The organism is Achromobacter seleniivolatilans, assembly GCF_030864005.1.
In the GTDB taxonomy this organism is placed as follows: Bacteria; Pseudomonadota; Gammaproteobacteria; order Burkholderiales; family Burkholderiaceae_B; genus Achromobacter; species Achromobacter seleniivolatilans.
The window spans coordinates 3,429,937-3,660,622 of record NZ_CP132976.1 but is presented as its reverse complement, the minus strand read 5'-3'; the positions used below and the strand labels follow the sequence as shown (position 1 = coordinate 3,660,622).

195 protein-coding genes and 3 tRNA genes (1 of these 198 cut by a window edge) are annotated in these 230,686 nt (G+C 61.8%); 103 read left to right on the top strand and 95 right to left on the bottom strand.

Translation table 11 applies throughout. The annotated features are described in order from the left end of the window. Nucleotides 1-556, bottom strand: the 5' portion of a protein-coding gene (locus tag RAS12_RS16430) for a LysR family transcriptional regulator (protein WP_306937198.1). It extends 323 nt beyond the left edge of the window; the window shows 556 of its 879 coding nt (coding positions 1-556); the start codon lies at nucleotides 554-556; the stop codon falls past the left edge of the window. A 162-nt stretch (nucleotides 557-718) separates the two neighbouring features. Here RAS12_RS16430 and RAS12_RS16425 point away from each other — a divergent pair, with 162 nt between their 5' ends. From RAS12_RS16425 to RAS12_RS16415, 3 genes are all read left to right on the top strand, one after another. Further along, nucleotides 719-1,846, top strand: coding sequence for a mandelate racemase/muconate lactonizing enzyme family protein (locus RAS12_RS16425; protein ID WP_306937196.1), 1,128 nt, complete (start codon nucleotides 719-721; stop codon nucleotides 1,844-1,846). A 16-nt stretch (nucleotides 1,847-1,862) separates the two neighbouring features. Next, complete coding sequence (locus RAS12_RS16420; protein ID WP_306937194.1) at nucleotides 1,863-2,774, top strand: dihydrodipicolinate synthase family protein; 912 nt, start codon at nucleotides 1,863-1,865, stop codon at nucleotides 2,772-2,774. A gap of 138 nt (nucleotides 2,775-2,912) precedes the next feature. Beyond that, nucleotides 2,913-3,893: a Bug family tripartite tricarboxylate transporter substrate binding protein gene (locus RAS12_RS16415; protein WP_306937192.1), complete on the top strand. Its 981-nt coding sequence runs from the start codon at nucleotides 2,913-2,915 to the stop codon at nucleotides 3,891-3,893. Between the two features lie 27 nt (nucleotides 3,894-3,920). On the opposite strand, the gene RAS12_RS16410 is transcribed toward RAS12_RS16415, so the two are convergent. Next, entirely contained in the window at nucleotides 3,921-4,769 is an 849-nt protein-coding gene (locus RAS12_RS16410; RefSeq protein WP_306937190.1) for an IclR family transcriptional regulator, read from the bottom strand. 171 nt (nucleotides 4,770-4,940) lie between these two features. On the opposite strand from RAS12_RS16410, the gene RAS12_RS16405 reads away from it, so the two are divergent. From RAS12_RS16405 to RAS12_RS16390, 4 genes are all read left to right on the top strand, one after another. Continuing rightward, complete coding sequence (locus RAS12_RS16405; RefSeq protein ID WP_306937188.1) at nucleotides 4,941-6,593, top strand: MFS transporter; 1,653 nt, start codon at nucleotides 4,941-4,943, stop codon at nucleotides 6,591-6,593. Between the two features lie 16 nt (nucleotides 6,594-6,609). Further along, nucleotides 6,610-7,569 (top strand): carbon-nitrogen hydrolase family protein, encoded by a 960-nt coding sequence (locus RAS12_RS16400; RefSeq protein WP_306937187.1) that lies wholly within the window; start codon nucleotides 6,610-6,612, stop codon nucleotides 7,567-7,569. 3 nt (nucleotides 7,570-7,572) lie between these two features. Next, complete coding sequence (locus tag RAS12_RS16395; protein WP_306937186.1) at nucleotides 7,573-8,190, top strand: flavin reductase family protein; 618 nt, start codon at nucleotides 7,573-7,575, stop codon at nucleotides 8,188-8,190. A gap of 408 nt (nucleotides 8,191-8,598) precedes the next feature. Further along, nucleotides 8,599-10,206, top strand: a complete 1,608-nt coding sequence (locus RAS12_RS16390; RefSeq protein WP_306937184.1) for a methyl-accepting chemotaxis protein — start codon at nucleotides 8,599-8,601, stop codon at nucleotides 10,204-10,206. Between the two features lie 79 nt (nucleotides 10,207-10,285). Here the strand turns inward: RAS12_RS16390 and RAS12_RS16385 are convergent, their stop codons facing one another. From RAS12_RS16385 to RAS12_RS16375, 3 genes are all read right to left on the bottom strand, one after another. Beyond that, complete coding sequence (locus RAS12_RS16385; RefSeq protein ID WP_306937182.1) at nucleotides 10,286-10,876, bottom strand: Fic/DOC family protein; 591 nt, start codon at nucleotides 10,874-10,876, stop codon at nucleotides 10,286-10,288. Beyond that, the gene (locus tag RAS12_RS16380; RefSeq protein WP_306937180.1) at nucleotides 10,873-11,067 is read right to left on the bottom strand and encodes an antitoxin VbhA family protein; all 195 of its coding nucleotides are present in this window, start codon (nucleotides 11,065-11,067) and stop codon (nucleotides 10,873-10,875) included. The genes RAS12_RS16385 and RAS12_RS16380 overlap by 4 nt, the downstream gene beginning before the upstream one ends. A 147-nt stretch (nucleotides 11,068-11,214) precedes the next feature. After that, a tRNA-Ser gene (locus RAS12_RS16375) sits at nucleotides 11,215-11,305 on the bottom strand. A gap of 304 nt (nucleotides 11,306-11,609) precedes the next feature. On the opposite strand from RAS12_RS16375, the gene RAS12_RS16370 reads away from it, so the two are divergent. The 3 genes from RAS12_RS16370 to yaaA all read left to right on the top strand — a co-directional run bounded on the left by RAS12_RS16370 (nucleotide 11,610) and on the right by yaaA (nucleotide 14,500). Next, nucleotides 11,610-12,827, top strand: coding sequence for a cation:proton antiporter domain-containing protein (locus RAS12_RS16370; protein WP_306937179.1), 1,218 nt, complete (start codon nucleotides 11,610-11,612; stop codon nucleotides 12,825-12,827). Between the two features lie 104 nt (nucleotides 12,828-12,931). Continuing rightward, nucleotides 12,932-13,714 (top strand): 3-hydroxybutyrate dehydrogenase, encoded by a 783-nt coding sequence (locus RAS12_RS16365; RefSeq protein ID WP_306937177.1) that lies wholly within the window; start codon nucleotides 12,932-12,934, stop codon nucleotides 13,712-13,714. Between the two features lie 15 nt (nucleotides 13,715-13,729). Continuing rightward, complete coding sequence (yaaA, locus tag RAS12_RS16360) at nucleotides 13,730-14,500, top strand: peroxide stress protein YaaA (RefSeq protein ID WP_306937175.1); 771 nt, start codon at nucleotides 13,730-13,732, stop codon at nucleotides 14,498-14,500. A gap of 1 nt (nucleotide 14,501) precedes the next feature. On the opposite strand, the gene RAS12_RS16355 is transcribed toward yaaA, so the two are convergent. Further along, a complete protein-coding gene (locus tag RAS12_RS16355) occupies nucleotides 14,502-16,727 on the bottom strand; it encodes an FUSC family protein (RefSeq protein WP_306937174.1) in 2,226 nt (741 codons plus the stop codon). A gap of 439 nt (nucleotides 16,728-17,166) precedes the next feature. Between RAS12_RS16355 and RAS12_RS16350 the strand changes: the two genes are divergently transcribed. The 4 genes from RAS12_RS16350 to pssA all read left to right on the top strand — a co-directional run bounded on the left by RAS12_RS16350 (nucleotide 17,167) and on the right by pssA (nucleotide 21,474). Next, nucleotides 17,167-18,936 carry an acetolactate synthase 3 catalytic subunit gene (locus RAS12_RS16350; RefSeq protein ID WP_306951481.1) on the top strand — a complete coding sequence of 590 codons (1,770 nt, stop codon included), beginning with the start codon at nucleotides 17,167-17,169 and terminating at the stop codon, nucleotides 18,934-18,936. A gap of 11 nt (nucleotides 18,937-18,947) precedes the next feature. After that, nucleotides 18,948-19,439 carry an acetolactate synthase small subunit gene (gene ilvN / locus RAS12_RS16345; protein WP_306937172.1) on the top strand — a complete coding sequence of 164 codons (492 nt, stop codon included), beginning with the start codon at nucleotides 18,948-18,950 and terminating at the stop codon, nucleotides 19,437-19,439. 76 nt (nucleotides 19,440-19,515) lie between these two features. Beyond that, complete coding sequence (gene ilvC, locus RAS12_RS16340; RefSeq protein ID WP_306937170.1) at nucleotides 19,516-20,532, top strand: ketol-acid reductoisomerase; 1,017 nt, start codon at nucleotides 19,516-19,518, stop codon at nucleotides 20,530-20,532. A 168-nt stretch (nucleotides 20,533-20,700) separates the two neighbouring features. Then, nucleotides 20,701-21,474, top strand: a complete 774-nt coding sequence (gene pssA, locus RAS12_RS16335) for a CDP-diacylglycerol--serine O-phosphatidyltransferase (protein ID WP_306937168.1) — start codon at nucleotides 20,701-20,703, stop codon at nucleotides 21,472-21,474. A gap of 62 nt (nucleotides 21,475-21,536) precedes the next feature. On the opposite strand, the gene RAS12_RS16330 is transcribed toward pssA, so the two are convergent. Next, on the bottom strand, nucleotides 21,537-22,055 hold the full coding sequence (locus RAS12_RS16330; protein WP_306937166.1) for a hypothetical protein: 519 nt from the start codon (nucleotides 22,053-22,055) through the stop codon (nucleotides 21,537-21,539). A gap of 309 nt (nucleotides 22,056-22,364) precedes the next feature. Here RAS12_RS16330 and rpsO point away from each other — a divergent pair, with 309 nt between their 5' ends. The 4 genes from rpsO (at nucleotide 22,365) to RAS12_RS16310 (ending at nucleotide 27,010) form a co-directional block, all read left to right on the top strand. Further along, nucleotides 22,365-22,634 (top strand): 30S ribosomal protein S15, encoded by a 270-nt coding sequence (gene rpsO, locus RAS12_RS16325; RefSeq protein WP_006223612.1) that lies wholly within the window; start codon nucleotides 22,365-22,367, stop codon nucleotides 22,632-22,634. A 93-nt stretch (nucleotides 22,635-22,727) separates the two neighbouring features. Further along, the gene (gene pnp / locus RAS12_RS16320; protein ID WP_306937123.1) at nucleotides 22,728-24,890 is read left to right on the top strand and encodes a polyribonucleotide nucleotidyltransferase; all 2,163 of its coding nucleotides are present in this window, start codon (nucleotides 22,728-22,730) and stop codon (nucleotides 24,888-24,890) included. A gap of 161 nt (nucleotides 24,891-25,051) precedes the next feature. Then, the gene (locus tag RAS12_RS16315; RefSeq protein WP_306937122.1) at nucleotides 25,052-25,777 is read left to right on the top strand and encodes a hypothetical protein; all 726 of its coding nucleotides are present in this window, start codon (nucleotides 25,052-25,054) and stop codon (nucleotides 25,775-25,777) included. 15 nt (nucleotides 25,778-25,792) lie between these two features. Further along, a complete protein-coding gene (locus tag RAS12_RS16310) occupies nucleotides 25,793-27,010 on the top strand; it encodes a threonine ammonia-lyase (RefSeq protein ID WP_306937120.1) in 1,218 nt (405 codons plus the stop codon). Between the two features lie 53 nt (nucleotides 27,011-27,063). On the opposite strand, the gene RAS12_RS16305 is transcribed toward RAS12_RS16310, so the two are convergent. From RAS12_RS16305 to RAS12_RS16285, 5 genes are all read right to left on the bottom strand, one after another. After that, nucleotides 27,064-27,627: a PIN domain-containing protein gene (locus RAS12_RS16305; protein WP_371321305.1), complete on the bottom strand. Its 564-nt coding sequence runs from the start codon at nucleotides 27,625-27,627 to the stop codon at nucleotides 27,064-27,066. Between the two features lie 189 nt (nucleotides 27,628-27,816). Further along, nucleotides 27,817-28,506 carry a glutathione S-transferase family protein gene (locus tag RAS12_RS16300; protein WP_306937118.1) on the bottom strand — a complete coding sequence of 230 codons (690 nt, stop codon included), beginning with the start codon at nucleotides 28,504-28,506 and terminating at the stop codon, nucleotides 27,817-27,819. Between the two features lie 126 nt (nucleotides 28,507-28,632). Then, nucleotides 28,633-29,973, bottom strand: coding sequence for a C4-dicarboxylate transporter DctA (locus RAS12_RS16295; protein ID WP_306937116.1), 1,341 nt, complete (start codon nucleotides 29,971-29,973; stop codon nucleotides 28,633-28,635). A 645-nt stretch (nucleotides 29,974-30,618) separates the two neighbouring features. Beyond that, the gene (locus tag RAS12_RS16290; protein ID WP_306937114.1) at nucleotides 30,619-32,154 is read right to left on the bottom strand and encodes a tetratricopeptide repeat protein; all 1,536 of its coding nucleotides are present in this window, start codon (nucleotides 32,152-32,154) and stop codon (nucleotides 30,619-30,621) included. A gap of 29 nt (nucleotides 32,155-32,183) precedes the next feature. Beyond that, nucleotides 32,184-33,257, bottom strand: coding sequence for an RDD family protein (locus RAS12_RS16285; protein ID WP_306937112.1), 1,074 nt, complete (start codon nucleotides 33,255-33,257; stop codon nucleotides 32,184-32,186). Between the two features lie 120 nt (nucleotides 33,258-33,377). On the opposite strand from RAS12_RS16285, the gene RAS12_RS16280 reads away from it, so the two are divergent. The 4 genes from RAS12_RS16280 (at nucleotide 33,378) to RAS12_RS16265 (ending at nucleotide 37,661) form a co-directional block, all read left to right on the top strand. Continuing rightward, complete coding sequence (locus RAS12_RS16280; RefSeq protein ID WP_306937111.1) at nucleotides 33,378-34,298, top strand: LysR family transcriptional regulator; 921 nt, start codon at nucleotides 33,378-33,380, stop codon at nucleotides 34,296-34,298. Nucleotides 34,299-34,453: 155 nt separating this feature from the next. Further along, complete coding sequence (locus RAS12_RS16275; RefSeq protein ID WP_306937109.1) at nucleotides 34,454-35,662, top strand: CaiB/BaiF CoA transferase family protein; 1,209 nt, start codon at nucleotides 34,454-34,456, stop codon at nucleotides 35,660-35,662. 71 nt (nucleotides 35,663-35,733) lie between these two features. Beyond that, the gene (locus tag RAS12_RS16270; protein ID WP_306937107.1) at nucleotides 35,734-36,693 is read left to right on the top strand and encodes a Bug family tripartite tricarboxylate transporter substrate binding protein; all 960 of its coding nucleotides are present in this window, start codon (nucleotides 35,734-35,736) and stop codon (nucleotides 36,691-36,693) included. 35 nt (nucleotides 36,694-36,728) lie between these two features. After that, nucleotides 36,729-37,661 carry a hydroxymethylglutaryl-CoA lyase gene (locus RAS12_RS16265; protein WP_306937106.1) on the top strand — a complete coding sequence of 311 codons (933 nt, stop codon included), beginning with the start codon at nucleotides 36,729-36,731 and terminating at the stop codon, nucleotides 37,659-37,661. A 24-nt stretch (nucleotides 37,662-37,685) separates the two neighbouring features. Here the strand turns inward: RAS12_RS16265 and RAS12_RS16260 are convergent, their stop codons facing one another. The 9 genes from RAS12_RS16260 to RAS12_RS16220 form a co-directional block, all read right to left on the bottom strand. Continuing rightward, the gene (locus tag RAS12_RS16260; RefSeq protein WP_306937105.1) at nucleotides 37,686-38,123 is read right to left on the bottom strand and encodes a universal stress protein; all 438 of its coding nucleotides are present in this window, start codon (nucleotides 38,121-38,123) and stop codon (nucleotides 37,686-37,688) included. Nucleotides 38,124-38,287: 164 nt separating this feature from the next. Beyond that, on the bottom strand, nucleotides 38,288-38,476 hold the full coding sequence (locus RAS12_RS16255; protein WP_371321202.1) for a hypothetical protein: 189 nt from the start codon (nucleotides 38,474-38,476) through the stop codon (nucleotides 38,288-38,290). Between the two features lie 167 nt (nucleotides 38,477-38,643). Then, nucleotides 38,644-40,635, bottom strand: coding sequence for a hypothetical protein (locus RAS12_RS16250; RefSeq protein WP_306937103.1), 1,992 nt, complete (start codon nucleotides 40,633-40,635; stop codon nucleotides 38,644-38,646). 99 nt (nucleotides 40,636-40,734) lie between these two features. Further along, nucleotides 40,735-42,783, bottom strand: coding sequence for a hypothetical protein (locus RAS12_RS16245; RefSeq protein WP_306937100.1), 2,049 nt, complete (start codon nucleotides 42,781-42,783; stop codon nucleotides 40,735-40,737). Next, the gene (locus RAS12_RS16240) at nucleotides 42,784-43,116 is read right to left on the bottom strand and encodes a DUF2304 domain-containing protein (protein ID WP_306937098.1); all 333 of its coding nucleotides are present in this window, start codon (nucleotides 43,114-43,116) and stop codon (nucleotides 42,784-42,786) included. Then, on the bottom strand, nucleotides 43,113-43,802 hold the full coding sequence (locus RAS12_RS16235; RefSeq protein ID WP_306937097.1) for a glycosyltransferase family 2 protein: 690 nt from the start codon (nucleotides 43,800-43,802) through the stop codon (nucleotides 43,113-43,115). Before RAS12_RS16235 ends, RAS12_RS16240 begins: the two co-directional genes overlap by 4 nt. 4 nt (nucleotides 43,803-43,806) lie before the next feature. Beyond that, the gene (locus RAS12_RS16230; RefSeq protein ID WP_306937094.1) at nucleotides 43,807-44,172 is read right to left on the bottom strand and encodes a DMT family transporter; all 366 of its coding nucleotides are present in this window, start codon (nucleotides 44,170-44,172) and stop codon (nucleotides 43,807-43,809) included. Then, complete coding sequence (locus RAS12_RS16225) at nucleotides 44,169-45,029, bottom strand: class I SAM-dependent methyltransferase (protein WP_306937092.1); 861 nt, start codon at nucleotides 45,027-45,029, stop codon at nucleotides 44,169-44,171. The genes RAS12_RS16230 and RAS12_RS16225 overlap by 4 nt, the downstream gene beginning before the upstream one ends. A 235-nt stretch (nucleotides 45,030-45,264) precedes the next feature. After that, a tRNA-Ser gene (locus RAS12_RS16220) sits at nucleotides 45,265-45,352 on the bottom strand. A 161-nt stretch (nucleotides 45,353-45,513) separates the two neighbouring features. Between RAS12_RS16220 and RAS12_RS16215 the strand changes: the two genes are divergently transcribed. From RAS12_RS16215 to secG, 3 genes are all read left to right on the top strand, one after another. Beyond that, complete coding sequence (locus RAS12_RS16215; protein WP_306937091.1) at nucleotides 45,514-46,491, top strand: NAD(P)H-quinone oxidoreductase; 978 nt, start codon at nucleotides 45,514-45,516, stop codon at nucleotides 46,489-46,491. Between the two features lie 130 nt (nucleotides 46,492-46,621). Next, complete coding sequence (gene tpiA, locus RAS12_RS16210) at nucleotides 46,622-47,368, top strand: triose-phosphate isomerase (protein ID WP_306937089.1); 747 nt, start codon at nucleotides 46,622-46,624, stop codon at nucleotides 47,366-47,368. Nucleotides 47,369-47,389: 21 nt separating this feature from the next. Then, nucleotides 47,390-47,857, top strand: coding sequence for a preprotein translocase subunit SecG (secG, locus tag RAS12_RS16205; protein ID WP_306937088.1), 468 nt, complete (start codon nucleotides 47,390-47,392; stop codon nucleotides 47,855-47,857). 1 nt (nucleotide 47,858) lies between these two features. Here secG and RAS12_RS16200 read toward each other — a convergent pair whose 3' ends face one another. Continuing rightward, nucleotides 47,859-48,038, bottom strand: a complete 180-nt coding sequence (locus tag RAS12_RS16200) for a hypothetical protein (protein WP_306937087.1) — start codon at nucleotides 48,036-48,038, stop codon at nucleotides 47,859-47,861. Nucleotides 48,039-48,052: 14 nt separating this feature from the next. Between RAS12_RS16200 and RAS12_RS16195 the strand changes: the two genes are divergently transcribed. The 4 genes from RAS12_RS16195 to RAS12_RS16180 all read left to right on the top strand — a co-directional run bounded on the left by RAS12_RS16195 (nucleotide 48,053) and on the right by RAS12_RS16180 (nucleotide 52,448). Next, entirely contained in the window at nucleotides 48,053-48,610 is a 558-nt protein-coding gene (locus tag RAS12_RS16195; RefSeq protein WP_306937085.1) for a sigma-70 family RNA polymerase sigma factor, read from the top strand. Nucleotides 48,611-48,634: 24 nt separating this feature from the next. Continuing rightward, a complete protein-coding gene (locus tag RAS12_RS16190) occupies nucleotides 48,635-49,657 on the top strand; it encodes a FecR domain-containing protein (RefSeq protein ID WP_306937084.1) in 1,023 nt (340 codons plus the stop codon). Between the two features lie 142 nt (nucleotides 49,658-49,799). After that, nucleotides 49,800-52,226: a TonB-dependent siderophore receptor gene (locus tag RAS12_RS16185; protein WP_306937083.1), complete on the top strand. Its 2,427-nt coding sequence runs from the start codon at nucleotides 49,800-49,802 to the stop codon at nucleotides 52,224-52,226. Between the two features lie 137 nt (nucleotides 52,227-52,363). Beyond that, a tRNA-Leu gene (locus tag RAS12_RS16180) sits at nucleotides 52,364-52,448 on the top strand. A gap of 153 nt (nucleotides 52,449-52,601) precedes the next feature. On the opposite strand, the gene RAS12_RS16175 is transcribed toward RAS12_RS16180, so the two are convergent. The 4 genes from RAS12_RS16175 to RAS12_RS16160 all read right to left on the bottom strand — a co-directional run bounded on the left by RAS12_RS16175 (nucleotide 52,602) and on the right by RAS12_RS16160 (nucleotide 54,573). Then, nucleotides 52,602-52,907, bottom strand: a complete 306-nt coding sequence (locus RAS12_RS16175; protein ID WP_306937081.1) for a hypothetical protein — start codon at nucleotides 52,905-52,907, stop codon at nucleotides 52,602-52,604. Nucleotides 52,908-52,977: 70 nt separating this feature from the next. Further along, a complete protein-coding gene (locus tag RAS12_RS16170; protein WP_306937079.1) occupies nucleotides 52,978-53,262 on the bottom strand; it encodes a hypothetical protein in 285 nt (94 codons plus the stop codon). A 38-nt stretch (nucleotides 53,263-53,300) separates the two neighbouring features. Next, a complete protein-coding gene (locus RAS12_RS16165) occupies nucleotides 53,301-53,639 on the bottom strand; it encodes a hypothetical protein (RefSeq protein WP_306937077.1) in 339 nt (112 codons plus the stop codon). Between the two features lie 118 nt (nucleotides 53,640-53,757). Beyond that, nucleotides 53,758-54,573 (bottom strand): aminotransferase class IV family protein, encoded by an 816-nt coding sequence (locus RAS12_RS16160; RefSeq protein ID WP_306937076.1) that lies wholly within the window; start codon nucleotides 54,571-54,573, stop codon nucleotides 53,758-53,760. Between the two features lie 148 nt (nucleotides 54,574-54,721). Between RAS12_RS16160 and RAS12_RS16155 the strand changes: the two genes are divergently transcribed. The 3 genes from RAS12_RS16155 to RAS12_RS16145 all read left to right on the top strand — a co-directional run bounded on the left by RAS12_RS16155 (nucleotide 54,722) and on the right by RAS12_RS16145 (nucleotide 57,673). Next, nucleotides 54,722-55,642 carry a LysR substrate-binding domain-containing protein gene (locus RAS12_RS16155; protein ID WP_306937075.1) on the top strand — a complete coding sequence of 307 codons (921 nt, stop codon included), beginning with the start codon at nucleotides 54,722-54,724 and terminating at the stop codon, nucleotides 55,640-55,642. Between the two features lie 166 nt (nucleotides 55,643-55,808). Next, nucleotides 55,809-56,408 (top strand): nitroreductase family protein, encoded by a 600-nt coding sequence (locus RAS12_RS16150; RefSeq protein ID WP_306937074.1) that lies wholly within the window; start codon nucleotides 55,809-55,811, stop codon nucleotides 56,406-56,408. Nucleotides 56,409-56,617: 209 nt separating this feature from the next. Continuing rightward, a complete protein-coding gene (locus RAS12_RS16145; RefSeq protein WP_306937073.1) occupies nucleotides 56,618-57,673 on the top strand; it encodes a GGDEF domain-containing protein in 1,056 nt (351 codons plus the stop codon). Between the two features lie 82 nt (nucleotides 57,674-57,755). On the opposite strand, the gene RAS12_RS16140 is transcribed toward RAS12_RS16145, so the two are convergent. Then, nucleotides 57,756-58,703, bottom strand: a complete 948-nt coding sequence (locus RAS12_RS16140) for a hypothetical protein (protein WP_306937071.1) — start codon at nucleotides 58,701-58,703, stop codon at nucleotides 57,756-57,758. Between the two features lie 396 nt (nucleotides 58,704-59,099). Here RAS12_RS16140 and RAS12_RS16135 point away from each other — a divergent pair, with 396 nt between their 5' ends. From RAS12_RS16135 to RAS12_RS16100, 8 genes are all read left to right on the top strand, one after another. Beyond that, complete coding sequence (locus RAS12_RS16135; protein ID WP_306937070.1) at nucleotides 59,100-60,278, top strand: COG3904 family protein; 1,179 nt, start codon at nucleotides 59,100-59,102, stop codon at nucleotides 60,276-60,278. 82 nt (nucleotides 60,279-60,360) lie between these two features. Further along, nucleotides 60,361-61,188 (top strand): lysozyme inhibitor LprI family protein, encoded by an 828-nt coding sequence (locus RAS12_RS16130; protein ID WP_306937068.1) that lies wholly within the window; start codon nucleotides 60,361-60,363, stop codon nucleotides 61,186-61,188. A gap of 265 nt (nucleotides 61,189-61,453) precedes the next feature. After that, complete coding sequence (proA, locus tag RAS12_RS16125) at nucleotides 61,454-67,498, top strand: anti-phage protein ProA (protein ID WP_306937065.1); 6,045 nt, start codon at nucleotides 61,454-61,456, stop codon at nucleotides 67,496-67,498. Between the two features lie 375 nt (nucleotides 67,499-67,873). Next, nucleotides 67,874-68,593: an META and DUF4377 domain-containing protein gene (locus RAS12_RS16120; RefSeq protein ID WP_306937063.1), complete on the top strand. Its 720-nt coding sequence runs from the start codon at nucleotides 67,874-67,876 to the stop codon at nucleotides 68,591-68,593. Nucleotides 68,594-68,919: 326 nt separating this feature from the next. Continuing rightward, nucleotides 68,920-69,369, top strand: a complete 450-nt coding sequence (locus RAS12_RS16115) for a response regulator (RefSeq protein ID WP_306937061.1) — start codon at nucleotides 68,920-68,922, stop codon at nucleotides 69,367-69,369. A gap of 376 nt (nucleotides 69,370-69,745) precedes the next feature. Beyond that, nucleotides 69,746-70,096: a P-loop NTPase family protein gene (locus RAS12_RS16110; RefSeq protein ID WP_306937060.1), complete on the top strand. Its 351-nt coding sequence runs from the start codon at nucleotides 69,746-69,748 to the stop codon at nucleotides 70,094-70,096. A 158-nt stretch (nucleotides 70,097-70,254) separates the two neighbouring features. Next, nucleotides 70,255-71,310: a hypothetical protein gene (locus RAS12_RS16105; protein WP_306937058.1), complete on the top strand. Its 1,056-nt coding sequence runs from the start codon at nucleotides 70,255-70,257 to the stop codon at nucleotides 71,308-71,310. Between the two features lie 194 nt (nucleotides 71,311-71,504). Beyond that, entirely contained in the window at nucleotides 71,505-71,924 is a 420-nt protein-coding gene (locus RAS12_RS16100) for a DUF2628 domain-containing protein (protein ID WP_306937056.1), read from the top strand. A gap of 6 nt (nucleotides 71,925-71,930) precedes the next feature. Here the strand turns inward: RAS12_RS16100 and RAS12_RS16095 are convergent, their stop codons facing one another. The 9 genes from RAS12_RS16095 to RAS12_RS16055 form a co-directional block, all read right to left on the bottom strand. After that, on the bottom strand, nucleotides 71,931-72,749 hold the full coding sequence (locus tag RAS12_RS16095) for a hypothetical protein (protein ID WP_306937054.1): 819 nt from the start codon (nucleotides 72,747-72,749) through the stop codon (nucleotides 71,931-71,933). Then, nucleotides 72,746-73,303: a riboflavin biosynthesis intermediates N-glycosidase gene (ybiA, locus tag RAS12_RS16090; RefSeq protein ID WP_306937052.1), complete on the bottom strand. Its 558-nt coding sequence runs from the start codon at nucleotides 73,301-73,303 to the stop codon at nucleotides 72,746-72,748. The genes RAS12_RS16095 and ybiA overlap by 4 nt, the downstream gene beginning before the upstream one ends. A gap of 7 nt (nucleotides 73,304-73,310) precedes the next feature. After that, nucleotides 73,311-73,766: a hypothetical protein gene (locus RAS12_RS16085; protein ID WP_306937050.1), complete on the bottom strand. Its 456-nt coding sequence runs from the start codon at nucleotides 73,764-73,766 to the stop codon at nucleotides 73,311-73,313. A 174-nt stretch (nucleotides 73,767-73,940) separates the two neighbouring features. Next, nucleotides 73,941-74,261, bottom strand: a complete 321-nt coding sequence (locus RAS12_RS16080) for a DUF4148 domain-containing protein (protein ID WP_306937049.1) — start codon at nucleotides 74,259-74,261, stop codon at nucleotides 73,941-73,943. Nucleotides 74,262-74,483: 222 nt separating this feature from the next. Then, on the bottom strand, nucleotides 74,484-75,569 hold the full coding sequence (locus RAS12_RS16075) for a LuxR family transcriptional regulator (protein ID WP_306937046.1): 1,086 nt from the start codon (nucleotides 75,567-75,569) through the stop codon (nucleotides 74,484-74,486). A 319-nt stretch (nucleotides 75,570-75,888) separates the two neighbouring features. Next, nucleotides 75,889-77,589 carry a DUF6138 family protein gene (locus RAS12_RS16070; protein ID WP_306937045.1) on the bottom strand — a complete coding sequence of 567 codons (1,701 nt, stop codon included), beginning with the start codon at nucleotides 77,587-77,589 and terminating at the stop codon, nucleotides 75,889-75,891. A 102-nt stretch (nucleotides 77,590-77,691) separates the two neighbouring features. After that, complete coding sequence (locus RAS12_RS16065; protein ID WP_306951477.1) at nucleotides 77,692-78,795, bottom strand: ABC transporter substrate-binding protein; 1,104 nt, start codon at nucleotides 78,793-78,795, stop codon at nucleotides 77,692-77,694. Further along, on the bottom strand, nucleotides 78,785-80,233 hold the full coding sequence (locus RAS12_RS16060) for a sensor histidine kinase (protein WP_306937043.1): 1,449 nt from the start codon (nucleotides 80,231-80,233) through the stop codon (nucleotides 78,785-78,787). Before RAS12_RS16060 ends, RAS12_RS16065 begins: the two co-directional genes overlap by 11 nt. Continuing rightward, nucleotides 80,202-80,897, bottom strand: a complete 696-nt coding sequence (locus RAS12_RS16055; protein ID WP_306937041.1) for a response regulator transcription factor — start codon at nucleotides 80,895-80,897, stop codon at nucleotides 80,202-80,204. Before RAS12_RS16055 ends, RAS12_RS16060 begins: the two co-directional genes overlap by 32 nt. Nucleotides 80,898-81,045: 148 nt before the next feature. Between RAS12_RS16055 and RAS12_RS16050 the strand changes: the two genes are divergently transcribed. Next, on the top strand, nucleotides 81,046-82,386 hold the full coding sequence (locus RAS12_RS16050; protein ID WP_306937039.1) for a CitMHS family transporter: 1,341 nt from the start codon (nucleotides 81,046-81,048) through the stop codon (nucleotides 82,384-82,386). A gap of 38 nt (nucleotides 82,387-82,424) precedes the next feature. Beyond that, nucleotides 82,425-83,165, top strand: coding sequence for an SDR family oxidoreductase (locus RAS12_RS16045; protein ID WP_306937038.1), 741 nt, complete (start codon nucleotides 82,425-82,427; stop codon nucleotides 83,163-83,165). A 55-nt stretch (nucleotides 83,166-83,220) separates the two neighbouring features. On the opposite strand, the gene RAS12_RS16040 is transcribed toward RAS12_RS16045, so the two are convergent. The 6 genes from RAS12_RS16040 to RAS12_RS16015 all read right to left on the bottom strand — a co-directional run bounded on the left by RAS12_RS16040 (nucleotide 83,221) and on the right by RAS12_RS16015 (nucleotide 86,990). Further along, nucleotides 83,221-83,625, bottom strand: coding sequence for a GCN5 family acetyltransferase (locus RAS12_RS16040; protein WP_306937037.1), 405 nt, complete (start codon nucleotides 83,623-83,625; stop codon nucleotides 83,221-83,223). 69 nt (nucleotides 83,626-83,694) lie between these two features. Further along, entirely contained in the window at nucleotides 83,695-83,928 is a 234-nt protein-coding gene (locus tag RAS12_RS16035) for a helix-turn-helix domain-containing protein (RefSeq protein ID WP_306937035.1), read from the bottom strand. A gap of 136 nt (nucleotides 83,929-84,064) precedes the next feature. Then, on the bottom strand, nucleotides 84,065-84,325 hold the full coding sequence (locus RAS12_RS16030) for a type II toxin-antitoxin system RelE family toxin (protein WP_306937033.1): 261 nt from the start codon (nucleotides 84,323-84,325) through the stop codon (nucleotides 84,065-84,067). Between the two features lie 169 nt (nucleotides 84,326-84,494). Further along, nucleotides 84,495-85,094 (bottom strand): LysE family translocator, encoded by a 600-nt coding sequence (locus tag RAS12_RS16025; protein ID WP_306937032.1) that lies wholly within the window; start codon nucleotides 85,092-85,094, stop codon nucleotides 84,495-84,497. Between the two features lie 106 nt (nucleotides 85,095-85,200). Beyond that, entirely contained in the window at nucleotides 85,201-86,496 is a 1,296-nt protein-coding gene (locus RAS12_RS16020; RefSeq protein ID WP_306937031.1) for a hypothetical protein, read from the bottom strand. A gap of 53 nt (nucleotides 86,497-86,549) precedes the next feature. Then, complete coding sequence (locus RAS12_RS16015) at nucleotides 86,550-86,990, bottom strand: hypothetical protein (RefSeq protein WP_306937030.1); 441 nt, start codon at nucleotides 86,988-86,990, stop codon at nucleotides 86,550-86,552. Between the two features lie 463 nt (nucleotides 86,991-87,453). Here RAS12_RS16015 and RAS12_RS16010 point away from each other — a divergent pair, with 463 nt between their 5' ends. Then, nucleotides 87,454-87,657, top strand: a complete 204-nt coding sequence (locus tag RAS12_RS16010) for a cold-shock protein (RefSeq protein WP_306937028.1) — start codon at nucleotides 87,454-87,456, stop codon at nucleotides 87,655-87,657. A gap of 40 nt (nucleotides 87,658-87,697) precedes the next feature. Beyond that, complete coding sequence (locus RAS12_RS16005; protein ID WP_306937027.1) at nucleotides 87,698-87,955, top strand: hypothetical protein; 258 nt, start codon at nucleotides 87,698-87,700, stop codon at nucleotides 87,953-87,955. Nucleotides 87,956-88,106: 151 nt separating this feature from the next. Here RAS12_RS16005 and RAS12_RS16000 read toward each other — a convergent pair whose 3' ends face one another. Next, entirely contained in the window at nucleotides 88,107-88,283 is a 177-nt protein-coding gene (locus RAS12_RS16000) for a hypothetical protein (RefSeq protein WP_306937024.1), read from the bottom strand. A 181-nt stretch (nucleotides 88,284-88,464) separates the two neighbouring features. Between RAS12_RS16000 and RAS12_RS15995 the strand changes: the two genes are divergently transcribed. Beyond that, complete coding sequence (locus RAS12_RS15995; RefSeq protein ID WP_306937022.1) at nucleotides 88,465-88,965, top strand: hypothetical protein; 501 nt, start codon at nucleotides 88,465-88,467, stop codon at nucleotides 88,963-88,965. A 60-nt stretch (nucleotides 88,966-89,025) separates the two neighbouring features. Here RAS12_RS15995 and RAS12_RS15990 read toward each other — a convergent pair whose 3' ends face one another. From RAS12_RS15990 to RAS12_RS15975, 4 genes are all read right to left on the bottom strand, one after another. Next, the gene (locus RAS12_RS15990) at nucleotides 89,026-101,460 is read right to left on the bottom strand and encodes a filamentous hemagglutinin family protein (RefSeq protein WP_306937021.1); all 12,435 of its coding nucleotides are present in this window, start codon (nucleotides 101,458-101,460) and stop codon (nucleotides 89,026-89,028) included. 143 nt (nucleotides 101,461-101,603) lie between these two features. After that, on the bottom strand, nucleotides 101,604-102,581 hold the full coding sequence (locus RAS12_RS15985; protein ID WP_306937019.1) for a FecR family protein: 978 nt from the start codon (nucleotides 102,579-102,581) through the stop codon (nucleotides 101,604-101,606). Between the two features lie 104 nt (nucleotides 102,582-102,685). Next, nucleotides 102,686-103,201, bottom strand: coding sequence for an RNA polymerase sigma factor (locus RAS12_RS15980; protein ID WP_306937017.1), 516 nt, complete (start codon nucleotides 103,199-103,201; stop codon nucleotides 102,686-102,688). Beyond that, nucleotides 103,198-103,833 carry an STN domain-containing protein gene (locus RAS12_RS15975; protein ID WP_306937016.1) on the bottom strand — a complete coding sequence of 212 codons (636 nt, stop codon included), beginning with the start codon at nucleotides 103,831-103,833 and terminating at the stop codon, nucleotides 103,198-103,200. Before RAS12_RS15975 ends, RAS12_RS15980 begins: the two co-directional genes overlap by 4 nt. Nucleotides 103,834-104,072: 239 nt before the next feature. Here RAS12_RS15975 and RAS12_RS15970 point away from each other — a divergent pair, with 239 nt between their 5' ends. The 4 genes from RAS12_RS15970 to RAS12_RS15955 all read left to right on the top strand — a co-directional run bounded on the left by RAS12_RS15970 (nucleotide 104,073) and on the right by RAS12_RS15955 (nucleotide 108,640). After that, nucleotides 104,073-104,429 carry a gamma-glutamylcyclotransferase family protein gene (locus tag RAS12_RS15970; protein WP_306937014.1) on the top strand — a complete coding sequence of 119 codons (357 nt, stop codon included), beginning with the start codon at nucleotides 104,073-104,075 and terminating at the stop codon, nucleotides 104,427-104,429. A gap of 155 nt (nucleotides 104,430-104,584) precedes the next feature. Further along, entirely contained in the window at nucleotides 104,585-105,130 is a 546-nt protein-coding gene (locus RAS12_RS15965; protein WP_306937012.1) for an RNA polymerase sigma factor, read from the top strand. Further along, entirely contained in the window at nucleotides 105,127-106,092 is a 966-nt protein-coding gene (locus tag RAS12_RS15960; protein WP_306937010.1) for a FecR family protein, read from the top strand. Before RAS12_RS15965 ends, RAS12_RS15960 begins: the two co-directional genes overlap by 4 nt. Before the next feature lie 124 nt (nucleotides 106,093-106,216). Then, entirely contained in the window at nucleotides 106,217-108,640 is a 2,424-nt protein-coding gene (locus RAS12_RS15955; RefSeq protein ID WP_306937008.1) for a TonB-dependent siderophore receptor, read from the top strand. A 13-nt stretch (nucleotides 108,641-108,653) separates the two neighbouring features. On the opposite strand, the gene norR is transcribed toward RAS12_RS15955, so the two are convergent. Continuing rightward, complete coding sequence (gene norR, locus RAS12_RS15950; protein WP_306937006.1) at nucleotides 108,654-110,183, bottom strand: nitric oxide reductase transcriptional regulator NorR; 1,530 nt, start codon at nucleotides 110,181-110,183, stop codon at nucleotides 108,654-108,656. Between the two features lie 156 nt (nucleotides 110,184-110,339). On the opposite strand from norR, the gene ytfE reads away from it, so the two are divergent. Continuing rightward, nucleotides 110,340-111,020, top strand: coding sequence for an iron-sulfur cluster repair protein YtfE (gene ytfE / locus RAS12_RS15945; protein WP_306937004.1), 681 nt, complete (start codon nucleotides 110,340-110,342; stop codon nucleotides 111,018-111,020). A gap of 45 nt (nucleotides 111,021-111,065) precedes the next feature. Here ytfE and RAS12_RS15940 read toward each other — a convergent pair whose 3' ends face one another. Continuing rightward, on the bottom strand, nucleotides 111,066-111,374 hold the full coding sequence (locus tag RAS12_RS15940) for a DUF1272 domain-containing protein (protein ID WP_306937003.1): 309 nt from the start codon (nucleotides 111,372-111,374) through the stop codon (nucleotides 111,066-111,068). A gap of 170 nt (nucleotides 111,375-111,544) precedes the next feature. On the opposite strand from RAS12_RS15940, the gene RAS12_RS15935 reads away from it, so the two are divergent. Next, nucleotides 111,545-112,462 (top strand): DUF808 domain-containing protein, encoded by a 918-nt coding sequence (locus RAS12_RS15935; protein WP_306937001.1) that lies wholly within the window; start codon nucleotides 111,545-111,547, stop codon nucleotides 112,460-112,462. Between the two features lie 12 nt (nucleotides 112,463-112,474). On the opposite strand, the gene RAS12_RS15930 is transcribed toward RAS12_RS15935, so the two are convergent. The 3 genes from RAS12_RS15930 to RAS12_RS15920 all read right to left on the bottom strand — a co-directional run bounded on the left by RAS12_RS15930 (nucleotide 112,475) and on the right by RAS12_RS15920 (nucleotide 116,569). Next, nucleotides 112,475-114,955, bottom strand: a complete 2,481-nt coding sequence (locus tag RAS12_RS15930) for a TonB-dependent siderophore receptor (RefSeq protein WP_306936998.1) — start codon at nucleotides 114,953-114,955, stop codon at nucleotides 112,475-112,477. 121 nt (nucleotides 114,956-115,076) lie between these two features. After that, nucleotides 115,077-116,093: a FecR domain-containing protein gene (locus RAS12_RS15925; RefSeq protein ID WP_306936995.1), complete on the bottom strand. Its 1,017-nt coding sequence runs from the start codon at nucleotides 116,091-116,093 to the stop codon at nucleotides 115,077-115,079. Further along, complete coding sequence (locus RAS12_RS15920; RefSeq protein ID WP_306936994.1) at nucleotides 116,072-116,569, bottom strand: sigma-70 family RNA polymerase sigma factor; 498 nt, start codon at nucleotides 116,567-116,569, stop codon at nucleotides 116,072-116,074. Before RAS12_RS15920 ends, RAS12_RS15925 begins: the two co-directional genes overlap by 22 nt. Nucleotides 116,570-116,819: 250 nt before the next feature. On the opposite strand from RAS12_RS15920, the gene RAS12_RS15915 reads away from it, so the two are divergent. The 6 genes from RAS12_RS15915 (at nucleotide 116,820) to RAS12_RS15890 (ending at nucleotide 123,617) form a co-directional block, all read left to right on the top strand. Then, the gene (locus tag RAS12_RS15915) at nucleotides 116,820-117,683 is read left to right on the top strand and encodes an alpha/beta hydrolase family protein (RefSeq protein ID WP_306936992.1); all 864 of its coding nucleotides are present in this window, start codon (nucleotides 116,820-116,822) and stop codon (nucleotides 117,681-117,683) included. 67 nt (nucleotides 117,684-117,750) lie between these two features. Continuing rightward, nucleotides 117,751-118,695: an ABC transporter permease gene (locus tag RAS12_RS15910; RefSeq protein WP_306936990.1), complete on the top strand. Its 945-nt coding sequence runs from the start codon at nucleotides 117,751-117,753 to the stop codon at nucleotides 118,693-118,695. After that, nucleotides 118,692-119,513, top strand: coding sequence for an ABC transporter permease (locus RAS12_RS15905; RefSeq protein WP_306936989.1), 822 nt, complete (start codon nucleotides 118,692-118,694; stop codon nucleotides 119,511-119,513). Before RAS12_RS15910 ends, RAS12_RS15905 begins: the two co-directional genes overlap by 4 nt. Next, nucleotides 119,510-121,165, top strand: a complete 1,656-nt coding sequence (locus RAS12_RS15900) for an ABC transporter ATP-binding protein (RefSeq protein WP_306936987.1) — start codon at nucleotides 119,510-119,512, stop codon at nucleotides 121,163-121,165. Before RAS12_RS15905 ends, RAS12_RS15900 begins: the two co-directional genes overlap by 4 nt. A gap of 93 nt (nucleotides 121,166-121,258) precedes the next feature. Further along, nucleotides 121,259-121,879: a GntR family transcriptional regulator gene (locus RAS12_RS15895; RefSeq protein WP_306936985.1), complete on the top strand. Its 621-nt coding sequence runs from the start codon at nucleotides 121,259-121,261 to the stop codon at nucleotides 121,877-121,879. Between the two features lie 184 nt (nucleotides 121,880-122,063). After that, nucleotides 122,064-123,617 carry an ABC transporter substrate-binding protein gene (locus tag RAS12_RS15890; RefSeq protein ID WP_306936983.1) on the top strand — a complete coding sequence of 518 codons (1,554 nt, stop codon included), beginning with the start codon at nucleotides 122,064-122,066 and terminating at the stop codon, nucleotides 123,615-123,617. Between the two features lie 63 nt (nucleotides 123,618-123,680). On the opposite strand, the gene RAS12_RS15885 is transcribed toward RAS12_RS15890, so the two are convergent. The 8 genes from RAS12_RS15885 to RAS12_RS15850 all read right to left on the bottom strand — a co-directional run bounded on the left by RAS12_RS15885 (nucleotide 123,681) and on the right by RAS12_RS15850 (nucleotide 133,629). Continuing rightward, nucleotides 123,681-126,197, bottom strand: a complete 2,517-nt coding sequence (locus RAS12_RS15885; RefSeq protein ID WP_306936982.1) for a TonB-dependent siderophore receptor — start codon at nucleotides 126,195-126,197, stop codon at nucleotides 123,681-123,683. 240 nt (nucleotides 126,198-126,437) lie between these two features. Next, nucleotides 126,438-127,415, bottom strand: coding sequence for a FecR family protein (locus tag RAS12_RS15880; protein ID WP_306936980.1), 978 nt, complete (start codon nucleotides 127,413-127,415; stop codon nucleotides 126,438-126,440). Between the two features lie 48 nt (nucleotides 127,416-127,463). Continuing rightward, entirely contained in the window at nucleotides 127,464-127,970 is a 507-nt protein-coding gene (locus RAS12_RS15875; protein WP_306936978.1) for an RNA polymerase sigma factor, read from the bottom strand. A 73-nt stretch (nucleotides 127,971-128,043) separates the two neighbouring features. After that, the gene (locus RAS12_RS15870; RefSeq protein ID WP_306936977.1) at nucleotides 128,044-129,615 is read right to left on the bottom strand and encodes an ABC transporter substrate-binding protein; all 1,572 of its coding nucleotides are present in this window, start codon (nucleotides 129,613-129,615) and stop codon (nucleotides 128,044-128,046) included. A 35-nt stretch (nucleotides 129,616-129,650) separates the two neighbouring features. Continuing rightward, nucleotides 129,651-130,787 (bottom strand): C45 family autoproteolytic acyltransferase/hydrolase, encoded by a 1,137-nt coding sequence (locus RAS12_RS15865; protein ID WP_306936974.1) that lies wholly within the window; start codon nucleotides 130,785-130,787, stop codon nucleotides 129,651-129,653. Nucleotides 130,788-130,943: 156 nt separating this feature from the next. Further along, nucleotides 130,944-131,708: a polysaccharide deacetylase family protein gene (locus RAS12_RS15860; RefSeq protein ID WP_306936972.1), complete on the bottom strand. Its 765-nt coding sequence runs from the start codon at nucleotides 131,706-131,708 to the stop codon at nucleotides 130,944-130,946. Further along, nucleotides 131,705-132,607 (bottom strand): polysaccharide deacetylase family protein, encoded by a 903-nt coding sequence (locus tag RAS12_RS15855; protein WP_306936970.1) that lies wholly within the window; start codon nucleotides 132,605-132,607, stop codon nucleotides 131,705-131,707. Before RAS12_RS15855 ends, RAS12_RS15860 begins: the two co-directional genes overlap by 4 nt. After that, entirely contained in the window at nucleotides 132,607-133,629 is a 1,023-nt protein-coding gene (locus tag RAS12_RS15850; protein ID WP_306936968.1) for a Bug family tripartite tricarboxylate transporter substrate binding protein, read from the bottom strand. Before RAS12_RS15850 ends, RAS12_RS15855 begins: the two co-directional genes overlap by 1 nt. A 291-nt stretch (nucleotides 133,630-133,920) precedes the next feature. On the opposite strand from RAS12_RS15850, the gene RAS12_RS15845 reads away from it, so the two are divergent. Further along, nucleotides 133,921-134,691, top strand: a complete 771-nt coding sequence (locus RAS12_RS15845) for an IclR family transcriptional regulator (RefSeq protein WP_306936965.1) — start codon at nucleotides 133,921-133,923, stop codon at nucleotides 134,689-134,691. A gap of 39 nt (nucleotides 134,692-134,730) precedes the next feature. On the opposite strand, the gene RAS12_RS15840 is transcribed toward RAS12_RS15845, so the two are convergent. The 3 genes from RAS12_RS15840 to RAS12_RS15830 are packed head-to-tail and all read right to left on the bottom strand — an operon-like array spanning nucleotide 134,731 to nucleotide 140,500. Beyond that, nucleotides 134,731-136,200, bottom strand: a complete 1,470-nt coding sequence (locus tag RAS12_RS15840; RefSeq protein WP_306951475.1) for an efflux transporter outer membrane subunit — start codon at nucleotides 136,198-136,200, stop codon at nucleotides 134,731-134,733. A 2-nt stretch (nucleotides 136,201-136,202) separates the two neighbouring features. Continuing rightward, nucleotides 136,203-139,376: an efflux RND transporter permease subunit gene (locus tag RAS12_RS15835; RefSeq protein WP_306936963.1), complete on the bottom strand. Its 3,174-nt coding sequence runs from the start codon at nucleotides 139,374-139,376 to the stop codon at nucleotides 136,203-136,205. Then, nucleotides 139,373-140,500, bottom strand: a complete 1,128-nt coding sequence (locus tag RAS12_RS15830) for an efflux RND transporter periplasmic adaptor subunit (RefSeq protein WP_371321304.1) — start codon at nucleotides 140,498-140,500, stop codon at nucleotides 139,373-139,375. The genes RAS12_RS15835 and RAS12_RS15830 overlap by 4 nt, the downstream gene beginning before the upstream one ends. A gap of 208 nt (nucleotides 140,501-140,708) precedes the next feature. Here RAS12_RS15830 and RAS12_RS15825 point away from each other — a divergent pair, with 208 nt between their 5' ends. Next, complete coding sequence (locus RAS12_RS15825) at nucleotides 140,709-141,332, top strand: TetR/AcrR family transcriptional regulator (RefSeq protein WP_306936961.1); 624 nt, start codon at nucleotides 140,709-140,711, stop codon at nucleotides 141,330-141,332. Between the two features lie 12 nt (nucleotides 141,333-141,344). Here the strand turns inward: RAS12_RS15825 and RAS12_RS15820 are convergent, their stop codons facing one another. After that, nucleotides 141,345-141,731: a VOC family protein gene (locus tag RAS12_RS15820; protein ID WP_306936959.1), complete on the bottom strand. Its 387-nt coding sequence runs from the start codon at nucleotides 141,729-141,731 to the stop codon at nucleotides 141,345-141,347. A 117-nt stretch (nucleotides 141,732-141,848) separates the two neighbouring features. On the opposite strand from RAS12_RS15820, the gene RAS12_RS15815 reads away from it, so the two are divergent. The 5 genes from RAS12_RS15815 (at nucleotide 141,849) to RAS12_RS15795 (ending at nucleotide 150,440) form a co-directional block, all read left to right on the top strand. Further along, a complete protein-coding gene (locus RAS12_RS15815; protein WP_306936958.1) occupies nucleotides 141,849-143,822 on the top strand; it encodes a BCCT family transporter in 1,974 nt (657 codons plus the stop codon). A 159-nt stretch (nucleotides 143,823-143,981) separates the two neighbouring features. Further along, complete coding sequence (locus RAS12_RS15810) at nucleotides 143,982-145,115, top strand: efflux RND transporter periplasmic adaptor subunit (protein ID WP_306936957.1); 1,134 nt, start codon at nucleotides 143,982-143,984, stop codon at nucleotides 145,113-145,115. Nucleotides 145,116-145,131: 16 nt separating this feature from the next. Beyond that, the gene (locus RAS12_RS15805; protein WP_306936955.1) at nucleotides 145,132-148,227 is read left to right on the top strand and encodes a MexW/MexI family multidrug efflux RND transporter permease subunit; all 3,096 of its coding nucleotides are present in this window, start codon (nucleotides 145,132-145,134) and stop codon (nucleotides 148,225-148,227) included. Nucleotides 148,228-148,243: 16 nt separating this feature from the next. Continuing rightward, nucleotides 148,244-149,710: an efflux transporter outer membrane subunit gene (locus tag RAS12_RS15800; RefSeq protein ID WP_306936953.1), complete on the top strand. Its 1,467-nt coding sequence runs from the start codon at nucleotides 148,244-148,246 to the stop codon at nucleotides 149,708-149,710. Nucleotides 149,711-149,765: 55 nt separating this feature from the next. Further along, on the top strand, nucleotides 149,766-150,440 hold the full coding sequence (locus RAS12_RS15795; protein ID WP_306936952.1) for a helix-turn-helix transcriptional regulator: 675 nt from the start codon (nucleotides 149,766-149,768) through the stop codon (nucleotides 150,438-150,440). Between the two features lie 43 nt (nucleotides 150,441-150,483). Here the strand turns inward: RAS12_RS15795 and oprZ are convergent, their stop codons facing one another. The 3 genes from oprZ to RAS12_RS15780 are packed head-to-tail and all read right to left on the bottom strand — an operon-like array spanning nucleotide 150,484 to nucleotide 156,188. Continuing rightward, nucleotides 150,484-151,881, bottom strand: coding sequence for a multidrug efflux RND transporter outer membrane subunit OprZ (gene oprZ / locus RAS12_RS15790; RefSeq protein ID WP_306936950.1), 1,398 nt, complete (start codon nucleotides 151,879-151,881; stop codon nucleotides 150,484-150,486). Beyond that, nucleotides 151,878-155,015, bottom strand: a complete 3,138-nt coding sequence (locus RAS12_RS15785; RefSeq protein ID WP_306936949.1) for a multidrug efflux RND transporter permease subunit — start codon at nucleotides 155,013-155,015, stop codon at nucleotides 151,878-151,880. Before RAS12_RS15785 ends, oprZ begins: the two co-directional genes overlap by 4 nt. Nucleotides 155,016-155,018: 3 nt before the next feature. Beyond that, complete coding sequence (locus tag RAS12_RS15780) at nucleotides 155,019-156,188, bottom strand: MexX/AxyX family multidrug efflux RND transporter periplasmic adaptor subunit (RefSeq protein WP_306936947.1); 1,170 nt, start codon at nucleotides 156,186-156,188, stop codon at nucleotides 155,019-155,021. Nucleotides 156,189-156,417: 229 nt separating this feature from the next. Between RAS12_RS15780 and axyZ the strand changes: the two genes are divergently transcribed. The 7 genes from axyZ (at nucleotide 156,418) to RAS12_RS15745 (ending at nucleotide 164,262) form a co-directional block, all read left to right on the top strand. Further along, nucleotides 156,418-157,056 carry a multidrug efflux transcriptional repressor AxyZ gene (axyZ, locus tag RAS12_RS15775; protein WP_306936945.1) on the top strand — a complete coding sequence of 213 codons (639 nt, stop codon included), beginning with the start codon at nucleotides 156,418-156,420 and terminating at the stop codon, nucleotides 157,054-157,056. A gap of 28 nt (nucleotides 157,057-157,084) precedes the next feature. Continuing rightward, a complete protein-coding gene (locus tag RAS12_RS15770; RefSeq protein WP_306936943.1) occupies nucleotides 157,085-157,981 on the top strand; it encodes a LysR family transcriptional regulator in 897 nt (298 codons plus the stop codon). A 222-nt stretch (nucleotides 157,982-158,203) separates the two neighbouring features. After that, nucleotides 158,204-159,706, top strand: a complete 1,503-nt coding sequence (locus RAS12_RS15765; RefSeq protein ID WP_306936942.1) for an ABC transporter substrate-binding protein — start codon at nucleotides 158,204-158,206, stop codon at nucleotides 159,704-159,706. A gap of 81 nt (nucleotides 159,707-159,787) precedes the next feature. Beyond that, nucleotides 159,788-161,587 (top strand): gamma-glutamyltransferase family protein, encoded by a 1,800-nt coding sequence (locus RAS12_RS15760; protein ID WP_306936941.1) that lies wholly within the window; start codon nucleotides 159,788-159,790, stop codon nucleotides 161,585-161,587. Between the two features lie 95 nt (nucleotides 161,588-161,682). After that, the gene (locus RAS12_RS15755) at nucleotides 161,683-162,657 is read left to right on the top strand and encodes a diacylglycerol/lipid kinase family protein (protein ID WP_306951471.1); all 975 of its coding nucleotides are present in this window, start codon (nucleotides 161,683-161,685) and stop codon (nucleotides 162,655-162,657) included. Next, complete coding sequence (locus RAS12_RS15750) at nucleotides 162,654-163,445, top strand: metallophosphoesterase family protein (protein ID WP_306936939.1); 792 nt, start codon at nucleotides 162,654-162,656, stop codon at nucleotides 163,443-163,445. Before RAS12_RS15755 ends, RAS12_RS15750 begins: the two co-directional genes overlap by 4 nt. 43 nt (nucleotides 163,446-163,488) lie before the next feature. Beyond that, complete coding sequence (locus RAS12_RS15745) at nucleotides 163,489-164,262, top strand: phosphatase PAP2 family protein (protein WP_306936936.1); 774 nt, start codon at nucleotides 163,489-163,491, stop codon at nucleotides 164,260-164,262. Here RAS12_RS15745 and RAS12_RS15740 read toward each other — a convergent pair. From RAS12_RS15740 to RAS12_RS15730, 3 genes are read right to left on the bottom strand one after another with little or no spacing between them, the layout of a single operon-like run. Then, on the bottom strand, nucleotides 164,227-164,664 hold the full coding sequence (locus RAS12_RS15740; RefSeq protein WP_306936934.1) for an NAD(P)-binding domain-containing protein: 438 nt from the start codon (nucleotides 164,662-164,664) through the stop codon (nucleotides 164,227-164,229). The genes RAS12_RS15745 and RAS12_RS15740 overlap by 36 nt on opposite strands. Continuing rightward, complete coding sequence (locus tag RAS12_RS15735) at nucleotides 164,661-165,104, bottom strand: PaaI family thioesterase (RefSeq protein WP_306936932.1); 444 nt, start codon at nucleotides 165,102-165,104, stop codon at nucleotides 164,661-164,663. The genes RAS12_RS15740 and RAS12_RS15735 overlap by 4 nt, the downstream gene beginning before the upstream one ends. After that, nucleotides 165,101-165,715 (bottom strand): TetR/AcrR family transcriptional regulator, encoded by a 615-nt coding sequence (locus tag RAS12_RS15730; protein ID WP_306936930.1) that lies wholly within the window; start codon nucleotides 165,713-165,715, stop codon nucleotides 165,101-165,103. Before RAS12_RS15730 ends, RAS12_RS15735 begins: the two co-directional genes overlap by 4 nt. A gap of 461 nt (nucleotides 165,716-166,176) precedes the next feature. Between RAS12_RS15730 and RAS12_RS15725 the strand changes: the two genes are divergently transcribed. From RAS12_RS15725 to RAS12_RS15645, 17 genes are all read left to right on the top strand, one after another. Then, nucleotides 166,177-167,292 carry a porin gene (locus tag RAS12_RS15725; RefSeq protein WP_306936929.1) on the top strand — a complete coding sequence of 372 codons (1,116 nt, stop codon included), beginning with the start codon at nucleotides 166,177-166,179 and terminating at the stop codon, nucleotides 167,290-167,292. Nucleotides 167,293-167,591: 299 nt separating this feature from the next. Next, nucleotides 167,592-167,951 carry an NADH-quinone oxidoreductase subunit A gene (locus RAS12_RS15720; RefSeq protein ID WP_006217959.1) on the top strand — a complete coding sequence of 120 codons (360 nt, stop codon included), beginning with the start codon at nucleotides 167,592-167,594 and terminating at the stop codon, nucleotides 167,949-167,951. A 40-nt stretch (nucleotides 167,952-167,991) separates the two neighbouring features. Further along, nucleotides 167,992-168,468, top strand: a complete 477-nt coding sequence (locus tag RAS12_RS15715; RefSeq protein WP_006217960.1) for a NuoB/complex I 20 kDa subunit family protein — start codon at nucleotides 167,992-167,994, stop codon at nucleotides 168,466-168,468. Between the two features lie 76 nt (nucleotides 168,469-168,544). Then, on the top strand, nucleotides 168,545-169,171 hold the full coding sequence (locus RAS12_RS15710; protein ID WP_306936912.1) for an NADH-quinone oxidoreductase subunit C: 627 nt from the start codon (nucleotides 168,545-168,547) through the stop codon (nucleotides 169,169-169,171). 3 nt (nucleotides 169,172-169,174) lie between these two features. Then, nucleotides 169,175-170,431, top strand: coding sequence for an NADH-quinone oxidoreductase subunit D (locus RAS12_RS15705; protein WP_306936910.1), 1,257 nt, complete (start codon nucleotides 169,175-169,177; stop codon nucleotides 170,429-170,431). Between the two features lie 47 nt (nucleotides 170,432-170,478). After that, complete coding sequence (gene nuoE / locus RAS12_RS15700) at nucleotides 170,479-170,973, top strand: NADH-quinone oxidoreductase subunit NuoE (protein ID WP_100857383.1); 495 nt, start codon at nucleotides 170,479-170,481, stop codon at nucleotides 170,971-170,973. Next, nucleotides 170,970-172,337 carry an NADH-quinone oxidoreductase subunit NuoF gene (gene nuoF, locus RAS12_RS15695; protein ID WP_306936909.1) on the top strand — a complete coding sequence of 456 codons (1,368 nt, stop codon included), beginning with the start codon at nucleotides 170,970-170,972 and terminating at the stop codon, nucleotides 172,335-172,337. Before nuoE ends, nuoF begins: the two co-directional genes overlap by 4 nt. Nucleotides 172,338-172,352: 15 nt before the next feature. Continuing rightward, nucleotides 172,353-174,680 carry an NADH-quinone oxidoreductase subunit NuoG gene (nuoG, locus tag RAS12_RS15690; RefSeq protein WP_306936907.1) on the top strand — a complete coding sequence of 776 codons (2,328 nt, stop codon included), beginning with the start codon at nucleotides 172,353-172,355 and terminating at the stop codon, nucleotides 174,678-174,680. Next, complete coding sequence (gene nuoH / locus RAS12_RS15685; protein WP_306936905.1) at nucleotides 174,680-175,753, top strand: NADH-quinone oxidoreductase subunit NuoH; 1,074 nt, start codon at nucleotides 174,680-174,682, stop codon at nucleotides 175,751-175,753. Before nuoG ends, nuoH begins: the two co-directional genes overlap by 1 nt. A gap of 21 nt (nucleotides 175,754-175,774) precedes the next feature. Then, the gene (gene nuoI / locus RAS12_RS15680; RefSeq protein ID WP_306936903.1) at nucleotides 175,775-176,263 is read left to right on the top strand and encodes an NADH-quinone oxidoreductase subunit NuoI; all 489 of its coding nucleotides are present in this window, start codon (nucleotides 175,775-175,777) and stop codon (nucleotides 176,261-176,263) included. Between the two features lie 17 nt (nucleotides 176,264-176,280). Beyond that, entirely contained in the window at nucleotides 176,281-176,937 is a 657-nt protein-coding gene (locus RAS12_RS15675; protein ID WP_306936901.1) for an NADH-quinone oxidoreductase subunit J, read from the top strand. After that, nucleotides 176,934-177,242, top strand: a complete 309-nt coding sequence (nuoK, locus tag RAS12_RS15670) for an NADH-quinone oxidoreductase subunit NuoK (protein ID WP_006217969.1) — start codon at nucleotides 176,934-176,936, stop codon at nucleotides 177,240-177,242. The genes RAS12_RS15675 and nuoK overlap by 4 nt, the downstream gene beginning before the upstream one ends. A 17-nt stretch (nucleotides 177,243-177,259) precedes the next feature. Then, nucleotides 177,260-179,296 carry an NADH-quinone oxidoreductase subunit L gene (gene nuoL / locus RAS12_RS15665; RefSeq protein ID WP_306936872.1) on the top strand — a complete coding sequence of 679 codons (2,037 nt, stop codon included), beginning with the start codon at nucleotides 177,260-177,262 and terminating at the stop codon, nucleotides 179,294-179,296. Then, on the top strand, nucleotides 179,293-180,795 hold the full coding sequence (locus RAS12_RS15660; RefSeq protein WP_306936871.1) for an NADH-quinone oxidoreductase subunit M: 1,503 nt from the start codon (nucleotides 179,293-179,295) through the stop codon (nucleotides 180,793-180,795). The genes nuoL and RAS12_RS15660 overlap by 4 nt, the downstream gene beginning before the upstream one ends. 9 nt (nucleotides 180,796-180,804) lie before the next feature. Next, nucleotides 180,805-182,289, top strand: coding sequence for an NADH-quinone oxidoreductase subunit NuoN (gene nuoN / locus RAS12_RS15655; protein ID WP_306936870.1), 1,485 nt, complete (start codon nucleotides 180,805-180,807; stop codon nucleotides 182,287-182,289). 16 nt (nucleotides 182,290-182,305) lie between these two features. After that, nucleotides 182,306-182,635: a DUF2818 family protein gene (locus RAS12_RS15650; RefSeq protein ID WP_306936867.1), complete on the top strand. Its 330-nt coding sequence runs from the start codon at nucleotides 182,306-182,308 to the stop codon at nucleotides 182,633-182,635. A gap of 347 nt (nucleotides 182,636-182,982) precedes the next feature. After that, nucleotides 182,983-185,244: a TonB-dependent receptor gene (locus RAS12_RS15645; protein ID WP_306936865.1), complete on the top strand. Its 2,262-nt coding sequence runs from the start codon at nucleotides 182,983-182,985 to the stop codon at nucleotides 185,242-185,244. 46 nt (nucleotides 185,245-185,290) lie between these two features. On the opposite strand, the gene serB is transcribed toward RAS12_RS15645, so the two are convergent. Then, complete coding sequence (serB, locus tag RAS12_RS15640; RefSeq protein WP_306936862.1) at nucleotides 185,291-186,148, bottom strand: phosphoserine phosphatase SerB; 858 nt, start codon at nucleotides 186,146-186,148, stop codon at nucleotides 185,291-185,293. Nucleotides 186,149-186,173: 25 nt separating this feature from the next. Continuing rightward, nucleotides 186,174-189,656 (bottom strand): transcription-repair coupling factor, encoded by a 3,483-nt coding sequence (mfd, locus tag RAS12_RS15635; RefSeq protein ID WP_306936860.1) that lies wholly within the window; start codon nucleotides 189,654-189,656, stop codon nucleotides 186,174-186,176. A gap of 29 nt (nucleotides 189,657-189,685) precedes the next feature. On the opposite strand from mfd, the gene ispD reads away from it, so the two are divergent. From ispD to RAS12_RS15620, 3 genes are all read left to right on the top strand, one after another. Continuing rightward, nucleotides 189,686-190,369, top strand: a complete 684-nt coding sequence (ispD, locus tag RAS12_RS15630; RefSeq protein WP_306936858.1) for a 2-C-methyl-D-erythritol 4-phosphate cytidylyltransferase — start codon at nucleotides 189,686-189,688, stop codon at nucleotides 190,367-190,369. After that, the gene (gene ispF / locus RAS12_RS15625; protein ID WP_306936856.1) at nucleotides 190,366-190,857 is read left to right on the top strand and encodes a 2-C-methyl-D-erythritol 2,4-cyclodiphosphate synthase; all 492 of its coding nucleotides are present in this window, start codon (nucleotides 190,366-190,368) and stop codon (nucleotides 190,855-190,857) included. Before ispD ends, ispF begins: the two co-directional genes overlap by 4 nt. Nucleotides 190,858-191,056: 199 nt before the next feature. Next, nucleotides 191,057-193,156 (top strand): DUF4344 domain-containing metallopeptidase, encoded by a 2,100-nt coding sequence (locus tag RAS12_RS15620; protein WP_306936854.1) that lies wholly within the window; start codon nucleotides 191,057-191,059, stop codon nucleotides 193,154-193,156. Nucleotides 193,157-193,263: 107 nt separating this feature from the next. On the opposite strand, the gene RAS12_RS15615 is transcribed toward RAS12_RS15620, so the two are convergent. The 4 genes from RAS12_RS15615 to risA all read right to left on the bottom strand — a co-directional run bounded on the left by RAS12_RS15615 (nucleotide 193,264) and on the right by risA (nucleotide 196,629). Then, entirely contained in the window at nucleotides 193,264-193,782 is a 519-nt protein-coding gene (locus RAS12_RS15615; protein WP_100857370.1) for a carboxymuconolactone decarboxylase family protein, read from the bottom strand. Nucleotides 193,783-193,856: 74 nt separating this feature from the next. After that, nucleotides 193,857-194,405: a peroxiredoxin gene (locus RAS12_RS15610; RefSeq protein WP_006217982.1), complete on the bottom strand. Its 549-nt coding sequence runs from the start codon at nucleotides 194,403-194,405 to the stop codon at nucleotides 193,857-193,859. Nucleotides 194,406-194,465: 60 nt separating this feature from the next. Continuing rightward, nucleotides 194,466-195,860, bottom strand: coding sequence for a sensor histidine kinase RisS (gene risS, locus RAS12_RS15605; protein ID WP_306936849.1), 1,395 nt, complete (start codon nucleotides 195,858-195,860; stop codon nucleotides 194,466-194,468). A gap of 34 nt (nucleotides 195,861-195,894) precedes the next feature. Further along, a complete protein-coding gene (gene risA / locus RAS12_RS15600) occupies nucleotides 195,895-196,629 on the bottom strand; it encodes a response regulator transcription factor RisA (protein WP_003813882.1) in 735 nt (244 codons plus the stop codon). Nucleotides 196,630-196,760: 131 nt separating this feature from the next. Here risA and tsaB point away from each other — a divergent pair, with 131 nt between their 5' ends. Beyond that, the gene (gene tsaB, locus RAS12_RS15595; RefSeq protein WP_306935628.1) at nucleotides 196,761-198,068 is read left to right on the top strand and encodes a tRNA (adenosine(37)-N6)-threonylcarbamoyltransferase complex dimerization subunit type 1 TsaB; all 1,308 of its coding nucleotides are present in this window, start codon (nucleotides 196,761-196,763) and stop codon (nucleotides 198,066-198,068) included. Next, the gene (locus RAS12_RS15590; protein ID WP_306935626.1) at nucleotides 198,065-199,033 is read left to right on the top strand and encodes a uracil-DNA glycosylase; all 969 of its coding nucleotides are present in this window, start codon (nucleotides 198,065-198,067) and stop codon (nucleotides 199,031-199,033) included. Before tsaB ends, RAS12_RS15590 begins: the two co-directional genes overlap by 4 nt. Nucleotides 199,034-199,085: 52 nt before the next feature. Here the strand turns inward: RAS12_RS15590 and lplT are convergent, their stop codons facing one another. Then, nucleotides 199,086-200,399, bottom strand: coding sequence for a lysophospholipid transporter LplT (gene lplT / locus RAS12_RS15585; protein ID WP_306935625.1), 1,314 nt, complete (start codon nucleotides 200,397-200,399; stop codon nucleotides 199,086-199,088). 264 nt (nucleotides 200,400-200,663) lie between these two features. Here lplT and smc point away from each other — a divergent pair, with 264 nt between their 5' ends. Genes smc through ligA form a run of 3 tightly spaced genes read left to right on the top strand, consistent with a single transcriptional unit; the run spans nucleotide 200,664 to nucleotide 207,422 of the window. Then, nucleotides 200,664-204,197 carry a chromosome segregation protein SMC gene (gene smc / locus RAS12_RS15580; protein ID WP_306935624.1) on the top strand — a complete coding sequence of 1,178 codons (3,534 nt, stop codon included), beginning with the start codon at nucleotides 200,664-200,666 and terminating at the stop codon, nucleotides 204,195-204,197. 46 nt (nucleotides 204,198-204,243) lie between these two features. Further along, the gene (locus RAS12_RS15575) at nucleotides 204,244-205,320 is read left to right on the top strand and encodes a cell division protein ZipA C-terminal FtsZ-binding domain-containing protein (protein ID WP_306935622.1); all 1,077 of its coding nucleotides are present in this window, start codon (nucleotides 204,244-204,246) and stop codon (nucleotides 205,318-205,320) included. Next, complete coding sequence (gene ligA, locus RAS12_RS15570) at nucleotides 205,320-207,422, top strand: NAD-dependent DNA ligase LigA (RefSeq protein ID WP_306935620.1); 2,103 nt, start codon at nucleotides 205,320-205,322, stop codon at nucleotides 207,420-207,422. The genes RAS12_RS15575 and ligA overlap by 1 nt, the downstream gene beginning before the upstream one ends. A 149-nt stretch (nucleotides 207,423-207,571) precedes the next feature. Here the strand turns inward: ligA and RAS12_RS15565 are convergent, their stop codons facing one another. From RAS12_RS15565 to msrB, 4 genes are all read right to left on the bottom strand, one after another. Next, nucleotides 207,572-208,348, bottom strand: coding sequence for a peptidylprolyl isomerase (locus tag RAS12_RS15565; RefSeq protein ID WP_306935618.1), 777 nt, complete (start codon nucleotides 208,346-208,348; stop codon nucleotides 207,572-207,574). 17 nt (nucleotides 208,349-208,365) lie between these two features. Continuing rightward, nucleotides 208,366-208,635, bottom strand: coding sequence for a BolA family protein (locus tag RAS12_RS15560; protein ID WP_306935617.1), 270 nt, complete (start codon nucleotides 208,633-208,635; stop codon nucleotides 208,366-208,368). Nucleotides 208,636-208,704: 69 nt separating this feature from the next. Next, a complete protein-coding gene (locus RAS12_RS15555) occupies nucleotides 208,705-209,280 on the bottom strand; it encodes a septation protein A (RefSeq protein WP_306935615.1) in 576 nt (191 codons plus the stop codon). Continuing rightward, a complete protein-coding gene (gene msrB / locus RAS12_RS15550) occupies nucleotides 209,281-209,679 on the bottom strand; it encodes a peptide-methionine (R)-S-oxide reductase MsrB (RefSeq protein ID WP_306935613.1) in 399 nt (132 codons plus the stop codon). A gap of 52 nt (nucleotides 209,680-209,731) precedes the next feature. On the opposite strand from msrB, the gene RAS12_RS15545 reads away from it, so the two are divergent. From RAS12_RS15545 to RAS12_RS15515, 7 genes are all read left to right on the top strand, one after another. Continuing rightward, nucleotides 209,732-210,409, top strand: coding sequence for an energy-coupling factor ABC transporter ATP-binding protein (locus RAS12_RS15545; protein ID WP_306935611.1), 678 nt, complete (start codon nucleotides 209,732-209,734; stop codon nucleotides 210,407-210,409). Further along, on the top strand, nucleotides 210,406-211,002 hold the full coding sequence (locus RAS12_RS15540; RefSeq protein WP_306935609.1) for an energy-coupling factor transporter transmembrane component T family protein: 597 nt from the start codon (nucleotides 210,406-210,408) through the stop codon (nucleotides 211,000-211,002). Before RAS12_RS15545 ends, RAS12_RS15540 begins: the two co-directional genes overlap by 4 nt. Before the next feature lie 39 nt (nucleotides 211,003-211,041). Beyond that, nucleotides 211,042-211,599 (top strand): biotin transporter BioY, encoded by a 558-nt coding sequence (locus RAS12_RS15535; RefSeq protein ID WP_306935608.1) that lies wholly within the window; start codon nucleotides 211,042-211,044, stop codon nucleotides 211,597-211,599. A 241-nt stretch (nucleotides 211,600-211,840) separates the two neighbouring features. Further along, nucleotides 211,841-213,004 carry an ABC transporter substrate-binding protein gene (locus RAS12_RS15530; RefSeq protein ID WP_306935606.1) on the top strand — a complete coding sequence of 388 codons (1,164 nt, stop codon included), beginning with the start codon at nucleotides 211,841-211,843 and terminating at the stop codon, nucleotides 213,002-213,004. Between the two features lie 146 nt (nucleotides 213,005-213,150). Further along, nucleotides 213,151-214,188: a branched-chain amino acid ABC transporter permease gene (locus RAS12_RS15525; protein WP_306935605.1), complete on the top strand. Its 1,038-nt coding sequence runs from the start codon at nucleotides 213,151-213,153 to the stop codon at nucleotides 214,186-214,188. 5 nt (nucleotides 214,189-214,193) lie between these two features. Beyond that, the gene (locus tag RAS12_RS15520; protein ID WP_306935603.1) at nucleotides 214,194-216,029 is read left to right on the top strand and encodes a branched-chain amino acid ABC transporter ATP-binding protein/permease; all 1,836 of its coding nucleotides are present in this window, start codon (nucleotides 214,194-214,196) and stop codon (nucleotides 216,027-216,029) included. Then, entirely contained in the window at nucleotides 216,029-216,790 is a 762-nt protein-coding gene (locus tag RAS12_RS15515; RefSeq protein ID WP_306935601.1) for an ABC transporter ATP-binding protein, read from the top strand. Before RAS12_RS15520 ends, RAS12_RS15515 begins: the two co-directional genes overlap by 1 nt. A 57-nt stretch (nucleotides 216,791-216,847) precedes the next feature. On the opposite strand, the gene RAS12_RS15510 is transcribed toward RAS12_RS15515, so the two are convergent. The 14 genes from RAS12_RS15510 to fdxA form a co-directional block, all read right to left on the bottom strand. Then, nucleotides 216,848-217,252: an ASCH domain-containing protein gene (locus RAS12_RS15510; RefSeq protein WP_306935599.1), complete on the bottom strand. Its 405-nt coding sequence runs from the start codon at nucleotides 217,250-217,252 to the stop codon at nucleotides 216,848-216,850. Then, nucleotides 217,249-219,402, bottom strand: coding sequence for a phosphocholine-specific phospholipase C (locus RAS12_RS15505; RefSeq protein ID WP_306935597.1), 2,154 nt, complete (start codon nucleotides 219,400-219,402; stop codon nucleotides 217,249-217,251). Before RAS12_RS15505 ends, RAS12_RS15510 begins: the two co-directional genes overlap by 4 nt. Nucleotides 219,403-219,502: 100 nt before the next feature. Further along, a complete protein-coding gene (locus tag RAS12_RS15500) occupies nucleotides 219,503-220,348 on the bottom strand; it encodes a branched-chain amino acid aminotransferase (RefSeq protein WP_306935595.1) in 846 nt (281 codons plus the stop codon). Nucleotides 220,349-220,476: 128 nt separating this feature from the next. Further along, nucleotides 220,477-221,502, bottom strand: a complete 1,026-nt coding sequence (locus tag RAS12_RS15495; protein ID WP_306935593.1) for an ABC transporter substrate-binding protein — start codon at nucleotides 221,500-221,502, stop codon at nucleotides 220,477-220,479. Nucleotides 221,503-221,620: 118 nt separating this feature from the next. Next, nucleotides 221,621-222,604, bottom strand: a complete 984-nt coding sequence (locus RAS12_RS15490) for a branched-chain amino acid ABC transporter permease (protein WP_306935591.1) — start codon at nucleotides 222,602-222,604, stop codon at nucleotides 221,621-221,623. After that, the gene (locus RAS12_RS15485) at nucleotides 222,601-223,488 is read right to left on the bottom strand and encodes a branched-chain amino acid ABC transporter permease (RefSeq protein ID WP_306935589.1); all 888 of its coding nucleotides are present in this window, start codon (nucleotides 223,486-223,488) and stop codon (nucleotides 222,601-222,603) included. Before RAS12_RS15485 ends, RAS12_RS15490 begins: the two co-directional genes overlap by 4 nt. Before the next feature lie 96 nt (nucleotides 223,489-223,584). Beyond that, a complete protein-coding gene (locus RAS12_RS15480) occupies nucleotides 223,585-224,799 on the bottom strand; it encodes an ABC transporter substrate-binding protein (protein WP_306935588.1) in 1,215 nt (404 codons plus the stop codon). Between the two features lie 61 nt (nucleotides 224,800-224,860). Continuing rightward, nucleotides 224,861-225,571 carry an ABC transporter ATP-binding protein gene (locus tag RAS12_RS15475; RefSeq protein WP_006223796.1) on the bottom strand — a complete coding sequence of 237 codons (711 nt, stop codon included), beginning with the start codon at nucleotides 225,569-225,571 and terminating at the stop codon, nucleotides 224,861-224,863. Beyond that, nucleotides 225,568-226,341: an ABC transporter ATP-binding protein gene (locus tag RAS12_RS15470; RefSeq protein WP_306935587.1), complete on the bottom strand. Its 774-nt coding sequence runs from the start codon at nucleotides 226,339-226,341 to the stop codon at nucleotides 225,568-225,570. Before RAS12_RS15470 ends, RAS12_RS15475 begins: the two co-directional genes overlap by 4 nt. Before the next feature lie 321 nt (nucleotides 226,342-226,662). Beyond that, entirely contained in the window at nucleotides 226,663-227,298 is a 636-nt protein-coding gene (gene nth / locus RAS12_RS15465) for an endonuclease III (protein ID WP_306935586.1), read from the bottom strand. Continuing rightward, a complete protein-coding gene (gene rsxB, locus RAS12_RS15460; protein WP_306935584.1) occupies nucleotides 227,295-227,936 on the bottom strand; it encodes an electron transport complex subunit RsxB in 642 nt (213 codons plus the stop codon). Before rsxB ends, nth begins: the two co-directional genes overlap by 4 nt. A 112-nt stretch (nucleotides 227,937-228,048) precedes the next feature. Further along, entirely contained in the window at nucleotides 228,049-229,275 is a 1,227-nt protein-coding gene (locus RAS12_RS15455) for a polyhydroxyalkanoate depolymerase (RefSeq protein ID WP_306935582.1), read from the bottom strand. Nucleotides 229,276-229,487: 212 nt separating this feature from the next. Continuing rightward, nucleotides 229,488-230,288 carry a ferredoxin--NADP reductase gene (locus tag RAS12_RS15450; protein ID WP_306935580.1) on the bottom strand — a complete coding sequence of 267 codons (801 nt, stop codon included), beginning with the start codon at nucleotides 230,286-230,288 and terminating at the stop codon, nucleotides 229,488-229,490. 50 nt (nucleotides 230,289-230,338) lie between these two features. Continuing rightward, on the bottom strand, nucleotides 230,339-230,662 hold the full coding sequence (gene fdxA / locus RAS12_RS15445) for a ferredoxin FdxA (protein ID WP_043543338.1): 324 nt from the start codon (nucleotides 230,660-230,662) through the stop codon (nucleotides 230,339-230,341). Nucleotides 230,663-230,686 lie beyond the last annotated feature (24 nt).

Below are 230,686 nucleotides of genomic sequence, written 5' to 3'. Positions count from 1 at the left end.
CACGCGTGAGCACCGCCAGCGGATCTTCAACCTTCATGCTCGATGGAGTGACCAGCACCAGCGGTTCGTGCCTGAGATCTCGCCAGACGCAGGTCTTGGGAATGGAAAATAGCGGGTGCACCAGCAACGCCCCGTCCAGCTCCCCGGACAGCACTTTGCTGTAGAGCAGGGTGGTGGGAGCGGGCTCGATATAGATCTCGATATGCGGATGGCGCGCCACCCAGGTGCGCAGCACGGGCGGCATGATGCCGGTCAACGCGGTAGGCGTAGCGCCCAGCCGCAAGGGGCCGGCGGGCAGTTCGGTATCGGACGCGGCCGAGCGCAGATCCCGCACGTCGCGCAAGATGTGGCGGGCGCGCTCCAGAATGCGCAGGCCGGCCGGCGTGGGTTTGACGGTGCGGCCGGAACGCGCAATCAACGCGCTGCCCATGTCGGCTTCCAACGCCCGCAAGCGTTGTTGGACAGTGGCGGGCGTCAGCCCTTGGTGCCGCGCAGCCTGGGCGATAGAGCCCAGCTCCACGACATGCACATACGTCTGTAGAAAACGGGAGTCCACGGCGGCTTGCCTCTTAAGAAGATGTTTTTTCCATATTCTAAAGATGGGTGAAGATAATTGTTGTTTTCTTTGGCGCGGACAAGAATACGTTCCAGGGCGTTGAATCATCCAAGCCGTGTTGATACCGCCCTTCAGAATTTCTCAGCAATCAAGGAGTCTGCCGTGCCCATCATTGAATCCATAGACGTATGCGCCGCCGCGGTGCCTCTGGATAAAGTCACATCGTTTTCGAACCGCAGCGTTTCCACGCGGCACTATGGGCTGGTCAAGGTCCGCTCCACCGATGGCGTGGAAGGCATCGGCTTTTGCTACGTAGGAAGCGCCGGTGGCGCCATTTTCGAAGCTGCGGTCAATAGCCTGCTGGGTCCGGTGCTGCTGGGCAAGGATTCGCATGCCGTGGAAGGGTTGTGGCAAGCCATGTATCAGGAAGCCCTGCTGCAAGGCCGCCAGGGCACGGTGATGCGCGCCCTGAGCGCGCTGGACATTGCGTTGTGGGACCTGAATGCCAAAACTGCCGGTCTGCCGTTGCACAAGTTTTTGGGCGCGATGGAATTGGAAACCGTGCCGGCTTACGCCAGTGGCGGCTACTACCTGGATGGCAAGACGCCGCAGCACCTGGGCGAAGAAATGGCCAGCTACGTGGACAAGGGCTTTCGCGCCGTCAAGATGAAGACTGGCCGCCTGTCGCCGCGTGAAGAGGAAGCGCGGTTGAAGGCGGCGCGTGAAGCCGTGGGCCCCGACGTCGAGCTGATGATGGACTGCAATAACGCCTGGCAGGACGTGACCCAGGCCATGCAGTACATCCGCCGCTTCGAACAGTACGAACCCTATTTCATCGAAGAACCGTTCGGGCCGGATGACATCGACAGCCACGCCAAGCTGGCGCGTCTGACTCACCTGCCGATTGCCACCGCCGAGATCGGATATGGCCGCTGGTATCACAAGGAATTGCTGGATAAGGGTGCGGCCGGCATCTTGCAGACGGATGCGGCGGTTTGCGGCGGCATCACCGAGTGGAAGCGCATTGCTGCCACCGCTGCCAGCTACGGTGTTGTGGTCTGCCCGCACTGGTTCCACGATGTCCACGCGCCACTGGTGGCAGCAACGCCGAATGCGCGGTATGTTGAGTTCTTCTGGGACGACCAGGTCCTCAATTTCCGCAAGCTGGTCGATCGCCAGTTGACCCACAAGCAGGGTCGCGTGGTCTTGCATCAGGAGCCTGGGCTTGGGTTCGGTTTTGACGAACGCATGGTCGAGCGGTACGGCAAGTGGACCCGCGTCGGCCGTTGAACCCAGGAGATTCTTGATGAGCACAGTTGCCGCCGATCGTCCGCAGGGCGTTTATTCACCAGTCCTGACGCCATTCAACGCGGACTTGTCGCCCAGCGCGCCGCGCTTTATCGAACATTGCCGCGCCTTGCTTGAGCAGGGTGCGGGATTGGCGATTTTCGGAACCAACTCCGAGGCCAATTCGCTTAGCGTGGCGGAAAAGCGGCAACTGCTGGACGCCTTGCTTGAAGCAGGCTTGCCCGCTGCCCGCATGATGCCCGGCACGGGCGCTTGCGCTTTGCCCGACGCGGTCGAACTGACGCGGCATGCGGTTGCAGCAGGCTGCGGCGGGGTGCTCATGCTGCCGCCGTTCTACTACAAAGGCGTCAGCGACGAAGGCCTGTTCCGCGCGTTTGCCCATGTCATTGAGCAGGTTGCCGATGAGCGCTTGCGCGTCTACCTTTATCACATCCCGCCGGTGTCGGGCGTGCCCATCAGCCTGGGTCTGATTGACCGTTTGCTGGGTGAATTTCCGGGCATCATCGCGGGCATCAAGGACAGTTCCGGGGATTGGGCCAACACAGCGGCGATGTTGCGCGACTTTCAGCCGCGGGGCTTCGATGTGTTCGCAGGCACCGAAACCGTGTTGCTTGAGACCATGCGCGCAGGCGGCGCGGGCTGCATCACCGCCACTGGCAACGTCAACGCAGGCCCTATCGTCGAACTCTATCGCCATTGGCAAGATGACGGCGCCGACGACCGTCAGCGGGCGTTGAACGACACCCGCGCTATTTTCCAGTCCTATCCCATGATTCCAGCGATGAAGGCGGCGATTGCGCAGCGCCGGCAAGATCCGGTGTGGGCGACCGTCAGGCCGCCGCTTGTGGAGTTGAATGACGTGCAGGCCGCGCAGTTGGCGCAACGCCTGGCAGTGCCGCCTGCGTTGTAAGGCGGGTTGGTTGGCGTCGATGCAGTTGTAGTGCAGGAGTGCAGCACCCAGGCCGCGCCAGACGGCCGGGTGCGGCAGAGGCAGGCAGTGCTTCCATAACCAGTCGCCGGCCTTCGGGACCCGCGCAAGGAGACAAGAATGCAACGTAGGGAATTCATGACCGGCGCCGCAGCGCTGGGGGCGGCGCTCGTCCTGCCTATGCCGGCGCGCGCGCAAGATCTGCCGCCGGGTCCCGTAAAAATCGTGGTCGGTTTTCCGGCGGGCGGCGGCACCGATGTGCTGGCGCGCTTGCTGGGGCAGAAGCTGGGCGTGATGTGGAACATCCCCGTCATCGTGGAAAACCGCGCTGGCGCAGCGGGCATCATCGCCGCCGAGCAGGTCGCACGCCAGCCCAACGATGGCAACACCTTGCTGATGGCGCATGTGAACAGCCATGGTATTGCGCCAGGCTTGCAACCCAAGCTGACGTATTCGGTAGATCGCGATTTCACGCCGATCGCGCTGGTGGGCAAGACGCCCACGATTCTGATCGGCGGCGCATCCCAGTCAGCCAAGACTTTGCCTGAGCTGGTCGCGCTGTGCCGCGCGCAACCGGGCAAGATCGTGTTTGGATCCGCTGGCAGCGGCTCTGCTCAGCATCTGGCGCTGGAAATCTTCAAGGCCCGTGCCAACATTGATGTGCTGCACGTGCCTTACAAGGGATCGGCGCCGCTGATGAACGACCTGATGGGCGGCCATGTGCAGTACTGCTTTGAAGGCATGACCACCGCGACGCCGCTATTGCAATCGGGCAAGGTCATCGCACTGGCCCAGACGCTGCAAAAGCGTTCCAAGAGCCAACCGGATGTGCCGACGGTTGCCGAGCAAGGCTACCCCGGGTTCGAGGCCAGCATCTGGTTTGGCATGGTGGGACCGGGAAAGATGCCGGACGCGATCGTCCAGCGCATGAATCGCGACATCGACCGCGTTCTGGCGATGCCGGACGTGCAAGAGAAGCTGGCGCAGGTGGGAGCGGAAGACGGCGGCGGCAGCGTGCAGCGCTTTGCCGACTTCATGACACAAGAACAGCAGAAGTACGCCAAGACGATCAAAGATGCCAAGATCGTCGCCGAGAGCTGATTTACCAGGTATCCCGCGGCGCGAGGCTTAACGCGCGTCCGGGTCCACCCAGCCCGCCATCGCCGAGATCGAGCGGGCTTTTTCGCGAAGCAGCCGGGCCGTGCCGGATTCCAGATCGTCGTCAATGGCGCCCACGGGTCCCATCAAGGTGATGGCGGCCGTCATTTCGCCCAGCATGTCGAAGATAGGCGCCGACAGCGACGTGAAATGCGGCAGCAGCGCGTGGCGGCAGCGGCTGATGTGATGCTTTTGCACCTCGGCGCGTATCGCCTGTACGTCTTTCATCGTGTAGGAATTGCCCGGCGAGCCGCCATGGCTTTCCGGCACCGATGACGCCAGCTCCTGTTCCAGCAGGTCACGCGTGCTGGTTTCTGGCAGATGCGCCAGAAAGTTGCGGCCCAGCGCGGACGACAGCAGGGGCATCACACTGCCCACGCGCAATTCCAGCAGGGGGCGGCTGCGGCTGCCTTCCACGCGATAGACAATCGTGGGCCCCTTGTTGCCCCACACGCCCAAAAAAACCGTGTGCCCGGTAATCGCGGCCACCTCGGCCATGATGGGCCGCGCCGTCGTGAAGACGTCGAACTGTTCCAGAGCCGCCAGGCCGAGCCGCAGCGCGTAGGGCCCCAGACCATAGTGGCCCGTGTCGGCATGCTGTTGCACGACGCCGACCTTCTGAAAACTCACCAGGTAGTAATGCACGTTGGGGACGGTCAGTTCACAGGCGTCCGCGATTTCCTTCAAGGGCATCGGACGGCCGGTCTTGCGGATCACGTCCAGAATCCGAAACCCGACTTCGATCGACTGGATGCCTCTGCGCGCAGCGGCTGGCGTCTTTTCCGTGTTCTTTTCAACCTTGCCGGCGGGCCTTGCCATCACTGCCTCCACTGTGTGTTTGGCGGCAGTGTAGCAGCGGCTCGTGCGGGGTCCGGCGGGCGCCTGCGCCGGTTTTCGGGTTTCCCCCAGCTTTTTGCGGCACGCCTTTAAGTTTGATAATAGTTAATGCGTACAGCAGTATCAACTAAAAACAGCAGGGGAAAACCAAGCATGGAAGCGAATATTGCAATGCAGCAGGGGGGTGCCAGCGCGGCACTCAGCAGAAAAGAAGAACGTCAGGTGGTCGTGGCCTCGACCTTGGGCACCTTGTTCGAGTGGTATGACTTCTTCATCTACGGGACGCTGGCCGTCTTCATGAGCCAAGTCCTGTTTCCGCAGGACAACCCCACGGTTGCGTTGTTGGCGGCATTGGGGGCATTGGCGGTGGGTTTCATCATCCGGCCGCTGGGCGCAGTGATGTTTGGCTACCTGGGCGACAAGCTGGGCCGCAAGTACACGTTCCTGATCACCGTGGTGATGATGGGCGGCGCCACCGTGCTGATTGGCTGCCTGCCCACCTATGAGTCGGCAGGCCATCTGTCGTGGATTCTGTTGCTGACCCTGCGCGTCGTTCAGGGTTTGGCTGTGGGCGGAGAATACGGCGGCGCGGTGATTTACGTGGCCGAACATTGCGAACCGAAGCGGCGCGGGCTGCTGACGGGCTGGATTCAGATCACCTCGTCTGCTGGCCTGATCCTGTCGCTGGTGGTGATCCTGTGCACCCAGGCTGCCATGAGCGCCGAAGACTTCCGCCAATGGGGCTGGCGCCTGCCGTTCATTCTGTCGATCGTGATGCTGGCTATTTCGATCTATGTGCGCGCCAAGCTGCATGAATCTCCCGTTTTTACGCGGATGAAGCAGCAGAACCGTTTGTCCAAGAATCCCGTCAAAGAAACGTTTGGCCAATGGTCCAGCCTGAGACTGGTGTTGCTGGCGCTGATCGGTGTAACCGCCGGCCAGGGCGCCACGTATTTCACGGGTCAGTTCTATGTGATGATCTTTCTGCAACAGGCAGTCCAGATCGACCAGACCAGCGTCTACACGCTGATACTGATCGGGTTCATCATTGGCGCGCCGACCTTCGTGCTGTTCGGCTGGCTCTCCGACCGCATCGGCCGCAAGTGGATCATGATGGCGGGCTTGTTCATTGCGGCCATCGGTTATCACTCGATGTTTGAAGTGCTGCTCAAGGCGGGCAACCCGGCGCTGGCGCAGGCCATGCAGAGCACGCCGGTGCGTGTCCATGCTGACACGAGCGGCGGCGCTTGCGATTTCGGCTTGCAGGCGGCCATGATCGGCAGCCACGCCGATCATAAAAAGGTGTGCGTACAGGCCAAGAAGTTCCTGGTCGGCAAGGGCATCAACTTCGAATATGCGGCGCCGTTGCCCGGGCAGGAAATTGCCATGAGCGTAGGCGGCGTCACCGTCAATGGGTTTGACCGCGCAGGCTATGCCAAAGCGCTCACGGCCGCGGGTTATCCGGACCGCGCGGACCCTAACCGCGTCGATCGCGCCACCATTATCTTGATTCTGGTGCTGATGACCACGGTCGTGGCGATGGTCTATGGACCCGTCGCGTCTTATCTGGTGGAACTGTTTCCCGCCCGTATCCGCTACACGGCGCTATCCTTCCCGTATCACATCGGCGCGGGCATCTTTGGCGGTATCGTGCCGTTTACCGCGACATACCTGGCACAGGCCAGCGGCAATATCTTTGGCGGTTTGATGTATCCGGTGGTCGTCATGGTGATCGTAGGCATTATCGGCAGTCTGTTCCTGCCGAACACCCGCGCCCAAGCCATTGACGAAGACCCTATCCACTAAGAAAGAGAGGAGAGACATGTCCGTACAACAGAGTTTCAAGGCTGCCGTCATTCAAGCGGCATCCATCCCGACCGACAGCGTGGCTTGCGCCCGGAAGGCGGCATCCCTGATCCGCCAGGCGGCGGAGCAGGGCGCCCGGGTGCAGGTATTTCCCGAGGCATTTCTGGGCGGCTACCCCAAGGGCAATTCGTTCGGCGCGCCGATCGGCATGCGCCGGCCGGAAGGCCGCGATGCGTTCGCGAGCTATCACCAGCAAGCCATCCGGCTGGACGGCGAGGAAGTCGCGCTGGTGGCCGAGGCGGCTGCCGACACCGATAGCTTCGTGGTCATGGGTTGCATCGAGGCCGACGGCGGCACTCTGTACTGCACCGTGCTGTATTTCAACGGCCAGCAGGGTTTGGCGGGCAAGCACCGCAAGCTGATGCCGACCGCGGGCGAACGCTTGATCTGGGGCTTTGGCGATGGCTCGACCATGCCTGTCTTCGATACGCCGTATGGCAAGATCGGCGCGGTGATCTGCTGGGAAAACTACATGCCCATGCTGCGCATGTATATGTATAGCCAAGGTGTCGCGTTGTATTGCGCGCCCACTGCGGATGACCGCGACAGCTGGATTCCCAGCATGCGCCACATCGCGCTGGAAGGCCGCTGCTATGTGCTGACCGCCTGCCAGCATCTGCGCCGTGATGCCTATCCTGAAGACTTTGAATGCGCGATGGGTGACGCGCCCGATACGGTGCTGATGCGCGGCGGCAGCGCCATCATCGACCCCTTGGGAGAGGTGCTGGCGGGTCCGGACTTTTCCGAAGAAACCATTCTGTACGCGGACATCAACCCCAATCAGATCCTGCGTGGCAAATACGACTTTGATGTGTCCGGCCACTATGCGCGGCCCGACGTCTTCCAGCTGCATGTCGATACCCGTGAAAAACGCGCGGTGTCAGCCATTACCGCGACTGGCCAGCAGGAGACCTGAGCCATGCATTTTGATTTCAGCGCCTTGCCTTCACAGACGGTCTACAAACTGCTGACCTCGACCGTCACGCCCCGTCCGATCGCGTGGGTCACCACAATGTCGGACGAAGGCTGCGTGAATGCGGCGCCGTTCAGCTTTTTCAACGTCATGGGGCATCAGCCTCCGACCGTCGCAATCGGCCTGATGCGCCGCGCCAATGGTGAACTGAAAGACACCGGCGCCAACATCATCCAGAACGGCGAGTTCGTGGTGAACCTGGTGCCGGAATCGCTGATGCAGCAAATGAATGTCACCTGCGTGGACTACCCGCCAGGGGTGGACGAATTGACCAAGGCGGGCCTGACCGCCTTGCCAGCCGCACACGTGCGCCCGCCGCTGATACAAGGCAGCCCGGTGTCGCTGGAGTGCGTCAGCCTGTCCACGGTGGTGACCGGTCCGCATCAGATCGTCGTTATCGGGCGCGTGTTGGGCGCGCACGTGGATGATGCGTATGTGCAGGACGCGGAACGGGGGTATGTGAACACTGCCGAGATGGGTTTGGTGGCCCGTATGCACGGCAGCGGGTGGTATGCGCGCAGCACGGACTTGTTTCAGCTGGCGCGGCCGACCGCGCCTGAATGACTCCAAGGCGGCCGGCAGGGCCGCCTTTTTTTTGGGGCAACACATCCCTACCGGTCCCCTGCTGCATGTCTCTTTTTGCGCGGCGTCAAAGCGGGCACGTCTTGAAAAGTGCGAGATTGACGCCAGCGGTCCAGGGCCGGTTACGCAAAGGGAGGAGATGCCGTCAATAAGCGCTTCACTTCCCCCGATGCCAGCCAAATCCGGACTGCTAGCATCCCATTGACCGTCGCGAGCACGCTCGAATACGAGCGCTCCGGCGGCAATTTTCGACACAACGAACACCATAATTGGGGGCGGATATCCAGGGGCTTGCGGGCATCTGGCTTGTTTTGGCGGCGGCAGTTTTCCGGCGCCAGATCATCCCCTGAGCACGCATTCAAACTTGCCCTGGAAGTAGCCGGAGGCAGTATGAATAACATGAAGCTTGGAACCCGCCTTGCGGGTGGATTTGCCGTCTTGTTGGCCATGATCATTGTCATGTGCGTCGTCGGTTTGGTCAGCCTGGCCAACATCAACGAATCGGTCGAGACCGTTACGCAACGATCCCTGATCAAGGAACGCTTGATCAGCGATTGGGCCCGCAACATTCAAACCGGGGTGACCCGCACCACGGCAATCGCCAAGAGCGCCGACGCCAGTCTGGCGGGTTTCTTCACGGAAGAAGCTGCCACGTCCACGCGCAACTCGTCGGCTTTGCAGCAGCAGATTGAACCGCTGATTCAAAGCGACGAGGAAAAGCTGTTGTGGGAAGGCATCCGAAAATCTCGCGCCGAGTATCTGCGCACGCGTGACGGTATTTTCAAGGCCAAGCAGGACGCCGACGTCGAGGCTGCCAACAAGATCTTCACACAGGAATTTCTGCCAGCTACGCGCCAGTTCATCGACCAGATCACGAAGCTGTCCAATTTGCAGCGGGCCGAAATCGATGCCAGCGCGGCAGACATCCAAAGCGCTTATCGCACGGCAAACTTCTGGATGATCGCGATAGGTTCGATTGCGGTCGTGGCAGGTTTGCTGCTGGCCATTCTGCTGACGCGCGGCATCACCCGTCCGCTGTCCGACGCGGTGCGCGTAGCGCGCACGGTGGCCGCCAATGACCTGACCAGCAACATCACGGTGACGTCGAAAGACGAGATCGGCCAACTGATGCAAGCGCTGGAATCCATGAATGCCAACCTGGTCGGCACCGTCGCCCGCATCCGGACGGGCGTTGACAGCATTGCGTCCGCTTCGGGCGAGATCGCGGCAGGCAACACCGATCTGTCTTCGCGCACCGAGCAGCAGGCGGCATCGCTGGAAGAAACGGCGGCGTCCATGGAGCAGCTGTCTTCTACTGTGAAGCAAAACGCCGATAGCGCCAAACAGGCAAATCAGCTTGCTGCGGCGGCATCCGACACGGCGTCCCGAGGGGGCGCCACCGTGTCGGAAGTGGTGGGCACGATGAGCGCGATTTCGTCCAGCTCCGTCAAGATTGCGGATATCGTTTCGGTGATTGATGGCATTGCTTTCCAGACCAACATCCTGGCGCTGAACGCCGCCGTGGAAGCTGCGCGAGCAGGTGAGCAGGGCAAGGGCTTTGCGGTGGTCGCAGCCGAGGTTCGCACGCTGGCGCAACGCAGCGCGCAAGCCGCCAAAGAAATCAAGACCTTGATCGAAGACACGGTGCAGAAGATCCGCCAGGGTTCGATCAGCGCCGAACGCGCCGGCTCGACCATGCAGGAAATCGTGAGTTCTGTGCAGCGCGTGACGGACATCATGGGCGAGATCGCCGCAGCATCCGCCGAGCAAGCCGACGGTATCGAACAGGTCAACCGCGCTGTGTCGCAGATGGACGAAGTGACGCAACAGAACGCGGCGCTGGTCGAAGAAGCTGCGGCTGCCGCTGGTTCGATGCAGGATCAGGCGGCAGATCTGACGCGCGCTGTCAGCGCGTTCAAGTTGCCGGGTTCGGGGCAGGCGAGTCAGTCACCCACGGCACGGCTGGTGTCGCCCGCGCGGCAGATCGCGGCGTATTGAGGGTTGGGTAGGGTATGTTCTGGCAGCGCCCATTCTTGGGCGCTGTTTTTTTACGCCACGATTCGCGTTTGACGTCTGATCAGTGACTGATTGCGCGTCGAATGAGGCTGGCCAAGGTTCGGGAATCACCGTTGTAGGCGTCAATTGACGCCTTAATCATTTCGGATTGACTGATGCCCGTCCAATCAATGTCGTGGCCAGCCTCTCGAGCAAGTTGACCGATGAACTCCCTTTGAGTTCTGCCATTGCCTTCGCGAAACGGATGCAAAACGTTGATTTCGCCCAGATAGTGAGCTGCGCGCTGACTGAATTCGTCTGCGTCTAGGTCCTGCAAGTGACGCTCTCGAGCAAGTTGCTCAAATAATTTTTTTGCTGCGCTACCGATCATTAGATGGCGGGCGAACATGGTGTCGCCCTTTTGGATCTCGCCTTGGCGTATTTCTCCCGCCCAGTCGTAGATGTCACCGAACAGGCGGCGATGGATTTCTTGCAGGTGTATCAGATCGAACTTGCCTGCAACGGGCTGTTCGCGCAGTTTGGCTGACTGCAAAAAAGACAGACTGGATTCGGCCTTGTCTAGTGCTGTCTGGTCTTCAATACCAAGCCGATTGCGGAGTATTCCGGTGCGATTGTCCAGGTATGGGTCGCCGTCATTTCCGGTGTATTTCATCCCTTGCGGGCGGCCGAGTCCAGGCGGGCCTTATATTCGGCTATGGCTTCATCAAGCGATTTTTCGCCAGAAGCCCATAGTTGGGCATCTTTGATGACCTGCGCATCAGGCTCTAGTCCTTCCATGCGCTGGCTGGCCAGTGCGCTATTCACAGCTGCACGGCGGGCAAGCGCCTCTCGATCTGCAATCATGATTAGTCCTATGGTCAATGGGCGTGTAGCGAAATTGCCCTCTGCACCGGCTCCCTGCTAAGAGAGTTAATTCACAGAAGTCGTCATTTTACGCCACGCCACAAAGAAAAAAGCCCCTGATTTCTCAGGGGCTTCGTTCTTGAATACTGGCGGAGAGGGTGGGATTCGAACCCACGGTACGGGGATACCGTACGCCTGATTTCGAGTCAGGTACATTCGACCACTCTGCCACCTCTCCGTGGCTGGATTCCGTAACGGTGATGTCGCACTCAGTGAATGTGCACCCGGTGATTTCTCACCTTGTGTTTCCCCACTTGTGTTTCTTCACACTAGATCCCTGGTCGGAAGGATCTTCGTTGTCGGAGCAGCGAAGCCCGCAATTCTACAGGATTTTTTTTGTTTGTGTAAAGGGGGCGATAAAAAGATTTCAACAGCGGGTTTCAACTGACTTTCTGTGGCCGCTTTCTTTGCTCAGAATCCACCTATGCCGGCGCCGGTTGCCTCGCATGACTTGGACTCTACCCTAGACGTCACCCCGCATCATGAATCTGATTCTTATCCTCTTGCTTGCCGCCGTGCTGTGCGTGCCGATCACTCAACGGCTGGGCTTGGGCGCGATTCCGGGTTATCTCATCGCGGGCGTGCTGGTCGGGCCGTCCTGCCTGAAGCTGGTGACCAACGTAGAAACGATGGTGGACGTGTCGCAATGGGGCGTCGTCATGATGTTGTTCATCATCGGCCTGGAACTGTCGCCCAAGCGCCTGTGGGCCATGCGCAATGAAGTCTTTTTGCTGGGCACCTTGCAGATGTTGGCTTGCGGCCTGTTGCTGGGGCTGGTGTTTGGCGCGGCGTTGCGGCATCTGGCTGGCATGGAATGGCAGGCGGCGGTGCTGTGCGGCCTATCGCTGGCGTTGTCGTCTACGGCGGTCGCATTGAGGCTGCTGGATGAACGCACGCTGACCCGCACGCCATTGGGGCGGTCTGCGCTGGGGGTGTTGCTGTTCCAGGACATGGCGGCGATTCCCATGCTGGTGGCTGCTGGCCTGCTGGGTTCTGACGGCACCTCGGCGCCGTCCTTCAAAGAAGCCGTGGTGGCGGTGGCCGTGGTGTTGGTGGCTTACCGGCTGCGTTTGCTGGGCTGGGCCGCCAAGGCGAAACTCAACGAACTGTTCACGGCTGCGGCGCTGCTGATGGTGGTGGGCGCGGCTCAGTTGTTTGACTACGCGGGGCTGTCCGCGGGTTTGGGCGGTTTTCTGGTTGGGGTGCAGATGGCCGAGTCCCGCTATCGGAACGATCTGGAAAAGGCGATCGAGCCGTTCAAGGGCTTGCTGCTTGGGCTGTTCTTTGTGGCAATCGGCATGTCCATCAATTTGACGGTGGTGGCGAACCACTGGATGTTCATCATCGCGGGCGTGACGGCGCTATTGCTGGTGAAGGCGCTGGTGCTATATGGCTTTGCGCGTTTTCTGGGCTTGCCTCGCTACCACCGCTTGCTGTTTGCCGTCGTGCTGGCGCAGGGCGGGGAATTCAGCTTCGCCATCTTCAACGAAGCGTGGGACAACCACCTGGTCAATGGCGAGCAGCGCGATTTGTTGTCCGTAGTCGTGGCGGTGTCGATGGGCGTGGTGCCCGTCTTGATCAAGCTGCTGGAGCTTGTGCCGGAGAACCGGGGCGGCATGGCGGAATTGCCAGTGGCCGTTGCCGTGACGGACGACGCTCCGCCGCCATCCTCTACCCAGGACAAACCGCCCGCCGCTTGACCCCGCTGCGTGTGGGGACATGGCATGATTGGCGCCTTGCCGGGCAGCTACACTTGACCCCGCTTTTGATTTCCGCCCACGTGCCAGACCACAGGAGAATGTTCATGCTCAAAGGAAAAGTCGCCCTTGTCACCGGTTCCACCAGTGGCATCGGCCTGGGTATTGCCACCGCCTTCGCGCAACAAGGCGCGGACATTGTTCTGAATGGTTTTGGCGACGCCGCCGAGATTGAAAAGGTGCGTGCGGGCCTGGCTGACAAGCACGGCGTCAAGGTGATTTACGACGGCGCCGACCTGTCCAAGGGCGCGGCCGTGCGCGGCCTGATCGACAATGCGGTGCGCCAGATGGGCCGCATCGACATCCTGGTCAACAATGCCGGCATTCAGCACACCGCGCTGATCGAAGACTTTCCGGTCGACAAATGGGACGCCATCCTGGCGTTGAATCTGTCGGCGGTCTTTCACGGCACCGCTGCCGCCTTGCCGCACATGAAGAAGCAGGGTTTTGGCCGCATCATCAACATTGCGTCGGCGCATGGTCTGGTGGCGTCCGCAAACAAATCGGCCTATGTGGCTGCCAAGCACGGTGTGGTAGGTTTTACCAAGGTCACGGCGCTGGAAACGGCTGGCCAGGGCATCACCGCCAACTCCATTTGCCCGGGCTGGGTCCGTACCCCGCTGGTGGAAAAACAAATCACTGCGCTGGCCGAAAAGAACGGCGTGGATCAGGAAACGGCTGCACGCGAATTGCTTAGCGAGAAGCAGCCGTCGCTGCAATTCGTGACCCCGGAACAATTGGGCGGCACCGCCGTGTTCCTGGCCTCTGACGCTGCGGCGCAAATCACTGGAACGTCTGTCTCCGTCGATGGCGGCTGGACGGCGCGTTAATAAAGGAATTCTGGAATGTTGTTGTTGCTTTCTCCCGCCAAGAAGCTGGACTATGACTCGCCGTTGCACATCGAGACCCATACCCAGCCGCTGTTCGTGGACCAGGCTGCCGGCCTGATCAAGGTCTTGAAGACCAAGTCCGCGGAAGATATTTCCGAACTGATGAGCCTCAGCCCGGCCCTGTCCGAGCTGAATGTGCAGCGTTATGCCCACTGGAAACGCACCTTCACGCAGGCCAATGCACGGCAAGCCGTGCTGGCTTTCAATGGTGATGTGTACGAAGGACTGGACGCCGCCACCCTGTCCGCCAAGCAGCTCGATTGGGCGCAAGAGCATGTGGCCATTCTGAGCGGCTTGTATGGCGTGTTGCGTCCGTTGGACCTGATGCAGCCATACCGCCTGGAGATGGGTACGCGTCTGGTCACGCCCAAGGGCAAGAACCTGTATGAGTACTGGGGTTCGACGATTGCCGGCTATTTGAATGAGCGCCAGGAAGGCAAGAAAGCGCCGGTGATCGTCAATCTGGCGTCTGAAGAGTATTTCAAGTCGGTTGACCTTAAAACCCTGAAGGCGCGCGTAGTGCAATGCGTGTTCCAGGACTGGAAGAACGACGCCTGGAAAATCATCAGCTTTCACGCCAAGCGCGCGCGCGGCCTGATGGCCCGTTATGCCATTGAGCACAAAGTCGCCAAGCCTGAAGGCTTGCAAGGCTTTGATGTGGAAGGCTACGCCTACGACGCGTCGGCGTCCTCGGAAGACAAGCTGGTGTTTCGGCGCAAGGTCTGAATCACGACGCCACCGCCGCCACCGGCGGCGAGTGGGTCGGGTCAGCCAGCGCCTGTAATTCCTGCCGGATCATGTGGGATGCCTTCAGCATCTGTTTGACGGGGTAGGCCAGTGCGGCTTGCTCGCCTTCGGTATCGAATTGCGTAGGCAGATCAGTAGGCGCTTGCGGCCGGTTTTCGTCCAGCAGGTCTACCATGCCGTTGAGCGCCAGTTGTACCGGCTCTGGCGTTTTGGGCAAGGCAGCAAGAATGGGAATGGCTGCCGTGATCTGGGACGCCAGCACGTGGTTCTGGATCAGCAGATTGTTCAGCTCAGGCACGCTGACCTGATGCGACTTCGGTTCGCTCATCATCCGGTAGAAGGCTTCCGCAAAGTTGCTGAACGAAATGTGCACGTTCTTGCGCGCCAGGCGCCACGCCAGGTCCGCATCCGTCACGGCCGGGGTCTCGGCGGCAGCGTTGCCTACCGGCGCGCCATGGGCTTGCATGGCTTCGGCGTAACGCAGGCCCGCCAACAGGTATTCCCGGTTGGCGCGCGTGGCGGCAGCTGCCAAGGGCTTCAGATAGCGCGCCTCCCACCATGGCAGGATATAGCTGCACACCAGCGCCAGCGAGCAGCCCAGCAGGGTGTCCAGCGCCCGTTCGCCGATCACCGCCATAGACACTGTGCCCGGCGACACGAAGTGAAAGACCAGCACCACGAACAAGGTGTTGAAGATGGCGCTGGCCATGTAGTTCAGCTGGACCAGACTGTTGCCCATGATGCAGGCGCCCAGCAGCACCGCGAACAGCACGCCGGGCCTGTCGGTCACGTTGAACAGAAGCAATGCGCAGATGCAGCCGATCAGTGTGCCCATCAGCCGCCAGCCGTTGCGTTGCCGCGTCAGCGCAAAGCCCGGTTTCATGATGATGACGATGGTCAGCATGATCCAGTAGTTGTGCGCAGAAAAAGCGGGCGACAGCCAGCGGCTGGCCAGGGTCATGGCGATGGCGGCAGCAGCCGTCACGCGCAACGCGTAGCGGAAGTGCGGCGAGTCCATACGCAGATTGCTGGTCAGCAAACCGAACCGGAATTCCTGGCGCGAGATGAATCGGGTCAGCGACTTGTTGATACGCAATACGTCCGTGGGTTTGGCGTCGGGCGATGCCGCAGTGTGATCCGCCAGCCGGTCCACGATGCGGGCGGAATTGCGCAACCGGCGCAGCACCTGGATGATCAAGGCCAGCATCTCAGGCTCGCGTTCGCCCAGGCCCTGTTGCTTGAGTTGTTCGATTTCGTATTCGATGGCGCGCAGTTCGGCCTTGGCGCTGCTGCGGTACTGAACCTGGCGCCCACGCGACACGTCAAGCGCAATGCGGTTCAGTTCCAGCGACATCTTCACCAGTGCATCGCGCATGAACATCAGGCAATCGTTGCCAGCCAGCGTGCGGCGCAGCGCGGCGTAGTCAGTGTGCGTGGCAACCAGCGTGTCCAACAGCTGGAGCATGTCGACGAACATGTTCCAGATCATCACGCGCTGGCGGTCGCCCATGCCTTTGCCGCGGGGCAGGGCGCGCAGCACCATGTCGCGCGCGGCCTGGTGCTTTTCCGTCATGACGGATTGACGCTGGATCAGCGTGCGATAGGCCTCGTCCAGATCGGCGGTTTCGTCATAGAACGCGGCGCGAGCAGCCACATAGTCACCGGTGGCGAACAGGGCCACCGACATGGCCTGCTGTTCTTCGCGCAGCCAGAACAGGCGCGAAAACCCCAAACTGAACACGACGTAGAAGAGGGCGCCGCCGAGGGTGGCCGCGGCGTGGGCCAGCACTTCGTGAGGTTCCAGCGGCGAGTGCATGGTCAAGGTCATCAGCAGCAGGCCAGCAAAGCCGATCAGTCCGCCGCGTTTGCCGAACACCGTGAACATGGAATAGACAAAGCACTGCGCGATAACCACCAGCCAGATCAGCACCGGGTGCGTGGACGCTAGGCCCGTAATGATGACGGTCAATGTGCCCAGCGCAGCGCCGCCCAGCATCTCGTTGGTGCGATGGCGCTGCGGCCCGCCGGGCTGGTCGATGATCGCCAGGCACTGCGCGCCGAAGGTCGCCACCAGCCCCGTGGTGTAGTTGCCGAAAATGCCGCCCAGCACCAGCACGGGCAACAGCATGCCTACCCCCTGGCGCACCCCTCCGAAGAAGTAGTGGCTGTAGAGGAAACGGCGAATGCTGGCAATGCGCAAATCCATACGGCGGCGGCTCGATTCTGAATGACTGAACAAGTATAGAGAGGCTGACGGATTTTTAGGGGTCAGATGGTTACGGAGTTTCCCTGCCGATTTCGCTGCGTCTTGCTTGCAACGGTCCGGAAACGCCGATTTGCTACCTTTGACGCAACGCGGTAAATTCCATCTCTTGCGTCGGTCTGCCTATCCGATTCCGGCGCGTTGAGGCGGATGGTCAGGGTCACCTCCCAGCCATCCTGCCGCAGAGATACCTGCCGTTGGCCGCGCCAAAAGCGTGTGTTGCCAAGGCTTCCATTTCGACCTCCAGCGTCCCCAAGGGGCGTTTGCACTGCGTTCTGTCGAGCGTGTGCCGGGTCGGCAGGGTGTCCGGGTGGCGTGGCTCCGTGAGCCGCTAAGCGCCGGATCATGTTGTCGTAGCCGGTATGGGTTCCGTTGCCGCCGTATCCGGGCGAGCAGCAGTCAGGGTTGCAGGGCCGGTACTGAAAGGAAATACAACATGGAAATGAATGGCGCCGATATCGTCGTGCGCTGCTTGGCCGATGAAGGCGTGGAACACGTTTTCGGCTATCCCGGCGGCGCAGTGCTTTACATCTACGACGCGATCTTCAAGCAAGACAAATTTCAGCATATTCTGGTTCGTCACGAGCAAGCTGCCGTGCACGCCGCCGATGCCTATTCGCGCTCGTCGCAAAAGGTTGGCGTCTGCCTGGTAACCAGCGGCCCGGGCGTGACCAATGCCATCACCGGCATTGCCACTGCCTATATGGACTCCATCCCGATGGTCATCATCAGCGGGCAGGTGCCCTCTGCGGCCATTGGCGAAGACGCCTTCCAGGAATGCGACACCGTCGGCATCACGCGTCCCTGCGTCAAGCACAACTTTTTGGTGCGTGACGTCAAAGACCTGGCCGAAACCATGCGCCGCGCGTTCTACATTGCGCGCACGGGCCGTCCCGGCCCGGTGCTGGTCGATATCCCCAAAGACATCACCTTTGCGCAGTGCAAGTACACGCCGCCCAAGGGCGAGATCACGATGCGTTCCTACGCGCCCGTCAACAAGGGCCACCAGGGACAAATCAAGAAAGCCGTGCAGATGCTGCTGGCCGCCGAGCGGCCGATGATCTACACGGGCGGCGGGGTCATTCTGTCGAACGCCGCGCCCGAGCTGAACAAGCTTGTGTCGCAACTGGGCGCGCCTTGCACCAGCACCCTGATGGGCCTGGGCGGCTACCCCGCCAGCAGCGGCCAGTTCGTCGGCATGCCGGGTATGCACGGTACGTACGAAGCCAATATGGCAATGCAGCATTGCGACGTGCTGCTGGCCATTGGCGCTCGTTTCGATGACCGCGTGATCGGCAACCCCAAGCACTTTGCGCAGAATGCCCGCAAGATCATCCATATCGATATCGATCCGTCGTCGATCTCCAAGCGCGTGCGCGTGGACGTCCCGATTGTCGGTAACGTCAAGGACGTCCTGACCGACCTTAGCGCGCAATACGACATTGCCGCCGCCGAACACAAGCCGGCTTCCATCACCAAGTGGTGGGAGCAGGTTGAGACCTGGCGCGGCAAGGAATGCCTGAAGTTCGCCAATTCGGACGAAGTCATCAAGCCGCAGTACGTGGTGGAAAAGCTCTGGGAAGTGACGGGCGGCGACGCTTTCGTGACGTCCGACGTGGGCCAGCACCAGATGTGGGCGGCACAGTATTACAAGTTCGACAAGCCGCGCCGCTGGATCAACTCCGGCGGCCTGGGCACCATGGGTGTGGGGCTGCCGTACGCGATGGGCGTGCAGATGGCCAACCCTGGACATGATGTGGCCGTTATCACCGGCGAAGCATCCATCCAGATGAACATCCAGGAACTGTCGACCTGCCACCAGTACCGCCTGACGCCCAAGATCGTCTGCCTGAACAACCGTTTCCTGGGCATGGTCCGGCAATGGCAGCAGATTGATTACGGCTCGCGCTATTCCGAGTCCTATATGGATTCGTTGCCCGACTTCGTCAAGGTGGCCGAGGCCTACGGCCACGTGGGTCTGCGCATCGAGCGCCCGGCGGATGTCGAGCCCGCGCTGCGCGAAGCCTTTGGCAAGCACAAGGAACGCCTGGTCTTTATGGACTTCATCACCGATCGCACTGAAAACGTGTGGCCGATGGTCAAGGCCGGCCGCGGGCTGACCGAAATGCTGCTTGGCTCTGAAGACCTGTAAGGAGGCCACCCATGAAGCACGTGATTTCCGTCCTCCTCGAAAACGAACCCGGCGCGCTGTCGCGCGTGGTGGGGCTGTTTTCCGCGCGGGGCTACAACATCGAAACCCTGACCGTGGCGCCCACCGAGGACTCCACGCTGTCGCGCATGACTATCGTGACGACCGGTTCCGATGACGTCATCGAACAGATCACCAAGCATCTGAACCGCCTGGTGGATGTCGTTAAAGTGGTGGACCTGACCGAAGGCGCCCACATCGAGCGCGAGCTGATGCTCGTGAAGGTGCGCGCCGTTGGCAAGGAACGCGAAGAGATGAAGCGCATGGCCGATATTTTCCGCGGCCGCATCATCGACGTGACCGACAAGTCCTACACCATCGAATTGACTGGGGTGCAGGAAAAAGTACAGGCCTTCCTGGAGGCCCTGGACCGCAGTGCCATCCTTGAAACCGTACGCACCGGCGTGTCCGGCATCGGACGCGGTGAACGGATTTTGAAGATTTGACCGGCCTTGCAGGCCAAGCCGCACCCTACATCTGAATTAATCGAATATCCAAAATACTGGAATCTGGAGCACAACCATGAAAGTTTTCTACGACAAAGACTGCGATCTGTCCCTCATCAAAGGCAAGACCGTTGCCATCATCGGCTACGGTTCGCAAGGTCACGCCCACGCGCTGAACCTGCATGAGTCGGGTGTGAAGGTCATCGTTGGCCTGCGCAAGAATGGCGCATCGTGGAACAAGGCCGCCAACGCCGGCCTGGAAGTCAAGGAAGTGGCTGATGCCGTCAAGTCCGCCGACATCGTCATGATGTTGCTGCCCGACGAAAACATCGCTTCGGTCTACAACAACGAAGTGCACGGCAACATCAAGGCCGGCGCTGCTTTGGCTTTCGCCCACGGCTTCAACGTCCACTACGGCCAGGTCGTGCCGCGTGAAGACATCGACGTCATCATGATCGCCCCGAAGGCCCCGGGCCACACGGTGCGCAACACGTACAAGCAAGGTGGCGGCGTGCCCCACCTGGTGGCCGTGTACCAAGACAAGTCGGGCGCCGCGCGTGACGTGGCTCTGTCGTACGCCAGCGCCAACGGCGGCGGCCGTGCCGGCATCATCGAAACCAACTTCCGCGAAGAAACGGAAACCGACCTGTTCGGCGAACAAGCCGTGCTGTGCGGCGGTACCGTTGAACTGATCAAGGCTGGTTTCGACACGCTGGTTGACGCCGGCTACGCGCCCGAAATGGCGTACTTCGAATGCCTGCACGAACTGAAGCTGATCGTCGACCTGATCTATGAAGGCGGCATCGCCAACATGAACTACTCGATCTCGAACAACGCTGAGTTCGGCGAGTACGAAACGGGCCCGAAGATCGTTACCGAAGAAACCCGCAAGGCCATGCGCCAGTGCCTGACGGACATCCAGACCGGCGAATACGCCAAGAAGTTCATCCTGGAAAACACCGCCGGCGCTCCGACCCTGACCTCGCGCCGCCGCATCAATGCGGAATCGCAGATCGAGCAAGTGGGCGGCAAGCTGCGCGCCATGATGCCTTGGATCGCCGCCAACAAGCTGGTGGACAAGTCGAAGAACTGATCGATGCCGAGGCGCGAGACGGGTCTCGCGCCAAGCCGGTCAAAACGGCATGCCTGCAAGGGCATGCCGTTTTTTATTGCCGATTTCTCCAGGCATGAGCCTTGCTCCGGCCCGCAAGCAGGGTCATATGAGTTAACCTTTCACAGTCCGTTGTAAGTTATTGAGACTATGCCCAATTTTTCCATGCGCGATTCCGAGAACCGCCACCGAAGCATCTACCTGCTTCCCAACGCATTCACCACCGCAGCGTTATTCGCGGGGTTCTATGCCGTTGTGCAAGCCATGAACGACCGCTTCGAAGTCGCCGCCATCGCCATTTTTGTGGCCATGGTGCTGGACGGCATGGACGGGCGAGTGGCCCGGCTGACCAATACGCAGTCCGCTTTCGGCGAGCAATATGACTCGCTGTCTGACATGACCTCGTTCGGCGTTGCGCCTGCGCTGGTCATGTACGAGTGGATCTTGAATGACTTGGGCCGCTGGGGCTGGCTTGCCGCTTTTGTCTATGTGGCTGGCGCCGCGTTGCGCCTGGCGCGCTTCAATACCAATATCGCTGTCGTCGACAAACGTTACTTCCAGGGCTTGCCCAGCCCGGCTGCCGCAGCACTGGTCGCCGGATTTGTCTGGCTGGCGGTGGATAACAAGCTGCCCATCCATGACAGCCTGATGGCGTGGGTGGCGTTCACGCTGACCATGTACGCGGGCATCACCATGGTGTCGAATGCGCCGTTCTTCAGCGGTAAGAGCTTTGCCTTGGGCCGCAGCGTGCCGTTCTGGGGCATTTTGCTGGTGGTCGCGGTGTTTGTGTTTGTCTCCAGCGATCCTCCAGTCGTGCTGTTTGGCCTGTTCGTGCTGTATGGCTTGTCGGGCTGGATCATGTGGGCCTGGCGCTGGAACAAGGCGCGCCGCCTGACGCAAGAGCGGCGCGGCCACACGTCCTGAGCTGGCCTGTGCCAAATAAAAACCCGCCTAGGCGGGTTTTTTCATTGAAGCGGCCGGTAATGTCAGCGCCACATGAACTTTTCGTCGTCATACATGGGGTCGGGGCCGGGATGGAAATGCGTCAGCTTGCTGCCGTCGCGGCTCATGTAGACGTACATCAGCGAGTTCCACACGCCATTTTCTTTGTAGCGGTACGACCAGATGACCTCGCGCTTTTCACCCAAGCCCGCTTCCTCGATACGGGCAGGGGGGCCGAATTCGCAGCGCACGCGGTCCGGACCCCAGTCGCCGGTCTCCAGCACCCTGAAGTGGGCGTCGGTCAGCAGCGGCACGACTTGGCCCACACGGCCATCGGTGCCGACATTGGTACCCCAGGCGTACTGGCCCATCGGTTGCTGTGTCCAGATGACGCGGCGTCCGCCGCCTGCTTGCGGGCACTCAAAGTTGGGCTTCCCGAACTGGGTCAGGACGTCGGCGTAAGGCGTACCGGGCTGAACCTGGGCCAGATTCGCGCAGGCGGTAAGGCCTGTCAGCGCCAGCGTGGCCAAGGCGATACGGACAGGCTTGTAATATTTAGACATGGTTTTGCTCCTCTGGGGCGCCGGTTGGGCGCCTGCCGGCATTTGCCGGCCAGCCGAAACCGTCCCTGGGGTAATTTTAGCGAATCAGCTATAATCATCGAGCTTTATCAAGTGAATTGATTTTGCAAGATGCTTTGCGCCGGCAGTCCGGCTGTGTTTGGACCCTTGATGGCAATCCACTGGGGAACTCCTACGCAGCTATTGAAGCAGCAGTGAGAAAGCAAAAATGCTTATCGCCGGAAAACCGCAAATTTTTTCCAAACCACGTCAGGGCACCTCGGCCCTGTCGCATGTCCGAAGAGGTCATCAATGTCTGTAGCTGACATCAAGAAATCCGATATCGTTGCGCAGTTCCAACGCGCTCAAGGCGATACCGGCTCCCCCGAAGTTCAGGTGGCTCTGCTCACCGCCCGTATCAACGAACTGACCGGTCACTTCAAAGAACACATGAAGGACCATCACTCGCGCCGCGGTCTGCTGCGTATGGTCAGCCGTCGCCGCAAGCTGCTCGACTATCTCAAGGGCCGCAATCCCGATTCGTACCGCGCACTGATCGAAAAACTCGGTCTGCGTAAGTGATCGACGGGGCTGGCTCCCCATGACGCAATAACCGTGGTCGGTGCGACATTTGTCGTAACGGCCACGGTTTTTCATTTGTAAGGAATAATCGTCATGTTCAACAAAGTGACAAAATCGTTCCAATACGGCCAGCACACGGTCGTTCTGGAAACTGGCGAGATCGCTCGTCAGGCCTCCGGCGCCGTTGTGGTGTCGATTGAGGACACCGTCGTCCTGGCCACCGTTGTGGCTTCCAAGAAGGCCAAGCCGGGTCAAACGTTTTTCCCGCTGACCGTCGACTACATCGAGAAGACCTACGCCGCCGGCCGTATTCCGGGCGGGTTCTTCAAGCGTGAAGGCAAGCCGTCCGAAAAGGAAACGCTGACCTCGCGCCTGATCGATCGTCCGCTGCGTCCGCTGTTCCCCGAAGACTTCTACAACGAAGTCCAAGTGGTCATCCACACGCTGTCGGTCAATCCTGAGATTGATCCCGACATCGCCGCCATGATCGGCGCCTCGGCCGCTCTGGCTATCTCGGGCATCCCGTTCAATGGCCCCATCGGCGCCGCTCGTGTGGGCTACATCGATGGCCAATACGCGCTGAACCCGACCGCCTCGCAACTGAAGTCGTCCAAGCTGGACCTGGTTGTGGCCGGTACGGAAAACGCCGTCCTGATGGTGGAATCGGAAGCCCAACAGCTGTCCGAAGAAATCATGCTGGGTGGTGTGGTTTTCGGTCACCAGCAAATGCAGGCTGTCATCAACGCCATTCACGAACTCGTGAAGGACGCTGGCAAGCCCGATTGGGACTGGCAAGCTCCGGCCAAGAACGAAGCCCTGATCGCCGCCGTGACCTCGGCTGCCCAGGAAGGCCTGAACGCCGCCTACCAGATTCGCGAAAAGCAAGCCCGTACCGCCAAGCTGCGCGAAGTGTCGTCCGACGTGTCGGCCAAGCTGGCTGCCGCCGCTGCTGAAAAGGGCGAAGCGCTGCCTGACGCCGTTACCGTCGACAACATCATGTTCTCGCTGGAATCGGCCATTGTCCGCGGTCAGATCCTGAACGGCGAACCGCGTATCGACGGTCGCGACACGCGCACCGTGCGCCCCATCAGTGTCCGTCTGGGCGTGTTGCCCCGCGCGCACGGCAGCGCACTGTTCACCCGTGGTGAAACGCAAGCACTGGTTATCGCTACGCTGGGCACCAAGCAAGACGAACAAATCATTGATGCGCTCATGGGCGAGTACCGTGACCGCTTCATGATGCACTACAACATGCCTCCGTTCGCCACCGGCGAAACGGGCCGCATTGGTGTGCCCAAGCGCCGCGAAATCGGCCACGGCCGTCTGGCCAAGCGCTCTCTGATCCCGCTGCTGCCGGCTCCTGAAGATTTCCAGTACACGATCCGTATCGTGTCGGAAATCACTGAGTCGAACGGCTCGTCGTCGATGGCTTCGGTCTGCGGCGGCTCGCTGGCAATGATGGACGCCGGCGTGCCGGTCAAGGATCACGTGGCGGGTGTGGCCATGGGTCTGATTCTGGACGGCGGCAAGTTCGCTGTGCTGACGGACATTCTGGGCGACGAAGATCACCTGGGCGATATGGACTTCAAGGTTGCGGGCACCGAAAACGGCGTCACCGCACTGCAGATGGACATCAAGATCCAGGGCATCACGAAGGAAATCATGCAAGTGGCGCTGGCGCAAGCCCGCGAAGGCCGCCTGCACATCCTGACGAAGATGAAGGAAGCCCTGGACGGTTCGCGTGGCGAGCTGTCGGCTTTCGCTCCGCGCATGCTGACCATCAAGATCAACCCCGAGAAGATCCGCGACGTGATCGGTAAGGGCGGCGCCACCATCCGCGCGCTGACCGAAGAAACCGGCACGCAGATCGATATCTCTGACGACGGCACGATCGTGATCGCCAGCGTCGACGAAGCGCAGGCCAAAGAAGCCCAGCGCCGCATCGTCGAACTGACCGCCGACGTCGAAGTGGGCCAGATCTACGAAGGCTCGGTCCTGCGTCTGCTGGACTTCGGCGCCATCGTGCAAGTGCTGCCGGGCCGTGACGGTCTGCTGCACATCTCGGAAATCGCCAACTACCGCATCGCGAACATCAACGATGTGCTGAAGGTCGGCCAGCAAGTCCGCGTCAAGGTCATCGAGGCCGACGACAAGGGCCGTCTGCGCCTGTCCATCAAGGCAATCGGCGGCATCGAAGCGCAGCAACCCGCTGCCGCTCCCGAAGCAGCCCCCCAGTCGGAACCGCAAGCTGAATAAGCTTGTGAAATGATTGGATGAAAAACGGCGCCGCAAGGCGCCGTTTTCTATTGGGGGATACAAAAGGGGTAGAAGGCGGATCTTTCGCACTTTAGACGTCGTATGCGCGGGCTTTCCTGTAAAGTCTTGCGCGAGACGAGGTAAAAAAGGATGGATCTGGCATGACGGGATGGTTCGGACCCGCGAGCGCCGCCGCGCTGCTCACCGCGCTACTGGCTGGCTGTATGAGCAGCCCGGGCCCGGGGCAACGCGGCCCGAATAGCGAAAGCATGTCTGCGGACCAGTTCGGTCAGACCGATTTCAACCGCACCGTCACCCTTGAGGTCCGCGACAATCTGGCTAGTCTTTACGTGCTGCTGGACAAGCTCTATCGCCGTAATCCCCGAGAATGGCGCAAGACTGGCGTGCCTGATCAGGCAACCGCCGTAAATCGCGTCAAACACGCCATCGAAGTCCGTATCCCGCCCAGCGATCTGGCTGGCCTGCGCGATATTCAAATTCTTGCCGTGTCGTTGGACCCCAACTATTCCGGCGACCGGGTCGGCGCCTTTATCTACGGCATGGCCGACACCATTATTGCGGCCCACAATGGCAAGACCCGGCTGTACGCCACGGACGCGTTGGATGGACAGCGGGTCTACAATGCCGCACGGAACGTCGAGGCCGCCGCCTGGCTGCTGGCGTCGCGCCGCAACAATCAGGGCGAGCTGCTGTTGCTGGCCAATGAAATGTCCCAGAACGCCACGAATCTAAGCTTTGAGCGAGAGTTTGGCGCCATCATCGGCCGGCTGGACTTGATCGCCAATCTGCTCGGCGAGAACTCGCGGCGTATCGGGATCAACTACGCGCAAGGCCTGCTGCTCTTCAATTTCCTACCTGTGCGCTAACAGGATTTACCTACCGTGATCGATATTGCCTCTATCCAGACCGCCCGCGAAAATTTGCGTGGCCAGGTGCTGAAGACCCCATTCACTTTGTCCCGCACGTTGTCGGATATTTTCGGCGCCGAGATCTGGCTGAAGTTCGAAAACCTGCAATTCACCGCATCGTTCAAGGAACGCGGGGCGCTGAACCGCATGCTGACCCTGTCCGATACCGAACGCGCCAAGGGCGTGATTGCGGTGTCGGCAGGCAACCATGCGCAAGGCGTGGCCTACCACGCGCAGCGCATGGGCGTGCCGGCGGTGATCGTCATGCCGCGCTTCACCCCCACCGTCAAGGTCGCCAACACGCGCCGGTTTGGCGCTGAGGTGGTGCTGGCGGGGGATACGTTTGATGACGCCAAGGCGCACGGCTACGAGCTGGCGCAACAGCGCGGCCTGATCATGATCCACCCCTATGACGACGAAGCCGTTATTTCGGGACAGGGCACCGTCGCGCTGGAAATGCTGGAAGACCAGCCGCAGCTCGACATGCTTGTCATCGCGATAGGCGGCGGCGGGCTGATCTCGGGGATTTCCACGGCGGCCAAGGCGCTGAAACCCAGCATTGAAATCGTGGGTGTGCAGACCGAGCGTTTCCCGTCCATGTATGCCGCGGTCAAGGGCGTGGAAATGCCGCAGGGGCAATACACCATTGCCGAGGGCATTGCCGTGAAGTCGCCCGGCGCGCTGACTCAGCCCATCGTCACCCAATTGGTCGACCATATTGAACTGGTCAGTGAAAGCGATATCGAGCACGCGATTGTGGTGCTGCTGGAAATTGAAAAAACCGTGGTGGAAGGCGCCGGGGCAGCCGGTCTGGCTGCGTTGCTGCGGGCCAAGGAAGAGGGCAGTGATCGCTTCAAGGGCAAGCGCATTGGCCTGGTGCTGACGGGCGGCAATATCGACCCCCTGATGCTGGGTGAATTGATCGAGCGCGGCATGGTGCGCGCCGGACGTCTGGCGCGTATCCGCGTGGATTTGCGCGACCTGCCGGGTGCGCTGGCTCACGCTACCAAACTGATCGCCGATGCCCAGGCCAACATCACGGAAGTGCATCACCAGCGCGCGTTCACGTCATTGCCGGTCCGCAATGTCGAGGTGGACTTCGTGCTGCAAACACGAGGACACGAGCACATCCTGGAAGTGATCGACGTGCTGAATGCCGCTGGGTTTGCCGCCAGCAATCATGATCACTAAGGTCAACAACACCTACTAAAACGGCCGTCTGGCGGCGGCCGTCAAACAGCGTGTCAGGCGGCGTCGCGTTGCGCGGCGTCGCGGGCCAGCAGGCTTTTCAGGCCGTACAGGCGTTCCCGATGCAAGGTCGTGGATAGCGGTTCGGGCTCGCGGCCCAGCGCCACATAGTCTGCCGGTATCTGTGCAATGGCCTCGCGCATGCGATCGGCGTTGGTTTGCCACCATTGCACCAGCATGCGGTCGGGGTTGTAGACGTCCAGCCCCTGACGCCGCAATTCCGAGCGGTTGAAATCCTTGAGATTCCACGTCGCGATCTGCACCACGGGCGGCAACTGAAGGCCGCAACGCGCCCGGCGCGCCAAACCTGCCGCAATCACATGGAAGTCCTTTGGGTCGCTGTAGCGCAGCGACGCTTCGTAGACCTGCGTGTCGGCCTCGTTCGCCTGCGGAAAACGCGCATTCATGTCGGCCCAGAATTCGGCCATGACTTCTGGCGGGATATCCCAGATGCGCGATGCGTTGCGGCGCCATTCCTCTCCGATGCGGTCGGTCCAGACCGGGACGAACACGCCCGCTTCGGCAAGCCGCAGAAACAGCCGGCGGAGAATACCGGACATCAGCACACAGGCGTCAATGACGATGAAGGGCGGGGAGGCGGGGGTGGCAGTCAGCAAGATACGGTCGGGAGCCAGGGCGGGAGGGGCGCGGCGCAGCAGCGCGCGTGTCCGGCCAGGCAGTCCCGGGGCAGGGAAAGTGGTAGGCGAGGCGCAAGAATAATGGTTTTTTCCCCTGGACGGGGGCGCGGGTCAGCCCAGCTCGGCGCGCACCGCGTTGCAGTGGCGCACCAAACCCGGTTGCGACACCAGGAATTGTTTGAGCGGCGTGTCGATCGCGTAGTGATAGATATTGGCCAGGAAACCGTAAATACCCGCATCGACGCTGCCGGGGTTGGGACCAAACAGAAAGCCCCCGTCACCGATCAGCCGAGAGATGACTTCCAAGTCTGCCACCCCGCGCGCGTAGGCATCTTCTGGCGCATAGCGGCCAATCCCCTGGTAGTGATAGCGCTGAAAATTGTATTGCCGGGCCGCTTCCAGCTGTTGGGGCGTGACCTCGGGATGGGTATCCAGCAGCGCCTTGCGAAAGAGCGGCCAGTAGCGGTCATCGCGCCAGCGTGAGTAAGACATTACCCAGTACAGGTCGTCCAGAGTGCGCCGGATCAGCAGGTCCAGGCTCTGCTGCTGCGGAGTCAGCGTGCTGTCGATGGTCAGTTCGTACCGTTGTTTCAGGTAGGCAATGATGGCGTCGCTGTCGCCGATTGCCTGGTCTGCATCCTGCACATAGGGCAGTTGGCCGCGTGGCGCGGATTGCACGTCAATCGTGTGCCGATGATCGAATGGCAGCCGGCACAGCTTCAGGAAGGCGTAGATTTTCAGACCGTATGGGTTGTTGTCTTCCAGGCCGAATAACCCGGGGTAGGAATAGAGCGTGATCATGGCGGGGCTCCCTGAAGGCACGGACTAGAGTAAATCCGTTCGGGATATTTGGCGCGTGCCCGTTCGCCCTAGGAAGCCGCCGCCGGTTTACGCCCGATGGGCGATAACCGGCGGCATAAAGGAGGGTCAGGCGCGGCCTTGATAGCCCGGGGTGGCCATGACCTCGTCGGCCTCGGGTTCGGGGGCAGGCGGCACCAGGTTGGCTGGTCTGTCGCCATTCAAGACGGCGTGCGCCTGTTCGCGGTCGATATCGCCGTTCCACGCGCCCACGGCCACGGTAGCGACGCAGTTTCCGACTAGATTGCCCAGCGCGCGGGCAATGCCCATGAACCAGTCCACCGACAGCACCAGCACCAGGCCTATGGCCGGGATGGCGGGAATCGCTTGTAACGTGGCGGCCAGGATCACGATGGCGGAACCGGGCACGCCATGCGCGCCCTTGGACGTGATCAGCGCCACAGCCAGAATGCTGAGCAAGTCCACCGTGGATATCGGCGTGTTGGTCGCCTGTGCGATGAAGACAGCTGCCAGCGTGATGTAGATGGAAAAGGCGTCCAGGTTGAAGGAGTAACCCGTCGGGATCACCAGACCGACAGTGGAGTCACGGATACCCAGGTGGCGCAGCTTGGCGATGATCTGCGGCAGCACGCTGTCGGACGATGTGGTGGCAAAGACGACTGCCAATTCTTCGCGCAGGTAGCGCAGCAGTTTGAACAGGCTGAAGCCGCACATCCGCATCACTACTGCCAGCACGCCAAATACGAATACCGCGACCGAGCCGTAAAACACGAGCACCAGCATGCCCAGTTGTTTCAGCGAGCTGATGCCGTACTGTCCCACCGTGAACGCCACCGCGCCCAGCACGCCCAACGGAGCCAGACGAATAATCAGGCCCATGATCTTGAACATGACTTGGGATGTGGCGTCGATCAGGCGTACTACCGGTTTGCCGTGGTCTCCCAACTGCGACAGCGCGCAACCGAACAGCACCGCAAATAGCAGCACCTGCAAGATATCGCCGGTGGCAAAGGGATTGACGACGGTGGTTGGGATCAGCTTCATCAGAAACTCAACCGTACCGCCGCTGGTGAGCTTGTCGGCGTTGGACACGTAGGCGCTCATCGCGGACGCGTCCAGGGTGCTGATGTCGATGTTCATGCCGGCGCCGGGTTTGAACACCATCGCCACCAGCAGGCCAAGCGCAAGCGCCAGCGTGGTCAAGACTTCGAAGTAGATCAGCGCTTTGACGCCAACTTTGCCGACCCGTTTGAGGTCACCAGCGCCCGCAATACCGTGGACCACGACGCAGAACACCAGCACGGGGATGATCATCTTAATCAGCTTGATGAAGCCATCGCCCAACGGTTTGAGCTTGGCCGCCATGTCTGGCACCGCCAATCCCAGTATCACTCCCAATGCCAGGGCGAAAACGACCTGGCCAAATAACGATTTAGCAAAGCGGCGCATAAGCTTGTCCCCTCGGTGCCTGTAGCGGCAAAGGGCCCGCGCCGGGCGCGTGCTGCATGGCCGGGCAGGCCTGTTATTTGGATGTGTGCTGCATGCTTAAGTTGTATACAAAACGTGAGTACGGTAAACCGAAGCCGCTTGTGTGGCTGCTGGGATATACCCTTAATCGGATAGGGGGAGCGACATGGCGGCAGACAAAACTGCCGCAGCGCGTATGAGTGCTTAGGGTGGAAAGCAATCGCTGTAGTCAGCGCGTGCAGGGGCGCGAAAGCGCTATGCGGAATGGTGCCCGAGACCGGAATCGAACCGGTACGACCGTGAGGCCGAGGGATTTTCTTACCACTTCGGCTTTCGCCGCCAGCGCGTTGCGCTGTTCGTGGTCTGGAGCACGCCTTCACCATAGCCTTGTGGCCTTAGGTGCCCGCCGTCTGCTCTCTACACCTTCCCCCGCTTTTCAGTTGGGGCTTGGCTCGGCGTTGGCTCGGAACAAGTCCAGGGCGTTCGCCGAGTTTGACGGGCTACACCTTTGGAGTTTCCCCCAAAGGGCTCAAATTAGTTTAAGTCCCTTGTGTCTACCAATTTCACCACTCGGGCGTGCGCGGCCCGTTGGGCCGGCAGCGGGCGAGACTATACCATTCCGAGCGTCTATTTGCGGCCGAACAAGCGGCCAAGAAATCCGCGCGGCGCGGCGGCGGCTTCTTCTGCCGCTTGAGCGTTGCGTAAGGACAGGTCTTGATAGTTGGCGCGGCCGTTCTGCTGATAAGAAGCGGCCGCTTGGCGGAAAGCCATGGCCGACTCTGCGTGTCGCTTCATTTGTCCGTAGATCTCGCCGCGTGAAAACAGGGCCCAGCTGCGGTAGTCCGGGTCAAGCCCGATCAGTCGGTCGCACGCGGCAAGCGCTTCTTCCAGGCGCTTGGCGCCGATCAGGGCGTTGATGCGCTCGGCATGCAAGGGGCCGCTGTCCGGCCAAGTTTCCAACGCTCGGTCGGCGTCGCTTACTGCCTCTGCGGCACGGCCCAGATGGGTCAGCGCATCGATGCGCACGCGGCGCCACTTCAGCCAGTCGGGGTCCAGAGAAATCGCGACTTCCGACAGCGGCAGGGCTTCGTCGTAACGATCCAGGCGGGTCAGCATGTCGGCAGCGTTGCCCGGCAGAAAATCACTGTCGGGGGCGAGTTCATAACCGCAAAGATAATAGGCAAGCGCCCCTTCCCAGTTGCTTTGGTCGCGCTGCGCGTTCCCCGCCACGAACAGCAATTGCGCATCGCCGCATTCCATGGGGTCCAGGCCCAGCAAGGCCTGTTCGGCCAATTCGGGGTCGCGGCTGCGGACATATTCGCGGGCTTGTTCCTTGCGGCCTTCCCAACCCGAATCCGACAAGGCGTCCAGATGGCGCCACAGCGGCGCGGCTTCGTCCGCGCGGCCCAAGCGGTGCAGGGACCGCGCCTTGCCTTCCAATGGCCAATCCCAATCGGGTTCGCGGCGCAGCAGGCTCGTCCATTCTTCCACGGCATCCTCATGCCGTTCCAGCGCTTGCAGACACGAGGCACGGTTGTGCTGGATGGCGTTTTCTTCGCCAAGAATGACGCGGGCGCGGTCGAACATGGCGATGGCGTTTTTCAGATCGCCCAGGCGCCGGTAATTGTTGCCGGCGTCGTACAGGAAGCCGCCATTGTTGGGCGCCAGCGCAACGGCGCGCTGGTGGTAGGGCAACGCGTCCTGGTAGCGGCCTGCGTTATGCAGGTTTGAGCCGATATAGCAGTGCGGCGCGGCAGCGGACGGGCGCAGGTTCGATGCGCGGGTCCAGCAGTCGATAGCGTCCTCTAATCGGCGATCGTTGATCAGCAGGTACGCCTCGGACATCATCAAGCCGTAGTGCGAAGGCGCCCGCTGCCGGGCTTCACGCAAGAGGCTCCAGGCCTCCTGCTGTTCGCCTGCATCGTAGAGCGCCGTGGCGCGCACGCGCAGGGCATCGCTGCACTGCGGGTCCAGCGTCAAAGACCGCGCCAGGTCGGCGTCGCGCTGCGCGTGAGCGCTGCGCTTGTCGTGATAGCGGGCACGTAACGCCCACATGACTGCTGATCCGGGTTGCTCGCGGACGCCTTGTTCGCACAAGGAGAGCATTTGCGCGTGCTCGTGGCCGTCGTCGGCGCGGTGGATGGCTTCGATCAAACTGGACATGCGGGGTGTTCCGTATAGAAGAGGTCTGGCTAGCGCGCAAAGGCGCTGGTGTCGTGGCGGCAGCTATAGGGACGGTCATCGCGCGGGATGTCGTCGCTGCCGCACTGCCAGCGGCGGATGCCGCCGCCTTTCTTTTCCGAGCGCAACTCCGGCAGGTACATCAGATGCTTGCCTGCCAGCGTGGGAAACCCGTCATCACGGGGAGCGCCGGCAATGGTCAGCCGCAGCACGCCGTTCACGGGATTCATTTCCAGTTTGCTAAAGCCGCTGTTCTGTAGCGACTCCTGAGTCAGGCCGATGTCCGCCATGGTGGCGGGATATGCCTTCGTGCTGCGGTAGTGATTTTCCACCAGCATGCGGATGGGGTCTGACACGAGATCGAAGCGGACGACGTCAGCGTGCAGTGGATTGTCGTTGCTGTCTTTGCTCATGATGCCAACGCCAATGACCACGCCGCCCAGAATCAGCGCCAACACGCCGAAGACGAAGAACAGGAACTTGCCTGTGCCAGTGACGGCGCGCGCCTTGGCAAGGGCAGATTGCACTGCGCGCGGGTTCGCCTGGCTGGATACCACGTGGGTGCCTGCCAGAGCGTTGTGCATGGCGCGTTCACCAAAAATGGCCTGTTGAATGTGATGGAACAGGCCGGGCACCGCCAGGTTGAGCGTGTACTTCAACGTATGGCGCCATATCGACCGCGTGAGGCCGGGCGCCTTCGCCTTGCTATTGAGTACCCGCATTTTCAACAGACGTTTGCCGGGGGAGCCGTCAGTCCAGGCGTCCATGAAGGCCGGAAGCAGCCAACCGATCAGCCCCGCCAATAGCTGTAGCCACACCGGGCATGATTCGCCCGTCAGGCCCTGGTAGGTGAGTGAGGTTGCCCAGATCAGGGCGATGATCGCCACCACCATGAACAGCCCGTCGACCGCGGTGGCGCCCAGGCGGGGCCAGATGCTGGGAAAGACCGGAGCGTTCTGAGCAGGGGCGGCGGACTTCGCAACTGCGGCAGCCGGCGCTACGGTTTTGACCGGCAACGGCTTGCGGCAGCTGAAGCACAGGGTATTGGAGGCCGGATTCTGCCAGTTACAGCTAGGGCATTGCATGGAAGGGTATCTGCGAGACGAAGGCCGAGCGGAGCGGCCGGACTGCGGATCATACCGACGTCCTGAGTGCGGGAAAACCCCGATCCCTGCAAGACAGACCAAAGCGGGACACTTCCTGCCATGAAGCCTGCCCTGCCTGCCTTGCCCGTCTCTCGCGATATTGACCCCGTATCGCTCCGATTATTTCTGTCTGCGCTTGAAGAGGGCAGTCTGGCGCGCGCCGCCGCTCGCGAGAACATCGTGCCGTCAGCGGTCAGCAAGCGCATGTCTGAAATGGAAGATGTTTTCGGCGTGCCGCTATTGGAGCGAGGCGTCAAAGGCGTGCAGCCAACCCCTGCGGGCAATGCGCTGGCGACCCATGCGCGCAGGCTGTTGCAAGACATGGACCGCATGCATCGCGAAATGGCGGGTTTTGCTACAGGTGTGCGCGGGCATATCCGGCTGGCCGTCAGCGTGGCCGCCTTGTCCGGCGAACTGCCAGCCCAGATTCAATCGTTTCGCCGGGCCTATCCGCAGATCGATATCTCGCTGGAAGAGGACACGACCCAGGCGGCGTTTCGATCCGTGCTGGAAGGGCACGCAGACGTGGCCGCCGGATCGGATTTTGGCCATGATGGTTTGCAGGTATTTCCCTGCGGTCACTGTGAGCTGGCGGCAGTGGTGCCGGGCCAGCACCTTTTGGCCGATCGGGAAACACTGGACTACGCACAACTGCTGCCCTTCGAGCAGATTGAATTGAACCGCGACAACGGCATCAGCAGCGTGTTTGAACAGGCGGCAAAAGAGGCGGGCGTGATGCGGCGCATCAGTGCGCGCGTGAGCTCCCACGAAACCATCTGCATGCTGGTGGCGCGCGGTATGGGCGTGGCGGTTGTGCCGCAGTATCTGAAAGCGCGCTTGCCGCACCTGGACATCCGCTTCGTGCCCTTGACCGGTCCTTGGTCCAGCACGCCTATCTGTATTGCAGTGCGAGATCCAGAGGCCTTGCCGCCAGCCGCGCGGGCGTTGCTGGCCCATTTGAAGGTGTTGCCAGGGGCATAGCGCTACGGGCAAACCCGGACGTTCCGAAAAGAGAATGCCCCCGTGCTGAAAGACCGCTACCCGCAATGCCGGCCGGCCCGCGATCATGGCGCATTCCCGTGGCGGTACACCGGCCGCCACGCATCCGACCACGCGGCAGGCAAGAGGTAATGTTGATGAGCGCAGCACCGGCTTCACCCTTCATGGATAGTTCAGAGTTGCCCTTGCGCGGCATCAAGGTTTTGGAACTGTCCCACATGATCATGGGGCCGGCCGCCGGTCTGTCGCTGGCGGATCTGGGCGCCGATGTGATCAAGGTCGAACCCATCGATGGAGATCGCACGCGCAGGCTCAAGGGGTCGGGCAGCGGTTATTTCCCTGTGTTCAATCGCAATAAGCAAAGCCTGGCGATCGATCTGAAATCGCCCGAAGGGCAGGATGTGGTGCGCCAGCTGGCCTTGCAGACGGACATGGTGGTGGAGAATTTTCGTGATGGCAGTCTGGCGCAATACGGGTTGGACTATGAGTCCCTGTCGGCTGAAAACCCCGGGCTGATCTATGTGTCATTAAAGGGTTTTTTGTCCGGTCCATACAAGCATCGCACGGCGCTGGATGAGGTCGTGCAGATGATGGGCGGGCTGGCGTATATCAATGGCGGGGCAGATACGCCGCAACGCGTGGCAGCATCGGTCAACGACATTCTGGGCGGCACCTTCGGCGTGGTGGGCGCGCTGGCGGCGTTGCATGACCGCCATGCCACGGGACGCGGCCGCCATGTGCGTTCGGGCTTGTTTGAAAACAACCTGCTGCTGGTGGCGCAGTTCATCGCTCAGTATCAGTTGACCGGCACGGCGCCCAAACCCATGGGGGCGGAGCGCAAGCCGCCATGGGGTGTTTACGACGTGTTCGAAACGGCGGACGGCCGGGTGTTCGTGGCGGTGGTGGGCGATGCGCAATGGCGCAACTTTGCCCAGAAGTTCCTGCCGCCTGAATGGGCAGCAGACCCTCGGCTGGCCACTGCCGTTGACCGCGAGGCTGCCCGCTCGTGGCTGGTGCCTGGCGTGGCGGAGATCCTGAAGAACTGGAAAACCGATGCGTTGTGTCAGGCGCTGGAAGCCGCGAATCTATCGTATGGACCGATCCGCCAGCCGCACGATCTGCTGGACGATGCGCACCTGAACGCCGGGGGCGCTTTGCTGAAAACCCTGCTGCCCGACGGCAGTGAAATATCCACGGCGGCGCTGCCGATCGAATTCGATGGGCGCAAGGCCGGCAAGCGTTGCGATCCGCCGGTGCAAGGCGGCCAGACCCACGCCATCTTGCAGGGGCTGGGCCTGGATGCTGCGCGCATCGACGCGTTGCGCGTTGCGGGAGTCATTGCATGACCAGGCCTTAGTGCCTGAGCCCTGTCGAGGCGGCGTCAGACCGCTAAGACATCCATCAAAGAGGAGACAACATGATTCGAAAACTCGTCGCGCTGGCCGCTTTGGCTGTCGCTTGCACGGCACACGCGCAAGACTATCCCAACAAACCCATCCGCATCATCATCCCGTCCACGCCGGGCGGAGGCACCGACTATATCGGCAGGCTGATGAGCAACAAGCTGCACGAGCTGAATGGCTGGGCCGTGGTGCCCGAAAACAAGCCTGGCGCAGGCACCGCGTTGGGACTGGCGGAAGCGGCGCGCGCGCCGGCGCAAGGTTATGACCTGGTGATCGGCCAGTCCGACAACGTCACCTTGATACCGCTGCTGATGAAAGTAGCCTACGACCCCATCAAAGACCTGGCGCCTGTGGCGCTGGTAGCCACCACGCCGATGGTGCTGCTCGTATCGGACAGTTCGCCCTATAAAACCTTGCCCGAGGTGATCGAGGCAGCGCGGAAAGATCCGAACAAGATGTCGTACGGGACATCGGGCACAGGCGGGGGCGTGCACATCGCGATGGAAATGCTGCAACACGAGGCCGGCTTCAAAATGCAGCACGTGCCATACAAGGGTTCGGCGCCGGCTCTGGCGGATCTGATGGGCGGGCATCTGCAATTTGCGGGATCGTCGATTTCGTCCGCAGCGTCGCTGATCAAGTCCGGCAAGGTGCGCGCGCTGGCGGTAACGTCGCCCAAGCGCAATGCGGCCCTGCCGGATGTGCCCACCGTGGCAGAGCTGGGCTACAAGGATTTCAGCGTGGTGACCTACTACGGCGTGCTGGCACCGGCCAAGACACCCGCCGCCATCGTGGCGCGCCTGAATGCAGATTTCAACAAGCTGCTGGCTCGCAAGGATGTGCAGGAGGCGCTGGCATTCCAGGGGCTGGAGACGGACCCTATATCCAGCGAACAGTTTGCCGCGCTGATCCAGTCGGATATCGGCAAGGCACAGCAGACAATCAAGAGCGCGGGCATCGTGGTTCAGCAATAGGCCGGGCCACATCCGCATACACGACAGGACAGCACATGAATCAGGACGTCAGACTTTGCGAAGTGGGTCCGCGTGACGGGCTGCAAATGGCCAAGGGCATGATGCCCGCCGCTGACAAGCTTCGCTGGATACGGCAGCTGGCCAGCGCAGGGCTGCGCGAGATCGAAGTCGGCAGCTTCGTATCGCCGCGTCTGGTGCCGCAGATGGCGGACACTGGCGTCATCCTGCCGGAAGTCTTGAAGATAGACGGCCTGACCGTCTGCGCTCTGGCTTGCAACCTGAAGGGCGCAATCGCTGCTTATGAGGCGGGCGCGCACGTGTTGTCGTTTCCGATATCGGTCAGCGATACGCATAGCCATGCCAACGTAGGCAAGGGCACAGACGCGCAGGTGGAGATGATGGCGTCGATTGTGGATTGGGTCCGGTCGCAGCCGCGTCCCATGCGCATTGATGCGGCGGTGGCTACCGCGTTCGGCTGTTCAATGGAAGGCGGCGTGCCGGTTCGGCGAGTGGCGCTGGTGGCTGCTGCTGTGGCGCGTACCGGCGTTGACGAAATTGCACTGGCCGACACCGTGGGATATGCGCATCCCGCGCAGGTGCGCGACGTGGTGCGGGCGACGCAGGACGCGGTGGGAAGCCAGCTGACCAAGCTGCATCTGCACGACACCATGGGGCTGGGTCTGGCGAATGCGCTGGCGGGCCTGAACGAAGGCATCCGCAGCTTTGATTCGTGTCTGGGCGGCCTGGGCGGGTGCCCCTTCGCGCCGGGCGCATCAGGCAATATCGTCACCGAAGATCTGGTGTTCATGCTGGAAAGCATGGGCTACCGGACGGGCGTTGATCTGCCGCGGCTGCTGGCCGCGCGAGGCCTGCTGGCGGATGCGCTGCCAGAAGAGACTTTGCGCAGCGGCGTGGCTGCCGCTGGCATACCCAAGACTTTTTACGCGGGCGCCAACGCCGTTGCTTGATGCCGCGTGGGTGTGGCTACGGAATCAGCGGTACACCAGAACCGGCACCGTGGAATGCGCCAGCACTTTTTGTGTCTGGCTGCCCAACAGCAGCGCGGCCACGCCACCACGTCCATGCGAGCTCATCGTGATCAGGTCGCAGCCTTGAGTCAGCGCGATGTCGATGATGACCTGATAGGGCGTGTCGCTTTCCCGCATTTCGGTAGTGCAGGGCACACCCAGAGCCTGAGCGCGGGCCGCGGCTTCGGCGAGGAGGGAACCCGCCAGTTCCTTGGCCTGGTGTTCGTACGTCTTGCGCACGCCTTCCAGTTGCACGGTTTCCATCGAAGGCATGTGGAAGGTGCCATAAGCCGTCACCACGGTGACGCTGGCGCCAAGCGCGCGGGCCAGACCCAGCCCTTGTTCCAGACCGGTATTGGCAAGGCTGGATCCATCAATGGGGATAAGAATGTGCTTGTACATAAAAACCTCTGCGGGTGGGAAGAGCGGCGCGGGCCATGACCGCGACTCTGTGGAGTGTGGCAACAATGTCCATACTACGCCTGCGCCACGCCGCCCGGAAGGCGCGTTGCAAGACGCGCCTGACGCCGATCAAGCACCGGCCCCGAAGCGGGGCCGGCAGGCGCCTACCAGCGATAGGTAGCCGTGCCCACCACGGTACGCTGATCACCGTAGTAGCAATTCCCATAACCGCAGTTGGCGATGTAGGTCTTGTTGGTCAGGTTGCGAGCGTTCAGCGCCAGGGTCCCGTTGTGGATCTGGTAACTGATCATCGCGTCGAACAGCAAGAAAGACGGCACCTTGGCTGGCGCCACTTCGCCGTCGCCGTGATTCGATCCCGTGCTTCGCCAGTTTGACGCGGGAGAAACTGGCTGTCGTAGGTGATGTAGCTTTTGCGGCGCAATTCGAAGATTGCCGCGAACAACAAGGGTAGACCCGCAGCGGACCAGGCTGTGGGGCGGTACGGGAAAAAAGAAAGCGGTCAGGCCGTTGCGACGCGCGCGAATTGCGGCTGACTGGCGGCATCCGTTCGAGGTCGGGCGAATGCCAGCGTGCTAAATAGCATCAGCATAAGCGTGGCCGGATACACGTAGCGATAGGCTGGAAAGGGAATCACAACAAGCAGCAACGCAAAGGACGTCAAAGGCACCAATGCAGCCAATAACATGCCCGTGTCCCGGGTGCGGGCTACGTACATGCCGACAATGAACAGCCCCAGGATCATGGGCAAAGCAGGCTTCCAGAACAGCCAGAACCAGCTTGGCTCTTCAGTCCATTGCTTGTACTTCTGGATCAGTCCAGGCAGCGTCGGCAGTAAGCTCCGATTCTGCCCGGCCAGTTCCACGAAATGCAGTGCCGGGTTGTCGTATCCCAGCACGGTGGTGGCCTGGAACGGGCGGTGGCCCACGCCAGTATCCCAGAGCATTTTTGTGATGCAGATTTGCCTGTCCAAGAGTATGGAAGGGTGCTTCCACAAAATGTTCGTCACGGCCTTTGCCATGTCGAGCTGGTGGTCCAGAAGAAAAGCCCAATAGTCTTTGGTGTTGAGCAGCACGCCTTGCGTTACCGAAGTCTGGGTCGTGTCCGTCATCAAGCAGTCGTACTTCGCCCAATTCTCGCGCGGCGCAACTTTGTAGAAAAATGCCGTGTCTTCGGGGTCCAGGGGCACGCCGCTGGCGACTGAAGCACTGAACAGATGGTAGATGTATACGTTGGCGAAGAGTCCCAGTGCCAGAAAGCGAGGAGTCCTTTTTTGCTTGGGCAGGTCGTCGGTCGTTCTTACCTGATGTTGGCCAATTTCCATCCTGGCCAGGTTGGACAGGCCTTTCGGGACGGTGAACACCAAAATCAGGAAACTCAATGCGGCGATTGCGATGGCGCGTCCGCCGTGGCGGCGTTGCAGAACGATCAGGGCGGCGAGCAAGGTCACGATGATGCTGGGCATGGCGTTGCTGCGGATGATGCCGGCAGCAAATCCCGACCCAACCAGCACAATCAGCAACAGCGCCGGCAGCCGCTCTCCACGGGGTTTGCGAAACGCCCACAGCAAGACCCAAGTGAAAAACAGAATCGCAACGGAACTCAGTGCATCTTTGCCCAGATTGCTGAAAAAGGTGGGGTACTGCGGCGTCAGCGCCAGGGTCATCACGACAAAGGCGGCGCCCCAAAGTGGAACGCCGCGCACGCGCAGTTCGCGCAGCACAAGCACAACTCCCATCGCGGCAAGAATTTCCTGCGCGGCCAACAGCAGCGCGGGCGAGCTATCGATCAACGCGAAAAACCGCATCAGGTACGTAGTGGCGTATCCCAGAGGCTCGGACAGGTCGCCCCGCAATGCCGCCTGTACCCATTGCATGGAAGCGTCATAACTGACATTGCCGGGGTAGAAGCTAAGGTGCGTTATGGCCGTGGCCAGAAGTAGCGGAAGTGCAAGCCAAATCGATTCTTGACGGCTTGGCGGGCGTATTGGATGGGTGCTTCTTGCTTGAGTGCCGGTCAGCCGAAGAGCGATTGCCGCCAATACAGCAAAAAGCAGAATGAATATGAAGATATGCGTAGCAAGGCCGAAGCGCGCGCCCATTCCGATAGACGGCACTGTTGATTCGGCACCGCCCACAATGATCGGCACAATGGATTCGGTTGGCGCCTGTAGATCGATACGATCGGTATAACCTGCTCCGTTACTCAGTACGGCAGCGTTCGGTTGTGCGTAGCGAATGAGCCCAAGCTGCAATGGCTTGTCCGCGGTCTTGATGACGATAGGCGCGGCGTCAGTGCTTGCCACAAGGGTTACCGAATCGGCTGCCGGAATGACCTGCCAGCCCGATGCGGGAACGCTGAGGGCGCCGGATTTGCGCAGCTTGTCGTAGCCGTCTCCGTAAAGCACCACCCGGAGCGAACCCGTGTACCCGGCAGCAGGCGCAATATCCAGTTGGTAGACAGGCCGTTCGCGTCCCAGGTTCAGCGACAGCATTAAAAGGACCGCTGTCAGCAACGCTGCTAGCCAACCCCAAATCGGCATCCGCCCAAACAATGCTGAGCCGGGAAACTGTGCTTGGACCTTTGGCATGACCTAGTCGCTCGCCTTTGCGGTTTGTGCGGCCAGGCCAGGGCGAGAGAAGACAAGCGTGCTCAGCAGCAACATGATCAGTACCGAAGGGTAGGCATAGCGATAAGCGGGGAACGGAATGACAAGCAAGAGCTGCGCGATGGATATCACGGGTAGCAGCGCTACAAGAATTACTCCGACGTCGCGGTTGCGAGCCAGGTAAAGGGCAACGATGAAAAACCCAAGCATGAGTGGCAGCGCAGGCTTCCAGAACAGCCAGAATCGGCTGGAGTTCTCAGTCCATTGCTCATAGCGCTGAATTTGATGGCGCAACGAGGGCCACAGTGTCCGGCTTTCTCCGGCTAGCGGAAGGAAACGCTTGTCGACGATGTCGTATCCCAGCATTGTGGTTGCCTGAAACGGGTGCTGGCCTACGCCGATCTGCCATAACACCTTGGTGATGCAGGCTTGCCGGTCAAAGAGCAGACCGGGGTGGTCCTGCACGATGCCCACCACGGTTTTTGCCATGGCGGTCTGGTGCTGCTGCAAGTGCGCGTTGTATTCCTGCTGCGTAAAGCGGATATTGCGGCCCAGGCTCGCCATCGTCGTGTCAGTCATGTAGCAGGAATATTTCTTCCATTGGTCCTGCGGCATGATTGCAAAAAACGGTTTCGCTTCTTCCTCCGGGACAGCGACGCCATTTGCCATTGCAGCGCTGAACAAGTGATAGATATACAGATTCGTGAACACGCCCAACGGCAGATCGGCGTTTGGCAGAATGCGTACGCGTTCTGCCGGACGCTGGTACTTATCGACTTCTTGGGTTGCTTGATTGACAAGCACTTTGGGGATGACCATCGCGGCGATCAGGAAAACAGCGCCCGCCCCAATCAGGGCGTAATTCCGGCGGCGCCAGAAGAGCAGAACCAGAGCGCATGCCAATACGAGCAAGATGATCGGCATGACGTTGTTGCGCATCAGGCCGGAAAACAGGCCCGCAGCGATCAGGGCGCTCAAGATTTTCCAGGACGGGCGACTGTTCTTGGGCTGGCGAAACAGATGGAGCAATGCCCAGGCAAAAAACAACGTCCCCATCAAACTAAGCGGATCTTTGCCCAGGTTGGTGAAAAACGAAAAATATTGGGGCGTGATGGCGATGGCTGTAGCCATCGCGAGCGTGATCAAAAAAGGCACGCCGCGGTAACGCAGCTCACGCAGCACCAGCGCCATGCCGAATGCGGCCAATACGCTTTGTAGTATCAACAACGGAAGCGGCGACGTGGTCGCACGCGTGAACATACGCATGAGATACGTCGCGGGGTAGCCCAGAGGTTCGAACAGCTCGCCTCGCCCCGCAGCCTGGACCCACTGCAACGAGCCGTCATAGCTCACGTTGCCCGGCACGAACGCGATCAACGTCGCGCAGGTCGTCAACAAAAATGGTAGCGCGAAGAATGCGATCTCGATGCGTTTCGGCGAGGGCAATCGAATCGCGCCAGCCTGGGGGCGGCGCGACATCTGCCATGTAATGGCGATCAATAGCGCCAAAACAGCCGCTGCCGCGGCAATCTGGACAGGCAGGCTGAAGCGCGCGACTTCGCCGCTTGGGGGGGCGGCGGAATCCGGCCCGCCAATGACCAGCGACGACACCGTCTCGTTCGGCGACTGCAATGCTATGGAGTGCGTATAGCCTGCACCGTTGTCCATGGAAAGCGTACCGCCTCCCGCATGGTGCACCAATGCCAGTTTTACCGGGACATCGCGAGCTTTGATCTCAAGGGCTTCGGCGGGCGGCTGGCCCACCAGCACTGTGGAGTCTGCTCCGCGGATGATCTGCCAGCCGGTGGCCGGCACAGTCAGGGAGCCGGCCGAACGGTAGGCGTCGAAATCCCGTCCGTAGAAAACGACGTGAACGCTACCTTCCTTAGCCGATGCTGGCGCTATTTTTACCCGGAATTCCGGTTGCACGCCGCCAAGATCAAGCGACAGAAAAATGATGATTGCGGTGGCAAGCAGGGCCAACCAGCGGCCCGCAGTGATACGTTGCTGGGTGGGGATTGCCGGGGAGCTCATTTATTCTGTTTTGTTGTCGCCTGGGCGGGCGTTCTGAAGCGCAATGTAGCGTGCAAGATTGGTGACGGCGCGGTGCTGCGAATTAATGTGGCGCGCCAGCAAGACCAAGGCGTTGATGATCGCTACGAGCAGCAGAATCAGGAAGAAATCCAGGCCGCGGCCAATGCCGAAGAAGTGAGCGATCGTCGACGTGATGTCTGGGTTCCAGACGAAAAAGATGCCGACGAAATACGCCAGGCACAACAGGAAACGAATTGCATTCGGGCGGATGAAGGCAAAGCTGTAAACGGCCATGAAAAGAAACACGGCCGTTAGCAAGATGCTGAAAATCATTTGGATACTCTCCCCATCAACAACTCCATCAGAATACGAATGGCATTCGAGCTTCGTTGCCCCTTTCTGATTGAGTATTCCGTGTAGACGATGGTCACCGGATGCTCAATGAAGCGCACATGGTGAGACGCAATGTGATCCAGAATTTCCGAAGCGTGCGCCATGCGGTTCTGCTTGAATTCGAATTCCTGGCAGAACTTGCGTGTCAGCACACGAAATCCGTTGTGTACGTCGGTCAGCCGGATGCGTGAGGTAATCCGTGTGAATAGCAGGGCAGCGCTGAGCACCAGCTTGCGCGAACGGGCGATGTTGGTTTTCGTGCCCAGAAAACGGCTACCCAGCGCGGCGTCGGCGCCGCTCGCCTTAAGCGCGGCAAGCATGGGGGCGATCTCGCGGGCGTCGTGCTGGCCATCGGCGTCAAAAGTGACGATGTACTCCGCGTTTTGTTGAAGTGCGTAGGCAATACCGGTTTGCAGCGCAGCGCCCTGGCCCAGATTGATCGGGTGCGACAACACGTGCGCGCCGGCGCCGCGTGCTGCCACGGCGGTGGCATCGCTTGAGCAATCGTCGCAGACCACAACGTTCTTCATGTGCTCCAGCACGCCAGCAACGGTATTGGCGATTACGGTGCCCTCGTTAAAGGCGGCTATGACCACCCAAACGCGGTCTAGGTCATTGAAAGACATGTTTTTATTCCGTACCCAACAGAACGAGGCCAATGCCAATGATCGCGAGGCCAGCAATGAACCGCAAGCTGAGCGTTTCGCCGAAAAAGTACCAACCACCCAGCGACGCGACAGCCAGGCTCATGATGGTGAAAGGATAGGCGCGCGAAAGAGGAATAAAGGTCAGCAGCCAAACCCAGAATATGAGCAAAAGGCCGTAGCTGGCCGCGCCAAGCAGGAATGGCCAATCAAGCGCCAGCGACAGCAGGCGCGACAAAAGGCTTTGCTGTTCGTGAACGGCCTGACGCTGCGCGGAGTACTTGAGCAACAGCTGGCCCACACCCATTCCCACCGCAAACAGGGTGACCAGCAGGATATGAAGCGCTTTCACGCAGCTTCCCGTTTGCGGAAGACCAGGCGCATCGCGTCAAACAAATTGACCGGCATGCCAACACGGTGCATCCAGGCAGGCAGCGACGGGCGCAGCGACAAATACCGCAGCAATTGATAGGCGATCAGGCCGAATGGCACTTTTTTCCAGGGATGATCCAGATGGACCAGATCCAGTCCCAAACGATTGCAAAGCGCTTCCAGCGATTTAGGCGTGAAAAACCACAGATGTTGCGGCGGGGTCATCAGACGCCAGTTGCTGCCGGTGGTCTTGGCCACGATAGAAGAGAAATCGCCCGTCGTCATCAACAGCAAACCGCCCGGCTTGAGGGTGCCGGCGGCAGCTTCAAGCGACGCAACCGGGTCGGGCAAGTGCTCGATCACATCCAGCAGGACGACCACATCGGCATCGGAAAAACGCGACAAGGCTTCCTTGGAGACTTCCCCGTGGTGCACGTCGTCATGCCCGCGTGCATTGCAGCTGACAACAGCGTCTTCGCACAGCTCTACTCCGCTGACCTGGTACGACGAGGCCTTGGCTTCATCAAGAAAATATCCGTAGGCGCAACCCAGCTCCACCAAGTGGCCGCTGCCCGCACCCAGCTTTTTCAGCAGGGTAATGTCTTGGCGAAATTGGGCGTGCAGGACATTGCTGGCCTGGACGTAATCTGAATAGCCATCGGACTTTCCGCCATTGAAGTAGGACGCGTCGTAATAGGCTGCAGCGTCAAATTCTTCAGGTTCTGCTTTGCCCGCGCCACAACCGCGGCAGCGATAGATCGGGATGCCTTCTTTGCGGTATGCCAATTCGAACGCGGCGCTGGTTTCGCACAGGGGGCAGGCGGGCACTGAGGGCATAAGAGACTCGGATTCTGTTAGTGAGGCAAGACGGATTTGACGTGATAGCCGGCAGGGCAGATTTTTGGGCCCGGCGGGGCGGGCATGACATGTGCAATTGCTGATCGGCGACCGCCCTCAGCTCGCGACGTGTCCTTGCCTATGGCTAGGCTGCCTGTTGCGATCAAGATCCAATATGCTGAGACTCGCCAGCGTTGCGGTATGCATCATAAAAAATGGAAACGCACATATATATTGGCGGAGGCGGTGAGATTCGAACTCACGAACGGTTACCCGTTGCCGGTTTTCAAGACCGGTGCAATCGACCACTCTGCCACACCTCCTGCTACATCTTCCAGGCCGGGCGCTTGCGATTTTCACGCTGGCCAACCGTTTCCTGGGGTCTTTCCGGCAATCCGGCCGTCAGGCAAACATTCTGCCCGAACGGAAACGCGATATGCCGTAAAGGGCGCAATAATAATCGATTTGCTGCAAAGGAGGCACGATGCACGCTGTAGAAATCTCTCGCCCCGGTGGTCCCGAGGTTTTGGTCCCCGTAGAACGCCCCATGCCCGAGGCTGGTCCGGGTGAAGTTTTGATCAAAGTCAGCGCTGCGGGCATCAACCGCCCCGACGTGTTTCAGCGTAAGGGCAACTACGCGCCGCCGCCGGGAGCGTCTGATTTGCCGGGCCTGGAAGTGGCTGGCGAAATCGTTAGCGGCGACCTGGCCGGCAGCGGGTTTGCCGTGGGCGACAAGGTTTGCGCGCTGGTCGCGGGCGGCGGGTACGCCGAGTACTGTGTCGCGCCTGTGGCCCAATGCCTGCCCATTCCGAAGGGCCTGTCCGACATCGAAGCGGCCGGCTTGCCGGAAACCTACTTCACCGTCTGGAGCAATGTGTTTGACCGCGGCCGCCTGTCCGAAGGCGAGATCCTGCTGGTCCACGGCGGCGCCAGTGGCATCGGCACCACGGCAATCCAGCTGGCCCGTGCCATGGGCATTCGGGTGTTTGCCACCGTCGGCAGCGATGACCGCGCCCGCGCAGTCGAAGCATTGGGCGCCGAGAAGGGCATCAATTACAAGACCCAGGATTTCGTGAAAGAAATCAAGGACGCCACCGGCGGCCGTGGCGTCGATGTCATTCTGGACATGGTGGCGGGCGACTACATCGCGCGCGACATGCAATGCTTGGCCGACGACGGCCGTATCGTCATCATTGCCCAGTTGGGCGGTTCGATGGCCAATGTGGATACGGCGCAGGTCATGCGCCGCCGCCTGACCATCACGGGTTCCACATTGCGTCCCCGATCGATCGATTTCAAGGGCGCCATCGCGCGAGCGCTGCGTGAACAGGCGTGGCCCTTGTTGGAAAAAGGGGCCATCAAGCCCATCGTGCACGCCACTTTCCCGCTGGCCGAGGCTTCCAAGGCCCACGCCATGATGGAAGGCGGGGAAAATATCGGCAAAATCATCCTGACAACGTAAGAAAAGCGCGGCGTTCGGCGTATCGCCGCGCAACAGGATACAATCTCGGGTTTCGCCTGGAATTTTTTCCAGGCCGGCCCGTGGGCGGTTGCATCATCCCCCCTGGGTTCACCCACTCTGACATTTCGCCATGACTTCAGTCGAAAACCGCGCCCGCCTTGTGCTGGGCAACTGGAAGATGCACGGCAACCTGGCCGAAAACGCCGCGTTGCTGACGGAGTTGCGCGCTGCGGATGCTGCGAGCCACTGCGAAATCGGCATCTGTGTTCCGTTTCCGTATCTGGCGCAAGCCGGCTCGGCCCTGACCGGAAGCAGCGTGTCTTGGGGCGCGCAAGACGTCAGCGCACACGAAAAGGGTGCCTACACCGGTGAAGTGTCCGGTCTGATGTTGAAAGAATTCGGCTGCCGCTGGGCATTGGCCGGTCACTCCGAGCGCCGCGTGCTGCACGGCGAGACCGACGACCAGGTGGCGGCCAAGGCGCAAGCCGCGCTGGCCGCTGGCCTGACCCCCGTTGTCTGCGTTGGCGAGTCGCTGGCGGATCGTGAAGCCGGCAACACGCTGGCCGTGATCGAACGCCAGTTGAAGCCCGTGCTGGCGCTGGGCGCTGAAGCCGTGTCGCGCATGGTTCTTGCCTATGAACCCGTATGGGCCATCGGCACCGGCCGCACTGCCAGCCCCGAGCAGGCGCAAGAAGTCCACGGCGCCATCCGCGCCGCCTTGCGTGCGCTGGGCGCAGCGCAGGTGCAAGTTTTGTACGGCGGTAGCGTTAAAGCTGCCAACGCCGCCAGTTTGTTCGCCATGACTGATATCGACGGAGCCCTGGTCGGCGGCGCGTCGCTTGTGGCTGAAGAATTTTTGCGTATTGCCGCCATCTAAGTTTCCGTTCCGGAGTCCGTAATGCCCTTGATGCTTAAAGTTCTGCTAGCCGTCCAAGTTCTCTCGGCGCTGGCTATCATCGTTCTGGTCCTGCTGCAGCAGGGCAAGGGCGCCGACATGGGGTCCGCTTTCGGTAGTGGTTCCTCCGGCAGCCTGTTCGGTGCCACCGGCGCCGCCAACTTCCTGTCGCGCGCGACCAAATGGGCCGCCGTGGTCTTCTTCGCGTCCACAGCAGGTTTGGCTTATGTCAGCCACAAGGGCACCAGCGGCCCGGCGGTTGATTCCGGCGTGATGCAAAGCTTCCCGTCCGACCGTTCGGTGCCGCAAGTGCCGGGCGCCGCGCCCGCTGCTGGCTCGTCGTCGGTTCCTGGCGCCGCGTCCTCGGTTCCGGCTGCCCCGGCTCCCGCCGCCCAGCCGGATGCATCGGTGCCCGTCGCGCCTGCTGCTCCCGCTACGGGTGAAAAGCCGGCCGAAACGCCCGCTAAGTAAGTCACCGCAAGGTAAAAAGGCCGGCAGCGATGCCGGCTTTTTTCTGGTCGAAGCGAATACCGCAAACCCGCGTCTCTATTGCAGAGACGCGGGTTTTTTTGTCCGTATCATGATATTGAGAATAGTTCTCATGATTGATATAATCCGCCGGCTCCTTCCAACGCCCTCCCTTGTCCAACACGGCGCTTGAATTCCATGTCCCCGATCACCGACGACGCTCAGGCCGCTGGCCCGCAGGCCGCTACCGCCCGCGCGATGGCGGTGCTTGAGGCGTGGTTCCGCGGGCACCACAGCTGGCTGCTGGATCGCGTGCAGCGGCACTTACGCAACTGGGCTGAGGCCGAAGACGTGGCTGCTGAGACGTTCTCTCAAGCCGCCGCCCAAGCCAGTCACCAAGGCTTGAACGATGTGCGCGAACCGCGCGCGTTCCTGACCACCATTGCCAAGCGCCAGATGTTCCAGCTGTGGCGCAGGCGCGATCTGGAGCAGGCGTATCTGGAAACTCTGGCGTTGCAAAGTGAAGTCATGGCGCCGTCCGCGGAAGAGCGGCAGATGTTCATCGAAGCGCTGGAGTGCGTGGCCTTGGCGCTGCAAGGCCTGTCCGCCAAAGCGCAGCAGGCGTTTCTGTATAGCCAGCTGGACGGACTGACCTACGGTGAAATCGCCGACAAGCTAGGTGTGTCTGCCAGCATGGTGCGCCAATACATGGCCCAGGCATTCCGGCGCATGGCGGGCTTGAACGATGTGCGCTGAATCTTTGCCTGTCGTCACGCATTCATGAATGCGCCCATAGCCACGGATTCAGACGCCAGCGAAGCCGCGCTGGGATGGCTTGTCATCCTGCGCTCTGGCGAGGCTACGCCGCAAGACAAGCTGGAACACCAGGCATGGATAGAAGCGCATACCTCGCATGCTCAAGCCTGGAACACGCTCACTGCCGCCGTAGATCGCCCGATAAGCGCTGTGCGCAGCCAACGTCCGTCCTCGTCCGCGAGCGGTCACGCTGAACTCTTGTCGCAAACGCTGATACGCGCTGAAGCGGCAGGACGCGGGCGGCGCCAATTGCTCAAGGGCGCGTTAAGCGTGGCGGGTCTGGGTTCGCTGATGGCATTGACGCTGGCCGAGCGTAGTGTGCCCTTGACTCAGTTGTTGGCTGACCATGTCACCGGCACGGCGGAGCGCCGCGCTGTCACCTTGCCCGACGGCAGCTTGTTGCAACTCAACGCGCGCACCGCTGTGGACGTGGTGTATTCGGACGGGTTGCGGCTCGTGATTCTGCGAGAAGGTGAACTGATCGTTGATGTGGCGCCCGCTGCGGGTGGCGCCGCGCCTCGGCCGCCTTTTGTGGTGCGCACCGCGCAAGGGTCGATCCGCGCGCTAGGCACCCGGATTGCGGTGCGGCAAGATGCGCACAGCACGCGCGTTGCCATGCTGGAACACCGCGTCAGCCTTCTGCCGTTGGATGGCCGCCCCGCCATGCTGGCGGAAGGGCAGATCGCAAACATGACCGAGCAAGGCGTGGAGCTGCTGCCGATTTCGGCGCAGACTGCTGGCGCTTGGGAGCAGGGCGAGGTCCAGCTGCACGATCAGCCGTTGGGAGAGCTGATCAACGCGCTGCGGCCGTACCGTAAAGGTTATGTCCGCATCAGTCCGGCCGCCGCCCGGCAACGTGTCTACGGCACCTATCCGCTGGACGACACTGATCGCACCTTGAACATCGTGGCCGAAACACTGCCCGTGCGAGTACGCCGATATGCCGGCGGCTTGATGGTCATGATCGACACCCCCGCCGACGATTAAGTCCGGTAGCGCAGGCGGTAAGCGGCCCGGAACTTGGGTCCGGCCAGAAAAAAATTCATATTCCACTGTCACTTTTGCTTCGCCGCGCCACATCCCTCTAGAAGCTAGTTCGATTCACGACGTTCTTGAGGGAAATCTCGTCATGTCTACCGTTACTGATCTGCGGCTGTCGCTGCTGGCCGCTGCTCTGGTCGCTTTGTTTTCGTCGGCCAACGCGCAGGCGCAACCCGTGGCGGGCAACAACCCTGTTGCCGCCGACGCGGGCGCAGCGCTGCGCGCCTACGATATCCCCGCGCAAGCGCTGGGCAGCAGTCTCGCCCGCATCGCTAGCGAAAGCGGCGAAGCCATATCGGTAAATGCCGAGCTGGTGCGCGGACTACAGGCGCCTGAAGTGCGTGGCCGCTACACCGCCGAGCAGGCCGCTCATGCGGCAATCGCCGGCAGCGGGCTGGAACTGCTGCGCACCGGCAGCGGCAGTTGGGCCTTGCGCCGGCAGCCGCAAGCCGCAAGCGGTGTTGTGACGCTAGGCGCCGTGCAGGTCACGGGCGAGCGCGACCCGGCAGTGACTGAGAACACCGGTTCGTATACGTCCACTGGTCCCAGCGCCACGGGCACGCCGCTTGCACTTAGCTGGAAGGAAACGCCGCAGTCTGTCACCGTCATCACGCGCCAGCGCCTGGATGACCAGAAGCTGGAGAGCGTCATCGACGCACTGGAAAACACGACGGGCGTCACGGCTTTTCGTCAGGGCATGGGCACCGACCTGAGCGGCCTTTGGTCACGCGGTTTTACGATCTCGAACTTTCTGGTCGACGGCATTCCCAGTTCGCTGGGATCGTCCAGCTATTGGCGCAACACGGCCATGTACGACCGGATTGAAGTCGTGCGCGGCGCCACCGGCCTTATGAGCGGCATGGGCACGCCCGCAGCCAGCATCAATCTGGTGCGCAAACGCCCCACCGCCGAAGGGCAGGCAAGCATCACGGCGGAAGCAGGCAGCTGGGACCGCTACGGCCTGGGCGCGGACCTGTCCGGCCCGCTGTCCGACAACGGCAAACTGCGCGGCCGCATCGTCGTCGATGAGAAGAACCAGCATTCTTGGATCGACCGCTACGAAAAGCAGGACCGCATGGTGTACGGCATCACCGAACTGGATCTGAGCAGCTCGACCTTGCTGACGGCCGGCTTCAGCTACGAGACCAATAAAAACGACTCGCCGCTGCGCACCGGCCTGCCTTTCACCTACAGCAATGGCGCACCCACGAACTTCAAACGTTCGACCAATGCAGCGCCCGACTGGAGCTTTTACGACAGCGAGCTGACCAATCTGTTTGCCTCCGTCAAACATGATTTCGGCAAAGGCTGGGCGGGCAAGGTCGAAGTGACGCACACGATATACAACTACGACAGCGCCCTGTATTTTCTGACTGGCTCCATCGATCAGGCCACAGGGCAAGGCGCATCGCTTTGGCCGGTGCGCTGGAAGAGCAACGACCGGCAGACCACGTTGGACGCCCAGGTCAGCGGTCCTTTCGACCTGTTGGGCCGGCAGCATGAAATCGTGGCCGGCATCTCCTTGTCGCAGTTGCGCTCGGATACGCCCAGCTATGGCGGTTGGCTCGGTCCCTGGACCGGCTACGACGGCACAATCCCCGATTTCCGGAGCTGGAACGGCGCCTCCAATGAACCCAATTTCGTCAAGGCCGGTGAAACCAACACCAAGGAAACGCAGTACAGCGCTTACCTGACCTCGCGCTTCAAACTGGCCGACGCAACCAGCCTGATCGCCGGTGCGCGGGTCACCAACTGGGAGCGCAAGGCCGACACATCCGTGGTCGGTGTCTCAGGCAACACACGAACCGACACTCGTGAAACCGGCGTGATCGTCCCCTACGCTGGTCTGGTGCATGACCTGGATGCAAATTGGACCGTCTACGGCAGCTATACCCGGATCTTCAGCCCGCAAACCGCCGCAACCCGCGACGTCAACAACAACGTCCTGGACCCCGAGCGCGGCACCAGCTATGAATTGGGCATCAAGTCCAGTTTCATGGAAGATCGCCTGAACGCAGGTCTGGCGCTGTTCCGCACCAACCAGAGCAATCTGGCCAACTACGACGCCGCCACCTCGTCCTACGTCGCGCTTCAAGGCATCAAGACCAAAGGCGCCGAACTGGAATTGACAGGAGAGCTCCGCCGCGGTTGGAACATTGCGGCGGGTTACACCTATTCCCTGAGCGAAGACGCCAAGGGCCAGCGCGCCATCACCCAAATCCCGCGCCACAGCGTCAAGCTCTTTACCACCTACCGTCTGCCCGACGCGCTCAACAAACTGACGGTCGGCGGCGGTATCAACTGGCAAAGTATGTCCGGCTACGTGGGTGAAGCCCAGCAATCCAGCTACACCGTCGTCAACGCCATGGCCCGCTACGAGTTCAGCAAGCAATTCAGCGCCACCTTGAACGTCAATAATTTGTTTGATAAGTCCTACTACAGCGGTCTGAGCGCCTATGGCGGCGTCTACGGCGCGCCTCGCAACGTCATGCTGAGCGCCAAATACGCGTTCTAAGGGAGCTGGCGTAAAAGCTTGGGGAAGAGGGCGGGACGCGGCCCTTTTCTGCCGGGTTTACGTCCCTGCCCGATTTCGTGCTAGAATGCTCGACTTTCCAGCTATGCCTATGGCGCAGCTTGTGAAAACTGGTGAATGCCGACGTGGTGAAATTGGTAGACACGCTATCTTGAGGGGGTAGTGGCGAAAGCTGTGCGAGTTCGAGTCTCGCCGTCGGCACCAAGAATTCCTCGTAAAAAGCCCGCTGAAACTTCCAAGTTTCAGCGGGCTTTTTGCTTTTGTTTCCAGCGATGCCTGGATCAACACGTACGCATGAAAATCAAGGGCACCAGACGCCCGTCGTCCCATCAACGCGGGACGGAGCGATTCCCGTGCCTAGTGCAAGTGATGGCCAAACGCGATGATCGCCGCCACGAAAGTGGCCGCGCCGATGGCCGCCAGGCCATACATGCGTTTTGCGGCAACGGCGCTACTGCGGGTCATGCCACCCAGCAGGGTGACCAGGGACCACAATCCCGTGAACGCCAGCAATGCAAGCGTATAGACGAAGTTTGAAAGGTCGTAGCCACCGCCGCCGATAGACGGGTGACTGGCGGTTTTTGGCAACAGCAAAACAATCAGCGGGACAGCTGCCAACGCAAACAAAGCCAGTCCTATCTGAAATCCGCGGTCTCTTAGCATGGGTTCGATCCTAGGGGCTTAGGGCGTCGACTTTACGTCACCCCACGCCATTGCGCGAAGCCCTTCTTGGTCAGGCCAATTTTGCAAGCCACACCAGCAACGCAATCACAAATGCGGTCTGCACGGCCAGAATCACGCTGACAGGCTTGGGTTTGCCGCAGGCATACCAGTAGGCGATCACGAAGGGATAACAGATCAGATTCGTCGCGCATAAGGCCAGAATGCCTAGCGCCTGCGTCATGCCTGAGGGGGACAGCAGAAGGTAAATGCTGATTCCGCAACCGACAACGGTAAGCAGGATGGCGATGAAGGCGGTAATGCGGGCGGCTTGAGATTTATCGGGCAGGGAGGGCATGTGGGGCCGAAACAGACGCGCCGGGCGGCGCCGGGACGCTAACGCGGTGATGGTTCGCGCCAGGAGGCGTGATTATAGTTAGCCGATATCGCCGCGATCTGTTCCCCGCGCATGGCTTGATTGTCCGCATCAATGATCGGTGTGTGCTTGACCACTGATATCAAGCCCAGCCCCAGTGCCAACGCCACCAGCACCTGGTACGGACCCCACTCGATATAGAAAGGCGACCATCGGCCTGCTGCCCAGGCGGCGATGGCAATGCCCGCAAGACCGGTCGAGAACGCCTCAAGATAACGTGCGCTTTGTAGTGATCCCACCATCAAATCAAGTGTGCCTAGGAATACCAATGCAACCAGTCCCGCACGCCACTTGCTCATAGACGATTTCTCCTGTGCTACAGGATTAACGTGAGCTTTGGGCAAAACTAAAGTGTTGGCGCGTGGAAACCGCGCAGCCTGATGGCAGTGCATTCTTCGTGTATTAATTCGATTGTATTTATAGAGGCGAAGGGGTTTCTGCAAGATAGGCGGCATGCAGCAGCGTCAGAAATTCCGGTGCATCGGGCAGGGCGGTATCGCCAATTCGGTTGATGGCCACGCCGGGCGTCCAAGAATTCATGACCACGGCCCCTGTCAATGCCGCGACGTCAGGCAGTCCGATGGCGCGCGTGCGCTGCGGCACGCCCATTCGTGCCAGTTGCCGCTGGACAATGCCCATCGTGGTGCCGGTCAGCATCCGGGCGTTGGGCCACACCACGGCTTCGCCATCCCAGAAAGCCAGATTCCAGATCGATGCTTCGCTCAGCCGCCCTTGCCGGTCAACAAACGCCGCGTCATCAAAGCCTTGCGCGGCCGCCTGGCGCAATAGATAGGTCTTGGCCACTTCTCCCACATGTTTTACGGCGGGCAGCATGCGTTCATGCTCAATCGCTGCCAGTGCGAGAGGGCCCGATGGGCCGGACGAGGGCGGACTGGTGCGTACCAACACCTGTGGCAGCACATTGGCGCTCGCCACCGTGAACTCTCCTGCAGGTGAAAACACGGTTGCCACCAGCGACATATCGGGCGGCCCCGCCTGGATGGCTGTTCGCAGATACGCCTGAATCTGCTCGTCCGGCAGTGCCACGCCAAACATGTCTATCGACGCTGACCGCAACCGGGCCAGATGCAGGTCCAGGCCGCGGACCTGTCCGTCGCGTACCTGCATCGCAGTGAAGTGGGCGTACCCCGCGAATGCCAACGGCGTGAGATCGCTGGCGTTTGCCGGCACGCCATTACGTTGAACCACGAAAGAAGCGGGATGGGCAGGCATCGATGGACTCCGGGGGGGCAGGCGGATGATCCGTCGCCGTGCGAGGGCGCTGATCATCCTGATTATCAAGTTCTGCAAATATCGCTGATTGCATCTCCAGCAGGAAACTAGTAGTTTTCAATCCATCATCAAGTTTGGCTTGTAGATCATGAATCGAATGCTGCCCGGCACCCGTGCGCTTAGAACGTTTGACGCCGCCGCGCGCCATCTGAATTTCACTCATGCGGCAAAAGAGGTCGGGCTGACGCCCGCGGCCGTCAGCTACCAGATCAAAGAGATCGAAGACCAGCTTGGCATCGTGCTGTTCACGCGCACCAGCCGCAGCATTCAGCTGACCCCCGCCGGCGCGGTGCTATTCGAAGCGGTGGCCGAATCGCTGGACACCCTGCATCGCGCCGCCGTTCGAGCGCGGCGGGTCAGCCGCGGGGCGGCGCATTTGCGACTGTCCGTAGGGGCTCGTTTCGCTACAAACTGGCTCCTGCCGCGCTTGCTGCAGTTTCGCGCGGCGCATCCCGGGGTGGAACTGACCTTTGATATCAGCGACGACGTTCGTGATTTTGCAGGCGACGATGTTGATATGGCGATCCGATTTGGCGCTGGCAAATACACGGGCGCGATATCGCATCGCCTGTTCGATACCGTGGTCGTGCCGGTGTGCAGTCCTGCACTGTTGCGCGCCAGCCCGAAATTGAAAACGCCGCGAGATCTGTTGGCTCATACGCTTTGCTATGTGGACTGCAAGCCCGATGGAATTGTCTGGCCGAACTGGCCAATGTGGATGGCCGCCGCCGGCATCACTGACTTCGATGACAGCCGCAGCGTGGCATTCACCGAATCCAGCCATGTGGTGCAGGCGGTGGTGGATGGGGGCGCGGTGGGCTTGGTGGAATGGGAACTGGTGGAACGCGAGGTCCAGGCGGGCAGGCTGGTCAAGTTGTTTGACGTAGGGCTGCGTGTGGCGCCGGAATACGCATATCACCTGGTGTATCCGGCGGCGGCAGACACGGATTCCCGGATAGGCGTGTTTCGGGAGTGGATGCTTGCCGGCGTGCGGCAGATGTCCCGTTGAATGATCGCGCGGAGCGCCTGATTCACCGCATTGGGTTCATGCGTAGAACAGTTTGTTCCGTCCAAAATTGCGGGATATGCGCCTGCACGGGTGTTCGTGTCACGGACCAGCCAGTAGAATCCGTACGCATATCACCCCTATCTACTAGTCGAAAGGTCATATTCTTATGAGCAACGCTTATATCGACGCACTGAAACAGCGCCGCACGCAGTACTCGCTGGGCCGCAACCTGTCGGCCTCCAAAGAAGAGCTGGCAACGCTGATCCAAGACGCGATCAAGCACAGCCCTTCGTCGTTCAACTCGCAAAGCTCGCGCGCCGTGATTTTGTTTGGCGCTGAAAGCGTGAAGCTCTGGGATCTGGCCATCGAAGAAGTGCGCAAGGTTGCGCCCGCCGAAGGTTTCGACAAGACCGAAGCCAAGCTGAAGAGCTTTGCTGCTGGCGTTGGCACCGTGCTGTTCTTTGAAGACCAGGGCGTGGTGCAAGGTCTGCAAGAAAAGTTTGCGCTGTATGCCGACAACTTCCCGGTGTGGTCGGAACAGTCAGGCGGCATGGCTCAACTGTCCGTATGGTCGGCGCTGGCCAGCGCTGGCGTGGGCGCCAGCCTGCAGCACTACAACCCGCTGATCGACGGCGTGGTCGCGCAGCAATGGAATATTCCTGCGTACTGGAAGCTGCGCGCGCAAATGCCGTTCGGTTCGAACGAAGCCGGTTTTGGCGAAAAGGCGTTCATGGACGACGCCGAGCGCTTCCGCGTGGTGGGCTGATTGCCTTTGGGCATTATTTGACGCCTGAAACGATAGCGCGGTATTCAAACCCGCATTCTCCGAAAGGGGGATGCGGGTTTTTCATTGCTTATTAATCGGTATCGGGCATAAACCAGCAGTGCATAATGGCGGCTGAACGGACCGGTCCAAAGTGGGGCCGCGGTTGGATAATCGCGCAGCAGCAAGCGCGCGCTTCAAGGAGATTTTCGTTGGACCCGATACTCGCTGGCCTGTCGACTTCACTTCCACAAGCCAAGTCGGTAGAACAATTAACCCGACCGCTTCTGGAAATGCTTGGTTCAGTCACTGGGTTGGAATCCACGTATCTCACATCAATTGACTTGAAGGCCGACCTGCAACATGTGCGCTACGCGCGCAATGTAGGTGACTTGCAGATTCCCGAAGGTCTTTCTGTGCCGTGGGGCGACACCTTGTGCAAGCGTGCGCTGGATGAAGGCCGTATGTGCACGAGCGATGTTTCCAGCTGCTGGCCGGATTCCGAGGCCGCGCGGGCTCTGGGTATACAGACCTATGTCAGCACGCCCGTACGTACGGATACAGGGATGTTGCTGGGCACCTTGTGCGCAGCCAGCGCTGGCAAGCACCAGATCGCCCCGCAAGCAGAGGCCGTGTTGAAGCTGTTCTCCAACGTGATCGCCAATTTTCTTGAGCGCGAGCTGTTGATGGAACAACTGCACGCCGCCAATGTGCAACTCATGTCGTATGCGCTGACCGATCCGCTGACGGGGCTGCCGAACCGGCGCGCGCTCTATGAAGAGCTTGATCGCCTGCAAAAGCGCGCCTTGCGTGAAGGCGGCAGCGTGTTGGTCGGCGTGATCGACCTGGACGGCTTCAAAGGCATTAACGATACCTATGGGCATCAGCAGGGGGACCAGTTCCTGCAAGAGATTTCGCGCCGGCTGGCCATTACGCTACGCACCTCCGACATGCTGGGCCGGATCGGCGGCGATGAGTTCGTATTGATTGGGCCGGGCCCCGCATTAGAGCGGGGCGACGCCGGGCCAAACGGCGAAGCTGTGCGCGGAACGGCGGAAGAAGCGGCCCGGACGCTGGAAGACCGAGCCACGGCCGCTACCATCGGAAAGTATCAGCTGGGCGATATGGCTGTGCCCTACGAGGGCGCCAGCGTCGGCGTGGTGGCAGTAGACCCGCGTGGCCAGGATGCCGAAGCGCTTGTGCGGCTGGCCGATGCGCGCATGTATGAAATCAAACGGGCTCGCAAGGGCGCGCGTACGATTCACTAACGCTGTCCCGTTTTTTTTCGGGCGTCGGCTTGCAGCCTGCCAGAAGCAACAGCGAAACCAGCAGTATCCGTTTCATGACGGATTACTCGTAGCGTTGTTTGGCGCCGGACCACTTCAAGGTGCGCCGCCATTTTTCCCCTTGCTGGCGCAGCTGGATATTGAAGAATCCATCTGTCTTACCCGGCAGGATCACCAGCGTATTGCTGGCATCGGACATATCGTGTTCTCTCGTGCCGTCTGGATTCCAATCGCCCGCAATGGATTTGACGAACGACATAGGCTGCGCGAACACAACGCGCAGGTGCGGGCCGTCGATGCGGAACAGGTACAAGGCGTTAAAGCTCGCACCGCCGCCTGCATATCCTTCGCTCCAGCCTGCCCGCATGCCGAAAGCCATTTCGCCGGGCCGGATCTGATAAGGCGCCAGATCGAACCGCTGCCATTCGGCAGGTTTGGCCTGCATCGGCGCATCGGTATCTTGGGTGGCCAAATCCAGCGGTAAATCTATGTCGGTGTCGCTCCAGTCGGTGGGTGTGTCGACCGGTCCATCGGTGCGTGCCAGCAACTTGGGCGTTGATCCCGCCGTCGATTCAAACACGCCGACCCAGACTTCGTTCTTGTCTTCATCGCGGGACAGATCGCTACAGCCGCCACCGCCAAACTTGATGAGCCGTTCGGCGCGTTCAGCAGTGGCTGCCAAACACACCATCGCGACAAATGTGCCGGCGCGCTGCGGCCAGGGCTTGGCGCCCGCGACCAGCAAACGCTTTGGATTCTGGCCAGGCGCCAGTTGCTGCATGAGAAACTCGGCGCTAAAACCCGGTGGCAGCGCTATGCCCAGGCCGTCGGGCTGCGGCGCGCCGCTCATTTCGCTGTCGTACATCTTGCGCGCATCCTGGGTCTTGATCGCGTCTCGGGTTTGGTCCAAGGACTGCACGGTGGTAGATGCCATGGCCGCAGGCGCTTGCAGCGCGGCAACAGTCAGGGCCAACAGGGGAGAGACCAGCAAAGAGGCAAGTTGCGTACGCATGGCGAAAGAGTGTCAATGGCAAGGGCAATGCCCGAACAGGGATGCCGTGCAACCGTGCCTTGCCGAGGGAGGCACAGTACGAGTAGTCGGGCGGACAGAGTGCGCTCAAGTGTTTCAGAGCGTTTGGCCATGTTTCCATGCTGACAAGAGATTTCATGCAAAATGGCGCGCCAGCCCGCGATTTGTATCGGGGCGCAGGTTGGATAAAATCCGACGACGTAAGGCTCGGCATTCAGTCAGCTCGCGGTGATGCCGAACGATGCGCTTGTTGAGATCCCCGAGAAAGATCACAAGGCGGGACGAGCCTGGTTCCGGGGCATGTGTTCAAACGAAGAAACGACCTGCGACATGCGTTCCGTGGATCAGGATTGATTATTTTGCGATAGAACAAAACCAATGCTGAAAACAAAACTAGCGGCTTTTGGAACGGGCCTTGCCCTGTCTTTGGCGGGTATGTCCGCCGTTGTGGCCCAGACTCCGGCGCAGCCTCAAACGCAGAAGTCTGCCGAAGAGCCCGAGCGCTACGGCCCGTTCTTCTACTTGCCCAGTCAGCCCAGCCTGCTGGTGTATGTGGGCGCCGTGGGCGCGAACGATATGCTGAATTTGAAAAAGGCGCTGCGCGAACACCCGACCATCGCCACCATCATTCTGCAGAACAATGGCGGCGGGTTGGTGCACATTGGCCTCGTGGTTGCGGAAGAGGTCTATGAACGCGGCTTGAATACCTATATTCCGAAGGACAGCTACTGCGCATCCGCCTGCTCGTTCGTGTTCTTCGCGGGGCGGCAACGCCTGGCTGAAGGGCGGTTGGGCGTGCATCAGATTTCCGCGCCGGAACTGACGGGAGAACAGGCGCAGTTCGGGGTGTCGGATATTGTCGCCACGCTACCGAAGTACGGCGTGTCCGCCGATGTGCTGGGTATCATGTTCAGCACGCCTTCGAAGGAAATGTATTTCTTCACGCCGCAGGAAATAGCCAAGTACGGCATCAACCGCACGGGCAATACACAGACGGCGCAGAACAATCCTCAGCAAGGCGCCGCCAAAGCGCCTCCCAGCTCGCCCGCGCCCGCTCCCACTCAGGCTCCCGCGCAGCCGCAACCTTCCGGATTGCCGCCGCAAGGAGGGCCCAGCGGCTCGGCGCCTGCCGCCAACCCCTACATGAAGAAGGAAACCGCGCCGGCCGCCATTTCCGATGAGCAAAAGGCGATCAATGCCGCGGCGCTGATGATTCAGGCAGGCAGCGGCACCAACGAAGAAGCCATGAATTTCACGCGTGAGTTTTACGCGGCGAATGTCGATTACTTCAAGAAGAAGCGCCCGAAATCGGAAATTCTGGCAGACAAGCAAGCGTACTTTGCCCGCTGGCCGGTGCGCCGCTTCGTGGTGGACCAAAGCTCGCTTAAGGCGAAGTGCAAGGATCAGATGTGCATGGTGGTCGGCATCTACGACTACAAGGTGTCTAGTCCGGAACGCGGCAAGAGTGCGACCGGCACTTCGAATTTCACCTATGTGCTGGATTTGCGCGACCGTTACCGCATCGTGATGGAAGACAGCGAAGTGATCAGCCGTTAAGTGTTCAGGCGCGGCTTTGCCCGCGCTTCACACCTTGCACCATGGGTCTGCCCGAAAGGGCTTTAGAACAAAGAAGAATCAGATGAAACTTGGATTTCCGGCGGTACGGTTGTTGTGTCTGGCTGGATTGTTCGCGTTGTCGGCGCCTGCGTTGGCAATCGATTGCAAGAAGGCCAGCAGTGCCGCCGAAAAGCTGATTTGCTCGGACAAAAAGACCGTGGCAGCAGATGCAGAGCTGAACCGGGCTTACGCCGCGATACTGAAACAGGCGCCGGACAGCGAGGTCCGCACGATGCTGGTGGAAAGCCAGAAGCGCTGGGTTGCAGCAAGAGACCGGGCGCTGGACACGCTGATCAACACGCCCGATGCGCTGTCCGATGACCAATCCGCGAGCGATATCGCACGCGAGCTGATCCAGAATCGCACGGCAGAGTTCAAAGAGACCCAAAAGAAATCGGCCACGCCCGCCATCATCAGCCGCGCTATTGCCCAAAAGCAGTTTCAAGCGCAATTTACCGGCGGCGCCTTTGCCGGATATTCAACGTCGTGTGACGTGCTGCCGCGTGATTACGTGAACTACGGCTGCTTTGCAATCCGCCACTATCAGAACAACGACCGGGTGTGCTCGGTTGATGAGTCCTGGGCGTCGGGCGCCGTCTACACCAAGCGCTACGTTGCCAAGGTAGTGAACGGCAAACCCGAAGCCATCGCTTCGTGTTCGTTCAACAGCGAAGATGAAGCATGCTCGGATGCTGAGGGCAAGACGAAATGGAACATGTCTCCTGAACAGCCAAAGCACGTTTATACGTCTGAGCCGTTGTCGAAGATCGACGGAGAGGTTTTCGATTCAGACGATTTCGCATGGGTGAAGACTTGCCTGGCTGACCCTGTGTATCCGCCAGCCAAGTAACGCAGTTGGCCAAGCGCCCAGCACCTGCCAGGCCGATGGATTTGAGTTGCAACCCGCATTCCTCAATTGGGGAACGCGGGTTTTTCTTTAATAGGCACAATTCCTTGCCCAAAAACCTGTGTTTATTAACAGTACGACCCTCATCGCGTCTTAGAATTCAACCTTGATGAAGCATAACGGGGTTGACGCCCTGTCTTGGCCTGTCCCGGGTGTCCGGGAAGCGCCACCGGCACTGGCCGGCAGTGAACCGAACCGAGAGAGATGGATGGATAAGCGACAAGACCTGGAACAGCCGGCGATCCAGGAGGGTGCGGCGCAAGCCGCGGGGGCCAACGCGCCCGATGCCATCCCTCATGAAGCACAGCATGCGCAACAGGCCATTGAAGCCAAAGCGCCGCCTGCGGACTGGTACGCGGCTATCGCGATCGACATCGAAGCCGATCCCACCGTCGGTTATGCGTCTGTCCAGAACGCGGTGCCCATCATCCGTTCGCTGCGCCTGACGAACCGTTCGCAGCACAGCTTCGACAATGTTGAAGTTCATGTCAGCTGCAATCCGGCCTTTGCGCAAAGCGTCAAACTGCGCTTTGACTCGCTGGTCCCCGGCGAGATCCGCCGCATCTCGCCGCTGGATCTGACGCCTGACCACGCTTATGCGGCCGACTTGCAAGAAGCGGTACGAGCCAGCATCAACGTAGTGGCGCAGGCGCCGTGGGCGAATGGCCTGCAAGAAGTGGGCCGGGCGTCACAGCCGATTGCAGTACTGGCCTACGACCAATGGGCGGGCACGCGCGCCTTGCCTGAACTGCTGGCCGCGTTTTCCATGCCGAACAATCCGGCGGTAGACGTGCTGATCGGCCGCGCAGCCACGTTGCTGCGCAGTCAGCACAATGAACTGACCATGAACGGCTACCAGTCCAAGAGCCGCGATGTGGTTTGGAAACAGGTATCCGCCATTTACAGCACGCTGGCTGCCGAGACGCTGCACTACGCCGAACCGCCCGCGTCCTTTGGCGTGGACGGGCAGAAGATCCGCACGCCAGACCGCATCGTCGAAGCCCGCGTTGCCACGTGCCTGGATCTGGCCATGCTGTTTTCGTCTTGCTTGGAGCAGGCGGGACTGCGCCCCGTGATCCTGATGAAGGACGGTCATGCCTGGGTGGGCGTGTGGCTGCATCAGGCCTGCTTTGCGGACCCGCTGACCGACGATGTACAGGCCGTGCGCAAACGGGTCGATAGCGGTGAATTCCTGGTCTTCGAGACCACGGGTATTGCGCAGCATCCCAACCACCGCGCGTCTTTGCGGCTGGCGCTGGAGCAGGGCGCGGCTCATCTGCGCGAAGAAAATACTTTCCGCTACGCCATCGACATACACCGCGCACGCGAACTGCAGATCAAGCCGCTGCCGTCCCGCGTGGTATCGGTGAGCCCAGGCGATACGGAATCCACCGAACGGCCGGCCGCCATCGAGCCCACGCCCGACCTGCCGCCGCTGGATCCAGAGTTCGTCATCAGCCTGGAACCTGTCGACGACACGCCGGAGGGCCGTCTGGCCAAATGGAAGTCGCGCCTGCTCGACCTGACGCTGCGTAATCGCTTGCTTAACTTCAAACTGACCAAGTCGACGTTGCCACTGGTCGCGCCCGATCTGGCGCGGTTGGAAGACGCGATCGTGGACGGCAGCGAGTTCCGCATTCGCCCCTTGCCCGCTGCCTTGATGGAAGGCAATGATCCGCGTATGTCCGAAGTGCATGTGAGCCGGGGCGGGCGGCCGCCGCTGGACGATATGGCGCTGGAAGCGTTAGGCAACAAGGAGCTGATTGCCCGTGTGACGCAAGAAGCGTTGGACGCCAACCTGCTGACGATATTTAGCGCGGCGCGTACGGGCCTGGAAGAAGGCGGCGCGAATACGCTTTACCTGGCGATGGGCATGTTGCGCTGGACCGAAAGCCCTGGCGCGGAAAGCGCGCATATGGCGCCGCTGATTTTGGTGCCTGTGTCCTTGCAGCGTCAATCGGTGCGCAGCGGCTTCCGGCTGGTGCGTCACGATGACGAGACCATCATCAACCCCACGTTGCTGCAAATGCTGCGCAACAACTACGAACTGCGCATTCCGGGCCTGGATATTTTGCCTGCCGACGACAAAGGCGTGGACGTGGCCCGCGTGCTGCAAGCGTTTCGGCTTGCCGTGCGGGAAATTGCTGGGTGGGAGGTGCTGGAACAGGTGCATCTGGGCATCTTCTCGTTCACCAAGTACCTGATGTGGAAAGACTTGCAGGACCGCACCGAGCAGCTCAAAGCCAATCGCGTCGTCCAGCATCTGATCGATCACCCCGGACAGGCTTTTGCCAAAGAACCCTTTGACGAACGTTTTGATCGGCTGGATGACAGCTACAAACCCGAAGACCTGTTGACACCTCTGTTGTCCGATTCGTCGCAGCTCAAAGCGATCTGCGCCGTGGACGCAGGACGGGATCTGGTGCTGGAAGGGCCGCCCGGAACGGGCAAAAGCCAGACCATCACCAATCTGATCGCGCACCTGCTGGCGCGTGGCAAGACGGTGTTGTTCGTGTCCGAGAAAATGGCTGCGCTGGAAGTCGTGCATCGGCGTCTGGCCAACATCGGCCTGGGTCCATTCTGTTTGGAACTGCACTCATCCAAAGCGCGCAAATCTGAAGTCTTGCAGCAGTTGGGCAAGGCGCTGGATCACAGCGGTCAGCGCACCAGCGACGATTGGGCCCGCGAAGCCGAACATCTGAGCGTGTTGCGCCAGGAATTGAATGGATTGGTTGATGCCCTGCATCACGAGCATCCTAACGGCCTGACCGTTTACGACGCCATTGGCACTTGCATCGAGTATGCCGGCCTGGAACCGTCGCCGATGACGTGGCCCGATGCGCAGGCGCACGCCCGCAAGGATCTGGCCCAACTGCGCGAGACCGCAAGGCGCATGTCTACCTTGTCTGGTGAGCTGGGCAAGCTGCATGGCCACCCGCTGGCGCACATCGGCATGGCCGAATGGAGCCCAAGTTGGCAGGATGCTCTGCTGGTTGCCGCTCAGGGGCTGGATCAGGCGATTGCCGCATTCAAGGCGCTGGCCGCTACCGCCGGCGAGGGGTTGGGATTGCCGGGCGCGGGTCTGAGCATGGCGGCCTACGCGAAGCTGGACGCGTTGATCGATGTGCTGCTGGCTGCCCCTCAAGTGCCTGCGGGCCTGGCGGCGCAAGCGCACGATTCCGCAACCCGATTCCAGGTGCAGGCCATGGCCAGGCACGGCCTGGCGCGTAATGCGCACTGGGCGCAGGTGGGCGCGCAGTGGAATGCGCAACTGGCGGAACTGGATGCCAACACGCTAAAGGCCGAGTGGCTGTCCGCCTGCTCGTCGTGGTGGCCCAAGTCTGTGTTCGCCAAAGGCGGCATCCGTAAACGCCTGGCGGCCTATCGCGCAGATGCGCAACGCCCGGACGATGCCGCGATCAGCGCGGTGCTGACCCCGTTGGCCTTGGTCAATATTGAAGACCGTGAATTGGCGGTTCTGAAGACTGACGCCCAACGGCTGCTGCAAGATTCCTATACGGGCCTGACGACGGATTGGGAACAAGTGCAGCGTCATGAGCAATGGGCGCAGCGTTTTGCTGATGCCGTCACGTTGATGGCGGGCGACCCAGCAACGGCGGCGGACCTGCGCACGCGCCTGCAACCGCTAGTGGGCGAGAACCGCGCCTTCTTGATGCCCGGCGCAGCACTGGGCAAGAGCCTGCTGGAAACTCGTAACGCCTGGCGTGTGCTGCAAGATAAGCAGGCTGAAGTGGACATGTTGGCCAAACCCACGCAGCCGCTTTCTGGAGGTTTGGACGTCAATGGCGCGCTGGAACGTATCCAGGGCGTCATCGCAGGGTGGCGCCACAACAAGCAGTTCCTGATGCCGTGGTGCGTCTGGCGTCAGGCCCGTGAACAGGCGATGCAGCTGCAATTGCAAGGTGTGGTCACGTCGCTGGAGCAAGGCAGCGTGCCGTTGGCGCAGATCGAGGCCCATTTTGAGTTCAGCTACCGCAATTGGTGGGTGAAGAAGATCATTGACCACTCGCCTGTGCTGCGCTCTTTTTCCAGCGCCGATCACGAACGTAAGATTCGTGAATTCCGCCAGGCCGATGACCGCTTCCAGCAACTGACGTCCGCCTATATTGCTGCGGTGCTGGCAGGCAAGGTGCCCGCTGGCAATGGCATCCTGGTCAGCCCCGATAGTGAACTGGGCCTGCTGCGCCGCGAATTGCAAAAGAAGACGCGTCACGTTCCGGTGCGCCAGTTAATGCAGCGGCTGCCGTCGCTGTTGCCCAAACTGAAACCGTGCCTGCTGATGTCGCCGCTGTCCGTGGCCCAGTACCTGGATGCGGGGCATACTCAGTTCGACGTGGTTGTCTTCGACGAAGCTTCGCAAATACCCGTGTGGGATTCCGTGGGCGCCATTGCCCGTGGCCAGCAACTGGTGGTGGTGGGCGACACCAAGCAACTGCCGCCAACCAGCTTCTTCAGCAAATCTACCGTCGAAGAAGATGGCGCGGGCGACGATGGCCAGGTTGAAGACCTGGAAAGCATTCTGGACGAGTGCCTGGGCGCCGACATGAACCGTCTGCGCTTGCAATGGCACTATCGCAGCAAACACGAAAGCCTGATCACCTTCAGCAACGTCACCTACTATGACTCGCAATTGATCACCTTCCCGTCGCCCGTGACGGACGATGTGGCTGTGCGGCTGGAGAAGGTCGCGGGTATATACGACCGCGGCGGCAGCCGAACCAACCGCCGTGAAGCCGAAGCCATTGTGCAGGGCATCGAGCAGCACTATCTGGATAAGAACCGCCGCCGTCAAACGCTGGGGGTCGTTACCTTCAACCAGCCCCAGCAGTCGTTGATTGAAACGCTGCTGGACGCGCGCCGCCGCGCCAACGCGGAATTGGACAAGGCGATATCTGCGCAGTCGCGCGAACCCTTGTTCATCAAGAACCTGGAAAACGTGCAGGGCGACGAGCGCGACGTGATCTATTTTTCGATCACCTTCGGCCCCGATGCGGCCGGCAAGATGACGATGAACTTCGGGCCGTTGAACGGCGAGGGCGGACACCGCCGCTTGAACGTCGCGATCTCCCGCGCGCGTGAAGGCGTCGTGATCTACAGCACCCTCATGCCGGAACAGATTGATCTGTCGCGCGTGCGCGCGGCAGGCGTGCGGGACTTGAAGCACTACCTGGAATTTGCGCTGAAAGGGCCGCGCGCCTTGGTCGAACAGTCGTTGCCCACCGGCCGCGAACCGGACAGCCCGTTCGAGACGCAGGTCATCAAGGTGCTGCGCGAGCGCGGTTGGGTCGTGCATCCGCAAGTGGGTTGCTCGGGTTATCGCCTGGATATGGGCGTGGTCGATCCGCGCGCGCCGGGCCGGTATTTGCTGGGGGTGGAGTGCGATGGCAGGGCGTATCACTCTGGCGCCACGGCGCGCGATCGAGACCGCTTGCGGCAGGTGGTGCTGGAAGGCTTGGGATGGAAGCTGCATCGTGTGTGGTCCACCGACTGGTGGATCAATCCGGAGCGGGAAGTCGAGAAGTTGCTGACGCGCTTGAATGCCGAACTGGAACGCGAGATCGAAGCCGAGCCAGAGGCCGATGCGACGGCGCAGGACGGGGATGCTTCGGACGTCAGCGGGGCCGTGGAGTTTTCGATCACGACCGAAGAGGGCGCTTGGGCATCCACCGGAACCACTGGCGGCTTGACGGCGTATCAGTTGGCGGACCTGAGCGGCGGTGACTCAGAGGCGTTCTACAGCCGCAGCAACAATGATCAGTTGGCTGAACAACTGCGCGTAGTGATAGAAACAGAGGGGCCGATTGCCGAAACGGTGCTCCATCGCAAAGTGGCACGGGCCTGGGGCCTGGAGCGGACGGGCGTCCGGATCGTGGAAAGATTGCGTACCTTGACCCCGGCAGACGTGGGGCAGACCGAGGAAGGCAATGCCACGTTTTATTGGCCCGCGAATGTGAGGCCCGAAGAATGGAGCGATTTCCGGCCTGCGGGCGACGATGACGCCACGCGGCGCCGGGTCGACGATGTCAGCGTGCGTGAACTGGCCAACGGCGTGCTGCACGTCATGGCCACGACGGGCAATGCACCCACGTCCGACGTCATCAAGTCCGTATGCCGGATGCTGGGAATGGCGCGGACTTTGGCGGATGCGGAAACCCGGGTCGGACTCGCGGTCTCTGAACTGACTGCCCGTGGTGTGCTGCGTGAAGAGATGGGAATGTTGCGGGTCGTGTAAGGCATTGCCCGTGCTGCGGGTTGCGCCGTGCGGGTGCAGGAATGAGGCGTGTTGAGTGTCAGTCTGTAATAACGAACTTCAGGCTGGCGGCAGGGTGGGCGCCTGGATAACGCCGGCGCATTCCGTATGAAACCGGCTGCTTGTCAGCCGGCGCCATGCCTTGGATTTTGGCGACGCTGCCGCAAGATTTTGAAACTGTATGGATGCCTGTTCGCTAAAATCGTCCACGCTACGGACGTAGAATGCCGCTTTTCATCAGCGCCATCCGGCTTACAGGAACGAACCATGAAAAAAATAATCCTCCTTGCGTCCGCTTGCGCCGCGCTGCTTCAGGCCTGCGCGCCCGTTTCCTCTCCTAGCGAAGGATCGTCCTCCATGCCGACCACCACCACCGCGCCTGCCAGCCAATTGACGCTGCCCGCCTACTACTGGCGCCTGACGTCCGCGGCCGATGCGTCGGGTAAGTCCATTCCGGCTTTGCAGACCGGTATCGAACATCAACTGCGCCTGACCTTCTCGAAAGACGCCTTGAACATTCGCGGCGGCTGCAATGCGCAGTTTGGCGGCTATAGCTTCAAGAACGGCGTGCTGCATGTGGAGAACCTGGCATCGACGATGAAGGCTTGCGACCAGAGTCTGATGCAGCTGGACGCCGAGATAGGCCAACGCCTCAAAGGCGATTTGCGCGCGACTTTATCCGGCGATACGGCCGAACCCGGCCTGGAGCTGATTGCCAAGGACGGCAGCGTTCTGAAGTTTGTTGGAGAACCGACGCCGGAAACCCTGTACGGCAGCACGGGCGAAATCATGTTCTTGGAAGTGGCGGCAAAAAAAGCAGAATGCAGCCACCCGATGATTCCCAACTACCAGTGCCTGATGGTGCGTGAACGCCGCTATAACGAGGCTGGCATTCAACAGCCTACGCAGGACAAGTGGCATCCGCTGTATCAGTCGATTGAGGGGTTTGAGCACAAGGATGGCGTGCGGACTGTACTGCGCGTGAAGCGGTACGACTGGAAGAACCCGCCCGCAGATGCGCCGTCCAAGGTGTATGTGCTGGATATGGTGGTGGAGCAGGACGCTGGGCGGAAGTAGGTAACGCGGGGGGCGTGCGACGCGGGGTACCTTCATAGAAGTACTTTTATGGCCACTAAAACAACATTTATGACAGGTTGCGTTGGTGGCGACATCGCCCTCCCATCTTTACCCCGGGGCGCGCACGACGTGATAGCCAACAGCTCTTCTCATCGTTGCGTGTGCGGCAGAGCATCAGAAATGCTTGGCTGACGGCCCGTTGTTTGTGTCGGGTTTCGTCCCGATACAATTACTACACACTGGAACCGCGTGCATGCCCTAGCATGCGGCTTTCCGCTACGGCAACCAGAACCACACCCATGTGCAGTACGTGGCACTGAATCACCATGACAAAAATTCTTTTGGTCGACGATCAGCCGATGTTGATCGAAATGTTGAGCGAGTTCCTGATTGGCGAGGGGTATGACGTCACGGCGCACACGGATGGACTCACCGCGTTGCAGCAGATGATTGCCTTGCGTCCGGACCTCGTGATCACGGACTTTTCCATGCCGGGCATGAATGGCGGAGCATTGCTCACCGCCATGCGCGACAACGCCTATCTGAATGAAACGCCTGTGCTCGTGTTGAGCGGCCGTCCGGAATACGAAATTGGCGAGGTCTGCGAAGGGTATGCGGCCTACATGCGTAAACCTGCCGAGCCGCTGGATGTGCTGGAAACCGTCCGCCGCTTGACGCCCGCTCCGGCGCGGCAGTTGCACCATCGGACCAAGTTGGATGGCCTTCTGAGCCCAATTGGAATCGGCTCGGCGTGCATTCCAGTCCCGGCGGTATAAAGCGGCTCTGAAACGATCGGGCGGGAGTTGACCGATTCTTTTAACGAAGAACGCTATGTCGTCGCTGCGATATTCGAGCGCCGCAAGCCCTTGCGTAACTGGTGCCCGAGGTCACCCAAGCCCACATCGCCGCAGCCAACTAGCGTCAGGTCTTACTCGCCAACGTTGCCGCATCCGGCATGAGTCCGAACTCACCTATGAACATGCTTGACGAGCTCGGCCCGCGAATCTGCCTGCTGGGGCCTTCCAACAGTGGTAATCCACGCTGGCAGAGGCTATAGCGCGCAAGCGTGGCATTCCGGCGATTCATCTTGATCAGCTGTTTCACGCGCCCAATACGGATTGGCGGCCCCGGCCTGAAGCGGAATTTGTTCGCTTGCATGATCTTGCGATACAGCAAGATCAATGGGTCATGGAGGGCAACTACACGCTCACGCTTGCTCAACGATTGGAGCGAGCAACCGGATTCATCCTGCTGGACTTGTCTACCGCTGCCAGCCTATTCCGCTACATTCGCCGCAGTTGGTTTGAACGCGACCGGCGCGGCGGGTTGGAAGGGGGTAGAGATTCTGTGAAATGGCGGATGATTCATCACATCGCTGTTGTGACTCCCGCCAATCGGCGGCGCTATGCAGAGATGTACGAAGACATACGCCTGCCCAAACTGAGATTGGCTACAACGGCGGAACTTGGGCGCTTTTATCGATCGGCGCAACTTAGTCGATAGACGGAACTGGTCGTATTTAGCGCCGCCCACAGAGACCAGCAGCCTTGTTTACCCAAGTCCCGCACGCTGCGTTTCAGTAAACTCCTCGATCAGTAGTCGCCGCCTGGATTTTCTTGCCTGGTTGGGCGTCAGTCCTCAGCTATCTTGCCTTTGCCTCCATGACCACCTGCCACGCCGATCTTGCCGATACGCTCCGTTCCCCGGTTACCAAGCCGGACGACCTGGACCCCTTGGAGCAATTCTTCCAACGGCCGGAAGTCAGCGCGTTTTACGCCCATGCCCAGGAGCCGGGCCAGGACAATCCCAGTCTCGTGTTTTGTGCCGAGTTGCTGCCTGCTCTGCATCCAAACCGCGCCAGCGCCTTGGCGTTGATGTGCGGCTCGCTGGTGGAAGACGACGCCGATCCCGCTATTCTTTTTCCCACGCTGCAAACGCTGTTGCGAGTTTGGTTGCACACGCTGCGCCCGTATTGCGCGCAAGAGGTTGAAGAAGACGACGAAGAAGTCGAAGAGGCCGACCGCCAGGTCTGGATCGATGCTCAGGGAAAAATGGCTGCGCTCCCACAAGATAAGCGTTGGGAAATCGAAGCCTTGCAAGAGGCCGTGGATGTTCTGGTGTTGCCCATGATGACGATGCTGATGCGTGATCAAGGCAATCACCAAGGCTTTGTTTCGGATCAGGAGCTAATGGCGCTGCTGCACCCCATGGCGACCAATAACGATAGCTTGCCGTTTGAGCAGCTGCATTATTTGTGGATGGCGGCGCAGGTCAGTTACGAGCACGAATTGGTGGTGGTGCTGCCCACATCCAAAACGGGTTTTGTGGCCGACGCGCATGCGATCAACAATACCTTCCACGCGTTCACGTTGTTGCAGATCATGATCGGCGAGCACGCGCAGGCGTTGGGCGTCAAGCGGGAGATTGCCCAGCGCGAGCCAGATATGGATGGCGACACTGCGGATTTTCAATGGTTGCAGATTGGCGCCTATGCCAATGGCGAACTGGTCAATGCGATGCTGTGGGCATGGGGGGAAGCTGCGCTTCGCCACAATATGTCCAAGCACGGCAAGCGGGTATTGATTGCGCTGGAGACGGACGAGGGCACGAAGCGCAATTGGTCGGGCTTTAACGGCATCATTCACGCGGCGCAGCAACCGGCCATGACGTTCAGGCGCTATCTGACGCCGGAAGAAGTGACGTCTTATCTGACGTGAGGCAAGCGCAATAAACATTGAATTGCCGGAATTCAAATTTCTACTATGCCCTTGGCCCGGGCTGGCGCGTAGCATGCCCACGAGAATTTTCCCTGCCGCTTGGTCCGGCATATTGACTCGGGGGCTTTACGACATCGCATTCCAATGATCTGACTGATCCGGCAGTAAGCCGGTCTCAACTGCCGGATCAGCCTATGACAAGCCCGCTTGCCGCGCCACGCGCAGCACGCATCGCGGCGCCGTGCAGCATGCACAGTTACTACATCTACTGCGACAGGAAAGGCCGGCTGTTGGCGGTTGCAGCGGGCTGGAATTGGCCTGCCTTTCTGTATGGCGGGTTCTGGGCGGTTCGTCAGCAGCATTGGAAGATTGCTGGCGCATATGCGCTCGGGCTGATGGTTTTCGTGCTGTCGGCCAACCAAAGCGCGCCGCTCGCGCACATGCTGCATGTTTGGCTGTGCTTGATGGGGGCCGTGGCCGCCGTTTTTTTAGGTTCGCACGGCAATGATCTGATTCGCGAACGGTACCGTCGCGCTGGCTACAGACTCGTTCGGCAAGTGGAGGCCCGCAGCGCAAGCGAAGCGGTGCTGGCGGGGCGCCGCAGCGTCAGTTGACGGGCGTCAGGCTTCAAACATCCTGTCCACGCTTTCTTGAATCTCAAAAACATCCGACACCACGTACAGTCCGATGCGCTCGCCCAGATGGCTGTTGCCGGGCGGTGTTTCCACGCAAGCCTTCACCAGCACGATCTGTCCGGCGGGATCGGGCATGAACTTCATGCCCGCGACCGACATCAGCTCGATATGTATGCTGCCGTCGTTGTAGCGGCGGCCCCGGGCGGCTTTACCCTGTAGCTCTTCGATCGCCGGGACGTGATCGAAAACCGCATCGTAGAACTCGATGATGGGGCTTTCATTGATCCCGGCGCAGCGATGCACGTACGCGGCGTAATAGCGGCCGTCCAACTGGTAGGAAACCACATCGCCCGCCCGGTAGAAGGTCAGGCTGTCGGGCAGGCCCGGCGCGCGTTTCAGGGCGGCGGGCGGCGTGCGTAAGAACGCCTTCTTGATGTCGTTGGTCTTGCGGTGAAAGTCGTCGCTGAGCGCGACGGCATCGTTGATTGCATCAATGGCCGTATCGGCGCTCGCCGTCAGGGCGCTGTCGGCGATACCGTATTTGTGCAGCAGGATCACGAGCGCTACGACGGTCTTTTGGCGGTATAGCTCAGAGACGGCATCGTCACCCGCTTGCAGCACGCAGTTCCAGCGCCGCAGCAATTGCGGCAACGCCGCTGCACCCGGATTGGCGGCAATGGCAGGATCGTGCCGGGCTCTTGCCATCGTGCGGGTCAGCAGCCGGGACAGGTCTTCGTCCAGCGTCTGCACCAAGGTGCCGGCGGCCAGTTTCTTCAGCGCCTGTGCATGGCTGATGGCGGTCATTTGGCGGCGTCCAGTTCGTCGCGCACCTGCATCAGTGCGAAGCCAAGCAGGTTCAGGCCGCGCCACAGATTAGGGTTGGCGATATGTTCGTCATCTTGCGCCATGCCGATGCCCCAAATGCGGTCCACCGGGCTGGCTTCGACGATGACGCGTTTGCCTGTCTGGGCCAGAAAATCGCGCAGTTCCGGGTTTTGGCCGAATTTGGCCTGATTGGCGCGTACAACGATGTTGTAGCGTTCAGCCAGCCAGACGTTTTCCTTGAATCCCAGCACCTGGCGGCCCAGCGCTTTGGCGGCGCCTGGGTTTGGCGCTTTGAACACCAGGGCGCGCGTGGTTTCGTCACCGAACAGCCGCGCCTTTTCGGCCATCATGTAGTGCTCTGCGCTGGGGTAGCGCTGGCTGTCGACTTCAAATGGCGCGCCATACCACTGGCTGAAGCACGAGGCTGTGACGCCGTGCTTGCTGGCCTGGTGGCCCCAGAAATATACGTATTTGAGCTTGGCGCCGGTGTTGTAGCGGCGGCGCAATTCATCTAGAAAGCGGGTGTCGGTCATTTGAGAATTATCGGTTTTCCAGTCCGGCTTCTGTGCGCTGTTCGCGGATCATATCCACGTTGTCGCGGATCTGCTGGATCAGCGATGCCAGACCTGCGCGCGTTTCTTCCAGCGCGTGGGCGTATTTGTCTTTGGGGGTGGTGGGGTTGGGATAGCGGGCATCCCAGTCCAGCGCGGCCTGCATGGCGTCGGCCCAGTCGTTCGGTTCACCGGCTGCCCACTCGTTGATGCTGGAGCCGACGGTGGCGTTCAGCGCATCCATGGCGGCTGGCTCGTCATCTTCCGGCAGGCCAGGGTTGGCGATCAGCAGGTAGCGAAATCGCAGCTGCCCGGCAAAGAACCATTTGACGGCTTCGTCCTTGCGGCCCTGTTCGAATAATTGCAGGGCGTGGACGTAGAGTTCACTGGGATGGGATTGGGCCAGGCGTTCTTCCACGTCTTGGGGAGAGTGGGTGTTGGTCATCGCTTCGCGCTCCAAATAGGCTAGCGCTGAAGGATAAAGGGGGAATGCCCGGGCGCGGTTTCAAAATACGAATATTTTGCTGAATTTCTTACGACGGACATCGGGGCGCAAGAAAGCGCCTGGGCTCATCTCTTTACGCCCCGAGTTACGCATGTCATGCACGCGGCAAGCGCGTCACCACTTGCCGGGGTTCTGCGATTGCATCTGCGGCGCGGCGGTGCCGGGCCTTACTGTGTCCACATACTTTTTATAGCTGTTGACGTATTCCGGGCTGTTGATATCCGGTGTGTTGTCGCTGTTCCAATTTTTTTCAACGCCGGATTGCTTCCAGGCGGCCAGATCGCGCATAACGTCATCGCGGCTTAGGACGACATTAGGTTCGGGCGCGGCGGTGGTTGGGGCGGCTCCCATTTGGGCGGCAGCGGTTCCAGACAGCAGCGCAAGGGCCGCCAGCGTGGCAGGGATGATGGCGCGGAGGGTCAGAATGGGCTTCATGAAGTACTCCTTGAGGATAAGCGTGACCGCAGCGTTATCCTGAGTCCGTGCTCCATGCGATGTGGCCGATTGGACAAGGACCGCTGCGGGACTGGGATGCCCCCTCTCTGATGGCTTCCGGCTTATCGTAGGGCCGCATGGGTGGGTGCGGCATACTCAAAATTGAGTACGCCGGTGGCGCCGCATGGGATGGCGCCAGTCGTACGCCAGGCGCCGTCCGGCTTATAGCAACGAAGCCAGCCGTACCAGTTCCGACTGGCGGTTACATTCCATTTTGCTCAACAACGATGCCACTTGTTTGCGCACGGTCAGTACGGAAGCCCGGCGCAAGGTCGCCACTTCTTCCACGCTGTGCCCTGCCGCCAGACCTGCAAGAACGGCGGCTTCGGCGTGCGTGATGGAAAACACCGATTCCAGTTTGATGACGTCGGGCATGGCGAAGGCACTCTTACGCCGCAGGCGAATCAGCAGCAAGGGGCCGCCGATCAGGCTCAACGTGTCGGGCGCGACGCTGATGTCGATCCAGCAGAATTCCCCCCAGCCAGATGCGGTGGCGACTGACCGCGTTTTTCCGTCCCGGATGGCGGCCGCGCAATGGGTGTCGAACAGCCGCTGCACCTTGCTATCAGCATGCCGCAATCGTCCGCCACGCACCGTCCAGCCGTCGGCATCGTCCAGATGCCCCACCGCGAGCGCAGACATTTTTTCAACCCTGCCATCTTTGTGCAGCAGCACGACGGCTTCGCCGACTTCCGAGAATGCGCTTTCGATGGATTTCCACCCGATGGCTAATGTTTTTTCGCGTTGCGCCAACTGGCTTTGCAGCGTGCGGAAGTATTGGGCGAAATCGCCGCTCTGCATGCGCTGGCTGGCGTTGAGATCGACACTGGCGCGCTGGAACCCGATCGATGCATGCATCACTGAGTTGGATTCAACGATCAGGCACAGAATCTGCGCCATGCGGTGTTTGACCATGAAGTCCGTGTAAAACTCCGTGCGCTGCAATTGCGCGGGGCTATACATGCGCGCGGTATCCAGCCAAGTGCCGGCCAAGGCCTGCCGCGAGTCCCGTTCCAGAATGTCGCAACGGTGATAGTGGCCCTGGTAGTCGGAAAAACACGCATCCGAAAAACCAATGGCAGACAGATTCAGCAGCTCGTTGCGGGCATCAAAGACGATCAGCGTGCCGCTGTCGGCGCCAACCAGATCCCGCGCAGTGCGCAAGATGTCTTGCCAGGGCGGTTCGGGATCGGTCAGGTGATGCACGGCGTCAATTGCGCGCCGCAAAACAATCTGATGCTCGGCCATGGTGTGCCTCCAGCGCTGGTTCAAACGTAATCGCTGCTACGTGTCTCAGGTGGTGGTCGCTTCGGCCTCTGGGAGCCAAAAGCGGTGCTCGGCTGCTGCAAATCAGAGCGGATGAGCGGGCGGTAGAGGGCGCATGGAGATCGGCCGCCGCGGGCTCAAGCGGAAATTATCCTCGCAAAATCGGGATGAAGGACAAAATCCTTACTGTCGGATGATGAGAGAAATGGTGCGCTAATTAGGGGCTGATACGGAAATACCGGGATAGTTAAATCGGTTTTGGCTGCGGCGCCAGAGCCAGGCAGGGGAGGCGACGGTGGGCCTATTGGCCGTTCAGACCCAGCAATCGCAGCAGCAGCGTCTTGCGCTCACCTTCCGCTTTGCGGGCCTCGATCGCCAGTTTCTTGTCCGGGCCGCAGAGGCGTTCGCGTACCAGCGGTACGTCATGCTCCTGCAGCGTGGCCATCGCTTGAATCAGCGCTTCCAGGGTGGCGCTGTCGTCCAGAGCGGGTTTCTTGGGCAGTCTGAAGTTGTCTGTGCAGCAGCACAGGCAGGCGACGATCGTGTCTACGGTTGCTGGCGTCAAGCCATGGTGTTCAATGAACAGGGCAGTGAACCGGTCTTGCGCGGATTGGTGTTCGTCGTCGACCAATTCCATGTAGTGCCGCACCAGCGGGAAATAGCGGGCATCGGCCAAGCCCAGCGCAAAGGTGGCGTAACTGCCAGTCAGGCAGTTCTTTTCGGCTTCGGCATCGGTGTACCACTCAAAGGGCTTGATGGCGGCACGAGCGTAAGCTTCCAACGCGTCGAGCGCAGCCGGGTGCTGTGCGGCGTTGGCAAAGAACCGATGCGTGTCGGACTTGGCCAGGCCCTTTACGGACAGGTAGTGTTTGACCTTGCTCTTGACTCGAAACTGGTAGCCGGGCGGAAAACCTTCTTGCAGCAATCGCGTGACGAAGTTCAAGGCCTGGATATAGGCCGTGGCAGTTTCTTGACGGATGTGTAGCGTGATCGTGGACAGGACATCGTTGGCGGCGCAGTCCACTTCGGTGTTGGACAGGCGCGTATGTTCAACCGGGTGCGCGCCGCTGCCTTCGGTCAGCATGCCGGCGGCGCGTTCACTGCCCAGTTCTTTTGCCAGCTCCAGGAAGCCCAGGCCTGTAGGACGCGCGTAACCTGGCTCGTGCCGCAGGATCAGTGTGGCGGTATAGAGCAGCAGGCCGATATCGCTGTCGTCCGGCGCCAGGGCGGCGCCGGGCTTTGGCTCATAGGTGTTCTTGCGGAAGGCGTTGCGGTCAATATTGAAATAACGCGGCAGGTAGTGCTGCTCGCTCCAGACGCGCAGCGCGTAAATGATGGCGCCGCGCTGCTCGGCCAGAGACGGCTGGCCAGCATTCAGTTCCAGCACGCGTTGGAAAATATGGATCAGCCACGCGGCGTCCGGTTCGGGAAAAAGTTGCGGGTCCAACAGGTGGCGGCACAGAAAGGTAATGTCCAGGCGCGCGGTGGGAGCGCTGCCTTGCAGCAACGTCTGATCCACATACGTTTGCACACGCTGGCGTAGCGATTGCTGTTTGGCGTCGTCAGTGTGATCGAGCAGCGTCAGCCTCAGCCTTCCGCCGGTAGTGGGAAACTGCGCGCGAAAGCGGAAGCGGTAGTCGAGTTGCGGCTTGCCCGCCAGCCGGGCTACACGTTCACGCACGGCCTCGGCCAGTACGGGCACAAACTCTTCCTGCACCTGTTCGGGGCTGACCGGCCCATTGCGGCCTTGGGAGCGCAGCCCATCCTGGCTATTCGGGTGCCAGTCTGGCATCACGTCAAATACGATGCGAGACGGGTCGTATTCCAGCAGAACCTCTTTGTAGATGCCCGCTTGCAGCGTCGTCCGGCGCACCGTGCCGTCCGCGTCCTGGCGGTTTTCCAGCTGTTCGAACCAACCGTGTATGGCGGCCAGTGTTTCGTCGCGCATCTGCTGGGCCGTCTTGTGATGCAGGCCGATCGCGCCGGAAGTATCAGAGGTCATGGTGCTTTAGAGCGCTGCGGCTGCCAGCCGCTGAGCGCTTGTGGGTAAGAGTGGGCCGTATGCTACCCGAAGCGAAACACGCAGCCTCGGGCCAGAACCACTTCAGTGCGGGACACTGGCCGGGCTGGACAGAGGAACGGCGGGAAGCACGGCCGCACGCCATAAATCCAGGAAGTGACGTTTCTTCAACGGGTCCAGATACACCAACAGGCCCACGCCCAGACTCATCGGACGTATGCCTGCGGCGGGTACATCGGACGCGCCGACAGGCCGCATGCCCGACTGTTTGGCCAACATGTCCTGGCCTCTTGGGGACAGCAGGTAATCCAGCAGCAGCGCGCCCAGATCCCCGCGCGGCGCCTGTTTCGGAATGATCGCCGAGCGCGACAGCATCAGCGTGTAGTCCTGCGGATAAATGATGGCTAGCGGCGCACCCTGGTCGATGCGGTGCTGGGTATAAGACTCCAGCAGGTTGTAGGCCAGCGTGACGTCGCCGCGTTGCAGCTTGTCCAGCGCGTCTTCGGTTGACGCATGCACGGTGACGCCGTTGCGGCCGAATGCGGCCAGAAGGGCGCCTGCCATGCTGTCCAACCGCGTGTCTTGCGTGGCGGCCAAGTATCCGATGCCGCTGCCCTGCACGTCATAGGTCGATATCTTGCCGGCCAGAGGCTGGTCGGGCGCTTGCAGCAAAGACAGCAGTTCACGGCGGGTGTGAGGCACGCGGGCGGGGTCAAGCTTTTGCGTGTTGTAGACCATGACGATCGGGTCGGTGCCGATGCTGAAGACCTCATCCCGCCAGTTGGCCCAGGCGGGCAGCGCCCGCGTTTCGGCCGAGATATGGACTTGCGCGTGGCCATCATTGACCAGCTTCATTTGCAGATCCATGGCACTGCTGATGATCAGGTCCGGGCCGGATTTCGCCGCTGGCTCCGTTCGTGCGCGGGTTATGGTTTCGCTATAGAGCTCCTGCGTGGTCAGCTCGGTGTACTCCAGGCGTATCGCGGGATTCAGTTTGCTGAAGTCCTCCAGCACGCCTTTAAACACCTGCACGCTGTTTGACGCATGCAAGACCAGCACGTTCCTGGCGTCCGCTGGACCCAGCGTGAGTCCGCTGCTACTGACTTCCTGAGCGTGGCCGGTCGTGGCCAGCAGCAACGCGGCCGTTGCGGCAAACCATCGCAGGGTAGACAGGGCGTTACGCATCATGGCGGTGGGCAGGTAAGGTGACGACGGCATCCAGGCCGCCGCCAACGCGATTGCTCAGGCTGAGCCTGCCTTGATGGATATCGACGACGCGCTTGATGATGGACATGCCCAGGCCAGCGCCGGGCGCGCGCGGGTTGGGGCCGCGCACAAAGCGTTCGAAGGCGGCTTGGGCCAGCGCCGGGGGAATGCCTGGCCCGTGGTCGGATACCGTGATGCGCCAGTCGCCGTCGTGGCGGTCCAACCGGATGCTGATGTGGCCGTCATCCGACGCGCCGTGGCGCAGGGCATTGTCGATCAGGTTCTTGAAGGCTTCACGCAGCATCAGGCTGTCGCCGATGACTTCTGGAGGATCTTTCGCAGCCGTGGCAGGCAGGTGCAGCCGCACGTCGGGCTGGGGATCGGCTTGAGGCACCGTGTCGTAGACCGCCTGGCTCAGTAGTTCGGCCAGATTTACGGCTTGGAAATGCTTGAGGTTGCTGCGGTGAATGACACTGGCGTCGCTTAACAGCTGATTGACCAGGCGCGACAATTTCTCGGCGTTGCGCAGTACGGCCAGCAGACTGCGGCGCTGTTCTGCGGGATCTTCTTCGTCCAGCGCCACTTCCATTTGCGCGTGCAGCGCGGCGAGCGGGGTACGCAGCTGGTGCGCGGCTTCGGCGATGAACAGACGCAAGGTGTCCAGGTTGTCCGACAGACGCCCCATGAAACCGTCCAGCGAATGCACCAGCGTGTCCAGCTCTTCTGGCACGGGGGCGTTGATGGGGTGCAGATCGGATGCGCTGCGCGCCGCCAGTTCACGTTCAATGCGCTGAATAGGCGATAGCGAACGGCGCAGGCCCCAGTACGCCAGCGCCAGCGCGGCGGCGGTAAACGCCATCAGCGTCAAGGTGCCGCGCCAGAGGATATCGGCGGACAGGGCGTTGCGCGCTTCGCGGGTCTGCGCCACTTGAATGGTCGCGGTCTGGGTGTTCTGCGGGCCGGCAATCTTGCGTTCCATCCAGGCCACGCGCACGGGTTGGCCCAGGTACGCGGCGTCGTACAACTGCGGGCTTGCGGCTGCGCCGCGTTCAGGCGGGGCAGGCAGATCCGCGTAGCCCGAGATCAGGCTGGCGTCGCCTGTCGCTACGCGGTAGAAGACGCGGTCTCGCGGCGCCTGTTCCAAAAGCGCCAGCGCGGCATATGGCATATCCATCTGCCATTCGTTCTGAACCAGTTGCAGGCTGTCAGCCATGGACAGCACGGATGCGCGCAGCAGCTGGTCGTAGGTGGTGTCGGCAGTTTGTTGGGCGTAGCCGCGCACCAGCAGATACAGCGCGCCCAAACCAATCACAAACAACGCCAGCAGCATGGCCAGCAGGCGGCGGCGTATTGAGATGCGGCGCGGCTGGTGGAGCCGCAGGGTGCCGCTATTCGCGTTCGGAGCCGGAAGCCGGGTCATCGGTAGAGGTCAGCAGGTAGCCGGTGCCGCGTTGCGTTTCGATGCGCAGTGGCGACCCTTCCAGCTTGCGGCGAAGCCGGGCGATGTAGACCTCGATCGCGTTGGGGGCGGCGTCGTCATCGAAGGCGAACAGCTTGTTGGCGATTTCAGATTTGCTGACGGCGCGGTTCATGCCGGCCAGCAGGATTTCCAGCAGGCTGTATTCGCGTTTGGGCAGGTCGATGCGCTGGCCGGCCAGGGTGACCTGCCGGGCGGCGCTGTCGATGATCAGTTCGCCAAAGCGCTGGACGCCTGCCGACTGGGCAGTGGGCCGGCGCAGCAGGGCGCGGCAGCGGGCTTCCAGTTCGCGGAAATCAAAGGGTTTGGCCAGATAGTCGTCAGCGCCCGTATCCAGGGCATGGACACGGTCTTCGATGTCGATGCGGGCGGTCAGCGCCAGTACGGGGGTCTTGCTTCCCCGGTCGCGCAGGCGGTGCAGGATGTCAAAGCCAGACATCCGGGGCAGGCCGATGTCCAGGATGACCAGGTCGAAGGTTTCGTACTGCAGCACGCCGTCGGCGCTCAGGCCGTCGGATTGCAGGTCAACCGCATGGCCGAGACGGCGCAGCCGGCGCACGAGTGCGTCGCCCAGGTCTTCATCGTCTTCGATCACCAATATGCGCATCCGGCAATTGTAGTGCGCGGCCAGATGGCTCTGCCTTTCACAAAAACGACAGGTTCCAGACAGCTTTTGTTCCTAGTCTTCGGTTCCTGCTTCCCCCGCCGGCGGCAGGTTCACACCCATAACAACGACTTGTCGGAGATAACCCCTCATGCTTTTGACCTTGCTTGGCTTCGGCATGGTGATCACGTTCATGACGCTGATCATGACCAAGCGCCTGTCGCCACTCGTTGCGCTCATCCTTGTCCCCATTATTTTTGCCTTGTTGGGCGGCTTCGGCTCTGGCATCGACAAGATGATGCTGGACGGCATTCGCAAGATTGCCCCCACGGGCGTGATGCTGATGTTCGCCATCCTGTATTTCGGGGTAATGATCGACGCGGGCCTGTTTGACCCGGTCGTGGGCCGCATCCTGCGCGCCGTGAAGGGTGATCCGCTGAAAATCGTGGTGGGCACCACCGTGCTCGCGCTGGTTATTTCGCTGGACGGCGACGGTTCGACCACCTACATGATCGTAGTGGCGTCGATGCTGCCGCTATACCGCCGCCTGAAGATGAATGCGTTGTCGATGACTTGCCTGGCGATGCTGGCCAGCGGCGTCATGAACCTGACCCCCTGGGGTGGACCGACGGCGCGCGCAGCCAGCGCTCTGCACGTGGATGCGGGCGATATCTTCGTGCCGCTGGTCCCGGTAATGGGCGTGGCAATTGTGTCGATTCTGGTGCTGGCGTTCTTTTTGGGCCTGCGTGAACGCCGCCGTCTGGGCGTGCTGTCGCTGCCGGATGGCGCGTCGCTGCATGCCGGCTATGACGAAGACGGCCCCAAGAACCTGCCCGAAATCGAGGTCGATCACGACCTGCGCCGCCCCAAGCTGTTGTGGGTGAATGCGGGCCTGACCTTGGCGCTGATGGTCAGCCTGGTGCTGGGCGTGTTGCCGCTGCCCGTGTTGTTCATGATTGCGTTCGCTATTGCGCTGATCATCAACTATCCCAATCTGGCCGAACAGCGCCGCCGCGTGGCGCAGCATGCGGGCAATGTGCTGTCGGTGGTGTCGCTGATTTTTGCGGCGGGCATCTTCACCGGCATCTTGTCCGGCACAGGCATGGTCGAAGCGATGTCGCGCAGCCTGCTGGCCGTGATTCCAGACGCAATGGGCCCGTATCTGGCCGGCATTACGGCGTTGGTCAGCCTGCCGTTCACGTTCTTCATGTCGAACGACGCCTTCTACTTTGGCGTGCTGCCCATTCTGAGCGAAGCCGCTGCGGGGTATGGCATTTCCCCCGTTGAGATGGCGCGCGCGTCGTTGATTGGCCAGCCCGTGCACTTGCTTAGCCCCTTGGTTCCGTCGACGTATCTGCTGGTGGGTCTGGCAGGCGTGGAATTCGGGGATCACCAGCGCTATGCGCTGAAGTGGGCCACGATGGTCTGCATGGTGATGCTGGCGGCTGCCTTGGCGTTTGGCCTGTTCCCGCTGGTTGGGGCGGTCACCTGATTCGCGGCGCACACCGCACTATAGATAAAGGAATGTTCATGGCTTTGCGCATTGCTTACGTTACCAGCGGAATGGGCCATACGGGCACCGCGATTTGCCAGGCCCTGCACCATACCGGGCATCGCGTGGTGGCAGGATGCGGACCGCGCTCGTCGCGCCGTGATGCCTGGTTAAAAGAACAAAAGTCTTTGGGTTATGACTTTGTGGCGTCAGAAGGCGACGCGACGGATTGGGTATCCACCGAAGCGGCTTTCGCCAAGGTCCGCCGTGAAGTCGGCGAGATCGATGTACTGGTCAATAATGCCGGTTCCATGCTGGACATGCGCTTTCGCCAGATGGCTTATGCCGATTGGTCGGCGGTATTGCGCAGTAATCTGGATACGCTATTCAACAGCACCAAGCAGGTGGTGGACAGCATGGCCGACCGGGGCTGGGGCCGCATTATCAACATTGGCTCGGTGGCCGCCGAGAAAGGCCAGATCGGCCAGATCAACTACGCCACGGCCAAGGGCGCAGTAATCGGTTTTACCCGGTCGCTGGCGCAGGAAGTGGCGGCGCGCGGCGTGACAGTGAATCTGGTGTCGCCGGGCTTTATTGCTGACGACACGGTCAAGGCGTTTCCGCCCGCGCTGCTGGATCGCATTATTGAGAGCGTGCCGGTGGGCAGGCTGGGTACAGCCAAAGATCTGGCGGGGCTATGCGCCTGGCTGGCGTCGGACGACGCGGCCTTTGTGACGGGTGCCAACTACGCCATCAACGGCGGCGTCTACATGAGCTGATGCTTTTGCGTCTTGGGGCGGCGCTGATGCCTGCCCCATGACGCATCACGCGCAGTCAGTGCGCGCGGCTTTTCAAAAAGTCGGGAATGGACGTGGCGGTGCGCTTGCTGTCCGCCAGCCACTCCACGCGCCATTCCGTGATCCGTTCGGCGATCACGTGTTCAAACTGGCCGGGCACGGCCTCGTTGATGGATTCAAACTGCCGGACCAGCACCAGCGGCTTTTCGGCGCCAAGTGTTTCATCCGAACATTCCGCGGCTTCTTCAAATGTGGCGAATGCGTAGTAATAATCGTCGCCTTCGTGCAAGTCTTCGCCACCAGCATGGGGATGGACCCACACACGGTATTCCAGCACATCATCGTAAAAATAGCCGCCGCCTGATTTGGTCAGAGCAGGATATTCCCCGACTTGTTCGGGGTCGATGGCGATGGGGTGGGCGGACGTATGTTCAGTGGTCATGAGAATGGTTGCGGGATACTGATGGGGCTGGATTGTAATTCGGCATACGGGGTCCGACGCGGATGCAAATCAGACATCAATTTGATCAAACTGTACGCCCAGCGCGGCAGCGATTCGTTCGCGGGTGTTTTTCTTGGGTTTCGCGCCCGGAGCCTCCATCGCGGCATAGCTAGGCTGGCGTATGCCCAAGCGCGAGGCCATCTCAATTTGAGTCAGGCCCAGGTACTCTCGCCAGGCGCGGATGATGCCCCAGTCATTTTGGGACATCAACGCCACCACTTCATGGGGAATGGTGCCGTCCAAGGGGATGCGGGAAGGGGACGGGGAAGGAGGCTTCCCGCCAGCCAGCGCAAGGTATTCCGCGTACGGAAGTACGACGAAGGCGGGCTTGCCATGGCTTTCGATGATGGTCGGATGCAGACTTATGTTTGTTCTGCGCTTAAGTTCGATAGGTGCTGTCATCGCGCTTTTTCACCTCTTGGATTTCGATGATGCGGATCACAGAGTGGACATCGAAAATAATCCGGTACTGGCCGACTCGTAGCCGATAGCCAAACTCGTGGTTCACCAAAGCCCTGATGTTGGGCGTATGGGGAAACGACTTCAACTTTGCGACCTCGGCTGTAATGCGATTCCGGTCTGTTTTAGGAATCTTGAGCCATTGTCTGACCGCCCTTTTGGCCCAGTTGATCGAAAACATGCGTGGCGGCATCCGTATTTTTATAGCCTAAGCTATATAGCTTTACAAGCCCGCCATCGCTTACTGCCTCTATTCTGGGTTCAACGGGACGGGGGCTCCCGTCGTGTTCTAGCCCCCGAGCGACCACCGTATCAAGCATTCCGCTTGTTTATAGGACGCTTCCCGTTATCTAGCGAAACACAGACCATGCCAACGTCACAGAAAAAAGGCCAAGAACAATTGACGCGCCGCGCTGCATCTTTGCGGGGTCGAGCCATTTGAGCCGGTCGCCGCCCAGGGTCGCGCCGAACAAGACCCACATCAGGCCGATGGGAACCAACAGCAGCGCGAAGATCGCCATGGACAGGAGATATTGGGCAAGGTCCTGGAAAGCGGCAGTTGGGAAGATGGCGCTGGCGAACAGGATGCCTTTGGGATTCAGCAGCGTCGCGACAAACAGCGTACGCATGCCGATCAACTGCTGGGCGGCCGACGGCACGGCATTGGCTGCGTGCCACATGCGCCAGGCGAGATAGGCAATGTATAGACTGCTGGCAACACGCACCACGGTGGGCAGCCAGGGCAGAACCTGTGCCGCTTGACCCAGGAAGCGGCCCCAGATCGAGATCGACAGCACGTAGCCCGCCAGTTCCGCGCCAGTCAGGCGCGCTGATGGTTTGAATCCCTGCCGCAAACCGGCGGCCGCCAATAAGGTATTGGTGGGGCCGGGCATGGCCAGAACAACAGTGATACCGATGATGAATAAGCCAGTGGCCGAAGCGGAAAGCATGCGCTGACAGTACAAGGCGGAGAGGGCCGTCTTGTATCACACGGTCTATGAAGCGGCAATGTTAGCTGTCAAATGTTGCGCGACGTACTGCGTTCCGCCTGGACCACTATGTGCATTGCCAGAGTTGTCCGCTGACCCGGCAATCCGCGCACCAGAACGTGTAGTTGCAGCCGCCGCTGCCCCATAGCCATTCAGCGCCGCCATCTTGTGGCAGGTTCGAGTCCAGTTGCATGGTAAAGACCATGTCTTCCTGGCAATCGGGGCAGGCCGGATAGTCGGCAGATTGCACCCAGCTCGGCGGGCCACCCACGCGGCTCAGGTTTTGGCGGCCATTTGATTCGCCCCAGTCTTGCCAGGTCCAGCGTGCGGGCGCGGTGAACAACTGCACGTCGGCTTCCAGCAGCGCTTCTGCGGCATAGTCGGGCGTCAATGCGTCGCTACGCTGCTGACCCGGGTGCGCCGTGGGCATGCCTGTGGCGTCGTGGCGGTAGAACATCGGACCATCGCTTTCCCACCCTTGGCACGACAGGCAGGTTGCAAACTCCAGCGCGGTTTCGCTGGCGATACCTGCCAATGCGGGCTGGGCCAAGGACAGCAAGCGGTGTAGCGGCTGATGGCACAAGCCGCAGGTACTGGTGATGCTGCCGCCCATGTGAGCTAGCGCGAGAGGGGGCGCGTCGGACTGCCAGGTAGGATGCGCTTGGTGCACGGCGCGCCGCCAGGATGGTTGGTCCGCTTGCATGGTTATACGCTGCTCGGCGCTAAACCTGATATGCAGCGGCTGAGCGCCATGCAGCATGCGCAATCCGTCCGCGTGTGCACAATAGCCGGCCAGTTGCAACCAGGATGCGGCTTGCGCATCAGCCGGGTCCGGGAACAAGCGGGACAGGGCGCGCTGCACGGCGTCAGGCCGCCGCGACCGCAGCAACGCGATGGCGCGCTTACGGCCCAGTGTGCCAGCGCCGGTGTCGTGCTCCAGCCGCGTGAGCCAATCGTTCACCGTGCGGGCATCCAGTGCGCGCCAGGCCAGATCGTCCTGATAGGCTGGGCCTGAATCGCCCGTATGCAGAATGCTCAGCAGTTGTTCCCAATCCGAAGCGTATACCAGTGGATATTGCAGGCAGGCGGAATCGAGGATTGACGACAGCAGGTCCGAACTTGCGCCTTGCTGAACCCGTTCCCAGGCTGCGCCGACCGTTGCGATGTAGGTGTCGTCATCCATCAGGTCCAGCGCGGCGTCGATGAATGTTGTGTGTTTCAGCGGCCGGCCGAGCGCTAGTATGACTAGCTCACCCAATGCCTTGGGGTTTTCACGGCGAAGTTGCAGCATCTGCGCCATGGGGTCGTTGTTCTTCCACCCAAGGCGTTCGTACGTGTCCAGAATCCCGGCGGCGTTTTGCATGAGCAAGCCCTGAAGATATGCAGCCGAGAGCATATCCGATACGAACTTACGCGCTAGCGGCCTGACAACTTCATCGACACATCCGTGTGTGTCCCGCGGTCAAGGTCCGCACCCAGGGGTTCTGTCCATTCAGGCAGGTTGGCCAGCTCTTTGCTGACCTCGCCCGCTTCAATGCGGCGCGCGATGTCATCAAGCAGCAGTGTGCGTGTGGCAAAGCCTTTGCCTTGCAAATCGCGGGCAAAAAGCCGGTAGGTCAGGTTGGGTTCAACGCCTTTCATCACGCCCAGGTCCAGGATTCGACCTTGTTCGTTGCGCAGCAACAGGTGGCCGGGCCGTGCATAGATGCGATAAATGCGCCATGGCGACGAGATCGCGGCATGTTCACGCCGAGTCTCGCGTTTGGGTTCTCCGCCGCTGGGGGGCAGGGATGCCGATGGAAGGAGTTTGACGCAGGCGTTGGCGAATCGGGCGATAGACCTTCTGATCGCGCTCACGCAGCGTCTGCAATCAGCGCGTGCGCTTTTATCGAGATGTGTGCGCCAGCGCGGTCTTGCGCCATTGGCTTGCGGTGTTTGTCCATTGCCATACTCCTGTATGGCGATACGGCGAGGCGACGCACGTTCAAGCACCATCACTTGAGGATACGCGCTTTATGTTGCTGCTTTACTCAAAAGCAGTGATGGTTACTCAATATATCGTGCGCGACCTATCGAGCATGGCCCTAAATGGCCGCTTTTGTCGTTAACCAGCAGGGAATCTGCAAGAAAATCCCCGTTACGTGGTAATTGGAAACGCCAATTGACTTTAAGCGACCCTGCGCCCATAGTGGGTTAGAAGCTTTTCGAGCATCGTGATTTTCGTCCGGTCTTGCACCCTCTGGGGCGCTTAATTGTTCGCAGTCCTTTCCTTGACAGGCTCATCTTCGCGGGCGGTGCTCGCATTAAAAGGAATGAGATTATGGAAACCGGAATTGTTAAGTGGTTCAACGATGCAAAGGGTTTTGGTTTCATCATGCCCGAGAACGGCGGCAAGGATTTGTTTGCCCACTTCTCTGAAATCATGAGCGATGGCCACAAGGTCTTGCTTGAAAACCAACGCGTCAGTTACGTGACTGCGCAGGGCGCCAAAGGCCCGCACGCCACGCAAATCCGCACTTTGTGAATAAAGGCCCTAGGGCCTTTTGATCAAATTTGGGGGGTTCATGTTTCACAACAATATGGTCTACAAGGGCTATCGGCTTACCGCAAGTGTTTCCCGCATTTCAGTCGGGGGCAGCGGCCGGCCCGCCTTCACCGCAACCGTGGCAGTAGAGCTTGCGGCAGATTTAGACAAACTTAACGAACATCACGCTGTGCCTTTATTTGCATCCGGCGGATTTGTGTCCAGTCCGGGAATGGCGGTAGATGCCGCTATCAATCATGGTCGCCTTGTGGTTGATGCACATGCCAGGCCTGCTTGATTCTTCGCAGCCTGACGCTGCACTTCTGCCAGACCGGGCCGCCCTATGTGGGCGGCCTTTTTATTTCAGCGGCGAAGCTAACCGCGTTGGATTACACCGGCCCGCGTAGGGGCGGTTGACGTTGATAACGCACGGTGAAGCAAATCAGTGTTCACTCGGGCTGGGTTTCTGCGGCGCCGGGCTTGTTTCCTGCCGTCTGAGCTTGCTTGCGCGCGGCGTCTTCCTTTTGCTGCTGCGTTTGTTCGCCCTGCTGTTCTTGCTGCTGATTGGAAGCCTGATTCTGATCGGCTTGATTGGACGATGCGCCGAAGCGGGTGGGGAAAGCCATGATGAGCACCTCTTGGGTTATTGCAGCGATAAGCCGCTACCCCACGGTAGCCTCCGGATATGGGTTTCCCTAAGCCTCAATTGCAACAAACAATAGTCTGTCAGCAGGCCTACACTGACTGAATCAAAACGCCCGGGAGATTCGCATGACGAACTCAAACAGTGGGGCAGGCAACGAGCGCGTGGACAGCGAAGGCGATGTGAAAATTGCAGCGTTGGCCACGTCTTTCGCGATTGAGCAATTCGACGCTTCCGAGCAGCGAATATTGGCTTATCTTGGCTCGTCTGTATTAAGCCGTTGGAATGAAATTCCACTGGATACGCGGCAACGTATCTTGAATGGCGATGCTGTGCAGGGCATATTTGATGAATCGATGGTCAAGGCGCGCATTGCTCAGTTGCTTGCCAGCGATGGCAACGAACCGCGCAAAGACAAACGTCCTATTCCTATGCGTCCGGGCATTACCCGAGTGGGGCGCGATGATGAAGATTTTGTTGATCGCGCTAAAACCGCGTACAAGCAGGATGGCGGCGCGGGCGAACCCGCGCACTACAGCCATATCAACGAATTCGAGGGCAAGCGCGTTGTCGTGCTGAGAAACAAGCGCGGGGTGTTGGCGGTTTACGAGGATGTGGAAGGTTTGGTGACGCGGCTGGCGCGTTGGCCGATATCTTGGGTATGACCTTCTGGGTATGACCTTGGGGGTGAAAGCCTGCCGGCGTTGCGCGCCGGCAGGCTTTTTCTACAGGCCGAAAGCTTGTTTTTCCTCGCTGCTCAGTTTGGCCAGTTGCGCAGGCGTTAACGCACCATCGCCCACGACTTGCACCATGTTGTTAGGCCGGTAGGCCGCCCCATTGTTTGCTTGACCGTCCTTGCCTTGCGGGCTTGGCGTTCCCGATACGGGTTCTGCGCCAAATCCCAGGATCTGCACATTGATGATGGATGGCTGATTTTGGCGGGCTTGGTTTTGCGCGCGCTGTGCCGAATCCTGGGCGGCATTCACGGCAGAGCTTGCTGCGGCGCTGGCGGAGGTCAGCGCGCCAGTGTTGACGCTGGCCGCCACCGGGACACCGATGCTATCGCCTTCAGACTTGATGTTGGCCGCGTTCAATACGGTCTGTGCGCCTATGTACACATTGCCTGATACGCGGATGCCGGCCTCACCTGCATCAATCGTGCCCAGAGGCGCGTACAGATCGACGTCGCCAGCGGGCACTTCGGCCAACGGCGCCAAGGTGGCGATGCCGGCCCCGCTGGACGGCGCGGCGGGCGACAAGGTGATGTTGCCTACGCTGTCATAGACCCGGCGCGGCGGGGTGTAGACCACCGTAGTTTTGGAACCGCGGCCTGCGTTGATATCGCCTTGCGCCGACCACGCCAGGATGTCGCCGCCAAATGTCGTCATGACGCGGCTCTGACCCAGCAGGATGCTGTCCTGCGCATACAACTGGATGTTGCCTTGGCCTTGGGTCAGCACGCCCGCCGAACCCGGAGGCGCGGCGCCTTCGACGCCATAGACTTGCGCGCCGCCCGGCGTCAGCACCTGGACGTCGCCGCCGCTTCGGGTTTGCAGGCCTGCGCCGCCATACATCGTGACGCTGCCCTTGTAGGTCTGTGCCTGGCCTTCAATATTATTGATGGGAAACAGCGCCGCAATGGCTTGCCGGCCGCGCAGATAGCTGCCGTCCCGGGGGCTGGTCTTGTCGTTGTATTCCCGGCCGCCCGCGCGCAGTTCGGCGAAGTAGATCTGGCGCGCAAAGACGCGTTGCTGCTCAGGCGCCAGGGCGTTGAAGAAGGCGCGTGCATCGTCGGTGTTGCCGGCAAAGGCATACCGTTGTGTCAGCCACAGCAGCAGTTCAGTTTCATAGGTCTTGAACGGCTTGCCCTGGTCGGTCAGCGGCAGGCTGGGGTCCGCGAGGTTCCCGGCATCCAGATAGCGGCGCAGGAAACCTGCATAGTCGGCGCCTGCCGCGCCCAGGCCCGCCTGCAGCACAATGCTGGCGCCAGGGCGTGTGTCGCCCGGCACGACAGGGCCCAGGCTGACCACGGCAGCCTTGTCTTCCATCAGGATATTGCGGCCCGCGCTGACTTCCAGCGTGCCAGGGCCTGCCACGGTGAAGTTGCTATACAGAATGTCGCGGCCAGCTTGCACGACGGACACATCGGTCGCATCGCCATGGACGAAGTAGTTATTGCTGTAGTCGTGCGGATAGGGGCCGGAGAGACCGTTTTTGATGCCCAGCGGGCTCCCACTGCCGACGATGTCGCGGCCGGCCATCATGCGCACCGGGCCGCCGGCCACATACCAGTTCGTGCCGGTGGGGGTTCCACCATTGCTGGTGGGTTGTATCAACCGGCCGCTGCTGACGCCGACCAGATCGCCGTCTCTGGCGTAGATGCGAGAGGGCGCAACGACGCCGGACGTGCTTGCCGACATGGATTCAAACGTGAATAAAGCGAGGCTTTGATACGTACCATCGGGCGACAGCGTGTTCGGGCCCCAGATGATGGCGTTGCTGGTGGGCGCTTGCACCATTCCGACAAACGCTGGCCGGAAGATCGACGCCAAAGCGCTTGTGCTGGCGCTGGTGCGTCCGAACGTGGAGTCGCTGCCGAAGATGGAATCTCCTGCCAGCAGGTCCAGCCGGGCCAGTGCGCCGGGCGCCAGCGCGACATCCCTGATGTACTGAATGCTGCCGTGGGCAGCGACCGCTGAGAATTGCGAGGGGTAAATGTTGACCCCGTCGCTGTCGATGGATGCGGCGCCGGCAGGCGACAGATTTCCGCCTGCGCTGAACAGATCGATGGCGGTATGCGGCGTCCACAGCGAGAACCAGCTGCTTGATCCGTGCACGCCCAATGTGCCGTCTGCCTGCGTATAAGGCATGGCTGCCGGCAAGAACACGCGGCCTGGATCTCTGGCGTTCAGCGCGACCAGATCGCCCAGACTTTGCAGCTGGAAAGCGCTGTCGCCCGGCGTCAGCGTGAGGCCTCCGGTGGCGTCGAAGCTGGACGGCTGGAACCGGTCCAGCGCACGGGTGTCGCGCGCGGCCAGAACGTTGTACAGAGGGTCCAGCCGGCCAACCGATGCGGCTTGCAGCAGGGTCTGGCCGCGCAAGTTGGTAATGGCGCCTGTCGATTCGAAGGGACTGGGCAGCGTGGGATTCAAGCTACCGCCCACGCGCAGAGAAATGTCACCACCGCCTGTCAGCGCCAGCGTGCCGTCAGCCATGACCCGTCCCGTGCTGCCCACGGCCAGCACCAGACCCTGGCTGTGCGGGTTGATGTAGCGCTCCATGTAGCTGATAGGGCGCGCCGTGATGATGCCCGCGTCGCCGCGCACATCGATGTCCAGGTTGCCGCCGCCCAAGGCGCCAAAACCCGTGAAACCGACAAGCTCGTCAGCCAGACTGGCAGCAGACGAGGTATAGGTACCGAAGTTGAGCCACCATGCAGTGGGCTGGGCCTGGCCGATAGCCGCGTCGCCAGTGCCCTGGCGCCACAACCAGTTGCCCACTTGATCGGAGTTGTAGCCCGTGGAACGGACCTGCGGCCGGCCGACAGATCCCTGCGATGCTTTCAACAGATCACCGGTCAGACTGACGCCTGCGCGCAGCGTCACGTTGCCGCCGCCGTCCGGGTACCAGGCGCGGTAGACGCTTTGCGCGCTGCCGTCCACAAAGGCCTCGAAGCCTTTGCTGGGGTCGCGCAGCACCGTGCCGTCGGCGTTGATCAGCCGCGGCTGATTGTACGGATCGCCAGCGTAGGTGCCCGCCGAGGACGTACCCGCCGTATAGACGCCATAGAGCGATTGCATGCGCAGATCGCCAGCGGCCAGCAGGTCCAGATCGCCGGTGCCGGTGCGCAGTACGCTGAATCGCGCGGTGCCCGGGCGGGCGACGAAAGTTCTGTCCCCAGTGGGCGTGCAGAATTCGGGGTTGTCGTTGCAAAGCGCGACGGCATCCGCATAGCCGAAATTGTCGCGAACGAAATCATCGTCTACCGGTTGGCCTATCAGTTCCGGCATACCGATCACGTCACCGACCATCTGGGTCCAGATGAAGGGGCGAGGGCCATCAAAGCCGTACATGCCGTAGTGATTGTCGGCCAGCACGACATCGCCGCGTTTGACACCGTCCTTCGTGGTGAATTGCGTGGCCCGGGTATCGGCCGCGTTCAGGTCGGCGCCGCCCGCCAGCCGCATCGACCACGATTGCGAACCTTCGGGCAACATGGGGGCTACCGCCCACACCTGACCTTGAGCGCCGTCGACGACCGGGCGCAAGTCGATGTATTCCACACCTGCCCGCAATTGCACCTTGGTGCCCGCAGGGATCAGCGCGCCGCGCGGCAGGGTGACTTCACTGGCCAGTTTGACCTCGTTGAATACATTGCCGTTTTCCGGGTTCGCGTTATTGGGTAGCGGAATGCCCGCAGGCCAAGTGACGGCGCCGATAAAGGTCTTGGTCAACAGGCGCGTGCCAGCGCCCAGTTGCATGCCTGCGGGCAAGGTCAGCGCTTGCCGCAGCACCGTGCCAGCGGCGTGGGCGACACTGCCATCGGGGTTGAGGATAGGGGCCGATAGCACTGTGCCGGCAGGCAGTACCAATTCGCGAGCCAACGGCGCCGTGACCGGCAACACCACATTCTCGGACAGCGTGCCGCCCTGCAAGGCAACGTCGTAGTTCAAGGCGACGCCGCCCGGGAATGCGGTACCTGCGGTCAGCACCACACCGGCATGCGGCGTGATCAGGTCGGCGCCGGTAAAGTCCAGGCCCGGCAGCAGACGCCAGCCGTTCAGATCCTGTGTGACGACAGGCGGAGGGGCGAAGCCGTCATTGATGCTGCCATGAATTTGCAGGTCGCCGCCTGCGCGTATGACCAGATTGCCGACTTCGCCCGAGCCCAGGACGCCCGGCCGCAGCGGCGTATGGGGGTTGATGCTGGCGTAGCGGAAGCCGGACAGATCCAGGTCGCCTTGCACCACCAGATTGCCGTCAGGCGTGGCGCTGCGAATCTCAACGCCCGGGCGCAAATGCAGCGCGTCGCCATAGGCGCGCAAGCCAGCCAGCTTGGTGTTGATCAGATTGCCGTTGGCCCGCGCATTGTCGATGAAGTCAGTGCTTTCATCATGCAGCCGCTTCAGATAGGCCTGATCGATGACTTGATAGGGCTTGCCGTCTGCTGTGGTTTCAGTACCGGCCGTGGCGTCGGTGTAGATCCATACGCCATTGACTGCAATACTGCGCGCGCCGCGGATGTCCAGCGGGCCGCGCGCGTCGATGTTGATGTCGCCGCCGCTGATGCCGCCCAGACGCGGCGCGTTCAGATCCAGCGTGCCTCGCGGCAGGCCATCGTGGTTCAGGGCTGCGGTGCCCGCGCGCAGATCAATGATTGCGCCAGCATCCAGTTGCAGCAAACCCTGGCCGGAATTCAACTCGACTATGGCGCGGTTGGGCGCGTCAATGATCTTGCCGTAGCTGTCCACGCGCAGCGTTGTGCCGTGGGTATCCAGCACGGCGCTGGAGGCCAGACGCAACCCGTCGCGAGCGGCCAGACGAATGCTGCCCACGCCTGCTCCGCTGGCGTCTATACGGCCCGCCACGGTCAGGCTTCCGGCATCCACCGAAAGGTTCACAAAGCGCGCACGCACCTCGTCACCGACGACCAGACTGCCGCGTTTGATCTGAAAGCTGCGGCCGCCAAAGACCTGGCCATCATTCAAGCGCTGGTTCAGCCCGGCAAAGTCCACCAGCTGTGCACGGATGTCCACCTCGCCGAAGGCATAAGGCACTTGCGTGCCGCCCGCGTCGTAGGTGCCAGAAGCCGCGCCCAGGATACGGCCTTGCAGATCCACGCGGCCAGCGTTGTCGTCCAGCGCTACGGCCGTCAAACGGCCGGCCCGGTTGTTCTGTGCCGACAGATCAATGGTGCTGCCCGCAGCCTGAGTGATGTCGCCGTGACGGCTTTCCAGATTGATATCGCCGCCCCAGCTGTACTTGGTGATGTCATGGAATGGGACGGGGCGCCCGGCCACGTCCAATTGCGCATTGGCGCCCAGGATCAACGCGTTGTCGGCGCTTAAGCTGAGTTTGCCAGTGGGCACGGCAATGCGGCCGTTGATGTTCAGCGTGCCGGCATCAAGCGAGAGCTCGGCGCCCAAGCCGTTTGCGTTGGCGTTGACTGGCGCCGCCGCGGGCCCGTTGATGTTGATGGCTGCGCCCGCCTTGAGGCGGTTGACGGACCCGGCTTCGCCCGTCAGTAGCGGCGTATTGAGATTGAGCGTGCCGCCGGAATATTGCCACCCCTTTACGGCGTCGAACGCGCCGCGTGATTGATAGACCTCCAGCGCGCCGCGATGATTGGCGGTGATGCGGTCGCTGGCCGTCAGGTTGACCTCGGAAAATCCCAAAGCCAGGCGGCCGTTGTCGTTCTGGCCCAAAGGTTGTGTGTAGGGTCCGTAGCCGAATTCGATGCGTTCGGCCTGGATATCCAGCGTTCCGCTGCCAGTGCCCGCGCCATGGTCGATGACGCCTGCGGGCGGCGTTATCGATCCGTTCCAGATCAGGTTCCCTGCGCGTAGCGTGGCCACGTCACCGGCTTGCCCATAACCATAGATGGCGGGAGCCGTCAGCGCGAGGGTTTGCAGGCGTGATTTTCCCGTGGCCGCGTCGATAGTGTCCAGCGTCACGTTGCCGAAGAAATTGAATGAGTCGCTGACGGCCAGCGTCAGCATCTCCAGCGCTGGCGCGCCAAACCGCCGGTCGCCCGCCATCAAACGGTTCAACAAGGTCTGGTTCAGCGCCAGGCCGTCAGCAAGCGCGCCGCGGGCTGCCGCCTCGGCCAGCGCCTGTTCGCCGCCCGCGTTGACGGTGCCCACCGACAGGTTCAGATAACGCGCACCGTAGCTGACGTTCGTACCCAGATCGAAGACTTTGTTGGTCACCGCGGCCAGCGTGCCTTCGGTGTAGAGCAGCGACTCTCCCGAGCAAGCCGTGGCGCAGACGCCGATACGGATGGGGCCGGCGCCATTGGGTTCCTGGTCTGCCGTGGGCGGGAGCATGTTGATCCAGCCGTTGGACAGGGCCAGAAAACTGCTGGCGCTCGCGCCATAGTTGAAACCGGCAGTGGAGTCGAACGGCGATTTTCCACGGCCGATGGTGTTGATGACAGCGCCGCTTTCGATGGTGATGCCGGTCGTCAGACCGCTGGTGACCATGAACACTTCGGCGGCGGACAGCGTAGCGCCGTCGCGCAAGACCAGGGAGTTGAAGTGCGTGCCGGCGTACCCGAAGTCAACCGTATTGGCGTTGGAGTAGTAGTCCACGTTCGGCAGCGCGCCCAGTACGAGACGCGGGGCGCCCACCGCGCTCATCTGGGCGGAATCCAGGGATAACCCATCAAATCCCGCGCTCCGCCCCGCGCCAGGCGCCGTGATTTCCGTATGGCCAGTTCCGGAATTGGTGCTGGTCACGGCGAACGTGCCGCCATAGCCGCCCGCCGCAGCGGAGAAGTCGGCGCGCCCCGCGTACGCGAACGCCTGGCCTTCAGGGCCCGGATTCAATTTGAGCCTGAGCGTGCGCGCATCCGCTGGCAGCATGGCGCGTGGCAGGCCGCGTCGTGCGGCGTCGGCTTGCACGAAGGCGGCATAGTCCATTTCGTTGTACTGCGACATCTGCCGCAGCACCGCCGCCGGGGTAATCAATAGTTGCTTGGGTACGGCGCTGCCGATGCCCGTGCCGGCCACGCCCATGCGCCCTGCCAATGCCCACGAGCCATTGCGCAATTGCATCGCGCCGTTGGCCGCGGCGCCCGTTGCAGCGCCGTTGATTTCCACGCGGAAGGCGCCGGGCATCAAGGCGTAGGTCGACGGCATCAGCGTGTAGGTGCCGACGGGCAGGCCGGGCACGCCGCTGCCTATCGTGACCTGTTGACCGATTTGCGGTGAGTTCTGGCGTGCGTCCGCCGCAATGGGCGCGACGGTTGTTTGTACGCCAGGGACCAGCGCGTAGACGGGATTGGTGGACAGGCCGGGAAGGGTGAATCCCTGGCCCTTGGCGTTGATCTGCACCAGCGGGCTGAAGCGGGCGTCGGTCGAGCCGCCACGGCCCGTCACAAACCCTGCACCCAGCAATTGGCCTCCCCCTGACAGATCCAGTGTCGCGTCCTGGCTCACACGAACTTCTTCTCCGGCCAGTTGAAGACCCGCCCGCAGTTCACCCGTTATCGTGGCCGCGCCCATGCCGGTCAGCGCGGCGTTCTCCCCGGCATACTGGTAGCTCACGCCGTCGACGGTGCCGCCATAAGGCATCACCAGCCCGCGGCCGCTTACCGATGTGACGCTGCCGGGCAGCAGGGTGGCGCGGGATGTGGTGCCGGTTGTGTCCGACACACCCACTTCCAGCAGACCCAGCGGCGCGCGCAGCACGCCGCCTTGTTCGATGATGTCGGCGCCCAGCCGCAGGCTGCCGAACGCGGTGTACGGCATGGGCGGCAGCGTATCCGTGCTGCGGCGGATGGTGATGGTGCTGCCTTCCTCGTAACCCAAAATGCCGTCGCGTTTGCCGCCCAGACCGGCCACGATGCGCGTGACGGCGCCCGTGTCGGGATAGATCTGCGCGGCGGTCAGGCTCAGGTTGCCGGGTACGGAGAGTTGCGTGGTGAAGGGCTGATTGGACAACGAGACTTGCGTGCCCCGGCCGCCCAGAAGGCGGATGTCGCCCTGGCTGCGCAGGTCAGTTTGCGCGAATCCCATGCCGATATAGCTGACGGCGCCGTCTGGCGCGTGTTTGACGGTCAGCTCGCCCAGCAGGACCGAGTCGCGCAGGTCTATGAAACCCGCTTCCGTGGTCAGCACGGATTCGCTCACGCGAGTGGAAGGGGGCCGGGCGTGCGACGGTCGCGTGTAGCCGTCCTTTGCGCCATTGTCGGTGGCGCCCGCCAGCATCACATATGGCGCGGCAAGCAACACGCGGGAATTGGATGCCGCCGTTTCCATCATGTTGATCGAGCCACTGAAGAGCCGCAGGCTTTGGTTCATGCGCAGACTGACATCGCCCGCGAAACTGATCGCGCCGTTGCTCAGCAGGCTCAAGCTGCCAAAGCCGCCCGATTCGACTTGTTCAACGCTTAATGCGCCATGGCCGTACACCAGCGCGTCTGCTGCGCCGTCGGCGCCAGTAAAGCTGGCCAGTGCGTCGGCCAGGGTCTGTTGCGAGATGAACAGATCCCGGCTTCTGTTTGCGCGGGCGCCCAGCGCTGCAATGCGGTAGGCCGGAGCGTCCAAGGCGATGGATAGCGTGCCGCCAGCTGCGCCTGCGCCACCGGCGCGGGCATTCATCTGGCCGTCCAGATACAGGCCGTTGCCCGAGCTGATGGCGATATTGCCGCCCGCGCCAGCCAGGTAGGCGGGCGCGCCGTTGGAGAGCACGGTGGCCGCGCTGCCAGAGGCATCCAGGCGGCTGCCCGGACGCAACACCACAAAGAGATCCGGCGCCACGACAACACCCAGCGCATCGTCAAGCTGGCTGCCCAACATGATGGCGCCGCCATCCTGCACGCGGCCATAGGTTTGGCCTTGATGATTGATCGCCGTGGTTGCGCGCCCGGCAACGTCCAGCACCGCGCGCTCGCCCAGCCAGATGGACCGTCCGTGGCCGGCGGCGATTGCGTCGTCCGACAGACCTGTGCGTAGCGCACGCACCGCGATGGCTCCGCCCCACGCATTCAGTGTGCCGTTCACCGTGATCTGGCCAATGCCGGTCAGATCAATTTTCTGGCCCGGGTCCACTTCGATCAACGCCCCTACGCCGATGCGCAACGGGGTCGTGTCCAGCGCGGCTACGTTTGCCAGCGCCGTACCTGCCTGCAAGGCCAGACTGGCGCCTTTGCGTTGGGTCAGGGCGCTTTTGACCGGGTCTTCCTGATACAGCGGTGGCATCCAGATCTGCAAAGCCTGGGCTTTGTCCTGCGCCGCACGTGCGCTGGGAGCATAGCGCTGCACCGGCATCGTGACGCGCATTTGCGCACCGTCGGCAACTTCCAGTCCGTGAAAACCGATGACTTCGTATTGAGAAAACCCCAGTCCGAAGGCGCCGTCCGACAGAATCGAAACGTCTTGTCCGCCGGCGCGTGCCGCAGCGGCGATCGCAGCGGTTTGGTCCGCGGCCACGATGCGCACATTGGCCGCTTGCAGCGTGAGTTTGCCGCCGCCGTCCACGCCCTGGCCTGCTATCGCGCCGTCCAGGGTCAGCACGCCGCCCTCCGCATTGACGCCGGCAGCCAGCGTGACGTCTCCACCCTTGCCATTGCGAGTCTTGCCTGTAGCCAGCATGGCCGCGCCGCCGCTGACGTCGACGGTGCTGTCCGCGGCCATTGCCACAGTATTGGTGCTGCGCAGCGCCACGCTGCCGCCATTGCGGTAAGCCAACCCGGCGGACGATTGCGGTTCGGTGCTCAGGTTCGTCCACAGTCCGCTTGCGTCCAGCACTGCGCCCGCACCCAGCGTGACGCCTGTTGGTTTACCGGTGGGAGCGGATACGGCTGTGTCTTCGTTGCGGCCATTCGCGTTCCATTGCTTGAGTATGTTGCCGGCCAGTATCTTTCCGCCGGCCGCGCTGATGCCCGCGTTGATGTCGACCTGCGGCGCATACAACACGACGCCCGCGCCGGATGTAAGGCTCAGAGCCTCGTTGATCGCGACGTGTTCAGTGCCAGCCAGCCGGATACCGCCCAACCCGGCCGCATTCAGCCATGCCGCGTCCAGGCGAATTTCGCCTGCGCCTGCCTCGCCTGTGCCGGCCGTAACCTGCCCGGCAACACCGGTCAGCGTCCAGGCCAACATGTTGGTTGTGGCGTCGAAGATCGGCGTGTACCGGCCGACGACCAATTGCGCGCGGCGCGCGACGGCGGTCTGGCTCTGGTAGTAGCCGTCTGCGTCCCACTGCGGCGCGTCGACTTGGCGGCCGCCCTGATAGACCTCACCAGTCAGCGTGCCCGCGAGTTGGGCGGCGGCGGTCGACACAATCAGCTGGCCTGCATCGCGGCCGACGGTGTAGCCGCTTTCAAAGCGTTCGCGGGGGGCGATCAGCGGGTTGTAGAACGTGCGCGTGGCCTTTTCGCCCCAACGCTCGTGAGTCTGTTCGTAGCCCTTGTACAGGCCCGTGTAAAGCAAGTCGCCGGGCGCGCGGGAGACCTCGTACAGACGGCCGTCCGCGCCGCGCAGCCAGCTTTGGCGGATGATGCCGTCCTGCACGTCCAGCGTGCCGCCCGACAGGTTGATGCCCGATCCCGCGCGGGTGACAAGTTCACCGCCCGTAAACGTGGCGCTGCCGCCTTGAGCCAGCCATTGGCCCGCGCCGCGTCCATCGTTGACCAGATAGCCGCCCACTTCCAGCAGGCCGCCGCTGGTGTACCAGCGGTCGCCTCTGTAGCCGTTGGTGCCGCTGGCCACTTTGACCAGAGTGCGGCGGTCTACCCAGACATCGCTGTTGTTCAACAGCTTGCTGTCGCGATTGATGGGGGCGTCGCGCTGCTCGTTGCCCTGCACGTTGATCTGCAGGTTGTTCGATTCCATCGACACCCGCACGCCGATTGCGCCGGCTACGTCCAGTTCCGCTCCGCTTTCCAGCACGGTCTGCTTCTTGGCTGACACCACGATCTGGCCGCCCGTGGCGACTGTGGTCGAACCGCCTTGGAACGTCGCCAGATTGCCTGTCACGACCTCGATTCGCGACAGGTCCTGGCGGTCAGCAACGGTGCTCAGGTGATCGAAATTGCCGCTTGCCTTGTTGGTGGCGGTGCCATCCAACGCTTTGATGGCGGCGTCGCGCTGGCTGTCCAATCCCGTGACGGCCGACGCCTCCAGCACGACGGCGGTGACACTGCCCGCGCCCAGGGTCACGCTGCCCGTGGCGTCGCTTGCCCGGTTCAGCAGATGGATGGCGCCGCGTGTGCCGATGTCGGTGGTGGCGACCAGCACGCCGTCCTGCCGCACGTCGTGTCCGGTCAGAGTGATGTCGCCGGTGGGCGCGCTGATCAAGCCGGTATTGCGTACCAGGCCAGCCTGACTGCCGGACTTGCGTAGGGCACTGACTTCGTTGCCGGTGGTGGTGGATTTAGGATTGCCATCGGTGCCGTAACCGCGGCGGATGACGAAGTCGTCTCCGGCGGCAAGTACCGTCTGGCCGCGCGGCGTGGTGATCGCGCCCGCGTTATGGGCCTCGCTGCCCAGCAGCAGCACATAACCCCCGCCCTTGGTGGCGGTGGCGGGCACCGCTGTATCGATGCGCGCGCCTGCCTGCACCTGCACTTGGCCCAGCGCATCTTTGAAGGTGGCTTGCGTGCCATCGGTGTCCACGAACAAACCCTTGTCGCGGAATTGCGCGTCGGTGATCGTGGCCGCAGCCACGACCAGATTGCGCGTGTTGACCTGACTGCTGCCGGTGAAAATCACGCCGTTCTGGTTCACGACCAGCACGGTGCCGTCGGCTTTGATTGCGCCCTGGATCTGACTGGGTTTGGCGCTGGCGCCCACGACGCGGTTGAGCACGGCGTCGCTGGCGGCTTGTTTGAATTGCACCGTGGTGTTGCGGCCCACGTTGAACGTGTCCCAGTTCAGGATGGCCCGCGATTGCGTTTGTTCGATCGTGACGGTGTGCTTGCCGTTCTGCGATGCGGCGACGGCAGCGCTGGCGCCTTCCCATTTGGCCAAGGCGCCTTGCGCTTCCCACAAACCGCCTTCTACCCGGCCGTCCGGTACATCGTTGCCGCCGGCGGCAGCGGCTGCACGGGCGGCCGCTTGCGCGGCCTGCTGAGCAGCCACCGCCGCAGCAGTGCGGTTCAGGTTGTCCAGCGACTTTTGCAATTGCTGGCGCGACTGCGCCTGTTGCCGGGCGCTTTGTCCGATACCTGCCAGGCTGCCATCCGGCATGCGGCCGGTGCGCTGCGCCGTGGACTGCACGGCGTTCTTGTCCGAGAACCACCCCGGGCTGAACGCCCGCGCCTGGGCTTGCGCCGGGCCGCTGGCGCTACCCGCAATGGCCAGCGCTGCTACCGCTTGTGAAAGCGGACTCAGGCGCCAGGCGGGACGATGGCCGCGGCGGCTGAATCGGAGCGGGGCTGCGCGTTGGCGCGATGAAGGCAGAGCGGGGGACGTAGCGGACGTAGACGAGGACATGGCGTGATTCAAGGATGTCGATGAAGGGCGGCAGTGACAAAGCCACCGTGCCCGCTTACTCATCTAGTCGAACGACGCGACTGAACTCGGCATGGATTTCCGCGTGAATTTTTTATGACAGCTGCGGATTCATGCGCTGCGCTTCAGCTTAGAAACACCATATCGCCCACGCGACGTACCGATGCGCCATACAACTGCTGTATCTGCGTGATGGCCTGGTCCAGGTTCTTGACCTCGTACCGGGCACTCAGCCGGTGCCGGGCCAATGCGTCGTTCATCAGCACCACACGGCCGGGCCGGTAGCGGTTGATTTCTTCAACCGCCTGGTTGAGCGGCAGGTCGTGAAAACTGACAATGCCCGAGCGCCAGTCCGAGTCCATGTCGGCCAATGCGGCCGGCGTATCCAAGCTCTCTGTGTCGTAGCCGAGTTGTTGCCCAGCAAGCAGCAATCTTGTCGCGCGCGGGTGCACCACCGCTACCTGTCCGCCGATGCAGCGCACGTGGACCCGGTCGTCGTTCAGATGGCGGACCTCGATGTCTCCCGTCGCCAATTCCATGCGCGCCGCGCCCGCCAGTACCGCGCAGGGTTGCTGGCGGTTGGCCTGGATGGCGGCTTCGCCTGACACCAGTTCAATCCTGGGCTGCGTGCCGCTGATCGACACATTGATGCTGGTCTGTGTGTTCAGCGCCAGTTTCAACTGCTGATCGCCGAACGTGACGTTGCGCTGTTCGCCCGTGACGGTGCGATAGTCGGCGCTGGCTTGGGCCCAGGACGGCCACAGACCGAAGGGCGGGCGCAACACGCCCGCTACCGCCATGCTGGCAAAGGCGCCAGCTCCGCCAGCCAGGAACCATCTTCTACTGGCGCTGACAGGAGCGCGGCGTGGGGGCGAGGCCGGGTGACGTGCCGCATAGGCTTGGGCAATCTGTCCCAGCTCGCGCCAGGCGCGCGCCGCCTGGACCCAAGCCCGTTCATGCGCAGGGCTTTGGGCGCGCCAGGCTTTGAAAGCGTCGCCATCTTGCGTGGTGGGCGCCCCGGTCGCCAAGGCGCGCGCCCAGGCATGGGCCTCGCGCTCGATAGCGGAATCAGAGAGGGGGCCGGGGGTAAGGTCGGAAGTCATGGGGGTCGTTCTTAATCGCGGCGCTGTCTGCCGTCTTGATACCTAGACGTTTCCAGACGGCCGGAACGGAACGGGAACGGGCGAAAAAAAACACTTTCTTGCAATTAACTCTCCGTACGCGCCATTGCCCGCACGCAATGCTCGTGGGCGGTTTGCAGCTCGCGTCCCACCAGACGCACCGATATGCCCCAGCGTTTGGCCAGGTCGGGGCGCGATAAGCCCTCAACCCGGGCAGCCAGCAGAATGTCGCGCTGACGCGGAGTCAGCCCGTCCAGCGCGTCGAACATCTGGGCCAGGTCAGAGCGCGACTGCGTCACCGCTTCCGGCCCTGGACTCGTGTCCGCCACGTCAAAGAATTCACTGACTTCGCTTTCACTCAGCAGCCGCACGTCTTGCCGGATGCGGTCAATGGCCACATGCACCGCCGTGTTGACCAGATAGGATTGCGGGTGGCGCACGGCGTCCAGGTCGTCTCTTACAGACAGGCGCATATAAGCATCGTGCAGCGCGTCGCCGGCCATGTCGGACGCACCGCCCAGCCGTCGCGCGACCTGGTGCTTGATGGCCTCGTACCGGTCGGAGATCAAACGGCGCAACGCTGCCAGGCCGGCGCCGCTCATGGTTTGCAGCCTCCGTAACGGCGTGCGGCTTCTGGGGTGATCAACAGGGTGGCGGGCAGGCCGAAGCCGGGCGGCGGTGCACCGATAGGCAGGCCGTCCAGCGTGCCGCGCAGGGCGGGTTCCATGTCGGGGCGGCCCGTTGCGTGGGCCTGCACGTCGGACAGCGCGTAGGCGCGGTTCAGGTTCACCCGTAACGCGATGCGGTATTCGCCCAAGTGCAAGTCCGGCTGCGCACAGAGCGCGGCCAGCACTTTGGACTGAAGGCGGCCGTAATATTGCTGGCGGTCGGCTGAAGAAGGCGCGGCAGCCGGGGCCGGCGGGGTCAAGACCCGCGGCATCAGCATCAGCGCTTGGGGGGCGGTGTAGCGTGCTTGCAGATCCGTCCCGGCCAGCAGCCGGGCCAGCGCTTCGCGGGCTGTGTAACGTCCAGACAGCGCGGGTGCGGTTTTGCCCGAAGTCTGGCCAGAGTCATAAAGGACAGAGTCGCCCGTCAGCTGGCTGTATTGCTGCAATGCGTTGTGCAGCGGCTGGCGCGGCCAGTCGAATGCATAGACGGGGGCGGGATCAGCCGTTGCGGCAGCCGTTGGGGCCGACGAGGCAACGGCGACGCCGACGGCCAGAGTGGCAAGCATATTGCGCAAACGCCTCAGCCCGGTGCGCACATCGGCGGCGGGCAACGCAGGGCAGGGGAATCAGCGAAGCAAGGCATACGCGCAGAGAAAGTCCAACGCAGACCACCGTCAGGCAGCCAGAGACGGCCATCGTAAGGCGCGAAGATTAAACTTTTGTTGCGCAACCATGACCGTTAGACGGCGGGCCGTACACGCTGGTGTAAAGTCATCGATCGCGCTTATTTTTCCTAAAGGACACGATGGTGCCTGAATCTCAAGAAACGTCGATCCTGCTTTTTTCCTACGGGACCCTGCAAGACAAGGCCGTGCAGCTCGCCAATTTCGGCCGCGAACTCACTGGCCGGCCTGACGCCATGACGGGTTATGTGCAGAACTGGGTAGACATCACCGACCCCGAGGTCCTCAAGACCAGCGGCAAGGCCCAGCATCCCATCGTGTACGCCAGCTACGACCCCAAAGACGAAGTACTTGGCACCGTATTCGAGGTCAGCCAGAACGAACTGCACGCGGCGGACGCCTATGAAGTGGCTGACTACAAGCGGGTGTCGGTGCTGCTCAAGTCCGGCGTTCATGCCTGGGTGTATATCAAGGCGTAAAGCACGCTTTGCACAGCAACGCCCGTTGCGATTTAGCAGCACTTGGGCGGTGCTTCAAGAAAATGATGCAATAAGAATCATTAACATCTAATATCTCGCCCTGAACACGCGCCAGGTTGCCGTAACCGCGCGACGGTACTGCACTTAGGGGCATCATGGGGGAGCGGTTCTTCGGCGTAATCGCCGAGGCGTACAAATCCTGGAACACGGAGCTGGTGGGGTTTCTCAACCGGCAGCTAAAGCGTTCGCCAGACACCGCTCGGGATCTGGCGCAGGAGACCTTCGCCAAATGGCTGGCGGCCAGCAACAGCGCCAATCCGCCAGAGAAGCCCCGCGCCTATCTGTACGAAATCGCGCGTAATCTGCTGCGCGACCATTGGCGCCGCGAGAATGTGCGTGGTGAACATGTGGTGGCCAGCCTGGACGACCAGGGGTTCGAGCCGCCGGCCGGGAGCCTGACGGCGCACGCCGGGCTTCAACCTGAAGCGCGTGCCGATGTGAATCAACGCCTGCAACTGCTGCAAGCTGCCATCGATGAGATGCCGCCGCGCCAGCGCGAAGCCTTTTTGCTTTATCGGTATGATGAGCTGCGTTGCGAAGAGATCGCCGCCCGCATGGGTATTTCAGTGCGCGCGGTGGAAAAGCATCTGCAACTGGCTCTGGCGCACTGTAAACGCCGGGTCCACGGCGAAGCGTCATGACTCAATCCCACCCTTTATCCGCTGTTGAAGAGGCCGCGGCTGCATGGTTCATGCGGCGCCGTGCGCGCGCGTCCGATGCAGACGCTGAAAATGCGTTTCAGACCTGGCTTGCGCAGTCCCCACTGCATAAGCAGGAATATGAGCGTCTGGCCGGGGTGTGGGACGACATGGCGGCGTTGCCGCGTCCGGCGATGCGTGCCGACGCTGTGCGGCAACGCTCTGCAAGCCGCGCCCGGCGTCCGGTCTTTCTGAAATGGGGGGGCGTATTTGCCGCGCTATTGCTGACGTTGGCTGCGGCCTATCAATATCTGCCAGTCAGCTATGAATCCGTGGCCAATGCGTACACGCAAACGCGCAATCTGGATCTGCCGGATGGCACTCGCATTCATGCCAATGTGGGCACGCGCGTCAGCGTGCGCTACACCTTGGCGGAACGCCACATCAGCATCGACGGGGGCGAGGTCTACATCGATGCCGCCCCGGACCGCCGGCCGCTGATCGTCAGCGCCGGTGAAGCGCAACTGCGCGACATCGGCACCCAATTCAACGTTCTGTTGCTGCCGGACACGCTGCAAGTGGGTGTGCGCAGCGGCCAGGTGCTGCTGGACGCGGGCGGGGCGGACACGTCGGCCAGGCAGACGCTACAGGCCGGCGATACCGTGTTGATGACGCGTGCGGACGGCCGGATATCGCGGCGCTTGAAGGTGCCGGTGACCGAAGTCGGCGCGTGGCAGGAGGGCGTGGTTGTGGTCCATGACGTCACCTTGCAGCAGTTGGCCGGGTATCTGGGGCTGTACCGCGACGCCCCATTGCGCTTTGCCGATGCCCGCGCGCGCAATCTGCGGCTGTCGGGCACGCTGGATCTGCGGCAACCGGATGTCTTCCTGGAAATGCTGCCTAGCCTGTTGCCGGTGGCCTTGACGCGTCAACCTGACGGGGCGGCGGTACTGTCCAGCCGCTAGGGTCCAACCACTGCGTGCCTGCGATTCCGTAGTGCGAATAATTATTTTTCCGGACACGTTCGGGTTCTGGCCGCTCGCGCGTCTTCCCCTGTGAAAGATCCGTTTTCTTTACTGGGGAAAGTCCATGGCGTCATGCCATTCTCACCGCCGGCTGACTGCCGGCCGTTATGTGTTTCTGTGCGCGCTGTCGGTCCCGCTTCTGGGGGCGGGTGTTATCGCGCCGCGTGCGGTTCATGCGCAAAGCGCAGCCGTGATTGCCATCGAGCTGCCTGCCGCGAGTCTGGCGGATTCGCTGACGGCTTTGGGCCGCCAGGCGCAAGTGCAGATTCTGTTCAGTCCGGGGTCTGTGGCCGGTTTGAATGCCCCCGCCGTGTCGGGGCGCCTGACGCCGCAAGCAGCGTTGAGCCGGCTGCTGGCCCAAAGCGGGCTGGTGGCAGTGCCTAGCGGCTCTGGTTTCGTTGTGCGCTCCCCGGCGGCCCAGTCCGCCACGGATGCGGCTACGTTGGCGCCGGTGACGGTCACCGGCCGCGATCTGGCCACCACTGAAGGCACCGGGTCATACGCGCCAGCAGCCGTCACCATCGGCAAGAACGCGCAAAGCGTGCGCGAGATCCCGCAGTCCATTTCTGTGGTGACGCGCCAACTGCTGGACGATCAGAATCTGGTGAACCTGGACGACGCCATGCGCACGGTGACGGGCGTTACCGTCGAAGCCGGCAGCATAGGCGGCAACCATGGCAACTTCTATTCGCGCGGCTATGCGCTGGACACGATTCAAGTAGATGGCGTCAATACGCCTGCCAGCACGGGCAACGATCTGTCCGCGGGATTTGGCCTGGCCATTTACGACCGCATCGAAGTGCTGCGCGGCCCATCCGGGCTGTATCAGGGCGCGGGCGACCCGGGCGGCACGGTGAACCTGGTGCGCAAGCGGGCGCAAAAGGAGTTTGCGTTCAGCGGGCAGGCAATGGTCGGGTCTTGGGACCGCTATTACACCGAAGCCGATATCACCGGTCCGCTCGACAAAGATGGCCGGTTGCGCGGGCGTCTGGTCGCGTCCTACGACGATCGCCGCTCGTTCGTGGATGGCGTCTATACCAAGAAACCGTTGTTCTACGGCACCCTGGGATTCGACTTGACGCCGGACACCACGCTGACCGCCGGGGCCACCTATCAGCAATACAAAGGCCGTCCGTTCTTTGGCCTGCCCGGTTATACCGACGGGAAATTACTGGACGTGCGCCGGTCCACCAATCTGGACCCCAGCTGGAACCACATTACCGAAGAAGTCACGGAGTACTTTGCCGACGTCGAGCACCGGCTGTCCAATGGCGGCCGCATCAAAGTCAGCGGCATCTACCGCGAACAAGACGAGCCCAGCCGCGAATTCGGCTGGTCGGATTGCGCGGTGGACCCGGTCACGGGCGATACCTGCCTGGTCAGCTGGAAGTACCGCAGTCATTGGAAAACCTACGGCCTGGACGCCTTTGTCGCCACGCCGTTCGAGGCCTTTGGCCGCAAGCATGAGCTGACCGTCGGCGCCGACTACCGCAACGTGCACAAGAACTTTCAGTACGGGGGCGGCGACAACGCCAACATCAATCTCTACCACCCGGATAACAACGTTCCGAAACCCGACTACGAATACACCAACGGCAACGATGGCAAGACCCAGCAATACGGCTTGTATGCGCGCGCCAACCTGCGTGTGACGGATGCGGCGACCTTTATCGCTGGCAGCCGCCTGACGTGGTGGGACAACAAGACCGCGAACCGGAACGCCTACTTCAATCAGTTCACTAACACCAAGACCAGTATCAACGGCAAATTCACGCCGTACCTGGGTTTGGTGGTGGACCTGAATGAACAACTGTCGGCTTATGCCAGCTACACCAGCATCTTCTCGCCGCAGACCACGACCGACGTAAATGGCCAGCCGCTGGATGCGCGCACGGGCAAGCAGGTCGAGATCGGGCTGAAGGGCGAATTCATGGACAAGCGCCTGATCGGCCACGCGGCCTTGTTCCGCATGGAAGACGAAAACCGCGCGATGACCGACCCGGACAATCCGCTGTTTTCGATGGCGGCAGGCAAGATGCGCAGCCAGGGTTTTGAAGCGGAAGTCAGCGGCAGCCCGGCACCGGGCTGGGACATCACCGCAGGTTATGCCTACACCACGACAAAAACGCTGAAAGGCACCGAAGATCAGAAGTCGCAGCAGTACGTCTTCATCACGCCGCGCCATACCTTCAATCTGTGGACCAAGTATTCGTTTGCCACGGGCGCGCTGGAAGGGCTTTCGTTGGGTGCAGGCGTGCGCAGCGTCAGCAGCATGTACCGGCTGAATGGTCCGGTGAAGTTCGAACAGCGCCCCTACACCACCGTGTCTGCGCAAGCCGGTTACCGCTTTAACAAGCACGTGGAAACCACGCTGACCGTGAACAACCTGTTCGACAAGGTGTACTACCAGCGCGTGTGGGCGGCCTATGGCTCGAACTACTACGGCGAGCCGCGCAGCGTGATGCTGAACGTGCGCTACACCATGTGAAGCGCCGGGCGCATCAAGGCTTGAGCCCGATGCGGCGCGCCAGCTTGTGGAGGTTGCTTGCATCCACATCCAAAGCGCGCGCGGCATGGGCCCAGTTGCCTTGATGGGTGTCCAGCGCCCGGCGTATGGCTTGGCGCTGGCAGGCATCTACGGCGTCGCGCAACGACTGCGGGGGAGGGGCCTCGTCTGTATCCGGCGCCGGATCATCCAAGGCGGCTTGCGGCAAATCGCGGTCTGACAAGTCCAGCAGGTTCACACCGAGCGTGACGATGTCGTTGCGATTGGCGCCGTGGCTCACTGCCTTGATGGCGGCGCGGCTGATGACGTGTTCCAGCTCGCGCACATTGCCGGGCCACGAGTAGCGCCGCAGCATTTCTTCGGCATCCGCCGACAGGCGCAGACTGCGCAAGCCCAGCCGAGCCCGGTTCAGCTCCAGGTAGCGGCCAGCCAGCAGCAGGATGTCGTTGCCGCGTTCGCGCAGCGGCGGAATTGGAATCGGATAGACCGACAGCCGGTGGTAAAGATCGGCCCGGAAGTCGCCCGCGCGCACCAGGTCGCGCAGACTGCGGTTGGTGGCGGCCAGGATGCGCACGTCTACCGTGCGCGGCCGGTCATCGCCCAGACGCTGGATCTCGCCATTTTGCAAGGTGCGCAACAGCTTGGCCTGCACCAGCAGCGGCAGTTCGCCCACTTCATCCAGAAACAGGGTGCCGCCATTGGCGGCTTCAAAGCGACCGGGGCGGTCGGTGATGGCGCCGGAAAACGCACCTTTGGCGTGACCGAATAATTCGCTTTCGGCCAGGGATTCTGGCAGCGCGGCGCAGTTCACATGTACCAGTGGCTGATTGCGGCGGCGTGATTGGCGATGCACGCGATGCGCGAACAATTCTTTGCCAACGCCAGTTTCGCCGAGCAGCAAGATAGGCAATTCTGAATCGGCCACGACTTCAATCTCGTGCAGCAGGCGGCCGATGGATTCGCTTTGACCCAGGATTTCGTTGTTATCGGGCACCGCGCTATCGGCCGGTGCCTGCCCCCTGGCCACGCGCAGCGCGCGTATCTCGGATTCCAGCCGCGTCGTCCGCACTGCCGCCTCGACCAGCACGATGACGTCGCGCAGGTCGGATTGGGCCTGCATGTCAAAGGTGCCGACTTCCAGCGCATCCAGCGTCAGCACGCCCCAGATATTGCCTTCCACATGCAGACTGGTGCCCATGCAGTCATGCACGGGCAGCGGTTCGCCCGCCATGCCGTTGATCAGCCCGTCGTAGGGATCGGGCAGGTTGCTGTCATGGTGAAAGCAGGTAACGCCGCGGCGGCCCAGGATAGCGGCCAGACGGGGATGCTGCTGTACGGCGAAGCGGCGTCCCAACGCGTCCTGCGTCAGCCCGTCGACCGCGACCGGACGCAGGTGATCCCCTTCCAGTTGAAGCAGCGCGACCGCGCCGCAGCGAAAGTGCGCGCACAGGCTGGAGACCAGCCGTTGCAGGCGGATAGCGGGGGGCAGGTCTGCCACCAAGTCGGCAAGCAAGAGGTTTTGCATGAGGTGGATTTTACCTTTCGAAGGTCATTTAAACCCTCGATTCGATGGGTGATATCTACCCTTTATTTTTCAAGTTATTGATATTGCGCAAGTTTTTTCTGGCACGGTTTTCGCTTTTATTCCTGCACCAACCGTCCTGATCAATGGAGAGACGCAATGAGCATGATTCAGCAATCTCTGGGCCAACTGGCCCGCAGCATTCCTGGCGCGACCCAGGTATTTCATGAGTTCGACCTGGATTTCTGCTGTGGCGGCAAGAAGAGCTTGGGCGAAGCGGCGGCACAGCGTTCGCTGGACGCCGGGCAGATCGAAGCGCGTTTGATCGCGCTGGCGCAACACGCGCCGCAGGAAATCGATTGGGGCCAGGCATCACCCGCGGAATTGATCGACCACATTCTGGCGCGTTATCACGAGGTGCATCGCCAGCAACTGCCTGAACTGATCCGGCTGGCGTTAAAGGTTGAGCAGGTGCACGCGGACAGTCCGGATTGCCCGACGGGCGTGGCCGATCATCTGCGCACGATGCAGCAGGAGCTGGAAAGCCATATGCAAAAGGAAGAGCAGGTGCTGTTCCCGATATTGGCGCGGGGGCACGGCGCCATGGCGGCCATGCCGATCACGGTAATGCGCATGGAGCACGACGACCACGGCGTGGCGCTTGAGCGCCTGCTGGCACTGACCAACGATCTCACCCTGCCGCGCGCCGCCTGCAATACGTGGCGCGCGCTATATCTGGGCATCCGCACGTTCAAGGAAGACCTGATGGCGCACATCCATCTGGAGAACAATATTCTGTTCGAAGACGCTGCGGCCGCGGCGGTTCATCCGCGGAACTAAGGGGTGTGACGCCGGCGGGGCTGCTGGCCCCGCCGGGTTTGTTGCCTAGCGCTCTTGCGGCGGGATAGCGCCAAGCGTCCGGCAAAACGCCTCATGCGCCGTCAGGTCCACGGGCCGATGTTTGCGTTCGGCGCTGGCAGGGTAGTTGCCCAGATAGTTGCCGCTCTTGCGGTCGCTGGCTGGCCGGATAGGGCGCGGAGCGAAGCCGCCGCCGCAATTCGGGCAGACATTGCCCAGCAGCGTATCCACGCAGTCCGCGCAAAAGGTGCACTCAAAGCTGCATATCCGGGCGTTGCCCGCAGCCGGAGGAAGGGCGGTGTCGCAATGTTCGCAAGTGGGGCGTAGCGCAAGCATGAATTCTCCTGAAGGCGGGGGCGATTTATCGCCAGCGTAGGCGGCCAAGCGGGTGTCATGCTACGCCCGATACGGACACAAAAGGAATGAAAACGGCCAATCTGGATTCATGAATCCGCGGGCTGCCGCCTGTACACTCGGATCACCTTATTTGGCGCAGGGGATTCTTGATGGCCGGAAGCAGCTTCTTCGCATTGTTCGACGATATCGCGACCATCCTGGATGACGTGTCCGTCATGACCAAGGTTGCCGCCAAGAAGACCGCCGGCGTGCTGGGCGACGATCTTGCGCTGAACGCGCAGCAGGTCTCGGGCGTGCCCGTCAATCGCGAACTGCCTGTGGTGTGGGCGGTGGCGAAAGGCTCGTTCATCAACAAGCTGATCCTCGTGCCTGCGGCCTTGCTGATCAGCGCATTCGCGCCATGGGCCGTGACACCGCTGCTGATGCTGGGCGGTGCGTTCCTGTGCTACGAAGGCGTGGAAAAACTGGCCCACAAGTTCCTGCCGCACGGCGACTCGGACGCAGGCAATCACGCCGCGCGCGCCGAAGCCCTGCAAGATCCCTCAATAGACATGGTGGCGTTCGAGCGCGACAAAATCAAAGGCGCGATCCGGACGGACTTCATCTTGTCGGCGGAAATCATCGTCATCAGTCTCGGGGCGGTGGCAGGCGCTGATTTCACGCGGCAGGTCAGCGTGTTGTCGATCATCGCCATCGCCATGACGGTTGGCGTCTATGGCCTGGTGGCGGGCATCGTCAAGCTGGATGATCTGGGTCTGTATCTGAGCCAGAAGCGCACGCAGGCGGTGGCTTGGCTGGGTAAACGGATCGTCGGGGCTGCACCCTATCTGATGAAGACGCTGTCGGTCGTGGGCACCGCCGCCATGTTCATGGTGGGCGGCGCCATCCTGACTCACGGCATTGCGCCGGTGTATGCCGCGATTGAACACGCCGCTGCCGCTGTGGGCGGCGGCGGCGTGGTCCAGGCGCTGGTGTCGACCTTGCTGAACGCCCTGTTCGGCATCGTTGCGGGCGCCGTGGTGCTGGGCGTGGTCAGCGGGGTCAAGCGCCTGTTCAAGAAAAGCTGAGGCAGCCGCTTGCTAGAAGCGGTATTTCATCGTCAGCATGGCGTTGCGCGGGTCGCCATAGAAGCCGCCAAAACCCGTTGAGTAGTACTTCTTGTCCAGCAGGTTGTTGACGTTCAGCGTGGCGGACAGGTTGCGGTTGATGTCGTAGCGCGCCATCAATCCGACCAGCGCGTAGGCGTCCTGCTTGAAGGTCTCGTTGTTGGGACCGTAGTCGGCCTGCTTGATCTTGCTCTGCCAGGTGACGCCGCCGCCCACCGTCAGCGGGTGCCAGGCGCCGGGCAGGCGATAGGTGGTCCAGAGCCGGAACAGGCTGTTGGGTTGCCAGGTGTCAACGCTGCGCCCGTCGCCGTCTTTCAACTGCCGGTAGCTGTAGCCGGCAATCATCTGCCAGCCAGGCTGCAACTCACCGGAAATTTCCATTTCAAAGCCGCGCGACGTTACGCCCTGCACGGTGCGGTAGGCGTATGAACCGCCGCCGCCGCCCGCGACCCAGATGTTGTCCGGGTCCATTTCGGCCAGATTGTCCTGCTTCAGTTCAAAGACTGCCGCGCTAGCGTTCAGCGCGCCATTGAAGAACTCGCCCTTGACGCCCAGCTCGTAGTTGTCGCCTTCCAGCGGCGGCAGGAAGCCGTTGTTGCGGTCGCGGTACGCCTGTGGCTTGAAGATGCTGGTGTAGCTGGCGTAGACGGACCAGTTGTCGTTCAGATCGTAGACCACGCCGGCGAACGGGGTGACCTTGCCTTTTTCGCGCAAGCGGTCGCTGATGTTGGTGCCGTCGAAATACTGGCTGTCGATGTCTCGTTTCCAGTCGGTGTAGCGGCCGCCCAGGATGACGGAAAACCGGTCCGTGGGCCGCAGGCGGGCAGTGGCGTAGATGCCCAGTTCTTCTTCGCGGGTCTTGGTGTTGCCGGTCTGCGTGCCGGCATATTGCGGCTTGGGCGAATGGCCGTTCCAGTTGAAGATGTCGGGGATCGACGCATCAAACCCCGGCAGCCGCCAGCTGGGATAGGTGGCGCCGCCTTCCTCAAAGCGAGACGCGCTGACGCCGAAGACCAGCTCGTGCTTGCGGCCAAACAGTTTGAACGGCCCGGTGGCGTACAAGTCCACCGCTGTCTGCTTGGGCCTGCCATGCCAGTTAGCCAGCCACAGGCCAGCGCCCGCGCCGGTGTCACGGTCGGGGTAGCCGTTCTGCGCATACCCTTGCAAGGCGTCGTAGTCGTTTTGCGTGTAGTTGACGACGGCCTTCGCCATCCACTCATTGGCAAAAGTGTGTTCCAGGCTGCCGAAGACGGCGGTCTGCTTGCGGTTGTAGTAGCTCCAATCCGCTGCGCCATTCATGCGGCGTGAAAAGTTCGTGACGCTGCCGTCGCTGAAGAACGTGGGGAAACCGCGGCTGGCGTTGTCAGTGCGATCGTCCTGGTAGGCGATGCCTGCCGTCAGCAGCGTGGAATCGGTCAGGTCTGCCTCCAGCACGCCGTAGAACAGGTCTTTTTGCTGTTTGACGCGGCTGATGTACGAGCCATAGTCCTGATGCGCCGCCACGATGCGCCCGCGGATGCGGCCGTTGTCGACCAGTGATCCGGACAGGTCCGCTTCTGCGCGATAGCGGTCCCACGAGCCCGCGCTGGCTGACACGGAACCCGAAAAATCGCGCGTAGGGCGCTTGCGCACCAGGTTGACCGCAGCGGCCGGGCTGCCCGTGCCGCTGACCAGACCGGTCGCGCCGCGCACCACTTCCACGCGGTCATAAATCGCCGTGTCGAACGTGATGCCTTCCAGCTGGCTCGACGTCGGGATGCCGTCGAACATATAGGTGTCGACCGTGAATCCGCGTGAATAGACCTGCGTGTATTCCTGCGTGGCGGTGCTCTTGTCGACAGAGATACCCGGTGTCTGGGCCAGCACGTCCTGTACGGTGTTCAGGCCTTGGTCGTCCATTTGCTGGCGCGTGATCACGCTGACCGATTGCGGCGTTTCGCGCAGCGACAGATTCAGTTTGGTGGCGCTGGTGGAGCCGGTATAGGAATGGGTGTCTTCCGTTTTGCCATCGCGCAGCGCGTCGCCGCTGACCTTCACTTCAGACAGCGTGGTGGCGTCGGGGGCGTTGGCCGGGCGCAGCACATACCCATCTGCGCCCGCAGGCTGACCCGCCAGGCCAGAGCCCTGCAGCAGGCGTTCCAGACCCGCGCGCGCGCCGAAGTCGCCGGACAGGCCTTGCGTGGATCGGCCTGCCACCAGCGCCGGGTCGATTGCCAGGTTGATCCCAGATTCGCCGGCGTAGCGCGACAAGGCCGGGCCCAGCGGACCCGCCGGTATTGCATAGCTGCGCACGCCTTGCGCCGCGGGTGCGGCTTGCGCCTGGACAGCGCCCGCGGCGCCAGTCAGAGCCAAAGCCAGCAAGGCGCCGTGAATGGCGCGGGGCAGACGCTGAACGTGCAACAGGGGGGACGTGCGGGGCAGGGCTGGCTTGCGGCCAGGACGGCGATGCGCCATGGGATTCTCCGTTGGGATGCGTGTTGTGGTGTTGCTGGGGTTGTTGACACGCGAACGGAGAAAAGCGGACATGCGGCAACGCACTTATTTGTAACGGCGCAGAGCGCGTTAAGGCCAGTGCTCAGACCGTGCCGGTGCGCGGCTGGACCATGACCCAATATCGGGTGCGGGTCACAACCTGCACGGGCAGGGTGGCGGGCAGCAGGGACAGCACCCGGTCAGTGTCCTGCAACTGGAAGCCGCCGGACAGGCGCAGATCCGCCACTGCTGGGTCGCAACGCACGATGCCGGGACGATAACGGGCCAATTCGTCCAGGAAATCCGCCAAGCGCATGTTGTCGGCCACCAGTACGCCGCGAGCCCATTCGCCTGTACCGCCAAGCACAGGCTGCACGGGACCGGCGCTAGCGCGGGTAAAGCGCACGCACAGGCCCGCCCCGACGCGCAAGCGCTGGCCTGGGTTGCCAGCCGGCGTGACGTCAACCGAGCCGTCCAGGACGGACACGCGGCAATCGCCGTCTGTTTGCCGCACGGTAAAGCGCGCGTCCAGCGTGCGGATGACGCCTGCGTCGGTGGACACCAGGAAGGGGCGCGCCACGGCCGGATGGGCGGTATCGCCAGCCGTGCGAACCAGGATTTCGCCAGACCGCAGGATGATACGGCGCACGGTGGCGTCAAAGGCCACATCCAGCGCGCTGGACGTGTTCATTTGCACGGTGCTGCCGTCGGCCAGGCGGATGTCGCGGCGGCCGCCCGTCGCTGTGCGGTATTCGGCGGCCCAGGCAGCGATGGGCGCCATCCGCCACGCGGTCCAGGCGGCTGGCAGGCCCACGGCCAAGCCGCCGATGGCGGCCAGCGCCTTGCGCCGGGGCATTTTGCGGTTCAGGGTGGAGTGTGCAAGACCGGGCGGCAAGGCGCCAAGCTCTGTGCCAAATTGCGTGTTGAACTGCTGCGCACGCTGCCAGGCGCGTTCGTTGTCCGGGTGCAGGGCTCGCCACTGTTCCCACTGCCGAAAGGCTTCGGGCGCAGGTTCGGCCGCCGCATGCAGCCGCATCAGCCATTGCGCCGCCTCGCGCAGCGTGGAGCGGTCCAGCGGGGCTTCCTGAGCGCGAGCCATCACGCTGCCAACAACAGGCATTGTTCAAACGCCTGCGCCATATAGCGTCGCACGGTGCGGTCTGTAATGCCCATGGCTTCCGCAATTTGCCGATAGGTCAGTCCATCCAGTTGAGCCATCAGGAAGGCTGTGCGCGCCTTCGCGGGCAACCCGTCCAGCATGGCGTCGATCTGATTCAGGGTTTCCAGGATCAGCAGCCGTTGTTCGGGAGATGGCGTGGTGGCTTCGGGCATCAGCGCCAGGGCTTCCTGCCAGGCGCGCTCCAGTGATTGGCGGCGGTGGAAGTTGCACAAGACGTGCTTGGCCACGGTGGTCAGATAGGCGCGGGGTTCCAGCAGCTTGAGTTCCAGCGCGCCAGACCTGCGGCGAGCTTCAAGAATGCGCGTGAACGTGTCCTGGGCCAGGTCGGCGGCATCGGCCGTATTGCCCAAGCGTTTGTTCAGCCAGTTTCGCAGCCATCCATGATGGCCTGCATAGAGTGTCTGGACGACATCCATGGCGGGGACCCCTTACACGCCGGGGCCTGCCCGCACGCATCTATATTGATAATGATTCCCAATTGTATATGAGCAATGCTGGCGCGAAGGTGGCGTCAGAACAACGGCCGTGCGGGTCCGCCTAGGGAATCCCCTGCCTTGTTCACTGGAAACGCATGCGCCTAAAATTGGCGCCAATTTAGGTAATTATTGTTTCGACCACCGGCATAGACCATGCGCCCGCCGATGCGGCCATGGAAACGAGGTAATCATGCAGTCCAACGCAGCACTCGCCATTTCTCCCGACGCCGCCCGCGCCCGGGCTATCTACGACCTGGGCCACAGCACCATCTTTGCGGCGCGCACGGACCCGCGTTTTTCCTATTGCATGTATGTGCCCCCGCACATCGACACGGCCAAGCATCCGATGGAACTGGTTGTGATCATGCACGGCACCGGCCGCGCGTTCGTGGAATACCGCGATGCCTTCGCCGAGTTTGCGCGGTGGAACGATTGCATCGTGCTGTGCCCGCTATTTCCCGTCAGCCCCTTGGGCGATGGCAACCGCGACGGCTTCAAGCAATTGCGTGAAGGCGACATCCGCTATGACCAAATCCTGCTGGATATGGTGGCGGAAGTCGGTGAAAAGTTCGGCCGCGACTTCAAGAAGTTCGGCCTGTTCGGTTATTCCGGCGGCGGCCAGTTCGTGAACCGCTTTGCGCTGCTGCACCCGGAAAGCCTGTGGGCCGTGTCGATCGGCGCCCCGGGTTCGGTGACGCTGCTGGACCCCAGCCAGGACTGGTGGGTGGGCGTGCGCGATGCAGAAACCCGCTTCGGCAAGGGCGTTGACGTGGATGCCTTGAAGCAGGTCGCCGTCCACATGATCGTGGGCAAGGCCGATTTGGAAACTTGGGAAATCACCCACCGCGAAGGGGGCAAGTTCTTCATGCCGGGCGCCAATGAGGCAGGGCGGAATCGCCCGGAGCGTCTGGAATCGCTGCGCCGTTCGTTCGAAGCGGCTGGTGTGAACGTGGTGCTGGACGTGGTGGATAACGTGCCGCACGACGGTCTGAAGTGCGTGGGCCAGGTGCAGGACTTCCTGGCCGACGCGTTGGTCCGCCTGCGCAATGCATAACACTGAAACCGAGAAGGGCGCACCGCTCGCACGCATCTGCGTGCGCGCCGCGCAATAGGAGAGGGCCATGCTGCGTTTCGCGCTATCCCGTATTGTCATGGCCATCCCCACGCTGCTGATTGTGGCTGTGGCGGTGTTTGTGATGATCCGGCTCATTCCGGGCGACCCCGCCCAGTTGCTGCTGGGCGATCTGGCGACGCCGGCCGCCCTGGCGGATCTGCGCGCGCGGCTGGGCCTGGACCAGACGTGGGCTGCTCAGTTCGGCATCTGGTTCGGCAACATGCTGCATGGCGATCTGGGCTCGTCCATCAACACCGGCCAGCCCGTGCTGCCACTGGTGTGGGACCGCTTCCTGATCAGCGGCCGCGTCGTGCTCGTAGCGGTGTTGTTCGCCGCGCTGGTGGCGGTGCCTGCCGGCATGATCGCGGCGTGGAAACAGAACAAGGCGCCCGATCTGTTCCTGGTGGGCACGGCGACGCTGCTGGTGTCGATCCCGACCTTCTGGCTGGGCCTGCTGCTGCTGATCTTCTTTGGCTTGAAGCTGCAATGGCTGCCCGTAGTGGGATATGTGTCCATCGGCGAAGACTGGAAGGCCGGCCTGCTGTATCTGGCCATGCCTATCCTGACGCTGTTCCTGCATGAGATCGGGGTGCTGATGCGCATGGCGCGCGCCAGCACGCTGGAAGTGCTGCGGCTGGACTACATCACTCACGCGCGCGCCAAAGGCCTGTCGGAATCGGCCGTGCTGATGCGCCACGCCTTCCGCAATGCCTTCGGCCCGACATGGACGCTGATCGGTCTGGTGCTGGGCAACCTGCTTGGCGGCATTGCCGTGGTGGAAACGGTGTTCACCATTCCCGGCCTGGGCCGTCTGCTGGTGGACTCGATCTTTGCCCGCGACTACCCGGTGATTCAGGGCTGCCTGCTGTTTGTGGGCGTGGTCTATGTGATCGTGAATCTGCTGATCGATCTGTGTTATCCCATCTTCGACCCGAGAGTGACCGCCGAATGAAAAAGCGAATTCCAGCCAACGCGCTTCTTGGCGGCATTCTTGTCGCCGTGGTGCTGATCGCGGCCATCATGGGCGCGGTCTGGACGCCGCATGATCCGCTCAAGATCAACTTTGTCTCGCGCCTCAAACCGCCAGGCGGAGCCTTCCTGCTGGGCACCGACGAGTTTGGCCGCGACGAGCTGTCGCGCCTTCTGGCCGGCGCATCCAGCAGCGTGTGGATCAGCCTGCTGACGGTGACGTTTGCCATCGTCGTCGGCACGGCCATCGGCACGCTGACGGGGTTTGTGCGGGGTTGGACCGACCGCATCATCATGGCCTTCAACAACGCGCTGCTGGCCTTTCCCGGCTTGCTGCTGGCGCTTGGCCTGCTGGCCGTGGTGGGCGCGAACAAGTACGGCATCATCCTGGCGCTGGGCCTGGCCTATACGCCATCGGTGACGCGCATTGTGCGCGGTACGGTGTTGTCGCTGCGCGAGAAGGAGTTCATCGAATCGTCCCGAGTGCTGGGCAATTCAGAGCTCTACACGATGTTCCGGCACGTGCTGCCCAACTGCGTGGCGCCCCTGACCGTGCTGGCCACCTCTATGTTCGGCTGGGTGATCCTGGCGGAAAGCGCGCTGTCCTTCCTTGGCCTTGGCGTGCCGCCGCCGGCGCCGACCTGGGGCAATATGCTGGCCGCGGCGCGCCCGTTCATGGCGCAGGCGTCCTATCTTTCCATTCTTCCCGGCCTGGCCATTGCGCTCGCGCTGCTGGGAATCAACCTGCTGGGCGATGCGGTGCGAGACCGTTTCGATCCCCGCATGAGGGGCGTGCAATGAGCGCACTGGTATCCGTATCAAACCTGTCCCTGACGGTGGGCGCTGGCGGCCGCGAGATCGTGAGCGGTGTGTCTTTCGAGGTAGCGCCGGGCGAGATGGTCGGCATCGTAGGAGAGTCCGGCAGCGGCAAGACTCAGGCCGCGCGCGCCATCATGGGCCTGACTCCGCCGCCGCTGGTGGTGGCGGGCGGCGCCATCCTGTTTGAAGGCGTGGACGTGACCCGGGCCGCCCCGCCCGTGCTGCGCAAGCTGCGCGGCGCGCGCATCGGCATGGTGTTCCAGGAACCGATGACGTCCCTGAACCCGTCCATGCCCATCGGACGCCAGCTGGACGAAGGCCTGAAGCTGCATCGCCGGGATCTGTCCACCGCCCAGCGCCGTGAACGCATCCTGGAAATGCTGCGCCGGGTGGGCATCCGTGATCCCAAGGCGGCCATGGAAGCCTGGCCGCATGAGTTTTCTGGCGGCATGCGCCAGCGCATGATGCTGGCCTCCGTCATGCTGCTGGAACCCGCGCTGCTGATTGCAGACGAACCCACCACGGCGCTGGACGCCGTGGTGCAGCGCGACGTGCTGGAATTGATGGTGGATTTGACGCGTGAACATCACACGGCCGTGTTGATGATCAGCCACGACCTGCCCATGGTGGCGCGTTACACCGAGCGTATGGTCGTGATGCAGCATGGCAAGGTACTGGAAACGGGTACCACCGCCGGCATTCTGGAGCGGCCCCAGCATCCCTACACGCGCAAGCTGTTGGACGCCATGCCGCGCCGGCTGCCGGCCCGCAAGCTGACGAACGAGGCTCCGATTGTCGAGGTCAAGAATCTGGTGGTCGACTACGCCGGCCATCAGCGTCTGTTTTCCAAGACGGGCGCCAAGCGCGCCTTGAATGGCATCGATCTGCACGTCAAACCGCGTGAAGTGGTTGCCGTGGTGGGCGGTTCGGGGTCGGGCAAGACGACATTGGGCCGGGCCATCGCGGGCTTGCTGGCGCCCACGTCCGGGCAGATCCTGTTCCGCAATCAGCCCGTGAACCGCCGCTCGGCCGCCTGGCGTGACTACCGGCTGAATTGCCAGATGGTGTTTCAGGACCCATATTCGTCACTGGACCCGCGTATGACCATCGGCGAGCTGGTAGGCGAAGGTCTGCGCATGCTGGGCGACATGCCTGCGGCCGACAAGCGGCGCCGCGTTGACGAGGTGCTGGCCGAAGTGGGCCTGGGCTCCGAATACGCCAAGCGCTATCCGCACGAGATGTCGGGCGGCCAGCGTCAACGGGTGGCGATTGCCCGGGCCATCGTGCGCCGGCCTTCGTTTGTGATTGCGGACGAACCGGTGTCCGCGCTGGATGTGACCGTGCGGGCGCAAGTGCTTGATCTGTTTGCCGACTTGCAGGAACGCCACGGGTTTTCCTGCCTGTTTATCAGCCACGACCTGGGCGTGGTGGAGCAGGTGGCCGACCGGGTGGTGGTCATGCGCGACGGCGGCATTGTTGAACAAGGATCTCGGGATGCGGTGTTTGACCAGCCGCAAGAGGACTACACGCGTAGCCTGTTGCAGGCGATTCCGGCCCTGGAATCGACCGAAACGGGCGGCGTGCGCTTGCGCTGGCGGCTGGACGGACAGGAGCCCTTGCGGGCGCGCGCATAAGCTCATGGGGTTCCCAAGGGGACCCCCGCGCTATCCGGGCAACAAGTTATGCCTAAAATACGCGCTTTGGTTTTGATTGACGGGGAGTGGCCCATGCCCAAAGCGGCGGCGACTCAGCCCGGCCTGGTTGACCGTATTGCCCATGATATTCAGGCGGGTATGTATGGTCCCGGCGCCTGGTTGAAACAGATCGACCTGCAAGAGCGTTATGACGCCAAGCGTCTGGACGTCCGGCGGGCGCTTGACCAATTGGCCGCCAAGCGGCTGATTGCGCACATCCCCAACCGGGGTTATCACGTGTACGCCATGGACCCCGATCAGCATCTGCAGATCCGGGACATCCGCATCCTGTTGGAAACAGGCGCGGCAGCGGATTTGATGCCTAATGTCACGGCCGCCAAGGTCCGCGCGTTGCGCACTCTGGCCGAGCGCTTCGACAAGCTCCTGCAAGACGGCACCTTGCTGGAACAGTACGAGGTGAACCTGGCCTTTCACGCAGGCATGTACGACATGTGCCGCAATCGTGAATTGACCGCATTGATCCAGGAAACCCGAGCCCGCGGCCCGGCGGCGCCAGCCAAGGAATGGGTCACACGATCGCGCATCGAGATTTCGGCGCGTGAGCACTTTGATATGGTCGAGGCCCTGGAAGCGCGCGACGTGAAGCGCCTGCAAAAAATCATTGCCCAACATGTAGGGCAAGATATTTCCTGACGTCCGGCCGGTTTGCGCATTGCCCTCGCGGCGGTTCTTGCACAAGAGCCGCCGCGTTGCATTTGGGCGTCCGCTTCAGGGATACCCCCGATGGCGGTCCGTGCCATAGTCGCCATAATTAGCGCATTATTTTGGCGCCAATTTAAATGCGTGAAATCTGCGCCGCACGCCGGGGAGTTTTTGCATGCACCACCATTTCGTTCCCAGAGCGCTTGCGCTCTCCCTGGCGCTTGCCGCCGTTGGTCCGGCCCACGCCGCGGTACTGACCATTGCGCAGCCGGCTGACATCCGCTCCACCAATCCTGGCGTCAACCGCGACAACACCACCGACGGCGTCGTGCTGAACATGGTTGAAGGGCTGGTCGGCTACCGTGAAGATGGCACCGTCGGCCCGTTGTTGGCTAAATCGGTGGATACATCGGCGGATGGCCTGACCTACACCTTCACACTGCGCGAGGGCGTCAAGTTTCACAACGGCGCCACGCTCACCTCTGCCGATGTGATCTGGAACTGGCAGCGGTACATGGACGCGAAGACGGACTGGCGCTGCCGCAGTGATTTCGATGGCCGCAATGGCCTGAAGGTGACGGACGTATCCGCGCCAGACGCGAAAACGGTAGTGATGAAGGTGGATCGCAAGTCGGCGGTGTTCCTGGATTCGCTGGCGCGTACCGATTGCGGCATGACCGCCATCATTGCCAAGGATTCGGTTGCGGCGGATGGTTCGTGGATCAAGCCTGTGGGCACCGGCCCCTATATGTTCAAGGAATGGAAGCGCGGCGAATACACCCTGATGTCGGCGTTTAAAGACTACGTCTCGCCCGAAGGCGACAAGGCCGACGGCTACGTAGGGTCCAAGCGCCCGTTGGTGGAAGAGGTGAAGTTTCTGGTGGTGCCCGATCCGTCCACGTCGAAAGCCGGCCTGATGTCGGGCGCCATCGACGCCAGCCAGATCACCAACACGGATGTCGGTGAACTCAAAAGCGTGAAAACCCTGTCGGTGTTCAGCCCGCATGACGCCGTCAAGCACGTGCTGCTGTTCCAGACCAATGATCCGGTGCTGAAGAACGTAAAGATCCGCCAGGCCATCGCGGCATCGCTGGATATCCCGCAAGTGGTGGCCGCGGCATCCGAGGGCTTGGGCCAGCTGAATAATTCGGCGGTGTACGCCCAATCGGCCTATTACAAAGACGCCGAAAAACGCAGCTACAAGTACGACCCGGCGCGCGCGCAGCAACTGCTGAAAGAAGCCGGCTACAAAGGCGAACCCGTCGTGATCTACGCGAACAAGCGGGCGCACGTGCCCAGCTATCAGGTCGCGGTCATTGCGCAGGCCATGATGCAGTCGGTGGGCATCAACGCCAAGATCGAAGTGCTGGAATGGGCGACGCAGCTGGATCGCTACAACACAGGCAAATACCAGATCAGCTCGTTCTCGTTCTCGTCGCGTCTGGACCCGTCGTTGAGCTTTGAACAATTCGCTGGCGACAAGGAAAAGCAGCCGCGCAAGGTCTGGGATGATCCTGTTGCGCAGAAACTGATCGACGAAAGTTTCCTGGAATCCGATCCGGTCAAGCGCCAGGCGCTGTTCGACCAACTGCATGCGCTGATGCTGGAGCAAACGCCGATGCTGATGCTGTACAACGGCGCGGACGCGTGGGCCAGCAACAAGCGTGTGCAGGGCTTCTCGGTATGGGAAGGCAAGCCGCGGGCGTGGGAAACCAAAATCGCGAATTAAAGCGCGGCGCTACCTTGTGCAGCCGGACCCACGGGCGTTATCGCCGGCGGGTCCGGTTTGCGCTTAGAACGTGGCGCGCATTGTCAGCATGACGTTGCGCGGCGTTCCGTAGTAGTTGTTCTTGCTGTTGGAACCCAGGCCCGAGTAATAGCGCTTGTCGAACAGATTGTTGATGTTCAAGGTGGCGCTCATCGACTTGTTGATGTCGTACTGCACCAGCGCGTTGGCCAAGGTGTAGCCGCCCTGATTGGTGGTGTAGCCCACCTGATTCCAATCGCCTCCGGATTGCACCCATTCCTGGCCGCTGACCGAGCTCTTGCTCTGCATGGTGACGCCGCCGCCCACCATCCACTTGTTGAACTGGCCGGGCAGCCGGTAGGTCGACCACAGTTTGAACAGATGCGCCGGCGTGTTCTTCGCATAACGCTGGTTGCCCTGGCGATCCTTGTTGTGATTGAAGGTATAGCCTGCGTACACCTGCCAGCCTGCCGCGAGTTCGCCGCTGGCTTCCAGGTCTATGCCGCGGCTGACCACCTTGCCCTGCGCGATGTAGCAGCATGCGCTGCCGTCATCGGGGTTGGAGTCGCTGGGATAACGGCCGTCTGGCGCGGCTTCGCCGTTGCGTTCCGTGTAATAGAGCGCGGCCGACGTGTTGAGCTTGCCGCCCATATGCGAACCCTTGACGCCCCATTCATAGGTGCGCCCCGTGATGGGGTCCAGAGGCTTGCCGGGTTGCGGGCCAGACAGATATCCCGCTTGCGGCTTGTAGATTTCAGCGTAGCTCAGGTAGGTGGTCCAGGTGTCGTTCAGGTCATAGGTAATCGCGCCGAAGGGCGTGATCACGTCGTTGTCCTTGAAGTTGTAGCGCTCAGTCCAATTCGCCGTGCCGTCGTCGGCCATGCCGGAGCGTTCCAGGAACTGTTTGTAGTTGCTGTAGCGCAGGCCGCCAATGACATGCAGCGGGTCCGCCAGAGACAGGCGCAAGCGGGCATAGGCGCCCGAGCGCTCTTCGCCGTAATACGGGAAGTCGATATACGGGGTGCCTGCGCCAAACCGCGGTGTTTCGGGTTCCGCCCAAGACGCGTTGGACAGATCGGCCAGGTTGACGGCGCCGCCGCCCGTCAGGTCAGCGCGTTTGGCATTCGCTTTGTGCTTGCTGTAGTCGGCGCCGATGATGAAATCGTGCGAACGGCCAAACAAATCGAAGCTGCCGGCCACATTGGTGTCCAGCTGGTTCTGGTAGCCAGCGGACCGGAAGTACGAGCCGCTGTACGCCATGCCGTCGCCGGTCGCCGGGTCCACCGCGCCGCTCAGATAGCCGTACTTGTCGTTGTAGCGCTGCTGCGAGTGAGTGGCTGAAACCGAGAACTTCCAGCCGTTGGAAAACGTGTGCTTCAAATCGCCGAATACGTCCCAGGCTTCGTGGTGCTTGGCGCTCCAGTCCGCCGCCAGGCTGGTGCTGCGCGTAAAGCCGATGTCGTCACCGTTGTTGTAGCGGGGCAGGCCGTAGTACCAAGGCGTTTCGCGGCGCTTGTCGTAGCTTGCGCCCAGCATGACGGTGGTGCGGGGGGCGACATCCGCTTCCAGTACGCCATAGAAGGTTTGGCCCGCGGATTTGGCGGTGTCGTAGAAGTAGTGTTTGGTGTCGGCGGCGGCCACAATGCGGCCGCGCAACTTGCCGTTTTCCACCAATGGCGAGCTCAGATCGGCAACCGCCCGGTAGTTGTCCCAACTGCCGGCCGAGACACTGCCTTTGGCCTGGAAGCGGTCCAGTGGACGCTTGCGAACCAGGTTGATCGTGCCGCCCGGTTCGCCGGCCCCGGAATACAGGCCATCCGCGCCGCGCAGAACTTCGATACGGTCGTACTTGACCAGATCCGGGTCCGCGATGAAGTCATTCTTGCCCAGCGCGGCAACGGCGCCGCCATCCACGCGTATGTCCGTGATCTGGAATCCTCGCGAAAAGTATTTGCCGCCGGTCACGTATTCATCCGGCACTACCGTGATGCCGGTAGCCGCAGTCATGGCGTCTGCCAGCGTGGTCATGCCACGGTCTTCGATCTGGCGCGACGTGATCACCGTGACCGACTGCGGGGTCTCCCGCAGCGATTCCGCGGTCTTGCCCAAGGTCACGGCCTGCGCGGCATAGGAGTTCGTATTTTCGGACGTGGCGTCGTAGGCGCCAGTCACGGTAACGGGGGCGAGTTGCACTGCGCCAGGGCCGGATAGCAGCGTGATGCTGTCGCCATTGCGCGTGTATTGAATGCCGGTTCCCTGGAGCAACTGATCCAGCGCCTGCTCGGGCGTCATGACACCGCTGACTTGGCGGGCGTTCATCCCTGCGACCAGGTCGGGTACGAAATAAATCTGTACGGGAGCCTGCTGGCCAAGCTGCAACAGCGCCTGGTTCAAGGTCTGCGCCGGAATGTTGATTCTGATGGCGGCCGCTGGATTCTGCGCCGCGGCAGGGCCAGGCAGCGAGCCAAGACTGGCGGCCAGGCTAAGGGCGCCGATCCAAGCGCGCCAATGGGCGGGGTGGGGCTGTCCAGCTTTGCGCGTGCGCGCGGTGATGATGCTCACGATCCTTCTTTCCATGTCGAGACGTGCAGGCGCCGTGCGCCGGTTCCCCTTTGGCCAAAGGTGTTTTGAGGGCGCGGCGGAAATCTCGACGCGCGCTCACTACTGTCCAGAGTGGAAAGCGCGCCAAAGTCCGTAATGAAAATGATTGCTAATTTGAAACTAAATGTGAGCAGTGGGGTGGCCAGGCCATGACCCACCCGTGCCTGAAGCGGCATAGGCGCTGGCCGCAAGACCCTTGAGTCAGCGCGGCCGGATAAGAATTGCGCCGTCCGCGCCGCGCAAGACCTCAACGGGCGCCATGGCGGGCAGGGAGGTCAGAAACGCGCTGGGGTCATCAACGCTGAAGACACCCGCTATGCGCAAGCGCGCCAGCCGGGCATCGGAAAGCAGGATGGGTTGGGTCAGGTAGCGGTTCATTTCAGCGGCCACGTCTGCCAGCGTCGCGTTGGCGAAGACGATCTTGCCTTGGCGCCAGGCCGTGACCGCTTGCGCATCAACGGGTTCGACGGCTGCGAGCCCCGATCCCGGCAGTGTGCGTACGCCTTGGCCCGCGGTCAGATGCGCTTCGCGCCGCTGCCACCATCCGCCGGCTGTGACCGTCACGGAACCGGAGTCGACGGCAACTGCTGCGGTCTCGCCATCGCGGCGCACGTCAAAGCGGGTGCCTGTCACGCGGACTTGCGTGTTGCCTGCGTCGACCAGGAAGGGGCGCTGTGAATCCGGGGTGACCGAGAACATGATTTCGCCCGCATTCAGTTCGACCTCGCGGCGGCTCGCATACAGCCGCACGCGTGCACGGGTGGCGGTGTTGACGTCAAGAATGGAGCCGTCGGACAGTTGGATCTGACGCCTTTCGCCAGCGCGGGTGGCAATCGTCTGTTCTTGCAGAATCGGCTCGGCTGGCCAGAAATTCCAGGTCACGCCCGCGATTGCGGCGGCACTCAAGGCCAGACCGAATGCCAGCCGCCTGCGCGCCATGGCTGGCGCGCGTTGGGGGCGCAGTGTCTGCCGCAGACGCTGCGCATCGAACTGCGTCGTGGCGTTCCACACGGTTTCCATTTCGGCGTAGGCCTGGGCGTGCGCCGGGTCGGCATTGCGCCACTGCTGAAACTCCGCGTGAACCTGCGCGCTTGCCTCGCCCGAGCGCATGCGCGCGAACCAGCCGGCAGCGGCTTGCGCGGCTGTTTCGCTGGGATCGGGTTGAGAGGATTCCGTCATGAGAATTAGCGGTTTGCCGTCTTGCGAAGCCGCAGACTATACAGCGGCTCAGGGCGCATGATGCTTCAAGCGGGCATGCAGATGATGCATGCAGCGGGCCATGTGCTTTTCTACCATGCTGACAGACAGATCCATGCGCTGGGCGATGTCGGCCATGGTGCGGCCTTCCAGCCGGTGCCACGCAAAGACCTGCTGGCAAGGCAGGGGGAGTTCTTCCAGCGCTAGTTGCAGGGCATCAGAAAGCTGCGCTGCGCGGGTGTGGGATTCGACGTCGGCGGTAGTGGGGTGTTCGTGTTCGGGCAGTTCTTGCCAGGCGATGCTCTGAGCCGCGAGCTTGTCGCGATGGCGTGCGGTCATGCCGTTGCGGACGCTGCGCCGCAAGTACGCCGCGGGGTCGCGGAGCAGCGGAGCGTCTTGAGCCTGCAACAGACTGAGCGCGGCGTTCTGAGCGGCGTCTTGCCCCTCGTCCGTGTCGTGTTTACGCCTGGCCCACGAGCCGATCAAATCGGCATAGTGGGCGAGCCATCCTTGCGGGGGCGGGCGGTGGACAGACACGGAAAGAGTAGTTGCCGGACGATGAGAGGGTGTGCATTATTGCAAATCGTTCTCAGTACGGCAATGGCTGTGGTCATGGAGCCACTCGCTCCACTTCCCAAGCCCGGGGCTTCTTCACGGCCCAAGGCTGATAACCTTTGACGTCTGCGCGGAACGCCCCGATGTCCAGCCCGTTATACAAAGGAATGCTAGGCACATCCGCCAGGAACAACTTGTGCAACTGATCAAATGACGCCTGCCGTTTCGCGTGGTCCGTGTCCACCGATGCGGCTTCGATCAGCTTCTGCGCTTCCGGGTTGTCCCAGATCTTGCGCGGTTGCTTGGTCTTGTCGCCCGTCACCATCTCGTAGTTCAGCGCCGCATCCAGGCGCGCCGAATACGGGAAGGTCATCATCTGGTAGGTCCCGGCGTTGTAGCGATCCAGCTGCGTGGCCCACTCCACCACCGACAACTGCGCATTGATGCCCACGGATTGCAGCATCGCCTGGATGATCACGGCGGAGTTGTACGACTGCGGGTAGCGCTTGGTGGTCAGAATCACCAGCTCCTGGTTCTTGTAGCCCGCTTCCTTCAATAGTTTCTGCGCTTCGGCCGGGTCGAAACTCCAACCCTGCTTTTGCGTGGCGTCATGATAGGGCGACACCAGTGGCACGATGGAGTTATTGGGTTGCGCCAGGCCTTCCGTGACCGCAGCGGCCAACTGTTTGTAATCGATGGCGTGGGCCAGGGCCTGACGCATCTTGGGGTTGGACAGCACCGGGTCCTTGGTCTGCATCAGCAGCGCGGTCATGCTCATCACGGGCGCGTAGGCGACCTTGATGTTTGGCGTGCCTTGCAGCACCGGCACGTCGTTGTTGGAGACGTCTTCAATGATGTCGATATTGCCGCGCTGTAACGCCGCCTTGGCGGTGGAGTCGTCGGGCACGATCATGAAACGCACTTCGTCGACGAGCGGGCGCTTGGAGCCGGTGTAGCCGTCGCGCTTGCCGTCCAGATTCGAGTAGCTGGCAAACTTGGTCAGGCGTATGTATTCACCGCGTTTCCATTCAGCCAGTTCAAACGGGCCTGTGCCGATCGGCTTGTCCCAAGTGCCATCCGCGCGCACCGAATCCTTGGACAGAATGCCGGTGCCGCCGCAGTCGGCGCGGGCCAGCGTGGCCAGGAACAGGCTGCTGGGTTTTTCGATGTGATAGACCACTGTTTGCGCGTTGGGGGCTTCCACGCCGGTGACTTTGACGGCGCCGCGGCCATCGAATTCACTGGCGCAGCGCCAGCCCGAGTTAGCAGCGGTGTAGTGTTGCCAGGTCCACAGCACGTCCGCGGATGTCAGGGGCTTGCCGTTGTGAAACTTGACGCCGTCGCGCAGCGTAAAGGTGTAGGTTTTGCCGTCGGCGCTGATGTCGACGGATTTGGCCAGCAGCGGCCGGACTTCGGCGTCTTCACCGTAGGCGACCAGGCCTTCAACGATATGCAGCACGACTGCGTCGCTGTTGCTGTCGCGGTTCACGCCCGGCTCGGTGGAACGGATGTCTGCCGTCAGCGAAATGCGCAGAGGCGGCGCGGTCTGCGCGCCTGCCGTGCTGGCAATGCCAGCCATGCCGGCAACGGCCAGCGCAACCGCGGCGCTCACACAATGGTTCTTCATTGATATTTCCTAGGGTTGCGCAGGCGCGTTGCCAATCAGGCGGCGGCCAGCAGTTCGGGTTCGGCGGTCAGGCTGTAGCGCGTGAACGTACGGTTCAAGGCAGGCAGGGGGGCGACTTCCATCAGGCCGGCGGCCGGTTCCATGACGACCATGGCAACCGTGGCGGACAGGTTGTCATGGCTGCCTGGGCGCGGCGGGCGGCAGACGGAATAGGGCGAGCCAAAGTCGTCGAACAGGGCGCGCTTCAGGTCTTCGCGAGTCAGTTGTGTTTTCTCGTTCAGCAAGCGGCGCACGCGCCAGTCGCGGTAGGCGCTTTCCGGGGTGCTGGCGCGGCCGGTGTCGCGCAGCTTGCCCAAGGCCACTTCGCTGACCCAGTGGTTGGCGTGCACGATCAGATCATCGGCGCCCGGGTAGATCGGGAAGGCTTCATCGGTAGTGCATTCATAGTCGAGGCCAAAGCCTGCGGCCATGCCGATCATGATGTTGTTCGAGCACGACTTCGGGGTGGTGGCGACAGCCTTGATAGCCAGTGCGAAATGTTGCTGCTCCAGCACTTTGCGGCGGATCAGCGACAGCGGCACGCCCAACTGGCGGAAGTCGCGATCGGATTCCAGGTAGTTGGCGGTGATGGACACGCCGGCGCTGTTCAGGCCGCTGCGGGCCAGGCCGCCAGCTTCGACAAAAGTCAGGATGTCAGGGCCGTTGTCGTTGCGCACGCGCAGCACGATGGCGGTCTCGGCGCATTCGGCGCGCCAGTCCCAGTTCTGGCCGTGAATCAGGTTGCCATTGGCCGAGCGCGTCGGCAGGATCAGTGCGCCGGTACATCCGTCGCCCGGTTCCAGCTCCGCCGCTTTTTTCTTTTCTGCGCGCGCCTTGGCTACGACCTCGGTGCGGGCATTGATCATGACGATGTCTTCGAACGGCACATCGGCGCCGGCGGCGATGCCGCGCATTTCTTCCAGGTAGTGCGGCGCGAAGTTCTCGATTTCACGCGCAAAGTGCGCGATGAGCTCGGTGCGCGCCATGGCGTCGTAACCCAGCTCAACCAGAGTCTGGCCGTACATCGCGGCACTTTTGCGCACGCGGTCGGCGGCTTGCTGGCCATATGAACGGCCACGGGCTTCGGGCGTGCCGGAAACCGATACGAAGGGGAATTGAGTGGTTTGAGTCATGGACGGATAGCGGCGCCAAGCGCCGTGAGGTCAGAAATGGGAAACCGATTTGCAAAAATGTTAGCTTATTTTGGCGCCAATATTGCTCAGGGTTTACCCAAGGCAAGGTCGAGTCAAGTTCCGTGGTGAAACCTGACGCTTGGCGCCCGGCCCGATTCAGGACGGAGGGGCCGCTGCCCGTTCCTTGCAGGATGCAAAGACAGCGCCCGCGTCGCGAAAACGTGCCAGCAGTTGTTCAACTTTTTGCAGCCGTGCGGCGCGGCCCACGCCGTTGTCCGCACGCGGATGCAGGGTCAGGCAGGCATAACCCTCGGCCGCAAGCAGCGCGTCGCCTTGTTCGACCCAATGCGCGTAGGCACGGTCTTGCGTGACCCGGCGGCTGAAATGCGTGGCGTCGCACAAACCTTCGCTCCAGGGCAGCTCCACCATGCCGGGGCCGCCGTCAGCATCCAGCGCGTACGGGGCGTCATCATCAATCGCGCTGCTGTCGTAGCGGTAACCCAGCTGATGCAGCAAGGGCACCGTGCGCGGCGAGAAAGCGCTGCTGGTGTAGCGAAACCCTTGCGGGACAGAACCCGTCAATTGCGCCAGGCGGTCGCGGGCGCGTTCCAGCAGTTCGCCTTCGCGGTCGCCCAGCGCGCTCAAGTCTTCAAATGCGTTGCCTTGGGAAGCGGCTTCATGGCCGTCGCGCAGGCTTTGTTCCAGCAAGCCGCGGCAGCGCTCGGCCTCGAAGACGGGCCAGAACAGCGTTGCGCGGATTTCCTGCCTGCGCAGCATGTCCAAGACGCGCGCCAAGCCGCCGCCATAGGTGTAGCGGCCATGCGCATCGCGTCCGTGCAGCGCGGTTTCGGACTGGGTTGCGGCTTCGGGGCCGATGCCATGCACATTCAAAGTGACCAGCACGGTCTTGACGGCGGTCATGCGCGTCTCCAGTTGTCGGGGTGGGCAAGGCAGTGGCGGGCCAGCGCTTCCAGCGTCATGACGTGCACATCAGGCTGCGCGGCCAGATAGCCCAAAAACCGGTCCAGGGCGGCGGCGCGTGCCGGGGTGCCGGAGCCGCCCGCCGCTTTGGGATGCACGGTCAGATGCACATACCCTTCGGCCTGGCGCAGCGCTTCAAATTCCTGCACCCAGTTGTCGTAGGCCTCGGCCGCCAGGCTGTGGCCGCTGAAATAAAAGGGGTAGTCGTCCAGCGATACGGTGTTGTTGGGCAGCATGATGAAGGTAGCCGCATCGCTTGTGGCGCCCGTGTCGTCCGGCAGGTAGGGGCGGTCCTGGTCTTTTTCGCTGGCGTCATAGCAATATCCCAGCGCGCGCAGTGTGGGCAGCGTGCGATGGCTCTTGCGGCCCGACGGCGAGCACCAGCCCACGGGCGTCACGCCCAATTCCTGCTCGATGATGCGGTGGGTTTTCTCAAGCAGGGCCGGCTCCTCGTCGCCCAGGTCCCAGGCTTCGTGCAGATACCCGTGTGCGGCGATTTCATGACCCGCCTTCAGGATGTCGTGAAAGACGGCCGGGTAGTGCTCCACGTCGTAGCCGCAGGCGAAGAACGTGGCGGGCATGCCGTGACGCGCCAGAATCTCCAGATGCCGGGGCACGCCGCGCCGGATGGCGTACCGCCCGGCCGTATAGAGACCTGCGGGGAATTGTTTGCGGCCGACTTCCACGGCGGGTCCGTCCACATGCACGGTGACGCAGACCACGGCGCGTACGGGCGCCGCGTTCGCTTGCCGCAAACCTTGCGCGCGTAGTTCGCGGTCCAGGGGCAACCAGGGGTTGATAGCTACGCCTGCGGGCGCGCCATAAGGAATGCTTTGCATCAGGTGGCCTTGATGTTCGCGTTTTTGATCAGCGCGCGCCACTTCTCGCTTTCGGACACGACAAAGCGGCGCAGTTCTTCAGGGGTGCCGCCATGCAGTTCCAACCCGTTCTGCGTCAATTGCGCCAGCGCGGGTTGTTTAAGCGCGCTTTGCACGGCGCCGTTCAGGGTGTTGATGATGTTTGCCGGCGTGCCTGCGGGTACGAACACGCCGTTCCAGCCGATGGCCTGGTAGCCGGGGAAACCGGACTCAGCCACTGTGGGCACTTCGGGCAGCGCCTGGGCGCGCTGCGCCGAAGTGACCGCCAGCGGGCGTGACTTACCGCTCTGGATGAATTGCTGCTGGTTGATCACCACGTCCATCAGGATGGGAAACTGCCCGCCCAGGAAGTCATTGACGGCGGCTGCCGCGCCTTTGTATGGCACGCCGGGCAGGTCCAGACCCGCCGTTGCCTTGAGCAATTCCATGGCCAGATGCGCGGAACTGCCGTTCTGCGTAATGCCGTAGAAGTATTTGCCGGGATTGGCCTTGATGATGGTCACCAGCTCTTGCAGCGTGCGCGCCGGAAACGACGGATGCACCACCAGCACATTGTTGTAGTAGCAGACCATCGACACCGGTTCGAAGTCTTTGACCGGGTCGTAGGCGATGTTCTCGTACAGGCTCTGGTTCACGGTGTGGGTGCCCGTGGAACCCAGCGCAACGGTGTAGCCGTCAGGCGCCGAGCGCGCCGCTTGTTGCGTGCCGATGATGCCGGCCGCGCCGCCTTTGTTGATGACGACAACGCTTTGCTTGAGCGCTTCCCCTATGCCCTGGGCCAGCGGGCGGGCCACCAGATCGGTGCCGCCGCCAGCCGGGAAAGGCACGATGAACTGGATAGGATGTTCAGACGGATAACCCGCTGCCCATGCGTGTCCCGGCCTGGCCAGGGCCGCGGCGGCTGTCGCGGCGGCGGTGGCCGTCAGGAATTGGCGGCGGTTCATGCCGCCTTGCGGCGAGGCGCCGTTCAAAGACTGCTTCATTGCTTTCCCCTTGGTTTTATCCGGCTGGCAGCGGTAGCGGCCGCTGCCATGGCAGCCGATGCGCCCGGCAACGCCATCGGCGTTCATTGGTGTCGCATAAATATCATTATTCGATAAATATTTATGTTTACCAATTAGTATTTATCTATAAATGATAAAAACTGGAAAGTTAATAGCCGTGATCTTTGGGTTCAGGCATAGGCGATAGCTACCTTGCATCAACCCGCCTGAGCGCCGCCGACGCTGTGATACGCTGCGCCGGTCCCGCGTTGTTCCTATTTCCCCAGACCCATGTCCACCCTGAAGCGAGCCCTGGCGATTCTTGACCTCTTCAGCCTAGACACCCCGGTGCTCACGGCCGAAGACATCATTTCCCGCTTGGCGTATTCCGCGCCCACGGGCTATCGCTATATTCGCGATTTGTCGGATCTGGGTTATCTGCTGCGCATGACGGGCGGTGGCTACAAACTGGGTCCGCGCATCATCGAGCTGGATCACCTGATCATCGATGGCGATCCCGTGTTGGGCGTGGCGCGTCCGATCATGCGCGAGGTCGTTGATCAGGTGGGCGGGGATGTTCTGCTCAGCGTCATTCATGGTCTGCGCATCTTGAACATCCATCACGAACGTGGACCTGATGCGCTGGGCATCCCGCACGGCCGTGGCCGCGCGCATCCCTTGTTTCGCGGCGCCACCGCCAAGACCATCATTGCGTTCCTGCCTCGCAAGGACCAGCGCCGTCTGTACGACGACCATGTAGAAGAGGTCCACGCTTCCGGTCTGGGCGACACCTTGGCAGCGTTCACGGCGAGTCTGGACGCTATCCGCGTGCAGGGTTTTTATCTGGGTGTGGGCGAGATATCTTCCGAGCGCGCGGGCATCGCCGTACCGGTGTTTCAGGAAGACCGCCGCATTTTCGGCGCCTTGACAGTCACCTTTCTGGCGACCCGGCTGAACACCATCGCGCAGGACAAGACCACGGCATTGCTGCAATCTGCCGCCCGACGCATTGAATCGCTGGCGCTGGCGACGCGCATCAAAGAACAAGCCCCGGCGCCGTAAACGCGGGGGCTTGTTGTAGAAGACAATCTGGCGGGTAAGTTACTGCTGTTGCGCCACCTGCGGCGCGCGAACCGGCGACCCCATCGCCTGGAACAGCGCTGCTGTTTCCGTCAGGCGCGTATTGGCATATTCCAGCTCGCGCAACCGCGCCGCAACGTAGTGCTGTTCGGCGGCATATTCCGTGTAAGGCGCCAGGGCGCCCAAACGCACGCGGCTCGCGGTATTGCGGTAGGACTGTTCCGCTGCACGCCGGGACGCCTCGGCGGACGCCAGCGCCTGTCCGTCCGCATCCAGCCGCGACAGCGTGTCGGCTACATCACGGAACGCGACCAGTACGGTTTGTTTGTATTGCAGCACCGAGCCTTCATACCGTTCCTTGGCTGCCCGGCGTTCGGCAAGCAGCGCGCCGCCATGAAAGATGGGCTGCGTAAGCGATGCGCCGATGGCCCAGATGCTTCCTGCGCCTGACAGCGCAGCAGGCCAATTGAAGCCGCCCTTGCCCATGGAGGCCGACAGCGACAAGCTGGGGAACAACTGCGCGGTGGCGACACCCACATCCGCCGCCGCCGCTTGCACGACCGCTTCGGCCACCTGGATATCCGGGCGCGCCGCCAGCAGTTCAGACGGCACCACCACTGGCACTTGTTCTGGCACGGCCAGCATGCTGAACGCCAGATCAGGCGGCGCCTGATCCGGGTTGCGGCCCAGCAGGACTGCCAGCGCGTGACGCGTGGCCTGCCATTGGGCGCGCAAACCCGGCAGCGACGCTTCCTGTGTGGCCGCATCCTGATCGGCGTCCAGGGCATCGTTCTGCGAAGCCGATCCCAATTCGTACCGGCGTTGGGTATCACGCGCTACCTGGCGCAGCAGCACGACCTGCTTTTCAGTCAGCGCCACGCGCTCCGCCAGCGACGCGGACGTGATCGCGCCCGTGACGATGTTGCCTGCCAGAGAACGCCGCGCGGATTCCAGCTGGAACGCCTGTTGTTCCACCTTGGCGGCCAGCGAGGCGTTGGCAAAGCGCGCTGCGCCAAACAGGTCCAGGTCGTACGTGGCCTGGATCTGGCCGGTGTAGATGTTGTAGAGCGCCGTGGGTTCGGGCAGGTTGGGCATGGTCAGTGCGCGATTGCGCTTGGCGTTCGCGCCCGCGTCTACCGACGGCAGCAAAGACGAATTGACCTGGGCGCGCAGTTGCTCGCGCGCGCCTGCCAGATTGCGCTCGGCGGCGCCCAGATCCGGGCTGTTGGCCAAGCCTTCTTCAACCAGCGCGTTCAGTTCATTCGAGCCATAACGTTTCCACCATTCAGGCACCGGCTGCGCGCCGCGTTCAAAGCGTTGCGCCACGCCTTGGGCGGAAGCGCCTGCGGCGGGCGTGGCTTCCACGCCGTATTGCGCGGGCTGGGCCACAGCTGGCGGTTTGCTGTCAGGAGCGAAGGCGCAAGCGCTTAACGCCAGGGCCAGCGGCACGGCAGACAGGCGGAAATAGGCACGAGTGGAAGGGGTACGCATCATCAGACTCCTCGTTCCAGCGTCTCGCCCGCATGGGCGCCGGGCGGCACGCCTTCCGGTTCGTCGCGTTCGTCATGGCGCACACGGAACCACGTGGCATACAGCGCAGGCAGGAAGAACAGCGTCAGCACCGTGGCGCTGGTGATGCCGCCCATCAGGGCAGTCGCCATCGGTCCGAAAAAGTTGCTGCGCAACAGTGGAATCAGCGCCAGCACCGCCGCGGCTGCGGTCAGTGTGATGGGGCGGAAACGCCGCACGGTAGCGCCCACAATGGCGTCTACCCGCTTGTGGCCGGCAAGAATGTCCTGCTCGATCTGGTCCACCAGAATGACGGAGTTGCGCATGATGATGCCGAACATGGCAATCACGCCCAACATCGCTACAAAGCCGAACGGTTTGCCAAACAGCAGCAATGCGGCCACCACGCCGATCAGCCCCAGCGGCGCCGTCAGCACCACCATCAGCACCCGCGCAAAACTCTGTAGCTGCACCATCAGCAGGGTCAGTACGGCAATGGCCATGAGAGGCATTTGCGCGTTGATGGACGACTGGCCCTTGTCGCTTTCTTCAACCGGACCGCCGACTTCAATGCGGTAGCCGACGGGCAATTCGGCGCGGATGGCATCAAGTTTTTTGTCGATGGCATGGGTGACGTCTATGCCTTGCGAACCGCTGGTGACGTCGGCCTGAACGGTGATGGTGGGCTGGCGGTCACGCTCCCAGATGACGCCATATTCCAGGCCGTATCGCACATGCCCCAAGCTGGCCAGCGGTACCGGACCATTGGGCGTGGGCATCGCCAGCGTCGCGACGCGGGCGGGATCAACCCGTTCTTCGTTCGGTGCGCGCAAGCTGACGTTGATGAGTTTGTCGCGTTCGCGGTATTGCGTCACCGTGTAGCCCGACAGGCTCATCGCCAGAAAATCCGAGATATCGCTAGAGCTGATGCCCAGTTCCCGGGCCTTTTGCTGGTCGATTTCGAAACGCACCGAACGCTCGGACGGTTCATCCCAGTCAAACTGCACGTTCACCGCGCGTTTGTCAGCGCGAACGTCGGCCGCGACCTTTTCGGCAACGGCGCGCACATCAGAGATCTTGTCGCCACTGACGCGGAACTGGATCTGATAGCCGACGGGCGGCCCGTTTTCCAGGCGCGACAAGCGAGTGCGGATGGCCGGAAACTCGCTGCGCAGCATCGGTTCCAGCCATTGGGCCAGCTTCTCGCGGTCTTCAACGGAATGCGCGGTAATGACCAATTGGCCGAAATTGGGGGTGGCCAGCTGCTGATCCAGCGGCAGGTAGAAACGCGGCGCGCCGGTGCCTACAAAGCTGACCGAATGATCGATCTCGGGCCGGCCTTCCAGCGCCTTTTCCAACCGTTCCACCTGACGCAGCGTGGCCGCGAACGACGCCCCTTCTTGCAGGCGCACATCCACCAGCAATTCGGTGCGATCAGAACTGGGGAAGAACTGCTGCGGCACGAACTTGAATCCTGCCATCGACACCACAAAGATCAGCACCGTAGCTGCCAGCACCACATAGCGGCGGTCCACGCACCACGCCACCCAACCGCGCAACCGCAGATAAAAGCGGGTGTTGTAGATATCGTGTTCGTGATCGTCGGGCAGATGGGCTTCTCGCTTGCGCTCGGGCAGCAAGCGGTAGCCCAACAGCGGAATCAGCACCACAGCGGCAAACCACGAAGTGATGAGCGCGATGGCAGAGACCTGGAAGATAGACCGGGTGTATTCCCCGGTGCTGGACTTGGCCAGCGCGATGGGCAGAAAGCCGGCCACCGTGACCAGCGTGCCCGTGAGCATCGGAAAGGCGGTGCTGGTGTAGGCATAGGCCGCCGCGCGTGCGCGGCTCCAGCCCTGTTCCAATTTGACCGACATCATCTCCACGGCAATGATGGCATCGTCGACCAGCAGGCCCAGCGCCAGCACCAGCGTGCCTAAAGACACTTTGTGCAGGCCAATGCCAAACACATCCATGAACAGCGCCGTAATGGCCAGCACCACCGGTATTGAAATCACCACCACCATGCCGGTGCGCAACCCCAGCGACACCAGGCTCACAATCAGCACGATGGCAACCGCTTCGGCGACTGAACGCAGGAAATCATCCACGGAACGCGACACCGCCTGCGGCATGCTGGACACTTCGGTCAACGTCAGGCCCGCGGGCAATTGCTTCTTCAATTCGCCAAACGTCTTGTCCAGCGACTGGCCCAGGCGCACTACGTCCTGGCCGGGCTGCATGCTGATGCCAATACCCAGCACTGGACCGCTTTCCACGCGCATCTGTTCTGTTGGAGGATCGTCGTAGCCGCGATGAATGGTGGCAATATCGCCCAGACGCACGGACTTGTCGTTCACGCGGATCAGCGTGTCGGCCAGGGCGCGGCTGTTGGGAAATTGTCCGGTGGGCCGCACAAAAATCCGGTCATCAGCCGTCGTCAGCGTTCCGGCACTGGCCACCGCGTTCTGACTGTTGATCGCCTGCGCGATCTGCTGCGGCGACACGCCCAGGCGGGTCAGCTGCGTATTCGAGATCTCGATATAGATGTGTTCGGCCTGATCGCCAAAGTAATCAACCTTGGCAACTCCTGGCACGCGCAGCAATACGGTGCGCAACTTGTCGGCGTAATCACGCAACTGGGCCGGCGAAAAGCCATCGCCTTGCAGGGTGTAGATGTTGGTGTAGACGTCGCCAAACTCGTCATTGAAAAACGGGCCTTGCACGCCTTGGGGCAATGTGGCCTGAATGTCACCGACTTTCTTGCGCACCTGGTACCACTGTTCAGCCACCGTGCTGGCGGGCGCCGAATCCTTCATGGTGTAGAAGATCAGGGATTCACCCGGCCGGGAATAGCTGCGCAGGAAGTCCGTGTTGGGGGTCTCTTGCAGTTTCTTGCCAATGCGGTCGGTGACTTGTTCCTGCACCTGCTGCGCGGTTGCGCCCGGCCACAGCGTCTTGACCACCATGACGCGGAAGGTGAAAGGCGGGTCTTCGGATTGCGCCAGCTTGGAATACGACAGCACGCCAAACAGCGTGACCATCGCAATCAGGAAAATCACGAGCGGCTGGTGGCGCAATGCCCAGGCCGACAGGTTGAATCTGCCTTCCTCGTGGCGGTGCGGGTCTTGGTCCGCGCCCTGATTGGGGGCGCTCATGACGCAAAGTCCTCGGGATGCAGCGGGGCCACGGCGCGAACCTTTTCACCGGCGGCCACGGTATGCACGCCTTGCCACACCACGCGTTCACCAGCGTTCAAGCCTTGCGACAACGTTACCGTGCGGGCGTCGTAGCGCAGCACTTGCACGCGGCGCAGCTCAAGGGTGTCTTCTTGCGGCTTCACCACCCAGACGGCGGGGTCCTTGCCGTCATGGAATAGCGCAGTGGCCGGCACGGTATAGGTGGTCAGCCCATTGGCCGAGCGGTTGTCGAAGCTGATGTTGGCGGTCATGCCCAGCCGAACTTCTGGCGACGGCGATTCCAGCGTCAGCTTGGCGCGGTAGGTGCGGCTTTGCGGATCGGCAGCAGGCGCAATTTCGCGCAAGATGGCGGTGAACGTCTGCCCGGGCAGCGGGCCCAGCGTGACGCTGGCGCGTTGGCCGACAGCCAGTCCGGCCAGCACGCTTTCGGGCACGTCGCAGATGGCGTCAATATCACCGGCCCAGGCCAGTTGGTAGACAGGCGTGCCTGCCGCGACGTTCTGCCCGGTGTCGGCCTGTTCGGCAGTGATGACGCCAGCGTGGTCGGCTTGTAGCGTGGTGTATTTCAATTGGTCGGCGGACAGCGCGGCTTGCTGGGCTGCCTGGTCGCGTTGCGCCAGCGCCGAGGCATAGGAATTGCGGGTCTGTTCCAGCTGAGTGGCGGCGATCAGGTTCTCGCGCGCTTGAGCGCGGTCCCGGTCCAGTTGCTGGCGCGCATAGTCCAGCTGATGCTGGGCGGCGGACAAAGCCGCGCGGGCGGCCGCAGCATTTTTGGTGGCGTCGGCGGGGTCCAGCTTTGCCACAATCTGACCGGGTGTGACGTTGTCGCCCAGCCTGACCTGACGTTCGATGATCTTGCCGCCCACGCGGAACGACAGAGGGGTGTTGTAGCGTGCTTGCACTTCACCCGGCAGCGTCCAGGCGGGCAGGCGTTCGTCAGCCTGGGCTGGCATGGCGACAACAGGCCGGGGCGCAGGCGCAGGGGCCTCTTTTCGGCCGCAGGCGGAAACGGCCAGCGCCAATACCAACGCTGCGGGCAACGCCAAGCGGCGCGTCCAGCGTTGGGCGGTTACGGAAGGCAGCGCTGCGTCAGCAGCGGAACCGTGCGCGGCTCGGTGCGCGCAAGGGTCAGGACTATTCACGAAACACCTCGCGGCGCATGAGCGGCAAAGGACTGCAATAGGGGCGGGGCTTGACGCACTAAAGCCCGATACGGCCTGGATTCTAATACAACTTTGTATTCGGATTCAATTATGAATCTGAAATGTGAGCCAGTGCTAAAATCGCGCCATGTCAAAAATCCGCCTTACCCGAGAGCAAAGCCGTGATCAGACGCGTCAGCGCCTGCTCGACGCCGCGCAATCGATTTTTCTCAGCAAGGGATTTGTATCCGCCAGCGTCGAGGACATCGCCGAACTGGCGGGGTACACGCGCGGGGCGTTCTATTCGAACTTCGGCAGCAAGTCCGAGCTCTTCCTGCAATTGCTGCGGCGCGATCACGAAAGCGTGATGGCCGATATGCGCGCCATTTTCGAAGACGGTGCATCACGCGAGCAGATGGAAGCGCGCGTGTTGCAGTACTACAGCACGCACTACCGCGAAAACGACTGTTTTTTGCTGTGGATGGAAGCCAAGCTGCAAGCTGCCCGAGACCCGGATTTCCGGGTGGGATTCACGTCTTGCCAGCGCGAGTTGCGCGAGGCCACTACGGAATACATCCGCCAGTTTTCCGCCCACGTCGGCACGCCCTTGCATCTGCCGGCGGAACAACTGGCCATGGGCTTGCTGGCTTTGTCGGACGGCATGCAGTTCAGTTATGCCTTTGATCCGCAGGCCGTCACGTCTGAAATGACCGAAGCCGTCCTGGCCGGATTTTTTCGCCGCGTGGTGTTCGGCGATCCCAAGCCGGAGTAGGGCGTTCGGGCGTCAGTCCAGCAACTCCGATATTTCGATCAGGTTCAGATCGGGGTCCCGCAGGTACACCGAGCGGATCTTGCCCGTGGCGCCTGTGCGCGGCACGGGGCCTTCAATAATTTCTGCGCCCGCCTGCTTGAGATGGACGATCACGTCGTCCAGCGGCCGGTCCGCAATGAAACACAGGTCCAGCGCGCCAGGCACGGGCAGATGCGCCTTGGGTTCGAACTCCTGGCCGCGCACGTGCAGGTTGATCTTCTGATTGCCAAAGCGCAGCGCCTGCCTGCCCGCGCCAAAGGTTTCCAGACGCATGCCCAGAATGCGGGTGTAGAAGTCCACGGTGGCTGCGGGATTGGTGCAGGTCAGAACCAGGTGATCAAGGTGGTCGATCAAGGGCATCTCCGATTTCAGATTGTCATCTCAGGGGCTGCCGTGATAGTAATACCTGCGGCGCACCGGCTGGGCTGAGGGGGCTGGCGTCGAACCTTGCATCCCTTGGGCGAAAGGAGCGGCTGCATGTCTTCAGAACCCCGACCACCTACTACGATCAATCGCCCGGTATTTTTCTCGGCGGCATTATTCACGCTGCTGCTCGTGGGTTTTGCGATCATCGCGCCCAAGACCGCCCAGAATTTTTTCGAATCGTTGCAAGGCTGGATACTCGGCAATGTCAGCTGGTTCTACATTCTGGTTGTGGCCATCATTTTGCTGTCCGTGGCGTTCCTGGCGATCAGCCGTTACGGCGACATCAAGCTAGGCCCCGATCACAGCGAACCCGATTACCGCAACTTTACGTGGTTCGCCATGCTGTTCTCGGCAGGCATGGGTATCGGCCTGATGTTCTTCGGCGTGGCCGAACCCGTCATGCACTTCATGTCGCCGCCGGTGGGTGAAGGCGGCACGGCGGCAGCGGCCCGCGAGTCCATGAAAATCACGTTCTTCCATTGGGGGCTGCACGCGTGGGCGATCTACGCGGCGGTGGCGTTGACGCTGGCGTTCTTCAGCTTTCGCCATGGTCTGCCATTGACGCTGCGCTCGGCGCTGTATCCGCTGATCGGCAATCGCATTCACGGCCCCATCGGCCACGCCGTCGACATCTTTGCCATTATCGGCACCGTGTTGGGCGTGGCGACCTCGCTGGGCCTGGGCGTGGCGCAGATGAACAGCGGATTGAATCATCTGTTCGGCATCCCCGTGGGCGTGACCACGCAGATCATCCTGATCATCATTACCTGCGGCCTGGCCACGCTGTCGGTCGCAAGCGGCCTGGACAAGGGCATTCGCATTTTGTCCGAAGCCAACATGGTGCTGGCGGTGATCCTGCTGTTGTTCGTGCTGATCGCAGGCCCGACCGTGTTTTTGTTCCAGACCTTTGTCCAGAATACTGGGGCCTACCTGTCGGACATCGTCAACAAGACCTTCAATCTGTATGCCTACGAGCCGAGCGACTGGATCGGCGGCTGGACACTGTTTTATTGGGGCTGGTGGATCGCCTGGTCGCCGTTTGTCGGGCTGTTCATTGCCCGCATCTCACGCGGGCGTACCATCCGGGAATTCGTCTGCGGCGTGCTGCTCGTGCCGGCGGGTTTTACCTTGTTCTGGATGACGGTATTTGGCGATACGGCGATTCACTTCATTCTGGTTGATGGGGTAAAGGGCTTTTCGGAAACGGTGGAGGCAGACAGTTCGCTGGCGCTCTTCGCGTTTCTTGAACTGCTGCCCTGGAGCAACGTGGTGTCGGTCTTCGCCATTGCGATGGTGGCCGTGTTCTTCGTGACATCGGCAGACTCGGGCGCATTGGTCGTGGATCTACTGGCCTCGGGCGGCGCTGACCGCACGCCGGTGTGGCAGCGCATTTTCTGGTCGCTGTCCATGGGCGCGGTGGCCATTGCGCTGCTGCTGGCCGACGGCTTGACCGCGTTGCAGACAGCCACGATTGCCAGCGCATTGCCGTTCTCGATCATCTTGCTGCTGTCGTTGTGGGGGCTGTTCAAGGCACTGAGACTGGACGCGACCAAACGCGGCATCCGTTATCAATCGCTGACCCTGTCACGGCCGGCGCGCGGCGGCCAATCCTGGGAGCGCCGCCTGCGCAACATGGTGATGATGCCGCGCCGCTCTCATGTGCTGCGCTTTATCAGTGATGTGGTGCGTCCGGCATTGGATGATGTGGCCGACGAGCTGCGCCGGCAGGGTTACGCGGTGGCCGTGCGCGAGGACGAAACCGAAGGCAGCGTCACCCTGGAGGTCTCGCATGGCGACCACCTGGACTTTTGGTATACCGTGCGGCCAGAAGCCTTTGTCCGCCCCAGCCTGACGCCGGAAGAGGCGGCAGACGAAGAAGAGCGCAAATACTTCCGCGCCGAAGTCCATCTGCGTGAGGGCGGGCAAGACTACGACATCATGGGCTGGAGCCGCGATGCGGTCATTGGCGACATCCTGGATCAATACGAACGCCATCGGCATTACCTGCACATGGTTCGACCCTAGTGTTCTGATTCCTTAGCACCAGGCCGCCGGCATTGTCCGGCGGCTTTTTTTTGGCCGATAGCCTCCGGCTATGCGGTGCATTGGCGAAGTCTCTTTGACGGCGGGGTCCGATTCGTGGATTATCCAAGTATATTCTTGGATAAATAAAGAGAGCGAATCATGAAGGTAAGAACAGGGGCGTTGATGGCGGGGGCCGTGACGCTGGCCGTGGCGCTGGCGGGCGGAGGGCTGTACTGGAAATTTGGCGGCGCGGCGCAAAAGGGCGGTTGGGCCATGGCGCCCGCCAAAGTTGCGGTAGCGCCTGCCGTACTGGCTGACTTTCCGATGGCATTGAGCGGTATCGGCTCCCTGGAAGCGGTGCGCCAGGTGCAGGTGCCCGCCGAAGCCGACGGCCGCATCGCGCAGATTTTGTTCACGCCGGGCGAGCACGTGAAGGCCGGCCAGTTGCTGGTGCTGATGAACGATGCCCCCGAACAGGGTGAATTGGCGCGTTTGCAGGCGCAGACGCGCAATGCGCGGACCTTGCTTGATCGCACCCGCCGCCTTTTGCCGCAACAGGCCGCCACGCGGGAACAACTGGATCAAGCCCAGTCGGACTACGAGCAGGCAGCGGCAGACATGAAGCGGGTACAGGCACTGATTGAGCAAAAGCGCGTCAAGGCGCCGTTTGATGGCGTGTTGGGCGTGCGCCGCGTGAACCTGGGCCAATTCGCCCGGGCCGGCGACCCGCTGGTGTCCCTGACCGACGCATCCAGCATCTACGCCAACATCACGTTGCCCGAACAGGCGCTGGGCGCATTGCGAGCGGGCCAGCCTGTGACCTTGACCGTGGACGCTCACGCCGGGCGTCAATTTGAAGGCAAGGTCACCACGATAGAGCCGCAGGTGGACCCCGGTACCCGCACCGTGCGCGTGCAGGCCACATTGGCCAATGCCGACGGCGCGTTGGCCGCAGGTATGTTCGCGCATGGCCGCATTGGCCTGCCTGACCGCCCCAACGTGATTACCGTTCCGGAAACCGCAGTCAGCTACAGCGCCTACGGCGATTCCGTTTATGTGCTGACGGCGCCCAAAACGGATCAGCAGGGCGCAGGCCCCACGGTGCGCCAGGCCTATGTCAAGACGGCCGAGCGCGTGCGCGGGCGGGTCGTGGTGATAGAAGGGTTGGAGGCAGGCGATCAGGTCGTGACGTCAGGCCAATTGCGTCTGCACAACGGCGCGGCTGTTGAAGTCACTGCCCAGGACACCGTGGCGCTGGGCAGTCCCCAGCAAACCGTGGCGCAAGCCCGGTAATGCGCAGGAGGCTCCCATGAAATTCACCGATCTTTTTGTGCGCCGCCCGGTGCTGGCCCTGGTGGTCAGCACCCTGATCCTGCTCTTGGGCATCAAGGCGTTAAGCGGACTGCCCGTGCGGCAGTATCCGCTGACCGAAAGCACCACCATCACCGTCACCACCCAGTATCCGGGCGCATCGCCCGATCTGATGCAAGGCTTTGTCACGCAACCCATCGCGCAATCGGTCGCGACGGTTGAAGGCATTGATTATCTGTCGTCGTCTTCCACCCAGGGCCGCAGCGTCATCACGGTGCGGATGAAATTGAACGCCGACTCCAACAAGGCCATGACCGAGGTGATGGCCAAGGTCAACGAGGTCAAGTACCGCCTGCCGCAAGACGTGTACGACCCGGTGCTGGTCAAGTCCGCCGGCGAGGCAACGGCTGTGGCTTACGTGGGCTTTTCCAGCAACACGTTGTCTTTGGCGGAGTTGACCGATTACCTGTCGCGCGTGGTGCAGCCGCAGCTGTCTTCGATTGACGGCGTGGCCAGCGTGGAACTCTCCGGCGGACAAAAGCTGGCCATGCGGGTCTGGCTGGACCCCAACCGGATGGCTGCTCGCGGCATTTCGGCGGGCGAACTCGCCCAGGCCCTGCGCGACAACAACGTGCAGGCGGCTCCCGGCCAGGCCAAGGGGCTGTATGTGGTGTCCAACATTCAGGTCAATACGGATCTGATCAACGTGGCGGAATTCCGCGACCTGGTGGTCAAGCGCGAAGGCGATGCCATCGTGCGGCTGGGCGATGTGGCCACGGTGGAACTGGGCGCGGCATCTACGGATTCCAGCGGCCTGATGGATGGAGAACCTGCGGTTTATTTCGGCTTGAACGCCACACCGGTGGGTAATCCGCTGGTCATCGTCAAGCGCCTGCAAGAACTTTTGCCCAGCATCAAGCAGAATCTGCCGCCGGGCACCGAGGTGCAGTTGCCGTTTGAACTGGCCCGCTTCATCAGCGCATCCATTGATGGAGTCAGAGACACGCTGTTGGAAGCCGTTGCGATCGTTGTGGTGGTGATCTTCTTGTGCCTGGGATCGCTGCGCGCCGTGCTGATTCCCGTCATCACGATACCGCTGTCCATGCTGGGCGGCGCGGCAATCATGGCGTTGTTCGGCTTCAGCGTGAATCTGCTGACCTTGCTGGCCATGGTGCTGGCTATCGGGTTGGTGGTGGACGACGCCATCGTGGTGGTCGAAAACGTGCACCGCCATATCGAAGAGGGTAAGTCCCCGGTGCGCGCGGCGCTGATCGGCGCGCGCGAAGTGGCTGGGCCGGTCATCGCCATGACGATCACGCTGGCTGCCGTGTACGCGCCCATCGGGTTGATGGGCGGACTGACAGGGTCGCTCTTCAAGGAGTTCGCGTTTACGCTGGCCGGCGCCGTTGTGGTGTCAGGCGTGATCGCATTGACGCTGTCGCCCGTCATGAGTTCGTTCCTGCTGAACAGTCGCGTCTCTGAAGGATGGATGGCGCGCCGGGCCGAGCATTTCTTTACACGCTTGGGCGCGGCCTATGGCCGGGTGCTTGATGTGTCGCTGCATCACCGCTGGGTGACCGGTCTGATCGCGGTTGCCGTTCTGATCAGTCTGCCGTTCCTGTACAACTCGGCGCAGCGCGAACTGGCGCCGGTCGAGGATCAGTCCATGGTGCTGACGGCAATCAAGTCGCCTCAGCAAGCCAATATCGACTACGTTGAAAAGTTCGGCAAGAAGTGGGACGACGTGATGAAGACGCTGCCCGAACAGAACGGCCGCTGGCTGATCAACGGTTCGGACGGCGTATCCAATAGCATTGGCGGCGTGAGCCTGGTGTCTTGGGACCAGCGGGAGCGTTCCGCCGAACAGCTTCAGGCCGACGTGCAAACGCGTATGAACCAAGTCGAAGGCAGCAACATCTTCGCCTTTCAACTGCCGTCCTTGCCAGGTTCTACAGGCGGGCTGCCCGTGCAGATGGTGCTGATGAGCGCGGCCGACTATCCCGTGGTCTACGAGACCATGGAGACCCTGAAGCAAGCCGCGCGCGAAAGCGGCCTGTTCATGGTCGTGGATAGCGACCTGGACTACAACAACCCCGTCGTGCAACTGAAGGTGGATCGCGCCAAGGCCAACAGCCTGGGCGTCACCATGAAGGATGTCGGCGAGACGCTGGCCGTGCTGGTTGGCGAAAACTATGTCAACCGCTTCGGCATGGATGGGCGGTCCTATGACGTTATTCCGCAAAGCCTGCGTGAGCAGCGCATCTCGCCCGAATCCCTGGCTCAGTTCCACGTCAAGAGCGCGAGCGGCGCGCAGGTGCCGATGTCCAACATTGTGACGGTGTCCATGGGCGTGGAACCGAATCAACTGACCCAGTTCAACCAATTGAACGCCGCCACCTTCCAGGCGATTCCGATGCCGGGCGTCACGATGGGCGACGCGGTGCAGTTCCTGTCCAAGCAGGCGCAAACGCTGCCGGCAGGCTTTAGCTACGACTGGCAATCCGATGCTCGCCAGTTCAGCCAGGAAGGTTCGGCGCTGATGGTCACGTTTGCCTTCGCCATTATCGTGATCTATCTGGTGCTGGCTGCGCAGTACGAAAGCCTGCGAGATCCCTTCATCATTCTGGTCAGCGTGCCGATGTCGATCTGCGGCGCTTTGATACCGCTGGCGCTGGGCATGGCAACGATCAATATCTACACCCAGATCGGTTTGGTGACGCTGATCGGATTGATCAGCAAACACGGCATCCTGATGGTGGAGTTCGCCAATGAGATGCAGGTCAGCCACGGTCTGGACAGGCGCGCCGCCATGGAACAGGCGGCCCGTATCCGCCTGCGCCCGATTTTGATGACAACCGCCGCCATGGTCATGGGCCTGATTCCGCTGTTGTTTGCCAGCGGCGCGGGCGCGCACAGCCGCTATAGCCTGGGCCTCGTCATTGTGGTGGGGTTGCTGGTGGGAACGCTGTTCACGCTGTTTGTGCTGCCCACGGTCTATACCGTGTTCGCCCGCGATCACCGGGCAGCCCACGACACGCCGCGCGCACGCGAGCTGGCGCGGGCGCAGGCTGAAGACGCCCAGGCGTCCGCGTAGTCTTAAGGAATCAATCATGAATCAACGTTATCTGCCTATCCGCTTGCGCCGCGGCGCCACGGTATTGTTGGCTGCACTGGCCATGGCCGGATGCGCCGTCGGGCCCGATTATCAGAAACCTTTGGCGGCGACGGTGACGCTGGCCAGCCCCGAGCAGGCGCTGTTTTCCAACGGCCAACTGCAACGCGACTGGTGGCGGCAATTGCAGGACGCGCAGTTGGACCGGCTGGTGAGTCTGGCGCTGGACCGCAACCACGACATTCGCATCGCACAGGCGCGGCTGGCTGAATCTCGCGCCGTGCTCGATGAAAAGGAACTGGACCAATTGCCCGCCGTGACGCTGGACGGCCGCTATGAGCGCAGCTTGTCGCAAGCCAACGCCGGGACAACCGGGCAACGCAATCTGGCACAAAGTTACCGGGCGGGGTTTGACGCCACTTGGGAGCTGGACCTGTTCGGCCGCTTGCGCCGAGCAGCCGAGGGGGCGGCGGCGCGCAGCGAAGCACAAGCCGCGGACTTGGCCCAAACCCGCATCGTGGTGGCGGCCGAGGTGGCGCGCAATTACTTTGAACTGCGCGGCGCTGAGCAACGCTTGCAAGTGGCGCGCGCCAATCTGGAGAGCCAAGGCGATAGCCTGCGCGTGATCCAGGCCATGGTGTCGGCCGGGCGCGGAGACGAGGGCGATCTGGCCAGTGCGCGCGCCGAATGGGAAACGGTGCAGGCCAGCGTGCCGGTTCAGGTAACGGCACGGCGGCTGGCGCTGTACCGGATCGCCGTGCTGGCCGGGCTGCGTCCGGTGGAACTAGGCGAACTGGATGCTGGAAAACCGCTCACGCCGTTGACGGCCCGGTTGCCTATTGGCGACGTGGGGGCGTTGTTGTCGCGCCGTCCGGACATTCTGGCCGCGGAGCGCAATATGGCGGCGGCCAATGCGGATGTGGGGGTGGCTACCGCCGAGTTGTACCCGCGTATCGATCTGGGGGGATTCCTGGGTTTTGTGGCCTTGCGGGGCGCTGATTTCGGCACGGCGTCCAGCCGGGCGTTCAGCGTGGCATCCGGGGTCAATTGGCCCGCGTTCCACTTGCCCACGGCGCTGGCGCGCAAGCGCGGTGCGCAGGCGCGTTCCGAGGGCGAGGTAGCGCGATACGAGCAGACCGTGCTGCGGGCGGTAGAGGAACTGGAATCGGCGTTGACCGAATTCGGCCAGACGCAACAGCGGTTGGGCAATCTGGCGCAGGCAGCGGCGCATAGCGGGCGGGCAGCGGAATTGGCGCAACTGCGCTACCGCGAAGGCAGCGCCCCTTATTTGACGGTGCTGGATGCGCAGCGTACGCTTTTGCGCGCCCAGGATGCCGTCGCGGTCGCCGAAACCGAGTCCTATACCCGCCTGATTGCGCTCTACAAGGCGCTGGGAGGCGGCTGGGAAGCGCCATTGGCGGCGCCTGGGTCTTCGGCCGCGTCCGCAAAACCTGCGGCCGGCTGACTGCTACCCCGCGTTCGTGGCAACATAGGAAAACACTTGGAGTTTCGTTCACCTCATGTCTGACAGCCTGTCCCAACCCGTCACCTGGATGCCCCACCAACCGGCGGATCGTGTGCTGATGGCCTTGAAGACGCGCGGCCCGCAATCCGTCGCCGTCATCGCCCGCGCCATGGACCTGACCGCCGAGGCGGTGCGCCAGCAAATGACGCGCCTGCACGCGGATGGATTGGTCGATTCCGAAAGCCACAGCGCGGGGCGGGGGCGGCCCACGCAAATCTGGTTTCTGACGGAAGCCGGCCATGGCCGGTTCCCGGATACCCATGCAGAAATGACGGTGCAGATGATAGGCGCCGTGCGTCAGGTGTTTGGCGACGAGGGGGTCGAAAAGCTGATCCAGGTTCGCGAGGCCGGCATGCTCAACAGCTACCATCAGGCGATGTTGGGGGCGACAGACCTGGGCAGCCGGCTTGAACGGTTGGCGCAGGTCCGTTCAGCCGAAGGTTATATGGCCGAACTGCGCAAGGACGGCGATGATTTTCTTTTTATTGAAAATCATTGCCCGATCTGTTCGGCGGCGAAAGCCTGTATGGGCTTTTGCCGAAGCGAGCTGGAACTGTTCCGCAACGTGTTGGGCGAAAACGTGCAAGTCGATCGCGAAGAACACATTTTGTCTGGAGCAAGACGCTGCGCGTACCGCGTTCGCAACCATAAGCGCACGCCCGGCGCCTGATAGCGGCCGGGTTCTGGTTCAAGACCTATCGCGCCGCACCTATCTACGAACCTGTATCTGCTTCCGGCTGCGTCTCCCAGCCGCCCAGCGCCTTGTACAACTCCACTGCATTGACCAAACGGCGCTGTTGCAGGCGGATGTATTCCTGCTCGGAGTCGAACAGGCTTCGCTGTGCTTCCAGCATCTCCAGATAGTTGGCGACGCCACGGTCATAACGCCTTTCGGCCAGCCGCTGCCGATCGCGGTCGGCGTCGCGCACTTTGCGTTGCGCATCGATTTGGATGCGCAATGTATCGCGGGCGCTTAACGCATCCGCCACTTCACGGAAGGCCCGTTGGATGCTGCCCTCATACTGCGCCACCGCAATATGCTTGCGGGTTTCGGCCAAGGAAAGGTTGGCGTTGTTGCGGCCAGCGTTGAAGATGGGCAGCGTCAGCTTCGGCGCGAATACCCAATTGCCGGTGCCGGACCCGAACAGGTCAGAAAAGCTGCCGGCCGTTGTGCCGATATCGGTTGTCAGTTGCACGGACGGAAAGAAAGCGGCGCGGGCGGCGCCGATGTCGGCGTTGGCGGCGAGCAGCGTATTCTCTGCTTGCCGCAGATCGGGACGGCGCGACAGTAACGCCGATGGCAAGCCCGCCGCCAGCGGTGTCAACGTCTGATTCTCCAGCAGAACCCCGTCCGTGCCCGCAGGCAGTGAAAAATCGCCCGCCAGCAGACCCAACGCGTGGACAGCCTGCCGGTATTCGCGGCTGAGTTCGGCGTGGGTCGCACGCGAGGTCTCCACCAGCATCTGCGCGGTGCGTAAACCGATGGCGGTTTCCAGTCCGGCGTCGTAGCGCCGCTGCGTCAGTGTCAACGAGGCTTCGCGAAGCGCTATCGTGCTCTCGGTAAGGCGCAATTGTTCGGCAATCGAGCGCTGGTTGAACACCGCCGTGGCGGTTTCCGCCACCAGCGATAGCGAGGCTGCGCGGTGCGCTTCCTCGCTGGCCAGGTAGCGCGACAGCGCCGCGTCGCTCAGACTCTTTACGCGGCCGAAAAAATCCAACTCGAAAGCGGTAATGCCAACTGCCGCGCGGTACCGGTTGGCCACGGGCAGACCCGCCTGGCCGGGTTCAACGCTACGGCCGCGGCTGAATTCGCCACTGCCGTCTATTGCAGGCAGCCGGTCGGCCTGCTGCACGCCATACAGCGCACGCGCTTCCTGAATGCGCAGCGCCGTCACGCGCAGATCGCGATTGTTTGCCAGCGCGGCCGCAATCCAGGCCTGCAATACGGGGTCGCCGAAGTAGGCGCGCCAGTCTTGCGGCATGGCTGCCTGCCCATCCTCCGCCGGTGTGTCGTAAGCCGTGGGGATAGGCGCCGCCGGGCGCTCGTAGGCGGGCGCCAAGGAGCACCCGGCCAGCGCCAGCGTCAGCAAGCTTATGGCTGCCGTTTTCATTGGTGAGACTCCAGCGTGTCGCCGCCGGTTTGGCGAGCGGGGCGGGCGCGGCCGCCAAACAGACGGCCCACTATCAAGAAAAACAACGGCACCAGGAAGATTGCCAGCACGGTAGCGGTGATGATGCCGCCCAGCACGCCGGTGCCGATTGCGGCCTGTGCGCCGGAAGCCGCGCCGGTGGCCAGAGCCAGCGGCAATACGCCCACTCCGAAGGCCAACGATGTCATCACAATCGGGCGCAGCCGCAGGCGCGCGGCTTCCAGCGTGGCGGACACAATGCCCTGACCGTCGCGCACCAGATCTTTCGCCACTTCAACAATCAGAATGGCATTCTTGGCGGACAGCCCGATGGTGGCGATCAACCCCACCTTGAAGTAGATGTCGTTGGGCATGCCGCGCAGGGTCACGCCCAGCACCGCGCCAATTACGCCCAAAGGCACCACCAGAATCACCGCCAGCGGGATGGACCAGCTTTCGTACAACGCGGCCAATGCCAGGAACACAATCAGCACAGACAGCGCGAACAAAGCGCCCGCCTGATTGCCGGACAGCCTCTCCTCGTACGATTGTCCCGACCAGTCAAAGCCGATGCCGCGCGGCAGGTTGGCGGCAAGCTCTTCCATGGCGCGCATGGCCTCACCCGTGCTGTGGCCCTTGGCTGCCGATCCGTTGATCGTGAATGCGGGAAAACCGTTGTAGCGATTCAGCTGAGGCGGGCCCATCGTCCACTTCAAGGTGGTGAAAGCCGACAGCGGCACCATCTGTCCCTGCAGATTGCGCACATGCAGACGGGAAACGTCGTCCACGTCGACTCGGCTTTTGCCGTCCGCCTGAACCGTCACGCGCCGCACTTGGCCGTTGTGCATGAAGTCACCGATGTAGTCCGAGCCATACATCACAGCGAGCGCGGTGTTGATCTCTTCCACCGTGACACCCATGGCCTGCGCCTTGTCGCGATCGACGTTCAACTGCAACTGGGGCGCTTCTTCCTGGCCGGCAAATACCACTTCGGTCAGCGCAGGATGCTTGGCCGCGGCCGCGAGCAATTGCTGGCGTGCCTGCGTCAGCGCCTGATAACCCAGCCCGGCGCGATCCTGCAAGCGGAAGTCAAAGCCCGATGCGGACCCCAGGTCTGGCAGGGGAGGCGAATTAAGGGCGAACACCGTGGCGTTCTTACGTTCGGAAAACGCCTTGTTGATGCGTTTGACCACGGCGTCCACGTGCTTGCTGCTATCGCGGCGTTCTTTCCAGTCTTTCAACGTCACAAAGAACATGGCGGAGTTCGGCCCGCTGCCGTACAGGCTGAAGCCATTGACCGAATAGACGTATTCGACGGGCTCGTTGGCCAGCATGTAGCGCTCAACCTCTTTCACCAGCGCCATCGTGTCGCTTTGGGGCGTGCCTTGCGGCAAGATGACCATGGCCATGAAGCTGCCTTGATCTTCGTCTGGCAGAAACGAAGAGGGCAGGCGCATAAACAGGAAGACCACGGCGGCGATAACGGCGATGTAGGCCAGGCCGAAGCGCACCGGCCGGGCCAGCAGGCCGGCGACGCGTGCGGTGTAGCGGTCTGTCATCCGGGCAAAGGCGCGGTTGAACCAGCCGAAGAATCCGCGCTTTTCGTGATGGCCGGCGGGTATGGGCTTGAGCAGCGTGGCGCACAGCGCGGGCGTGAGCGACAGCGCCAGGAAGGCCGAAAACGCAATCGACACGGCCAACGTCACCGCAAATTGGCGATAAATATTGCCGACCGCGCCGTCAAAGAAGGCCATCGGCACGAACACCGACACCAGCACTACCGTGATGCCCATGATGGCGCCGCTGATCTGCCGCATGGCGCGTACCGTGGCGTCGTGAGCCGACAGGCCTTCCTCGGCCATGATGCGTTCCACGTTTTCCACGACCACGATGGCATCGTCAACCAAGATGCCGATGGCAAGCACCATGCCGAACATGGTCAGCACATTGATGGAAAAACCCAGCCACAACATCACGCCCAAGGTGCCCAGCAGCGCAACCGGCACCACCAGCGTGGGGATCAGGGTAGCCCGAAGATTCTGCATGAACAGATACATCACGCAGAAAACCAGGGCAACGGCTTCCAAGAGCGTCATCAGCACCTTCTGGATCGAGATCTCGACGAAGGTGGACGTTTCGTAGGGCAGGTCATAGGTGACGCCCGGCGGGAAGTACTGTGCCAGCTCGTCCATGGTGGCGCGGATGCGGCGCGTGGTTTCCACGGCGTTCGAACCCGGCGCCAGCTTGATACCCAGGCCGGTGCCGGTCATGCCGTTCACGCGCGACAGGTACATATAGTCCGTGCCGCCCAATTCCACGCGCGCCACGTCTTTCAAGCGCAGGGTGGCGCCGCCCGGCTGCGTACGCAGAGGGATGTTGGCGAATTGCTCGGGTGTTTGCAGGGACTCGCCCGCCACGATGCTGGCGTTCAACGGCGCATCTTTGGGCACTGCCTGGTTGCCCAGCTCGCCGATGGTGACGCGCGCGTTGTGGCTGCGCAGCGCGGTCACGATATCGCCAGGGGTCAGTGACATGGCGGTCAGCTTGGCCGGATCTGGCCAGATGCGCATGGCGGCTTCCGCGCCAAAGGATTGCACCTTGCCAACGCCTTCCACGCGGCGCAGGGCTTGCAGCACATTGGATGCCGCCAACTCGCCCAGCTGGATGTCGTCCATGCTGCCGTCCGACTTCAAGGACACGACCAGCTGAATGTTGTCCGCCGCTTTTTCCACGCGCACGCCGTCCCGGCGCACGGATTCGGGCAGGCGCGGTTCAACCGCTTTCAAGCGGTTCTGCACTTCCACGGCCGCGATGTCCGGGTTCGTGCCTTGCTTGAAGGTCAGGTTGATGCTGGCCCAGCCGGTGGAATCGCTGGACGACGACGTATACATCAGGCCGGGCGCGCCGTTCATTTCCCGTTCGATGATGGCGGTGACGGCTTCTTCGACCACCTTGGCAGAGGCGCCGGGGTAGCTGGCGCCAATGTTGACGACGGGCGGAGCAATGTCCGGATACTGGGCGACCGGCAAAGACCGGATCGACAAAATGCCGACCAGCACGATCAAGAGTGAGATCACCCAGGCAAAGACGGGGCGATCAATGAAGAAACGCGCCATGGTTTATCCCTTCTTGCCGTCAACGGCAGCCAGCTCGCCTGGCGCCGCTTTTTCGACCGGCTTGATCTTTTGGCCTGCGGCAAGTTGCGCGGCGTTTTCCACGACGATGCGTTCGCCGCCTGACAAGCCTTGCGTGATGACCCAGTTCGGGCCTTGCAGCCGGTGCGCCACCACCGCAATCTTGCGCAACTCGCCTGCCGCGTCAGCGGCCAAAAGATGCGCGCCGTCGGCATTGCGCAGCAGCGCATCGCGGGGCACCAGATAGGTGTCGCGGTTGATGGCCTGTTCCAGCTGCACGCGCACATACATGCCCGGCAGCAACTCACGGCCAGGGTTCGCGAACAGGGCGCGCATCGTCACGTTGTCCGTGCCCGGGTCTACCGCCAGATCCGCAAAAGACAACGTGCCGCCGCGCGCGTATTCGGAACCGTCGGGCAGTATCAGCCGGACCTGCACCTGATCCGGCGCCACGCCTTGCAGCGCGCCTGCGCGGATCTGTTTTTGCAGCTGCATGACTTCGCCTGCGGGTTGCGCGAAGTTCACGTAAATGGGATCGATCTGTTGCACCACCGTCAGCGGCGTGGCCTGGCCTTCGCCGACCAGCGCGCCTTCGGTTACCAGGGCGCGGCGCGCCCGGCCGTCGATGGGCGAGGTGACGCGGGCATAGCCCAGCCGCAGTTTTGCGCTTTGCAGATTGGCCCGGGCCAGCGCCACCTGGGCGCGGGCCTGCCGTTCGTCGGCCACGCTCTCGGCATGATCGCGTTCACTGATGGCGCGGTCGCTGACCAGGTCCGCGTAGCGGCGCAGCTTGTCTGCGGCGGCCGACAAGCTGGCTTGAGCGCGCGCCAGGTTCGCGGCCTCGGAGTCATAGGCCGCCTGCAAAGGCGCAGGGTCGATCTGGAACAGCGCAGCGCCACGCGCCACGTCCTGGCCTTCTTCGTACAGGCGTTCAGTCACGATGCCGGCCACTCGGGCGCGGACTTCGGCTTCGCGATAGGGCTCCAGCCGGCCTGGCAGGTCGGTGACGACTGCGGTAGGCGTGGCTGCGGCCACGATGACGCCGATCTCGGCGGGCGCCTTGGCTTCGTCTTCCGGCGCTGGCTTTGAGCAAGCGGTAATAAGAACCAATACAGGAAATAGGGAGAGCGTTCGGAGAATGGCTCGATGCTTCATTTTTTATTGTGTTGTGGTGGGTCCAGGGGATGGACCAGGGGTTCCGGACCCGGGAATGCGCGGATTTTCCCGGTGGGGAGGCGAGTCTATCATTTAATCCGTCACGCTTGATTGATTACTTTGTTCGAAAGTATTCTTTGCGCTGCACACTTCTTAACAGTGTGAAAAGGCGGCTCCAGCATCAGTGGGCCGCCTTTTTTTCTAACCTTTTTCAATGGAGGTCTCCCGCATGGCCCGCAAGACGAAAGAAGAGTCCCAACGCACCCGCGATCGCATCCTGGATAGCGCGGAACACGTGTTCCTGTCCAAAGGGGTGGCCAGCACCACCATGAGCGACATTGCTGATCACGCGGGTGTCTCCCGGGGCGCCGTCTACGGCCATTACAAAAACAAGATCGACGTCTGTATTGCCATGTGCGACCGCGCGTTGGGCGAGGCCGCAACGCTGACTCAGGTGCCCGTGGAAGGCGAATCGCTGGAGTCGCTCTACGTGTCCATGCGCCAGTTCATCCAGGTTTATTCAGAAGCGGGATCGACGCAGCGCGTGCTGGAAATTCTGTACCTGAAGTGCGAGCGCAACGACGAGAACGCGCCGCTATTGCGCCGCCGTGATCTCTGGGAGCGGTACGCGTTGCGCACGTCCGAGAAGCTGCTGCGCGCGGCCGTCCAGCGCGAAGATCTGCCCGCTGCGCTCGACGTGCCCCTGTCCAATATTTATCTGCACTCGCTTGTGGACGGCGTGTTCGACAGCATCTGCTGGTCTGATCGCCTGAAGGACGACATCTGGCCTCGGGTCGAGCGCATGTTGCGCGCCGGCATTGATACGTTGCGCTTGTCGCCACACCTGCTGATGCCGCGCCTGGCCTAGTGCGGCGCTGCGCCCCTACAATCCGCGCATGACCCTCAAGCAACTCGAAGCCTTCTATTGGGCCGCCACCTGCGCCAGCTTCGCCGTGGCCGCCGAACGGCTGCATCTGTCGCTGTCATCCTTGTCCAAGCGCATCACCGAGCTTGAGGAAACACTGGGCCAGCAGTTGTTCGATCGCAGCGGTCACAAGGCCGCGCTGACCAGCGCGGGGCAGCGGCTGGTGCCACAGGCCCGCGAACTGCTGGCCGCCGCCGATCAGGTCCGGGCTTCCATGACCGAATCTCCCGGCTTGCGCGGGCGTTGCCGTTTCGGCGTCGGCGAACTGACGGCACTGACCTGGCTGCCTCGCCTGATTGGTGGCGTGCGCGCCGCCTATCCCGATCTGGTGCTGGAACCTTATGTGGACATAGGCCAGGTTCTGGAGCAGCGCGTAGCCGATGGAGAGCTCGATTTCGCCGTGATCGCCGGCCGCTCTTCACGCGTGAACATTGCCTCCACGACCATAGGCCATGCGCGGTTTGCCTGGGCCGCGTCACCCGCGGTGCTGGACGGCGAAACCCGCATGACCCCTGCCTTGCTGGCCCGTTTGCCGCTCGTCACCTTGCCGGCAGGGGCCGGCACGACCCGCATCATCGACGACTGGCTATCTGGCGGCTTTGCGATCGGTGAACGGCTCTGCTGCAACAATTGGGGGGCCATTGCCGGGCTGTTGATTGAAGGCACAGGGGTGGGGCTGCTGCCCAGCCATTGGGCCGACGCGCTTGCGGCCGAAGGCAGCCTGCGTGTCCTGACAGGGGAACCGGAGCTGGCCGTCTTGCCCTACGCCTTCCACTACCGCCGGGACGATTCCCGCCCGCTGGTCGCGCGGATGGGCGACGCGGTCGCTGCCGCCGTGGATTTCTCGGCGCCTTGCCGTCTTCCCTGAGCCTCGTGTCCGCAAGGCGGTCGTCACTTGCAGGAATTTAGCGTTCCGACAGCCGGCTCTCTATACAATCGCCGCGCGCCTGGCGCAGAATCCAACAAGAACGTGCGCAACGGGGGGATGGGCCCGGCGATGCAGCACGGCTCGGGGTCTGTTCCCCCTCGCCAGGCGGTGCGCCCACGGCGTGCGGGGAAGCAGGCCGACCTGAATCGACGGAGATCATTCATGCGTAAACTTTGCCTCGCCATGGCCATGGCGGGAATGCTGGCTAGCGGACTGGCGCAAGCCCAGTCCACCTTGCGTATCGGTTTGCAGGACGACCCGGACGTGCTGGACCCGGTGCGCGCCCGCACCTTTGTGGGCCGTATCGTCTTCGCGTCGCTGTGCGACAAGCTGGTCGATATCACCCCCGATCTGAAGATCGTGCCGCAGCTGGCGCAATCCTGGACCGTTGGTCCGGACAACAAGACGCTGACGTTCAAGCTGCGCACCGACGCGGTCTTCCATGACGGCACGCCGGTCAACGCCGCGGCCGTCAAGGCCAACCTGGACCGCGCCCGCACCCTGCCTGACAGCAACCGCAAGAGTGAACTCGTGACCGTCGCCAGCGTTGACGCGCCGGACGCCACCACTGTCGTGCTGAACCTGTCCGAACCCGACGCCTCGCTGCTGTCGCAGTTGTCGGACCGCGCCGGCATGATGATGTCGCCCGCCACCTTCGACAAAGATCCTGGCAGCAAGCCGGTTTGCTCCGGCCCGTACCAATTCAAAGAGCGCGTGCAGAACGACCGCATCGTGCTTGAGAAATTTCCTAAATATTGGGATGCGGCCAATTACCACTTTGACCGCCTGGTCTACACGCCGATTCCCGACAACACCGTACGTTTGAACAATCTGCGAGCGGGCGATCTGGATATCATTGAGCGCGTGGCGCCCAGTGACGCCAAGGCTGTGAAGGACGACGCCAATCTGCGTCTCGCGCCCGTGACCGGCCTGGGCTTCCAGTCGATTTCGGTCAACCTGGCCAATGGCGCGCGCGCCAACAACCCGCTGGCCAAAGACAAGCGCGTGCGTCAGGCGCTGGATCTGGCCATTGACCGCGACGTGCTGAACCAGGTGATCGGCGAAGGCATGTTCCAGCCCGCCTACCAGCCGTTCCCGCCCGCAAGCTTTGCGTACAACACCGCCTTTGAACACAAAGGCCGCGATCCCAAGAAGGCGCAAGCGCTCTTGAAGGAAGCCGGTTTTGACCGCGTGAAGTTCGAGATCACCTTTGGCAACAACACGACGATGCAACAGGTGTTTGAGCTGGTTCAGGCCATGGGCGCCGAAGCCGGTTTTGACATCACCTTGCGTCCGGTGGAGTTTGCTTCCCTGCAATCGTCCCTGGCCCGTGGCGACTTCGAAGTGGGTCAAAGCGGCTGGTCCGGCCGGGTCGATCCCAGCGGCAACATCCATCAGTACTTGAGCTGCAAGGGCAACCTGAATGACGGCAAGTTCTGCGATGCCGGTGTCGACAAGCTGTTGAACGACGCTCGCGCAGAAGCCGATACGGCCAAGCGCCGCGCGATGTACGACCAGGTGCTGACGGCCATGCAAGACCAGCGCCCGATCGTCTACCTGTTCTATCTGCCGTGGACGTTTGGCGTGCAGAAAAAGCTGGAAGGCTTCGTGCCTTACCCTGACGGCCTGATCCGCCTGAAGGGCGTCACTGTCGCCAAGAAGTAAAGCAAGGCCCGCCCAAAAGGGCGGGCCTTATTGCATGTGCCCCGGCACTGCGTGTCTGACATCCGCTACACAGGATTCCTTATGTTTACGACTCGCCCGGAAATTCTCGGCACCTTTGGTGTCGTGACCTCCACCCATTGGCTGGCCAGCGCGGCCGGCATGTCGCTGCTGGAACGCGGCGGCAATGCGTTCGATGCTTGTGCGGCCTCGGCCTTCGTGCTGCAAGTCGTGGAGCCCCATCTTGTCGGCCCGGCCGGCGAAGTGCCCGCTGTGTTCTATTCGGCGCGCACCGGCAAGGTTGAAGTGCTGTGCGGCCAGGGCACTACGCCCGCTGCCGCCACGCTGGAGCGTTACCGCGCCGAAGGACTGAAGCTGATTCCCGGCAATGGCCTGCTGGCAACGGTGATTCCAGGCGCGTTTGACGCCTGGATGCTGCTGCTGCGCGACCATGGCACGATGCGCGTGCGCGACGTGCTTGAACCCGCGATCTATTACGCGGAGCACGGTCATGCGCTGATGCCCCGCATCTCCAACACCATTGCCGGCTTGAAGGACTTCTTCGAGACTCACTGGCCCACGACCGCTCAGGTCTACGTGCCGGGCGGCCAGGTGCCGCAGGCCCGCAAACTGTTTCGCAACCCGGCCCTGGCGCGCACCTGGACCCGCGTCCTGAAAGAAGCCGAAAGCGTGGGCGCGGATCGTGAGCGCCAGATCGAAGCGGCCCGTGATGCGTTCTATCGCGGCTTCATCGCTGAAGAAATCGACAAGTTCGCCCGCAACACCGACGTCATGGATGAAAGCGGTACGACGCATCGCGGTGTCATCACCGCGGACGATCTGGCAGGCTGGTCCGCCAGCTACGACAAGCCGCTGACGTATGACTATCACGGGTACACCGTGGCCAAGGCTGGCGCATGGAGCCAGGGTCCGGTCTTCCTGCAAACGCTGGCCTTGTTGAAGAACATGGATCTGGCGGGCGTCGGCCCCAATAGCGCCGAATTCGTCCACCGCGTCACGGAAGCCATGAAGCTGGCCTTCGCCGACCGCGAAGCCTATTACGGCGATCCCGCATTCATTGATGTGCCGCTGGCGCATTTGCTGTCAGACGAATACAACGACGAACGCCGCGTGCTGATCGGCGAGACCGCGTCGCACGACCTGTTGCCCGGCCAGGTGCCCGGGTTTGAGGCGCAAGTGGCCCGCGTCATGGATACGCTGGAACGCTTGTCCAAAGTCTCGGCCCCGGGCAGCGCCACCAATGAACCCACGCTGGCCGATATGCGCGCGTCCGCAAAACGTGGCGACACGACCCACGTGGACGTCATCGACCGTTGGGGCAACATGATTTCGGCCACGCCGTCGGGCGGCTGGTTCCAATCTTCGCCGGTGATCCCGGAGCTGGGTTTCGGTTTGAATACCCGTGCCCAGATGTTCTGGCTGGAAGAAGGTTTGCCGGGTACGCTGGCCCCGGGCAAGCGCCCGCGCACCACGCTGACGCCGTCCCTGGCGCTGCGCGATGGCAAGCCTTACCTGGCTTTCGGCACGCCTGGGGGCGACCAGCAAGAGCAATGGCAATTGATGTTCTTCCTGCGCCACGTGCATCACGGCTTGAATCTGCAGGAATCCATCGACCTGCCCATGTCGCACACCATGCATTTCCCCACGTCGTTCTATCCCAGGGACCGCAAGCCGGGTCATCTGGCGGTGGAAGCCAGCTTCGGCCCCGAGGTCATCGAAGCCCTGCGCCAGCGCGGGCATCAGATCGAAGAAGTGGCTGAATGGTCCGTGGGCCGTCTGACCGCGGCCTCGCGTGACGAAGACGGGCTTTTGCACGCGGCGGCCACGCCGCGTCTGATGCAGGCATACGCCATCGGCCGCTGACCGGGCCACGGGCGAGGTTTCTTTCGCGCGGGCGTCACGCCCGCGCGAAAGAAACCGCCTTGCAGCGCTTTACCCGCATGGGCTATCTTTCTCCCATGACGTCATCTCAGCAGCACCCGGCAAGCGGGGCGCCTTCCCTGACGGGACAAGAACCACTCTTCATCGTCCTCAATACCGGATCGGGGCGCGGCGACGCGCAGATCCTGCAGGACACCATACGCCGCATTCTTGATGAGGCGGGCCGGCGCTATACGCTGGTGCCGGTGGATGATCCCTCTCATCTGATCGAAACCTCTGAACGCGCCGTCAAAAGCGCGCAGGACGAGCATGGCGTGGTGATTGCGGCGGGTGGCGACGGCACGCTCAATGCCGTGGCCAGCACCGTGCTGGGCAAGGGCGTGCCCTTCGGCATCCTGCCTCAGGGCACCTTTAATTATTTCGGCCGCAGCTACGGCATCTCGCAGGACACCGAAGTCGCGCTGCGCGGTTTCCTGCAAGGCCATGTGCAGCCTGTGCAGGTCGGCCTGCTCAACGGCCGCCTGTTTCTGGTCAACGCCAGCCTGGGCCTGTATCCGAAGCTGCTGGAAGACCGTGAGGCCTATAAACAGAAGTATGGCCGCAGCCGCCTCGTGGCGCTTTGGTCGGGGCTGGTCACCTTGCTGAGGGCGCCGCGTCAACTAAGGCTGCAACTGGAATACGAAGGGCGCGCCCGCGATCTGCGCTCGTTGACGCTGGTGGTCGGCAACAACAAATTGCAGCTTGAACACATCGGCATCGAGTCCCAGGAACTGGAACACAACCGCTTGGTGGCCATGGCCGCCCGGCCGGTGGGTACGCTGGCGCTATATGGTCTGCTGCTGCGCGGTCTGCTTAGCCGCCTGGGGGATGCCGAGCACGTCATCAATTTCGCCTTCGATCGCCTGACGGTACACATTCGAGGGCGTCAACGCGTCAAAGTGGCGATGGACGGAGAGATATCCTGGATGAACACCCCGTTGGAATTCAAAGTGGCTGAAGACCGGCTGCCGTTGGTTGTGCCGGCGGATTCGCAATACCTGGATCGCTCATGACGCGTATCTTGCAGTTGTCCGATACGCACTTCGGCACCGAACGTAAACCCGTGGTCGAGGCCGCGCTGGATCTGGCCCGTTCGTTGAATCCGGATCTGGTCGTGCTTAGTGGCGATATTACGCAGCGGGCGCGGCGCGGGCAGTTCGCGGCGGCGCGCAAGTTCATCGAACGCCTGTCGCTACCGGTTCTGACGGTGCCGGGCAATCACGACATTCCCCTCTTTAACCTGTTTGCCCGGGCACTCAATCCTTACGGCAACTACAAGCGGGCGTTGGGCGCGGTGCTGGAACCCGTATTCGAGAATGCCGGTCTGTTAGCTATCGGCGTCAATACCACCCGGCCGCGCCGCCGCAAGGACGGCGAGATCTCCGATGGTCAAATCGCCAGAGTGGCGCAACGTCTGCGCCAGGCGCGGCCGGGCCAGTTAAGAATCGTGGTCGCCCACCATCCTGTGCGCGCCAAGGTTGAATCCGATCTGTCCAATTTGCTGATCGGCCGTGAGCGCGCGCTGGCGGCATGGGCACAGGCGGGCGTGGACCTGATCCTGGGCGGCCATATCCATTTGCCCTATGTGCTGCCGCTGACTGCGGCAGGCCAGCCAGCGGGCTGGATTGTTCAGGCGGGCACCGCCTGCTCGCACCGGGTGCGGGGCAGCGTGCCCAATTCGGTCAACGTGATCACGCGTGAAGACGAGGGCGACGGCCCTGTATGCCATGTCGAGCGTTGGGACTACGCCGCAGGAACCCATGCTTTTGCGCCAGTCGACAAGACACTGGTCACGCTGTAGCGTGCGTCCAGGGGCGGGGCTTACTCTTTATCGACGGTAATTCATGACCGATGTCTACGCGGCATGGGCTGCGGCCCATGCCCTTCAATTGCTGGTCGCGCTACCCCTGTTGTCCGGCGGGGCGGCGTTGTTGATATTGCAAGGCTATGTCCGCGCGTCCCGGCGCGGCCGTGCCGTTATCTTCGGCGCCGGATTCGGTGTTGCTCTGCTGATGTTTCTGGCGTTGGCGGCAGCGGTGGGGCAGCAGGGCGCTGTCGTGGCTTTTGATAGTGCGCTGGCCGGCGCGTTGAGCCTATCTATGGATAGCTCGCTATTGTGGCTGCTGTCGTGGTTCACCTACCTGGGGGATCGCAACTTGCTGACGGTGCTCGCTGTCGCGATGACGCTTTATCTGCTGTGGCATCGTCTGTGGCGGCTGGCAGCGTTTTGCGCGATAGCGACAGGGGTTGGCGGCGCGCTGAATTGGCTGTTCAAACATACTTTTGAGCGCGTCCGGCCAGACCACGACCACGGCTTCGCCAACGCGCTTGGCTGGAGTTTTCCCAGCGGGCACGCCTCGGCCGCGATGGCGGTCTATGGCACAGCCTGCTACCTGGCGTGGCGGCTTGCGCCGCAGACCTGGCGCTGGCCCTGCGTGGCAATCAGCGCCGCCTTGATCATGGCGATAGGACTCAGCCGCATCCTGCTGCAAGTGCATTTCGCCAGTGACGTGGCGGCGGGTTTTGCCATCAGCCTGGCATGGCTGGCGCTTTGCGTGGCCGTGGTTGAACACGGCCGGGCGTCAAACGGGCCGGAGCAAGGCTTTCAGCAGTCGTGACTCCAGAGCGGTGGCATTCTGCGCCAACAACCGCGATGCGCTGGTGTAGCGCCCGCCCGCGCTGACGATCGCCTGGTCCAGCTGGCTCGCGCGCTCGGCGGGGGGCGGTTCCAGGTCCACGATCAGCTTGCCGGCCACGGAAGCGGTCACTTCGCCGTCGCTAAACCGTTCCAGGGTGCGGTCAATTTCCCGTTCCCGGGGCAGGGCCAGCACGATGGTGTCCGACTCAGCCAGAGCCTCGCGGGCAGAGGTAGCCAGCGTGGCGGTTCCGCGAAAATCTTCGCACCGGTCCGGTTCGATGTCATAAACGGTCAATGCAATATCCGGTTCGGCTTCCAGCAAACGCTGGGCGGCCCAGGTGCCGGTTCGGCCCATGCCGACGACGCTGATGCGCAAGCTCATGACTTGGGCACAGACCACGTGCTCACGATATGGGCCAGCGGTTCGTCCGAGCCCTCGCCAGTCAGCAGCACTTCGCCGGCAGACAGCCGGCCCACTTTCAGCAACCGCGCATCTGCGTAAATGGCGCCCGCCGGGCTCTTGCGCAAAAAATTGATGGTCAGGCTGGCCGTGACCGCGTGGGCCTGACCGGTAGCGCCCACGACGGCAGCGTACATCGCCAGGTCTGCCAAACCCATCAGCATCGGTCCTGCCACGATTCCTCCCAACCGCTGATGGGCGTCTCGGGCGGGCAGCACGGCTCGCGCAGTGCCGCGCCCGATGTGCACGACGTCAATGCCCAGCAGCAATGAAAAGGGATGCTGATCGGCCAGCAAAATGTGGAAGTCAGCCAGGCTGATCAGTGGGGCATCTGTCTTGGCGGCTACGGCGGTTGCGGTCATCGTTGTTCCAGGGCGAGGCAATAGTTGTCCAGCAGGGCGTCGGCTTGCTGGTCCAGAGACTTCAAGCGATGGGTGTGCAGCAACAGCAACAGCCCCATCAGATAGGTGAAGCAGTTCATCTGTTCAACGGCCACGGCCTCGGGCGGCCAGGCTTTGGTCCGGGCCAGCGCAAAACCCAGCAGGTCGACGCATTGACGCAGGCGGGCGTTGAGTTTTTCGTCCATATCGCGCCCCAGGCCGCGCGGCCCCAGTCCCTGAAACAGGTACATACCTAGCGAGAAATCGGTCCGCCGTTCGGCGTAGTAGCCAAAAAACGCATGAATCGTGTTGCGGGCGGACATTCGTGCACTACCCGCGCGGGCAATGTCGGCCAGATGTGAGTGCAATCGTTGAAGCGATTCGTCCAGCAATGCCCCGTAAATGGTTTCCTTGCCGGCGAACCACGGATAAATGGCGCCCGTGGTGCAGCCCGCCTCTTTGGCAATCGCCCGGATCGTGGTTTTTTCCAGTCCGTCGCGTTCGAACACCCGTTGGGCGGCATCCAGGATCAATTGCCGGCGTAATGCGCTTAGGCGTTCATTGCGGTCGGCGCGGGCGGAAGAGGTGGGCATGAAGGTCCAAAATTCAGGAGCATCGGATGGCGTCGATCATATCGATGATTTTTATTAATAACAACGTTATCTGCTGATTGAAGTCTTACGAGCCCATCCCGAGTTCACGGTTGGGAGCGATGCCAGAAAGGCTTCAAAGCGGATCGACAACACGCAGAAAGCAGCCTGAAAGCCGGTCGCAATTTCGTGGTGGATAATTGGGGGCAGGGCTGAAAGACGCATGGATACTTGCTTGTGTGTTTTGCTTCGGGTTAGCCCTAGCAGCTTTGCCGGTGCACCTGCCCGATGTTGCAAGATCCCAACACGGGCACGGTAAACCAGCACTTTTCTGACGCTGACCATAGCCAGCCCCCTCGATTTTTGATGCAATAGCGTCAACTTCCCTTCGCGGAGTTAGGGGGGCGGCAGGCTGGTTTGCTGGATTGCTGCTCTTGTCACTCAAATCAACGGAGATTTCTTAAATGAAAAAGACTCTGCTCGCTGCCGCCCTGCTCGCCGGTTTTGCCGGTGTCGCCCAGGCAGAAACGTCTGTCACCCTGTACGGCATCATCGACACGGGCCTCGGCTACAACAAGATCAGCGGCTCGGCCGTTGAGTCCGCCAATGGCAGCCGTTTTGGCATGATCAACGGCGTCCAGAACGGTTCGCGCTGGGGTCTGCGTGGTTCGGAAGACCTGGGTGACGGCTTGCGCGCTGTTTTCCAACTGGAATCGGGTTTCAACTCCGGTAACGGCAATTCCGCTCAAGGCGGCCGCCTGTTCGGTCGTCAAGCCACCGTCGGTCTGGCCAGCGACAGCTGGGGCCAACTGGACTTCGGTCGTCAAACCAACATCGCGTCGAAGTACTTCGGCTCGATCGATCCGTTTGGCGCTGGCTTCGGTCAAGCTAACATCGGCGTGGCTCTGAGCGCCGCCAACACCAACCGCTACGACAACATGGTCATGTATCAGACCCCGTCGTTCAGCGGCTTCCAGTTCGGTATTGGCTACTCGTTCAACGTGAACGACAACACCGCTGGTCAAACCGGCTTCAAGACCGCCGACAACACCCGCGCCATCACGACCGGCCTGCGTTACGTCAATGGTCCCGTGAACGTCGCTCTGACGTATGACCAACTGAATGCTTCGAACAAGCTGTCTTACGCTGCTACCGAAGCAACCCCGCGTCAGTACGCCATCGGCGGTTCGTACGACTTTGAAGTCGTCAAGCTGGCTCTGGCCTACGCTCGCACGACCGACGGCTGGTTCGCTGGTCAATCGGTTGACACCAACATCGGCGGCGTGAACTTCGGTTCGAACGCCTTCGCTGACGGCTTCAAGGCCAACTCGTACATGGTCGGCCTGTCCGCCCCGATCGGCGGCGCAAGCAGCCTGTTCGGTTCGTGGCAAATGGTTGACCCCAGCAACGACAAGTTGACTGGCGGCGACAAGACCACCAACGTGTTCTCCTTGGGCTACACGTACGACCTGTCGAAGCGCACCAACCTGTACACGTACGGTTCGTATGCTAAGAACTACGCCTTCGTGGACGGCCTGAAGTCGACCGCTGTCGGCGTCGGCATCCGTCACCGCTTCTAATCCAACGCAGGGCGCAAGCCCTGTCTGGATTTAGTGCGAAAGCGAACGAACGGGCTTCGGCTCGTTCGTAAAAAAAGCCACCCTTCGGGGTGGCTTTTTCTCATTGTCTGGACGGATTGTCCGCTTGTTGTGAGCGCGTGCCGGGCGAGTCCTGTAAGCTTCGGGTTCTGTCTCGAAAACTGCGATTGTTCCATTTGAGGAATGCAGTCTTTCACCCGCTATTCAAGCTACAGAGTTCAGCCAGAAGTAACCACGCGAATGCTACAATCCTAAGGTTTGCGCATTTGACGGACGCCTGAATGAACCTGCAACAGTATTTTCCCGTCCTGCTGTTTATCGTAGTGGCCACCCTTATCGGGTTCGCGCTTCTAACGGCCGGCTCCCTCCTTGGCCCGCGGCGTCCATACGCTGAGAAGCTGTCGCCCTATGAGTGCGGCTTCGAAGCGTTTGAAGACGCTCGCATGAAGTTTGACGTGCGCTACTACTTGGTGGCGATTTTGTTCATTCTTTTTGACCTGGAAATCGCGTTCCTGTTCCCGTGGGCTATCGCCCAAGGCACAGTCGGGCTCGTCGGTTTCTGGACGGTCATGGTTTTCCTAGCCGTGTTGACCGTCGGCTTCATCTACGAATGGAAAAAGGGCGCGCTGGACTGGGAATAACCCGCCGGGTTTTTTTCACAGCACGCTATCAGAGACGAATATGGCTATAGACGGCATTCTCAAGCAAGGGTTCATCACAACCAGCGCCGACAAGTTCCTTAATTGGGCGAAGACCGGCTCCATGTGGCCCATGACCTTCGGTCTGGCCTGTTGCGCGGTTGAGATGATGCACGCGGGCGCGGCCCGTTATGACCTGGATCAGTTCGGCATCATCTTCCGGCCCAGTCCGCGTCAGTCCGATCTGATGATCGTTGCTGGCACGCTGTGCAACAAGATGGCGCCGGCGCTGCGTAAGGTTTATGACCAGATGCCCGAACCGCGTTGGGTGGTTTCGATGGGCTCCTGTGCCAATGGCGGCGGTTACTACCACTACTCGTATTCAGTGGTCCGTGGCTGCGATCGCATCGTACCGGTAGACGTCTACGTGCCGGGCTGCCCGCCCACGGCCGAGGCGCTGGTCTACGGCTTGCTGCAGATGCAGAACAAGATTCGTCTGACCAACACGATTGCGCGCTGATGCTTTGCCTCGCCCCGCGGCAGTCGTTGCCGCAGGCCTTGCGAAACCAGCGTATCGGTTCACCTAAGCGTACAAGATGATGACCAGGCTCGAAACCCTGAAAAACAATTTGCAGACCACCCTCGGCGCGGATATCGCGCTGACCGAGGCGTTGGGCGAGCTGACGCTCGAAGTGCCCGCGCAACAGTGGTTCTCCGTCTGCAATAAGCTGCGCACCGAAGCCGGTCTGCAGTTTGAAACCTGTATCGACCTCTGTGGCGTCGACTACCTGACGTGGGGCAACGGCACGCGCCAACTGCCCGAGGAAACCAGCACCAAGATTCACCGCGCGCGTTTCGCTGTGGTGATTCATCTGCTGTCGATCGAAAACAACTGGCGTTTGCGTGTCCGCACGTGGGCCACCGACGACGAATTCCCGATCGTGGCATCGCTGATGGATTGCTGGCCGACCGTGGGCTGGTTCGAGCGCGAAGCCTTCGATCTGTATGGCATCGTCTTCGAAGGCCACCCGGACCTGCGCCGCATCCTGACCGACTATGGCTTCATCGGCCATCCGTTCCGCAAGGACTTCCCGCTGTCGGGCACCGTCGAAATGCGTTACGACCCCGAACAACGGCGCGTCATTTACCAGCCGGTCACGATCGATCCGCGCGAGATCACCCCGCGCGTGGTCCGCGAAGACTCCTACGGCTTGGGGCGTTAAATCATGGCAGAAATCAAGAACTACACGCTCAACTTCGGTCCCCAACACCCGGCCGCGCACGGTGTGCTGCGTCTGGTGCTGGAGCTGGACGGCGAAGTGATCCAACGCGCCGATCCGCACATCGGCCTGTTGCATCGCGCCACCGAAAAGCTGGCCGAACACAAGACCTACATCCAGGCGTTGCCCTACATGGACCGCCTGGACTACGTGTCCATGATGTGCAATGAGCACGCTTACGTCATGGCCATCGAAAAGCTGCTGGGCGTTGAAGCTCCGCTGCGCGCGCAGTACATCCGCGTGATGTTCGATGAAATCACGCGTCTGCTGAATCACCTGATGTCGCTGGGCTCGCACGCGCTGGACGTGGGCGCGATGGCGGTGTTCCTGTATGCCTTCCGTGAACGCGAAGACCTGATGGACTGCTACGAAGCGGTCTCGGGCGCGCGCATGCACGCGGCCTACTACCGTCCGGGCGGTGTCTACCGCGACCTGCCGGACACGATGCCCCAGTACGGCGACACCAGCAAGTACCGCGGCGACAAAGAAATGCGCATCATGAATGACGCGCGTTCGGGTTCGCTGCTGGACTTCATCGAAGACTTCACCAACCGTTTCCCGGCTTGCGTGGACGAATACGAAACGCTGCTGACCGACAACCGCATCTGGAAGCAACGTCTGGTGGGCATCGGTGTGGTTGATCCCGATCGCGCCAAGGCGCTGGGCTTTACCGGCCCGATGCTGCGTGGCTCGGGCGTGGCCTGGGACTTGCGCAAGACGCAACCCTACGAAGTCTACGACCTGCTTGATTTCAACATCCCCGTGGGTGTGAACGGCGATTGCTACGACCGCTATCTGGTCCGTATCGCCGAAATGCGCGAGAGCAACCGCATCATCCGCCAGTGCGTGGAATGGCTGCGTAACAACCCGGGCCCGGTCATGATCGAGAACCACAAGATCGCACCGCCCAAGCGCACCGCCATGAAGACCAACATGGAAGAGCTGATTCACCACTTCAAGCTCTTCACGGAAGGTTTCCACGTTCCTCCCGGCGAAGCCTATGCCTCGGTGGAACACCCGAAGGGCGAATTCGGCATCTATATGGTGTCCGACGGCGCCAACAAGCCGTACCGCCTGAAGATTCGGGCCCCCGGCTTTGTCCACCTGCAAGCGCTGGATGAAATGTCGCGCGGTCACATGATCGCCGACGCCGTCACCATCATTGGTACGCAGGACATCGTTTTCGGCGAAATCGATCGCTGATCCGCCCAGACAGTCACGAGCACGCCCGCATAACCCGGATTCAAACTATGCTGCTTTCCGAACAGGCCTACCAGAAAATCGACCGAGAACTCGCGAAGTTCCCGGGCGACCAGCGGCAGTCCGCCATCATGGCCTCGCTTGCCATCGCGCAAGAAGAGAAGGGCTGGTTGGCTACCGAAACCATTGAAGATGTCGCCAACTACATTGGGGTTCCGCCTATCGCGGTCCAAGAAGTTGCCACCTTCTACAACATGTTCGACGTCAAGCCCGTCGGCAAGAACAAGATCGCCGTCTGCACGAACCTGCCCTGTGCCTTGCGCGATGGCGACCGTGCCGGTGAATACCTCAAGCGCAAGCTGGGCGTTGACTATCGCCAAACCACCGCCGACGGCCAGTTCACGCTGGTTGAAGGCGAATGCATGGGCGCTTGCGGCGATTCCCCCGTGCTGATCGTGAACAACAAGCATATGTGCGTGCGCATGACCGACGAGAAGCTGGACGCGCTGGTCGCGGCCCTCAAGGTGCAAGGAGAGTCGGCATGAACGCGCCGGATCTGTACAAACAGTTCGCGCAAGGGCTGGAGCCCGACCCGCTGAACGACCCGTCCAACTCCATGTGCCTGCATGGCCGGCACATCACGCCGCAGATCATGGCTGACGTCGACGGCGCCAACTGGCGCCTGGAAGACTACGTCAAGCGCGGCGGCTACGAAGCCCTGAAGAAGATCCTGACTACCGGCCTGAAGCCGGAAGACGTGATTGCTGAGGTCAAGGCATCGGGTCTGCGCGGCCGTGGCGGCGCTGGTTTCCCGACCGGCCTGAAGTGGAGCTTCATGCCTCGCGCGTTCCCGGGCCAAAAGTACCTGGTCTGCAACTCGGACGAAGGCGAGCCGGGCACGTTCAAGGACCGCGACATCCTGCGTTTCAATCCGCACATCGTGATTGAAGGCATGGCGATCGCGGCCTACGCCATGGGCATCAGCGTCGGCTACAACTACATCCACGGCGAAATCTTCGAAGTCTACGAGCGCTTCGAAGAAGCGCTGGAAGAGGCGCGCGCCGCCGGCTTCCTGGGCGACAAGATCCTGGGTTCGGACTACAGCTTCCAGCTGCACGCGTTCCACGGCTACGGCGCCTACATCTGCGGCGAAGAAACCGCGCTGTTGGAATCGCTGGAAGGCAAGAAGGGCCAACCGCGCTTCAAGCCGCCGTTCCCGGCCAGCTTTGGCCTGTACGGCAAGCCCACCACGATCAACAACACGGAAACGTTCGCGGCAGTGCCGTGGATTATCCGTAACGGCGGCCAGGCTTACCTGGAAGTCGGCAAGCCGAACAACGGCGGCACCAAGCTGTTCTCGATCACTGGCGACGTCGAACGTCCCGGCAATTACGAGATTCCGCTGGGCACCCCGTTCTCGAAGCTGTTGGAACTGGCTGGCGGCATGCGCGGCGGCAAGAAACTGAAGGCCGTGATCCCTGGCGGGTCCAGCGCCCCGGTGCTGCCTGCCGACATCATCATGGAATGCACGATGGACTATGACTCCATCGCCAAGGCCGGCTCGATGCTGGGTTCTGGCGCTGTGATCGTCATGGACGAGACGCGCTGCATGGTGAAGTCGCTGTTGCGCCTGTCTTACTTCTACTTCGAGGAAAGCTGCGGCCAGTGCACGCCGTGCCGTGAAGGCACCGGCTGGCTCTACCGCATGGTGCACCGCATCGAAAACGGTCACGGCCGTCCGGAAGATCTGGACTTGCTGGACAACGTGGCAGGCAACATCATGGGCCGCACCATCTGCGCCCTGGGTGACGCCGCCGCCATGCCCGTCCGTGGCTTCCTCAAGCATTTTCGCGACGAATTCGCGCACCACATCGAGCATAAGTCTTGTGTGGTCCCGCAATATCTGTAGGTCTCAGGAACAGCAATGGTTGAACTAACCGTCGACGGCAATCAGGTCGAAGTGCCCGAAGGCAGCATGGTGATGCATGCCGCTCAGAAAGTCGGGCTTTACGTGCCGCATTTCTGCTACCACAAGAAACTGTCCATCGCGGCCAACTGCCGGATGTGCCTGGTTGAAGTGGAAAAAGCGCCCAAGGCGCTGCCCGCCTGCGCCACGCCCGTGACTAACGGCATGGTCGTCCACACCTGCTCTGAGAAGGCTCGCGCCGCTCAGAAGTCGGTGATGGAATTCTTGCTCATCAATCACCCCCTTGACTGCCCGATCTGCGATCAGGGCGGCGAATGCCAGCTGCAAGATCTGGCTGTGGGCTACGGCGGCTCTTCCTCGCGTTACCAAGAGGAAAAGCGTGTCGTGTTCCACAAGGACCTGGGTCCGCTGGTTTCCGCCGAGGAAATGAGCCGGTGCATTCACTGCACCCGCTGCGTGCGCTTTGGCCAGGAAATCGCCGGCGTCATGGAACTCGGCATGCTGGGCCGTGGCGAACACTCCGAGATCACGACGTTTGTCGGCCGTTCGATCGAGTCCGAACTGTCGGGCAACATGATCGACATCTGTCCGGTGGGCGCGCTGACCTCCAAGCCCTTCCGCTACAGCGCGCGCACCTGGGAACTGGCTCGCCGCCGTTCGGTCAGCCCGCACGATAGCCTGGGCGCCAACTTGGTGGTCCAGGTCAAGGGCGACCGCGTGATGCGTGTGGTCCCGTTCGAAGACGAAGCCGTCAACGAATGCTGGATCAGCGACCGCGATCGTTTCTCGTACGAAGGTCTGAATAGCGAAGACCGTCTGTCCGCCCCGATGATCAAGGGCACCGACGGCAAGTGGCAAGAGGCCTCCTGGGCCGACGCGCTGCAAGCCGTAGCTCAAGGTCTGTCGCGCGTTCGTGATAGCTTTGGCGCTGGCCAGATTGGCGCGCTGGCATCCGAATACGCCACGACCGAAGAGTACGCGCTGCTGGGCCGTCTGGTCCGCGCGCTGGGCTCCGAGAACATCGACTTCCGCCTGCGCCAGACCGACCCGGCTTTTGACGCCGCGTTGACGGGCGCACCGTGGCTGGGCATGCCGATCGCTGAACTCGACAACCTGGACCGCGTCCTGGTCGTTGGCTCGTTCTTGCGCAAGGATCACCCGCTGATGGCGCAACGTCTGCGCCAAGCTGCCAAGCGCGGCACGCAAATCCTGATGGTCGACAGCGCCGCTGACGATCCTCTGATGCCCGTGACTGCCCGCATCACGGTGGCGCCGTCCGAACTGGCGCGCGCGCTGGCTGAAGTGGCCGTTGCCCTGGCGCAAGCCAAGGATCAGGCTGTGCCGGCCGAATTCGCTTCGGTCACCCCGGGCGAAAATGCCAAGATCATCGCCGCCAGCCTGGCTTCCGGCGCCAACACTGCTGTGCTGCTGGGCAACCTGGCCGTGGCAAGCAGCCAGGCCTCGACCCTGGCCGCCAACGGCCGTGCCGTGGCGAATCTGGCCGGTGGCAAGTTCGGCTTCCTGACCTCTGGCGGCAACACCGTCGGCGGTTACCTGGCCGGTGCTGTCCCGGGCAAGGGCGGCAAGTCCGCCGCTGCCATGCTCGCCGAACCGCTGAAGGCTTATGTGGTGTTGCACGCCGAACCGCTGCTGGATGCCGATAACGGCCAGCAAGCGATCGCCGCGCTGCGTGGCGCGCAATTCGCAGTTGCCTTGACGCCTTACCGCTCGGCCGCGGCCGAATGGGCCGACGTCATGCTGCCTGTGTCGCCGTTCACTGAAACGTCGGGCACCTACGTCAACGCGCAAGGTCTGGCCCAGAGCTTCAAGGGCACGGTCACGCCGTTGGGTCAGACGCGTCCGGGCTGGAAGGTCCTGCGCGTGCTGGGCAACGTCCTGCACCTGGCTGGTTTTGACGACGAAACGTCGGAATCCGTGCGCGACGCCGCGCTGGCTGGCGGCATCGACGGCCGCCTGTCCAACGACATCAAGGCCCCGCTGGGCCTGGGTCAGGCCGCAACCGGTCTGGAACGCGTTGCCGACGTGCCGATCTACCGCACTGATGCCATGGTTCGCCGTTCGGAGCCGCTGCAAGCGTCTCCGGCCTCGAAGAAGCCGGCCGCTGCCATGAATGGCCGCACGCTTACCAGCCTGGGCCTGACGGCCGGGGTCAAGGTCCGCGTGACGGGTTCGCAGGGCGCTGTTGAGCTTGAAACCGTGCAGGATGATGCCGTGGCCGATCGCGCCGTGCGCATTTCCGCAGCCTTTGAAAACACCGCAGCCCTGGGTGGCGCATTCGGTCAAATCAGCGTGGAGCGTGCCTGATGGAATGGCTTAATGTTCTTGAGGGCCACGGGCAGGCTCTGCTGGGCCCGACGGCCTGGCTGGTTGTCTGGACCCTCATCAAGATTGTGATCATCGCCGTGCCGATCATTCTGTGCGTCGCGTACCTGACGTACTGGGAACGTAAGATGATCGGCGCCATGCACGTTCGCGTGGGCCCGAACCGCGTGGGTTTCAAGGGGTTGCTGCAACCTTTTGCCGACGTGTTCAAGCTGCTGACGAAGGAAGTCATCGTCCCCAGCCAAGCCAACAAGGTGCTGTTTGTCGTGGCCCCCGTGGTCACGCTGATGCCTGCGCTGGCGGCTTGGGCCGTGGTGCCGTTTGGTCCTGACATCGTGTTGGCCAACGTCAATGCCGGCTTGCTGTACATCATGGCCATCACGTCCATCGGCGTGTACGGCGTGATCGTGGCGGGCTGGGCGTCGAACTCCAAGTACGCGTTCCTGGGCGCCTTGCGCGCATCGGCGCAGATGCTGTCGTATGAACTGGCCATCGGCTTCGTGCTGGTGACGGTTCTGCTGGTGTCTGGCAGCCTGAACATGTCCGAGATCGTCAACGTTCAGAACCGCGGCTGGTTTGCCGATAAGGGCCTGACGTTCATGTCCTGGAACTGGCTGCCGCTGCTGCCGCTGTTCGTGATCTACGTTGTCGCTATCGTGGCCGAAACCAACCGTCACCCGTTTGACGTGGTGGAAGGCGAATCGGAAATCGTGGCCGGCCACATGGTCGAGTACTCGGGTATGGCTTTCGCCCTGTTCTTCCTGGGTGAGTACGCCAACATGATTCTGCTGTCCTGCATGGCATCGATCATGTTCCTGGGCGGCTGGGCTTCCCCGATCGACATCGTGCCGCTGACCTGGATTCCGGGCTGGATCTGGCTGGGTCTGAAGACGTTCTTCGTGGTCTCGTTGTTTGTGTGGTTCCGGGCTTCGTTCCCGCGCTACCGCTATGACCAGATCATGCGTTTGGGTTGGAAAATCTTCATCCCGCTGACCGGCGTTTGGCTGGTCGTGGTGGCGATCTGGATGCAGACGCCCTGGAACATTTGGCGCTAAGCCGCCAGGCAGAGGCAGGATATGGAAGCGATCAAAGATTTCTTCGGCAGTTTGATGCTGGCCGAATTGCTCAAGGGCATGCGCCTGACGGGCAAGTATTTTTTCAAGCGCAAGGTCACCTTGCGTTATCCGCAGGAAAAGACGCCCACGTCGGCGCGTTTCCGCGGCCTGCACGCCTTGCGCCGCTACCCCAACGGGGAAGAGCGTTGCATTGCGTGCAAGCTGTGTGAAGCGGTTTGCCCGGCCTTGGCGATCACCATCGAATCGGAACAGCGTGATGACGGCTCGCGCCGCACCACGCGTTACGACATCGATCTGACCAAGTGCATTTTCTGCGGCTTCTGTGAGGAAAGCTGCCCCGTGGACTCGATCGTGGAAACCCATATCCACGAATATCACGGTGAAAAGCGCGGCGACCTGTATTTCACCAAAGACATGCTGCTCGCCGTGGGCGACCGCTACGAAGCTGACATCGCCCGCCGCCGGGCCGACGACGCTCCTTACCGTTGAAGCCCAGGGTCTGATCCATGACTTTTACCACTGTCCTTTTCTACATACTGGCCACCGTGCTGGTGATCGCGGCGTTCCGCGTGATCACCGCGCGCAGCCCGGTTACCGCGGTTCTGCACCTGATCCTGGCGTTCTCCAACGCTGCGATGTTGTGGATGCTGTTGGGCGCCGAGTTCCTGGCGCTGCTGCTGGTGCTGGTATACGTGGGCGCCGTGATGGTGCTCTTCCTCTTCGTCGTGATGATGCTGGATATCCGTATGGACACCATGCGCCAGGGCATGAAGACCTACCTGCCTTTGGGCCTGGTGATCGGTCTGGTGCTGGTGCTGGAAATGTCCTTCGTGCTGGGTTCCACCTGGTACGGTTCGGGTCCGCAAGCTCCGGTCGCTGGCGACTACAACAACGCCCGCGCGCTGGGCGAAGTCATGTATACCCAGTACGTCTACGCCATTGAAGTCGGCGCTGCGCTGCTGCTGGTGGGTATGGTCGCCGCGATTGCGCTGACCCTGCGCCGCCGCCGCGACGTGAAGTACAACGACCCGGTGGCCGCTGTGCGCGTTCGCGCCAAGGATCGTTTCCGCATGGTGGACATGCCCGCTCAGAGCGAGCGTGCCCAGGCCAAGCGCGATGCTGCGAACGGTGTTGCCGCTGCGCCCCAAGGAGAAAAAGAATGACGCTGACGCTGGCCCACTATCTGATTCTGGGGGCGATTCTTTTCGCCATCGGAATCTTCGGCATCTTCCTTAACCGCCGCAACCTGATCATTCTCTTGATGTCCATCGAGCTCGTGCTCCTGGCCGTCAACATGAACTTCGTGGCGTTTTCCAGCTGGTTCGGCGACACCGCCGGCCAGGTGTTCGTGTTCTTCATCCTGACCGTGGCCGCCGCTGAAGCGGCGATCGGCCTGGCCATCCTGGTGCTGCTGTTCCGCAACCTGAACACGATCAACGTTGACGAACTCGATCGCCTGAAGGGCTGACGGGGTATTGGAAGAAAATGTCTAGCTCACCCAATCTCTACTTGCTCATCGCGCTGGCACCGCTGGCCGGAGCAATTCTTGCGGGCCTTTTTGGCACCGGCTTCCTGGGCCGGCCCATCGGCCGCCGCGCGTCCCACGTCATCACCATTCTTGGCGTGCTCATCTCTGCCATCGGTTCGGTGGTGGTGTTGGGCGACGTGCTGAACGGCTTGCGCTTTGACGGCGCGGTCTACACCTGGAGCCTGATCGGCCAGACCAAGCTGGAAATCGGCTTCCTGATCGATCCGCTGTCGGCCATGATGATGGTCGTGGTGACCTCCGTGTCGCTGATGGTGCACATCTACACCATCGGCTACATGGCGGATGATCCCGGCTATCAACGCTTCTTCTCGTACATCTCGCTGTTCACGTTCTCCATGCTGATGCTGGTGATGTCGAACAACATGGTGCAGCTGTTCTTCGGCTGGGAAGCAGTGGGCCTGGTGTCGTACCTGCTGATCGGCTTCTGGTACACCCGCCCGACGGCCATCTTCGCCAACATGAAGGCATTCCTGATCAACCGCGTTGGTGACTTCGGCTTCGTGCTGGGCATCGGCCTGTTGTTCGCCTACGCCGGCACGATGCACTACGGTGAAGTCTTCGCCCAAGCCGACAAGCTGGCCGCGATGACCCTGCCGGGTTCGGACTGGATGTTGCTGACCGTGGCGTGTATCTGCCTGTTCATCGGCGCGATGGGCAAGTCGGCGCAGGTTCCCCTGCACGCCTGGCTGCCTGACTCGATGGAAGGCCCGACCCCGATCTCCGCACTGATCCACGCCGCCACCATGGTGACGGCCGGTATCTTCATGGTTGCGCGTTTCTCGCCGCTGTTCGAGCTGTCGGACGTGGCGCTGTCGTTCATCATCGTGATCGGCGCGATCGGCGCACTGTTCCTGGGCATCCTGGGCATCATCCAGACGGACATCAAGCGCGTGGTTGCGTACTCCACGCTGTCGCAGCTGGGCTACATGACCGTTGCACTGGGTTCGTCGGCCTACTCGGTGGCAATTTTCCACCTGATGACCCACGCGTTCTTCAAGGCGCTGCTGTTCCTGGGCGCGGGTTCGGTCATCATTGGCATGCACCACGATCAGGACATCCGCAACATGGGCGGCCTGCGCAAGTACATGCCCATCACCTGGATCACCTTCCTGCTGGGCACGCTGGCTCTTGTCGGCACGCCGTTCTTCTCGGGTTTCTACTCGAAAGAAAACATCATTGAAGCGGCTGGCCACGCCACCGTCTGGGGCGCTAGCTTTGCTTACTACGCCGTGCTGATCGGTGTGTTCGTGACGTCGCTGTACTCGTTCCGCGTTTACTTCCTGGTCTTCCATGGCAAGGAACGCTTCGACACCAGCGACCACGGTCACGGCCATGGCCACGACGATCACGCCCATGACGATCATGGTCATGATGATCACGGCCATCACGGCGGCAAGCCGCATGAGTCGCCTTGGGTTGTCACTCTGCCGCTGATCCTGCTGGCGATCCCGTCGGTGCTGGTTGGCGCCTGGGCGGTGGACCCGATGCTGTTCGGCAAGTTCTTCAACGGCGTTATCACGGTGCTGCCGCAGCATCCGGCGATGCACGAGTTGAAGGAAGAGTGGCACGGCTGGGTCGCCTACGGCCTGCATGCCTTCCAGACTCTGCCGTTCTGGCTGGTTGTGGCTGGCGGCGTCATTGCCTGGTACTGCTACCTGATCAACCCCAAGGTTCCGGCCGCGATCAAGTCCAGCCTGTCTGGCGTGAACAAGGTGCTTGAGAACAAGTACTACGTGGACTGGGTCAACGAGCAGATCATCGCGCGTGGCCTGCGTGCCCTGGGCCGTGGCCTGTGGCAGACCGGCGACCGCGGCATCATTGACGGCTTCCTCGTCAACGGTAGCGCCCGCGTGGTGGGCTGGGTGGCAGCGGTTAGCCGTCACCTGCAGTCCGGCTTCATCTATCACTACGCGTTCGCGATGATCATCGGCATCATGGCGCTGGTGACTTTCTTTGTGCTGATTCCCCAATGATGGCAAGCGAAATGGCATCCAACACTTTCCCCTGGCTTACGCTTGCGATCTTTGTTCCGATCGTATTCGGCTTGCTGGTGCTGGCGGTGGGCCGTGACGACCGTCCCGGTCTGACGCGCGGCCTGTCGCTGGCCGGCGCTTTGGCCGGTTTCGTCGTCACGATTCCGCTTTACACCGGTTTTGACTCCACCACGGCTGCCATGCAGTTTGTGGAAAAGACATCCTGGATCGAAGCCTTTAACGTCAACTACCACCTTGGTATCGACGGCATTTCGCTGTGGTTCGTCCTCCTGACCGCGTTCATCACCATCATCGTGGTGCTGGCGGGTTGGGAAGTCATCACCAGCCGCGTGGCGCAATACATGGCCGCCTTCCTGATCCTGTCGGGTCTGATGGTGGGCGTGTTCGCCGCGCTGGACGGCATGCTGTTCTACGTGTTCTTCGAAGCCACGCTGATTCCGATGTACATCATCATCGGCGCCTGGGGCGGCGATAACCGTATCTACGCAGCATTCAAGTTCTTCCTGTACACGCTGATGGGTTCTTTGCTGACCCTGATCGCCTTCATCTACCTGTGGCACGCATCGGGTGGTTCGTTCGACATCCTGACCTGGCACAAGGTCAAGCTGGGCCAGACCGAGCAGATCCTGATCTTCGTGGCGCTGCTGGCGGCTTTTGCGGTGAAGGTGCCGATGTGGCCGGTACACACGTGGTTGCCGGACGTTCACGTTGAAGCGCCCACGGGCGGCTCCATCGTGCTGGCTGCGATCATGTTGAAGCTGGGCGCCTATGGTTTCCTGCGCTTCTCGCTGCCGATCACGCCGGATGCCTCGCATAGCCTGGCCGGCCTGATGATCACGCTGTCGCTGATTGCCGTTATCTACATCGGCCTGGTCGCGATCATCCAGGAAGACATGAAGAAGCTGGTGGCCTACTCGTCCGTGGCCCACATGGGTTTCGTGACCTTGGGTTTCTTCATCTTCAACACGGCTGGCGTCGAAGGCGCCATCGTGCAGATGATCTCCCACGGCTTCGTGTCGGGCGCCATGTTCATGTGTATCGGTGTGCTCTATGACCGCATGCACTCGCGCAACATCGCCGACTACGGTGGTGTGGTCAATGTGATGCCGCGTTTTGCCACGTTCTTCATCCTGTTCTCGATGGCCAACAGCGGCCTGCCGGCCACCAGCGGTTTCGTCGGCGAATTCATGGTGATCATGGGCGCGGTCGAGCACAACTTCTGGATTGGCCTGCTGGCGGCAACCGCCCTGATCCTGGGGGCTTCGTATTCGCTGTGGATGGTCAAGCGTGTGGTTCTGGGCGACATCGCCAATGACCACGTGCGCAGCCTGACCGATATCAACCGCCGCGAGTTTGTGATTCTTGGCGTGATGGCGATCGCCGTGTTGTACATGGGGATCTATCCCAAGCCCTTTACCGACGTTATGCACGTGTCGGTCGAGGCCCTGCTGCAACACGTTGCCGTCTCGAAACTGTAAGACAAGACAATGATGCAATCCCAAATCGATTTCGCCCTGGCGACACCGGAAATCCTTCTGCTGGTTTTCGGCCTGGCTATCCTGCTCGTCGACGCGGTCAGCAATCACCCCGAGCGCAAGCCGACGTTTCTGCTGACCATGCTTGCCTTGGGCGTGCTGACCGTCGTGTCGGCCGTGCAATGGAAGAATGGCGTTGCCGGCTCGACCTTCAACGGCTTGTACGTTACCGACGAGCTGTCGCATCTGCTGAAGATCGCGTCTTACATCGCTGTTGGCGCGACCTTGGTCTACGGCCGCGTCTATGCGCAGGTCCGCGACATGCTCAAGGGCGGCGAGCTCTATGTTCTGACGCTGTTTGCCTTGCTGGGCCAGATGGTCATGATTTCCTCCGGGAACCTGATCTCCATCTACCTGGGCCTGGAACTGATGTCCTTGGCGCTGTACGCGCTGATCGCTCTGCGCCGCGACGACGTCGTGGCCACCGAAGCCGCCATGAAGTACTTCGTACTGGGCGCGCTGGCATCGGGTTTCCTGCTGTACGGCATGTCGATGGTCTACGGCGCGACGGGTCACCTGGACCTGGCCGAAGTGTCCAAGGTTATTGCCGCTGGCAAGGCCGAGAAGATGGCGCTGGTGTTTGGCATCGTGTTCCTGGTCTCGGGTCTGGCGTTCAAGCTGGGCGCCGTTCCGTTCCATATGTGGGTGCCTGACGTCTACCAAGGTTCGCCGACCGCTGTCACGTTGATCCTGGGCGGCGCGCCCAAGCTGGCGGCTTTCGCCATCACGCTGCGCCTGCTGGTGGACGGCTTGCATGGTCTGGCCGCCGATTGGCAGCCGATGCTGATGATCCTGGCGGTTCTGTCGCTGGCCATCGGTAACCTGACCGCCATTGCGCAGACCAACTTCAAGCGCATGCTGGCTTACTCGACGATCTCGCACATGGGCTTCGTGCTGCTGGGCTTGATGTCGGGTTCGGTCGCGGGCAAACCGGAACTCTCGTCCGCCGCTTACGGCGCGTCGCTGTTCTACATGCTGACCTATGTGCTGACCACGCTGGCGAGCTTCGGCATCGTGCTGTTGCTGTCGCGCCAAGGTTTTGAGTGCGAGCAGATCAACGATCTGAAGGGCCTGAACCGCCGCAGCCCGTGGCATGCCGCCATCGTCTTGCTGCTGATGTTCTCGCTGGCCGGCATTCCGCCGCTGGTGGGCTTCTACGCCAAGCTGGCCGTGTTGCAAGCGCTGATCAGCGCGGGCCACGTGACGCTGGCCGTGATCGCAGTGCTGTTCTCGCTGATCGGCGCGTTCTACTACCTGCGTGTCGTCAAGGTCGTGTACTTCGACGAGCCGGAAGCCAATGCGGCCCCGATCGTCGCGACCGCCGGCCAACGCGGCCTGCTGTCGATCAACGGCGCGATGATGCTGGTGCTGGGTCTGTTGCCGGGCGGCTTGATGGCCTTGTGCGTGCAGGCCATCCGCTCGTCGCTGAGCCTCTAAGGGACGGATAACAGCCATGAACCAGACATTGGCGGTATGGCTGTTGATCGCGCTGGCCCTGGTCAGCGCGAACCTGCCGTTCCTGACGGAGCGCGTGTTTGCCGTCTTGCCCTGGAAGCAGGGCGGGGCGGCAGCAGTCAAACCGTTCTGGATGCGGTTGATCGAAGTGTTGGTGTTCTACGCGATCGTGGGCGCCTTGGGATTCGCTTTTGAGTCCACGCTGGGCAACCGCTTTTCCCAGACTTGGGAGTTCTACGCGATCACCCTGAGCTTGTTTCTGGTGCTGGCCTATCCGGGTTTCGTGTACCGGTATTTGTTCAAACGGCACCCTCGCTTGCGCGTCTGAAGACCCGCCAAAGCCATAAACGCCCCGTCAGGGGCGTTTTTTTTGCTGGTACGTGAAAAGTGTTGAGCTTGCTAGCCGACGCCATGACGACCGTTCTAGCGCGTGTATGAATTCGGTCCCCTATTCAGCGTTCATTCAGCAATGGTGCGCTCGAGGTCCATTGATGCGGCACCGTTAAATGTCGTTATAAACCTCTATTTATGGCGAACATGTCACGATGATTGTTGTTTTTTGATCTTTTACATGAGTGGAGTTCATTCTTTCAGGTTTCTTTCAGCATCCAGGATCACAATCGCAACCTGTAAAAAAATAAGAATCGTTGCTATTTATATTCTGGAGAAGCTGGTTTGAAGCCTCAAGATTCGTATTCGCTGAGTACGCTCACGACCTCCCTGGCCGCAGCAATCGCGGCTCCCGCACTTTTCATCAGCCCGTACGCTGCTGCCCAATCGGCGGACTCGGGCGTGACGCAACTATCGCCAGTGCGAGTTGAGGGGGAAGGCTCTTCCTACCAGACCTCGACGGTGCCGTCGCCGAAGATGACCGCGCCCTTGCTCGATACGCCTCGCACGGTGCAGGTCGTGCCCAAGCAGGTGATTCAGGATCAAGCGGCCTCTACGTTGCAGGATGTGCTGCGCAACTCCCCGGGCATCACGTTTGGCGCGGGTGAGGGCGGGCGCCCGGGCGGTGATCTGCCGATCATTCGCGGGCAGAACGCAGCGGGTAGCCTGTTCTTGGATGGCATCCGTGATTCGAGCACCCAGGTGCGCGACACGTTCAATCTGGAGCAGGTGGAAATCATAAAGGGACCGGACTCGGTCTATTCCGGCCGCGGCGGCGCGGGCGGCAGCATCAATATGGTCAGCAAAGCGCCCAAGGCGACGGACTTCACTGAAGCGACCGCCCAGATCGGCACGGACAACAATTACCGCGCAACGATCGACAGCAATTGGCGCTTGGCCGACAAGGCGGCCTTCCGCCTGAACGTCATGGGCAACAAGGGCGACGTGCCCGGCCGCGACGATGCCGTGAACTTCGAGCGCTGGGGCGTGGCCCCTTCGCTGATGCTGGGGGTTGGTACGCCGACGCGCATTACGTTGAGCTACTACCACTATCAAGACGACAGCATGCCCGACTACTCCATTCCGTATGACCCGAAGACGGGGCAGCCGGTAACGGAAACGATGGGCGTCAGCCGCAAGACTTTCTACGGTCTGAAGGGCCGGGACTTCATGAGCACGCGCGACGATGTGGCGACCGTGGACTTCCAGCACGACTTTTCAGACAAGCTGCAACTGCGCAACGTGGTTCGTTATGGCCGCGGCACTAATGATTTCGCAGCAACTAACCCCGATGACAGCAAGGGCAACGTGCCCAACGGGCTGGTCTATCGCGCGTTGAAGTCGGGCTACTACGTCACCAAGAGTTTCGCCAATCAGACTGACCTGACCGGTGAATTCGATACGGGCAGCCTGAAGCATTCGTTCGATCTGGGCTTTGAGTACAGCAACATCAAGCAGGACAAGGACACCTACAACCAGACCATCGCCAAGGGTCCGATGGCGTGCAAGGTCAGCGCCACCGACCTGTCCAATCCGGCCCTGTGCGCGTCGTTGTGGAACCCCGATCCGGGCACCGATTACACGGGCCACCTGAGCCGTGCCGACAACCCGGCGCGCTACAACACGGACACGGTGGCGTTCTACGGCTTTGACACGATCAAGTTCAACGAGCAGTGGCAAGCCAGCCTGGGCGCTCGTTGGGACAACTATCGCACCAGCGGCAGCAACATCGCCAAGGGCCGCAACGATCCGGCCTCGACGCCAGCTTTCTATAGCACCAGCCGCGAAGACAACCTGTTCAACTACCAATTGGGCCTGGCCTACAAGCCGATGCCTAACGGTACGATCTACGCCACGTATGGCACGTCGTCCACGCCGTCGGCCGTGGCTGCGGGCGCGATCAGCGACGCCGCTTCGCTCACCAGCGCTTCGCTTGAGCCGGAAAAGAGCCGCACGGTGGAGTTGGGCACCAAGTGGCAGGTCTTTGACGATCGGCTGACCTTGTCGGGCGCGCTGTTCCAGGATATTCGCAAGAACACGAGCGTGGCGGTGTCGGCGACGGAAGTTGCCCAAGTGGGTGAAGCCAAGGTGCGCGGTATTGAGCTGGGTTTCTCGGGCAATATCACGCCCAAGTGGAACGTGTTCGGCGGCTACACCTTCATGCACAGCGAAGTGACGAAGGGCGCCTACAACAGTGGCGCCGTGGGTCAGGACTTGCCCAATACGCCTCGCAACGCGTTCAGCCTGTGGACCACCTATAAGGTGCTGCCCAAGCTGACCGTGGGCGGGGGAGCTTATTACGTGGACAAGCAGTACGGCAACGCGGATGCGTCGAGCAACGCCGACGGCACGCCCAAGGCTCGCTGGGTCCCTTCGTACTGGCGCTTCGATGCCATGGCAGCGTACGAGTTCAACGAACACTTTTCGGCGCAGTTGAACGTGCTGAACCTGTTTGATGAAACGTACTACACCAAGGCTTATGCCGCGCACTATGCGGCGCTGGGCTCCGGCCGCGCAGCATTGCTGTCCTTGAAGATGCGGTACTGATTCTTCACGGAAGACGGAAAAGCCACCTTGCCAGGTGGCTTTTTTTTCAGCTTTCGAACCAGTTCAGCACACCGTCCAAACCGGTGACGTTCAAGGCGAAACGCGTTTGCTCGCGCACCAATGGTTTGGCGTGATAGGCCACGGGGAAGCCCGCCGCGCCCAGCATTTTCAGGTCATTGGCGCCGTCGCCCATCGCGATGATCTGCTCTTTGGTCGCGCCGTGAGTGCGGGCGAACTCACGCAGGTAGACCGCCTTGGCGTCGGCGTCCAGGATGTCGCCCACAACTTGGCCGGTCAGCAGACCATTGTCGATCTCCAGCGTATTCGCATGGGCGCTGTCGAGTTTCAGGCGTTCGCGCAGGCGGTCCGTGAAGAAGGTGAATCCGCCAGACACCAGCAACACCTTGATTCCAGCTGCCTGGGCCGTGGTGATCAGCCTTTCAGCGCCCGGGTTCAGACGCAGCTTTTCCACATAAACCTGTTCCAGGGCTTCGGCAGGCACGCCTTTAAGCAGGGCGACACGGCGGCGCAGGCTTTCAGCGAAGTCTTTGATCTCGCCGCGCATGGCGGCCTCGGTGATTTCAGACACCTTGTCCTTCACGCCTACGACGCCTGCGATCTCGTCGATGCACTCGATGTTGATCAGCGTGGAGTCCATATCCATGGCCAGCACTTTGCAGTTCGACAGCTTTAGACCTGCCGGCACAAAGGCCACATCCACGCCCTTGCGATCAGCCCAGGCCACGACTTCAGCTTGGGTCAGCGCGTCATGTTGCACGTCCAGCAGGCGGGCCGCCGTGTTGCTGATGCGCGCAACCCCTTGAGCCTGGGCCAAGGCGGCGAGTTGCTCGGCATGTTCGACGGTAAGGCCGGGAGATTGGACGACAAGGTGATGGGTAGTCATAACGGATAGAGGCTGGTATTGGGATTTACTTCAGGGCACGCAACACGGCGCGCACGGCATCGGCGCGGGCGGGAATCTGCGCTGCTTTGATCTCAACCCGCAATTTATCCTGTCCGGCCAGTTTGATGTGGCGTTGGCGCTGCACAAGCTCGATGATCTTGGCCGGGTCCACCGACGTCTTGGGACCGAATTGCAGCAGCGCCTGGGTTTCACTGGCATCGATCTTGACAATGCCCAGGGGCTGCGCGGCCAGGCGCAGGCGATGAGTGGTCAGCAAGGTCTGCGCGGCGTCGGGCAGCTTGCCAAAGCGGTCGATCAATTCTTCCTGGATATGGATCAGGTCATCTTCATCGGCGGCATGGGCCAGGCGTTTGTAGACGCCCAGGCGGGCATGCACGTCGGCGCAGTAATCCGAGGGCAGTAGCGCAGGCGAATGCAGGTTGACTTCGCACGCCAGATTGAAGGGAGCGTCCAGATCGGGTTCTTCGCCCGCCCGCAGCGCGCGCACCGCTTCGTTCAGCATCTCGTTGTACATCGAGAAGCCCACTTCCTGGATGTTGCCCGACTGTGAATCTCCCAGCACCTCGCCGGTGCCGCGGATTTCCAGATCATGCATGGCCAGATAGAAGCCTGAGCCCAGCTCTTCCATCGCCTGAATTGCTTCCAGCCGCTTTTTGGCGTTATTGGTGATGGCGTCTTCGCCCGGCGTCAGCAGGTAGGCGTAAGCCTGATGGTGCGAACGCCCGACGCGGCCGCGCAACTGGTGCAACTGGGCCAGCCCAAAGCGGTCGGCACGGTGGATAACGATGGTGTTGGCGCTGGGCACGTCGATGCCCGTTTCGATAATGGTCGTGCACAACAGCACGTTGTAGCGCTGCTGGTAGAAGCCCTTCATCACCTGTTCCAGCTCGCGCTCGGGCATCTGGCCGTGGGCGACCGCGATACGGGCCTCGGGCACCAGCTCTTCCAGACGGGCGCGGCGGTTATGGATGGTTTCGACTTCGTTGTGCAGGAAGTAGCACTGGCCGCCGCGCTTGAGTTCGCGCAGCAGGGCTTCGCGCAGCGTGCTGCCATCTTCGCGTCGAACGAAGGTCTTGATTGCCAGCCGCTTTTGCGGCGCGGTGGCGATGACGGAGAAGTCGCGGATGCCTTCCAGCGACATGCCCAGCGTGCGGGGAATGGGCGTGGCGGTCAGCGTCAGGACGTCAACTTCTGCGCGTAGCGCCTTCAGGGCTTCCTTCTGGCGCACGCCGAAACGATGTTCCTCATCGATGATGACCAGTCCCAGACGTTTGAATTTCACATCTTTGGACAGGATCTTGTGGGTGCCGATCACGATGTCCACGCGGCCGTCGTTGATACCTTCAATCGCGGCGGCGACCTCCTTGGGCGATCGGAAGCGCGACAGTTCAACGACGCGCACGGGCCAGTCGGCGAAGCGGTCAGAGAAGGTCTGGGCGTGTTGTTCGGCCAGCAGCGTCGTGGGGCACAGCAACGCAACCTGCTTGCCATTGGCCACCGCAAGAAAGGCCGCGCGCAGCGCCACTTCGGTCTTACCGAAGCCGACGTCGCCGCACACCAGGCGATCCATGGGGCGGCCGGATGTCATGTCGCCTATGACCGCCTCGATGGCGGCGGCCTGGTCTGGCGTTTCCTCGAATCCGAAGCCTTCGGCGAACGCCTCGTAGTCATTTAACGGCAGGTTGAAGGCGAAACCTTCGCGTGCCGCGCGCTGCGCGTACAGGGCCAGCAATTCGGCGGCAGTGTCGCGCACTTGTTTGGCCGCCTTGCGGCGGGCCTTGTCCCATTGGCCGGAACCGAGCTGATGCAGCGGTGCGGCTTCCGGATCGGCGCCGCTGTAGCGGGCGATCACGTGCAACTGCGAAACCGGTACATACAAGGTGCTGCCGTTGGCGTATTGAAGATGGAGAAATTCCATCTCGCCTTCGCCCATGTCCATGTTGACCAGGCCGTGATAGCGGCCGATACCGTGCTGCGCATGTACGACAGGGTCGCCGGCGCGCAGTTCGGACAGATCGCGCACCATGGCTTCGACATTGCTGGCGCGTTCTTGCGAGCGTTTGCCACGCCGGCCGGTCGTGGCCAGTCCGGGATACAGGTCGTTTTCGGTCAGGAAGGCCAGATTGGCCTGGGGCAACAGAAAGCCGGTAGACAGCGGTGCGGCGACGATACCGAAGTGGGCGTCCGAGCTGAGGAAAGCCTCGATGCTCTCGGGTTGGGCATCCGGCGTGACGCCGAACTCGTTCAGCATTTGCACGAGCGTCTCGCGCCGGCCGGCAGAGTCCGCGCACAGCAGCACGCGAGTGCCGCCAGCTTGCACCAGGGTACGCAGCTTGGCGATCGGATCGTCGGTGCGGCGGGCAACGCTGACGTCGGGAGCTGGACGGAAATCCGGGTGCGGGTCTCCGGCGGCAAGCGATAGGCGGCGGAAATCCTTTAGCCGGGTGTAGAGCGTTTCACTGTCCAGGAACAGGGCGGACGGCGGCAGTACGGGACGTTCGCGGTCGCTCTTTAAAAAGCTATAGCGGCTGGAGGTGTCTTGATTGAAACGCTGAATCGCGTCGTCGATATCCCCGACGGTGACGGTGAGCGTGCCCGCCGTCAGATAGTCGAACAGTGTGGCCGTCTCTTCAAAGAAGAGCGGCAAGTAGTATTCAACGCCGGCAAACGGAATGCCGTTGCCGATGTCTTTATAGGGCAGGGCGCGTGAGGGATCACCTTCGAAAACTTCTCGAAAGCGCGCCCGGAAGCGGTTGCGAGATTCCTCGTCCATGGGGAATTCGCGGCCGGGCAGCAGTTGCACCTCGCGCACCGGGTACAGGCTGCGTTGCGTGTCCACGTCGAAACTGCGGATGGTTTCGATCTCGTCGTCGAACAGATCCAGCCGGTAGGGCACCACCGAGCCCATGGGGAACAGATCGATCAGCCCGCCGCGCAGGCAGAACTCGCCGGGCGCAGTGACCTGAGTCACGTGGTTGTAGTTGGCCAGCGTCAGTTGGGCGCGCAGCGCCGCTTCGTTCAGCTTGTCTTTCTGCTTGAACGAAAACGTGTAGGCGGCCAGGAAAGAGGGCGGCGCCAGCCGGTACAGCGCGGTCGTGATCGGCACGGTCAGCACGTCTACCGTCTTCATCATCAGCGAGTGCAGGGTATGCAGACGCTGAGAAATCAAGTCCTGGTGCGGCGAGAACGCGTCGTAGGGCAGCGTTTCCCAGTCGGGCAACTGACTGACCCGGAGATCCGGCGCGAACAGCTGGATTTCTTCGGCCAGGCGCTGGGCTTCCAGCGGCTCGGCCGTCAGGATGACGAGAGGAGCCGCCGCCTGCCGGGCCAGATCGGCCAGCAACCAGGCATCACCCGAGCCCGGAGGCCGGGGTTGCGCATAGCGCGCGCCGGGTTTCAGCGCGGACAAGGTAGGGGCGGTCGCGGGGACGGGCGGCGCAGCGATGGTGGAGGATAGGGGGGCGGGCATCAGGGTGGAAGCAGGCATCAAGCGGAAGATTATAAAATCACCGCACCATGAATGACTCAATCATAGCGATCGTTCCTGCCGCGGGCGTCGGCGCCCGTGCCAGTCAGCCCGGGGCAGAGCCCGTGCCTAAACAATATCGTCCACTAGCCGGACAGCCCATGCTCCGCCATGCTGTCATGGCTTTATTGGCTGATGTCCGGGTGTCGCAGGTGCGCGTAGCCGTGACGCCGGGCGACGGCTGGGTCGATTCGGCCTTGGCCGGTTTGCCGCGCACGGTCTGGCGAGCTTGCGGCGGCGCTACCCGCGCGGACACCGTAGCCGGGGCGCTGGCCGATAGTGGCGTGGCGGACGACACATGGGTGCTTGTGCATGATGCGGCGCGCCCAGGTCTGCCCGCCGCGGCGCTGGCGCGCCTGATAGACGCCTGCCTGAATGATCCCGTGGGCGGCCTGTTGGCCTTGCCCGTGGCCGATACGGTCAAGGGCGGCCATGATCGGGTCGAGCGCACGCTGGATCGCAATGGGCTGTGGCTGGCGCAAACGCCGCAAATGTTTCGGGCCGGCGTGCTGCGCGATGCGCTGACGGCGGCCTCCGTGAATGGCGTGACGGTCACTGACGAGGCTTCGGCCATCGAGGCAGCCGGTTATGCGCCATTGCTGGTTCCCGGCGCCTTGCGCAACTTCAAGGTGACGTGGCCGGATGATTTCGAACTGATGGAAAAATGGCTATGAGCATTCCTTTTCGCGTTGGCCAGGGCTTTGACGTACACGCCCTGGTCGAAGGCCGGCCGCTGATCATCGGCGGCGTCACGATTCCCCACACCCACGGGCTGCTGGGGCATTCCGATGCCGATGTGTTGCTGCACGCCATCACCGACGCGTTGCTGGGCGCTGCCGGCTTGGGCGATATCGGCCGGCACTTTCCAGATACCGATCCTGCGTTCAAGGGCGCAGACAGCCGCGTGCTGCTGCGTGAAGCCATGGCGCGAGTGCGCCAGGCGGGCTGGACGCCGGTCAATATCGACGCCACGCTGCATGCGCAAGCCCCCAAGATTGGCCCGCATGCGCCCGCCATGGTGAAGAACATTGCCGCCGATACCGGACTGGCCGAGACCGAGGTCAACATCAAAGCCAAAACCAACGAAGGCCTGGGATACCTGGGCCGAAAAGAAGGCATCGCGGCTACCGTCGTGGCCCTGCTGGCCCGCACAGGCTCTTGATTTCATATTAAAAATCCGGGCTGCGCGCGGTTAATACAGCAGCGGAAAAGTGGGCGCGTTGCCGCGTGCAGACTCCACCGCTTTTACTTTGGAATACATATTTAACAAATAAATAAGCAGGTGGAATTGATCTGGCATATTCTGCGCAACTTAAATCTGACTAGACAGAGATATTCGGATGCGATTACGCAGTGTCGCCTTGCTTATTGCCCTTGGTGCGTTTGGTTCGCCGGCCCATGCTCAGTATGAAAAACTGCTTGGGCCGCTGGCGGGCACCGTCAAACAGCAACTGTTGCAGGGATGGACGGCCGCCGTGCAAGACGGCTGGTTCACATTGCGCAACAGCGAAGTGCCCGGAGGCGAGCAGACGTTCTACATCAACGCTGGCCAAGCTCCAGAAACGGGCCGGATTACCACAGTCAATGTGGTCGTCAGTTCTAAGAGCCCCAAGGCGTCCATCGGCGTTGCGTTAAACAACACCGCACGCAAAGGCCTGTGCCTGATTGAAATCACCGCAGCTAAGGACACGAAGCTCTTCTGTCTTCAAGGGCAGAACCGGCGCGATATCGCGACCGTGGCTAATGTCGCAAAGCTGGATGGCTCTGATCGGATCAAAATAATTGAAGTGCCCGGCGCTGCGCGGTTTCTGGTGAATGATCAGAGAATCGGCGACGTCGAGGACGAGCCTGCGCTGGGTTCCGAAATCGGCATCATGGCGTATGACGAAGGCGTCTTTGGCGTTGCTGAGTTCGACATCCTGGCATTAAAGCCAGGCGCGAATCAGACTGCGCCCCAACAGCAGGGCAGCGGTTTGCCGGCCCGCGGTGGCGCGGGCGGGACCAGCCCGCAGCCAAAGACTCAACCGCAAACGTCACCGCAAAATCAACCGCAAACCTCGGCTCCGGCATCAGGCGGCGACAATACCGGGTTGGCTGGGTCCGGCCCGTACCCCAGATTTGGCGGCGACACCCTGCGCATTGTGGGCGTGTATGTCGGGATCATGCGCAGCATTTTCCTGCATGAGTTCGGCCACGCGCTGATCGGGGAATTGGAGTTGCCTTCGACCGGCGCCGAGGAAGACGCGGTCGACATCTATTCGGCGTTGCAGATTGTTGAGCCGACGATGTATCCCTCGGACGACAAGAACCTGAACACGATGGTGCGCGACGCCGCGACCTACGCGGCCTTGCAGTGGTATTACAGCGGCAAGGTGGCTGAAAAGAAGGGCGCGTCGGCAACGTCTGCCTGGCAGGACGAGCACACGGGCGATCTCAAGCGTTTCCGCAACATGCTGTGCATCATGTATGGCGGCAACCCTAGCGTGTTTGAATCGGTGGCCCAGCATGTGGGTTTTGAAGACCGGACCAAGGCGCGCTGCTCGGACGAATTTCAAAAACAGAACCGGGCATGGCGCCGGATCTTGGCACCCCACACCCGTGTCGGCACCTGGACGCCAGATGGCCAACAATCGGCTACTGCGCCCGGCGCGCCGATCAATGTGGTGTTTGAACCGTCCAAGCGCAAGATCGGTAATCTTTTTGCCGTCAATCTGTCTGAAGCCATCACCGGCAGCATCAAGCTGCTTGAGAAAACCTATGTCCTGCCCCGACCGTTGAAGGTGGTGTTCAAGGACTGCGGGCAGCTCAACGCCTGGTACAGCCCGCGTGAAGGCTCGATCACCATGTGTTATGAGCTGATCGAAAATATCGCGGTGATGATTTCCGACATCGAAATGGGCACGGTGAACGGGGAGGTTGTCTCCAAGGGGGGCGCGCCCGCCACGCAGCCCCGCCAGCAAACGGCTTCGCCCGGGCAAGGCATGCCGTCCCAGCCGGCCGGCGCCTTTGACGAGTTGAAAGACTTTGGCGTGCCGCCCACGAGCATGCTGTTTTCGGCGCCGTATAAAGGGCCGACGCCTATCTCGCACACCCGGTCAAAGCTGATCACGACGCCGGAATTGGTCAGGCTGATTACGAATGACAAGAGCATTCTGATCATCGATACCAGCGGACTGAATGAGACCTTGCCGATCGCGTATCCGTTGAGCGATGCAGGCTCCGATGGCAGCGTTGCAGATCAGTTGCAAACTGCGCTGGATTCGTGGCTTCAGAAGAAAACTGGCGGCGACCGAAAGGTGCCCATTGTGTTCATGGGGGGCGGCATGAATGATCGTTCGTCCTACAACGCCGCTTTGCGCGCAGGCAGTCTGGGCTGGTCGACCTATTGGTATCGCGGTGGTATCGAAGCATGGGTCGCAAACGGCCTGCCGACCGCTCCGGTCAAATCGGCCAAGGAATAAGTCCTGCAACGATCGGGCGGCGCTTGCTTTGCTGTCCGGCTCGCGTTCAATGCAAAACCCCCGCCTGCGTGTGCAGGCGGGGGTTTTTTATCGGCTGTCAGGCGTGCTTACTTGCCCTGGGCAGCCAACGCCAGCGCGGCGGCGTTGACGACAGCAGCGATACGGCCGGCGTCGCGCAACTGTTCGGTCGACACGCCGTCGTTCTTCAGGTTTTCGTAGTGCGAAGCCACGCAGAAATGGCATTTGCCGATGATGGAGGCCACCAGCGCGAACAGCTCAAAGCGCTTCTTTTCCACGCCGCCATGGGTGGCGTAGGCATTCATGCGCAACTGGGCGGGCAGGCTCTTCAGATTGGCGTCGCCGGTCATTTCGACGTAGGGGTACCAGGTGTTGTTCATGCCCATCAGCGCGGAAGCGGTCAGCGCGGCATTGGCGTCACCTTCGGACAGACCGCTCTTGAAGGCTTCGACCAGCACCGGGCTGCGCGCGGCATAGGCGGCGGACAGGGCGGCGCCCACGGCATCTTCAGGAGCCAGGGTCGAGCGGGCAATCACGGCGTCCAGATTCAGGCGGATGTCCTTGGCCCAATCCGGGAGCTGTTCCTTAATGGTCGTAAGAAATTCCATAGTTTTTACCTATAATCTAGAGCAATTAAAGCCCAGCGCGGGGCCTGCGAACAGGCCCCTGGCCGGGCTGGAAATTACAGCGTAGCGCCGCCAACCGTACGGTTGCACGGGCACAGTTCGTCGGTTTGCAGACCGTCGAGCAGACGCAGAACTTCTTCCGGGTTACGGCCGACGTTCAGGTTGTTCACCGAAACGTGCTGGATCGTGTTGTCCGGGTCAACGATGAAGGTGGCGCGCAGAGCAACGCCAGCACCCTTTTCGCGGACGCCCAGTTGGTCGATCAGGGCACCGGTGGTGTCGCCGAATTGGTAGTGGCCCAGCTTGTTCAGGTCCGGATGCTCACGGCGCCATGCCAGCTTGACGAATTCGTTGTCGGTCGAGCCGCCCAGCAGGACGGCGTCGCGGTCTTCGAAATCCTTGGCCAGCTTGTTGAAGCCGACGATTTCGGTCGGGCACACAAACGTGAAGTCTTTCGGGTAGAAGTAGATCACCTTCCACTTGCCGGGGAACGAGCTTTCGGTGATGTCTTCAAACGCCGACACGCCATTTTCTTCGTGCTGGTTGAAGCCGGGCTTTACGCCGGTGACCTTGAAGGGCTCGAGTTTGTCGCCAACAGTTTTCATGTTTACTCCCAGTAGTTGTTGGGTGGAGATAAGGCAGTGCCTCAAACCATAAATTCTACGCTATGGATTATCGTTGTCTAATTGATAATTCCTAAATCTGGCTTTGGGCAACTCTATGCGTGCGGTCAATCCGCCGCCTTCTCGGGGCAGCATCCGCAGCGCTCCGCCAACGTGTTTGAGCAGGCGTTCGACGATGGCCAATCCCAAGCCCGCGCCGCTGACGCCAGTACGGGCTGCCTCGCCACGCGAGAAGGGCCGCAGCAGGCGGTCCACGTCTTCAGGCGCTATGCCTGGGCCACGGTCCGAGACTTCGATCACGATCATGCCGCCTTCAGCTTGCAGTGTCATGACCAAATGGGCCATGCCATCGCTGGAACGGCCATAACGGCGGGCGTTCTCGATCAGGTTGCTGACGACGCGCTTCAAGTCCAGCGCCGTGATCCGGGCGCGCAATCCTTGTTCCAGCGTCGCTTCCAGCTCGCCGCCCAGTGATGAGGTGTGGCTGCGTTCGCGTTCGTAGAGCTCGGCCAGTACCGCCGAGATATCGGTTGCCAATTGGGGCAGGGTGCCTGCTGGGCGGGCGTACTCCATCAACTGGCCGATACTGTGGTCGATTTGGCCCAAGTCTTCATCGATGGCCTGACGGGCATCTTCCGACACGCCGCTCAGTTCGATTTCCAGCCGCATGCGGGCAAGCGGCGTACGTAAATCGTGCGAAATCCCGGCCAGCATCAGCTCGCGATCGGCTTCGGCCTGTCTGAGATCTTTGGCCATGCGGTTGAAAGAGGCGTTCAGGTCGCGGATTTCAAGCGGCCCCTGTTCAGGCAGAGGCGCGGGCGTTTCACCCCGAGACAGCACCTGAGCCGCGCGCGCAAGCCGCGATAAGGGCCGGTTCACAAAGCCCACGCTGACCGCCGCCCCGACAAGGGAAAGCAGCAACGCCGTGGCGCCCCATCCCAGCCACTCGATCCCGCCAGTCAGTCCGATCTGCTCTCGCTCGAACACCAGCCAGTACAGATCTTTTTCAATCTGAAAGCTGACCCAGAAGCCGGGCACCTGGTTCACGCCCCAGGCAATCTGCGTTTCCGGGCCAAAGCGCGTGCGGATATGCTGGGCAACGCGTTGCCAGTAGTCGTCGTCGGGGAGGGCTTCGGCGAAGTCGGTGACTTCGCGCGGGTAGACCTGGATGCCTTCGTTGGTGGCCAGGTCCAGCAGGAGCTTGCTGCGTTCACCGTTATGCGAGTAGATCAGGGCCGTGCGCGTGATATTGACGGCCGTAATCACCCGCTGCGCCATTTGATTGGCGCGCGGTCCCAGCTCCATGCTGAAAAATACTTGTAGCCACGCACCCAGGCTGACGAGCATCAGCGCGGCGAGCAACAGGAACGTGCGGCCGAACAAGCCGAGCCGCAATCGTGATGTCAGGTTCCTGAATGTTCTGCGCAAGCGCGGCACGAGGCTGCGCTCCTGCCCGGGGCGGGCGAGCCGATCAGCTACCACCGTCCGGCACAAACACGTATCCAAGACCCCAAACGGTCTGGATGAACACGGGCTTGGACGGATTGGGTTCGATCAGTTTGCGCAGGCGCGAGATCTGGACGTCGAGGCTGCGATCGAAGGCTTCGTATTCGCGGCCGCGGGCCAGCTCCATGAGCTTGTCGCGCGACAGAGGGATCTTCGGATGGCGCGCAAATACCTTGAGCACCGAGAATTCACCCGTCGTGATGGGGACCTGTTCGCCGTTGCGCGTGAGCGTGCGGGTGGACAAGTTCAGCACATAGGGGCCGAAGGCGATGGATTCGTTTTCCTGGCTGGGAGCGCCAGGATGTTCCTCGGTACCGCGACGGCGCAGGATCGCGTTGATCCGTGCCAGCAGTTCCCGGGGGTTGAACGGTTTGGACAGGTAATCGTCCGCGCCCATTTCCAGGCCGACGATGCGGTCAATTTCTTCCGCTTTGGCCGTCAGCATGATGATGGGAGTGTTGTCGTGCCCACCGCGCAGCCGGCGGCAAATGGACAGGCCATCTTCTCCGGGCAGCATCAGATCCAGCACGAGCAGGTCAAAATGCTCGCGTTGCCAGAGTTTGCCCATCTCTTTGGCGTCTTCTGCAACGAAAACGTTGAATCCCTGTTCGGATAAATACCGACGCAGCAAATCGCGCAAGCGCGGATCATCGTCGACGACGAGGATTTTTCGGGTGGGGGTGGTGTTTTGCGTATTCATGGCCGGAAATGTAACAGTGACGAGAACCAGCGGCTAGTGGGCGTTCACAAGATATTACACATTGCGAACGATGGTTGAAATCCCCCTTACAACCGGGGGCGGAACCGCAGTATTTCGTACAATCTGCATCTATGGAACTAAACCTGCTGGCTTTGGAAACTTCTTCGTCCCGTTGCGGCGTGGCCCTTTTGCGGTCGGTTGATGGCCGTCTGGAGGTCAGCACCCGGGAGCACGAGGGGTCTCAAGAGCATGCGGAACGGCTGTTGCCAATGGCCAATGAGCTGCTGGCTGCTTCTGGGTTGACCCCCGCCGCGCTGCATGCCGTGGCGTTTGGCCAGGGCCCGGGCGGCTTCACGGGCCTGCGTGTGGCCTGCGGTGTCGCCCAGGGCATGGGCCTGGGGTTGGGAATTCCGGTACTACCCATTGTCTCGCATCTTGCCGTTGCTGCCCACGTGGCCGCAAGTATGAGCGGCACGCAGGACGCACCCGAAACTGTGGGGCCGTCTGACGCCATTGTGGTGGCGCTGGATGCGCGAATGAATGAAGTCTATCTGGCGGTTTATCGCCGGGCAGGCATGGCGGACGGTGAATCCGTTTGGGAAATCTTGCAGGCGCCGTTGCTGATTGCGGCGGCCGAAGTGGTGCCCTGGACCGCGCATCATCTGCCCTTGTGGTCGGCAGAAGCCGGTCAACCGCTAGGGGTGGTGCTGGCAGGCGACGCCTGGGATGCCTACGGCTCCGATATGGAGCACCCCGCCCAGTGGCGCCGGTCTCCCAATGCGCAGCGCCCCGAAGCCGCCAGTGTGGCGCTCCTGGCGCGTCAAGGCTGGTTGCGCGGTGAAGCGCTGCCGCCTGAGCAGGCTGCTCCCCTTTACGTGCGCGACAAAGTGGCCTTCACGACCGCCGAGCGTATGCGTGGCGAAGGTGGCAATCCCAAGGCGCAGCCGTCGCTGGCGCCTGCCGTTCCGCAGCCGCTGACCGAAGCTGATCTGGATGATGTTGTGGCGCTGGAAGCGCACGTGCAGGCGTTTCCCTGGACGCGCGGCAATTTCACCGATGCGATGACCTCGGGTTATGGCGCTTGGGTCTTGCGGCGCGAAGGCAAGCTGGCCGGGTTCTGCGTTGTGATGTTTGCGCCTGACGTGGCGCATCTGCTGGTGATCGCCGTTGCCAAGAGCCTGCATCGCCAAGGGCTGGGCGGCGTGCTGCTCGACTGGTGCGAACAACAGGCGCGTCAACGCGGCCTGGAAGGCGTGCTGCTGGAAGTGCGCCCGTCCAACACGTCCGCGGTCAGCTTCTACAAGCGGCATGGATATTTGCAGATTGGCGTGCGCCGGGGGTATTACCCGGCAGAGAAGGGCGGCCGGGAAGATGCGCTGGTCATGCAGAAGCGGTTTGAAGCGGCCGGCTCCGATGCGGTAGCAGGGGAGGGTGCATGAGTCTGCCCTCAACAGCTCCGGCGCCCGCCGCGCCGCGCGTCAATCCCCTGCAGCGCATCTGGCTGCGGGAGCTAGGCATGGAGCGGCTGTGGCTGCGGCCTGCGCCCGTTGCCGCTCGTGTTGCCGTGGATGCGCAAGCCGTTGTTTCCAAAACAGTTTTGCCGGTTGCTACATCGGTTCAAGCGGCACCGGTCGCAGAAGCCTCACCGCCGCCCGTGGCAACGGCCGCCGTGGCCGAGGTCCGGGCAGAATCCAGGTCCGAGGCTCCGGCAGCCCCTGCCTCGGGGCGGCAGGCAATACCCGCCTCAATCTTGACGCGCACCGGTCCGCCGCCGCGTCCCGAACCTAAGGTGGTCGCGGACGATACGGCTTCCGCGCCGCGTATTCCTGTGGCCGAAGCGGTCAAGAACGCCAATCTGGACGAATTGCGCGAACAGGTGGTGGCGTGCACGGCCTGCGGACTGTGCCAGGGCCGCCGCCACGCGGTTTTCGGGCAGGGCGCGACGCCTACCCGCTGGCTGGTCGTGGGCGAGGCCCCAGGCGAGCAAGAGGACCGCCAGGGTCATCCGTTTGTGGGGCGTTCAGGGCAGTTGCTGGATTCCATGCTGGCGGCGGTGGGCATGAGCCGCGAGAAAGACGTGTTCATCACGAACGTGATCAAGTGCCGTCCCCCGGGCAATCGCAACCCCAAGCCCGAGGAAATCGCCGCGTGCAGCCCGTACCTGATGCGGCAGATCGCGCTGCTCAAGCCCGAGCGCATTTTGGTGTTGGGCCGTTTTGCGGCGCAGACGCTGTTGGGCACGGATGCCACGATCGGCAACCTGCGCGGCCGGCTCCATTCTTTGAAGACGGAAGAGGGCACAGAGATTCCGGTGGTCGTGAGCTATCACCCGGCCTATCTGCTGCGCAGTCCATCCGAGAAGGCGCGCGCCTGGCAGGATCTGAAACTGGCGGCGCAGCAATAAAAAACCGGGCGATAGCCCGGTTTTTCGTTGGGAATCAAGCGCTTGAATTGATTCAGTGCGAGGAGTCCAGCGCGCGGCCGTGGCCTTCCTGGCCAATCTGGTCGAGCAGTTCGGGATTGGCCCGCAGGTTGCGCTTGCTCCAGCGGATGAACACCAGCATCAAAACAGCCACGACCGTGCCGAAAATCACGATGATGACGTTGATGGGCAATTGCAGCCACAGCAGCAGGGTGTACATCGCCACCATGAGCAGAATATTGAGCTGCTCGTTGAAGTTCTGCACGGCGATGGAATGGCCCGCCGACAGCAGCACGTGGCCGCGATGTTGCAGCAGCGCGTTCATGGGCACGACGAAGAATCCCGCCGAGGCGCCTGTCAGCAAAAGCAGCAGATAGACGCTCCACGGCTGGTAGACCAGCGGCATCATCAGCACGATCAAGCCCATCGCGGCGCCCATGGGCAGCACGGACAGCGCGCGCCGCAGCGGAATACGCCCCGCCAGGATCGACCCCACCACGGTGCCCAACGCAGCAACGCCCATCAGCATCGAGGCTTTGTCCAGCTGGTACCCCAGGTGGCTGCGGCCCCACTCGATCACAATCAGTTGCAAGGTCGCGCCTGCGCCCCAGAAGAGCGTGGTGACCGCCAATGTGATCTGGCCCAGCTTGTCTTTCCAGAGCACGCAGACATAACCCCAGAACGTCGTGACGAGCCGGATGGGGTTCTTTTGCTGCGGCGGATAGCGCACGTGGGTGCGCGGAATCAGCAGATTGCACAGCGCCGCCAGCAGATACACGAAGGCGATGACGAGAATTGCCGCTTCGGCCGGGGTGTGCACCAGGCTGCCAATGAAGGAGTGGTTCAGCAGGGCCGACGATACGGTGGAAGAGATGAGCAGCCCGCCCAGCACTGTGCCCAGGATGATGGAGAAGACCGTCAGTCCTTCGATCCAGCTATTGCCCTTGACCAGCATGTGGGGCGGCAGCATTTCGGTGACGATGCCGTATTTGGCGGGCGAGTAGGCGGCGGCGCCGATGCCGACGACAGCGTAGGCCGCGCACACCAGATAGGTTTGATATTCCGGAGCAACGCCAATGCTGGCGTAAGAGAACATCAGCAGACAGCCCGCCACTTTCAAGGCGTTGGTGGAGAACATTACCCGGCCCTTGGGGAAGGAGTCCGCCAGGGCGCCGACGAAGGCAGCCAGCACCACATAGGCCAGAGCAAAGGACCATTTCATCATGGGCGCCAGCCAATCAGGCCCGTGCAACTCCTGAATCAAGGCGATCGCAGCGATGAAGAGCGCATTGTCCGCCAATGATGAGAAGGCCTGCGCGGCCATGACCAGATAGAAACCACGTTTCAAGAATGTCCCCGTTCTTTGGCCGGAGGCCGGCCGGTCCGCGTGAAAATTATGTGTCGTGCCAAAAAGTGTCAGGGAGTATAGCCGGTGCTCCGGCGACAGCCATTGAGCGTTTGCCCGCGGCTTGACCTATGTTCACGTTTAGGGACAGACTGCCTGCGGTATCATACGACCCATATGTGAGCCGGCCCTTGATGGGCCGGTTTGCAATCTGTGCGGCAGGTCCGTTAACGCCTTTCGTTCAACCCACCCCGTCGTCATCGTACTGTGCGTCTCACTCAGCTAAAACTCGCCGGCTTCAAGTCCTTCGTTGACCCCACCGTGATCCCCGTGCCCAGCCAGCTGGTCGGCGTGGTGGGTCCCAATGGCTGCGGCAAATCGAACATCATCGATGCGGTGCGCTGGGTGCTGGGCGAGGCCAAAGCCTCCGAATTGCGCGGCGAATCCATGCAGGACGTCATTTTCAATGGCTCCGGCAACCGTAAGCCCGCCGCGCGGGCTTCGGTGGAAATGGTGTTCGACAACAGCGAAGGGCGTGCGGCCGGCCAATGGAGCACCTACGCCGAAATCGCGGTGCGCCGGGTTCTGACCCGGGACGGCACCAGCAGTTATTTCGTCAATAACCAGCAGGTTCGCCGCCGCGACATCCACGACATTTTCCTGGGCACCGGCCTGGGCGCGCGTGGGTACGCCATCATCGGGCAGGGCATGATCAACCGCCTGATCGAGGCGCGCCCCGAAGAATTGCGGGTGTTCCTGGAAGAAGCCGCTGGCGTGTCGCGCTACAAAGAGCGCCGCCGCGAAACCGAAAACCGCTTGTCCGACACGCGCGAGAACCTGACCCGCGTTGAAGACATTCTGCGTGAATTGAACAGCCAGCTGGAAAAACTGGAAGCGCAGGCCGAAGTGGCGACGCGCTACCGCGAGTTGCAGGCCGACGGCGAAAAGAAGCAGCATGCGCTGTGGTTCCTGAAGGAAACTGGCGCCCGCGAAGAGCGCGCCAAGAAGACCCAGGAAATGGCCGTGGCTCAGAACGAGCTGGAAGCCGCCATTGCCGGCCTGCGGGCCGGAGAAGCCGCGCTGGAATCCCGCCGTCAGGCCCATTACGCCGCAAGCGATGCGGTGCACACCGCCCAGGGCGCGCTGTACGAAGCCAATGCCCAGGTCAGCCGCCTGGAAGCCGAAATCCGCCACGTGGTGGACTCCCGCAACCGCCTGCAGTCCCGCCGCGACCAGCTCCAGCAGCAGATCGCCGAGTGGACCAGCCAGCGCGAGCACTGCACCGAACAAATTGCCCAGGCCGAAGACGATCTGGCCACTGCCGCCGCCCGCACTGAAGAAGCGCGCGCCACGGCGGAAGATGCGCAGGCGGGCCTGCCTTCAGTCGAGCAGCGAGTACGCGAAGCCGCGTCTGGCCGTGACGAAATGCGCGCAGCCCTGGCTCGCGTCGAGCAGAATCTGGCGCTGGTTGCCCAGACGCAGCGTGACGCCGACCGCCAAATGCAGACCCTGGAGCAGCGCCGCGAGCGCTTGCAGCAGGAACTGCGCGAATTGCATAGCCCCGACCCGGTGCGCCTGGAGCAGTTGGCTGGCGACCGCGTGGCGGGCGAAGATCAGTTGGAAGCCGCCCAGGAAGAACTGGCCGCGCTGGAAGGCCGGGTGCCGGAAGCCGATGCCGAGCGCAGCCGCGCCCAGGCCGCCGCCCAGACCGATGCCCAGAATCTGGCGCGCCTGGAAGCCCGTCTTTCCGCGCTGGTGAAGTTGCAGGAAGACGTGCAAAAGCAGGGCGCGCTGGAACCCTGGCTGGCCAAGCATGAGCTGACCGGGCTGTCGCGCCTGTGGCAAAAGCTGCATGTTGAACCGGGCTGGGAAACCGCGCTGGAATCCGCGCTGCGCGAACGCATGGCCTCGATGGAGGTGCGCAACCTGGACTGGGCCCGCGCCTTTGCCGAGGACGCGCCGCCCGCCCGCTTGGCGTTCTATCAGTTGCCAGTGGCGGCGCCGACGCCGCCCGCACCTGCCGGGCTGACGCCGCTGACCAGCCTGCTGCGCATTACTGACCCCGATCTGCGCACGTTGTTGAACGAATGGCTGGCGGGTGTTTACACCTCCACCGACGTGACCCAGGCGCTGGCCATGCGTGCCACCTTGCCCGCGGGCAGCGCCTGCGTGGTCAAGGCCGGGCATCTGATCGACGCGCATAGTGTCCGTTTCTACGCGCCCGACTCGGAACAGGCCGGCCTGTTGGCCCGTCAGCAGGAAATCGAAAACCTGCAACGCGAGATCAAGGCCCAGCAACTGATCGCTGATCAGGCGCGCGCCGCCGTTGCCCGCGCCGAGGCTGCCTGGCAGCAGGTTTCGCAAGCGATCACCCCGGCCCGTACCCGTGTGGCCGAGGTTACCCGCCGGGTGCACGACATCCAGCTGGAACATTCAAAGCTGCAACAGCAGGCCGAGCAGTCCGGCGAACGGGCGTCCCGTCTGCGCCAGGACCTGGAAGAAATCAAGGTTCACGAAGAAGACTTGCGCGCGACTCGCGAAGAGGCCGAAGCCCGCTTCGAGACCCTGGACGAGGAGCTGGCCGAACATCAATCCAAGTTCGCCGACGCCGAGATCGATGGCGAAACACTGGCCGCCCAGGCGGAGGCCGCCCGCACCCGCTTGCGTGAGTTGGAGCGCGCCGCCCAAGAGGCCGAGTTTGCCGAACGCGCTATTCAGGTCCGCATTACCGATCTGCAGCGCAACCAGCAATTGGCCGCTGACCAGAGCCAACGGGGTGCGGTTGAACTCGAGCAATTGATGGGCGATCTGGTCGAGCTGGACGCTTCGGCGTCGCAGGCTGGCCTGCAGGATGCGCTGGAAACGCGCGCTGAACGCGAAGAAGCGCTGTCTCGCGCGCGCCAGGAAATGGAAAACCTGTCCGCTTTGCTGCGCGGCGCCGACGAAGACCGGCAGACCCAAGAGCAGACGCTGGAACCGCGCCGTGCCCGCATCATGGAATTGCAGTTGCAGGAACAGGCGGCGCGTCTGGCCGAAGAGCAATTCACGGAACAACTGAACGCGCGCGAAGTCGACCGCGAGGCGCTAGCCCAATTCCTGTCGAACCAGCCAGAAGAATGGCGTCGCGCCAGCTGGCTGCAGCAAGAAGTGGGCCGCATTTCGCGTCAGATCGAATCCTTGGGTTCGGTCAACCTGGCGGCGCTGGATGAACTGAACACCTCGCGCGAACGCAAAGGCTTTCTGGATGCGCAAAACCAGGACTTGATGACCGCCATCGAGACCCTGGAAGACGCCATTCGCAAAATCGATCGCGAAACTCGCGAACTGTTGCAAGAGACGTTCAACGTCGTGAATGGTCACTTTGGCGAACTCTTCCCCAAATTGTTTGGCGGGGGCGAGGCCAAACTCAGCATGACCGGCGAAGAAATCCTGGATGCTGGCGTGCAGGTGATGGCGCAGCCGCCCGGCAAACGCAACAGCACCATCCACCTGCTGTCGGGCGGAGAAAAAGCGCTGACGGCAACCGCGCTGGTGTTCGCGCTATTCAAATTGAACCCCGCGCCGTTCTGCTTGCTGGACGAAGTGGATGCGCCGCTGGACGACGCCAATACGGAGCGTTACGCGAATCTTGTTGCCAGCATGAGCGAGCAGACGCAGTTCTTGTTCATCTCGCATAACAAGATCGCTATGCAGATGGCCAAGCAGCTGATCGGTGTAACCATGCAAGAGCAAGGGGTTTCGCGTATCGTTGCGGTAGATATTGATTCGGCCGTGCAAATGATGGCCTCCGAAGCGGCATAAACCCCATATTTAGAAAGGCGCCGCCCTCCTGGCGCGGGATTTACACATGAGTGATTTGCAGATCGGGCTGATAGCCCTGGGCGTCTTGCTGATACTGCTGGTGTTGGGATTCAACTGGTGGCAGGACCGGCGTGTCCGGCGCAAGATGCAAAGCCATTTCCCGGCCTCCGAGCAGGACCCGCTGCTGGGAGCGGGGGCGTCTGCCAGCGTCCCGGCCGCCGCTGCAGCGGTGTCCCGGCGCGAGCCCGGTATGGGTGGCGACGCGCCGCTTGCGCAGTCTGGCCAGCCGGCTCCGGTGGATGCGGGCAGTGACGCCGACGACGCCGAAGAGCCCGATCCCGCCTGCGAAGTCGTCATCGAAATCAACTTTGCCGAACCGGTGCGCGGCTCGGATTTGCTGCCTTACATGCAAAGCCTGCGTCACGTCGGCCGCAAGCCCATGCGCGTGTTTGCCGAGACCGACAAGCGTCGTCATCGTGCGCGCGTCCATGCCGGCGAAACCTATGCTTCCATGCAATTGGCCGTGTTGCTGGCCAATCGCAGCGGTCCGCTGACCGCGATCGAATGGTCGCAAGCCTGGGCCCGCGCCCAGGATATGGCTGAACGTTTTGACGCCACCATTGAAGGGCCGGATCAGCAAGCCGTGCTGGAGCAGGGCGCGCGCCTGGATGACACCTGCGCGGCCTTGGATACCCAAGTTGGCCTGACCCTGATGCTGGGCGCAGCCCAACCCGCCGCCGAGGTTCTGTCCGTGGCCCGGGATACGGGTTTTGTGGCCGACGGCAATCGTCTGGCCTGGCCTGCCGAGAACGGCGTGGCGCGTTTCACGCTGGCACGCGCTGATGGCGCTGCCTTTGACGCTGGCATGGGCGGGATCGAACGCCTGTACCTGTTGTTGGATGTGCCTTGCAGCCCGGCTGACAGCCGCGCTTTTGGCCGCATGGTGGATGTGGGCCGTGACTTGGCTGCTCGTCTGCGCGCCGAATTGGTTGACGATCAGGGCAAGCCGCTTGCTGATGGTTCGGAATCGGTCATCGACGAACGCCTGCAAGTGCTGTTCGGCCAGCTTGAACAAGCGGGTCTGCCCGCCGGTAGCGAGCGCGCTCAAAGGGTGTTTGCTTAATGAGCAGCGCGTCTGCGGGTGAAAATGCGGCCCAGGCCGCAGCGCGCTTGCGCGCCGAACTTGAACAGCACAACGTCCGCTACTACGTCTACGACGAACCGTCTGTCTCGGACGCCGAGTACGACGGGCTGATGCGCGAGCTCGAAGCCCTGGAGGCCGAGCATCCCGAACTCGTGACCCCGGAGTCGCCCACGCAACGCGTGGGTGCCGCTCCCGTGTCCGCTTTTGGCAGCGTGCGTCATGTGGTGCCCATGCTGTCGTTGAATAATGCATTCGACGAAGAAGAAGTGGTGGCATTTGACCGCCGCGTCACTGACACGCTGCGCGGCGCGGGCCTGCTGGGTCCGGCGCAGCAAGCCGATTATTTCTGTGAATTGAAGCTCGACGGCCTGGCGATCAGCTTGCGCTACGAGGACGGCCGTCTGGTGCAGGCGGCCACCCGGGGCGATGGCCAGACTGGCGAGGACGTCACGTCCAATATTCGCACCATCAAGGCCATTCCGTTGCAGCTCAAGGGCGCTGCGCCCAAGGTGCTGGAAGTGCGCGGAGAGGTGCTGATGAATCGCGCCGACTTCGAAAAGCTGAACGTGGCTCAGGCCAAGCGGGACGAGAAGGTGTTCGTCAATCCGCGCAATGCCGCTGCCGGCAGCCTGCGCCAGCTGGACCCGCGCATCACCGCCAAGCGGCCGTTGCGCTTCTTTGCCTATGGCTGGGGCGAGGTGCAGGGCCTGCCTGGCACGCAAAGCGGTTTGTTTGACGAAGCGTCGGCGGGCGCCGCCGAGGCGTCTGAGCTGCCGCAGAAATCGCATGGCGCCATGTTGGCCTGGCTGCACGAATTGGGCCTGCCGGTGAATCTGATGCACAACCATCGGGCAACCGGCGCCGAGGGCCTGATGGCGTTTTACGCCAAGGTTGGCGCTTTGCGCGCAACACTGCCCTACGACATCGACGGTGTGGTCTACAAGGTAGATTCGCTGCCGGCCCAAAAGGTGCTGGGATTTGTGGCGCGGGCGCCGCGTTTTGCGCTGGCGCATAAATTTGCCGCCGAAGAAGCCACCACGACTTTGCTGGATATCGAGGTGCAGGTGGGCCGCACCGGCGCCATCACGCCGGTGGCGCGCCTGAAACCGGTATTTGTGGGCGGCGTCACCGTTACCAACGCCACGCTGCACAACGAAGACGAGATTCGCCGCAAGGATGTGCGCGTCGGCGATACGGTCATTGTGCGGCGCGCTGGCGACGTGATTCCGGAAGTGCTGGCCCCGGTGCTGGAAAAACGCCCGGACGATGCTCGTGAGTTCGTGATGCCGACTGCCTGCCCGGTCTGCGGCTCCGCCATCGAACGCCTGGAAGACGAAACCATCGCGCGTTGCACAGGCGGCTTGTTCTGCGGCGCACAGCGCAAGCAGACCTTATGGCACGCCGCCAGCCGCAAGGCGCTTGATATTGAAGGCCTGGGCGAAAAGCTGGTGGACCAGTTGGTCGACAGCGGCCGCGTCAAGTCGTTGGCCGACCTGTATAGCCTGCGTCCGCTGGAATTGGTGGGTTTGGACCGCATGGGCCAGAAGTCTGCCGATAATCTGGTGGCTGCGATTGAAAAGGCGCGGTCTCCGGGCTTGGGTCGATTGCTGTTTGCATTGGGCATCCGTCACGTGGGCGAGACGACCGCGCGCGACGTTGCTCGCCACTTCGGCAGCATTGACGCGATCATGGACGCAGACGAGGATGCCTTGTCGTCGGTGCCCGATGTGGGCCCGGTGGTTGCGGCATCGATACGCCGTTTTTTTGCCGAACAGCACAATCGCGATGTGATCGAGCAGCTCAAGGCGCAAGGCGTCAATCCGGTGGCTGAAGCCGTCCCGCAAGGCACCACGCTGGCCGGCAAGACCTTCGTGCTGACCGGCACCTTGCCCAACTGGACGCGGGAAGAGGCTTCCATGCACATCCAGGCGGCAGGCGGCAAGGTCAGCGGCTCTGTGTCCAAGAAGACCGCTTATCTGGTCGCAGGCGAAGAGGCCGGCAGCAAGCTGACCAAGGCGCAGGAGCTGGGCGTGACCGTGCTGGATGAGGACGCGCTGAAGGCATTGCTGGGCATGTCCTGAGCCTGCTGCGGCCCGCAAGATAAAAGGTTGCACGCCTTAGGCGCGCAACCTTTTTTTTCGCGCTATCGCAGGCCGAGCAGTAAGAACGCCGCGCACAGACGAAAAAAAACTGCCCGCGATTGGCGGGCAGTTTCTGGTCTGGCGCAGGCTTACTGAATCTTGGCCTTTTCGCGCAGTTCTTTCTGGTAGTCGGCCAGGGTTTGCTGGCGCAGCATTTCTTCCAGTTGCGGACGCACTTGATCCAGCGGCGGGAATTCCACCGGGCGGGTGTCGTCAACCTGGATGATGTGCCAGCCGAATTGAGTCTGGACCGGCTTGTCGACCAGTTGCCCCTTCTTCAACTGCGTCACGGCTTGCGCGAACGGCTGTACGTAGTTGGTCGGAGGAGCCCAACCCAGATCGCCACCCTTTTCGGCGCTGCCGGGGTCCTTCGAGTTCTTCTTGGCCAGATCGTCGAACTTGTTCTTGTTGCTCTTGATCTGGGCCAGCAGGTCATTGGCCGTCTTCTCGTCTTCGACGAGGATGTGACGGACCTTGTATTCCATCTTGCCGGCTTGTTCCTTCTTGATCTTGTCGTATTCCGCCGTGACCTTGGCATCCGAAACCGGGTGCTTGGCCAGGTAATCGGCCATCAGGGCGCGGACCAGGATGCCTTGGCGGGCCAGTTCAACTTCAGTTTGAACGTCGGCCTGCTTGGCGATGCCGGTGGATTCAGCGGCTTGAACAAAGATCTGGCGGTTGATCATTTCTTGCTTGACCTGTTCGCGCAGTTGCGGCGAATCGGTCGCGCCTTGGCTGACCAGCAGCTTGACGAATTGATCCAGATTCTTTTGCGGGATGGCCTTGCCGTTAACGGTAGCCACATTCTGCGCAAAAGCAGGCACAGCGATGACGCAGGCCGCAGCCAGCATGACGATGCGTTTCATGAATATCCTTTTACTTTCTATTTGGGTGCCTGGGCATCTAGCGCAAGCGCATGAATCGGATAGGGGATCAAATCTTGCAAATGATGATACACCAGCCTATGTCGCGCCACGGCGGAGAGCCCTGCGAAACAGGGCGCCACAATGTGCACGCGATAATGGCCGGCGCCGTTTTTACTGCCTTCGTGGCCGGCATGCAAATGCGAGTCGTCCAGAATGTCCAGTTTGACGGGTTCCAGGGCGGCTAGCCGCTCCCGGATCAGGGTAATGCGATCGGTGGTGTCTGACATGGCGGCAAAGTAAAAGTTCCAGCGCGCCCGCGGGGAAGGCAAGCGCGCCGATAAACGCCATCTGGCGGATCAGGGCTGCCCAGGCGGGGTGCCAGAGCTGCTATTTTCTTCGGTCTGGATGTGTTTGCCCAGCCAAAAAGACTGACCGATCACAAAAACCACCATCAGGCCCATCAGGCCAAATGCCTTGAAGCTGACCCACTGCGACTCGGTGAAATGCCCGGAAAACGCCACATACAGATTCAGCGCGCCAGCAATCAGGAAGAATGCCGCCCACACCATATTCAGCTTGTCCCAAGCCGTATCCGGCAGCTGAACCTGCTTTTCCATCAGGCGGCGGATCAGGTTGCGGCCGAACAGCAGGCGGGCAAACACCAGCGCGCCGCCGAACATCCAGTACAGCACGGTGGGCTTCCACTTGATGAAGACATCGCTGTGCAGCCAGATGGTGGCGCCGCCGAACACCAGGATGACCGTCAGGTTGATCCAGTGCATGGCCTCGGTGGCGCGTCCCGTCGCTTTCAGCCACACAATTTGCAGCACAGCCGCCGCCATCGCGACGCCCGTGGCAATGTAGATGTCCGTGTACCGGTAGGCAATGAAGAACAGGAACAGCGGAAACAGGTCGAACAGAAACTTCTTCATTCAGTCTTCTATGGGTTCAAACGTCATCGACAGGGAATTGATGCAGTAGCGCAGGCCTGTGGGTTCGGGGCCGTCCGGGAAGACGTGGCCCAGGTGCGAGTCACAGACATTGCACAGCACTTCGGTGCGCACCATGCCGTGGGTCACGTCGCGCTCTTCGCGCACCAATTCCGGGTCCAGCGCCTGGAAGTAGCTGGGCCAGCCGCAGCCGGCGTCGAATTTGGTGTCGGATGCGAACAAAGCGGTGCCACAGCCCACGCAGCGGTAGATGCCGGGCGTAGTCGTATTCCAATAACGCCCGGTGAACGCGCGTTCGGTACCCTTTTCACGGGTGACCACGTATTCTTCCGGGGAAAGCTGGGCGCGCCATTCGGCGTCGGTTTTACGTACTTTTTCCATATGAGCTCTTGGAGTCCCGATGCCCGAAATGGTTCGGGCATAATCCCGCCCCATGTTAATCGAGTTTGACCAGGCGGTAGTGTCCACGCCCCAGGCGGAAGTGTTGCGCGGGGTGAGCGTAACCCTGGCCGAACGCCGCATCGGCATCGTCGGCCCCAATGGCGCCGGCAAGAGCACGCTGGCGCGCTTGATCAACGGATTGGTGCTGCCCTCGTCGGGGAGTGTGCGGGTGGACGGGCTGGATACCCGGCAGGATCTGAAGGCCGTGCGTCGGCGTGTTGGCTTCGTGTTCCAGAACCCCGAAAACCAGATTGTCTTTCCCATCGTGCGCGAAGACCTGGCGTTTGGGCTGAAGCATCTGGAACCGAATAAAGCGCAGCGCGAAACCCGCATTGAGGCTCAACTGGGCAGTTTGGGCGTGGGCCACCTGGCCGACCGGACGAGCCACACGCTGTCGGGCGGTGAACGGCAATTAGTGGCGCTGGCTGCCGTGCTGGTCATGGAGCCTGCCTTGATCGTCTTTGACGAACCGACGACCCAGCTGGATTTACGCAACCGCAACCGCGTGCGTGCGTCGATTGCCGGGCTGGCCCATGACGCCATCGTGGTCAGCCACGACCTGGAGCTGCTGGAAGATTTCGACCGTGTATTGGTCGTGCGCGACGGCATGATTGCGGCCGACGACAACCCGGCAGCCGCGCTGCGCTGGTATCGGGAGCATTGCGCATGATTGAGCCGCTCTACGTCGCGGGACATACCCCGTTGCACCGGGTGCCCGCCTGGCTGAAGCTGCTGGCTTTGATGGCGGCGGGTGCGGGGCTGTTCCTGTTGCATGATCCGAGCTTGCTGGCCCTGGCGTTTGCCGTGGCGGCGCTGCTGGTCTGGTCGACGGGCGTCGCCGCGGGTGCCGTCTGGCGCCAACTGCGGGGACTCTTCTGGGTGCTGCTGGCGGTGGGGCTGTTCACGGGCTGGTTTCAGGGTTGGATCGAGGCGCTGGCGGTATTGCTGCGTATTGGGGCGATGGTAGGGCTGGCGCTGGCCGTCACGCTGGCGACCCGCACGTCAGACCTGATCGATGTCTGCGAGCGCGCACTGATGCCGTTTGAACGGCTCGGCCTGGTGGATGCGGGCAAGGTGGCGCTGGCGTTGGCATTGGCCTTGCGCTTCGTGCCTGAGATCTGGCGCAATTTTCAGGAAATCCGTGAAGCGCAGGCGGCGCGCGGATTGGGCGCCAATCCCATCGCTTTGATCGTGCCCCTGATCGTGCTGACCTTGAAGCGGGCGCAGGAAGTCGCCGAAGCCATCGACGCGCGCAGCCCCTGACGGCGGCGCGCCCAGTCTTAATCCGTGTAGGGGAAAACCGTGAAATCCAACAATACCGTATTGATTGCGCTCTTCGCGGCGTTGATTGTCGTCCTGAGCCTGATGCCGCCGATTCCATTGCCGGGCATCCCTGTGCCGATCACGTTGCAGACGCTGGGCGCCATGCTGGCCGGCGCGATGTTGGGGCCAGTGCGGGGCGCGCTTGCCTGCCTGCTGTATCTGGCTCTGGCAGCAATTGGACTGCCGGTATTGCCGGGCGGCCGTGGCGGGCTGGGCGCGTTCGTCGGTCCGACGGGCGGATTCCTGGTGGGACTGGTGGTGGGAGCCTTTGTCACGGGTTGGCTGGCACGGCTGTTGGCGGGCCGCGCGACCGGCGCCTGGACCCGGGTGGCGGGGTATCTGGCCGCGTGCATCGTGGGCGGTATTGTCGTCGTGTATGCCTTTGGCGTGCCTTGGCTGGCCACGGTGACCAAGATGGGGTTTTCCAAAGCGGCGATGGCAGTAGCGGTGTTTTTGCCCGGCGACTTGGTCAAGGCGGTGCTGGCCGCCTGGGTCGCGTCGCGTGTGGAGCGCGTTTGGCCGATGCTGGGACGGTAATTGCCGCCCTGGTCCGAGGGAATCCCCCTACTGACGTACCGAAAGTTTTTCTAGTACAAGTTCGCCATTAACGAATGCGTTTGCTAAACCAGGGTTTCCGTAGCACATCAGGGATTTACCGTATTTGCGCGACGTCATTTGATACTGTTTTAACCATATAATATTTTTTTCTGTATAACTTTAACTAGGCTCGCTTCGCCTCGCTCGAGGCACATAAGAGCCACCACAGGAGACAAAAAATATGCGCAAGCACTTCGGCTTGTCCGCGGCCGCTGCCGCCGTAGCCCTGACTCTGCCGCTCCTGGCGAGCGCACAGGTCAAGGTGGGCGTGACGGTGTCCAGCACCGGCCCCGCCGCATCGCTGGGTATCCCCGAGCGTAATACCGTGGCGTTGCTCCCTAAAGAAGTGGCCGGCCAGAAGATCGAATGGATCGTTCTGGATGACGCCACCGACACGACGCAAGCCGTCAAGAACTCGCGCAAGCTGGCCTCTGACGACAAGGTCGATGTGCTGATCGGCACGTCCGTGACGCCGGGTTCGCTGGCCATGGTGGACGTGGCTGCCGAAGCCAAGGTGCCGATGATCAGCGTGGCGGCAAGCGCCAAGATCGTGGAACCCGTGGACGACAAGCGCCGCTGGGTTTTCAAGACCCCGCAGAACGACGCGCTGATGGCCGGCGCCCTGGCTGACGCCATGGCCAAGTCCAAGGTCAAGACCCTGGGCTTCATCGGCTTTGCCGACGCCTACGGCGACGGTTGGCTGGACGTGATGCAAAAGGCCGCCAAGGCCAAGGGCATTGAAATCGTCGCTATCGAAAAATACAGCCGCACCGACACCAGCGTGACGGGCCAGGTCTTGAAGCTGGTCGGCGCAAAGCCGGACGCCATCTTGATCGCTGGCGCGGGCACCCCGTCGGCACTGCCGCAAAAGGAACTGAAGGCCCGCAACTACGGCGGCACCATCTACCAAACCCACGGCGCCGCCAACAACGACGTGCTGCGTGTGTGCGGCAAGGATTGCGACGGCATGTACCTGCCGGCCGGTCCTCTGCTGGTCGCGGCGCAACTGCCTGACAGCAACCCGGTCAAGAAGTCGGCGCTGGCCTACGTGGAAACGTACGAAAAAGCCAACGGCGCGGGTTCCACCAACACGTTCGGCGGCCACATGTGGGATGCCGGTCAATTGGTGGTTGCAGCTTTGCCCGTGGCGCTGAAGACGGGCGCCAAGCCCGGCACGCCGGAATTCCGCGCCGCCATGCGCGATGCGCTGGAAGGCGTGAAGGATCTGGCCGCGTCGCAAGGCGTGTTCAACATGTCGCCTACCGACCACGCTGGCTTTGACGAGCGTTCGCGCGTCATCGTCAAGGTCGAAGGCGGCAAGTGGGTTTATCAGCCCGGTCTGTAATTCCCCCCGGATTGCCCGATCCACGGGTGCACCGCGCGGGGCGGCGCCAGTTTCTGGCGACCGCCTTGCGGCACCCGAGCAATGCTTCGCACCGGCCTAGCCGGCCGGTGTGTCGTATCAGCAAGAAATCACAAGGTAGTTGTTAGATGGATTCCTCAATTGCGCTGATCCTGCTGCAAGACGGTGTCGTCAACGGTGCTATCTATGCCCTTCTGGGTATGGCTCTGGTGCTGGTTTTCGCCGTTACGCGCGTCATTTTCATTCCCCAAGGTGAGTTCGTGGCGTTTGGCGCCCTGACCTTGGCCATGCTGGTGGATGGCAAGGTGCCTGGCACTGCCTATCTGCTGCCGCTCTTGGGCGCCGTATGCCTGGTGCTTGAGCTGTTGCGCGCCGTGCGCAATCGCAGCGCCGCCGGCCTTCCCAAGACGCTAGTCACCTGTGTTGTGTTGCCGCTGGCGCTGTTCTGGCTGACCAAGAGCTACACCGCACCCGACAACTCGCTGTGGCTGAACATGCTGCTGACGTTGTTGCTGGTGATTCCGATGGGTCCGATGGTCTATCGCATCGTCTATCAGCCGCTGGCCGAAGCCACCGTGCTGGTCCTGCTGATCGTTTCCGTGGCCGTGCACTTTGCGCTGATGGGGCTGGCACTGGTGTTTTTTGGCGCGGAAGGCTGGCGCACGCCGGCGTTCGTCAGCGGCCAGGTGGATCTGGGCTTCATGGTCTGGTCCGCGCAAAGCCTGTTTGTGGTGGCGACCTGCGCGCTGCTGATCGTGGCCTTGTGGTTGTTCTTCGGCAAGACGCTGTATGGCCGCGCATTGCGCGCCACCGCCGTCAACCGCCGCGGCGCGCGTCTGGTGGGCATCAGCACGACCATGTCGGGCAGCTTGACGTTCACGCTGGCCGTGGGTATCGGCGCCATGTCCGGCATGCTGATTGCGCCCATCACCACCGTCTACTACGACACGGGTTTCCTGATCGGCTTGAAGGGCTTTGTGGGCGCCATTATCGGCGGCCTGGCCAGCTACCCCATCGCCGCGGCGGGTTCGCTGCTGGTTGGCGTGCTGGAATCCTTCTCGTCCTTCTGGGCCAGCGCCTATAAGGAAGTGATTGTCTTTACCCTGATTATCCCGGTTCTGGTCTGGCGTTCGTTCAGCACCCATCACGTGGACGAAGAGGAATAAACGTCATGAACCGCATTTTGCTTGCCGTATTCATCGTCGTCCTGGCGGGCCTGCCATTAGTGCCGGTCACGCCGGAATTCTGGGTGACGCAACTCAATTACATCGGTCTGGCCAGCTTGGTTGTGCTGGGGCTGGTGCTGCTGACTGGCGTGGGTGGCTTGACGTCATTCGGCCAGGCGGCGTTCGTCGGCCTGGGCGCATATACCACCGCTTTTCTGACCACGCAGTACGACGTATCGCCCTGGCTGGCGTTGCCTGTCGGCCTGATCATCACCGCCGTTGTGGCTTATCTGCTTGGCGCGATCACGTTGCGCCTGTCGGGCCACTATTTGCCCTTGGGCACGATTGCCTGGAGCCTGTCGCTGTATTTCCTGTTCGGCAATATCGACATGCTGGGCAAGCATGACGGCATTGCCGGCATCGAACCCCTCAGCATCTTCGGCATCTCGCTGGCCAGCGGCCGCCACATCTATTACCTGATCTGGGTATTCGTATTGTTGGCGCTGTGGGCGACCCGAAACCTGCTGAACTCGCGTCCTGGCCGCGCTATCCGCGCGCTGAAAAGCGGCGCCGGCATGGCTGAATCCATGGGCGTGAACACCGCTGCATACAAGGTCGTGATCTTTGTCTGGGCCGCGTTGCTGGCTTGCATTTCGGGCTGGTTGTACGCCCACATGCAGCGCGCCGTCAGCCCCAGCCCCTTCGGCTTGAACTACGGTATTGAATACCTGTTCATGGCGGTGGTCGGCGGCGCGGGTTACGTGTGGGGCGCCTTGCTGGGCTCCAGCGTGATCCTGGTGCTGAAGGATCAACTGCAAAACCTGTTGCCCAAGCTGCTGGACACGAACGCCAACTTCGAGATGATCGTCTTCGGCGTGCTGTTGATCCTGATGCTGCAATATGCCCGCAACGGCCTGTGGCCGATCCTGTCGGGCTGGTGGGGCAGCATCACGGGCGCTGATGGTTCGCGCCGCAATCTGGCGCCTCCCGCACCGGCGCCGGCCTTGCCAACGCGCCAGCGTCCGCAGCCGGGTCAGGTGGTGTTGGAAGTGGATGCGATCCGCAAGGAATTCGGCGGTCTGGTGGCCGTGAATGACATCACCTTCAAAGTGCGCTCGGGCGAAATCATGGGCCTGATCGGCCCGAACGGCGCGGGCAAAAGCACGACCTTCAACCTGATCAGCGGCGTGCTGCCGGTCACGCGTGGCAAGGTCACGTTCATGGACCAGCGCATCGACAACCGTTCGGCGCGTGAAATCGCCAAGCTGGGTGTGGGCCGTACCTTCCAGCACGTGCAATTGCTGCCTGGAATGTCCGTGCTGGAAAACGTGGCTTTGGGTGCGCACTTGCGCTCTGATGTGGGCGTTTGGGCGGGGGCGTTGCACGCTGACCGCGCGCGTGAAGCGCAGTTGCTGCACGAGGCCGCCGAGCAGGTCAAACGTGTGGGCCTGGGCGAATACCTGTATGAACAGGCGGGCAACCTGGCGCTGGGCCAGCAACGTATTCTGGAAATCGCGCGGGCGCTTGCCGCCGATCCTGTGTTGCTGCTGCTGGATGAGCCGGCCGCTGGCCTGCGCTACAAGGAAAAGCAGGATCTGGCACGCGTGCTGGAACAACTGCGCGCGGAAGGCATGAGCATTCTGCTTGTCGAACACGATATGGATTTTGTGATGCGCCTGACCAACCACCTCGTGGTGATGGATTTCGGCACCAAGCTGGCCGAAGGTGTGCCGGCCGACGTGCAAAAGAACCCGGCGGTGCTGGAAGCCTATCTGGGCGGCATCGACGACGACCTGCCCGAAGCGGATCAGGCCAAGCCCGTGTCGGCAGGAGGTGTGTGATGAGCGCGACGCAACCCCCCGTACTTGAAGTCACCAATCTGTCGGCCCGCTATGGCAAGGTCGGCGCATTGGTGGGTGCCACGCTGACCGTCCCCGCTGGCAGTATCGTGACCGTGATCGGCGCGAATGGCGCGGGCAAGTCCACCATGCTGAACGCCGTGATGGGTTCGCTGCCGCAAACCGGCCATGCGGCCGGCAATGTGCAATATGCGGGCACCGATGTGTCCAGCTGGCAGGTCGAGCGCCGCGTGGCGGCCGGCATGTCGCTGGTGCCGGAACGACGCGAACTCTTCGGCACGATGTCCGTGGAAGATAACCTGCTGCTGGGAGGCTTTCGCCGCTATCGTGCCCGTGAAAGCGGCTGGCGCGATACCCTGAACGAAGTGTTCGATCTGTTCCCGCGTCTGCGTGAGCGGCGTGCGCAACACGCTGGCACCTTGTCCGGCGGTGAACGGCAAATGCTTGCCGTCGGCCGCGCGCTGATGGCCAAGCCTACCTTGCTGATGCTGGATGAGCCCAGCCTGGGCCTGGCGCCGCGGATTGTGCGCGAGATCTTCCACATCATCGCGCGTCTGCGCGAGACCGGCGTGGCGATCTTGCTGGTCGAACAAAATGCCCGCGCGGCGCTGCAAGTGGCCGACTACGGTTATGTGCTGGAAACCGGCGAAGTCATTTTGCACGGTCCGGCACGCGAGCTGGCTGGCGACCCCAAGGTCATCGAAAGCTATCTGGGTTTGGGCAAGGGCGCGGAGCAGGCCTGACCGGCTGCGCTTTGCTTTCAAGAACGCCGGGCACTGCAAAGTGCCCGGCGTTTTTCATTACGAGTTTCGATCAAAGACTTCGGCGACGCGGAAGCGTTCGCACACCAGCATCATGTCGGGGGTATAGCCGCCGTTGCGATCAAAATACGCAATGTGTTCGGCTCGCCAGACGTCGTAGGGGCCTTCGCCTTCCGCCAGTGCAAAGGCCTCATCCACCTGATCAAAACGCTGGATCAGCACGCTGGTGGTTTCGATGACGCAGGCAGGCCGGCCCTGTCCGTCCAGCACGACGTCGCGGCGGCCCACGGCAGGCACGGGTTCTTGATCATTGAAGTGGTGCAAGGCGCCGCAGGTGGCTGTCTTCGTGCCGGCCAAAACCAGCGCCAGCAAGGCGTCGGCCAGTTCGGGCGAGTCTCCGAACTGGAATGTCACGGCGTCTTCGTAGGGGGCGGGGGGCTTCACGGTTGGGGTATCCATTGGAGTATCAGCGCTTGCCCCATCGCGGGGTCGGATGTTGAAGGCGCACCGGTTTCAATGCGTCCCGCCAACCGTCGCAGGAACGCGGGATCATCCTGATCGCGCAGTGAAATATCGTACCAGCCCGCGCTGCCCGACATGTTCCAGGATAGATTGGCGGTCTCGCCTGGCGCCAACAGGGCGTCGGCTGCGCGCGGGTAGTCGTAAGCGTTGGCGGTAATGCGGTAACGGCGGGTTTGCTCGCTGGGATTACGCACCGCCACAAGCAATCGCGCGCCGGCCGATGCGTAGGTTGCAGTCAGGTCAAGGGCAGACCGCGATGCCTGCCGAATGCGGCCCGCGCAGTGGCGGTGAAAGCCGTTCGGACCCAGCACCCATAAGTCATACCGCCCATCGACGTCCTGCGTTTGCCACACCCCTTCAAGATGACTGCCAGGGGTAACGGTATAACGCCGCGGCCCGTGTTCCAGATGCAGGCGGTCATACACATGCAGCACGGCCGCCGCCGCGCCTGTGTTCTCGAAGCGCAGCGTGACGCTGGCTTCGTTCTCGTGCGCATGGGCTTGCAGTGCATAGGGCAGCGCACGCGAAGGCCGTATGCCGCGTTGTTGGCGGGCAAGAGCAGGCTTGGCGGGCGCGGGCGGTGTGACGGTGCCAGGCAGCGCAGCCGCCTGTGCAGCCCGTGCTGCGGTAGCAGGCAGGCCGCGCAAGAGATCGTCGTTGTTCGGCGTGGCGAAATCGAATATCGACATCAGATCGCCGCAGACTGCCCGGCGCCAAGGCGAAATATTGGGTTCAGTCACCCCGAAGCGTTGTTCCACAAAACGCAGCACCGAGGTGTGGTCAAACACTTGCGAGTTCACCCAGCCGCCCTTGGTCCAGGGCGACAGGACATACATGGGCACGCGTGGACCCAGACCATAGACGCCATGCAGATGCGCAGGCGTGTCGTCTTTTTCCACCCCTGTGATGATCTCGTGATATTCGCCCCGCGTGTCGACCGTGGACGCGCCGGCCAGGTCGCCGGACGCATCTCGCGAAGGCGGTGCGGGCGGCGGCATGTGGTCAAAGAATCCGTCGTTCTCATCAAACATCAGCAGCAGGACGGTTTTGCTCCAGACATCAGGGTTGGCCGTCAACGCGTCCAGTACGCGGGCCGTGTAGTCGGCGCCCTGTGCCGGGCTGGACGGACTGGGGTGTTCCGAGCCAGCCTTGGTGGCGCAGATCCAGGACACCTGCGGCAGCGTGCCGTCCAGTACATCTTGGCGCAGCAGATCCAGGTCGCGCGTCGTGAGCGCCTTTTCCTTTAGCGCAGTCATGGAACCAGGCACAGCGTGGAAAGCATCGCGGTACGCCTTGAACCCGGCGGTGGGGTTCAGCGAATAGTTGTCCGCCATGTTCTGATAAATGCGCCAGCTGATGCCAGCTTGCTCCAGCCGTTCGGGATAGGTGGTCCAGGTGTAGGCGCCTGCCGGGTCCCCGCCTTTCAGCTTGTTGTAGACGTTGCCCAGCGCTGGGCCGTTGCCGGTTCCTGCCCCGTCGTTGGTGCCAGTCCACAGGAACAGGCGGTTCGTGTTGGTGCCGCCAGTGAATGAACAGTGGTAGGCGTCGCAGATCGTAAAGGCGCGCGCCATGGCGTACTGGAAAGGCATGTCGGCGTCGGTGAAGTACGACATCGAATGGTTTTTCTTGGCGGCCGGCCAGCGGCCCATGCGGCCAGCATCCCACGCGTCCTGGGCGTTGGACCAGGTGTGCGGCGTACTTGCGACCCGCATCGTTTCGTAGGCCTGGCGCGTGTCCAGGTGATAGGGCAATACCGTGCGCGGGCCGCCTTCGTCCGGCCTGTCGTTGTACTGCGCCCAGACAGTGCGGTGACGCGCGTCTGGGCTATCAGGAACGGGGATAGGGAAGCGATCGCCAAATCCACGCACGCCAGCCAGTCCGCCGAAGTAGTGATCGAACGCGCGATTTTCCTGCATGAAAATGACAATGTGCTCAACATCGCGGATCGTGCCCGTTCGGTTGTTGGCCGGGATGGCCAACGCGCGGCGGATGGACGCTGGCAGCAGCGCCAGCGCGCTGCCGGCGCCTGCCAGGGTTGCGCTGTTGCGCAGGAAATCGCGTCTTGTGTGCATGGGGCACCTGGGATACGACACTGCCCGCAAGGAGCGGGCAGTGTTGAGGAGGTATTCCGCGTTGCGGATCAGTCCGTATAGGCGGTGTACGTGGCGCGGCTTACTTGCGGCCGGTGCTTTCCGCGTAGTCCATGTACAGCTTGTGCGCGCGGCGGGCGATGGGGCCGTATTCCAGGGCGCGGTCTTCCACGCGGTTCACGTGGACCACCTTGCCGTAGTTGCCGGACGAGAACACCTCGTCGGCATCTTCGATGTCAGCGCGCGTCAGGCTGCGTTCTTGCACTTCCACGCCATCAGCCTTCAACAAGGCCAGCACGCGGCGGCGTGTGATGCCGTTCAGGAAGGTGCCGTTGTCGACCGGTGTGGAGACGACGCCGTTTTTGGCGATCCACAAGTTGCTGGTGGCGAACTCTGCGATGTTGCCCGCGCCGTCCAGCATGATGGCGTTGTCGAAACCCTTTTCAGCGGCTTCGCGGATGGCGCGCTGGCCGTTGGGATACAGGCAGGACGCCTTGGCGTCGGTCGGCGCCATGTTCGGCCACGAGCGGGCGAAGCTGGAGAAGCAGGCGGAGAAGCCTTGTTCGCCCGGCATTGGAACCTTGAACACGTGCAGCACGAACAGGGTCTTGTCGGCGTCGGGCAGCAGGAAACCGTCGGCGCAGAAGAACATGGGCTTGATGTAGAGCTCGGTGCCTGCCGGGAACTTGGCTACGGCTTCCAGGCACAGCTTCTGGATGGCTTCCCAGCTGATCTGGGGCTTCATCAGCATTTTTTCAGCCGAGCGCACAACGCGCTGGCAGTGCAGATCCAGGTCAGGCGTCAGGCCGCGGAAAGCGCGCGCGCCGTCAAAGACCATGCTGGCCATCCAGAAGGCATGGTCGGCCGGGCCGAGCAACTTGGGGTTTTCGGTGGTCCAGTGACCTTCATGCCAAAACAGGGCGTCCATTGATTTTCTTCCTTCACTCGAATTGGGGTGGCGCATCGTTGGCGCCGAAACGTCAGGATACATGAGGAGCGGGCGCGGTCAGGGGCGCCTGCCCCGTTTTCTCTATCTCAACAAGCAGTGCTCAGGCATCACTCGCGCGCAAGCGCCGCCTGTACCCGGTCAGCCACATCGGCTGGCATCCACTGCCGCCATACGGACCCATATTGCTTCAGGAAATAGCGGGCGGCGTCCTCGGGTTCTTTGCCCTCATTTTCCAGCCATCCCAAAGTGGCGTTGATGGCGTCATCGGGCACCGTGAGTTTGCTAAGGAATTCGGTCAGCTTGGGCGCATCCTTGGCGAACGCCGCGTTCACGCCGGTCACGACAGGATTCGGTTTGAATTCGGTGGCGGAAGGTTGCGCACACTTGGGGTCGGTCAAGCAGGTGTAGGCGGTCTGATCGAAGGCTGGCAGTTCCAGCTTCACCAGGTCCAGCGCGCCGACGAGCGACGTGGGCGTCCAGTAGTAGAAGACGATGTCCCGCTTGCGTTTATAGGCCGACACGATGGCCGCCTTTTGCGCGGCGCCGGAGCCGGGCGCGAACAGCGAATAGTCCTTATCCAAGTCCAGCGCGCGCAGCAGGTTGTCGTTCAGCGTGCCGCAAGCCCAGCCGGCGGGGCAGCCATAGATACGGCCGCGCCCGGGATCTTCGGGATCGGCAAAGACTTCCTTAAAGCGCTTCAGGTCGGACGCGGCCTTCAATTCAGGGTGGCGCTCGGCGGTGTATCGCGGCACATACCAGCCTTCGCCCGCGTCATACACGTGGCCCACGCCGATGACCTTGCCGCTGGCCAACGCCTTCTTCCAGGCGCCCTCGATCTGGCCGGGCCAGACTTCGGGGGTCACATCCACATCGCCGCGTTGCAGGGCCGCCAGCATGGGCAAGGTTTCGCCAATTTCGACCGTGGTCTTGCAGCCGTAACCGTGTTCCAGCACATACCGTTCAATACCGGCCAAGACCAGATTGGACTCCCAGTTCAGGCCGCTGAAGCGGACGGGACGATTGATTTCGCAAGTGGGGGTGGCGCTGGGGGCGGCTTGGGCGGCGGGCGCAAGCAGGGCGGCGGCCAGCGCCACGGCGCCTAAGACGGGAGCGAGCGGATGCGGGTTGCGCATGGTCGGGCACCTGTTTGATTGGGTGCTGATTATTGTACGGTGGCGGATCTGAGCCCTTGAATGCAATCGGGGCCGCAGTGAGCGGCCCCGATTTGTACTTCGCCTACATCCTGCGGACTCAGGCGCGGGCAGCGCGTCTTCGATCAATGAACGCGCCAAGCTCGCCCACAATGCCGCGGCGGAAGGCCAGCACGCAGATCACGAAGATCAGGCCGATCACGATCGTGACGGATTCGCCCAGGCGCAGGAACCAGTCCACGCCGGTCAGGTTGGCCATCATCTGGCCAAAATCGCCCACCTTGTTTTCCAGCAGAACCACGATGAACGCGCCAAGAATAGGACCTGTCAGGGTGCCCAGTCCGCCGATCAGCGTCATCAGGATCACCAGGCCGGACATCTGCCAGGTCGCGTCGGACAAGGTGGCGGACACGAACACCAGCGTCTTCGTGGCGCCTGCCAACCCAGCCAGCGCTGCCGACAGCACAAAGGCCAGCAGCTTGAATCGGTCCACATCGTAGCCCAGCGAAACCGCACGCGGCTCGTTCTCACGCAGCGCTTGCAGGACTTGCCCGAAGGGCGAGTTCACGGTGCGCCAGATGATGAAGTAGCCGATGATGAAAATGCCCATCACCACGTAGTACAGGTTGATGTCCTTGGACAGATCCACCAGCCCCAGCAAGGTGCCGCGCGGTACGCTTTGCAGGCCGTCTTCGCCGCCGGTGAACTTGGCCTGCAGGAAGAAGAAGAACACCATCTGCGCCAGCGCCAGCGTGATCATGGCGAAGTAAATGCCGCTGCGCCGGATGGCGATGGCGCCCATTGCCAGACCCAGCAGCGCAGCAACGCCCACGCCGAACAGCAGGCCGATTTCGGTCGGAAAACCCCAGACCTTCATGGCATGACCGGCCGCATACGCCGCACTGCCCAGAAAGGCGGCATGCCCGAACGAGAGCAGCCCGGTAAAGCCCAGCAGCAGGTTGAATGCGCAGGCGAAAAGCGCGTAGCACATGATCTTCATGGCGAAGATCGGATACACCCCGACAAAGGGAAGTATGGCCACCACGACGGCCAGTACCGCATAGCCCAGAAATTGACGATTCATTTTTCTTTTCCGAACAGCCCGGCCGGGCGGATCAACAGAACGATGGCCATGATGATGAACACGACGGTGCTGGAGGCTTCCGGCCAGAACACCTTGGTCAGTCCTTCAATCACGCCCAGCCCCAATCCGGTGACGATGGCGCCCATGATGGACCCCATGCCCCCGATCACGACCACGGCGAACACGACGATGATGAGGTTTGATCCCATCAGCGGAGAAATTTGCAGCACGGGAGCCGCCAGCACGCCGGCAAAGCCTGCCAACGCAACGCCGAAACCGTAGGTCAGCGTGATCATGCGAGGCACGTTCACACCAAAGGCTTCGACCAGGCGCGGGTTCTCGGTGCCGGCGCGCAGCAAGGCGCCCAGACGGGTGCGTTCAATCACAAACCAGGTCGCCAGACAGACCACGACCGATGCCGCCACGACCCAGCCGCGGTAATTCGGCAGAATCATGAAGCCCAGATTGGTTGCGCCCCGCAAGGCTTCAGGCGTGGGGTAGGGCTGGCCCGATACCCCATAAAAACTGCGGAACAGGCCTTCGATCAATAGCGTCAGGCCGAAGGTCAGCAGCAGCCCGTACAAGTGGTCAAGCTTGTACAGGTGTTTGAGCAGAAGTTTCTCGATCAATATGCCAAATAGCCCGACGACCAACGGCGCCAGGATCAGCATGATCCAGTAATTCAACCCCAGGTACGACAGCCCCATCCAGGCGACAAAGGCGCCCAGCATATAGAGCGCGCCATGCGCGAAGTTAATGACGTTCAGCAGCCCGAAGATAACGGCCAGCCCGAGCGACAGCATGGCATAGAAGGAACCGTTGACCAGGCCCAGTAATAGCTGGCCAAACAAGGCCTGTATAGGGATGCCGAAAAGGTCAGTCATCTTGTGAAAATCCTGCGCGTGCGAAGGGAAGCGAGCAAATTCAAGATGCGGCTGCGGCTATTGGCGCCACGCCGCATCTTGGGTCACAGGTTGGAATTACTTCTTAACCAGTTTGCAGGTGGACTCGGACAACTTGGTGTAGACCTCGTCGCCGGGCAGCGTTGCCACGACCTTGTAGTAGTCCCACGGAGCCTTGGATTCGGCCGGGGTCTTGACTTGCATCAGGTACATGTCGTGAACCATGCGGCCGTCTTCGCGCACATAACCGCCTTGCGTGAAGAAGTCGTTGATCTTGTTCGACTTCATCCACTTCATGACGGTGTCGGCGTCGTCCGTGCCCGTTGCCTTGACGGCGTTCAGGTAGAACATCGTCGACGAATAGTCGCCGGCTTGCAGCATGGACGGCTTGCGGCCGACCTTGGCTTCAAACTTCTTGGCCCAGGCGCGTGACGCGTCGGATTGATCCCAGTACCAGCCGTCCGTCAAATACATGCCTTGCGTGGCTTGCAGGCCGAGCGAGTGCACGTCGTTGATGAAGACCAGCAGGCCTGCCATCTTCATCGTCTTGGTCACGCCGAATTCGTTGGCGGCCTTGATCGTGTTGATGGTGTCGCCACCCGCATTAGCCATGCCCAGGATCTGCGCCTTGGATGCTTGCGCTTGCAGCAGGAAGGAAGAGAAGTCCGATGCGCCCAGCGGTGCGCGCACCTGGCCCTTGATCTCGCCGCCAGCGGCTTTCACCACGGCCACGGTGTCGCGTTCCAGCGCGTGGCCGAAGGCGTAGTCGGCGGTCAGGAAGAACCAGCTTTTACCGCCATCTTTCACCACGGCCGAACCCGTGCCGCGCGCCAGCGCTACGGTGTCGTAGGCATAGTGCACGGTGTAGGGCGAACATTGCGCGTTGGTCAGGTCGGATGCGCCTGCGCCGACGGCGATGAACGGCTTTTTCTTTTCAGCGGCTACGGCCGCCATGGCCAGGCTGGTGGCCGAATTGGTGCCCGCAACGATGACATCGACCTTCTGCTGGTCGAACCATTCGCGCGCGCGGGCAGATGCGACGTCCGCCTTGTTCTGGTGATCGGCCGAGACGACTTCGATCTTCTTGCCGTTGATCGAACCGCCCGCGTCTTCGATCGCCATGCGGATGGCGTCCAGACCAGCCTTGCCGTCGATGTCGGAATACACACCCGACATGTCGGTAATGAAGCCGATGCGGATGACATCGTCGGAGATACCTTGCGCGTGGGCGGTTGCCCCCGCAAATCCCAGGCCCGCCATGGCCAGTGCAGCAGTGATGGTGTGCAGCTTCATGGGATGACTCCTCTTCCCTACGGTGTAGTGTTGCCGGGGTTCCGGCGGATGACAGGTTGTTTTAGACGCCCAGCAATTCGTTGAGCGTGTCCTGTTTTTCTGAAAGTTCTGCGGCTTCGAAATGCTCGACGATCTGGCCGTGCTCCATGACATAGAAGCGGTCGGCGAGAGGCGCGGCAAAGCGGAAGTTCTGTTCCACCATGACGATGGTGTAACCACGCTGCTTCAGCGTTGTGATCATGCGGGCAAGCGCTTGCACGATGACAGGGGCCAAGCCTTCGGAGATTTCATCAAGCAGCAGCAGATTGGCGCCGGTGCGCAGAATGCGCGCCACGGCCAGCATCTGTTGTTCGCCGCCAGACAATCGCGTGCCGGGCGAGTTCCGGCGCTCTTGCAGGTTGGGGAACATGTCGTAGATTTCGGCCAGCGACATACCGCCGCCTAGCGAGCCCACAACGGGGGGCAGCAGCAGATTCTCTTCGCAAGACAGGCTGGCGAAGATGCCGCGTTCTTCGGGGCAATAACCCACGCCCAGATGGGCGATCTTGTAGGTGGGCAGATCAATGGCTTCGGTGCCGTGGATACGTACCGAACCCTTGCGCGAACCGGTCAAACCCAGAATGGCGCGCAAGGTGGTTGTGCGCCCGGCGCCATTACGGCCCAGCAGCGTGACAACTTCGCCTTGACCCACGCGCATATCCACGCCGTGCAGGATATGCGATTCCCCGTACCAGGCTTGCAGGCCTGAAATTTCCAGTGCCGGGGTGCTCATGCATGCGCTCCTTGAAGTTCGCCGTCGGTGGTGCCCATGTAGGCTTGCATCACGGCCGGATGACGCGACACTTCAGCGTATGTTCCTTCAGCCAGCACCGAGCCGCGCGCCAGCACGGTGATGGTGTTGGCGATGGAAGACACAACGTTCATGTTGTGTTCCACCATCAGAATCGTGCGGCCTGCACTGACGCGCTTGATCAGCTGCGTCACGCGGTCTACGTCTTCATGGCCCATGCCCTGCGTGGGTTCGTCCAGCAGCATCAGCTCGGGTTCCATCGCCAGCGTGGTGGCGATTTCCAGCGCGCGTTTGCGGCCATACGGCAGGTTCACGGTGGTTTCGTTCGCAAATGCGCCCAGATCCACTTGCTCCAGCAAGGCACGCGCGGGCTCGTTTAACGTCGCCAGGCGCTTGTCGCTTTGCCAGAAGTGAAACGACAGCCCCGTCTTGCGCTGCAAGCCGATCCGCACGTTCTCCAGCACGGTCAGGTGGGGAAACACCGCCGAAATCTGGAATGAACGGATCACGCCTCGCCGCGCGATTTGCGCAGGGCGATCGCGGGTGATGTCGATTCCGTTGAACTTGATGGTTCCCGACGTGGGAGATAAAAACTTGGTCAGCAAGTTAAAACATGTGGTCTTGCCCGCGCCATTAGGCCCGATCAAGGCATGAATCTCGCCTCGCTTAATACGCAAATCGACCCCATTGACCGCGACGAATCCGCGGAACTCCTTGGTGAGGCCTTTTGTCTCCAGGATTGTGTCATCCATGTCCGCTGCACCAGCGTTGTATTTATATGGTCTCCACTCGGCATCATTGCGCCAAGCCCCCGCAGGGTTGAGAAAACTATCAATTACTCGTAGTTTTCTTATGAGTTGCCGGCGAGTATGCGGACCTCTTTATTAAAATTCCATGAGGGTTTTACATAGGTTTTGCAGTGCGGCAAGCTGAATTGTCGGCATGCCGACAATGCGCGCCCTGCAAGGGGTAGAAACCCTTTCCATCAACCGATGCATTGCAGCAAATGCGCTTTGATTGTTATCAAGCTGTCATGAGATCGCAGCTAGAACGCAACGATCAAAATATAGGCATCACGCTGCCGTTTTTGGCTTGAATTCGCAGAGGTCCGAAATGCCGCATTGCGGACATTTGGGTTTGCGCGCCACACAGATATACCGGCCGAGCAAAATCAGCCAGTGATGCGCATCTTGCATGTATTCGCGGGGCACAAACTTCACCAGCTTGTCCTCGACTTCCAGCACGTTCTTGCCCGGTGCGATGCCGGTGCGGTTGGATACGCGGAAGATGTGCGTGTCCACCGCCATCGTCGGCTGCCCGAACGCCGTGTTGAGCACGACGTTGGCTGTCTTGCGGCCCACGCCGGGCAGCGATTCCAGCGCCTCTCGGGTTTGCGGCACTTCGCCGCCATGGTGTTCGATCAGGATATTGCACGTGGCAATCGTGTTTTTCGCCTTGGTGCGGAACAGACCGATCGTCTTGATGTATTCAGTCAATCCTTCTTCCCCCAAGGCCAGCAGGGCTTGAGGCGTGCCGTATTGGGGGAAAAACTTCCGGGTGGCGATGTTGACGGATTTGTCGGTAGCTTGCGCCGACAGCAATACGGCGATCAGCAACTGAAACGGGCTGTCGTATTCCAGTTCGGTGGTCGGGTGCGGGTTGGCCGCTTGCAAGCGGGCGAAGATCTCTCGGCGTTTGGCGGCGTTCATGACTGCGTAGGGTTGCGGCGGGCCCGGGCGCGGGCCAGCGCGGATTCGATGGCGGACCGCTTGCGGTCGGCGTTTTGGGTATCTTCGGCCGCAGGCGGCGCGGCGGGAGCATCAGGCGCTTCGGGAGCCATCAGCCGTGCGTTGTCGGCCGCCAGGCGTTCTGCGCGGGCAAGGTGGCTACGATGGCGCTGACGGCTGATGGCCGCGTCCTGGGGGCCCCAGGCGCGTCCTGCTGGCACCATCTGGATGCAATCGACCGGGCAGGGCGCCACGCACAGATCGCAGCCCGTGCACCAGTCTGCCAATACGGTGTGCATGTGTTTGTTGGCGCCTACGATGGCATCCACCGGACAGGCCTGGATGCACAACGTACAGCCGATGCAATGCGATTCGTCGATGCGGGCGATGAGCAACGGGCCGGGTTCGCCACGTTCCAGGTCCAGCGGCAGGATAGGCGTATCCAGCAAGGCCGACAGGGCGGCGATGCCTTCGTCGCCGCCCGGCGGGCAGCGATTGATCGGAGCGGCGCCGTTGGCGATGGCATCGGCGTAGGGCCGGCAACCGTCGTAACCGCACTTGGTGCATTGCGTTTGAGGCAGCAAGGCGTCTATGCGGTCGGCAAGGGTGCGACAGGACATGTAAGGCCAATAAAGAAAAAAGGGCCACTGGGGCCCCGTGGAATACGGATCAGGCTTGAGGTGGCGCGGGTGTGAGACCCCGCGTCACCTGTCTGGCAGCGCTATGCCGCCATCAAGCCGATTGCCGGATGAATTCGGCAATTTTAGGACAGATCATTTCGCGCCAGCGGCGGCCCGAGAAAATCCCATAGTGGCCGCAGTCGGGCGCGGTGTAGTGCGCCTTGCGTTCAGCCGGGATGTTCTTGCACAGCTTGATGGCCGCGCGGGTTTGGCCTTGGCCGGAGATATCGTCCAGCTCGCCTTCAACGGTGAACAGCGCGACCTTCTTGATATCGGCCGGACGCACGAGCTGGCCGTCCACTTCCCAGGTGCCGTTGGGCAGCGCAAATTCCTGGAACACCATGCGGATCGTATCCAGATAGAACTCGGCCGGCATGTCCAGTACGGCGTTGTACTCGTCGTAGAAGCGGCGGTGCATTTCGGCGTCGCTGTCGTCTCCGCGGAGCAGGTCCAGATAGAACTCGTAATGCGACTTCATGTGGCGGTCGGGATTCATTGCCATGAAGCCCGCGTGCTGCAGGAAACCCGGGTAGACCTTGCGGCCCGCGGCCGGGTAGCGCGGCGGCACCGGGTGAATGACCTGGCTTTCAAACCACGAATACGGCTTGGTCGTGGCCAGGCGGTTCACCTGGGTCGGCGACTGGCGGGGATCGATAGGGCCACCCATCATGACCATGCTGCGCGGCTGGCAGGGATCGTTGGCCGTCGCCATCAACGACACGGCCGCCAACACCGGAACGGTGGGCTGGCAGACGGAAATGACGTGTACGTCCGGACCCAGATGGCGGATAAAGTCCTGCACGTAGCGCACGTAGTCGTTCAAATGGAACGGACCTGCCGACAGCGGCACCATGCGGGCGTCCACCCAGTCCGTCACGTAGACATCATGGGAGGGCAGCAGGGCGCGCACGGTATCGCGCAGCAGGGTGGCGTGGTGGCCGGACAGCGGCGCAACCAGCAAGACCTTGGGATCGGCGGCGTTGGTGTGGCGGACGTCGCGGTGAAAATGCACCAGCCGGCAGAAGGGCTTATCCAGCGAGACTGCTTCGGTGACCCGGACGGACTTACCGTTGATTTTGGTAGCGGGCAGATTCCAGGCCGGCTTCTGGTATTCCTTGCCGATGCGAGTCATCAGCTCGTACCCGGCGGCCATCTGGCGGGAAATCGGGGTGTATGCGAGGGGACTATAGGGGCTGGAGAACAGCTGGGAACCGGCATCCGTGAATGCAGCGAACGGAGTCAGGAAGGCGCGCTGCATTTCGTGCAATTGGTACAGCATTTGGGGAAGTCCTTCTGGGGTCGTGCGTGTGCCCCGATTATTGCGCCGAGGACTATGGATATACCCAACTAGCCTAAAGAAACAGATGCAAAGGCCAGGATTGTGTTGCTAAAAAGAGACCGGCCCTGTCCTTTGGCACCAGTTTAGGGCGTTTTTTACCCTTGAAAAGTTACCAAAGGGACGATTTATGCACTAAGCCGTGACGTGCCGGATCACCAGTAGTTTTCGACTGCCAGGTTACCCGGGATGCCGCGGCGGCCCGGTCTAAAGCCGCGTTCACCCAGTAGCTTGCGGGCGTCCGCCAGCATGTCGGGGTTGCCGCAAAGCATGATCTTGGCCTGCTCGGGGTTCAGCGGCTGCCCAGCCAACTGCTCTAGCCGGCCATCGGCGATCAGTGTGGTCAGGCGCTCTTGCGGCATGCCGGGCAGGGCTTCGCGGGTAGCAATCGGCAGGTAAACAAGCTTTTGCGGGTCCGCAGCAAAAAGCTCTGCCAATTCGGGCTGCGCGCCCCAGGATTGGATCTCTTGGCGATAGGCCAGCTCTTCGGCGGTGCGTACGCCATGCACCAGAATGATGCGGCGGTAGGCGCGCCAAGTAGCGGGATCGCGCAAGATGGAAAGGTAGGCAGAAATGCCGGTGCCGGATGCCAGCAGCCACAGGTCGCCGCCGGGCGCAAAGCGCTCCAGCGTCAGGAAACCGTAGGGAGTTTTTTCGACATACAGCGAGTCGCCCGGGCGCAGTTGGGCCATGCGCGGGCTGAACAGCCCTTCGGGCACCACGATGGAGTAGAACTCCAGCCACGATTCCTGCGGAGCAGAGACCATGGAATAGGCGCGCCAGATCGTGGGCGGACCGTCGGGATCATCGGCGCCGGGCAAACCGACGCGGGCAAACTGACCCGGCAGAAACGTATACGCGTCGTCGCGCGTCACGCGCAGAGAGAACAGCTTATCGGGAACCCACGTGTGAACATGGGTTACGGTCTGGCGCGTGTATTTGGAATCGTCGGTCATCGGGGCATCGCACGATGCCAGCCGCCCTAGCGGCGGCCAGCGCTCGCGGATTATTTTTCCAGGTATTGCAGCTTGTCCTGCTTGCCGTTCCAGTCGTCGGCGTCCGGCAGGGGCTTCTTGGCGCGGCTGATGCTGGCGAACTCGGGTGAGAGCTCGGCGTTCAACGCGATGAAATTCATTTGATCCTGCGGCACGTCTTCTTCGGCGTAGATGGCATTGGCCGGGCATTCCGGGATGCAAACCGCGCAGTCGATGCACTCGTCAGGATCGATCACGAGGAAGTTCGGACCCTCACGAAAACAGTCCACCGGACATACGTCTACGCAATCGGTGTACTTGCACTTAATACAGTTTTCGGTGACAACGTGGGTCATTCAGGAACTCCGGGATCGGCGGCT

Coding starts and splice junctions, on each gene's coding strand:
- RAS12_RS16385 (WP_306937182.1), bottom strand. CDS start 10,876: ATGAAATACACCGGAAATGACGGCGACCCATACCTGGACAATCGCACC.
- RAS12_RS15840 (WP_306951475.1), bottom strand. CDS start 136,200: ATGCGTACCCCTTCCACTCGTGCCTATTTCCGCCTGTCTGCCGTGCCG.
- RAS12_RS15980 (WP_306937017.1), bottom strand. CDS start 103,201: ATGAGCGGCGCCGGCCTGGCAGCGTTGCGCCGTTTGATCTCCGACCGG.
- yaaA (WP_306937175.1), top strand. CDS start 13,730: ATGTTGTTGTTGCTTTCTCCCGCCAAGAAGCTGGACTATGACTCGCCG.
- RAS12_RS15555 (WP_306935615.1), bottom strand. CDS start 209,280: ATGAAGAAGTTTCTGTTCGACCTGTTTCCGCTGTTCCTGTTCTTCATT.
- RAS12_RS15930 (WP_306936998.1), bottom strand. CDS start 114,955: ATGGCGCATCGCCGTCCTGGCCGCAAGCCAGCCCTGCCCCGCACGTCC.
- RAS12_RS15850 (WP_306936968.1), bottom strand. CDS start 133,629: ATGAAGCAGTCTTTGAACGGCGCCTCGCCGCAAGGCGGCATGAACCGC.
- RAS12_RS16000 (WP_306937024.1), bottom strand. CDS start 88,283: ATGGCTTTCCCCACCCGCTTCGGCGCATCGTCCAATCAAGCCGATCAG.
- ytfE (WP_306937004.1), top strand. CDS start 110,340: ATGAGCATGATTCAGCAATCTCTGGGCCAACTGGCCCGCAGCATTCCT.
- RAS12_RS16005 (WP_306937027.1), top strand. CDS start 87,698: ATGTTTCACAACAATATGGTCTACAAGGGCTATCGGCTTACCGCAAGT.
- ligA (WP_306935620.1), top strand. CDS start 205,320: ATGAGCAGCGCGTCTGCGGGTGAAAATGCGGCCCAGGCCGCAGCGCGC.
- RAS12_RS15905 (WP_306936989.1), top strand. CDS start 118,692: ATGAAAAAGCGAATTCCAGCCAACGCGCTTCTTGGCGGCATTCTTGTC.
- RAS12_RS16295 (WP_306937116.1), bottom strand. CDS start 29,973: ATGCGCCGCTTTGCTAAATCGTTATTTGGCCAGGTCGTTTTCGCCCTG.
- RAS12_RS15825 (WP_306936961.1), top strand. CDS start 140,709: ATGTCAAAAATCCGCCTTACCCGAGAGCAAAGCCGTGATCAGACGCGT.
- RAS12_RS16420 (WP_306937194.1), top strand. CDS start 1,863: ATGAGCACAGTTGCCGCCGATCGTCCGCAGGGCGTTTATTCACCAGTC.
- RAS12_RS16400 (WP_306937187.1), top strand. CDS start 6,610: ATGTCCGTACAACAGAGTTTCAAGGCTGCCGTCATTCAAGCGGCATCC.
- RAS12_RS16235 (WP_306937097.1), bottom strand. CDS start 43,802: ATGTCTTTCAATGACCTAGACCGCGTTTGGGTGGTCATAGCCGCCTTT.
- rsxB (WP_306935584.1), bottom strand. CDS start 227,936: ATGTCCTGTCGCACCCTTGCCGACCGCATAGACGCCTTGCTGCCTCAA.
- RAS12_RS16370 (WP_306937179.1), top strand. CDS start 11,610: ATGAATCTGATTCTTATCCTCTTGCTTGCCGCCGTGCTGTGCGTGCCG.
- RAS12_RS16315 (WP_306937122.1), top strand. CDS start 25,052: ATGACGGGATGGTTCGGACCCGCGAGCGCCGCCGCGCTGCTCACCGCG.
- RAS12_RS16170 (WP_306937079.1), bottom strand. CDS start 53,262: ATGCCCTCCCTGCCCGATAAATCTCAAGCCGCCCGCATTACCGCCTTC.
- oprZ (WP_306936950.1), bottom strand. CDS start 151,881: ATGAAAACGGCAGCCATAAGCTTGCTGACGCTGGCGCTGGCCGGGTGC.
- RAS12_RS15925 (WP_306936995.1), bottom strand. CDS start 116,093: ATGCCTGTTGTTGGCAGCGTGATGGCTCGCGCTCAGGAAGCCCCGCTG.
- RAS12_RS15965 (WP_306937012.1), top strand. CDS start 104,585: ATGGGGGAGCGGTTCTTCGGCGTAATCGCCGAGGCGTACAAATCCTGG.
- RAS12_RS15540 (WP_306935609.1), top strand. CDS start 210,406: ATGATTGAGCCGCTCTACGTCGCGGGACATACCCCGTTGCACCGGGTG.
- RAS12_RS16115 (WP_306937061.1), top strand. CDS start 68,920: ATGACAAAAATTCTTTTGGTCGACGATCAGCCGATGTTGATCGAAATG.
- RAS12_RS15970 (WP_306937014.1), top strand. CDS start 104,073: ATGGTGCCTGAATCTCAAGAAACGTCGATCCTGCTTTTTTCCTACGGG.
- pnp (WP_306937123.1), top strand. CDS start 22,728: ATGTTCAACAAAGTGACAAAATCGTTCCAATACGGCCAGCACACGGTC.
- RAS12_RS15975 (WP_306937016.1), bottom strand. CDS start 103,833: ATGCTTGCCACTCTGGCCGTCGGCGTCGCCGTTGCCTCGTCGGCCCCA.
- RAS12_RS15960 (WP_306937010.1), top strand. CDS start 105,127: ATGACTCAATCCCACCCTTTATCCGCTGTTGAAGAGGCCGCGGCTGCA.
- nuoG (WP_306936907.1), top strand. CDS start 172,353: ATGGTTGAACTAACCGTCGACGGCAATCAGGTCGAAGTGCCCGAAGGC.
- RAS12_RS16080 (WP_306937049.1), bottom strand. CDS start 74,261: ATGAAGCCCATTCTGACCCTCCGCGCCATCATCCCTGCCACGCTGGCG.
- RAS12_RS15990 (WP_306937021.1), bottom strand. CDS start 101,460: ATGTCCTCGTCTACGTCCGCTACGTCCCCCGCTCTGCCTTCATCGCGC.
- RAS12_RS15940 (WP_306937003.1), bottom strand. CDS start 111,374: ATGCTTGCGCTACGCCCCACTTGCGAACATTGCGACACCGCCCTTCCT.
- proA (WP_306937065.1), top strand. CDS start 61,454: ATGGATAAGCGACAAGACCTGGAACAGCCGGCGATCCAGGAGGGTGCG.
- RAS12_RS15755 (WP_306951471.1), top strand. CDS start 161,683: ATGACGTCATCTCAGCAGCACCCGGCAAGCGGGGCGCCTTCCCTGACG.
- RAS12_RS16355 (WP_306937174.1), bottom strand. CDS start 16,727: ATGGATTTGCGCATTGCCAGCATTCGCCGTTTCCTCTACAGCCACTAC.
- RAS12_RS15750 (WP_306936939.1), top strand. CDS start 162,654: ATGACGCGTATCTTGCAGTTGTCCGATACGCACTTCGGCACCGAACGT.
- RAS12_RS15470 (WP_306935587.1), bottom strand. CDS start 226,341: ATGGATGACACAATCCTGGAGACAAAAGGCCTCACCAAGGAGTTCCGC.
- serB (WP_306936862.1), bottom strand. CDS start 186,148: ATGACTACCCATCACCTTGTCGTCCAATCTCCCGGCCTTACCGTCGAA.
- RAS12_RS16135 (WP_306937070.1), top strand. CDS start 59,100: ATGCTGAAAACAAAACTAGCGGCTTTTGGAACGGGCCTTGCCCTGTCT.
- ilvN (WP_306937172.1), top strand. CDS start 18,948: ATGAAGCACGTGATTTCCGTCCTCCTCGAAAACGAACCCGGCGCGCTG.
- RAS12_RS15660 (WP_306936871.1), top strand. CDS start 179,293: ATGATGGCAAGCGAAATGGCATCCAACACTTTCCCCTGGCTTACGCTT.
- RAS12_RS16300 (WP_306937118.1), bottom strand. CDS start 28,506: ATGATCACGCTCTATTCCTACCCCGGGTTATTCGGCCTGGAAGACAAC.
- RAS12_RS15845 (WP_306936965.1), top strand. CDS start 133,921: ATGTCCACCCTGAAGCGAGCCCTGGCGATTCTTGACCTCTTCAGCCTA.
- mfd (WP_306936860.1), bottom strand. CDS start 189,656: ATGCCTGCTTCCACCCTGATGCCCGCCCCCCTATCCTCCACCATCGCT.
- RAS12_RS16275 (WP_306937109.1), top strand. CDS start 34,454: ATGAGCGCAGCACCGGCTTCACCCTTCATGGATAGTTCAGAGTTGCCC.
- nuoH (WP_306936905.1), top strand. CDS start 174,680: ATGGAATGGCTTAATGTTCTTGAGGGCCACGGGCAGGCTCTGCTGGGC.
- risA (WP_003813882.1), bottom strand. CDS start 196,629: ATGAATACGCAAAACACCACCCCCACCCGAAAAATCCTCGTCGTCGAC.
- RAS12_RS15615 (WP_100857370.1), bottom strand. CDS start 193,782: ATGGAATTTCTTACGACCATTAAGGAACAGCTCCCGGATTGGGCCAAG.
- RAS12_RS15450 (WP_306935580.1), bottom strand. CDS start 230,288: ATGACCGACGATTCCAAATACACGCGCCAGACCGTAACCCATGTTCAC.
- RAS12_RS15795 (WP_306936952.1), top strand. CDS start 149,766: ATGTCTGACAGCCTGTCCCAACCCGTCACCTGGATGCCCCACCAACCG.
- RAS12_RS16415 (WP_306937192.1), top strand. CDS start 2,913: ATGCAACGTAGGGAATTCATGACCGGCGCCGCAGCGCTGGGGGCGGCG.
- RAS12_RS16010 (WP_306937028.1), top strand. CDS start 87,454: ATGGAAACCGGAATTGTTAAGTGGTTCAACGATGCAAAGGGTTTTGGT.
- RAS12_RS15805 (WP_306936955.1), top strand. CDS start 145,132: ATGAAATTCACCGATCTTTTTGTGCGCCGCCCGGTGCTGGCCCTGGTG.
- RAS12_RS16250 (WP_306937103.1), bottom strand. CDS start 40,635: ATGCTGTCGCTGAACCTGGGACGCGAACGGCCTGTCTACCAACTGGAT.
- RAS12_RS16070 (WP_306937045.1), bottom strand. CDS start 77,589: ATGACCTCTGATACTTCCGGCGCGATCGGCCTGCATCACAAGACGGCC.
- RAS12_RS16185 (WP_306937083.1), top strand. CDS start 49,800: ATGTCTACCGTTACTGATCTGCGGCTGTCGCTGCTGGCCGCTGCTCTG.
- RAS12_RS15730 (WP_306936930.1), bottom strand. CDS start 165,715: ATGCCCACCTCTTCCGCCCGCGCCGACCGCAATGAACGCCTAAGCGCA.
- fdxA (WP_043543338.1), bottom strand. CDS start 230,662: ATGACCCACGTTGTCACCGAAAACTGTATTAAGTGCAAGTACACCGAT.
- RAS12_RS15785 (WP_306936949.1), bottom strand. CDS start 155,015: ATGGCGCGTTTCTTCATTGATCGCCCCGTCTTTGCCTGGGTGATCTCA.
- RAS12_RS16020 (WP_306937031.1), bottom strand. CDS start 86,496: ATGCAAAACGCCGCCGGGATTCTGGACACGTACGAACGCCTTGGGTGG.
- nuoN (WP_306936870.1), top strand. CDS start 180,805: ATGATGCAATCCCAAATCGATTTCGCCCTGGCGACACCGGAAATCCTT.
- RAS12_RS16045 (WP_306937038.1), top strand. CDS start 82,425: ATGGCTTTGCGCATTGCTTACGTTACCAGCGGAATGGGCCATACGGGC.
- RAS12_RS15760 (WP_306936941.1), top strand. CDS start 159,788: ATGTTTACGACTCGCCCGGAAATTCTCGGCACCTTTGGTGTCGTGACC.
- RAS12_RS15810 (WP_306936957.1), top strand. CDS start 143,982: ATGAAGGTAAGAACAGGGGCGTTGATGGCGGGGGCCGTGACGCTGGCC.
- RAS12_RS15565 (WP_306935618.1), bottom strand. CDS start 208,348: ATGAAACGCATCGTCATGCTGGCTGCGGCCTGCGTCATCGCTGTGCCT.
- RAS12_RS16225 (WP_306937092.1), bottom strand. CDS start 45,029: ATGCCCTCAGTGCCCGCCTGCCCCCTGTGCGAAACCAGCGCCGCGTTC.
- RAS12_RS15860 (WP_306936972.1), bottom strand. CDS start 131,708: ATGACCGCCGTCAAGACCGTGCTGGTCACTTTGAATGTGCATGGCATC.
- RAS12_RS16410 (WP_306937190.1), bottom strand. CDS start 4,769: ATGGCAAGGCCCGCCGGCAAGGTTGAAAAGAACACGGAAAAGACGCCA.
- RAS12_RS15935 (WP_306937001.1), top strand. CDS start 111,545: ATGGCCGGAAGCAGCTTCTTCGCATTGTTCGACGATATCGCGACCATC.
- RAS12_RS16380 (WP_306937180.1), bottom strand. CDS start 11,067: ATGATTGCAGATCGAGAGGCGCTTGCCCGCCGTGCAGCTGTGAATAGC.
- ispF (WP_306936856.1), top strand. CDS start 190,366: ATGAGCATTCCTTTTCGCGTTGGCCAGGGCTTTGACGTACACGCCCTG.
- RAS12_RS15715 (WP_006217960.1), top strand. CDS start 167,992: ATGGCTATAGACGGCATTCTCAAGCAAGGGTTCATCACAACCAGCGCC.
- RAS12_RS15900 (WP_306936987.1), top strand. CDS start 119,510: ATGAGCGCACTGGTATCCGTATCAAACCTGTCCCTGACGGTGGGCGCT.
- RAS12_RS15855 (WP_306936970.1), bottom strand. CDS start 132,607: ATGCAAAGCATTCCTTATGGCGCGCCCGCAGGCGTAGCTATCAACCCC.
- nuoI (WP_306936903.1), top strand. CDS start 175,775: ATGGAAGCGATCAAAGATTTCTTCGGCAGTTTGATGCTGGCCGAATTG.
- RAS12_RS15835 (WP_306936963.1), bottom strand. CDS start 139,376: ATGAGCGCCCCCAATCAGGGCGCGGACCAAGACCCGCACCGCCACGAG.
- pssA (WP_306937168.1), top strand. CDS start 20,701: ATGCCCAATTTTTCCATGCGCGATTCCGAGAACCGCCACCGAAGCATC.
- RAS12_RS15890 (WP_306936983.1), top strand. CDS start 122,064: ATGCACCACCATTTCGTTCCCAGAGCGCTTGCGCTCTCCCTGGCGCTT.
- RAS12_RS15865 (WP_306936974.1), bottom strand. CDS start 130,787: ATGACTCAAACCACTCAATTCCCCTTCGTATCGGTTTCCGGCACGCCC.
- nth (WP_306935586.1), bottom strand. CDS start 227,298: ATGAACGCCGCCAAACGCCGAGAGATCTTCGCCCGCTTGCAAGCGGCC.
- RAS12_RS15610 (WP_006217982.1), bottom strand. CDS start 194,405: ATGAAAACTGTTGGCGACAAACTCGAGCCCTTCAAGGTCACCGGCGTA.
- RAS12_RS16390 (WP_306937184.1), top strand. CDS start 8,599: ATGAATAACATGAAGCTTGGAACCCGCCTTGCGGGTGGATTTGCCGTC.
- RAS12_RS16140 (WP_306937071.1), bottom strand. CDS start 58,703: ATGCGTACGCAACTTGCCTCTTTGCTGGTCTCTCCCCTGTTGGCCCTG.
- RAS12_RS16395 (WP_306937186.1), top strand. CDS start 7,573: ATGCATTTTGATTTCAGCGCCTTGCCTTCACAGACGGTCTACAAACTG.
- RAS12_RS15520 (WP_306935603.1), top strand. CDS start 214,194: ATGAACCGCATTTTGCTTGCCGTATTCATCGTCGTCCTGGCGGGCCTG.
- RAS12_RS15650 (WP_306936867.1), top strand. CDS start 182,306: ATGAACCAGACATTGGCGGTATGGCTGTTGATCGCGCTGGCCCTGGTC.
- RAS12_RS15505 (WP_306935597.1), bottom strand. CDS start 219,402: ATGCACACAAGACGCGATTTCCTGCGCAACAGCGCAACCCTGGCAGGC.
- RAS12_RS15770 (WP_306936943.1), top strand. CDS start 157,085: ATGACCCTCAAGCAACTCGAAGCCTTCTATTGGGCCGCCACCTGCGCC.
- nuoL (WP_306936872.1), top strand. CDS start 177,260: ATGTCTAGCTCACCCAATCTCTACTTGCTCATCGCGCTGGCACCGCTG.
- RAS12_RS15910 (WP_306936990.1), top strand. CDS start 117,751: ATGCTGCGTTTCGCGCTATCCCGTATTGTCATGGCCATCCCCACGCTG.
- RAS12_RS16150 (WP_306937074.1), top strand. CDS start 55,809: ATGAGCAACGCTTATATCGACGCACTGAAACAGCGCCGCACGCAGTAC.
- RAS12_RS16050 (WP_306937039.1), top strand. CDS start 81,046: ATGCTTTTGACCTTGCTTGGCTTCGGCATGGTGATCACGTTCATGACG.
- RAS12_RS15480 (WP_306935588.1), bottom strand. CDS start 224,799: ATGAAGCTGCACACCATCACTGCTGCACTGGCCATGGCGGGCCTGGGA.
- rpsO (WP_006223612.1), top strand. CDS start 22,365: ATGTCTGTAGCTGACATCAAGAAATCCGATATCGTTGCGCAGTTCCAA.
- RAS12_RS16260 (WP_306937105.1), bottom strand. CDS start 38,123: ATGTACAAGCACATTCTTATCCCCATTGATGGATCCAGCCTTGCCAAT.
- RAS12_RS15720 (WP_006217959.1), top strand. CDS start 167,592: ATGAACCTGCAACAGTATTTTCCCGTCCTGCTGTTTATCGTAGTGGCC.
- RAS12_RS16245 (WP_306937100.1), bottom strand. CDS start 42,783: ATGAGCTCCCCGGCAATCCCCACCCAGCAACGTATCACTGCGGGCCGC.
- RAS12_RS15955 (WP_306937008.1), top strand. CDS start 106,217: ATGGCGTCATGCCATTCTCACCGCCGGCTGACTGCCGGCCGTTATGTG.
- RAS12_RS16085 (WP_306937050.1), bottom strand. CDS start 73,766: ATGACCAACACCCACTCTCCCCAAGACGTGGAAGAACGCCTGGCCCAA.
- tsaB (WP_306935628.1), top strand. CDS start 196,761: ATGGAACTAAACCTGCTGGCTTTGGAAACTTCTTCGTCCCGTTGCGGC.
- RAS12_RS15455 (WP_306935582.1), bottom strand. CDS start 229,275: ATGCTGTACCAATTGCACGAAATGCAGCGCGCCTTCCTGACTCCGTTC.
- RAS12_RS16405 (WP_306937188.1), top strand. CDS start 4,941: ATGGAAGCGAATATTGCAATGCAGCAGGGGGGTGCCAGCGCGGCACTC.
- axyZ (WP_306936945.1), top strand. CDS start 156,418: ATGGCCCGCAAGACGAAAGAAGAGTCCCAACGCACCCGCGATCGCATC.
- RAS12_RS15515 (WP_306935601.1), top strand. CDS start 216,029: ATGAGCGCGACGCAACCCCCCGTACTTGAAGTCACCAATCTGTCGGCC.
- RAS12_RS15870 (WP_306936977.1), bottom strand. CDS start 129,615: ATGAAGAACCATTGTGTGAGCGCCGCGGTTGCGCTGGCCGTTGCCGGC.
- RAS12_RS15985 (WP_306937019.1), bottom strand. CDS start 102,581: ATGACTTCCGACCTTACCCCCGGCCCCCTCTCTGATTCCGCTATCGAG.
- RAS12_RS15575 (WP_306935622.1), top strand. CDS start 204,244: ATGAGTGATTTGCAGATCGGGCTGATAGCCCTGGGCGTCTTGCTGATA.
- RAS12_RS15530 (WP_306935606.1), top strand. CDS start 211,841: ATGCGCAAGCACTTCGGCTTGTCCGCGGCCGCTGCCGCCGTAGCCCTG.
- RAS12_RS16165 (WP_306937077.1), bottom strand. CDS start 53,639: ATGAGCAAGTGGCGTGCGGGACTGGTTGCATTGGTATTCCTAGGCACA.
- RAS12_RS15485 (WP_306935589.1), bottom strand. CDS start 223,488: ATGACTGACCTTTTCGGCATCCCTATACAGGCCTTGTTTGGCCAGCTA.
- RAS12_RS16285 (WP_306937112.1), bottom strand. CDS start 33,257: ATGCAATGCCCTAGCTGTAACTGGCAGAATCCGGCCTCCAATACCCTG.
- RAS12_RS15765 (WP_306936942.1), top strand. CDS start 158,204: ATGCGTAAACTTTGCCTCGCCATGGCCATGGCGGGAATGCTGGCTAGC.
- RAS12_RS15560 (WP_306935617.1), bottom strand. CDS start 208,635: ATGTCAGACACCACCGATCGCATTACCCTGATCCGGGAGCGGCTAGCC.
- ybiA (WP_306937052.1), bottom strand. CDS start 73,303: ATGACCGACACCCGCTTTCTAGATGAATTGCGCCGCCGCTACAACACC.
- RAS12_RS15815 (WP_306936958.1), top strand. CDS start 141,849: ATGTCTTCAGAACCCCGACCACCTACTACGATCAATCGCCCGGTATTT.
- RAS12_RS15915 (WP_306936992.1), top strand. CDS start 116,820: ATGCAGTCCAACGCAGCACTCGCCATTTCTCCCGACGCCGCCCGCGCC.
- RAS12_RS16240 (WP_306937098.1), bottom strand. CDS start 43,116: ATGATTTTCAGCATCTTGCTAACGGCCGTGTTTCTTTTCATGGCCGTT.
- RAS12_RS16265 (WP_306937106.1), top strand. CDS start 36,729: ATGAATCAGGACGTCAGACTTTGCGAAGTGGGTCCGCGTGACGGGCTG.
- RAS12_RS16060 (WP_306937043.1), bottom strand. CDS start 80,233: ATGACCCGGCTTCCGGCTCCGAACGCGAATAGCGGCACCCTGCGGCTC.
- norR (WP_306937006.1), bottom strand. CDS start 110,183: ATGCAAAACCTCTTGCTTGCCGACTTGGTGGCAGACCTGCCCCCCGCT.
- RAS12_RS15490 (WP_306935591.1), bottom strand. CDS start 222,604: ATGAATCGTCAATTTCTGGGCTATGCGGTACTGGCCGTCGTGGTGGCC.
- ispD (WP_306936858.1), top strand. CDS start 189,686: ATGAATGACTCAATCATAGCGATCGTTCCTGCCGCGGGCGTCGGCGCC.
- RAS12_RS16365 (WP_306937177.1), top strand. CDS start 12,932: ATGCTCAAAGGAAAAGTCGCCCTTGTCACCGGTTCCACCAGTGGCATC.
- RAS12_RS15500 (WP_306935595.1), bottom strand. CDS start 220,348: ATGGACGCCCTGTTTTGGCATGAAGGTCACTGGACCACCGAAAACCCC.
- RAS12_RS15880 (WP_306936980.1), bottom strand. CDS start 127,415: ATGACGGAATCCTCTCAACCCGATCCCAGCGAAACAGCCGCGCAAGCC.
- RAS12_RS16130 (WP_306937068.1), top strand. CDS start 60,361: ATGAAACTTGGATTTCCGGCGGTACGGTTGTTGTGTCTGGCTGGATTG.
- RAS12_RS15545 (WP_306935611.1), top strand. CDS start 209,732: ATGTTAATCGAGTTTGACCAGGCGGTAGTGTCCACGCCCCAGGCGGAA.
- RAS12_RS16040 (WP_306937037.1), bottom strand. CDS start 83,625: ATGACCACTGAACATACGTCCGCCCACCCCATCGCCATCGACCCCGAA.
- RAS12_RS15705 (WP_306936910.1), top strand. CDS start 169,175: ATGGCAGAAATCAAGAACTACACGCTCAACTTCGGTCCCCAACACCCG.
- RAS12_RS16305 (WP_371321305.1), bottom strand. CDS start 27,627: ATGTCCGGTATTCTCCGCCGGCTGTTTCTGCGGCTTGCCGAAGCGGGC.
- RAS12_RS15745 (WP_306936936.1), top strand. CDS start 163,489: ATGACCGATGTCTACGCGGCATGGGCTGCGGCCCATGCCCTTCAATTG.
- RAS12_RS16055 (WP_306937041.1), bottom strand. CDS start 80,897: ATGCGCATATTGGTGATCGAAGACGATGAAGACCTGGGCGACGCACTC.
- ilvC (WP_306937170.1), top strand. CDS start 19,516: ATGAAAGTTTTCTACGACAAAGACTGCGATCTGTCCCTCATCAAAGGC.
- RAS12_RS15495 (WP_306935593.1), bottom strand. CDS start 221,502: ATGCGCAACCCGCATCCGCTCGCTCCCGTCTTAGGCGCCGTGGCGCTG.
- RAS12_RS15735 (WP_306936932.1), bottom strand. CDS start 165,104: ATGACCGCAACCGCCGTAGCCGCCAAGACAGATGCCCCACTGATCAGC.
- RAS12_RS16155 (WP_306937075.1), top strand. CDS start 54,722: ATGAATCGAATGCTGCCCGGCACCCGTGCGCTTAGAACGTTTGACGCC.
- RAS12_RS16330 (WP_306937166.1), bottom strand. CDS start 22,055: ATGTCTAAATATTACAAGCCTGTCCGTATCGCCTTGGCCACGCTGGCG.
- RAS12_RS16160 (WP_306937076.1), bottom strand. CDS start 54,573: ATGCCTGCCCATCCCGCTTCTTTCGTGGTTCAACGTAATGGCGTGCCG.
- RAS12_RS16065 (WP_306951477.1), bottom strand. CDS start 78,795: ATGATGCGTAACGCCCTGTCTACCCTGCGATGGTTTGCCGCAACGGCC.
- RAS12_RS15675 (WP_306936901.1), top strand. CDS start 176,281: ATGACTTTTACCACTGTCCTTTTCTACATACTGGCCACCGTGCTGGTG.
- tpiA (WP_306937089.1), top strand. CDS start 46,622: ATGACTTCAGTCGAAAACCGCGCCCGCCTTGTGCTGGGCAACTGGAAG.
- RAS12_RS15895 (WP_306936985.1), top strand. CDS start 121,259: ATGCCCAAAGCGGCGGCGACTCAGCCCGGCCTGGTTGACCGTATTGCC.
- RAS12_RS16270 (WP_306937107.1), top strand. CDS start 35,734: ATGATTCGAAAACTCGTCGCGCTGGCCGCTTTGGCTGTCGCTTGCACG.
- RAS12_RS15800 (WP_306936953.1), top strand. CDS start 148,244: ATGAATCAACGTTATCTGCCTATCCGCTTGCGCCGCGGCGCCACGGTA.
- nuoF (WP_306936909.1), top strand. CDS start 170,970: ATGAACGCGCCGGATCTGTACAAACAGTTCGCGCAAGGGCTGGAGCCC.
- RAS12_RS15920 (WP_306936994.1), bottom strand. CDS start 116,569: ATGGATGTCGTCCAGACACTCTATGCAGGCCATCATGGATGGCTGCGA.
- RAS12_RS16095 (WP_306937054.1), bottom strand. CDS start 72,749: ATGACCGCCATCAGCCATGCACAGGCGCTGAAGAAACTGGCCGCCGGC.
- RAS12_RS15740 (WP_306936934.1), bottom strand. CDS start 164,664: ATGAGCTTGCGCATCAGCGTCGTCGGCATGGGCCGAACCGGCACCTGG.
- RAS12_RS15820 (WP_306936959.1), bottom strand. CDS start 141,731: ATGCCCTTGATCGACCACCTTGATCACCTGGTTCTGACCTGCACCAAT.
- RAS12_RS16290 (WP_306937114.1), bottom strand. CDS start 32,154: ATGTCCAGTTTGATCGAAGCCATCCACCGCGCCGACGACGGCCACGAG.
- RAS12_RS16120 (WP_306937063.1), top strand. CDS start 67,874: ATGCCGACCACCACCACCGCGCCTGCCAGCCAATTGACGCTGCCCGCC.
- RAS12_RS16190 (WP_306937084.1), top strand. CDS start 48,635: ATGAATGCGCCCATAGCCACGGATTCAGACGCCAGCGAAGCCGCGCTG.
- RAS12_RS16030 (WP_306937033.1), bottom strand. CDS start 84,325: ATGTTTTCGATCAACTGGGCCAAAAGGGCGGTCAGACAATGGCTCAAG.
- RAS12_RS15710 (WP_306936912.1), top strand. CDS start 168,545: ATGATGACCAGGCTCGAAACCCTGAAAAACAATTTGCAGACCACCCTC.
- msrB (WP_306935613.1), bottom strand. CDS start 209,679: ATGGAAAAAGTACGTAAAACCGACGCCGAATGGCGCGCCCAGCTTTCC.
- RAS12_RS15725 (WP_306936929.1), top strand. CDS start 166,177: ATGAAAAAGACTCTGCTCGCTGCCGCCCTGCTCGCCGGTTTTGCCGGT.
- RAS12_RS16105 (WP_306937058.1), top strand. CDS start 70,255: ATGACCACCTGCCACGCCGATCTTGCCGATACGCTCCGTTCCCCGGTT.
- RAS12_RS15780 (WP_306936947.1), bottom strand. CDS start 156,188: ATGAAGCATCGAGCCATTCTCCGAACGCTCTCCCTATTTCCTGTATTG.
- RAS12_RS16075 (WP_306937046.1), bottom strand. CDS start 75,569: ATGGCCGAGCATCAGATTGTTTTGCGGCGCGCAATTGACGCCGTGCAT.
- RAS12_RS16280 (WP_306937111.1), top strand. CDS start 33,378: ATGAAGCCTGCCCTGCCTGCCTTGCCCGTCTCTCGCGATATTGACCCC.
- RAS12_RS16175 (WP_306937081.1), bottom strand. CDS start 52,907: ATGCTAAGAGACCGCGGATTTCAGATAGGACTGGCTTTGTTTGCGTTG.
- secG (WP_306937088.1), top strand. CDS start 47,390: ATGCCCTTGATGCTTAAAGTTCTGCTAGCCGTCCAAGTTCTCTCGGCG.
- RAS12_RS16215 (WP_306937091.1), top strand. CDS start 45,514: ATGCACGCTGTAGAAATCTCTCGCCCCGGTGGTCCCGAGGTTTTGGTC.
- RAS12_RS15525 (WP_306935605.1), top strand. CDS start 213,151: ATGGATTCCTCAATTGCGCTGATCCTGCTGCAAGACGGTGTCGTCAAC.
- RAS12_RS15590 (WP_306935626.1), top strand. CDS start 198,065: ATGAGTCTGCCCTCAACAGCTCCGGCGCCCGCCGCGCCGCGCGTCAAT.
- nuoK (WP_006217969.1), top strand. CDS start 176,934: ATGACGCTGACGCTGGCCCACTATCTGATTCTGGGGGCGATTCTTTTC.
- RAS12_RS16195 (WP_306937085.1), top strand. CDS start 48,053: ATGTCCCCGATCACCGACGACGCTCAGGCCGCTGGCCCGCAGGCCGCT.
- RAS12_RS16025 (WP_306937032.1), bottom strand. CDS start 85,094: ATGCTTTCCGCTTCGGCCACTGGCTTATTCATCATCGGTATCACTGTT.
- RAS12_RS15475 (WP_006223796.1), bottom strand. CDS start 225,571: ATGAGCACCCCGGCACTGGAAATTTCAGGCCTGCAAGCCTGGTACGGG.
- nuoE (WP_100857383.1), top strand. CDS start 170,479: ATGCTGCTTTCCGAACAGGCCTACCAGAAAATCGACCGAGAACTCGCG.
- RAS12_RS16100 (WP_306937056.1), top strand. CDS start 71,505: ATGACAAGCCCGCTTGCCGCGCCACGCGCAGCACGCATCGCGGCGCCG.